This window comes from Nocardioides bruguierae (assembly GCF_023656415.1).
GTDB lineage: Bacteria > Actinomycetota > Actinomycetes > Propionibacteriales > Nocardioidaceae > Nocardioides > Nocardioides bruguierae.
In genome coordinates this window covers 1-227,025 of the sequence record NZ_JAMOIL010000002.1, presented here as the reverse complement: position 1 = coordinate 227,025, position 227,025 = coordinate 1, and the positions used below count along the sequence as shown (strand labels likewise).

General features: G+C 74.2%; 220 protein-coding genes, 3 tRNA genes and 1 pseudogene (1 of these 224 only partly in view). 153 read left to right on the top strand and 71 right to left on the bottom strand.

Translation table 11 applies throughout. The annotated features are described in order from the left end of the window. From M8330_RS03525 to secA, 6 genes are all read left to right on the top strand, one after another. Positions 1 to 228, top strand: the 3' portion of a protein-coding gene (locus M8330_RS03525; protein WP_284704179.1) for an LpqB family beta-propeller domain-containing protein. 1,512 nt of this gene lie to the left of the window's left edge; 228 of the gene's 1,740 nt are visible here — the last part of the coding sequence; the start codon falls outside the window, past its left edge; the stop codon is at positions 226 to 228. Between the two features lie 130 nt (positions 229 to 358). Beyond that, positions 359 to 1,174: a phosphoribosyltransferase family protein gene (locus tag M8330_RS03520; RefSeq protein ID WP_250826205.1), complete on the top strand. Its 816-nt coding sequence runs from the start codon at positions 359 to 361 to the stop codon at positions 1,172 to 1,174. A 479-nt stretch (positions 1,175 to 1,653) separates the two neighbouring features. Further along, positions 1,654 to 2,292, top strand: coding sequence for a ribosome hibernation-promoting factor, HPF/YfiA family (gene hpf, locus M8330_RS03515; RefSeq protein ID WP_250052943.1), 639 nt, complete (start codon positions 1,654 to 1,656; stop codon positions 2,290 to 2,292). Between the two features lie 205 nt (positions 2,293 to 2,497). Then, complete coding sequence (locus tag M8330_RS03510; protein ID WP_250826204.1) at positions 2,498 to 3,181, top strand: response regulator; 684 nt, start codon at positions 2,498 to 2,500, stop codon at positions 3,179 to 3,181. 239 nt (positions 3,182 to 3,420) lie between these two features. After that, positions 3,421 to 4,680, top strand: coding sequence for a winged helix-turn-helix domain-containing protein (locus M8330_RS03505; RefSeq protein ID WP_250826203.1), 1,260 nt, complete (start codon positions 3,421 to 3,423; stop codon positions 4,678 to 4,680). A gap of 209 nt (positions 4,681 to 4,889) precedes the next feature. Further along, on the top strand, positions 4,890 to 7,676 hold the full coding sequence (secA, locus tag M8330_RS03500; protein WP_250826202.1) for a preprotein translocase subunit SecA: 2,787 nt from the start codon (positions 4,890 to 4,892) through the stop codon (positions 7,674 to 7,676). A 145-nt stretch (positions 7,677 to 7,821) separates the two neighbouring features. Here the strand turns inward: secA and M8330_RS03495 are convergent, their stop codons facing one another. The 4 genes from M8330_RS03495 to M8330_RS03480 all read right to left on the bottom strand — a co-directional run bounded on the left by M8330_RS03495 (position 7,822) and on the right by M8330_RS03480 (position 11,625). Next, positions 7,822 to 8,829 carry a hypothetical protein gene (locus M8330_RS03495; protein WP_250826201.1) on the bottom strand — a complete coding sequence of 336 codons (1,008 nt, stop codon included), beginning with the start codon at positions 8,827 to 8,829 and terminating at the stop codon, positions 7,822 to 7,824. Then, on the bottom strand, positions 8,826 to 9,740 hold the full coding sequence (locus M8330_RS03490; RefSeq protein WP_250826200.1) for a glycosyltransferase family 2 protein: 915 nt from the start codon (positions 9,738 to 9,740) through the stop codon (positions 8,826 to 8,828). Before M8330_RS03490 ends, M8330_RS03495 begins: the two co-directional genes overlap by 4 nt. 250 nt (positions 9,741 to 9,990) lie before the next feature. Continuing rightward, positions 9,991 to 10,755: an Rv3235 family protein gene (locus M8330_RS03485; protein ID WP_250826199.1), complete on the bottom strand. Its 765-nt coding sequence runs from the start codon at positions 10,753 to 10,755 to the stop codon at positions 9,991 to 9,993. Between the two features lie 69 nt (positions 10,756 to 10,824). Continuing rightward, on the bottom strand, positions 10,825 to 11,625 hold the full coding sequence (locus M8330_RS03480; RefSeq protein ID WP_250052933.1) for a LysM peptidoglycan-binding domain-containing protein: 801 nt from the start codon (positions 11,623 to 11,625) through the stop codon (positions 10,825 to 10,827). 200 nt (positions 11,626 to 11,825) lie between these two features. Here M8330_RS03480 and M8330_RS03475 point away from each other — a divergent pair, with 200 nt between their 5' ends. Next, entirely contained in the window at positions 11,826 to 12,365 is a 540-nt protein-coding gene (locus tag M8330_RS03475) for a hypothetical protein (protein ID WP_250052932.1), read from the top strand. 15 nt (positions 12,366 to 12,380) lie between these two features. On the opposite strand, the gene M8330_RS03470 is transcribed toward M8330_RS03475, so the two are convergent. The 4 genes from M8330_RS03470 to M8330_RS03455 form a co-directional block, all read right to left on the bottom strand. Continuing rightward, positions 12,381 to 12,737 carry a sec-independent translocase gene (locus M8330_RS03470; RefSeq protein WP_250826198.1) on the bottom strand — a complete coding sequence of 119 codons (357 nt, stop codon included), beginning with the start codon at positions 12,735 to 12,737 and terminating at the stop codon, positions 12,381 to 12,383. A gap of 25 nt (positions 12,738 to 12,762) precedes the next feature. After that, positions 12,763 to 13,923, bottom strand: a complete 1,161-nt coding sequence (locus M8330_RS03465) for an Mrp/NBP35 family ATP-binding protein (RefSeq protein WP_250826197.1) — start codon at positions 13,921 to 13,923, stop codon at positions 12,763 to 12,765. A 129-nt stretch (positions 13,924 to 14,052) separates the two neighbouring features. Continuing rightward, the gene (locus tag M8330_RS03460; protein ID WP_372490154.1) at positions 14,053 to 14,766 is read right to left on the bottom strand and encodes a DUF1003 domain-containing protein; all 714 of its coding nucleotides are present in this window, start codon (positions 14,764 to 14,766) and stop codon (positions 14,053 to 14,055) included. Then, positions 14,759 to 16,060: a magnesium transporter MgtE N-terminal domain-containing protein gene (locus tag M8330_RS03455; protein ID WP_250826196.1), complete on the bottom strand. Its 1,302-nt coding sequence runs from the start codon at positions 16,058 to 16,060 to the stop codon at positions 14,759 to 14,761. The genes M8330_RS03460 and M8330_RS03455 overlap by 8 nt, the downstream gene beginning before the upstream one ends. 88 nt (positions 16,061 to 16,148) lie before the next feature. Between M8330_RS03455 and M8330_RS03450 the strand changes: the two genes are divergently transcribed. Both M8330_RS03450 and M8330_RS03445 read left to right on the top strand, forming a co-directional pair. Beyond that, positions 16,149 to 17,339, top strand: coding sequence for a hypothetical protein (locus M8330_RS03450; RefSeq protein ID WP_250826195.1), 1,191 nt, complete (start codon positions 16,149 to 16,151; stop codon positions 17,337 to 17,339). A 208-nt stretch (positions 17,340 to 17,547) separates the two neighbouring features. Next, positions 17,548 to 18,744 (top strand): acyl-CoA dehydrogenase family protein, encoded by a 1,197-nt coding sequence (locus M8330_RS03445; protein WP_250826194.1) that lies wholly within the window; start codon positions 17,548 to 17,550, stop codon positions 18,742 to 18,744. Positions 18,745 to 18,792: 48 nt separating this feature from the next. Here M8330_RS03445 and M8330_RS03440 read toward each other — a convergent pair whose 3' ends face one another. From M8330_RS03440 to M8330_RS03425, 4 genes are all read right to left on the bottom strand, one after another. Next, positions 18,793 to 19,875, bottom strand: coding sequence for a hypothetical protein (locus tag M8330_RS03440; RefSeq protein WP_250826193.1), 1,083 nt, complete (start codon positions 19,873 to 19,875; stop codon positions 18,793 to 18,795). A gap of 74 nt (positions 19,876 to 19,949) precedes the next feature. Beyond that, entirely contained in the window at positions 19,950 to 21,020 is a 1,071-nt protein-coding gene (locus tag M8330_RS03435) for a hypothetical protein (RefSeq protein ID WP_250826192.1), read from the bottom strand. 6 nt (positions 21,021 to 21,026) lie between these two features. Continuing rightward, positions 21,027 to 22,190, bottom strand: a complete 1,164-nt coding sequence (locus tag M8330_RS03430) for a hypothetical protein (protein WP_250826191.1) — start codon at positions 22,188 to 22,190, stop codon at positions 21,027 to 21,029. Between the two features lie 112 nt (positions 22,191 to 22,302). After that, positions 22,303 to 22,920, bottom strand: coding sequence for a DUF6174 domain-containing protein (locus tag M8330_RS03425; protein WP_250826190.1), 618 nt, complete (start codon positions 22,918 to 22,920; stop codon positions 22,303 to 22,305). Between the two features lie 189 nt (positions 22,921 to 23,109). Here M8330_RS03425 and M8330_RS03420 point away from each other — a divergent pair, with 189 nt between their 5' ends. From M8330_RS03420 to M8330_RS03395, 6 genes are all read left to right on the top strand, one after another. Continuing rightward, the gene (locus M8330_RS03420) at positions 23,110 to 23,643 is read left to right on the top strand and encodes a MaoC family dehydratase (RefSeq protein WP_250826189.1); all 534 of its coding nucleotides are present in this window, start codon (positions 23,110 to 23,112) and stop codon (positions 23,641 to 23,643) included. A 46-nt stretch (positions 23,644 to 23,689) separates the two neighbouring features. Further along, entirely contained in the window at positions 23,690 to 24,538 is an 849-nt protein-coding gene (locus tag M8330_RS03415; protein WP_250826188.1) for a potassium channel family protein, read from the top strand. 85 nt (positions 24,539 to 24,623) lie between these two features. Continuing rightward, complete coding sequence (locus tag M8330_RS03410) at positions 24,624 to 26,114, top strand: peptide MFS transporter (protein ID WP_250826187.1); 1,491 nt, start codon at positions 24,624 to 24,626, stop codon at positions 26,112 to 26,114. Between the two features lie 49 nt (positions 26,115 to 26,163). Next, positions 26,164 to 26,784 carry a histidine phosphatase family protein gene (locus tag M8330_RS03405; protein ID WP_308195970.1) on the top strand — a complete coding sequence of 207 codons (621 nt, stop codon included), beginning with the start codon at positions 26,164 to 26,166 and terminating at the stop codon, positions 26,782 to 26,784. 94 nt (positions 26,785 to 26,878) lie between these two features. Next, positions 26,879 to 27,556, top strand: coding sequence for a DUF6758 family protein (locus M8330_RS03400; RefSeq protein ID WP_250052913.1), 678 nt, complete (start codon positions 26,879 to 26,881; stop codon positions 27,554 to 27,556). Between the two features lie 27 nt (positions 27,557 to 27,583). Further along, a complete protein-coding gene (locus M8330_RS03395; RefSeq protein ID WP_250826186.1) occupies positions 27,584 to 28,462 on the top strand; it encodes a PHP domain-containing protein in 879 nt (292 codons plus the stop codon). Between the two features lie 40 nt (positions 28,463 to 28,502). On the opposite strand, the gene M8330_RS03390 is transcribed toward M8330_RS03395, so the two are convergent. Beyond that, positions 28,503 to 29,318, bottom strand: a complete 816-nt coding sequence (locus M8330_RS03390; RefSeq protein WP_250826185.1) for an alpha/beta fold hydrolase — start codon at positions 29,316 to 29,318, stop codon at positions 28,503 to 28,505. 20 nt (positions 29,319 to 29,338) lie between these two features. Further along, on the bottom strand, positions 29,339 to 30,142 hold the full coding sequence (locus M8330_RS03385; RefSeq protein ID WP_250826184.1) for an SDR family NAD(P)-dependent oxidoreductase: 804 nt from the start codon (positions 30,140 to 30,142) through the stop codon (positions 29,339 to 29,341). A 103-nt stretch (positions 30,143 to 30,245) separates the two neighbouring features. On the opposite strand from M8330_RS03385, the gene M8330_RS03380 reads away from it, so the two are divergent. The 3 genes from M8330_RS03380 to M8330_RS03370 are packed head-to-tail and all read left to right on the top strand — an operon-like array spanning position 30,246 to position 32,800. Then, complete coding sequence (locus tag M8330_RS03380; RefSeq protein WP_250826183.1) at positions 30,246 to 31,037, top strand: ParA family protein; 792 nt, start codon at positions 30,246 to 30,248, stop codon at positions 31,035 to 31,037. 3 nt (positions 31,038 to 31,040) lie between these two features. Next, positions 31,041 to 31,772 (top strand): L,D-transpeptidase, encoded by a 732-nt coding sequence (locus M8330_RS03375; RefSeq protein ID WP_250826182.1) that lies wholly within the window; start codon positions 31,041 to 31,043, stop codon positions 31,770 to 31,772. Beyond that, entirely contained in the window at positions 31,769 to 32,800 is a 1,032-nt protein-coding gene (locus M8330_RS03370) for a hypothetical protein (RefSeq protein ID WP_250826181.1), read from the top strand. The genes M8330_RS03375 and M8330_RS03370 overlap by 4 nt, the downstream gene beginning before the upstream one ends. A gap of 83 nt (positions 32,801 to 32,883) precedes the next feature. Here the strand turns inward: M8330_RS03370 and M8330_RS03365 are convergent, their stop codons facing one another. Continuing rightward, on the bottom strand, positions 32,884 to 34,416 hold the full coding sequence (locus M8330_RS03365; protein ID WP_372490148.1) for a DEAD/DEAH box helicase: 1,533 nt from the start codon (positions 34,414 to 34,416) through the stop codon (positions 32,884 to 32,886). A gap of 247 nt (positions 34,417 to 34,663) precedes the next feature. Here M8330_RS03365 and M8330_RS03360 point away from each other — a divergent pair, with 247 nt between their 5' ends. Further along, positions 34,664 to 35,383, top strand: a complete 720-nt coding sequence (locus tag M8330_RS03360) for a ferritin-like fold-containing protein (protein ID WP_250052901.1) — start codon at positions 34,664 to 34,666, stop codon at positions 35,381 to 35,383. A gap of 85 nt (positions 35,384 to 35,468) precedes the next feature. Here the strand turns inward: M8330_RS03360 and M8330_RS03355 are convergent, their stop codons facing one another. Both M8330_RS03355 and M8330_RS03350 read right to left on the bottom strand, forming a co-directional pair. Next, the gene (locus M8330_RS03355; RefSeq protein WP_250052899.1) at positions 35,469 to 35,690 is read right to left on the bottom strand and encodes a DUF3107 domain-containing protein; all 222 of its coding nucleotides are present in this window, start codon (positions 35,688 to 35,690) and stop codon (positions 35,469 to 35,471) included. Between the two features lie 141 nt (positions 35,691 to 35,831). Continuing rightward, on the bottom strand, positions 35,832 to 36,491 hold the full coding sequence (locus M8330_RS03350; RefSeq protein WP_250052897.1) for a TetR/AcrR family transcriptional regulator: 660 nt from the start codon (positions 36,489 to 36,491) through the stop codon (positions 35,832 to 35,834). Positions 36,492 to 36,777: 286 nt separating this feature from the next. Between M8330_RS03350 and moeZ the strand changes: the two genes are divergently transcribed. The 6 genes from moeZ (at position 36,778) to M8330_RS03320 (ending at position 43,063) form a co-directional block, all read left to right on the top strand. Beyond that, positions 36,778 to 37,986: an adenylyltransferase/sulfurtransferase MoeZ gene (gene moeZ / locus M8330_RS03345; RefSeq protein WP_250052895.1), complete on the top strand. Its 1,209-nt coding sequence runs from the start codon at positions 36,778 to 36,780 to the stop codon at positions 37,984 to 37,986. A 184-nt stretch (positions 37,987 to 38,170) separates the two neighbouring features. Further along, positions 38,171 to 39,100, top strand: a complete 930-nt coding sequence (locus M8330_RS03340) for a S1 family serine peptidase (RefSeq protein ID WP_250052893.1) — start codon at positions 38,171 to 38,173, stop codon at positions 39,098 to 39,100. A gap of 530 nt (positions 39,101 to 39,630) precedes the next feature. Continuing rightward, positions 39,631 to 40,146 (top strand): S1 family serine peptidase, encoded by a 516-nt coding sequence (locus M8330_RS03335; protein ID WP_250826180.1) that lies wholly within the window; start codon positions 39,631 to 39,633, stop codon positions 40,144 to 40,146. Positions 40,147 to 40,156: 10 nt separating this feature from the next. Next, a complete protein-coding gene (locus tag M8330_RS03330) occupies positions 40,157 to 40,498 on the top strand; it encodes an MGMT family protein (protein ID WP_250052889.1) in 342 nt (113 codons plus the stop codon). Between the two features lie 52 nt (positions 40,499 to 40,550). Then, positions 40,551 to 42,128 (top strand): PP2C family protein-serine/threonine phosphatase, encoded by a 1,578-nt coding sequence (locus M8330_RS03325; RefSeq protein ID WP_250826179.1) that lies wholly within the window; start codon positions 40,551 to 40,553, stop codon positions 42,126 to 42,128. 233 nt (positions 42,129 to 42,361) lie between these two features. Then, complete coding sequence (locus M8330_RS03320; protein WP_250052885.1) at positions 42,362 to 43,063, top strand: lysophospholipid acyltransferase family protein; 702 nt, start codon at positions 42,362 to 42,364, stop codon at positions 43,061 to 43,063. A gap of 3 nt (positions 43,064 to 43,066) precedes the next feature. Here M8330_RS03320 and M8330_RS03315 read toward each other — a convergent pair whose 3' ends face one another. Next, positions 43,067 to 43,741, bottom strand: a complete 675-nt coding sequence (locus tag M8330_RS03315; protein WP_250052883.1) for a TIGR00266 family protein — start codon at positions 43,739 to 43,741, stop codon at positions 43,067 to 43,069. An 18-nt stretch (positions 43,742 to 43,759) separates the two neighbouring features. Between M8330_RS03315 and M8330_RS03310 the strand changes: the two genes are divergently transcribed. Beyond that, entirely contained in the window at positions 43,760 to 44,209 is a 450-nt protein-coding gene (locus M8330_RS03310) for a cupin domain-containing protein (RefSeq protein WP_250052882.1), read from the top strand. Here the strand turns inward: M8330_RS03310 and M8330_RS03305 are convergent. Both M8330_RS03305 and M8330_RS03300 read right to left on the bottom strand, forming a co-directional pair. Continuing rightward, entirely contained in the window at positions 44,198 to 44,815 is a 618-nt protein-coding gene (locus M8330_RS03305) for a DJ-1/PfpI family protein (protein ID WP_250826178.1), read from the bottom strand. The two genes, M8330_RS03310 and M8330_RS03305, sit on opposite strands and share 12 nt — an antisense overlap. Positions 44,816 to 44,933: 118 nt before the next feature. Further along, complete coding sequence (locus tag M8330_RS03300) at positions 44,934 to 46,538, bottom strand: alkaline phosphatase D family protein (RefSeq protein WP_250826177.1); 1,605 nt, start codon at positions 46,536 to 46,538, stop codon at positions 44,934 to 44,936. 117 nt (positions 46,539 to 46,655) lie between these two features. Between M8330_RS03300 and M8330_RS03295 the strand changes: the two genes are divergently transcribed. Both M8330_RS03295 and M8330_RS03290 read left to right on the top strand, forming a co-directional pair. Further along, a complete protein-coding gene (locus M8330_RS03295) occupies positions 46,656 to 50,015 on the top strand; it encodes an ATP-dependent helicase (protein ID WP_250826176.1) in 3,360 nt (1,119 codons plus the stop codon). After that, entirely contained in the window at positions 50,012 to 53,308 is a 3,297-nt protein-coding gene (locus M8330_RS03290; RefSeq protein ID WP_250826175.1) for an ATP-dependent helicase, read from the top strand. Before M8330_RS03295 ends, M8330_RS03290 begins: the two co-directional genes overlap by 4 nt. Here M8330_RS03290 and M8330_RS03285 read toward each other — a convergent pair. Next, the gene (locus M8330_RS03285; RefSeq protein ID WP_250826174.1) at positions 53,286 to 54,422 is read right to left on the bottom strand and encodes an FAD-dependent oxidoreductase; all 1,137 of its coding nucleotides are present in this window, start codon (positions 54,420 to 54,422) and stop codon (positions 53,286 to 53,288) included. The genes M8330_RS03290 and M8330_RS03285 overlap by 23 nt on opposite strands. Before the next feature lie 90 nt (positions 54,423 to 54,512). Here M8330_RS03285 and nudC point away from each other — a divergent pair, with 90 nt between their 5' ends. After that, the gene (gene nudC / locus M8330_RS03280) at positions 54,513 to 55,466 is read left to right on the top strand and encodes an NAD(+) diphosphatase (protein ID WP_250826173.1); all 954 of its coding nucleotides are present in this window, start codon (positions 54,513 to 54,515) and stop codon (positions 55,464 to 55,466) included. An 82-nt stretch (positions 55,467 to 55,548) separates the two neighbouring features. Here nudC and M8330_RS03275 read toward each other — a convergent pair whose 3' ends face one another. Beyond that, positions 55,549 to 55,797 carry a mycoredoxin gene (locus tag M8330_RS03275; protein WP_250052851.1) on the bottom strand — a complete coding sequence of 83 codons (249 nt, stop codon included), beginning with the start codon at positions 55,795 to 55,797 and terminating at the stop codon, positions 55,549 to 55,551. 74 nt (positions 55,798 to 55,871) lie between these two features. On the opposite strand from M8330_RS03275, the gene M8330_RS03270 reads away from it, so the two are divergent. The 6 genes from M8330_RS03270 (at position 55,872) to M8330_RS03245 (ending at position 59,979) form a co-directional block, all read left to right on the top strand. Next, positions 55,872 to 57,932: an ATP-dependent DNA helicase UvrD2 gene (locus tag M8330_RS03270; RefSeq protein WP_250826172.1), complete on the top strand. Its 2,061-nt coding sequence runs from the start codon at positions 55,872 to 55,874 to the stop codon at positions 57,930 to 57,932. Positions 57,933 to 58,132: 200 nt separating this feature from the next. Further along, positions 58,133 to 58,456 (top strand): hypothetical protein, encoded by a 324-nt coding sequence (locus M8330_RS03265; protein ID WP_250826171.1) that lies wholly within the window; start codon positions 58,133 to 58,135, stop codon positions 58,454 to 58,456. A 183-nt stretch (positions 58,457 to 58,639) separates the two neighbouring features. Further along, positions 58,640 to 58,951: a WhiB family transcriptional regulator gene (locus tag M8330_RS03260; protein ID WP_272494740.1), complete on the top strand. Its 312-nt coding sequence runs from the start codon at positions 58,640 to 58,642 to the stop codon at positions 58,949 to 58,951. A gap of 110 nt (positions 58,952 to 59,061) precedes the next feature. Beyond that, entirely contained in the window at positions 59,062 to 59,220 is a 159-nt protein-coding gene (locus M8330_RS03255) for a hypothetical protein (RefSeq protein ID WP_250826170.1), read from the top strand. Positions 59,221 to 59,266: 46 nt separating this feature from the next. Further along, a complete protein-coding gene (locus tag M8330_RS03250) occupies positions 59,267 to 59,593 on the top strand; it encodes a putative WhiB-interacting protein (RefSeq protein ID WP_250826169.1) in 327 nt (108 codons plus the stop codon). A 182-nt stretch (positions 59,594 to 59,775) separates the two neighbouring features. Next, a complete protein-coding gene (locus tag M8330_RS03245; protein WP_250052842.1) occupies positions 59,776 to 59,979 on the top strand; it encodes a hypothetical protein in 204 nt (67 codons plus the stop codon). A gap of 26 nt (positions 59,980 to 60,005) precedes the next feature. Here the strand turns inward: M8330_RS03245 and M8330_RS03240 are convergent, their stop codons facing one another. Both M8330_RS03240 and M8330_RS03235 read right to left on the bottom strand, forming a co-directional pair. Next, on the bottom strand, positions 60,006 to 60,887 hold the full coding sequence (locus M8330_RS03240) for a hypothetical protein (protein WP_250826168.1): 882 nt from the start codon (positions 60,885 to 60,887) through the stop codon (positions 60,006 to 60,008). Between the two features lie 200 nt (positions 60,888 to 61,087). Further along, positions 61,088 to 61,246 (bottom strand): DUF5679 domain-containing protein, encoded by a 159-nt coding sequence (locus M8330_RS03235; RefSeq protein WP_168929624.1) that lies wholly within the window; start codon positions 61,244 to 61,246, stop codon positions 61,088 to 61,090. Positions 61,247 to 61,484: 238 nt separating this feature from the next. Here M8330_RS03235 and M8330_RS03230 point away from each other — a divergent pair, with 238 nt between their 5' ends. The 3 genes from M8330_RS03230 to M8330_RS03220 all read left to right on the top strand — a co-directional run bounded on the left by M8330_RS03230 (position 61,485) and on the right by M8330_RS03220 (position 64,171). Continuing rightward, positions 61,485 to 62,306, top strand: a complete 822-nt coding sequence (locus M8330_RS03230) for an enoyl-CoA hydratase/isomerase family protein (protein WP_250826167.1) — start codon at positions 61,485 to 61,487, stop codon at positions 62,304 to 62,306. A 149-nt stretch (positions 62,307 to 62,455) separates the two neighbouring features. Next, a complete protein-coding gene (locus M8330_RS03225; protein WP_250826166.1) occupies positions 62,456 to 63,517 on the top strand; it encodes a PHP domain-containing protein in 1,062 nt (353 codons plus the stop codon). A gap of 99 nt (positions 63,518 to 63,616) precedes the next feature. Further along, a complete protein-coding gene (locus M8330_RS03220) occupies positions 63,617 to 64,171 on the top strand; it encodes a M48 metallopeptidase family protein (RefSeq protein ID WP_250052833.1) in 555 nt (184 codons plus the stop codon). Between the two features lie 4 nt (positions 64,172 to 64,175). Here M8330_RS03220 and M8330_RS03215 read toward each other — a convergent pair whose 3' ends face one another. Beyond that, positions 64,176 to 64,736 carry an NUDIX hydrolase gene (locus M8330_RS03215; protein WP_250826165.1) on the bottom strand — a complete coding sequence of 187 codons (561 nt, stop codon included), beginning with the start codon at positions 64,734 to 64,736 and terminating at the stop codon, positions 64,176 to 64,178. Continuing rightward, positions 64,733 to 66,181, bottom strand: a complete 1,449-nt coding sequence (locus M8330_RS03210; protein WP_250826164.1) for a zinc-dependent metalloprotease — start codon at positions 66,179 to 66,181, stop codon at positions 64,733 to 64,735. The genes M8330_RS03215 and M8330_RS03210 overlap by 4 nt, the downstream gene beginning before the upstream one ends. Positions 66,182 to 66,316: 135 nt before the next feature. Here M8330_RS03210 and M8330_RS03205 point away from each other — a divergent pair, with 135 nt between their 5' ends. The 7 genes from M8330_RS03205 (at position 66,317) to M8330_RS03175 (ending at position 72,682) form a co-directional block, all read left to right on the top strand. Continuing rightward, entirely contained in the window at positions 66,317 to 66,766 is a 450-nt protein-coding gene (locus tag M8330_RS03205; protein WP_308195967.1) for a molybdenum cofactor biosynthesis protein MoaE, read from the top strand. A 97-nt stretch (positions 66,767 to 66,863) separates the two neighbouring features. Continuing rightward, entirely contained in the window at positions 66,864 to 67,097 is a 234-nt protein-coding gene (locus tag M8330_RS03200; RefSeq protein WP_250826163.1) for a hypothetical protein, read from the top strand. A gap of 97 nt (positions 67,098 to 67,194) precedes the next feature. Further along, positions 67,195 to 68,268, top strand: coding sequence for a YlbL family protein (locus M8330_RS03195; protein WP_250826162.1), 1,074 nt, complete (start codon positions 67,195 to 67,197; stop codon positions 68,266 to 68,268). 27 nt (positions 68,269 to 68,295) lie between these two features. Beyond that, entirely contained in the window at positions 68,296 to 68,913 is a 618-nt protein-coding gene (locus M8330_RS03190) for a PPA1309 family protein (protein WP_250826161.1), read from the top strand. Between the two features lie 158 nt (positions 68,914 to 69,071). Then, on the top strand, positions 69,072 to 72,221 hold the full coding sequence (locus M8330_RS03185) for a UPF0182 family membrane protein (protein ID WP_250826160.1): 3,150 nt from the start codon (positions 69,072 to 69,074) through the stop codon (positions 72,219 to 72,221). A gap of 104 nt (positions 72,222 to 72,325) precedes the next feature. Further along, positions 72,326 to 72,402, top strand: a tRNA-Met gene (locus tag M8330_RS03180). 203 nt (positions 72,403 to 72,605) lie between these two features. Then, positions 72,606 to 72,682: transfer RNA gene (locus tag M8330_RS03175), tRNA-Met, on the top strand. A 67-nt stretch (positions 72,683 to 72,749) separates the two neighbouring features. On the opposite strand, the gene M8330_RS03170 is transcribed toward M8330_RS03175, so the two are convergent. Then, complete coding sequence (locus M8330_RS03170) at positions 72,750 to 73,007, bottom strand: thioredoxin family protein (RefSeq protein ID WP_250826159.1); 258 nt, start codon at positions 73,005 to 73,007, stop codon at positions 72,750 to 72,752. A 28-nt stretch (positions 73,008 to 73,035) separates the two neighbouring features. Next, positions 73,036 to 74,079, bottom strand: coding sequence for a permease (locus tag M8330_RS03165; RefSeq protein ID WP_250826158.1), 1,044 nt, complete (start codon positions 74,077 to 74,079; stop codon positions 73,036 to 73,038). A 199-nt stretch (positions 74,080 to 74,278) separates the two neighbouring features. On the opposite strand from M8330_RS03165, the gene M8330_RS03160 reads away from it, so the two are divergent. Then, positions 74,279 to 74,911, top strand: a complete 633-nt coding sequence (locus M8330_RS03160) for a Type 1 glutamine amidotransferase-like domain-containing protein (protein WP_250826157.1) — start codon at positions 74,279 to 74,281, stop codon at positions 74,909 to 74,911. A gap of 11 nt (positions 74,912 to 74,922) precedes the next feature. On the opposite strand, the gene M8330_RS03155 is transcribed toward M8330_RS03160, so the two are convergent. Next, positions 74,923 to 75,327 (bottom strand): hypothetical protein, encoded by a 405-nt coding sequence (locus M8330_RS03155; protein ID WP_250052818.1) that lies wholly within the window; start codon positions 75,325 to 75,327, stop codon positions 74,923 to 74,925. Between the two features lie 60 nt (positions 75,328 to 75,387). Between M8330_RS03155 and M8330_RS03150 the strand changes: the two genes are divergently transcribed. Genes M8330_RS03150 through M8330_RS03140 form a run of 3 tightly spaced genes read left to right on the top strand, consistent with a single transcriptional unit; the run spans position 75,388 to position 78,884 of the window. Continuing rightward, positions 75,388 to 76,743, top strand: coding sequence for a MurL-like N-terminal domain-containing (locus M8330_RS03150; RefSeq protein ID WP_250826156.1), 1,356 nt, complete (start codon positions 75,388 to 75,390; stop codon positions 76,741 to 76,743). Beyond that, positions 76,733 to 78,073, top strand: a complete 1,341-nt coding sequence (gene murD / locus M8330_RS03145) for a UDP-N-acetylmuramoyl-L-alanine--D-glutamate ligase (protein WP_250826155.1) — start codon at positions 76,733 to 76,735, stop codon at positions 78,071 to 78,073. The genes M8330_RS03150 and murD overlap by 11 nt, the downstream gene beginning before the upstream one ends. 7 nt (positions 78,074 to 78,080) lie before the next feature. Next, complete coding sequence (locus M8330_RS03140; protein WP_250826154.1) at positions 78,081 to 78,884, top strand: aminotransferase class IV; 804 nt, start codon at positions 78,081 to 78,083, stop codon at positions 78,882 to 78,884. Between the two features lie 335 nt (positions 78,885 to 79,219). Here M8330_RS03140 and M8330_RS03135 read toward each other — a convergent pair whose 3' ends face one another. Genes M8330_RS03135 through M8330_RS03120 form a run of 4 tightly spaced genes read right to left on the bottom strand, consistent with a single transcriptional unit; the run spans position 79,220 to position 83,990 of the window. Next, positions 79,220 to 80,803, bottom strand: a complete 1,584-nt coding sequence (locus M8330_RS03135) for a hypothetical protein (protein WP_250826153.1) — start codon at positions 80,801 to 80,803, stop codon at positions 79,220 to 79,222. A gap of 9 nt (positions 80,804 to 80,812) precedes the next feature. Beyond that, on the bottom strand, positions 80,813 to 81,676 hold the full coding sequence (locus M8330_RS03130) for a PIG-L deacetylase family protein (protein WP_250826152.1): 864 nt from the start codon (positions 81,674 to 81,676) through the stop codon (positions 80,813 to 80,815). After that, positions 81,673 to 82,890: a glycosyltransferase family 4 protein gene (locus tag M8330_RS03125; protein WP_250826151.1), complete on the bottom strand. Its 1,218-nt coding sequence runs from the start codon at positions 82,888 to 82,890 to the stop codon at positions 81,673 to 81,675. The genes M8330_RS03130 and M8330_RS03125 overlap by 4 nt, the downstream gene beginning before the upstream one ends. Next, positions 82,887 to 83,990, bottom strand: a complete 1,104-nt coding sequence (locus tag M8330_RS03120) for a lysylphosphatidylglycerol synthase domain-containing protein (protein WP_250826150.1) — start codon at positions 83,988 to 83,990, stop codon at positions 82,887 to 82,889. Before M8330_RS03120 ends, M8330_RS03125 begins: the two co-directional genes overlap by 4 nt. Before the next feature lie 142 nt (positions 83,991 to 84,132). On the opposite strand from M8330_RS03120, the gene M8330_RS03115 reads away from it, so the two are divergent. The 20 genes from M8330_RS03115 (at position 84,133) to M8330_RS03020 (ending at position 107,982) form a co-directional block, all read left to right on the top strand. Beyond that, positions 84,133 to 84,609 (top strand): DUF2231 domain-containing protein, encoded by a 477-nt coding sequence (locus M8330_RS03115; RefSeq protein WP_250826149.1) that lies wholly within the window; start codon positions 84,133 to 84,135, stop codon positions 84,607 to 84,609. A gap of 38 nt (positions 84,610 to 84,647) precedes the next feature. Then, entirely contained in the window at positions 84,648 to 85,328 is a 681-nt protein-coding gene (locus M8330_RS03110; protein WP_250052800.1) for a response regulator transcription factor, read from the top strand. Next, positions 85,328 to 86,731, top strand: a complete 1,404-nt coding sequence (locus M8330_RS03105; RefSeq protein ID WP_250826148.1) for a sensor histidine kinase — start codon at positions 85,328 to 85,330, stop codon at positions 86,729 to 86,731. Before M8330_RS03110 ends, M8330_RS03105 begins: the two co-directional genes overlap by 1 nt. A gap of 62 nt (positions 86,732 to 86,793) precedes the next feature. Then, positions 86,794 to 89,127, top strand: coding sequence for a glycosyltransferase (locus tag M8330_RS03100; RefSeq protein WP_250826147.1), 2,334 nt, complete (start codon positions 86,794 to 86,796; stop codon positions 89,125 to 89,127). Positions 89,128 to 89,224: 97 nt separating this feature from the next. Further along, a complete protein-coding gene (locus tag M8330_RS03095) occupies positions 89,225 to 89,584 on the top strand; it encodes a DUF5994 family protein (protein ID WP_308195966.1) in 360 nt (119 codons plus the stop codon). A 105-nt stretch (positions 89,585 to 89,689) separates the two neighbouring features. Then, the gene (locus M8330_RS03090) at positions 89,690 to 93,592 is read left to right on the top strand and encodes a Pls/PosA family non-ribosomal peptide synthetase (protein ID WP_250826146.1); all 3,903 of its coding nucleotides are present in this window, start codon (positions 89,690 to 89,692) and stop codon (positions 93,590 to 93,592) included. Between the two features lie 13 nt (positions 93,593 to 93,605). Next, positions 93,606 to 94,961: a M1 family metallopeptidase gene (locus M8330_RS03085; protein ID WP_250826145.1), complete on the top strand. Its 1,356-nt coding sequence runs from the start codon at positions 93,606 to 93,608 to the stop codon at positions 94,959 to 94,961. A 69-nt stretch (positions 94,962 to 95,030) separates the two neighbouring features. Beyond that, positions 95,031 to 95,486, top strand: a complete 456-nt coding sequence (locus tag M8330_RS03080) for a 4'-phosphopantetheinyl transferase family protein (protein ID WP_250826144.1) — start codon at positions 95,031 to 95,033, stop codon at positions 95,484 to 95,486. Positions 95,487 to 95,629: 143 nt separating this feature from the next. Further along, positions 95,630 to 96,661, top strand: a complete 1,032-nt coding sequence (locus M8330_RS03075) for an NtaA/DmoA family FMN-dependent monooxygenase (RefSeq protein ID WP_250826143.1) — start codon at positions 95,630 to 95,632, stop codon at positions 96,659 to 96,661. 99 nt (positions 96,662 to 96,760) lie between these two features. Beyond that, the gene (locus tag M8330_RS03070; RefSeq protein ID WP_250826142.1) at positions 96,761 to 96,928 is read left to right on the top strand and encodes a hypothetical protein; all 168 of its coding nucleotides are present in this window, start codon (positions 96,761 to 96,763) and stop codon (positions 96,926 to 96,928) included. A 225-nt stretch (positions 96,929 to 97,153) separates the two neighbouring features. Then, positions 97,154 to 98,458: an MFS transporter gene (locus M8330_RS03065; RefSeq protein ID WP_250826141.1), complete on the top strand. Its 1,305-nt coding sequence runs from the start codon at positions 97,154 to 97,156 to the stop codon at positions 98,456 to 98,458. Between the two features lie 9 nt (positions 98,459 to 98,467). Next, the gene (locus M8330_RS03060) at positions 98,468 to 99,181 is read left to right on the top strand and encodes a GyrI-like domain-containing protein (RefSeq protein WP_250826140.1); all 714 of its coding nucleotides are present in this window, start codon (positions 98,468 to 98,470) and stop codon (positions 99,179 to 99,181) included. Beyond that, positions 99,178 to 100,428, top strand: coding sequence for an MFS transporter (locus tag M8330_RS03055; protein WP_250826139.1), 1,251 nt, complete (start codon positions 99,178 to 99,180; stop codon positions 100,426 to 100,428). The genes M8330_RS03060 and M8330_RS03055 overlap by 4 nt, the downstream gene beginning before the upstream one ends. A 111-nt stretch (positions 100,429 to 100,539) precedes the next feature. After that, positions 100,540 to 102,240, top strand: a complete 1,701-nt coding sequence (locus tag M8330_RS03050) for a carbon starvation CstA family protein (protein ID WP_250826138.1) — start codon at positions 100,540 to 100,542, stop codon at positions 102,238 to 102,240. After that, positions 102,237 to 102,515, top strand: coding sequence for a cory-CC-star protein (locus M8330_RS03045; protein ID WP_250052777.1), 279 nt, complete (start codon positions 102,237 to 102,239; stop codon positions 102,513 to 102,515). Before M8330_RS03050 ends, M8330_RS03045 begins: the two co-directional genes overlap by 4 nt. Then, entirely contained in the window at positions 102,515 to 103,582 is a 1,068-nt protein-coding gene (locus tag M8330_RS03040; protein WP_250826137.1) for an ArsA family ATPase, read from the top strand. The genes M8330_RS03045 and M8330_RS03040 overlap by 1 nt, the downstream gene beginning before the upstream one ends. Before the next feature lie 118 nt (positions 103,583 to 103,700). Continuing rightward, a complete protein-coding gene (locus tag M8330_RS03035) occupies positions 103,701 to 105,032 on the top strand; it encodes an Nramp family divalent metal transporter (RefSeq protein WP_250826136.1) in 1,332 nt (443 codons plus the stop codon). A 68-nt stretch (positions 105,033 to 105,100) separates the two neighbouring features. Then, positions 105,101 to 106,072 carry a metal ABC transporter solute-binding protein, Zn/Mn family gene (locus M8330_RS03030; RefSeq protein ID WP_250826135.1) on the top strand — a complete coding sequence of 324 codons (972 nt, stop codon included), beginning with the start codon at positions 105,101 to 105,103 and terminating at the stop codon, positions 106,070 to 106,072. Between the two features lie 162 nt (positions 106,073 to 106,234). Further along, positions 106,235 to 107,125, top strand: a complete 891-nt coding sequence (locus M8330_RS03025) for a metal ABC transporter ATP-binding protein (protein ID WP_250826134.1) — start codon at positions 106,235 to 106,237, stop codon at positions 107,123 to 107,125. A 2-nt stretch (positions 107,126 to 107,127) separates the two neighbouring features. Beyond that, positions 107,128 to 107,982: a metal ABC transporter permease gene (locus M8330_RS03020; protein ID WP_250052866.1), complete on the top strand. Its 855-nt coding sequence runs from the start codon at positions 107,128 to 107,130 to the stop codon at positions 107,980 to 107,982. A 42-nt stretch (positions 107,983 to 108,024) separates the two neighbouring features. On the opposite strand, the gene M8330_RS03015 is transcribed toward M8330_RS03020, so the two are convergent. Both M8330_RS03015 and M8330_RS03010 read right to left on the bottom strand, forming a co-directional pair. Next, on the bottom strand, positions 108,025 to 108,450 hold the full coding sequence (locus M8330_RS03015) for a Fur family transcriptional regulator (protein WP_250826133.1): 426 nt from the start codon (positions 108,448 to 108,450) through the stop codon (positions 108,025 to 108,027). A gap of 41 nt (positions 108,451 to 108,491) precedes the next feature. Continuing rightward, on the bottom strand, positions 108,492 to 109,613 hold the full coding sequence (locus M8330_RS03010) for an NAD(P)-binding domain-containing protein (RefSeq protein ID WP_250826132.1): 1,122 nt from the start codon (positions 109,611 to 109,613) through the stop codon (positions 108,492 to 108,494). Between the two features lie 50 nt (positions 109,614 to 109,663). On the opposite strand from M8330_RS03010, the gene M8330_RS03005 reads away from it, so the two are divergent. From M8330_RS03005 to M8330_RS02970, 8 genes are all read left to right on the top strand, one after another. Then, a complete protein-coding gene (locus M8330_RS03005; protein WP_250826131.1) occupies positions 109,664 to 110,245 on the top strand; it encodes a hypothetical protein in 582 nt (193 codons plus the stop codon). A 68-nt stretch (positions 110,246 to 110,313) separates the two neighbouring features. Continuing rightward, a complete protein-coding gene (locus M8330_RS03000) occupies positions 110,314 to 111,054 on the top strand; it encodes an ABC transporter ATP-binding protein (RefSeq protein WP_250826130.1) in 741 nt (246 codons plus the stop codon). 29 nt (positions 111,055 to 111,083) lie between these two features. Continuing rightward, a complete protein-coding gene (locus M8330_RS02995; RefSeq protein ID WP_250826129.1) occupies positions 111,084 to 112,586 on the top strand; it encodes a multicopper oxidase domain-containing protein in 1,503 nt (500 codons plus the stop codon). Between the two features lie 35 nt (positions 112,587 to 112,621). Further along, positions 112,622 to 113,089, top strand: a complete 468-nt coding sequence (locus tag M8330_RS02990; RefSeq protein WP_250826128.1) for a DUF6153 family protein — start codon at positions 112,622 to 112,624, stop codon at positions 113,087 to 113,089. Between the two features lie 74 nt (positions 113,090 to 113,163). Next, positions 113,164 to 113,742 carry a DUF305 domain-containing protein gene (locus M8330_RS02985; RefSeq protein WP_308196229.1) on the top strand — a complete coding sequence of 193 codons (579 nt, stop codon included), beginning with the start codon at positions 113,164 to 113,166 and terminating at the stop codon, positions 113,740 to 113,742. Beyond that, entirely contained in the window at positions 113,739 to 114,563 is an 825-nt protein-coding gene (locus tag M8330_RS02980; RefSeq protein WP_250826127.1) for a F510_1955 family glycosylhydrolase, read from the top strand. Before M8330_RS02985 ends, M8330_RS02980 begins: the two co-directional genes overlap by 4 nt. A 64-nt stretch (positions 114,564 to 114,627) precedes the next feature. Beyond that, complete coding sequence (locus M8330_RS02975; RefSeq protein WP_250826126.1) at positions 114,628 to 115,167, top strand: glycine cleavage system transcriptional repressor; 540 nt, start codon at positions 114,628 to 114,630, stop codon at positions 115,165 to 115,167. A gap of 10 nt (positions 115,168 to 115,177) precedes the next feature. After that, positions 115,178 to 116,305 (top strand): YihY/virulence factor BrkB family protein, encoded by a 1,128-nt coding sequence (locus tag M8330_RS02970; RefSeq protein ID WP_250826125.1) that lies wholly within the window; start codon positions 115,178 to 115,180, stop codon positions 116,303 to 116,305. Between the two features lie 21 nt (positions 116,306 to 116,326). Here the strand turns inward: M8330_RS02970 and M8330_RS02965 are convergent, their stop codons facing one another. Then, entirely contained in the window at positions 116,327 to 118,603 is a 2,277-nt protein-coding gene (locus M8330_RS02965; protein ID WP_250826124.1) for an MMPL family transporter, read from the bottom strand. 139 nt (positions 118,604 to 118,742) lie between these two features. Between M8330_RS02965 and M8330_RS02960 the strand changes: the two genes are divergently transcribed. The 5 genes from M8330_RS02960 (at position 118,743) to M8330_RS02940 (ending at position 122,559) form a co-directional block, all read left to right on the top strand. After that, positions 118,743 to 119,366: a TetR/AcrR family transcriptional regulator gene (locus M8330_RS02960; RefSeq protein WP_250826123.1), complete on the top strand. Its 624-nt coding sequence runs from the start codon at positions 118,743 to 118,745 to the stop codon at positions 119,364 to 119,366. 79 nt (positions 119,367 to 119,445) lie between these two features. Then, positions 119,446 to 119,841, top strand: coding sequence for a DUF302 domain-containing protein (locus tag M8330_RS02955; RefSeq protein WP_250052740.1), 396 nt, complete (start codon positions 119,446 to 119,448; stop codon positions 119,839 to 119,841). Between the two features lie 4 nt (positions 119,842 to 119,845). Next, a complete protein-coding gene (locus M8330_RS02950; protein WP_250826122.1) occupies positions 119,846 to 120,328 on the top strand; it encodes a MerR family transcriptional regulator in 483 nt (160 codons plus the stop codon). Positions 120,329 to 120,350: 22 nt separating this feature from the next. Then, on the top strand, positions 120,351 to 121,853 hold the full coding sequence (locus M8330_RS02945) for a SulP family inorganic anion transporter (RefSeq protein WP_250052738.1): 1,503 nt from the start codon (positions 120,351 to 120,353) through the stop codon (positions 121,851 to 121,853). Between the two features lie 49 nt (positions 121,854 to 121,902). After that, a complete protein-coding gene (locus tag M8330_RS02940) occupies positions 121,903 to 122,559 on the top strand; it encodes a DUF6198 family protein (protein WP_250826121.1) in 657 nt (218 codons plus the stop codon). A 54-nt stretch (positions 122,560 to 122,613) separates the two neighbouring features. Here the strand turns inward: M8330_RS02940 and M8330_RS02935 are convergent, their stop codons facing one another. The 3 genes from M8330_RS02935 to M8330_RS02925 form a co-directional block, all read right to left on the bottom strand. Next, positions 122,614 to 123,822 (bottom strand): NAD(P)/FAD-dependent oxidoreductase, encoded by a 1,209-nt coding sequence (locus tag M8330_RS02935; RefSeq protein WP_250826120.1) that lies wholly within the window; start codon positions 123,820 to 123,822, stop codon positions 122,614 to 122,616. 26 nt (positions 123,823 to 123,848) lie between these two features. Beyond that, entirely contained in the window at positions 123,849 to 124,655 is an 807-nt protein-coding gene (locus M8330_RS02930) for an SDR family NAD(P)-dependent oxidoreductase (protein WP_250052735.1), read from the bottom strand. A gap of 185 nt (positions 124,656 to 124,840) precedes the next feature. Further along, on the bottom strand, positions 124,841 to 126,373 hold the full coding sequence (locus M8330_RS02925; protein WP_250826119.1) for an MXAN_6640 family putative metalloprotease: 1,533 nt from the start codon (positions 126,371 to 126,373) through the stop codon (positions 124,841 to 124,843). 223 nt (positions 126,374 to 126,596) lie between these two features. Between M8330_RS02925 and M8330_RS02920 the strand changes: the two genes are divergently transcribed. The 3 genes from M8330_RS02920 (at position 126,597) to M8330_RS02910 (ending at position 129,232) form a co-directional block, all read left to right on the top strand. After that, on the top strand, positions 126,597 to 127,958 hold the full coding sequence (locus M8330_RS02920; RefSeq protein WP_250826118.1) for a DUF445 domain-containing protein: 1,362 nt from the start codon (positions 126,597 to 126,599) through the stop codon (positions 127,956 to 127,958). Between the two features lie 94 nt (positions 127,959 to 128,052). After that, positions 128,053 to 128,298: an RNA-binding S4 domain-containing protein gene (locus tag M8330_RS02915; protein ID WP_250052731.1), complete on the top strand. Its 246-nt coding sequence runs from the start codon at positions 128,053 to 128,055 to the stop codon at positions 128,296 to 128,298. A 229-nt stretch (positions 128,299 to 128,527) separates the two neighbouring features. Then, positions 128,528 to 129,232, top strand: coding sequence for a riboflavin kinase (locus M8330_RS02910; protein ID WP_250052729.1), 705 nt, complete (start codon positions 128,528 to 128,530; stop codon positions 129,230 to 129,232). A 77-nt stretch (positions 129,233 to 129,309) separates the two neighbouring features. Here M8330_RS02910 and M8330_RS02905 read toward each other — a convergent pair whose 3' ends face one another. Both M8330_RS02905 and M8330_RS02900 read right to left on the bottom strand, forming a co-directional pair. Further along, positions 129,310 to 129,678, bottom strand: a complete 369-nt coding sequence (locus M8330_RS02905; RefSeq protein WP_250052727.1) for an FKBP-type peptidyl-prolyl cis-trans isomerase — start codon at positions 129,676 to 129,678, stop codon at positions 129,310 to 129,312. Between the two features lie 61 nt (positions 129,679 to 129,739). Continuing rightward, positions 129,740 to 130,171, bottom strand: coding sequence for a CBS domain-containing protein (locus M8330_RS02900; RefSeq protein WP_250052725.1), 432 nt, complete (start codon positions 130,169 to 130,171; stop codon positions 129,740 to 129,742). Positions 130,172 to 130,359: 188 nt separating this feature from the next. Here M8330_RS02900 and lepB point away from each other — a divergent pair, with 188 nt between their 5' ends. Beyond that, on the top strand, positions 130,360 to 131,160 hold the full coding sequence (gene lepB, locus M8330_RS02895; RefSeq protein WP_250826117.1) for a signal peptidase I: 801 nt from the start codon (positions 130,360 to 130,362) through the stop codon (positions 131,158 to 131,160). 36 nt (positions 131,161 to 131,196) lie between these two features. Here the strand turns inward: lepB and M8330_RS02890 are convergent, their stop codons facing one another. Next, positions 131,197 to 132,117, bottom strand: a complete 921-nt coding sequence (locus M8330_RS02890) for a DICT sensory domain-containing protein (RefSeq protein WP_308196228.1) — start codon at positions 132,115 to 132,117, stop codon at positions 131,197 to 131,199. Between the two features lie 140 nt (positions 132,118 to 132,257). On the opposite strand from M8330_RS02890, the gene M8330_RS02885 reads away from it, so the two are divergent. Next, a complete protein-coding gene (locus tag M8330_RS02885) occupies positions 132,258 to 132,695 on the top strand; it encodes an FHA domain-containing protein (protein ID WP_250826115.1) in 438 nt (145 codons plus the stop codon). Positions 132,696 to 132,723: 28 nt separating this feature from the next. Here the strand turns inward: M8330_RS02885 and M8330_RS02880 are convergent, their stop codons facing one another. Next, positions 132,724 to 133,587, bottom strand: a complete 864-nt coding sequence (locus tag M8330_RS02880; protein ID WP_250826114.1) for an inositol monophosphatase family protein — start codon at positions 133,585 to 133,587, stop codon at positions 132,724 to 132,726. Positions 133,588 to 133,650: 63 nt separating this feature from the next. On the opposite strand from M8330_RS02880, the gene M8330_RS02875 reads away from it, so the two are divergent. Continuing rightward, positions 133,651 to 134,085 (top strand): DUF2231 domain-containing protein, encoded by a 435-nt coding sequence (locus M8330_RS02875; RefSeq protein WP_250826113.1) that lies wholly within the window; start codon positions 133,651 to 133,653, stop codon positions 134,083 to 134,085. Between the two features lie 19 nt (positions 134,086 to 134,104). Here M8330_RS02875 and rsgA read toward each other — a convergent pair whose 3' ends face one another. The 3 genes from rsgA to M8330_RS02860 form a co-directional block, all read right to left on the bottom strand. Next, on the bottom strand, positions 134,105 to 135,121 hold the full coding sequence (gene rsgA, locus M8330_RS02870; RefSeq protein ID WP_250826112.1) for a ribosome small subunit-dependent GTPase A: 1,017 nt from the start codon (positions 135,119 to 135,121) through the stop codon (positions 134,105 to 134,107). Positions 135,122 to 135,123: 2 nt separating this feature from the next. Beyond that, entirely contained in the window at positions 135,124 to 136,455 is a 1,332-nt protein-coding gene (gene aroA, locus M8330_RS02865; protein WP_250826111.1) for a 3-phosphoshikimate 1-carboxyvinyltransferase, read from the bottom strand. Positions 136,456 to 136,562: 107 nt separating this feature from the next. Next, positions 136,563 to 137,126, bottom strand: coding sequence for a DoxX family membrane protein (locus M8330_RS02860; RefSeq protein WP_250826110.1), 564 nt, complete (start codon positions 137,124 to 137,126; stop codon positions 136,563 to 136,565). A gap of 130 nt (positions 137,127 to 137,256) precedes the next feature. On the opposite strand from M8330_RS02860, the gene M8330_RS02855 reads away from it, so the two are divergent. The 14 genes from M8330_RS02855 to M8330_RS02790 all read left to right on the top strand — a co-directional run bounded on the left by M8330_RS02855 (position 137,257) and on the right by M8330_RS02790 (position 151,992). Then, positions 137,257 to 138,093, top strand: coding sequence for an SOS response-associated peptidase (locus M8330_RS02855; RefSeq protein WP_250826109.1), 837 nt, complete (start codon positions 137,257 to 137,259; stop codon positions 138,091 to 138,093). Beyond that, positions 138,090 to 138,776: an alpha/beta hydrolase family protein gene (locus tag M8330_RS02850; protein ID WP_250052706.1), complete on the top strand. Its 687-nt coding sequence runs from the start codon at positions 138,090 to 138,092 to the stop codon at positions 138,774 to 138,776. Before M8330_RS02855 ends, M8330_RS02850 begins: the two co-directional genes overlap by 4 nt. Positions 138,777 to 138,882: 106 nt before the next feature. Next, positions 138,883 to 139,566 carry a sigma-70 family RNA polymerase sigma factor gene (locus tag M8330_RS02845; RefSeq protein ID WP_250052704.1) on the top strand — a complete coding sequence of 228 codons (684 nt, stop codon included), beginning with the start codon at positions 138,883 to 138,885 and terminating at the stop codon, positions 139,564 to 139,566. Next, the gene (rsrA, locus tag M8330_RS02840) at positions 139,563 to 139,874 is read left to right on the top strand and encodes a mycothiol system anti-sigma-R factor (RefSeq protein ID WP_250052702.1); all 312 of its coding nucleotides are present in this window, start codon (positions 139,563 to 139,565) and stop codon (positions 139,872 to 139,874) included. The genes M8330_RS02845 and rsrA overlap by 4 nt, the downstream gene beginning before the upstream one ends. A gap of 576 nt (positions 139,875 to 140,450) precedes the next feature. Further along, on the top strand, positions 140,451 to 140,924 hold the full coding sequence (locus M8330_RS02835) for a TadE/TadG family type IV pilus assembly protein (protein WP_250826108.1): 474 nt from the start codon (positions 140,451 to 140,453) through the stop codon (positions 140,922 to 140,924). 13 nt (positions 140,925 to 140,937) lie between these two features. Next, entirely contained in the window at positions 140,938 to 142,593 is a 1,656-nt protein-coding gene (locus M8330_RS02830; protein WP_250826107.1) for a TadE/TadG family type IV pilus assembly protein, read from the top strand. 118 nt (positions 142,594 to 142,711) lie between these two features. Further along, entirely contained in the window at positions 142,712 to 143,485 is a 774-nt protein-coding gene (gene cpaB / locus M8330_RS02825; RefSeq protein ID WP_250826106.1) for a Flp pilus assembly protein CpaB, read from the top strand. After that, a complete protein-coding gene (locus M8330_RS02820; RefSeq protein ID WP_250826105.1) occupies positions 143,485 to 144,702 on the top strand; it encodes a CpaE/TadZ family protein in 1,218 nt (405 codons plus the stop codon). Before cpaB ends, M8330_RS02820 begins: the two co-directional genes overlap by 1 nt. A 1-nt stretch (position 144,703) precedes the next feature. After that, positions 144,704 to 146,311: a TadA family conjugal transfer-associated ATPase gene (locus M8330_RS02815; RefSeq protein ID WP_250826104.1), complete on the top strand. Its 1,608-nt coding sequence runs from the start codon at positions 144,704 to 144,706 to the stop codon at positions 146,309 to 146,311. Next, a complete protein-coding gene (locus tag M8330_RS02810) occupies positions 146,308 to 148,263 on the top strand; it encodes a type II secretion system F family protein (protein WP_250826103.1) in 1,956 nt (651 codons plus the stop codon). Before M8330_RS02815 ends, M8330_RS02810 begins: the two co-directional genes overlap by 4 nt. 1 nt (position 148,264) lies before the next feature. Next, complete coding sequence (locus M8330_RS02805) at positions 148,265 to 149,197, top strand: type II secretion system F family protein (protein WP_250826102.1); 933 nt, start codon at positions 148,265 to 148,267, stop codon at positions 149,195 to 149,197. Further along, positions 149,197 to 150,831 (top strand): histidine kinase, encoded by a 1,635-nt coding sequence (locus M8330_RS02800; protein ID WP_250826101.1) that lies wholly within the window; start codon positions 149,197 to 149,199, stop codon positions 150,829 to 150,831. The genes M8330_RS02805 and M8330_RS02800 overlap by 1 nt, the downstream gene beginning before the upstream one ends. After that, a complete protein-coding gene (locus tag M8330_RS02795) occupies positions 150,828 to 151,466 on the top strand; it encodes a response regulator transcription factor (protein ID WP_250826100.1) in 639 nt (212 codons plus the stop codon). Before M8330_RS02800 ends, M8330_RS02795 begins: the two co-directional genes overlap by 4 nt. A 328-nt stretch (positions 151,467 to 151,794) precedes the next feature. Beyond that, complete coding sequence (locus tag M8330_RS02790; protein WP_250826099.1) at positions 151,795 to 151,992, top strand: Flp family type IVb pilin; 198 nt, start codon at positions 151,795 to 151,797, stop codon at positions 151,990 to 151,992. A gap of 72 nt (positions 151,993 to 152,064) precedes the next feature. On the opposite strand, the gene M8330_RS22655 is transcribed toward M8330_RS02790, so the two are convergent. The 5 genes from M8330_RS22655 to M8330_RS02770 form a co-directional block, all read right to left on the bottom strand. After that, the gene (locus tag M8330_RS22655; protein WP_370249596.1) at positions 152,065 to 152,139 is read right to left on the bottom strand and encodes a 50S ribosomal protein bL37; all 75 of its coding nucleotides are present in this window, start codon (positions 152,137 to 152,139) and stop codon (positions 152,065 to 152,067) included. Between the two features lie 106 nt (positions 152,140 to 152,245). Continuing rightward, positions 152,246 to 152,644, bottom strand: coding sequence for a thioesterase family protein (locus M8330_RS02785; RefSeq protein ID WP_250826098.1), 399 nt, complete (start codon positions 152,642 to 152,644; stop codon positions 152,246 to 152,248). Further along, entirely contained in the window at positions 152,641 to 153,147 is a 507-nt protein-coding gene (locus M8330_RS02780; RefSeq protein ID WP_250826097.1) for a GNAT family N-acetyltransferase, read from the bottom strand. The genes M8330_RS02785 and M8330_RS02780 overlap by 4 nt, the downstream gene beginning before the upstream one ends. 32 nt (positions 153,148 to 153,179) lie before the next feature. After that, positions 153,180 to 154,895 carry an acetolactate synthase gene (locus tag M8330_RS02775; RefSeq protein ID WP_250826096.1) on the bottom strand — a complete coding sequence of 572 codons (1,716 nt, stop codon included), beginning with the start codon at positions 154,893 to 154,895 and terminating at the stop codon, positions 153,180 to 153,182. Positions 154,896 to 154,962: 67 nt separating this feature from the next. After that, the gene (locus tag M8330_RS02770; protein ID WP_250826095.1) at positions 154,963 to 155,808 is read right to left on the bottom strand and encodes a DUF2785 domain-containing protein; all 846 of its coding nucleotides are present in this window, start codon (positions 155,806 to 155,808) and stop codon (positions 154,963 to 154,965) included. A gap of 160 nt (positions 155,809 to 155,968) precedes the next feature. On the opposite strand from M8330_RS02770, the gene M8330_RS02765 reads away from it, so the two are divergent. Next, on the top strand, positions 155,969 to 157,450 hold the full coding sequence (locus M8330_RS02765; protein ID WP_250052675.1) for a sensor histidine kinase: 1,482 nt from the start codon (positions 155,969 to 155,971) through the stop codon (positions 157,448 to 157,450). Between the two features lie 89 nt (positions 157,451 to 157,539). Here the strand turns inward: M8330_RS02765 and M8330_RS02760 are convergent, their stop codons facing one another. Continuing rightward, positions 157,540 to 157,788 carry a WhiB family transcriptional regulator gene (locus M8330_RS02760; RefSeq protein WP_136568628.1) on the bottom strand — a complete coding sequence of 83 codons (249 nt, stop codon included), beginning with the start codon at positions 157,786 to 157,788 and terminating at the stop codon, positions 157,540 to 157,542. 258 nt (positions 157,789 to 158,046) lie between these two features. On the opposite strand from M8330_RS02760, the gene M8330_RS02755 reads away from it, so the two are divergent. Next, entirely contained in the window at positions 158,047 to 158,544 is a 498-nt protein-coding gene (locus tag M8330_RS02755; RefSeq protein ID WP_250826094.1) for a hypothetical protein, read from the top strand. Between the two features lie 29 nt (positions 158,545 to 158,573). Here the strand turns inward: M8330_RS02755 and M8330_RS02750 are convergent, their stop codons facing one another. From M8330_RS02750 to sodN, 3 genes are all read right to left on the bottom strand, one after another. Then, the gene (locus M8330_RS02750) at positions 158,574 to 159,443 is read right to left on the bottom strand and encodes an RNA polymerase sigma factor SigF (protein ID WP_308196227.1); all 870 of its coding nucleotides are present in this window, start codon (positions 159,441 to 159,443) and stop codon (positions 158,574 to 158,576) included. Between the two features lie 5 nt (positions 159,444 to 159,448). Further along, positions 159,449 to 159,859 carry an anti-sigma factor gene (locus M8330_RS02745; RefSeq protein ID WP_250052671.1) on the bottom strand — a complete coding sequence of 137 codons (411 nt, stop codon included), beginning with the start codon at positions 159,857 to 159,859 and terminating at the stop codon, positions 159,449 to 159,451. 276 nt (positions 159,860 to 160,135) lie between these two features. Beyond that, positions 160,136 to 160,537 carry a superoxide dismutase, Ni gene (gene sodN / locus M8330_RS02740; RefSeq protein ID WP_250052669.1) on the bottom strand — a complete coding sequence of 134 codons (402 nt, stop codon included), beginning with the start codon at positions 160,535 to 160,537 and terminating at the stop codon, positions 160,136 to 160,138. Positions 160,538 to 160,634: 97 nt separating this feature from the next. Between sodN and M8330_RS02735 the strand changes: the two genes are divergently transcribed. The 4 genes from M8330_RS02735 (at position 160,635) to M8330_RS02720 (ending at position 164,267) form a co-directional block, all read left to right on the top strand. After that, positions 160,635 to 161,021 carry a S24/S26 family peptidase gene (locus M8330_RS02735; protein ID WP_250826093.1) on the top strand — a complete coding sequence of 129 codons (387 nt, stop codon included), beginning with the start codon at positions 160,635 to 160,637 and terminating at the stop codon, positions 161,019 to 161,021. A gap of 414 nt (positions 161,022 to 161,435) precedes the next feature. After that, positions 161,436 to 162,551, top strand: coding sequence for an NAD(P)-dependent malic enzyme (locus M8330_RS02730; protein ID WP_250826231.1), 1,116 nt, complete (start codon positions 161,436 to 161,438; stop codon positions 162,549 to 162,551). 61 nt (positions 162,552 to 162,612) lie between these two features. Then, positions 162,613 to 163,581 carry a zinc-binding dehydrogenase gene (locus tag M8330_RS02725; protein WP_250826092.1) on the top strand — a complete coding sequence of 323 codons (969 nt, stop codon included), beginning with the start codon at positions 162,613 to 162,615 and terminating at the stop codon, positions 163,579 to 163,581. After that, a complete protein-coding gene (locus tag M8330_RS02720) occupies positions 163,578 to 164,267 on the top strand; it encodes an SDR family oxidoreductase (RefSeq protein WP_250826091.1) in 690 nt (229 codons plus the stop codon). The genes M8330_RS02725 and M8330_RS02720 overlap by 4 nt, the downstream gene beginning before the upstream one ends. Before the next feature lie 75 nt (positions 164,268 to 164,342). Here the strand turns inward: M8330_RS02720 and M8330_RS02715 are convergent, their stop codons facing one another. From M8330_RS02715 to M8330_RS02705, 3 genes are all read right to left on the bottom strand, one after another. Beyond that, positions 164,343 to 164,990 carry a TetR family transcriptional regulator gene (locus tag M8330_RS02715; protein ID WP_250052661.1) on the bottom strand — a complete coding sequence of 216 codons (648 nt, stop codon included), beginning with the start codon at positions 164,988 to 164,990 and terminating at the stop codon, positions 164,343 to 164,345. Between the two features lie 184 nt (positions 164,991 to 165,174). Further along, entirely contained in the window at positions 165,175 to 165,351 is a 177-nt protein-coding gene (locus M8330_RS02710) for a DUF6104 family protein (protein ID WP_250052658.1), read from the bottom strand. Positions 165,352 to 165,440: 89 nt separating this feature from the next. Then, positions 165,441 to 169,244, bottom strand: coding sequence for a multifunctional oxoglutarate decarboxylase/oxoglutarate dehydrogenase thiamine pyrophosphate-binding subunit/dihydrolipoyllysine-residue succinyltransferase subunit (locus M8330_RS02705; RefSeq protein ID WP_250826090.1), 3,804 nt, complete (start codon positions 169,242 to 169,244; stop codon positions 165,441 to 165,443). 422 nt (positions 169,245 to 169,666) lie between these two features. Here M8330_RS02705 and M8330_RS02700 point away from each other — a divergent pair, with 422 nt between their 5' ends. Both M8330_RS02700 and M8330_RS02695 read left to right on the top strand, forming a co-directional pair. Further along, complete coding sequence (locus tag M8330_RS02700) at positions 169,667 to 170,443, top strand: hypothetical protein (RefSeq protein ID WP_250826089.1); 777 nt, start codon at positions 169,667 to 169,669, stop codon at positions 170,441 to 170,443. Next, positions 170,440 to 171,354, top strand: coding sequence for an LCP family protein (locus M8330_RS02695; RefSeq protein WP_250826088.1), 915 nt, complete (start codon positions 170,440 to 170,442; stop codon positions 171,352 to 171,354). The genes M8330_RS02700 and M8330_RS02695 overlap by 4 nt, the downstream gene beginning before the upstream one ends. Positions 171,355 to 171,444: 90 nt before the next feature. Here M8330_RS02695 and M8330_RS02690 read toward each other — a convergent pair. Next, positions 171,445 to 171,517, bottom strand: a tRNA-Arg gene (locus M8330_RS02690). A gap of 150 nt (positions 171,518 to 171,667) precedes the next feature. On the opposite strand from M8330_RS02690, the gene argS reads away from it, so the two are divergent. From argS to M8330_RS02565, 25 genes are all read left to right on the top strand, one after another. Beyond that, positions 171,668 to 173,338: an arginine--tRNA ligase gene (argS, locus tag M8330_RS02685; protein WP_250826087.1), complete on the top strand. Its 1,671-nt coding sequence runs from the start codon at positions 171,668 to 171,670 to the stop codon at positions 173,336 to 173,338. A gap of 10 nt (positions 173,339 to 173,348) precedes the next feature. Further along, a complete protein-coding gene (gene lysA / locus M8330_RS02680; RefSeq protein WP_250826086.1) occupies positions 173,349 to 174,755 on the top strand; it encodes a diaminopimelate decarboxylase in 1,407 nt (468 codons plus the stop codon). A gap of 2 nt (positions 174,756 to 174,757) precedes the next feature. Next, positions 174,758 to 176,068 (top strand): homoserine dehydrogenase, encoded by a 1,311-nt coding sequence (locus M8330_RS02675; protein WP_250826085.1) that lies wholly within the window; start codon positions 174,758 to 174,760, stop codon positions 176,066 to 176,068. Further along, entirely contained in the window at positions 176,065 to 177,183 is a 1,119-nt protein-coding gene (thrC, locus tag M8330_RS02670) for a threonine synthase (protein ID WP_250052637.1), read from the top strand. The genes M8330_RS02675 and thrC overlap by 4 nt, the downstream gene beginning before the upstream one ends. A 7-nt stretch (positions 177,184 to 177,190) precedes the next feature. Beyond that, a complete protein-coding gene (thrB, locus tag M8330_RS02665) occupies positions 177,191 to 178,102 on the top strand; it encodes a homoserine kinase (RefSeq protein WP_250826084.1) in 912 nt (303 codons plus the stop codon). 272 nt (positions 178,103 to 178,374) lie between these two features. Next, positions 178,375 to 180,261, top strand: a complete 1,887-nt coding sequence (gene rho / locus M8330_RS02660; protein WP_250826083.1) for a transcription termination factor Rho — start codon at positions 178,375 to 178,377, stop codon at positions 180,259 to 180,261. 121 nt (positions 180,262 to 180,382) lie between these two features. After that, positions 180,383 to 180,754: a response regulator transcription factor gene (locus M8330_RS02655; RefSeq protein WP_250052634.1), complete on the top strand. Its 372-nt coding sequence runs from the start codon at positions 180,383 to 180,385 to the stop codon at positions 180,752 to 180,754. 119 nt (positions 180,755 to 180,873) lie between these two features. Next, the gene (locus tag M8330_RS02650; protein WP_250826082.1) at positions 180,874 to 182,697 is read left to right on the top strand and encodes a sensor histidine kinase; all 1,824 of its coding nucleotides are present in this window, start codon (positions 180,874 to 180,876) and stop codon (positions 182,695 to 182,697) included. A 170-nt stretch (positions 182,698 to 182,867) separates the two neighbouring features. Further along, on the top strand, positions 182,868 to 183,077 hold the full coding sequence (gene rpmE / locus M8330_RS02645) for a 50S ribosomal protein L31 (RefSeq protein WP_250052632.1): 210 nt from the start codon (positions 182,868 to 182,870) through the stop codon (positions 183,075 to 183,077). 110 nt (positions 183,078 to 183,187) lie between these two features. Continuing rightward, the gene (gene prfA, locus M8330_RS02640) at positions 183,188 to 184,261 is read left to right on the top strand and encodes a peptide chain release factor 1 (RefSeq protein ID WP_250826081.1); all 1,074 of its coding nucleotides are present in this window, start codon (positions 183,188 to 183,190) and stop codon (positions 184,259 to 184,261) included. A 2-nt stretch (positions 184,262 to 184,263) separates the two neighbouring features. Further along, positions 184,264 to 185,121: a peptide chain release factor N(5)-glutamine methyltransferase gene (gene prmC / locus M8330_RS02635; protein WP_250826080.1), complete on the top strand. Its 858-nt coding sequence runs from the start codon at positions 184,264 to 184,266 to the stop codon at positions 185,119 to 185,121. A gap of 5 nt (positions 185,122 to 185,126) precedes the next feature. Next, positions 185,127 to 185,786, top strand: coding sequence for an L-threonylcarbamoyladenylate synthase (locus M8330_RS02630; RefSeq protein WP_308196226.1), 660 nt, complete (start codon positions 185,127 to 185,129; stop codon positions 185,784 to 185,786). Between the two features lie 6 nt (positions 185,787 to 185,792). After that, positions 185,793 to 187,022 carry an MraY family glycosyltransferase gene (locus M8330_RS02625; RefSeq protein WP_250052623.1) on the top strand — a complete coding sequence of 410 codons (1,230 nt, stop codon included), beginning with the start codon at positions 185,793 to 185,795 and terminating at the stop codon, positions 187,020 to 187,022. A gap of 129 nt (positions 187,023 to 187,151) precedes the next feature. Then, positions 187,152 to 187,631 carry a hypothetical protein gene (locus tag M8330_RS02620; RefSeq protein ID WP_250826078.1) on the top strand — a complete coding sequence of 160 codons (480 nt, stop codon included), beginning with the start codon at positions 187,152 to 187,154 and terminating at the stop codon, positions 187,629 to 187,631. 30 nt (positions 187,632 to 187,661) lie between these two features. Then, a complete protein-coding gene (locus M8330_RS02615) occupies positions 187,662 to 187,997 on the top strand; it encodes an AtpZ/AtpI family protein (RefSeq protein ID WP_250052620.1) in 336 nt (111 codons plus the stop codon). Between the two features lie 16 nt (positions 187,998 to 188,013). Beyond that, positions 188,014 to 188,790: a F0F1 ATP synthase subunit A gene (gene atpB, locus M8330_RS02610; protein ID WP_250826077.1), complete on the top strand. Its 777-nt coding sequence runs from the start codon at positions 188,014 to 188,016 to the stop codon at positions 188,788 to 188,790. A 107-nt stretch (positions 188,791 to 188,897) separates the two neighbouring features. Further along, complete coding sequence (gene atpE / locus M8330_RS02605; protein ID WP_250052859.1) at positions 188,898 to 189,089, top strand: ATP synthase F0 subunit C; 192 nt, start codon at positions 188,898 to 188,900, stop codon at positions 189,087 to 189,089. Between the two features lie 49 nt (positions 189,090 to 189,138). Next, positions 189,139 to 189,696 (top strand): F0F1 ATP synthase subunit B, encoded by a 558-nt coding sequence (locus M8330_RS02600; RefSeq protein ID WP_250052618.1) that lies wholly within the window; start codon positions 189,139 to 189,141, stop codon positions 189,694 to 189,696. 1 nt (position 189,697) lies between these two features. Continuing rightward, positions 189,698 to 190,516, top strand: a complete 819-nt coding sequence (locus M8330_RS02595; protein ID WP_250826076.1) for a F0F1 ATP synthase subunit delta — start codon at positions 189,698 to 189,700, stop codon at positions 190,514 to 190,516. Between the two features lie 50 nt (positions 190,517 to 190,566). After that, complete coding sequence (gene atpA / locus M8330_RS02590; protein WP_250052616.1) at positions 190,567 to 192,201, top strand: F0F1 ATP synthase subunit alpha; 1,635 nt, start codon at positions 190,567 to 190,569, stop codon at positions 192,199 to 192,201. A gap of 40 nt (positions 192,202 to 192,241) precedes the next feature. Next, the gene (locus M8330_RS02585; RefSeq protein ID WP_250826075.1) at positions 192,242 to 193,177 is read left to right on the top strand and encodes a F0F1 ATP synthase subunit gamma; all 936 of its coding nucleotides are present in this window, start codon (positions 192,242 to 192,244) and stop codon (positions 193,175 to 193,177) included. A 20-nt stretch (positions 193,178 to 193,197) separates the two neighbouring features. Further along, complete coding sequence (gene atpD / locus M8330_RS02580; RefSeq protein WP_250052614.1) at positions 193,198 to 194,652, top strand: F0F1 ATP synthase subunit beta; 1,455 nt, start codon at positions 193,198 to 193,200, stop codon at positions 194,650 to 194,652. Further along, entirely contained in the window at positions 194,652 to 195,053 is a 402-nt protein-coding gene (locus tag M8330_RS02575; protein ID WP_250826074.1) for a F0F1 ATP synthase subunit epsilon, read from the top strand. Before atpD ends, M8330_RS02575 begins: the two co-directional genes overlap by 1 nt. A 132-nt stretch (positions 195,054 to 195,185) precedes the next feature. Then, on the top strand, positions 195,186 to 195,638 hold the full coding sequence (locus M8330_RS02570) for a DUF2550 domain-containing protein (protein ID WP_250826073.1): 453 nt from the start codon (positions 195,186 to 195,188) through the stop codon (positions 195,636 to 195,638). A gap of 80 nt (positions 195,639 to 195,718) precedes the next feature. Further along, the gene (locus M8330_RS02565) at positions 195,719 to 196,939 is read left to right on the top strand and encodes an MFS transporter (protein WP_250826072.1); all 1,221 of its coding nucleotides are present in this window, start codon (positions 195,719 to 195,721) and stop codon (positions 196,937 to 196,939) included. Between the two features lie 31 nt (positions 196,940 to 196,970). Here the strand turns inward: M8330_RS02565 and M8330_RS02560 are convergent, their stop codons facing one another. Next, a complete protein-coding gene (locus tag M8330_RS02560) occupies positions 196,971 to 197,591 on the bottom strand; it encodes a hypothetical protein (protein ID WP_250826071.1) in 621 nt (206 codons plus the stop codon). A 139-nt stretch (positions 197,592 to 197,730) separates the two neighbouring features. Between M8330_RS02560 and M8330_RS02555 the strand changes: the two genes are divergently transcribed. Together M8330_RS02555 and M8330_RS02550 are read left to right on the top strand one after the other, a co-directional pair. Beyond that, on the top strand, positions 197,731 to 198,465 hold the full coding sequence (locus tag M8330_RS02555) for a response regulator transcription factor (RefSeq protein WP_250826070.1): 735 nt from the start codon (positions 197,731 to 197,733) through the stop codon (positions 198,463 to 198,465). Beyond that, positions 198,462 to 202,340, top strand: coding sequence for an MMPL family transporter (locus tag M8330_RS02550; RefSeq protein ID WP_250826069.1), 3,879 nt, complete (start codon positions 198,462 to 198,464; stop codon positions 202,338 to 202,340). Before M8330_RS02555 ends, M8330_RS02550 begins: the two co-directional genes overlap by 4 nt. Before the next feature lie 55 nt (positions 202,341 to 202,395). Here M8330_RS02550 and M8330_RS02545 read toward each other — a convergent pair whose 3' ends face one another. Next, complete coding sequence (locus tag M8330_RS02545) at positions 202,396 to 203,151, bottom strand: DUF4240 domain-containing protein (protein ID WP_250826068.1); 756 nt, start codon at positions 203,149 to 203,151, stop codon at positions 202,396 to 202,398. Next, positions 203,148 to 203,804, bottom strand: coding sequence for a cob(I)yrinic acid a,c-diamide adenosyltransferase (locus M8330_RS02540; RefSeq protein ID WP_250826067.1), 657 nt, complete (start codon positions 203,802 to 203,804; stop codon positions 203,148 to 203,150). Before M8330_RS02540 ends, M8330_RS02545 begins: the two co-directional genes overlap by 4 nt. Before the next feature lie 233 nt (positions 203,805 to 204,037). Between M8330_RS02540 and M8330_RS02535 the strand changes: the two genes are divergently transcribed. The 6 genes from M8330_RS02535 (at position 204,038) to M8330_RS02510 (ending at position 209,724) form a co-directional block, all read left to right on the top strand. Next, entirely contained in the window at positions 204,038 to 204,343 is a 306-nt protein-coding gene (locus tag M8330_RS02535) for an STAS domain-containing protein (protein WP_250826066.1), read from the top strand. A 148-nt stretch (positions 204,344 to 204,491) separates the two neighbouring features. Next, positions 204,492 to 206,567 (top strand): ethylmalonyl-CoA mutase, encoded by a 2,076-nt coding sequence (locus M8330_RS02530; RefSeq protein WP_284704176.1) that lies wholly within the window; start codon positions 204,492 to 204,494, stop codon positions 206,565 to 206,567. Positions 206,568 to 206,657: 90 nt separating this feature from the next. Next, on the top strand, positions 206,658 to 206,861 hold the full coding sequence (locus M8330_RS02525) for a hypothetical protein (RefSeq protein ID WP_250052593.1): 204 nt from the start codon (positions 206,658 to 206,660) through the stop codon (positions 206,859 to 206,861). A gap of 79 nt (positions 206,862 to 206,940) precedes the next feature. Beyond that, complete coding sequence (locus M8330_RS02520; RefSeq protein ID WP_250052591.1) at positions 206,941 to 207,465, top strand: ferritin; 525 nt, start codon at positions 206,941 to 206,943, stop codon at positions 207,463 to 207,465. A gap of 30 nt (positions 207,466 to 207,495) precedes the next feature. Then, positions 207,496 to 208,419: an FAD-dependent oxidoreductase gene (locus M8330_RS02515; protein WP_250826065.1), complete on the top strand. Its 924-nt coding sequence runs from the start codon at positions 207,496 to 207,498 to the stop codon at positions 208,417 to 208,419. A 138-nt stretch (positions 208,420 to 208,557) separates the two neighbouring features. Next, positions 208,558 to 209,724 carry an ATP-binding protein gene (locus M8330_RS02510; protein ID WP_250826064.1) on the top strand — a complete coding sequence of 389 codons (1,167 nt, stop codon included), beginning with the start codon at positions 208,558 to 208,560 and terminating at the stop codon, positions 209,722 to 209,724. A 40-nt stretch (positions 209,725 to 209,764) separates the two neighbouring features. On the opposite strand, the gene M8330_RS02505 is transcribed toward M8330_RS02510, so the two are convergent. Both M8330_RS02505 and nucS read right to left on the bottom strand, forming a co-directional pair. After that, on the bottom strand, positions 209,765 to 210,094 hold the full coding sequence (locus M8330_RS02505; RefSeq protein ID WP_250826063.1) for a DUF952 domain-containing protein: 330 nt from the start codon (positions 210,092 to 210,094) through the stop codon (positions 209,765 to 209,767). Positions 210,095 to 210,110: 16 nt separating this feature from the next. Next, positions 210,111 to 210,797: an endonuclease NucS gene (nucS, locus tag M8330_RS02500; protein WP_250826062.1), complete on the bottom strand. Its 687-nt coding sequence runs from the start codon at positions 210,795 to 210,797 to the stop codon at positions 210,111 to 210,113. A gap of 85 nt (positions 210,798 to 210,882) precedes the next feature. Between nucS and M8330_RS02495 the strand changes: the two genes are divergently transcribed. The 3 genes from M8330_RS02495 (at position 210,883) to M8330_RS02485 (ending at position 215,041) form a co-directional block, all read left to right on the top strand. Beyond that, positions 210,883 to 212,436 (top strand): alanine/glycine:cation symporter family protein, encoded by a 1,554-nt coding sequence (locus tag M8330_RS02495; protein WP_250826061.1) that lies wholly within the window; start codon positions 210,883 to 210,885, stop codon positions 212,434 to 212,436. A 13-nt stretch (positions 212,437 to 212,449) separates the two neighbouring features. Then, positions 212,450 to 213,040, top strand: a complete 591-nt coding sequence (locus M8330_RS02490) for a GNAT family N-acetyltransferase (RefSeq protein ID WP_250826060.1) — start codon at positions 212,450 to 212,452, stop codon at positions 213,038 to 213,040. A 177-nt stretch (positions 213,041 to 213,217) separates the two neighbouring features. Beyond that, positions 213,218 to 215,041 carry a 3-hydroxyacyl-CoA dehydrogenase family protein gene (locus M8330_RS02485; protein WP_250826059.1) on the top strand — a complete coding sequence of 608 codons (1,824 nt, stop codon included), beginning with the start codon at positions 213,218 to 213,220 and terminating at the stop codon, positions 215,039 to 215,041. Positions 215,042 to 215,048: 7 nt separating this feature from the next. On the opposite strand, the gene M8330_RS02480 is transcribed toward M8330_RS02485, so the two are convergent. The 3 genes from M8330_RS02480 to M8330_RS02470 all read right to left on the bottom strand — a co-directional run bounded on the left by M8330_RS02480 (position 215,049) and on the right by M8330_RS02470 (position 218,525). Beyond that, positions 215,049 to 215,537, bottom strand: coding sequence for a VOC family protein (locus tag M8330_RS02480; protein ID WP_250826058.1), 489 nt, complete (start codon positions 215,535 to 215,537; stop codon positions 215,049 to 215,051). A 61-nt stretch (positions 215,538 to 215,598) separates the two neighbouring features. After that, positions 215,599 to 217,860 (bottom strand): hybrid sensor histidine kinase/response regulator, encoded by a 2,262-nt coding sequence (locus M8330_RS02475; protein WP_250826057.1) that lies wholly within the window; start codon positions 217,858 to 217,860, stop codon positions 215,599 to 215,601. Between the two features lie 8 nt (positions 217,861 to 217,868). Beyond that, positions 217,869 to 218,525, bottom strand: a complete 657-nt coding sequence (locus M8330_RS02470) for a putative pterin-binding protein (protein WP_250826056.1) — start codon at positions 218,523 to 218,525, stop codon at positions 217,869 to 217,871. Positions 218,526 to 218,709: 184 nt separating this feature from the next. Here M8330_RS02470 and M8330_RS02465 point away from each other — a divergent pair, with 184 nt between their 5' ends. Together M8330_RS02465 and M8330_RS02460 are read left to right on the top strand one after the other, a co-directional pair. Then, entirely contained in the window at positions 218,710 to 219,057 is a 348-nt protein-coding gene (locus tag M8330_RS02465) for an Hpt domain-containing protein (protein ID WP_250826055.1), read from the top strand. A 137-nt stretch (positions 219,058 to 219,194) separates the two neighbouring features. Then, positions 219,195 to 220,586 (top strand): sensor histidine kinase, encoded by a 1,392-nt coding sequence (locus M8330_RS02460; RefSeq protein WP_250826054.1) that lies wholly within the window; start codon positions 219,195 to 219,197, stop codon positions 220,584 to 220,586. A gap of 43 nt (positions 220,587 to 220,629) precedes the next feature. On the opposite strand, the gene M8330_RS02455 is transcribed toward M8330_RS02460, so the two are convergent. Further along, on the bottom strand, positions 220,630 to 221,322 hold the full coding sequence (locus M8330_RS02455; RefSeq protein WP_250826053.1) for a response regulator transcription factor: 693 nt from the start codon (positions 221,320 to 221,322) through the stop codon (positions 220,630 to 220,632). A gap of 117 nt (positions 221,323 to 221,439) precedes the next feature. Here M8330_RS02455 and M8330_RS02450 point away from each other — a divergent pair, with 117 nt between their 5' ends. Next, entirely contained in the window at positions 221,440 to 222,231 is a 792-nt protein-coding gene (locus M8330_RS02450) for a hypothetical protein (protein WP_250826052.1), read from the top strand. A 25-nt stretch (positions 222,232 to 222,256) separates the two neighbouring features. On the opposite strand, the gene M8330_RS02445 is transcribed toward M8330_RS02450, so the two are convergent. Further along, on the bottom strand, positions 222,257 to 222,625 hold the full coding sequence (locus M8330_RS02445) for a response regulator (RefSeq protein ID WP_250052562.1): 369 nt from the start codon (positions 222,623 to 222,625) through the stop codon (positions 222,257 to 222,259). 253 nt (positions 222,626 to 222,878) lie between these two features. Between M8330_RS02445 and M8330_RS02440 the strand changes: the two genes are divergently transcribed. Then, entirely contained in the window at positions 222,879 to 223,757 is an 879-nt protein-coding gene (locus M8330_RS02440) for an endo alpha-1,4 polygalactosaminidase (protein WP_250826051.1), read from the top strand. 26 nt (positions 223,758 to 223,783) lie between these two features. On the opposite strand, the gene M8330_RS02435 is transcribed toward M8330_RS02440, so the two are convergent. Continuing rightward, positions 223,784 to 224,326 (bottom strand): CGNR zinc finger domain-containing protein, encoded by a 543-nt coding sequence (locus M8330_RS02435; protein WP_250826050.1) that lies wholly within the window; start codon positions 224,324 to 224,326, stop codon positions 223,784 to 223,786. Positions 224,327 to 224,373: 47 nt separating this feature from the next. Here M8330_RS02435 and M8330_RS02430 point away from each other — a divergent pair, with 47 nt between their 5' ends. Genes M8330_RS02430 through M8330_RS02420 form a run of 3 tightly spaced genes read left to right on the top strand, consistent with a single transcriptional unit; the run spans position 224,374 to position 226,844 of the window. Further along, positions 224,374 to 225,363 carry an EamA family transporter gene (locus M8330_RS02430; protein WP_250826049.1) on the top strand — a complete coding sequence of 330 codons (990 nt, stop codon included), beginning with the start codon at positions 224,374 to 224,376 and terminating at the stop codon, positions 225,361 to 225,363. 54 nt (positions 225,364 to 225,417) lie between these two features. Further along, positions 225,418 to 225,816: a GNAT family N-acetyltransferase gene (locus M8330_RS02425; protein ID WP_250052553.1), complete on the top strand. Its 399-nt coding sequence runs from the start codon at positions 225,418 to 225,420 to the stop codon at positions 225,814 to 225,816. Between the two features lie 38 nt (positions 225,817 to 225,854). After that, positions 225,855 to 226,844, top strand: a complete 990-nt coding sequence (locus tag M8330_RS02420; RefSeq protein ID WP_250826048.1) for a hypothetical protein — start codon at positions 225,855 to 225,857, stop codon at positions 226,842 to 226,844. 69 nt (positions 226,845 to 226,913) lie between these two features. On the opposite strand, the pseudogene M8330_RS22650 reads toward M8330_RS02420, so the two are convergent. Then, positions 226,914 to 227,025: pseudogene (locus tag M8330_RS22650) on the bottom strand (IS5-like element ISMt1 family transposase); the annotation flags it as partial.

Sequence of the window (227,025 nt, the reverse complement as noted above, 5' to 3'; positions counted from 1 at the left end):
CTCGGGGCCGGCTCCGCGTCGGTCACGCCGCTGGGCGTCGACGGCTCGCCGGTCACCTCGGCCACGCTCACCTCGGCCGTGACCGGGTCGCGCCACCTGCTCGGTTCCTCGATCGAGGGGACGTCGGTCTTCGCGGTCACCCGAGGCGGTCTCGCCGACCTCTCGGTGCCCGTCCGCTCCCCGCGGACCAGCACCGACGGCGCCACGGCCCTCACGTACGCGGGCTGAGCGGGCCGCTCCTCGTCCAGCCGTACAGCCCCCGTCCACTCCCCGTCCACAGGGCCGGCCCGCAGCAGGGCGATCCCCAGCCGCTCGGCAGCACCGCCCACCTGTGCGCGCGAGCACCCAGGCTGGGCGGATGAGCACGAGCGAGGCCGGCTGGTTCGGCGACGTCCTGGCCGACCTGCTGCTCGGTGGCTCCTGCGTGGGCTGCGCCCGCCGCGGGCGCACCTGGTGCTCCGCCTGCGCGGCCGACCTCCTGGCGGACGACGGCCCGCTGCTGCCCGGCTGCCGGCCGGCGCCCACCACTCACCCCGTGCCGCGGCTGCGGGCGGCCGCGGCCTACGCGGGCGCGGTGCCGGCGCTCGTCGTCGGCCACAAGGAGCGCGGCCTGCCCGGCCCGCGGGCACCGCTGGCCGGCCTCCTGGCCGCGGCGGTCGAGGCGGTGCTGGAGCCGGTGCTGGAGCCGGTGCCGGAGCCGGCGCCGGAGGGAGCCGCTCCCGACGACCGGCCCGCTCCGCCGCTCCTGCTGGTCCCGGTGCCCTCGCGGCCCTCGGCGGTGCGCGCCCGCGGCCGGGACGCGACGGCCGACCTGGCCCGCGCGACGGCCGGCGTGCTGCGGCGCCGCGGCCGGCGGGTCGCGGTGGCACGGCTCCTGCGGACGCGGCCCGGCCTGCGCGACCAGGGCGGGCTCGACGCGGCCGCCCGGGCGCAGAACCTCGACCGCGGGCTGGCCGCCCCGGCGCACCTGCTGGCGCGCCAGGCCCGCCGGCGTCCGGCGGTGAGCGGGGTCGTGGTCTGCGACGACGTCGTCACCACCGGTAGCACCCTGGCGGCCGCGGCGCGCGTCCTGCACGGCGTCGGGCTGCCGGTCCTGGGCTGCGCCACGGCGGCCGCCACGGCCCGGACGGCGGCCTCCCCGACGTCCGGTGCGCGACCCGGTTCGTCTCGGTGAACGAACGTCGGGCCCCTCGTCCCTTCCCTGCGGGAGGGCCGGGACCTATCGTCTTGTCATGGAGTCCACCCGGGTCCGTGGTTGCGCCGCCGAGGCGCTCCGGCGAGTCCGGTTGCCCCGGCAGCAAGCCGATGCCAGTCGCAGGCGAAACGGCCCACGTAACCGTCGAGAGACGGGATCACGGTGCGGCTTAGACGTAAGTCCTGCCCCGGTCCGGGCGTCAGATGCGCCCTCTCCCGGGAGAAGGTCAGTAGTGGCAGAGAAGCTGCGAGAGCCTCAGCAGGCGACTGTGGGGACGAAGACCAGGTCGGCCGGGTGGACTCCCCTGAGCCCCCGCACGACCGGGACGGGGCCGGATGCCTCGTGCCCGGACGGCGGGTCCGCGGCACCGGGCGCCGTCGGCGCCCAGGAGGTGCCGCGGGACACCTGAGGAAGCCAACGGCGCACCAACCCCGCGGTGCGCGCTGAGGAGGTTCACCATGGAAATCGTCGTCACCGGTCGCCACTGCGAGATCAAGGACTCGTTCCGCGGCCACGTCGAGGAGAAGCTCGCCAAGCTCGAGAAGCACGACCACCGCATCATGCGCGTGCACGTCGAGGTGGAGTGCGAGCAAAACCCCCGCCAGTCCGAGCGCGGCGTCCACGTCGAGCTCACCGCCTTCTCCAAGGGCCCCGTCATCCGTGCCGAGGCCGCCGCCGACGACAAGATGGGTGCCCTGGACCTCGCCCTGGACAAGATGGCCGCCCAGATGCGCCGGGCCGCCGACCGCCGTCGCGTCCACCGCGGCCGCCGCGCCCCCGTCTCCGTGGGCCAGGCCACCGCGGGCCTGCCGACCGGCCTGCCCGAGGGCATCCTCGACGGCACGATCGAGACCGACGACGACTCCACCACCCGCAAGGTCGGCTCCATCGAGGTGATGGGGGACGGTCCGCTGGTGGTTCGCGAGAAGAGCCACCCGGCCGCCGCCATGACCCTCGACCAGGCGCTGTACGAGATGGAGCTGGTCGGCCACGACTTCTTCCTCTTCGTCGACAAGGAGTCCGAGCGCCCGAGCGTCGTGTACCGGCGCAAGGGCTACGACTACGGCGTCATCTCCCTCGACCTCGGCGACGAGTGACCCGCTGAGCCCCTGACCCACGGGGCCCACGACGGGTCCCACCCCGGGTCCCACGACGGGGGTCGGTCCGCACCGGACCGGCCCCCGTCGGCCGTCCGGACGACCCGTCCGGGCCCCCACGACTGACACCTGCGGGCTGGTCCAGCTGCTCCACACGCGGGGGAGAGGGCCACGTCAGGGGGCCCGTTCGTGCCATGATGCCGCCGTGCCCCCTCTCCCCGACCCGTCCGAGCGCGAGCCCGTCCGGGTGCTCGTCGTCGACGACCAGGAGCTCTTCCGCCGCGGCCTCGTGATGCTGCTCGGCGTCGAGGAGGGCATCGACGTCGTGGGCGAGGCCGGCGACGGCATCGAGGGCACCACGCTCGCGATCAGCACCGCGCCCGACGTGGTGCTGCTCGACGTGCGGATGCCCAAGCGCACCGGCATCGAGGCCTGCCAGTCGATCAAGGAGGCCGTCCCCACGGCCCGGATCGTCATGCTCACCGTCTCCGACGAGGAGGCCGACCTCTACGAGGCGGTCAAGAGCGGGGCCTCCGGCTACCTGCTGAAGGACTCCTCCATCGACGAGGTCGCCCAGGCCGTCCGCGTGGTCGCCGACGGCCAGTCGCTGATCAGCCCCTCCATGGCCGTCAAGCTCATCGACGAGTTCAAGCAGATGAGCAAGCCCGAGCGCGAGCACGTGCCCGGCCTGCGGCTCACCGAGCGCGAGCTCGAGGTGCTCCGGCTGGTCGCCACCGGCAAGAACAACCGCGAGATCGCCAAGGACCTGTTCATCTCCGAGAACACGGTGAAGAACCACGTCCGCAACATCCTGGAGAAGCTCCAGCTGCACTCGCGCATGGAGGCCGTGATGTACGCGGTCCGCGAGAAGCTGCTGGATCTCCCGTAGCGCTCCGCCCGAGGGGCGAGGGCGAGCGCTGCGGAGATCATTGGTGGTCGAGCGAGCGGCACGACCGAGCCTGCGAGGTCGTGACCCGCGTGTCGAGACCCGGTCTGCGGTGGGTCTCAGTGGTGGGAGACGGTCGCTGCAGACCAGGGGCGCCCTCGAGCGGGGTTCGTGACGGCACGTTCTGTGACGGCAGGGGCCGTCGGCTCGCGTCTGTCGGCGCCGTGGTCGATGATCCGGCTGTGCCGCCGACGACCCAGACCCTGTCCCTAAGCCAGGCGCGCCGGGTGGCGCTGGCGGCCCAGGGGTTCTGCGACCCCCCGCACGCGACGCCGACGATGCGGACGCTGACCCGCACCGTCGAGCGCACCGGCGTGCTGCAGGTCGACTCCGTCAACGTCCTCGAGCGGGCCCACTACCTGCCGCTGTACTCGCGCATGGGCCCCTACGACCGCGACCTGCTGCCGCGGGCCGCCGGCCGACGCCCGCGCCGGCTCGTCGAGTACTGGGCGCACGTCCAGGCGCTCATGCCCGTCGAACTGTGGCCCGTCATGGCGCACCGCATGTCCCAGTATCGTGCGGGCCGCGGCAAGTGGTGGAAGGACCTCGAGGACGACCTGATCGCCCGGGTCCGCGCCGAGGTGGCGGCGGCGGGCCGCCCCGTCACCGCCCGACGGCTCGAGCCGATGCTCGGCGGCGGCGCCCGCAACCGCGACCACTGGGGCTGGAACTGGTCCGAGGCCCGCAAGGCCCTCGACTACCTCTACATGGGCGGTGAGCTGGCGATCGCCGGTCGCACCAGCCAGTTCGAGGTGCTCTACGACCTGCCCGAGCGCGTGCTGCCCGCCGAGGTCCTGGCCCTGCCGGTGCCCCCGCCCGCGGAGGCCGCCCGCACCCTCGTGCTCCGCGCCGCCCGCAGCCACGGCGTGGCGAGCGTCGGCGACCTCGCCGACTACTACCGGATGCGCAGCGCCCGCGGCGGCGTCGAGACCCCCAGCGCGATGCCGCCGGTGGCCGACGTCGTCGACTCCCTGGTCGCCGAGGGCGAGCTGGAGCCGGTCGCGGTCGAGGGGTGGACGCGGCAGGCCTACCGCGCAGCCGGGTCTCGGCTGCCCCGGCGAGTGCCGGCCGCCACGCTGCTCAGCCCCTTCGACCCGGTGGTGTGGGAGCGCGACCGGGCCCTGCGGCTCTTCGACTTCCACTACCGGATCGAGATCTACACCCCGTCCGACAAGCGCGTGCACGGCTACTACGTGCTGCCGTTCCTGCTCGGCGAGGAGCTGGTGGCCCGCGTCGACCTCAAGGCCGACCGACGCGCCGGTGGCGGCGGGCTGCTCCTCGTCCGCTCCGCGTGGGCGGAGGACGGGGCGCCGGGGGAGACCCCCGACGCGCTCGCGGCCGAGCTGCGCCGGATGGCGTCCTGGCTGGACCTCGATGACGTCCTGGTGGAGCCCCGCGGCGACCTCGCGCCCGCGCTCACCGCGTCGCTCGCAGGCCGTTGACGGCGGCCACCATCCTGAAGGTTCGCTGAGCGTCAGGCGCGACCGTGCGCCCGACGCGGGCGAACCTGCGGGCTCGGGTGGGTGAGGACCACCCTCCTGGGTAGAGTGGACGACGCCGTCCTGCGCCCCCACACGGGTGGCGGGGTCCGGCGCGCGACCACCCGGCACCCGCCCGGGGCGACACCACCGATCAGGGAGCAACCACCGCCGTGCCGATTCTGGACAAGCTGCTGCGGATGGGCGAGGGCAAGATCCTGCGCCGTCTCGAGGCCGTGGCCAAGGGCGTCAACGCCATCGAGGACGACTTCGTCGCCATGAGCGACGAGGAGCTCCAGGGGATGACGGCGGAGCTCCGCAAGCGCCTGGACGAGGGGGAGACCCTCGACGACCTGATGCCGGAGGCCTTCGCCACCGTCCGCGAGGCGTCCAAGCGGGTGCTCGGCATGCGCCCGTTCGACGTCCAGCTCATGGGCGGCGCCGCGCTGCACCTGGGCAACATCGCAGAGATGAAGACCGGTGAGGGCAAGACCCTCGTCGCGACGCTGCCGGCCTACCTCAACGCGCTCGCCGGCAAGGGCGTGCACGTGGTCACGGTCAACGACTACCTGGCCAAGTACCAGTCCGAGCAGATGGGCCGCGTGCACACCTTCCTCGGTCTCACCGTCGGCGTGATCCTGCCCGAGATGACCCCGGCCGAGCGCCGCGAGGCCTACGCCTGCGACATCACCTACGCCACCAACAACGAGCTCGGCTTCGACTACCTGCGCGACAACATGGCCTCCTCCCTGGAGGACTGTGTCCAGCGCGAGCACTTCTTCGCCGTCGTCGACGAGGTCGACTCGATCCTCATCGACGAGGCCCGCACGCCGCTGATCATCTCCGGCCCCACCCAGGACGAGGTGAAGTGGTACGGGGAGTTCGCGAAGATCGTCAAGCGCCTGGTCAAGGACGAGGACTACGAGGTCGACGAGAAGAAGCGCACCATCTCGGTGCTCGGCCCCGGCATCACCAAGGTCGAGGACCACCTGGGCATCGAGAACCTCTACGAGGCCGAGAACACCCCGCTGATCTCGTTCCTCAACAACGCGATCAAGGCCAAGGAGCTCTTCCGCAACGACAAGGAGTACGTCGTCCTCAACGGCGAGGTGCTCATCGTCGACGAGCACACCGGCCGCATCCTGGCCGGCCGCCGCTACAACGAGGGCCTGCACCAGGCGATCGAGGCGAAGGAGGGCGTCACCGTCCGCGAGGAGTACCAGACCCTCGCCAACGTGACCCTGCAGAACTTCTTCCGCCTCTACGACAAGCTCTCCGGCATGACCGGCACGGCCATGACCGAGGCCTCCGAGTTCGACAAGATCTACAGCCTCGGCGTCGTCCCGATCCCGACGAACCGGCCGATGGCGCGCATCGACCAGGCCGACCTCGTCTACCGCACCGAGGAGGCGAAGTACGAGGCCGTCGCCGAGGACATCGCCGAGCGCCACGAGAAGGGCCAGCCCGTCCTCGTCGGCACCGTGAGCGTGGAGAAGTCCGTGCTGCTGGGCGATCTGCTCAAGCGCAAGGGCGTCAAGCACAACGTCCTCAACGCCAAGATGCACGCGGACGAGGCCAAGATCGTGGCCCTCGCCGGTCACCGCGGCGCCGTCACCGTGGCCACCAACATGGCCGGTCGCGGCACCGACATCATGCTCGGTGGCTCCGTCGACTTCCTGGCGGACGACGACCTGCGCAAGCGCGGCCTCGAGCCGCTGGGCGAGACCGCCGAGGCCTACCAGGCCGCCTGGCCCGAGACGGTCGAGAAGATCAAGAAGCAGGTCGCGGCCGAGCACGACGAGGTCAAGGAGCTCGGCGGCCTCTACGTCATCGGCACCGAACGCCACGAGTCGCGCCGCATCGACAACCAGCTGCGCGGTCGTTCCGGCCGCCAGGGCGACCCGGGCGAGTCCCGGTTCTACCTGTCGCTGCAGGACGAGCTGATGCGGCTGTTCAAGTCCGACTGGGTCGACCGGGTCCTCCAGGTCATGAAGATCCCGGACGACGTCCCGATCGAGAACAAGCGCGTCACCAGCGCCATCGCGAACGCGCAGGGCCAGGTCGAGTCCCAGAACTTCGAGTCCCGCAAGAACGTCCTCAAGTACGACGACGTCATGGACCGCCAGCGCAAGGTGATCTACGGCGAGCGGCGCGAGGTGCTCGAGGGTGCCGACCTGCGCGAGCAGGTGCGGACGTTCATCGACGACGTGGTCACCGGCTACGTCCGTGGCCACGGCGGCGAGTTCGCCGAGGAGTGGGACCTCGACCAGCTGACCCGCGACCTCACCGCCGTCTACCCGGTCGAGGTCGATCTCGACGCCATGGCCGAGGAGGTCGGCGGGCAGGCGAACCTCGACCAGGACGAGGTCATCGAGGCGCTGAAGAAGGACGCCCACACCGCCTACGACGACCGCGAGGCCGAGGTCGGCGAGGACGTCATGCGCGAGCTGGAGCGCCAGGTGCTGCTCTCGGTGCTCGACCGCAAGTGGCGCGACCACCTCTACGAGATGGACTACCTGCGCGAGGGCATCTACCTGCGGGCCTACTCCCAGCGCGACCCGCTGGTCGAGTACCAGCGCGAGGGCTTCGACATGTTCAACGCCATGATGGACGGCATCAAGGAGGAGGCCATCGGCCTGCTCTTCCACCTCGAGGTCGAGGTGGAGCCGGAGGAGAAGTCGGCCGCCGACCTCCTGACCGTCGCTCCGGGCCTCCAGTCCCCGGTGACGCCCAGCCTCTCGGTCAAGGGCCTGGTCAAGCCGCAGGAGCCCACGAACCTCACCTACTCCGCGCCGGACGAGTCCGGCGACGCCGAGGTCGTGCGCAACGAGCAGGCCGAGGACCCCTACGCCGGCACCGGTCGCAACCAGGCCTGCCCCTGCGGGTCGGGCAAGAAGTTCAAGCAGTGCCACGGCGCCCCGGGCGGCCCCACCGGCCTCACCACCCGCGCGGGCGGCTGAGCACGCCGCGTCGAGCACAACGCGCTGAGCCGGGCCGAGGCCCGGGCACCGGCGCACCACGACGGCCGGACGGGAGCACCCGTCCGGCCGTCGTGCGTCCACCCGTCGTGCGCCCCGTCGCGCGGCGCCGGTGGGTCGGCGCGGCTCAGTCGGCGGGGCCGGCCTGGTCGGCTGGGGCGGGCCGTCGTCCGGCGAGGCGGCCGCGGACCTGCGCCCACCCGTGGGCGGCAGCCGCCGCCGTGAAGTCCCCCAGCGTCTGGAGGACGCGGGTGACCAGGGCGATGGCGGTCGCGTGCCCGACGCCGGTGTGCGGGGCCAGGAGCGCCACCAGGGCCACCTCGCGGGCGCCCACGCCCGCCGGCGCGACCACGACGGCGACGCCGACGACGTAGGCGGCGGCGAAGCCCCCGGTGGCGACGGCCAGCAGCTCCAGCGAGGGCCGGGGAGCCAGCGCGACCACCGACCCGGCGTAGCAGAGCCACGTGGCGGCCATCCGCGCGCACAGCACGGCCATGTCGCCCCAGCCCAGCCCCAGGCGTCCGCCGTGCCGGGCCAGCCGCGTCCCGAGGGCGTCGACCACGGGCGGCGTCAGCGCCGCCAGGCAGAGGACGACGGCGATCGGCCCCGTCCACCGGGGCACGGGGAGCGCGGGCACGCCGGCGGTCACCAGAGCACCGGCCAGCGCCCCCGCGGTCGCCACGTTGACGACCAGGAACAGCAGCCCGGTGGCCACGGCGGTGCGGACCCCGACCCCGTACGGCCGCGCCAGGTCCGCGTGCGCACCCAGCGACCACACCGCGCCCGGGATGTACTTGCCGAGCTGGCCGGTGAAGAAGACCCGCGGACCCTCGTACGGGGGCAACCGGTGGCCGAACCCCCGCAGCAGACGGAGCCAGGTGCCGGCCGTCAGCCACAGCCCCACCAGGACGCAGGCGGCCGCGCCGGCCAGGTCGAGCGGCCGCACCCCGGTGAGCGCCGCGACGAAGTCACCCCAACGCCCGCGGAGGCCGACGCCGGCGCACGCGAGCACCGCGAGCACGAACAGGACGCGGACGGCGACGCGCAGGCGCGCCCGCGAGGGAGAGGGACGCGCGGGCACCGCGGTCTGGGTGCCGGTCTCGGTGCCGGTCTGCCCGTGGGCCGTCGTCCTCACGCGCGGCCCCGCCCGAGCTGCCCCAGCCTGCGCGCGTGCACGACGAGCTCGGCGAGCAGCCCGAAGCCGGCCACCTGGACCCCCAGCACCAGCAGCAGCGCAGCGCCGAGCAGGGCGCCTCCGTCGGCGCCAGGGCCACCGGTGACGGCGGGCGGGAGGGCGAGCAGCAGCAGGAGCACGGCCCCCAGCAGTGCGGCGACGGCGCCACCGGTCGCGACGGCCCTGGCCGGGCCTCGGCCCGGGCCGTCGAGCAGGAGTCGCAGGGTGAGCAGGTCGACGAGGCTGCGCCAGCGCCGGAGCAGGGCGCTCGCCTCCCGCGCCCCCGGCGCACGGCCGGACCCGCCACCGGACCCGCGACCGGTCGAGCCACGGTGCGGGCGTCGGGGCGGGCGTCGGAGGGGACGGTGCACGGGCACCTCGGTGACGCGGTGGCCGAGCCCGAGGGCGACGACGCCGAGATGACGGTGCACCTCGCCGTGCAGCAGGGGTGCGACGTCGGCGGCCACCTCGGCGCGCATGGCCCGGAAACCGCTGCGAGCCCGGCCGCGGACGCCGGTCACCAGGTCGTGCCCGGCGTCCAGCGCCTCGAGCAGGTGCTCCAGGTCGGTCGGGTCGTCGCGGCCGTCGGGGTCGAGCACCACGACGCAGGTGGCACCACCGCGCAGGGCGTGGGCGATCCCGACCCGCAGCGCCGCCGACGTGCCGACGCAGGTGCGAGGCGTCACCAGCTCCAGGCTGGGCAGGTCCAGCATCAGGGCCCCCACGGCTGCCGCCACCTCGGGACGAGCGCCGTCGTCGACCACCAGGACGCGGCCGTGCGGGTCCGCCGTCCCCACCTCGCCCACGACACGCGGCAGCAGGTCGCGCAGGCCCTCGGCCTCCTCGGGGCTCGGTGCCACCACCCACAGCATCGGGTGCACCTCCGGGACGGGTCGTGGCCGTCTGACGGGCAGGACGGCGGGTGTCTCGGATGGTGCTGGTGGGACCTGAACGTCTCGTGACGTGGCTGTGGCGAGTCGGCGAGGAACGGACGGCGGGCCGGTCCTCAGGCAAAGCCGCGGCCGGTCCTCAGGCAAAGCCGCGGCCGGTCCTCAGGCAAAGCCGCGGCCGGTCCTCAGGCAGAGCCGCGGCCGGTCCTGAGGCGAGGCCGTGGCCCGGTCCTCAGGCGAAGTCGAGGGCCGTGCACAGCCACCGGTCGGTCGGGAGGCTGCGTCGCTGCTCGAAGCGGGCGGCGAGGGCGCGCGAGCGACGGCCGTGCCGCACGTGCACGGCCAGCTCCAGCACCCCGGCCACCGGGTACCCGGCGTGGGTGGAGACCACCTGGGCGCGCGGGGTGGACCCGCGGGCGTGCTCCCGGTCCAGCTGCGCTCCCACCAGCTGGGCGCGGCGCACCAGGTCCGCCTGGACGTCCTGGGCGGTCCAGCGCGCGAGCTGCGCGGCCGGTCGGGTGCCACCGACGATCTCCAGCGCCGCCTGCACCACCTGGCGTGCCCACCGCTCGCAGCCCTGTCGGGCGGGGCGGTCGAGCGGGACGACCGGAGCAGGGGCGGGCTCGTCGTCCGGCAGGCGCTCGAAGCCGTCGGCGGGCGCCGGAGGACGGTGCCCCAGGTCCAGCGCGAGCGTGCCCTGGACGGGGCCGCTGGGCAGCCCGGCGCGCCAGCGGGCCTGGTCGACGGCGATGACGGAGTCCCGCGCGTCGCGGGCGGCCTGGACGGCGGCCGTCTCCGCCCGCTGCTCGTCCCGAGCGATCGAGGCGAGCAGGAACGCCTCGAGCGGGCCGGGCACGTGGCCGGCCTCGGGCTTCCAGGCGGGGCGGCGCCCGCGGGGCGCCGCCGGGGACGGCTCGTGGACCGGCGGGTGGGAGGGCTGGTGGGTGGGCCGCTGGGTCTGGTGGGGCTGGACGAGGGCGTGCGGCATCGCGGTCATGTCGACTCCGAGAGGTCGAGGGCGGGGAAGGGAGAGGTGGCGGGGCGCACCAGCGCCCCGGGAGGTCCGTCAGACGGGGAGGACGAGCACTTGGCCCGGGAGGACGAGGTCCGGGTCCGCGCCGATCTCGGCGCGGTTGGCCGCGTGGAGGCGGGCCACGTAGGCAGCGACGGCGACGTCGTCGTGGGCGTCGCCCCCGCGCCGCAGGTGTGCCTCGGCGATGTCCCAGAGGCAGTCACCGGTGCGCACCAGGTGGGTGCCGCTGGGAGCGGGTCGTGCACGAGGCGCGGGGGAGGCGTGCGTGGCGGCCCGCGCGGCGGCCGGGTCGCCGCTGCGGGTGCGGTCGCCGAGGCCGGCGCGCTGCGGCAGGGGCAGCCCCGAGAGACCGGCGACCCCGGTGATCACCGTGGCGGAGCCCGTCGTCGCCGAGGTCTGCGCCCCGGAGGCGTGCAGACCGGCCTGAACCGTGCCGGCCTGGGTGGGGGTCGCGTGGGCGGTGCCGGCGAGGCCGGTCGCGCCGACGACCCCGACGAGGCCCACGCCCAGGCAGCGCAGCACCAGGCCGCGCAGCGCGGAGGGGACGCCCGGCACCCGGGCCGCGGCCGCCCCGCGGGCCGCCTGCAGCGTGACCGCGGTGGTGGCCAGCCACGCCCAGGCGAGGCAGACCAGCAGGGCGGCGGTGCAGCCGGCCACGAGGACGTCGGAGAACGCGCCGGGCTGCGCGGCCAGGGCTGACGGGTCGGCCAGGTCCACGAGCGTCGAGGCGACGAGCCCGGGCCGCAGGGCAGCGACGAGGGCGCCGACGAGCGCGGTGGCGCCGACCTGCACCGCCAGGCAGCGGGGCAGCGACGCGCGAGTGCTGGAGGTCATCCCGAGATCCTCACGATCCTTGCGTTTGCGTGCGTTTGTCTCATTCAACGTGCGTCAAGCGACGATGACAACCCGTTCTCCACAGAAATCGCACGATCGCGTCGAAAAAGTGAGTGAGGGACGTCAAGTAGACGCAAACGCAAGCAAACGTAGGTGTGCGCGTGTGTCAGTGGAGCCCGGACGTGTGGGAGGGTGGGCCCATGGCGTGGGAGGACGAGCTGTTCACGTTCCTCGACGACCTCGAGCAGCAGGCGGAGGCGGCCTACGCCGCCGAGCGTGGCCTCGAGCTGGCGGACCGGGCACGCGCCGAGTACGCCTCCGTGGCCCTCGCCGGACGTCTGATGGCGAGCGTGGGGTGCGAGGTCGGCCTCCGGGTGGAGGGCATCGGCCGTCTGCGCGGCACCCTGGACCGGGTCGCCGACGGGTGGCTCCTGCTGTCCGGCCCGGCGCAGGACTGGGTGGTCCGCCTGCCCGCGCTCCTGGGCGTGGACGGCGCCTCCGAGCGGGCGGTGCCCGACGTGGCCTGGCCGGCCGCGTCCCGCCTGGGGCTGGGCTCGGCGCTACGACGTCTGGCGGACGCGGGGGAGCGGTGCGTGCTGCACCTGCGCGACGCGGCGCGGCACGAGGGAGTGGTGCTGCGGGTCGGCGCGGACTTCGTCGAGCTCGCGGAGGGCGAGGCGCGACGGGTGCTGCTGGTGCCGTGCGAGGCGCTCGCGGCGGTCAGCAGCAGCGAGCGCTGAGCCGGGGGAGCCGGCTCAGGTGGCCTCGTCGTCGTAGGGCGGCACCTCGCCGTCCGCGAGGCTGTCGTCCTCGTCCGGATCGTCGTCCTCGTCGTCGTCCTCGAGCGCCTCCATCACGTGCTTGCGCACGATCTGGCGGGGGTCGAGGTCACGCAGCTCGAGGTCGGCGTACTCCGGCCCGAGCTCCTCGCGCAGCTCGTCGCGGGCCTGGTTGGCGAACCGACGGGCGATCTTCACCCACTGCGCCGCCTGCTTCGCGAGCTCGGGCAGCTTGTCGGGGCCGAAGACGAAGATGGCGACGACGGCGATGACCGCCATCTCGGGGAGCCCGATGTCCAGGATCAGCGGGACGACGGGGTGGAGGCCGGGCACGAGGACAGCCTAGGCCGCAGGTGGATCAGAACTTGTTCTGGGGCGTCAGTCCGAGCTGCATCCCGGCGAGACCTCGGCCACGTCCGGCCAGCCGCGCCGCCACGTCCGCGAGCACCCGGGCCGAGGGAGCGGACGGGTCCGCGTCCACGACGGGCTTGCCGTCGTCCCCGCCCGTGCGCAGCGAGGTGTCGAGCGGGATCTCGCCCAGGACGGGCACGTCGTAGCCGAACCGCTCCGAGAGGGTGGCCGCCACGCGGGGGCCACCACCGGTGCCGAACACGTCGATGCGGTGGTCGGTGCCCTCCGGGGTGCAGTGGGGGCAGGGCAGGTAGCTCATGTTCTCCACGACGCCCACGACGCGCTGGTGCATCATCGAGGCCATGGTGCCGGCGCGCTCGGCCACCTCGGCGGCGGCCTCCTGCGGCGTGGTCACCACGACCACCTCGGCGCCGGGCAGGTGCTGGCCCAGCGAGATGGCGATGTCGCCGGTGCCCGGGGGCAGGTCGAGCAGCAGGACGTCGAGGTCGCCCCAGTAGACGTCGGCGAGCATCTGCACGAGCGCACGGTCGAGCATCGGGCCGCGCCACGCGACCACCTGGTCGCGGCGGGGCTTGAGCATGCCGATCGAGATCACGGAGACGCCCGAGGACGTCGGCACGGGCATGATCAGGTCGTCGACCTGGGTCGGGCGCGAGTCGGCGACGCCCAGCATGGCGGGCACCGAGTGGCCGTAGATGTCGGCGTCGACGAGGCCGACCTTGAGGCCCTGCTTGGCCATCGAGACCGCGAGGTTCACCGTGACGGTGGACTTGCCGACGCCGCCCTTGCCGGAGGCGATGGCGAAGACCTTGGTGAGGTTGCCGGGCTGGGCGAACGGGATCTCCCGGGCGGGCTGGCCGCCGTTGAGGGTCTCCTTGAGCTGGGCGCGGTCCTCGTCGGTCATCACGCCGAGGGTCAGGTCCACGTCGACGACGCCGTCGACGCCGCGCACGGCGGCCTTCACGTCGCGGTCGATGGTGTCCTTCAGCGGGCAGCCGGCGACGGTCAGCAGCACCGTCAGGGAGACGCCGCCGTCGTCACCGACGGAGACGTCGCGCACCATCCCCAGCTCGGTGATCGGACGCTTGATCTCCGGGTCGTTCACCGTGGCCAGTGCGGCCTGGACCTGCTCCAGCGAGACACTCACAGCACCCGAGCATAGGAGCGGCCCCCCACCCGGACCCCAATCGAGGTGAAGGAACGCACACGACGACCCGGGGACGCGGCGGTGACCAGGCAGGGTCCGGCCGGGGATCGGGCGGGGATCGGGCGGGGATCAGGCGGGCGGCCGGGGCCGCTTGCGCTCCTTGGTCCGGTCCCGCGGGCGGTCGTCGTCGCGGTCCTCGCGCTGGTCCTCCATCTCGGCCAGCAGCGAGCGCAGCTCGGAGCGCACGAAGTCGCGGGTGGCGACCTCGCCCAGGCCCATCCGCAGCGACGCGACCTCGCGGGCGAGGAACTCCATGTCGGCGTGGGCGCGGGCGTCGGCCTGCCGGTCCTGCTCGGCGACCACCCGGTCCCGTGCCTCCTGCCGGTTCTGCGCCAGCAGGATCAGCGGCGCCGCGTAGGAGGCCTGGAGGCTGAGCATCAGGGTGAGGAAGATGAACGGGTAGCCGTCGAAGTGCCAGCCGGCGGGCGTGACGGCGTTCCACACCACCCACACGACCACGAACCCGGTCATCCACAGCAGGAACTGCGCGGTGCCCATGAACCGGGCGAACTGCTCCGCGAAGGTGCCGAAGGCGTCGGGGTCGTAGGCGGGGCGGCGCACCAGCTGACGGCGCGCGTCGCGGGGAGTGTCCAGCCGCGAGATCTCGTGCCGGCGCTCCCACCGGCTCTCGCCCCGGGTGTCGCGGCGGCCGTCGCCGCGGCCGTCGCGTCGCGAGTCGCCGCGCGGGTCGCGCGCCTCGGCGCGGCGGGCCAGCCGCTCGCGCAGCGAGTCCTTGAGGGCGGCGGTGTCGAGCGGGGAGTCGGAGCGGTCGCCGTCAGCCACGACGTCCTCCCTGGGGCCGGCCCAGCGGCGTCGGTGCCGTGGGGATCGAGCCGCGCCGGGGCGCGGCGTCGCGCCAGCCCTCGGGCAGCAGGTGGTCGAGCAGGTCGTCGACGGTGACCGCACCGAGCAGGTGCCCCGCCTCGTCCACGACGGCGGCGGCGACGAGGTTGTAGGTGGCCAGGTAGGCGGCGACGTCGTCCTTGCCCGCCTCGGGGCGCATGGGCTCCATCTCGTCGTCGAGCACGCCGCCGATCAGGGTCGAGGGCGGCTCGCGCAGCAGGCGCTGGATGTGCGCGACCCCGAGGAACTTGCCGGTCGGCGTCTCCAGGGGAGTGCGGCAGACGTAGACCTGCGAGGCCAGCGACGGCGTGAGGTCCGGGCGGCGCAGGTGCGCCAGCGCCTCGGCGATCGTCGCGTCCGGCGCGAGGACCACCGGCTCCGGCGTCATCATCGCGCCGGCGGTGTCCTCCACGTAGGACATCAGGCGCTTGACGTCCTCGGCCTCCTCCGGCTCCATGAGCTCCAGCAGGGCCTGGGCGGTGTCCGGGGGCAGCTCAGCGATGAGGTCGGCCGCGTCGTCCGGGCTCATCTCCTCCAGGACGTCGGCCGCCCGCTCGTCCTCCAGGGCGGAGAGGATCTCGACCTGGTCGTCCTCGCTGAGCTCCTCGAGCACCTCGGCGAGCCGCTCGTCGCCCAGCGCGCTGACCACGGCGGTACGTCGCTCCGGCGGCAGCTCGTGGATCATCGTGGCGGCGTCGGCCGCGCGCATCTCGTTCAGCGCGTGCAGCAGGTGCGTGGCGCCCTGCGCGGCCTCGCGCCGGCTGAGGCCCTCGACGTCGCGCCACTCGACCACGTGCGTCTGCCCGCGGCGGCGCAGACCCTTGCCGGGCTCCTGGAGCGCGATGCGCGAGATCACCCAGTCGCGGTTGCGGGCTTGCTCCATGCCCACGTCGTAGACGACGCCGGAGGCGCCGGTCTCCTTGATGGTGACGGTGCGGTCGAGCATCTGGCCGATCACCAGGGTCTCGGTGGAGCGCTGCTCGAAGCGGCGCATGTTGAGCAGGCCGGTGGTGTACACGCGCTCGGCGTCCACGTTGGTCACCCGCGTCATCGGCACGAAGATCCGGCGGCGGCCGAAGACCTCGAGGACGAGGCCGAGGACGCGGGGCTGGTGCTCCTCCGAGCGCACGGCCGCCACGAGGTCGCGCACCTTGCCCACCTGCTCGCCCTGCGGGTCGAAGACCGGCAGACCCACGAGCCGGGCGACGTAGACGCGGGACGGGCTGCTGCTCACGACCCAACGCTATCGTCCGCGGCCCCACCCGGTCGTCCGGGCCGTGCGCGCCTGCTCGCCGCCCGGCCGCGCGTGGCACGATGGCGACGTGCGCGTCACCCTCCACGTCGGCCTGTCCCGGGCAGGCACGTCCTACCTCGAGAACCTCATGGCCGACCAGCGCGAGCGACTGCGCGTGGCCGGCACGGTCTTCCCGTTCGTCCACCCGGACGCGCAGCGCGAGGGTGCCGCCGAGGTCCGCGGGGGTCGCCCCGCGCTGGGGCTGGGCCGCGCCGAGGTGGCCGGCACCTGGCGGGCCCTGGCCGACCGGGCCCGCGAGTTCTGCAGCCGCACCGGCGGCAACGCGGTGATCAGCCACCCCCTGCTCTCCGGCGCCACGCCCGAGCAGGTCGCCTGGGCGATCGAGGCGCTGGACGGGCTCGAGGTGCACGTCGCCGTGACGGCGCGGGACCTCGGCCGACAGGCCGTCACGCACTGGCAGGAGCGCGTCGAGGCCGGCTCCACGACCACCTTCGCGGAGGTGGTCGAGACCGAGCTGCGGGCGGACACCGGCCGCGACGCCGGCCCGGACGACGGCGGCCGTCGCCCCGGCTTCTGGCACGCCCAGGACCTGGCCGACACCCTGCGTCGCTGGACCGCCGGCCTGCCCGCCGACCGTGGCCACCTCGTGGTGGTCCCACCGCGCGGCGCCGCCCCGGAGATGCTGTGGACGCGGTTCGCGCAGGCGTGCGCGATCGACGACTCCGCGATCGACGCCCGGGTGCCCGTGCGCGCCCACCCCAGCCTCGGTGCCGGCGAGGTCGCCGCGCTGCGCGAGGTCAACCGGCTGCTCGGCGACCGGGTCGACCGCGCCACGCGGGAACGGCTCGTCCTGCGCGAGTGGGCCGAGACCGTGCTGCCGGCGCGGGCGGGCCGGCCCGGCCACGTCCCCGTGCTCGCGCCCGCCGCCCTGGCGCCGCTGCTGCGCGAGGCCTCCGAGGGCTGGCTGGCCGAGGTGCGGGCCGCGGGCTGGTCGGTGCACGGGGACGCGGCGGCGCTGGAGCCCCTCGTCGCCGGCGCCGGCGCCGGCGACCCCGAGCCCGACCAGCCGGTGCCCGCGGACCTGGACCCCGAGGCGCTCGTGGCCTCGGTGCTGGCGGCCGAGCGGCCGGGCGGTGACCGCCGGCCCGCGCTCGGCGCCGCCGCCCTCCAGCGGCCGTACCCGGCGCAGCCGCGGGTGCGGGAGGCCGGCCCCGGCGGGGTCGTGCCCCCGGCACCGGGACCCGACCCCCGCGTGTAGCCGCCGGGGCAGGCAGGGCGGGCCAGGGCAGGCAGGCAGGCAGGCGGGGCCCGCGGACCATTCCGAGTGACGTGGGTCACCGTCGGGGCGGTTCCTGTGGTTAACCCGCCGGTAATACTGTCCTCGCGACCCGACGACTTCGCCGTGCGGGCGTCCACGCGCCGTCGCGCGGGGCGACCCGGGTGGCGCCACCCGTGGAGGATGAGCCATGCGTCTGTGCTCGACCGAGGGCCTCACCGAGGACCAGACCGAGATCCTGAAGGCCGTGCGGGCCTTCGTGGACAAGGAGATCATCCCGGTCGCCAACGACCTGGAGCACGCCGACGAGTACCCCGCGGAGATCGTCGAGGGCCTCAAGGAGCTCGGCGTCTTCGGCCTGATGATCCCCGAGGAGTACGGCGGCCTGGGGGAGTCCCTGCTGACCTACGCCCTGTGCGTGGAGGAGATCGCGCGCGGCTGGATGAGCGTCTCCGGCGTCATCAACACCCACTTCATCGTCGCCTACATGCTGATGCAGCACGGCACCGAGGAGCAGAAGCAGCACTACCTGCCGCGGATGGCCACCGGCGAGGTCCGCGGCGCCTTCTCCATGTCCGAGCCGGGCCTCGGCTCCGACGTCTCGGCCATCTCCACGAAGGCCACGCGCCTGGACGACGGCTCCTACTCGATCACCGGCCAGAAGATGTGGCTGACCAACGGCGGCACCTCGACCCTCATCGCCGTGCTGACGAGGACCGACGAGGGCGCCGAGTCGGTCTACAAGAACATGACGACGTTCCTGGTGGAGAAGGAGCCCGGCTTCGGCGAGACCGCCCCCGGCCTCACCATCCCCGGCAAGATCGACAAGATGGGCTACAAGGGCGTCGACACCACCGAGGCGGTCTTCAACGACCACCGCGTCGGTGCCGGCCAGGTCCTCGGCGGCGAGCCCGGCAAGGGCTTCTACCAGATGATGGACGGCGTCGAGGTCGGCCGCGTCAACGTCGCGGCTCGTGCCTGCGGCATCGCCTGGCGCGCCTTCGAGCTGGCCGTGGCCTACGCCCAGCAGCGCGAGACGTTCGGCAAGCCGATCGCCCAGCACCAGGCCATCCAGTTCCGGCTCGCCGAGATGGCCACCAAGGTCGAGGCCGCCCACACGATGATGGTGCGTGCCGGACGCCTCAAGGACACCGGCAAGCGGATGGACGTCGAGGCAGGCATGGCCAAGATGCTGGCCAGCGAGTACTGCAACGAGGTCGTCGAGGCGTCGTTCCGCATCCACGGCGGCTACGGGTACTCCAAGGAGTACGAGATCGAGCGGCTCTACCGCGAGAGCGCGTTCATGCTCATCGGTGAGGGCACCAGCGACATCCAGAAGATGATCATCGGCCGCGCGCTGCTCAAGGACTACGCGCTGCCGCGCTGACCCCCGGCCCAGGCTCCGCCCCGGTCGCCAGGCCGGGGCCGGGCCGGGTCAGCCCTCGTCGGAGCCGGTCTTCTCGCCGGCCGCGGGGTCCCAGGGGTGCGTGCCGCCGTCGTGCGTGCGCTTGCCCTGGGGTCGCAAGGCGTCCTCGCCCTCGCGCAGGATCACGTCGAGGGCGTGCACGGCGGCGTCCAGCACGGCCGCGTCGTCGACGTCCGAGGGCTCCACGCCGGGGGTGTCGACCGGGGTCAGCTCCTCCAGGTCGCCGATCACCCGGACGCCGGACTTGCGGACGAGCTGCACCTCGTTCTTCGTGCGCCGACGCAGCCAGCCGGGCACGGTGAAGCCGAGCTTGGCCTCCTCGCGGGCGTGCGCGCCCAGCGTGTGCTTCGAGAGGGCCTTGTAGCGGTGGCGGTACTGGTCGCGCGTGAGGTCCTCGGTGCGCTCGTTGAGCAGCCGCATGAGCAGCGTGGAGTGCAGGCCGAGCGAGGTGTTGCTGCGCGAGGGCGGGGCGAACTCGTCCTCGGTGATGCCGGCGACCTCGCGGAAGCGGTCCCACAGCACGGTCTGGGGCGCGCCGGGCTGCGGGATCGTCACGACGGTGACGTTCTCCTTGCCGAGGGCCTCCGCCCAGCGGGTGACGGCGCGGCCGAAGCCCTGCTGACGCCAGAACTGGGCGCCTGCGGGCGGCTGCTTCGCGCCCTTGGCGGCGATGCCCTCGAGGTACTCGCTCCAGCCCCAGCTGCGACGGTTCTTGATGGTCTCCTGCCACATGGCGGGGATGCCGCGGCCGAGGTCGCGCACGGTGATGACCGCGTGCACGTCGCACCCGGGCAGCTCCTCGCGCAGGCGGCGGATGACCTCCACCTTGGCGGGGCCGAGGTACTCCATGGAGATCACCACGGTGTCCCCCTCGTGCTCGAGGATGCGCGAGCGCAGCTTCTCCCAGGCCCCGGGGAAGCGCTGGAGGGGCAGCTCGAGGAACTCCGAGACGCCCCGGGTCTGCACGGCCCACGGCGTCGGGAACAGCACGCCCTGGTCCAGCAGTCGCTGGTGGTTGGCCTCCATCAACGACTGGAGGTACGTCGTCCCCGACTTCATCAGGCCGACGTGCAGGACCACCCGCTTGCCCATGGACATCCTTCCCCGTGGCGGCCCGGGCGGGTCCGCCCGGGTCCGGCGCATTCTGGCACACCGCGCTGGGCCCCTCAGGGGCGCGGGCGGTCCCCTCCCGGCCGCCGCGGGGCCCAGCGGTGGACGCCCTCGGTGCCGCTGCGCTCGGCGGCCGGTCGGACGGCGTCGTCGCCCTCGCGCAGCAGCGTGTCGAGGGCCCGGACGCCGGCGGCGAGCACGTCGCCCACCGGCACCTCGGTGGGGTCGGTGCCGGGCGTGTCCAGCGGCGCGAGGTCGGCGAGGTCACCGACGACGCGGATGCCGGCGGCCTCCAGCGTCCCGACCTCCTCGCGGGAGCGTGCGTGCAGCCACGGCGGCACGGTGAAGCCGATCCGCCCCGCCTCGTCCTGCTCGCCGAGGGTGTGCTTGGCCAGCGCCTTGAACCGCTGGCGGTACTGCTCCCCGCCCAGGTCCCCGGCGCCCTCGTTGAGCCTGCGCATCAGCAGGGCCTGCGCGGGGCCGAGCGACTCGTTGGCGCGTGCGGGCGGCAGCCAGTCGTCGGCGGGCAGGCCGGAGGCCTCGCGGAACCGGTCCCACAGCGCCGTGGGGCCGGCGCCGGGCGGCGGCACCACGACCACGGTGACGCGGTCGGCACCCACCTCGGTGGCCCAGCGCCGCGCGATCCGGCCGTAGGCGGCGCGGCGCCAGAAGTGGCGGCCCGGGCCGGGCCGGTCCTCGCCGGTGCGGACGCCCTCGACGTACTCCTCCCACGTCCACGTCCGCCTGTTCTTGCAGCTCTCCTGCCACAGGGCGGGCACGCCGCGGCCGAGGTCGCGGGCGGTGATCACGACCTCCACGGGCGCCGGCGCCAGCTCCGCGACGAGGCCGCGGATGCCGGGCGCGCCGAGGTTGGCGAGGAACTCCATGGAGAGCAGCGAGGTGCCCGGGTGGGCGAGCAGCGCGTCGCGCGTGCGCGCCCAGTCACCGGGCTCGCAGTGGGTGAGGCCGAGCAGGTCGTTGACGGCGCGGGCCTGCACGTCCCACGTGGGGCCGGGGAAGAGGACGCCGTGGCCGAGCAGCCGCTCCTGGTTCCGCTCGAGCAGCCCCTGGAGGTAGGTCGTGCCGGACTTCATCAGCCCGACGTGCAGGACGACGCGCTCGGCCACGCGGCCTCAGCCCCGGCGCAGGCGGCGGCCGAGGGCGCGGCGGGCCCGGCGGTACGTCGAGAGGGGAGCCTCGGCCGGGGCGGGCCGACGCTCGAGCGCCTCGACGCGGCCCCGCAGCCGCTTGCGCTGCCCCACGAGCGTGGCGATCTCGTCGCGCTGGTGACGCTCGTGCACGACCATCCGGGCCAGGGCGGCCACCGCGACGGAGGCCACCTCCTCCTCGGTGACGTCCTCGGTGGTGCGGCCCGTCGGAGGAGTCGGGTCGACGAGCAGGTCGTCGAGGTCCCCGACCACGTGGTGCCCGCGCCCGCGCAGCTCCTCGGTGGTCGTGCCGGCGACCTCGGCCATGAACGCGTGGGCCGCGGGCGGGGTGACGAACTTGGTGCCGTTGCCCACTGGGGCCAGCACCCGCCGGGTCACGAAGTCCTTGGTGAGCCGGCGCATGGTGAGGCCGTGCTCCTCGTCGGGGATGGCGGCCTGGAGGCGACGCATCACCTCGACGCCGCCCAGGTCGAGCGACTCGTTGGCGTTGTCGGAGGTGTGGTCGAGGCCCTCGGAGGAGACGCCCATGACGCCCAGGAACTCGCGCCACAGCCAGTCGGAGGGGGCCTTCTTCGGGATGACGACGAGGTGGACGCGCTCGGTCGGCACGCCCTGGGTCCAGCGGTCGAGGATGCGCGGGGCGTCGTGGAAGGTCCAGAACCGGTCGGACCGGTCGGCCTCGATCGTCTCGGCGTACCCCGCCAGGGTCGCCGAGCTGCCCGACTTCACCATCTGCTGCCAGTGCGAGGGCAGCTGGCGGGCGAGGTCGCGCATCGTGAGCACGACGTGCACCTCGTCGGCGACCTTCGCGAGGTCCGCGAGGGCGCCCGCGGCCTGCTCGGCGGTGGCGGGGGAGAACAGCTCGTGGCCGATGAAGGCGTCGCCGTCGAAGGTGCGGACCTGCTCCAGCAGCCGGTCCCAGGTGCCCAGCTCCTCGGGGGTCAGCTCGTCGAGCACCTCCTGCCGCTGGCAGACGATCGCCGAGCAGTGGAAGTGCCGCAGCAGCCGCTCGCCGGGCAGCAGGAGTCCGCGCTCCTCCAGGGCGTCACGGTGCTTCCAGGTGAGGGACTGCAGGAACGTCGTCCCCGACTTCATCGTCCCCACGTGCAGGAACACCCGCTTGGCCACGTCGCCGCCTCTCGTCAGATCTCGCTCGTCGTCGGTGCCCGCGACGCCGATGGGGCGGTGCGGGCGTGGGCATTCTTGCACCCGGGCCGAGCGAGGGCCGACCCGCCGAGGGTCAGCCGGTGACCTCGACGTCGCGCACCTGGTAGCTGATCTCCTCGTCGGCCATCCGCTCGTCGGTGTCCACGGCGACCGCGGACGGGAAGTCCTGGCCGTCGGGCCAGTCCACCACCACCTGGTCGGCCTCGGTGTCGTTGGCGGCGTCGATGACGTCGTCGAGGCTCACCCAGCGGTAGGCGGGGGCTTCCTGCCCCTTCTCGACGCCGCCGCGGCCGCCGCCGCGCAGGTAGACCGCCGAGACCACCTCGTCGTCGACCACGGTGACCCGCACCGGCGACCCGCCGTCGGGGCAGAAGCAGCCCACCACCAGCGTGTAGGAGTACGACGTCGGCCCGAAGCCGGGGTAGGTGCCCACCGTCGGCTCGGCGGTGGGGCTGGTGCTCGGGTCGGTGCCCGGGTCGGGGGTGGACGAGGCGGTGCCGGTCGAGCCGCCGGTGTCGTCCTGGGCCGCGGGGTCGGCGGCCGTCGTGGTGCCGGACCCCGAGCAGGCGGTGAGCAGCAGCGCGAGCACTGGCCCCAGCACCAGGACCAGGCCCCGTGCGCGGCCCGGCGCCGGGACGGGGGTGACACGGGCGGTGCGGGTGAGCGCGCGGGGGCGGGGTGCGGTCCTCATGCTCCTGGGACGGGGCGCGGCGCCGCGCGGTTCCCCGCCGCGTCCTACCGTGCCGGTCGGCGACGGGAAGGGGCCTGGGCGTGAACCACGCCACTCCGGGCGGGGGTGCCCCGCGCTCGGGGAGTGGTGAGGATGGGGCGTCACCCGCACAGGAGTACCAGAGCCGGTACCGGAGCAGAGGAGTCGGACGTGCAGTTCGGGCGCAGCTACGAGGAGTTCGAGGTCGGCGCGACCTACAAGCACTGGCCGGGCAAGACGGTCACCGAGTACGACGACCACCTCTTCTGCCTGCTGACGATGAACCACCACCCGCTGCACCTGGACTCCCACTACGCGGAGGAGACCACGCAGTTCGGCAAGAACGTCGTGGTGGGCAACTACGTCTACTCGATCCTGCTGGGCATGTCGGTGCCCGACATCTCCGGCAAGGCCATCGCGAACTTGGAGATCGAGTCGCTGCGCCACGTGGCGCCGACCTTCCACGGCGACACGCTCTACGGCGAGACCACCGTGCTCGACAAGTGGGAGTCGACCTCGAAGGACGACCGGGGCGTCGTGCACGTCGAGACCATCGGCTACAACCAGGACGGCAAGGTCGTCTGCCTGTTCCGCCGCAAGGTGATGGTGCCGAAGGAGAACTACCTCGAGGCCCGCGGCGGGGAGCAGCCCGGCCGGCCGGTGCCGCAGCCGGACAAGAACTGGCCCGGACCCGCGGGGGAGTAGCCGCCACCTGCGCCCGCCGGGGCGTCGGTCTTGCCAGGATGGGGCCATGCGACCGACGGCTCTGCTCTCCCGCGACTCCTGGCCCGTCTCCGCGTGGGAGCGCTGGTCGCAGTGGCCGCTGATCTTCTTCTCGCTGGTCTTCCTGGGCGCCTACGCCTGGCCGATCCTCGAGCCCGACCTCTCGCGGGGCGCGGTGGCGGCCTGCAACGCCGTCATCCTCGGCACCTGGGCGCTGTTCGCGGTCGACTACGTCGTCCGGTTCCTGGGCGCGGACCGGCGCGGCCGGTGGGTGCTGCACCACCTGCTCGACCTGTTCATCCTCGCCCTGCCCCTGCTGCGTCCGCTCCAGCTGCTGCGGCTGCTGCTCCTGGTCCGGGTGCTCAACCGGACGGCGGCCGGCACCCTGCGCGGCAAGGTGGGGCTCTACGTGGCCCTCGGCTCCATGCTGCTGGCCCTCACCGCCGCCCTGGCCGTGCTCGACGCCGAGCGCGGGGTGCCCGACGCGTCCATCACCAGCTTCGCCGACGCCATGTGGTGGTCCCTGACCACGATGACCACGGTCGGCTACGGCGACACCTACCCCGTGACCGGCGCCGGTCGCTGGGTGGGGGCCGGGCTGATGGTCACGGGCGTCGCGCTGCTCGGCACCGTGACCGCGACGCTGGCCTCGTGGCTCGTCGACCGGATCACCGGTGAGAACGAGCAGGCGGACGCGGCGGAGCGGGCCGAGGACGAGCGGGCGGACGAGGCCCGCGACGCCGAGACCGCCGCGCTGCGTCGCGAGGTGACGGCCCTGCGCGAGCAGTTGGCCGTGCTGATCGACCGGCTGCCCGCCCCGCCGGTCGGCACCGACCCGGGCCCGGGCTCGCGGACGGGGGAGGAGCCCCCCGCCTGAGCCGGGCCGGGCCGCGCCGCCGGAGCCGCACCGACCGGGACCGCCGACTTGCCTCGTGACGAGCGTCGCTGGCACCGTCGATTGGGTGACCTCGACAACGACGACGGCGTCCACGCCCCGGCCCGATCCCTCCGACCCCGCCGGCGGCGACCGTGGCTTCTTCGGCCACCCCCGCCCCCTGGCGCACCTGTTCGGGGTGGAGATGTGGGAGCGGTTCAGCTTCTACGGGATGCAGGGCATCCTCGCGATCTACCTGTACTTCTCGGTCGCCGACGGCGGCCTGGGGCTGGACCGCGGCGTGGCCGTCAGCCTGGTCGGCGCCTACGGCGGCGGCGTCTACCTCTCCACCGTGCTCGGCGCCTGGCTCGCCGACCGGGTGGCCGGGCCGGAGCGGGTGCTGTTCGGCTCCGCGATCGTCGTGATGGCCGGCCACGTGGCGCTCGCCCTGCTGCCCGGTGCGGCCGGCGTGGGCGTCGGCCTCGTGCTCGTGGCCCTCGGCTCGGGCGGGATCAAGGCCAACGCCACCTCGCTGGTCGGCGCGCTCTACGCCGAGGGCGACCCGCGCCGCGACGCCGGGTTCTCGCTGTTCTACATGGGCATCAACGCCGGCGCGCTCGTCGGGCCGCTGCTCACGGGCCTGCTGCAGAGCCGGGTCGGCTTCCACTGGGGCTTCGGCCTCGCCGCCCTCGGCATGGCGCTGGGCCTGACCCAGTACGCCGTGGGGCGCCGCCACCTGCCGGCGTCCACCGCCCACGTGCCCAACCCGCTCAGCGCCTCCGGCCGCCTGGTCGCCGTGGGCGTGGGCCTCGCCCTGGTCGTCGTCGTGGCCGTCGCGGTGCTCACCGGCCTGCTCACGGCCTCCGACCTGGCGGACGTGACCGCCGTCGTGGTGGTCGTGGCGATGCTGGCCTTCTTCGTGCAGATCCTGCGCAGCCGCGAGATCACCGCCACCGAGCGCAGCCGGGTGTGGGCGTTCGTGCCGCTGATGGCCGCCAACGTGGTGTTCTGGGCGCTCTACCAGCAGCAGTTCACCGTGGTGGCCGTCTACTCCGACGTGCGGCTGGACCGCGACCTGCTCGGCTGGGAGATGCCGATCTCGTGGGTCAACTCGATCAACCCCGTCTTCATCATCGCGCTGGCGCCGCTGTTCGCGGCGGCGTGGACGCGGCTGGGCCCGCGCCAGCCGAGCACGCCCGTGAAGTTCGGCCTCGGCACGGTGCTGATGGGTGTGGCCTTCTGGCTGTTCCTGGCGGTGCCGGGCGGCGAGGGCGCGGCACCCCTGCCGGCGCTGGCGGGCATCCTGCTGGTCTTCACCCTCGCCGAGCTGCTCATCTCCCCGGTGGGCCTGTCGCTGGCCACCAAGCTGGCGCCGCAGCGCTTCGCCACCCGCATGGTGGCGCTGTACTTCCTCTCCGTCTCGCTGGGCACCACGCTCGCGGGCAGCCTCGGCGCCTACTACGACCCCGAGGCCGAGACCGGCTACTTCGCGATCCTCGGGGCCGCCGCGGTGCTGGCCGGGCTGCTCGTGCTGGTCGCGACCAAGCCCATCGGGCGGCTGATGGCGGGGGTCCGGTAGCCGCCCCGGTGGTCCGCCCCGGGCAGGACGGGGGAGAGAATGTCTCCTCGTGAGCATCGAGCACCACGCACCCTTCGCCGCCCCCCTGCCCCACCGGCACGACCCCGAGCTCCCCGAGATGTGGGTCGTGCGCCACGGCGCGACGGAGTGGAGCAAGAACGGCCGGCACACCTCCACCACCGACCTCCCGCTGCTGCCCGAGGGCGAGGACGGGGCCCGCGCGCTGCGCCAGCGCCTGGCCGAGGTGGAGTTCGCGGAGGTCTGGGCCAGCCCGCGTCAGCGGGCGCGCACCACGGCCGCCCTGGCCGGCTTCGGTGAGCCCGAGGTCGTCGACGACCTGCAGGAGTGGGACTACGGCGACTACGAGGGCCTGACCCGCGCCCAGGTGCACGAGGAGCACGACCCCACCTGGGCCGTGTGGACCCACGGCTGCCCCGGCGGGGAGTCCCCCCGCGACGTCGCCGCCCGCCTCGACCGGGTCGTCGAGCGCGCCCGCGCCGCGCGCGGCCCCGTGCTGGCGTTCGCCCACGGGCACTCGCTGCGCGTGCTGGCGGTCCGCTGGCTCGACCTGCCGGTGGCCGAGGGGCGGCACTTCCACCTCGACACCACCACCGTCTCGATCCTGGGCACCGACCGCGGCCTGCGCGAGGTCCGTCGCTGGAACGCCTGAGCCGGCTGGGGCGGGCCTGTGCGCTCCACCGGCCGCGGCCGTGGGCCGCGCACGACTGTTGACGCGGGGCCGCGGTTCGCCGCACCGTGTGCAGGTGAGTGACGCCAGCTGCCCCCGGTGCCCGGCCCCGGTCGGGACGACGGAGCTCGACGGCGAGACCGCGCACACCTGCCCGACGCACGGCGCGGTGGCGCCGCTGTGGCGCGCGGACGCGCTCGACTACGCGGCCCTCGTGGCCCAGGTCGACCTCTCCGACGAGCAGGCCAGCCTCGTCCCGTGGCCCCTGGGCCCCGGCTGGGCCGTGACGGCCCTGGCCACCGCCGGCAGCCCGCGCACGGTCGCGACCCTCGTCGGGGTCTCCGGCACCTCCGCGATCGACGGCCCGGTCGACGTGCTCGTGGTCCACGAGCGCCCCGGCACGGGCCTCGGCGCCCGCTGCGCCGGCGTGCCCGGGGAACCGGGCCCGGAGGCGTTCGAGGCGCCGCCCCTGGTGCGGCTGCGGGCCGAGCACCGTCAGGTCAACCTGTGGCCGGTCTCCACCGGCAGCACCGACGTGGACGTCCTGCTCGACCTGCCCGGCGTGGAGCCGGACGACGACGGTCAGGACCGCAGCGTCCTCGTCGGCGAGGTCGACGGGCAGTGGCTGTGGCTGGTGGTGCGGCCGGCCTCCGCGGTGCTGATGCTGCGCGAGGGCTGGCACCTGCGCGACCTCACCACGCTGGGCCCGGCCCTGGTGCAGATCGGTTTCGGGGAGACCGGCCAGCCCTGGTGAGCGCTCCCGGCTGACTAGGGTGGGGACGTGCGCATCGACCTCCACACGCATTCGCGGGCCAGCGACGGCACGCAGTCGCCGGAGGAGCTCGTGCGCGCGGCCGCTGCGGCGGGGCTCGACGTGCTCGCGCTCACCGACCACGACACGGCCGACGGGTGGGCGGCGGCCGAGGTGACGGCCCGCGACGTCGGCGTCACGCTCGTGCGGGGCATGGAGATCAGCACCCAGCTCGACGGCTGGGGGGTGCACCTGCTCGCCTACCTGCCCGACCCCACCTACCCGCCGCTGGCCGAGCACCTGCGCCGCGTGCTCGAGGGCCGCTCGGGGCGCACGCCCGCCATCGTGGCCCGGCTCAACGCGCTGGGCATCGACCTCACCGTCGACGACGTGGCCCGGGTCTCCGGCGACGCGGCCGCCTCGGGCCGCCCGCACGTGGCCGACGCGCTCGTGGCCCGCGGCGCGGTGCGCGACCGGGACGAGGCGTTCGCCCGCTACCTCAACGCCGGCCGCCCGGCCCACGTCGACCGGTACGCCGCACCGCTGCGCGAGGTGGTGCGTGACGTGGCCGGTGCAGGCGGGGTCAGCGTCATCGCGCACGTCTGGGGGCGCCGCCGCGTCCAGGAGCCCGGCCCCGACCTGCTCGCCGAGGCCGCGTCGCTCGGCCTCACCGGCCTCGAGGTCGACCACCAGGACCACGCGCCACAGGTGCGCACGCGGCTGCGCGACATCGCCCGCGACCTCGACCTCGTCGTCACCGGCTCCAGCGACCACCACGGCACCGGCAAGGTCGACCACGACCTCGGCTGCAACACCACGGACCCCGAGCAGTACGAGCGGCTGCTCGGGGCCGCGCGGGCCGCGGCGGCGGCCTCCGGGCGCAGCACGCCCGCCGTCGTCCGCCCCTGAGCGCCCCCTGAGTCGGCCCCTGAGCCGCCCCTGGCCGCCGTCAGCCCAGGCTGCGCAGGGGGTCGCGGAGGAAGTCGGTGAGGACGTCGGCCCACGTGCGCGGGGCGTCGAGGTGGACGTCGTGGCCGGTGCCGGCGACGGTCACCACCTGGGCCCCGGGCCGCAGGGCGCACATGGTCTCCACCTGGCGGCGGGGCACGGAGGAGTGCTGCCCCAGCACCAGCAACGTCGGGCAGGAGACCTCGGCCCACTCCTCGACGTGCTCGCGGGCGTGCACGTGCGCGAGCGCGCGGGTGAGGGTGGCGGCGTCCCAGGCGGGACGCAGGCCGTCGGCCTGCTCCTCCAGCCCGGCGGCCCAGACCGCGGCCGTGTGCTCGTTGCCGCCGAAGAAGCGGGCGAAGTCCTCGGAGTCGGCGAACGGCACCGGCCAGGAGGCCAGCCAGTCGCCCACGGCCTGCGTCGCCGTGGGGTCACCGCCGCCGAGGCCGGACTCCACCATCACCAGGCTGGAGACCCGCTCGGGCGCCCGCGCCGCCACCAGCATGGCGGTGTGCCCGCCCATCGACTGCCCCACCAGGGAGACGTCGTCGCGGCCCAGGTCGTCGAGCACCGCCAGCACGTCCTCCACGTAGGCCTCGCGGGACACGTCGTCGGGGCGGCGGGTGCTGCCGCCGTGGCCGCGCTGCTCCACGGCGACCGAGCGGAACTCGGGGGAGAGGGCGTCCATGGTCGCCGTCCACTCCCGGGCGTACCCCGCGAGGCCGTGCAGCAGCACCACGGGAGGTGCGTCCGTGGCCTGGTCGAGGAACCAGACCTCGGCGTCCGACCGCTCCACGCGGCCCCAGAGGTCGGGCATGCACCGAGTCTCGCGCGTCGTCAGCGGCGGCCCAAGCCTTGCAGCCGCAGGAGGGCCCGGTCCGGGACGAGTCGGGCCAGCCGCACCAGGGCGCGGTAGCGGCGCGAGGGCACCGAGAGGGCGCGGCCGGCGTCCAGGTCGTCGAGGGCCTCGGCGACCAGGTCGTCGGCGTCGAGCCACATCCAGGCCGGCGCGGAGCCGCGGCCCACGCCCATCCGCTCGTGGAACTCGGTGCGGACGAAGCCGGGGCACAGCGTGGTCACGGTGACCCCGCGGTCGCGGTACTCCGCCGAGGCCCAGGACCCGAACCGGTTCACGTAGGCCTTGGCGGCGCTGTAGGTGCCACGGGGCAGGAACGCCGCCACGGACGACACGTTGAGGACCGCGCCGTGCCCGCGCGCCGCCATGGCGCCCAGGGCGGCGTGGGAGAGCCGCACGACGGCCACCACCAGCACCTCGAGCATCGCGGTCTCGGCCTCGACGTCGTTGTCGCCGAAGCGGCCCTTGAGCCCGAAGCCCGCGTTGTTGACCAGGACGTCGACGGGGCGCTCGGTGGCGGCGAGCCGTGCCTCGACCCGGGCCAGCTGCGCACGGTCGGTCAGGTCGGCGGCCAGCACCTCGACGTCGGTGCCGAAGCGTCGGTCCAGCTCCTCGGCCAGGCTCGCCAGCCGCGCCTCGTCCCGGGCGACGAGGACGAGGTCGTGGCCGCGGGCGGCGAGCTGGACCGCGAAGGAGCGACCGATGCCGGCCGTCGGACCGGTGACCAGGGCGCGGGGGCGGCCGGACGGTGCCTCGGGACCGGGGTGCGTGTCGGGGGCTGTCACCGGACCAGTCAACCACCGCGCGTCGTCCCGGCCGGGCCGCCCACCCGGCCCGTCGGCGCGCGGGTGCACCGCGGCCGTGCCCCGCTGCTGCATAGTGGTCGTGATGACCACGACACTCGCCGTCGCCAACCAGAAGGGCGGCGTCGCCAAGACCACCTCGGTGGCGTCCCTGGGGGCCGCGCTGGCCGAGCTGGGTCACCGCGTCCTGCTCGTGGACCTGGACCCCCAGGCGTGCCTGACGTTCTCGCTGGGCATCGACCCCGAGAACGTGGAGACCTCGATCTACCACGTGCTCACGCAGGGCACCGACGCCGCGGACGTGGTGCTCGAGACCGAGGACGGCGTGGACCTGCTGCCCGCCACGATCGAGCTGGCGCGGGCCGAGGCCGACCTGCTCACCCGGACCGGCCGCGAGCACGTGGTGAAGATGGTCGTCGAGGAGCTCGAGGACGACTACGACTGGGTGCTGCTGGACTGCCCGCCCTCGCTCGGGGTGCTGACGGTCGCGGCCCTCACCGCCGCCCAGGGCGTGCTGGTGCCCCTGCAGTGCGAGACGCTCTCGCACCGCGGCGTCGGGCAGCTGCTCGACACGGTGCACGACGTGCGGCGGTTCACCAACAAGTCGCTGGAGGTCTGGGGTGTGCTGCCGACGCTGTTCGACGGCCGCACCACCCACTCGCGCACCGTGCTCGAGACGATCTCCCAGACCTACTCCCTGGACGTCGTCGAGCCGCCGATCCCCAAGACCATCAAGTTCGCCGAGGCACCGGCTGCCGGTCGCTCGATCCTCGCCACCTCGCGCACCAGCAAGGGCGCCCAGGCCTACCGCGAGGTCGCGGTCAACCTGGTGGAGCGGGCGGCGCGACCCCGCTCGCGCCGCCGCGCGAAGGGCTGAGCCGTGGTCGGTCGCCACACCGCGCCGGTCCGGCCCCGCTGGGGGCGGATCGGGGCCCTCGTCGGCTCGCTGGCCCTCACGCTCGGCGCCGTGCTCGGCGCCGTGGGGGTGCTCGGCAGCACGGAGGAGCCGGCGTCCGCCGAGGTGAGCGTGGCGCTGGACCCGGCTGCCGCGTCGTCAGCCCCGTCGTCCGTGGCCGGCCCGTCGGCCGGCCCGTCGACCAGCGCGTCGACCAACCCGTCGACCAGCCCGTCGGCGTCGGCGTCGGCACCGGCGTCGGAGGAGCCGGTCGAGGAGCCCGTGGAGGAGGAGACCGCGTCCGTCGCGTTCCCCGCGCTCCCGGAGGGCTCCGGCACGGGCCGTCGGGCGGTGTTCTCCGAGTCCGAGCAGCGCGTCTGGATCGTCGGTGGTGCCGGGCGGGTCCGGGCCAGCTACCTGGTCTCCGGCAGCACCCTGGACAACCTCGACCCCGGCACCTACGAGGTGTTCTCGCGCAGCCGCGACGCCACCGGCATCGACGGCTCGACCATGGGCTGGTTCGTCCGTTTCACCCGCGGCCCCTCCGGTGCCGCCATCGGCTTCCACGACCTGCCAGTCTTCGACGGCGAGCGCGTCCAGACGCTCGCCCAGCTCGGCACGCCGCTGTCCCACGGCTGCATCCGGCAGAAGCGCTCGGACGCCCGCGTCATGTGGGACTTCGCGCAGCTCGGGACCACGGTGGTGGTGACGGCGTGAGGCGCGCGGCGCCCGTGCTGGTCGCCGCGACGGCAGTGGTCGGCCTCGCGTCCTGCGGCGTGGTCGACGACCTCGCCGCCGGCGGGGGAGCGCCCGACGCCCTGCCCGTGGCGGACGCGCCGCTGGAGCTCGACTCGCTGCCCTACGTGGTCGGCAACACGCTGCACGCGGACGGACGGGAGGTCGACCTCGGCGGCCGGGTCACCCAGTTCGTCGTGGGGCCGCGCGGCGTGTACGCGGACACCTACGAGGGCACCGTCTTCACCGACCTCGAGACCGTCACGCCGCTCGACGTCGACGTCAGCCTCTCGCCGCTGGTCCTCGGACCGGAGGGGGAGACGCTGGCCCTGGTGGACTTCTCCTCCCGGGTCGCCTCCGCGGCCGTCTACGACCTCGAGTCCGGCGACCTCCTCAACGCCAGCACCCGGGGGATGGGCGACCCCGTCACCGACGACCTGGGCGACCTCTACGAGGAGACCTGGGCCCGGCCCCTCGGGTTCACCGCCGACGCGGTCGTCGTCGAGCCGGCTACCGGCCCCGCCCTCTACCTCCCGCTCGACGGCGGCGCGGCCACCGAGGTGCCGGCGGAGGACCTCACCGAGTCGTGGGCCGACAGCACGATCGTCGACGGCCTCCTGCCGTCCGCCGGCCAGGGCTACGACAGCTTCGACGTGGACCCAGCGACGCTTCCCCCGGTGCTGGTGCGCCGGCACGGCGAGCTCTCCCCGGACCGCACCGCCGCCCTCGTCGACGCCGAGAACCACAGCTGGCGCCCGATCGACGTCGCGAGTGGCACGGCGCTGGACGTCGACCTGCCCGACGGCGCGGACAGGTTCGTGGTGGCGACCTGGACCGACGAGCACACGGTGGTCGGCGGCGCGGCCCTGGGTCGCGGCAGCAGCGCCCGGCTGCGCGGGCAGCAGCGGTTGGTGTCGTGCGTGCTCGAGCCGGGCGGGCGCTGCACGGACCTGGGCAGGACGGTCTCGGGCCTGGCATCGTGGCCGGGACGTCCGTCCACCTGGGGCTGAGGCGGCTCCGGACGACGACGGCCCGTCACCGCGTGAGGCGGTGACGGGCCGTCGGTGCTGCTGGTGAGGGAGAGCCCGCGGGCTCAGCCCTCGGAGGAGCCGCCCTGGCCGGCGCCCTGGCCGCGGCCACGACCGCCGCGACCACGCGAGCGACGGCGACGACGCGGGGCGTCGCCCTCGGAGCCGCCGCTCGGAGCGGAGCCCGCCGGGCCCGAGGACGAGGAGCCGTCGGCGTTGCTGGAGCCGGTGGTGATGGTCGGACCGCCGGTGCGCTCGGCCTTCGGCGCGCCCTCGGTGGCGACGGCCTCGCCGCCGCGGGAGCGGGTGCGCGTCCGGTTGCGGTCGCGACGGGGGCGCTCGCCGCCCTCGCGGGGCTCGCGCTTCTCGCGAGGCTGGGCCGGCTCGGGCGCCTTGATCCGGCCCTTGGTGCCGGGCTCGATGTCGAGCTCGGTGTAGAGGTGCTCGGAGGTCGAGTAGGTCTCGGCCGGCTCGTCGAACGGCAGGTCGAGGGTCTTGTTGATCATCTTCCAGCGGTGCAGGTCCGCCCAGTCGACGAGCGTGATCGCCGTGCCCGAGGCACCCGCGCGGCCGGTGCGGCCGATGCGGTGGACGTAGGTCTTGTCGTCCTCGGGGCAGGAGTAGTTGATGACGTGGCTGACGCCGCGCACGTCGATGCCGCGGGCGGCGACGTCGGTGCAGACCAGGGCCTGGAGCTTGTCGTCGCGGAAGCGGGTCAGCGCCTTCTCGCGGGCCACCTGGGCCATGTCGCCGTGCAGCGGGCTGGCCTTGAAGCCGCGCTCGACGAGGTCGTCGGCGAGCCGCTGGGCCGCGCGCTTGGTACGGGTGAAGACGATGACCTTCTCGACGTCCTTGGACTGCAGGACGCGGCCCACGATCTCCGGCTTGTCCAGGTCGTGCGCCTGGTAGACGTGCTGCGAGGTGGCGGGCACGGTGGCGTTCTCGTAGGACGCCTCGGCGCGGATGTTCATCGGCGAGCGCATGTGGGTGCGCGCCAGCGCGACGATCGCGGAGGGCATCGTGGCGGAGAACAGCATCGTCTGGCGCGTGGCCGGGGTGAGCTTGAGGAGCTTCTCGACGTCGGGCAGGAAGCCCAGGTCGAGCATCTCGTCGGCCTCGTCCAGCACGAGCGCGCGGACGTGGCCGAGGTCGAGCACCTTGCGGTTGGCCAGGTCGATGAGGCGGCCGGGCGTGCCGACGACGATGTCGACGCCGGACTCGAGGGCCTCGATCTGCGGCTCGTACCCGACGCCGCCGTAGACGGTGAGGACGCGCAGGCCGCGGTCGGCGCTGGCGAGGGTGAGGTCGGAGGAGACCTGGAGGGCGAGCTCGCGGGTCGGCGCCACGACGAGCGCCTGCGGCTTGCCCTGGGGGAGGGCCGCGTAGCCCTCGTCCCCGACGGCGGTGCTGCTCTGGATGACCGGGATGCCGAAGGCGAGGGTCTTGCCGGTGCCCGTGCGGGCCTGGCCGATGAGGTCGGTGCCCTCCAGGGCGACCGAGAGGGTCATCTCCTGGATGGCGAAGGGGCTGGTGATGCCGGCGCGCTCGAGCGCGTCGCAGATCTCGGGCATGACGCCGAGGTCGCGGAAGGTGGTCAAGTATTCGTCTGCTTTCGTGCGGCGGCCGGCCGGGGGGCGTGGCCGCGGGTTCTCGGATGCGGCCGACCCGGCGGCTCCGTTGGGAGTCCCCTGCACGTCTGCCGCGCACATACCTGCGGCCCTGCGGAGCGCGGCGACCTCGGGAGGTCGTCACGCGGCTCGGGGCCGCCGCGGGCCTGCCGCCGGCGGCCGTCGTGGGCGTCGGCGCGGCGTCCGCGCAGGTCCACCTTACCGATACGCTGCGAGCATGGCTGAATCCGACGTCACACACGCCGAGGTCGAGGGCGAGGACTCGCTGGCCTTCGAGGACCCGGAGTACCGGGAGGCGGTCGTCGACCTGCTGGCCGTCATCGGCTACGGGCTCATCTCCGCCTTCGAGCGGCTCGGCGAGGACGCGACCCTCGCCCCGCACCTGGAGGCCAAGGTCCAGCTGGGCCGCATGGCCGCCGGCGAGCTCGGCAAGCTGGGCCGGATCGAGGCCCGGATGGCGGAGCTCGGCTCCGACCCGTTCGAGGCGATGGAGCCGTTCATGGCGGCTGTCGACGCCTTCCACGCCAACACCGCCCCCGCCGACTGGTACGAGGGCCTGGTGAAGGCCTACGTCGGTGACGGCCTGGCCAACGACTTCTACCGCGAGATCGCGGCCTACCTCGACGCCGGCACCCGCAGCCTCGTCATCGGCACCCTCGAGGACGCCGGGTACGCGGCGTTCGCGGTCGCGCAGGTGCGCGGCGCGATCGCGGCCGACCCGCGGCTGGGCGGTCGTCTGGCGCTGTGGGGCCGCCGCCTCATGGGCGAGGCGCTGATCCAGGCGCAGCGGGTGGCCGCCGAGCGGGAGGGCATGTCGTCCCTCCTGGCCGGCGGGATCGACCGGCCGGGCCTCGACCTGGCCGCCCTCGGCCGCATGTTCACCCGCCTCACCGAGCGGCACGCGGAGCGGATGGCCGAGCTCGGCCTCGACTCCTGACCCGGCGCTCGGTCCGGAACGACGACGCCCCGCGTCCTCGACCGTGGTGGTCGGGGACGAGGGGCGTGCGCGCGTCGGGCCCGGGTCAGCTGCGGAAGCCGACGGCACCGACCTGGGTGGAGCCGATCTCCACGTAGGCGATCTTGGCACCGGGGACCGCGATGGTGCGGCCCTTGGTGTCGGTGAGGGTGAGCAGGGTGCCGGCGGCGACGGCGTCCGCCACCTGCTGCTGGACGAACTCCTGCGTCGAGTCGACGTCCACCGCCATCTCGCGGGCGGCCTGCTGGATACCGATCTTGACCTCCACGGGTCCTCCTTCGTCGCGAGGCGGCTGGCGCCTGGATGAGCTCTCGTCCCGAGCCTAGGGCATGTGCCCAGACGGCCGGGGGAGGGCCGGCGGCCGGTGGGGCGGCCGGTGGGGCAGCAGGTGAGCAGCCGGGCCGGCGGCTCAGGCCTGGCCGGGCTCCTCGGTGCGCGGGTAGCCGCCGATGCCGCGCCAGGCGAGGCCGGAGACCAGCGCCGTGGCCTGCTCGCGGCTCAGCTCGCCGCCCTCGACGAGCCAGAAGCGGGCGCTCACCTGGGCCATGCCCACCAGCGAGACGGCCAGCAGCCGGGAGGCCTCGTCGTCCAGGCCGGTGTCGTCGTGGATGACCTCGGCGATGGCCTCGGCGCACTCGCTGGTGACCCGGTCGATCTGGGCGCGGACGGCGGGCTCGCTGGTGAGGTCGGACTCGAAGACGAGGCGGAAGGCGCCGGACTTCTCCGCCACGTAGGAGTAGAAGACGTCCATCGCCGCGGCCACGCGCAGCTTGTTGTCGTCCGTGGCGGCCAGCGCCTGGCGGCAGTTGGCGACGATGGTGTCCGCCGAGGCCTCCAGCAGGGCCTGGTAGAGCTCCAGCTTGCCGGGGAAGTGCTGGTAGAGCACGGGCTTGGAGACGCCGGCTCGCTCGGCGATGTCGTCCATCGCGGCCGCGTGGTAGCCGTTGGTCACGAACACCTCGAGCGCGGACTCCAGCAGCTGGGCCCGCCGCTCCTTGCGGGGGAGGCGTCCTCCGCGGGGGCGGACGTCGGCGTCGGCCGACGAGGCCTGGTACTGGTCTGCGGACACGGGGGTGCTCCTCGGTGCTGGCGTGCGGGTGCGACAGGGGTCCGGCAGTGCGTCGCAGGAACCGTGGGGTGCGATGTTACCTGCCCGTCACTTCACGCCCCGGGCCTTGTCCGGGGCGCGTCGGGGCGGGGTCCGGATGACGGGACGCGGCGGCCCGCCGTCGTCCGGCACCTCACCATGGTGGGGAACCGGGAACACCACCGGACCGGCCCGCGTTGGGTCGTTCGTCCCATGACGCCGAGCCCGCCCACGCAGGGCACGGCGTGCCCCAGACCGAGGAGCTGAAGTGAGCATCCCTGCACTCGTGGAGCCGGCGGCCGAGCTGACGATCGACGAGGTCCGTCGCTACAGCCGTCACCTGATCATCCCCGACGTCGGCATGACCGGCCAGAAGCGCATGAAGAACGCCAAGGTGCTCGTCATCGGCGCGGGCGGCCTCGGCAGCCCGGCGCTGCTGTACCTGGCCGCGGCCGGCGTCGGCACCATCGGCATCGCCGAGTTCGACGAGGTCGACGAGTCGAACCTGCAGCGCCAGATCATCCACGGCCAGTCCGACGTGGGTAAGTCCAAGGCCGTCTCCGCCAAGGAGTCGATCCTCGAGGCGAACCCCTACGTGAACGTCGTCCTGCACGACGAGCGCCTGGACAACGACAACGTCTACCGCGTGTTCGAGGGCTACGACCTCATCGTCGACGGCACCGACAACTTCGCGACGCGCTACATGGTCAACGACGCCGCGTACTTCCTCGGCATCCCGTACGTGTGGGGCTCGATCTACCGCTTCGACGGCCAGGCCTCCGTGTTCGCGCCCAAGCAGGCCGAGAACGCGCCCTGCTACCGCTGCCTCTACCCCGAGCCGCCGCCGCCGGGCATGGTCCCCTCCTGCGCCGAGGGCGGCGTCCTGGGCGTGCTGTGCGCGTCCATCGGCTCCATCCAGGTCAACGAGGCGATCAAGCTCATCACCGGCATCGGCGACCCCGCCGTCGGCGAGCTCGTCATCTACGACGCCCTCGAGCTGTCGTGGCGCAAGCTCAAGGTCCGCAAGGACCCCAACTGCGCGCTGTGCGGCGAGAACCCGACCGTCACCGGCCTCATCGACTACGAGACCTTCTGCGGTGCGATCTCCGACGAGGCCGCCGACGCCGCCGCCGGCTCCACCATCTCGGTGACCGCGCTGGAGGGCATGCTCAAGGAGCGCGAGGAGGGCACCCGCGACTTCGTCCTCGTCGACGTCCGCGAGCCCAACGAGTACGAGATCAACCAGATCCCCGGCTCCGTGCTGATCCCCAAGGGCGAGTTCCTCAACGGCAACGCGCTCTCCGAGCTGCCCGGCGTCGACTCCGGCAAGCAGGTCGTCCTGCACTGCAAGTCGGGCGTGCGCTCCGCGGAGGCCCTCGCGGTGCTCAAGGGCGCCGGCTACGACGACGCCGTGCACGTCGGCGGCGGCGTGGTCGCCTGGGTGAACCAGATCGACCCCTCGCAGCCCTCCTACTGAGGCGCAGCACCACTACCGGCGAGGCCCGTCCGAGCACTGCTCGGACGGGCCTCGCCGCGTCCCGGGGAGGTTCCCGCGCGGGGTGCGGTGCACCCGAGAGCGTGACCTGCGCCGCACCGGCTCGTTGAGCGCTGCACGAGGGGGCGTGACTCGGAAGCGCCCCCGCGAGCGCAGGAGCGCCTCCATGAGCAGCACCCGCACGACCACCACCACCCGCACCACCGCCGGCACCGGGACCCACCGGACGCAGCGGGCCCTCGGGCTCGCGGCCGCCGCCGTCCTCGCCACCGCCGCCACGGTGGGCGCCGGCCTCGCCGGGGCCCAGGGCGCCGACGCGGCCGAGCCGGTCGCCTGGGCCCCCGCGCAGGACGCCACCATCACCCCCGGCGTGCAGATGTACACCGACGGTGCGCAGTGCACCGCGAACTTCGTCTACACCGACTCCTCGGGGGCGGTCTACGTCGGCTACGCCGCCCACTGCGCCGGGCTGGGGGAGTCGACGGACACCACCGGCTGCGGCACGGGCTCGCTGCCGCTCGGCACGCCCGTGGAGTTCGTCGAGGGCGGGTCGCTGCTCACCGCCGGCACCACCCTCGGCACCGGCACGCTGGCCTACTCCTCCTGGCTGACGATGGACGCCGTCGGCGAGACCGACGAGGACACCTGCGCCTACAACGACCTCGCCCTGGTCGAGGTCGACCCGGCCTTCGTCGACGAGGTGAACCCCTCGGTGCCCTTCTTCGGCGGACCCACGGCGCTGGCCACCGACGGCGTGGACGCCGGCGAGACCGTCTCCAGCTACGGCAACAGCTCCCTGCGGGGCGGGCTGAGCGTCCTCTCGCCCAAGACCGGGCTCGCGCTCTCCAGCACCCCCTCCGGCTGGTCGCACACCGTCTACACCGCGACGCCCGGCATCCCCGGCGACTCCGGGTCCGGGATGCTGGACGCCGACGGCGCCGCGCTGGGCACGCTCTCCACGGTGGCCCTCGCGCCCCTGGCGGGCTCCAACGGCGTGGGCGACCTGGCCCACGAGCTGGCCTACGCGCAGGAGCACTCCGGGATCGACGGGCTCGCGCTGGCGCTGGGCACGGAGCCGTTCGCGCCCCTGCTCTGACGCTTCTCCGGCGCCGACGTGGTGCCGCACCGCTCCACCGTGGGCCTCGCCGTGACCGGCGGGGCCCACGGTCGTTGACCAGCCATGACGCTGCTGCCCCGGGACCGTGCCACCGCCCTGGTGGCGCCGCTGGTCGTGCTGCTGGCGACCGGGCTCATGGCCCTCTCGCAGGCGGCCCCGAGCGAGGGCGCCCCGGCGCTCGCGGTCGGCACCACCTCGTCCACCACCGCCGAGCACCGGCGGGTGACCGCCTGGGCGCCGGCCGGCACCGCCACGATCCACCCCGGGGTCCAGCTCTACACGCGCGGTGCGCAGTGCACGGCGAGCTTCGTGCTCACCGACGCCCGTGGCGGCGTCTACCTGGGCTACGCGGCCCACTGCGCCGCCGGCGGGGAGTCCACCGACCTCGACGGGTGCCGCACCGGCGGCTTCGCCCGCGGGACGCGGGTGCGCGTGGCCACGGGCGGCTCCGTGGTCGACGGCGGCACCACCCTGGCCCGGGGACGGCTGGCCTGGTCACCTGGCGCGCGATGCAGCGCGCGGGCACCACGGGCCCGGCCTGCACGGGCAACGACCTCGCCCTGGTGCGGCTGCCCCGCCGCGTCCACGACCTGGTCAACCCGTCGGTGCCCGTGTGGGGCGGCCCCACGGGTCTCGGCGACGGCCTCGCCGCCGGCGAGACCGTCCTCGGCTACGGCGCCTCCTCCCTGCGCGCCGGTGAGAACGTCCTCTCGCCCCGGGCCGGCACTGTGCTCCCGGCGGACGAGTCCGCCCGCGGCTGGACCCACGAGGTCCTCACGCTCACGCCCGGAGTGCCGGGCGACTCCGGCTCGGGTCTGCTCGACGCCCGCGGCCGGGCGGTCGGCACCCTCTCGACCCTGACCCTGCTGCCCGTGCCCGGCAGCAACGGCGTCTCCGACCTGCGGCGCGCGCTCGACTTCGCCCGCCGCCACGGGGCCCCGCGCGGCCTGCGGGTCGCCGTCGGCACGGAACCGTTCACCGGGCCCTCCACGGGCCTCTCCACGGGGCAGGCCCCCACGTCCTAGGCTCGGGCGCGTGCACCACCCGGAGGACTACGTCGAGGACGTGCTGAGCGCCGTCGAGCAGGTGCCCGCGGGCAGGGTCACCACGTACGGGGCCATCGCCGACGCCGTCGGCCGGTACGGGCCCCGCCGCGTCGGCAACGTGATGGCCGAGCACGGGGGCGCGGTGTGCTGGTGGCGCGTGGTCCGGGCGGACGGCGGCCTCCCACCCAGCCACGGCGAGGAGGCCCGCGCCGCCTACCTGGCCGAGGGCACGCCGCTGCGACCCAGCGGCAAGGTCGACCTCCGGCTCGCCTTCCACCAGCCGCTCGGTACCCCACCGGCGGCACCGTCAGGCATGCCCGGGCAGGGCTGAGACACTCCGGGATAACGGCACGCGGACCGGACCGGACCGGCAGGATGGTGCCGTGAGCACCGCCGCCCGCCTCGCGAGCCTCCTCGCACACGCGAGCGAGGCGCTGCGCAGCGCCTACGAGGAGGTCCCCTGGGCCGACGGGCCCCTCGGCGAGCCCGCGACCTGGCCGGACACGCTGGTGGACTCCCTCTCCGTCGTCCTCGGGACGCGCTTCCCGGCGTCCCTGTGCTGGGGCCCGGACCTCGTGCTCCTCTACAACGAGTCCTACGCGGCGATGATCGGCGCGGCCCACCCCGGCTCGCTCGGCCGGCCCTACGCCGACACGTTCTCGAGCGCCTGGGACGAGGTCGGCCCGCTGGTGCGGCACGCCGCCGAGGGTCGCGGGTCCACCTGGTCCGAGGACGCGCTGGTGCTGCTCCAGCGCGCCGGCTACGTCGAGCAGTGCTGGTTCACCTTCTCCTGCTCCCCGGTCCGGGGCGCGGACGGCGGCGTGGCCGGCGTCCTCGTGGTCGCCAGCGAGACCACCGCGACCGTCCTCGCCCGCCGCCGCTCCCAGGCGCTGGCCCGGCTCGACCGCGACCTCGGCGACGTCCGCGACGAGCGCGCGCTGCTACGTCGGGTGGTCGGCGACCTGCGCGCCCACGCCGGCGAGGACCTGGTCGAGGTCGGCGTCGCGGACGGCCGCGCGCCCGACATCGGCCTCACCATCGACCCGGGCCAGCACGCCGGCGACGACCGGGGCCCACGGGCGCGTATCGACCTGCCGGTGCAGCACCCCAGCGCGGCGCCGCGGCACCTCGTGGTGCGGCTCAACCCGCACCTGCGCTTCGACGACGAGTACCGCACCTTCGTCGCCTCGGTGGCCACGACGGTGGCCCGGGCGCTCGACGTCGTCGTCGTCCGTGACTCCCAGCAGCGTCTCTCCGAGGCGCTCCAGCGCAGCCTGCTGACCCAGCCGCACGTCGAGCCCGAGGTGGACGTGGCGGTGCGCTACGAGCCGGCCGCGCTGGAGTCCGCCGTGGGCGGCGACTGGTACGACGCCTTCAGCCTGCCCGACGGCGCCGTGGCCGTCGTCGTCGGTGACGTGGCCGGCCACGACCAGCACGCCGCCGCGGTGATGGGGCAGCTGCGCAACCTCGTCCGCGGCGTCGCCTACGCCGGCGACGCCTGGCTCCCGAGCCAGGTCCTGGGCGACGTCGACCGCGCCATGGAGGGCCTCGGCGTCCCCGCGCTGGCGACCGCGGTCGTGGGCGTCCTGGAGGAGCAGGGGCCCGACGGCTACCTGCTGCACTGGTGCAACGCGGGGCACCCGCCGCCGGTGCTGCGCCGGGTGGACGGCAGCGTGGAGGTGCTCGACGAGCCCGCCGACGTCCTCCTCGGCGTCGACGGCACGCCCCGCCGCCGCGACCACCGCGCCGTGCTCGCGCCCGGTGACCTCGTGCTGCTCTACACCGACGGGCTCGTGGAGCGGCGCGACCGCGGCATCGACGAGGGCGTGACGTGGCTGGCCGAGGCCGTCGCCGCCGGCGCGCACGAGCCCCCGGACGCGCTGTGCACCCGGCTGCTGGGCCTGGTCGACGGCCACGAGGACGACGTGGTGCTGCTCGCCGTCCGTCCGCGCCCGGTCTGAGCCCCGGCCCCGGTCGCCGCTCGACCGCACCCCCGACCACCGCCCGGGCACCACCCGGGCAGGGGTGTGCACAGCCTGTGGATGAAGGTGTGGACGAACCTGTGGGCGACAGCCCCAGGGTGTGGACGACGACCCCCGACCTGTGCACTCCGGGCGGCCCACGTCGCCCTGAGTGGGGACGTGTCGGCACCCGGTGCCCCCTGACCGACCGGTAACCACCAGGATGGTGTCCCGTGAACCACGAGCGAGCCGACGAGGGCCACGACCGGCTCTACCGCAGCCTGCACGCCGTCGTCCCGCCCCTGGCGCGTGGCATCTGGCGGCCCCGGGTCGAGGGGCTGGAGAACGTGCCGCGCAGCGGCCCGGTCGTGCTGGCCAGCAATCACCTCAGCTTCGTGGACTCGGTGGTCATCCCGTGCGTGGTGCCGCGCAAGGTGGTCTTCCTCGCGAAGTCCGACTACTTCACCGGCACCGGCCTCTCGGGCGGGCTGAGCCGCGCCTGGTTCGCCGGCCTCGGCATGCTCCCCGTCGACCGCGACGACCCGCGCTCGGCGCTGACCAGCCTCGACACGGCGCTCGAGGTGCTGGCCCGGGGCGAGGCGTTCGGGCTCTACCCCGAGGGCACCCGCTCCCGCGACGGCCGGCTCTACCGCGGCCGCACCGGCGTCGCCCACCTGGCGCTGACGGCCGGGGTGCCCGTGGTGCCCGTGGGCCTGGTCGGCACCGAGAAGATCCAGCCGGTCGGCGCGAACCTGCCGCGGCTGGCCAGGATCACCGTGCGCTTCGGCACCGCGATCGAGCCGGGGGACCGGTTCGCAGGCCTGCCCCTGGGCAAGGCACGGCGGCTGCTCACCGACGAGGTGATGGCCGCGATCGGCGGGCTCACCGGCCAGGAGCAGGCGGGCGTCTACAACGAGCGCCCCTCCACGACCTGAGGCTCAGCTGCTGGAGGGCTGCGGCAGCTGGGGGATGAGCCAGGACAGGAACGCGTCCTGGCTGCGGGTCTGGAGGTAGACCCGGCCGGGGCCGACGAAGTCGGTCACCAGCCCCTCGCCGGAGAACAGCGTCGACTTCCAGCCGCCGACCTTGCGCACCCCGTACTGCATCCCCTCGCTCCAGGCGACGAGGTGCCCGGTGTCGAAGGTGTAGGTCTGCCCCGGCTGCAGGTCCACGTGGTGGATCGCGCCGTAGGAGGAGAGCACCACGGTGCCCCGGCCGGTCACCCGGAGCAGGAACAGCCCCTCCCGGCTGAAGAACGTGCGCGCGCCGCCCCACGAGGTGTCCACGTCCACGTCGGCGGACGACGCGACGTAGCAGCCCGAGGTGACCAGGAGGGGGTGCTCGAGCTCCCACGACACCATGTCGCCCGGCAGGGCGGGGGCGACCCACAGCTCGGCGCCGGACGCCTGCGCGGTGAAGGTGTTGACGTAGAACGACTCCCCGCCGAGCAGGCTGCGCCGCAGCCCCTTGAGCAGGCCGCCCTGCGTGGAGGTCTCGATCTCCACCCCGGACATCGCGACCATGGCTCCGGCCTCGGCCTTCACCCGCTCACCGGCCTCCAGGACGAGGCGGGCGGCGGCGTACGCGGGGCGATACAGGATCTCGGTCTGCACCCTCGTCATCATGGCCGCATGAGCGACGCGACGCACCCCCTGGTCCGGACCCTCGGGCTGGTCCGGCACCCCGAGGGCGGGTGGTACCGGCGGACCTGGGTCAGCCCCGTGACGGTGACCCTGCCCGACGGCCGTACCCGCCCCACCGCCACGCTCATCTGGTTCCTGCTGCCGGCCGGCGAGTCCTCGGCCTGGCACCGCGTCGCCAGCGACGAGACCTGGCTGGCGCACACGGGCCGCGTCGTGCTCCGGCTCGGCGGGCAGGGCCCGGTGCCCGTCGAGGGGCCCGCGCTCACGATCGGCACGGACGTCGCCGCCGGCGAGCACGGCCAGGCGCTGGTGCCCGCCGGCACCTGGCAGCGCACCGTCACCTCGCCCGAGCACGCGCTGGTCTCCTGCCTGGTCTCGCCGGGCTTCGACTTCGACGACTTCGAGCTGGCCGAGGAGGCCGGACCCTCAGTCGGCTGAGCCCCGGCCCTGGCACCAGCCCCACTCCATCTCCTCCACGACGGCGTCGCGCAGCGGCCGCCCGGCCAGGGTCTCGACCACGTGCAGCGAGAGGTCGATGCCGGCCGAGATGCCGCCCGAGCACCAGACGGTCTCGTCGGTGCGCACGAAGCGCCGGCCGGTGACGACCTCGGCGGTCGGCTCCAGCGCCGCCAGCTCGGTGAGCGCGGTGTGGTGGGTCAGGGCGGGTCGCCCGGCGAGCAGCCCCGCGGACGCGAGGAGCAGCGCGCCGGTGCACACGCTCAGCAGCGCCTCGCAGGTGGCGGCCCGCTCGCGCAGGAACGCGGCCAGCGCCTCGTCGCCGAGCAGCGGTCGGGTGCCGGCGCCGCCGGGCACGACGAGCAGGTCGGTCCCGGGGAGGGTCTCGATCGTGTGGTCGGGGACGACGGTGAAGCCGCCGCGGCCCGCCACCGGACCGGGCCGCAGCCCCACGGAGACGACCTCGAAGCCGGGGGCGCCGACCCCCGCGGCCAGCTCGCCGGCGACGTGGAAGACCTCGTAGGGGCCGGCGTGGTCCAGGACCTCCATGTCCGGGAAGGCCAGGATCGCGACGCGTCGGGTGCTCATGGCCCCGATGCTGCTCGCCGGGCGGCGTCCTCGGGAGGCCTCGCCGCGGGGTCGGCAGGATGTCGTGGCAGGTCGGCAGGAACACCGCCCCGCCTCGTCCGTGGCGCCGTCGTCCTCGTCAGGTGGTGAGGCCGGGCACCCCCGCCTCGACGACGTAGGTGGCGGCCACCGACGGCTCCGCTCCGCGGCGCTCGACGAAGGGCAGGGTGACGAAGTCGGCGGTGAGGACGTCGGGCGTCAGCCGGGCGCGGACCCAGCCGCGCCGGTTCGACGCCCACAGCAGGTGCGGGTTGGCGGCGAGCTCGGCGGCACCGCCCCTCGGTAGGTCGGAGCCGTCGCCGCCGGAGGTGATCGACGTGGTCACCAGCTCCGCGGCCACGGGCGCGGCGTCGGGGGCGTCGTAGTCGGTGAGCACCTGGGCCGCGTAGTGGCGGTGCACGTCCCCGGTGAGGACGACGGGGTTCTCGGCCAGCCCGAGCAGGCCGGTGACCCGGTCGCGGTCGGCCGGGTAGCCGTCCCAGGAGTCCATGACGAGCTCGAGGTCGTCGCCGGGGTCGGTGTCGCGGCGGGCGAAGGGCACCTGCTGGCCGAGCAGGTCCCAGCGGGCGCGCGAGCCCCGCAGGCCGGCCTCCAGCCAGGTCTCCTGACCCGGGCCGAGCATCGTCCGCCCCGGCTCCAGCGCCGCCGTGCAGCCGACGCGCTTGAGGTCGCGGCAGGCCTGGTCGTCGCGGTAGGAGCGGGTGTCCATCAGGTGCAGGGCGAGCAGGTCGCCCCAGTGCTGGCGGCGGTAGATGCGGGCGTCGAGGCCGCGGGGGCGCCGGCCACGACGCAGCGGCAGGTGCTCCCAGTAGGCGCGGAAGGCCGCCGCCCGCCGCTGCTCGAAGTCGGGCTGGGGCCACTCCAGCTCCTCCGGCGTGCCGGCGGCCCAGTTGTTGTCGACCTCGTGGTCGTCCCACACCACCACCATCGGCGCCGCGGCCTGCAGGGCCTGGAGGTCGGGGTCGAGCTTGTACTGCGCGTGCCGGCGTCGGTAGCCGGCCAGGTCGCGCGCCTCAGGCCCCGCGTGGTCGCGCACCCGACCGCCTAGCCCGACGGGCGGCAGGTCGTACCCGCCGGCCTCGTACTCGTAGAGGTAGTCACCGAGGTGCACCACCAGGTCCGGGGCGTCCTCGGCGATGCGCCGGTAGGCCGTGAAGTACCCGTGCTCCAGCTGCGCGCACGAGGCGATCGCCAGGTCCACGGACGTCGGGGAGGAACCGCGCGCGGGGGCCGTGCGGGTGCGGCCGACCGGCGAGAGGTGCAGCCCGGTGCGGAACCGGTAGAAGTACTCACGCCCCGGCCGCAGGCCCTGCGGCTCGACGTGCACCGCGTGCGCGTCCCGCGGGCGGGCAACCGTCCGGCCGCGCGCGACGACCCGCCGGAAGCGCTCGTCCTCGGCGACCTCCCAGCGCACCAGCACCTCGACCCCGGGCATGCCGCCGCGCCCGTCCTCGGCGAGCGGGTCCGGGGCCAGCCGGGTCCACAGCACGACGGAGTCGGGGGACGGCTCGCCGCTGGCCACGCCCAGGGTGAACGGCTCGCGCCGGGCCGCCGCGCCGGCCAGGTCGGCCAGGGGTGGTGCGGCCGCGACCAGGACCACGGAGGAGAGGCCGGTGCCGACCACGGCGCGGCGGGTGACGGGGAGGTCCTCGACCCGGGGGAGGCCGCGGCGCTGGGGGCGCATGCCCCGCACGCTGCCGCGCCGCGGCCACGCCCGGGTGGCGTGCGCGTGGCGGAGCGCCACGTCGAGGTGAACGCCCGGTGCCGCGGGCTGTCGGCGCCGGGTGGTCTGATGTGGGTCATGACCGCTGCTGCCGACCACCGACCCGCCCGCGCGGGGCAGGCGGGCCCCGCCTACCGGCTGGCGCCGCCGCCGTCCGCGGGCCGTCCGCCGGTGCTGGACGCGGACCAGCAGCGCGTCGTCGACCACCCCGGCGGCCCGATGCTGGTGCTGGCGGGGCCGGGCACGGGCAAGACCACGACGCTGGTGGAGGCCATCGCCCGCCGTGTGGAGGACGGCGCCCGCCCCGACCAGGTGCTGGCGCTGACGTTCTCCCGCAAGGCCGCCGAGCAGCTGCGCGACCGGGTGACGGCCCGCCTCGGGCGGACGATGGCGACGCCGCTGTCGATGACGTTCCACTCCTTCGCCTACGCCCTCATCCGCGAGCTCTCCCCGGCCGAGCTCTACGAGTCCCCGCTGCGGCTGCTCTCGGCGCCGGAGTCCGACGTCGTGCTGCGCGAGCTGCTGGCGGACACCCCGGAGTCCGTGGCCTGGCCCGAGGACCTGACGCGGGCCCTCGGCACCCGGGGGTTCGCCCGCGAGGTGCACGCCGTCCTCTCCCGCGCCCGGGAGAAGGGCCTGGAGGGCGAGGCGCTGGCCGAGCTGGGGCGTCGAGAGGGCGAGCCGGCGCTGGTGGCGGCGGGCCTCTTCCTGGACCAGTACCTCACCGTGCTCGACGCCCAGGGCGCCACCGACCACCCCGACCTCATCCGCCGCGCGACCCTCGAGGCGGAGGCGCACCGCGGCATGCTCCGCGAGCGCATCCGGCACGTCTTCGTCGACGAGTACCAGGACACCGACCCGGGGCAGGTCGCGCTGCTGCGTGCCCTGGCCGGCGACGGCCGCGACCTGGTCGTCGTGGGTGACCCCCACCAGTCGATCTACGGCTTCCGCGGCGCCGAGGTGCGCGGCATCCTCGAGTTCCCCACCGCGTTCCCGCGGGCCGACGGACGGGCGGCCGAGGTCGTCGCGCTGCGCAGCACCCGCCGCTTCGGCCCGCGGCTTCTCGCCGCCTCCCAGCGCGTGGCCGGACGCCTCGGCCTGCCCGGCACCATCGACGAGGGCGCCCGCGAGGCGTTCCTCGCGCCCCGCGCCCTCACCGCCGCGGAGGGCGGTGCCCGCGACGAGGGCCGCGTCCAGGTCCGCACGTTCGACACCGACCGCGCCGAGGCCGAGAACCTGGCCGACCTGCTGCGGCGCGCCCACCTGGAGCGCGGCGTCTCCTGGGACGACATGGCCGTGCTGGTCCGCTCCGGGCGCACCACGATCCCGCCGCTGCGGCGGGCGCTGGCCGCGGCCGGGGTGCCGGTGGAGGTCGGCAGCGACGAGGTCCCGCTGGTGCGGGACCCCGCCGTCCTGCCGCTCGTCGACGCGCTGCGCGCGGTCGTCCACCTCGACACCCCCGCCGCGCCCGAGGGCGAGCCCGAGGACCTGGACCACGTCGGCCCCGCCCGCGCGGAGGCGCTGCTGACCGGCCCGCTGGGCGGCCTGGACGCCGGCGAGGTGCGGAGGCTGGCCCGACGGCTGCGCGCCCGGGAGAAGGAGCTGGCCCACGAGCAGGAGCGCACCCCGCGACCCTCGCGGGAGCTGGTGCGCGAGCTCGTCGTGGACGCCGGCTTCGCCGAGGCGCACCTGGGCGTGCTGCCGGCACCGGAGGACGCCCCCGAGCTGGCACGGGCGCTCGCGGTGACCCGGCTGCTCGCCGCCACCCGCGCGCGGCTGGACGACGGGGACACCGCCGAGGAGCTGCTGTGGGACCTGTGGTCCGGCACCGGCTGGCCGGCCCGGCTGCGTCGCGCCGTCGAGGCGGGCGGTGCCGCGGCCCGTCGTGCCCACCGCGACCTCGACTCCGTGTGCGCCCTGTTCGAGGTCGCCGCGCGTGCCGGCGAGCAGCGCGACCACCTGGGGGTCTCGTCGTTCCTCTCCACGCTGGTGGCCCAGCAGATCCCGGGCGACACCCTGGCCGACCGCGGCACCCGGGGCGCGGCCGTGCGACTGCTGACGGCCCACCGGTCCAAGGGCCTGGAGTGGGACCTCGTGGTCGTCGCGCACGTGCAGGCCGAGGGCTGGCCCGACCTGCGCCGCCGGTCCACGCTCCTCCAGGCCGACCGGATCGGCCAGGGGCGCACCGGCCCCGGCGGGGCGCTCGGCGAGCTGGTGCCGCCGACCTCCGCGCGCGAGCTGCTCGCCGAGGAGCGGCGCCTGTTCTACGTGGCCTGCACGCGCGCCCGCAGCCGCCTGGTCGTCACCGCCGTCCGCAGCCCCGAGGACGAGGGGGAGCAACCCTCCCGGTTCCTCGAGGAGCTGGGCCTGGAGGTCGAGCACGTGGTCGGGCGCCCCCGGCGGCCCCTGTCCATGGACGGCCTCGTGGCCGAGCTGCGGCGGACCCTCGCCGATCCCGAGCAGCCCGAGGGGCTGCGGCGGGCGGCCGCACGACGCCTCGCGCGGCTCTCCGGTGAGCTGGTGGGCTCCTCGACCGAGCCCGGCGCCAGGCGTCTCGTGCCGCAGGCGCACCCGTCGTCCTGGTGGGGCACCCGGGCGGCGAGCGTCGCGCCGGAGCCGGTGCGCCCGGCCGACGAGCCGGTGCCGCTGAGCGCGTCGGTGCTGGAGGCGCTCGGCGTCTGCCCCATGCAGTGGTTCCTGGCGCAGGAGGCCGGCGGCGTGGTCCGGGCCCACCAGTCCGCGAACCTGGGCCAGATCGTGCACGCCCTGGCCGAGAAGGTGGCGGCGGGCGAGATCGAGGCCGGCCCCGACGACGTGGACGTGCTCATGGGCCACGTCGACGAGGTGTGGGGGCGGCTGGAGTTCCGCACCCCCTGGTCGGCCCAGCGCGAGTACGCCCGCATCCGCCACGCCTGCGCCAAGTTCCTGACCTGGCACCACGCAGGCGGGCGACGCCTGGTGGGCACCGAGGCGCGCTTCGGCACCGTGCTCGACCTGGACGACGGCGAGCAGGTGCGGCTGCACGGCTACGCCGACCGGGTGGAGCTGGACGCCCAGGGCGGTGTCGTGGTGGTGGATCTCAAGACCGGACGCTCCAAGCCGTCGAACAAGTCGGTCGAGCAGCACCTCCAGCTGGGGGTCTACCAGCTGGCGGTCGACGAGGGTGCGGTCGACGGTCTCGTCGGGGCCCCGGCACGGGCCGGCGGTGCGGAGCTGGTGCAGCTGGGGCTGGAGGACAGCGAGACCGCCGTCGTCCAGGCCCAGGAGGCGCCCGACCCCGACGGCCCGTTCCGGGCCGAGCTGGGCACCCGCCTCCGGCGTGCGGCGGTCATGCTCCGGCAGGAGTCGTTCCCGGCGATCGCGGGCCAGCACTGCCGCGACTGTCCCTTCGTGCCCCTGTGCCCGATCAAGTCCGCGGGAGCGGTGGTGACCCAGTGAGCGACCCGACGGACCACGAGCACCACGAGACCGACGACGGGCTCTTCGCCCTCCCCGACCTCGAGGCGGAGCAGCCGGCACGGCCGCGTCACCGGCTGGAGACGCCGGAGGACCTCCAGCGGCTGATGGGCACGAAGTTCGCCCCGAGCCCGGAGCAGTGGGCCGCGATCTCGGCGCCGCTGGAGCCGGCGGTGGTCGTGGCCGGCGCGGGCTCGGGCAAGACGACGCTCATGGCCGCCCGCGTGGTCTACCTGGTGGCGACCGGGCAGGTGCGGCCCGAGCAGGTGCTCGGTCTCACCTTCACCACCAAGGCCGCCAGCGAGCTGCGGCAGCGGGTGCGCACGGCTCTGGCGGAGGCCGGCCTGCTCAGCGAGCCCGCCCGCCCGGTGCCCGGCGCCGGGGAGGAGGTCGAGGAGGTCCTGGAGCCGAGCGTCCTGACCTACAACGCCTACGCGGCCAACCTGCTCACCGAGCACGGGCTGCGGATCGGGCACGAGCCCGACACCCGGGTGATCACCGACGCGGCCCGCTACCAGCTGGGCGCCCGGGTGGTGGCCGGCTGGACGGGCGAGGTCGAGCGGCTCTCCGACCACCCGCCGACGGTGATCCAGCAGCTGCTGGCGCTGGACGGTGCGATGAGCGAGCACCTCGTCGGCCCCGACGACGTGCTCGCCACCGACGCCGAGGCCCGGGCCGGGTTCGGTCGCGCCGTCCTCGAGGAGGAGGCGGGCAAGCACCGCAAGACCCACCTCGACGCGCTGCGCACCAGCATCGACGTGCTGGACCGGCGCGCGGAGCTGCTCGGCCTCGTCGGGGGCTACCGGCGGCTCAAGCGCGAGCTCGGGCTGATGGACTTCTCCGACCAGATCGAGCTGGCCGCGCGGCTGGCCGACCAGCAGCCGGCGGTGGGCGAGGCCCAGCGGTCCCAGTACCGGGTGGTGCTGCTGGACGAGTACCAGGACACCTCGGTGGCGCAGGCGCTGTTCCTGGCCCGGCTGTTCTCGGGCCCCGAGGGCGCCGGCCGCGGGCACGCGGTCACGGCCGTGGGCGACCCGAACCAGGCGATCTACGGCTGGCGCGGGGCGTCGGTCTCCAACATCCTCACCTTCGCCGACTCCTTCCCGGCAGCCGAGGGCGGGCAGGTCGGGCTCTACCACCTCACGGTGAACCGGCGCTCGCGGGCGCGCATCCTCGAGGTCGCCAACACCCTGGCCGGGCCGCTGCTGGAGAAGTACCGCGACGTCCAGCCCCTGCGGGCGCCCGAGGACGCCCCGGCCGGCACCGTGCGGGTGGCGGTGCACGAGACCCACGCCGACGAGCTGCTCGCGTTGGCCGGTGAGGTGCGCGGTGCCCACGACGCGGGCACCCCCTGGGCCAAGATCGGCGTGCTGACCCGGGACAACGCGCACGCCGCGGACGTCTTCGACGCGCTCGGGCAGGCCGGGGTGCCGGTCGAGATCGTCGGCCTCTCCGGCCTGCTACGGCTGCCGGAGGTGGCCGAGGTGGTGGCGGTGCTGCACCTGCTGGACGACGTCACCGCCAACGAGTCGCTGGTGACGCTGCTCTCGGGTGCGCGCTGGGCGATCGGTCCGCGCGACCTGCGGCTGCTGTTCAACCGGGCCCAGGAGATCGCCGGCAGCCGGCACCGGGTGGAGCACGCGGACGTGCGCGAGGCGCTGGTGGCGATCGCGGACGGGGTCGACCCGGCCGAGGTGCCGAGCCTCGACGACGCGCTCGCCGACCCCGGCGACCTGCCCTACTCGCCGCAGGCGCGCGAGCGCTTCGGGCTGCTGGCCGCCGAGCTGCGGTTCCTGCGCACGCTGGTGGGGGAGCCGCTGCTGGACGTGGTCCGCCGCATCATCGACACCACCGGTGCCGACGTGGAGCTGGCCTCCGCGGTCAGCCCCGCGGCGCCGGCCCGACGCGACAACCTGGACCTGTTCGTCCGCGCGGTCGCGGACTTCCAGGCCGTCGACGGCGCGGTGACGCTGGCGGCGCTGCTGGCCTACCTCACCGCCGAGGACGACCAGGGCAACGGCCTGGACGTCGCGACGCCCACCGAGGCGGACTCGGTGAAGCTGCTGACGGTCCACCGCTCCAAGGGCCTGGAGTGGGACGCGGTGTTCCTCGTCGGCGTCTGCGACACCCGGTTCCCCAGCAACCGGTCCCGGACGCTGTGGACCTCCTCGCCCGCGGTGCTCCCGGCCCCGCTGCGCGGCGACGCCGCCGACCTGCCCCAGCTGAGGGGCTGGGACAAGGCCGCCCTCGACGCCTACCGCAAGGAGACCAAGGCCAACGACGCCGAGGAGGAGCTGCGGCTCGGCTACGTCGCCGTCACCCGCGCCGCGCACCTGCTCGAGGTCTCCAGCTACTGCTGGAGCGAGCGGAAGACGCCGTTCGGGCCGTCGTCCTACCAGCAGACCGTGCGGGAGGTGATCGAGTCCTGGGGCGAGGAGGTGCCGACCTGGCGGGACAAGCCCGACAAGGACGACCCCAACCCCTACGACGCGGTCGACCCCTCGCGGCCCTGGCCGGTGACGGTCGCCGGGCGCGAGACCCGGCTGCGCCTGGAGGCGGCGCGCCGCGTCGTTGAGGCGGAGCCGGCCGAGCCGGACGACGACCTGGACATGGTCGAGGCCGCCGTCGTCGCCGAGTGGGACGCGGAGGTGGAGCGGCTGCTCGCGGAGGCCCGCCGTGACCGGGCCGACGTGATCGAGGTGCCACGCCCCTCCAGCCTCTCAGCCACCTCGGTCGCGCGGCTGCGCGACGACCCCGAGTCCTTCGCCCGCGACCTCGCCCGGCCGATGCCGCGCCCCCCGGCGCCGGCTGCCCGGTTCGGCACCCGGTTCCACGCGTGGGTCGAGGCGCGCTTCGGCCAGCAGGGCCTCTTCGAGGACGAGGACCTCCCGGGGCAGGGCGACGCGGGGATCGAGGACGACGCCGACCTGGCCGAGCTCACCCGCGCCTTCGAGGAGGGGCCGTTCGGCAGCAGGGTGCCGCACCGGGTGGAGGCGCCGTTCGCGCTCGTGCTCGACGGCCAGGTGGTGCGCGGCCGGATCGACGCGGTCTACCGCGAGCCCGACGGGTCGTTCCTGGTCGTGGACTGGAAGACCAGTCGCCGAGCCGACTCCGACCCCCTCCAGCTGGCGCTGTACCGCCTCGCCTGGGCCGAGCTCGAGGGCTTGGACCCCGACGAGGTGCGGTGCGGGTTCTACTACGTGCGCAGCGGCAGCCTGGTCGAGCCGCGACGGCTGCCGGACCGGGAGGAGATCACCGCGCTGCTGCGCCCGTGACGGCCGCACCTGCGGGGTCTGCGGATGCCGGCCCGACGGCCTCCCCGCGGAGGGCACGGCGCACGCCGAGGGCGGCGAAGCGGCCGGCCTTCTGCGCGCCGATGGTGCTGGCCGAGGGGCCGTAGCCGACCAGCTGCACCCGCGGGTCGGCGACCGCGGTGGTGCCGTGGCGGTCCAGCTGGACACCGCCGGCGGCGCTGCGCAGCCGCAGGGGAGCGAGGTGGCCGATCGCGGGGCGGAACCCGGTCGCCCACAGGATCGCGTCGACGGGCTCGACGGAGCCGTCGGCGAACCGGACCCCGTGCGGCTCCACGGAGGAGAACACCGGCCGCGGGTCCGCGTAGGCACCGAGCGCCTCAGCGGCCCGCTCCTGCTCGCGCAGCACGAGCCCGGTCACGCTCACCACGCTGGCGGGCGGCAGGCCGCGTCGCACCCGGTCCTCCACGAGCGCCACGGCCTCGCGGCCGGCCTCGGGGGTGAAGTCATCGGTGCGCCACACGGGCGGCCGGCGCGTCACCCAGAGGGTGTCGGTGACCAGCGCGACCTCGCCCAGGAGCTGCACGGCGCTCGCCCCGGCTCCCACCACCACGGTGCGCAGACCGCGGAACGCCTCGGCGCCGGGGTAGTCGTGGGTGTGCACCTGGAGGCCCGCGAAGCGCTCCAGACCCGGGTAGTGCGGCACGAACGGCCGGGTCCAGGTACCGGTGGCGTTGACCAGGGTGCGGGTCGTCCACCCGCGCACCCGCCCGTCGGCAGGCGCCGCCGTGACCCGGAGCAGCCCGCCGCCGGCGTCCTCGACCCTCTCCACCCGCACCGGGCGGACGACGGGGAGCCCGTGCCGGGCCTCGTAGGCGGCGAACCGTGCGGGCACCACCTGGTTGGCGCGGCCGGCCGGGTCGGGCGCGGGGGCGTGGTCGTCGGGGAGGTCCGCGACGCCGTGCACGTCGTGCATCGTCAGCGAGTCCCACCGGTGCCGCCAGGCACCGCCCGGTCCCTCGTCGGCGTCGAGCACCACGTGCTCGATGCCGAGCCTGCCCAGGTGGTAGGACGCGGCCAGGCCGGCCTGCCCCGCGCCCACGACCACCGCCGGCCAGGGCTCCGTCCGCTCGTCCACGACCGGTCAACGCACGAGGTGCCGCGCCCTGTTCCGACGAGCGTCGAGACGGGCGAGGAGCGGGTGAGCGGCGCCCAGTAGCGTCGAGGCGTGACCGCCCCGCACGAGAGACTCGCGACCCCCGCCCACGCCCGCCTCGCGGAGCACCGACGCGACCAGTCCTGGCTGGACGCCCGCTGGTCCGACCCGACCACCCGGGTGCTGGTGCTCGCCGGGGCGCAGGTGCAGCGGCGGCCGGAGGGCGGCGTGGCGTGGTCCAGGCCGGACGAGCAGGGCCAGGTCGGCCCGGCGGAGGGCGGCCAGGGGGAGCGGGTGCTGCTCGGCGAGACCGGCGGGCGGACGTGGTTCGCCGTGCTGCTGCCCGACCCGGCGCCCGAGGCCGAGGGCTGGTTCAGCCTGCGGGCCCTGCTGATGGAGGTGGTCGACGCCCTGGCGGCGCCGGACGCCGACGACGCGGTGCCCGGCCCCGTCCTCATGCACGCGATCGGCATGGCCGAGTGGCGGCGGGCCACCCGCTTCTGCCCGCGCTGCTCCTCGCCGCTGCGCTTGGTCAAGGGCGGGCACGAGATGCGCTGCGAGGCCCACGACCACCCGCAGTTCCCGCGGATGGACCCGGCGGTGATCATGCTGATCAGCCACGGCGAGCCCGGGTCGGCGGAGGAGACGGCGCTGCTCGGGCACCAGTCCGTGTGGCCCGAGGGCCGCTACTCCACGCTGGCCGGGTTTTGCGAGCCGGGGGAGACCATGGAGGACGCGGTGCGCCGGGAGGTGCACGAGGAGGCCGGCGTGCACGTCGGGCAGGTGGACTACTTCGGCAACCAGCCCTGGCCGCTGCCGCAGAGCCTGATGCTGGGCTTCACCGGACGGGCGACGACGACCGAGGTGGCGCTGCTCGACGAGGAGCTCACCGACGCGCGCTGGTTCACCCGCGCCGAGCTGCTGGAGCACACGCAGGCGGGCACGGTCGTGCTGCCGCAGGGGCTCTCGATCAGCCGGTCGCTGATCGAGGCCTGGTACGGCGGGGAGCTGCCCGGCTCGTGGTGAGCCCCCTGCCCGGTGACTCCGTCCCCGGACGCACGTCGGCCCGACCGCCGGGGAGCAGCGGTCGGGCCGACGTGCGGGGCGCTCAGGCCAGCTCGGCGAGCTTCGCCTTCACCTGCGCCAGCGACGGGTTCGTCTGCGCCGTGCCGTCGGAATAGACCAGGGTCGGCACGGTCTGGTTGCCGTTGTTGACCTTCTCCACCAGGGCGGCGGCCTCGGGCTGGGCCTCGATGTCGACGACCTCGAAGCCGATGCCCTCGCGGTCGAGCTGGCTCTTGAGTCGGTGGCAGTAGCCGCACCAGGGGGTGCTGTACATGGTGAAGCCGGCGCTCATCGGTCTGTCGCCTCCGGGATCTAGGGTGTGGGACGCACTGCCCAACCCACCCGTGAGCGGAGTTGTTCCCACCCATGTCGTCGCCGTCCGGCCCCGAGGCCCTGCTGGCCGCCCTCGACCCCGAGCAGCGACAGGTGGCCGAGACCCTGCGCGGCCCGGTCCGCGTGCTGGCGGGGGCCGGGACCGGCAAGACCCGCGCGATCACCCACCGGGTCGCCTACGGCGTGGCCAGCGGGCTGTACGTGCCCACCGAGGTGCTGGCGGTGACCTTCACGACGCGGGCGGCGGGCGAGATGCGTCAGCGCCTGCGCACGCTCGGGGCGGGCGGGGTCCAGGCCCGCACGTTCCACTCCGCCGCGCTGCGCCAGCTGCGGTACTTCTGGCCGCACGTGCACGGCACCGGCCTGCCGGAGCTGACGGAGTCGAAGCTCGGCATGGTCGCCGGCGCCGCGCGGCGCCTGCGCCTGCGGCTCGACCAGGCCACGCTGCGCGACCTGGCGGGGGAGATCGAGTGGTCGAAGGTCAGCAACGTCGACCCCGAGACCTACCCCCGGCTCGCCGAGGCCCGCGGTCGCTCGGTCAACGGGCTCGACCACGAGACCGTCGCGCGGGTGCTGGGCGCCTACGAGGAGGTCAAGCGCGCCGAGGGGCGCATGGACATGGAGGACGCGCTGCTGCTCACGGCCGGTCTCCTGGCCGAGGAGGAGCGCGTCGCGGCGCAGGTGCGCAAGCAGTACAAGTGGTTCGTCGTCGACGAGTTCCAGGACGTCTCGCCGCTCCAGTCGGCGCTGCTCGACCTCTGGCTGGGGGGCCGCGACGAGCTCTGCGTGGTCGGTGACCCGGCGCAGACGATCTACTCGTTCGCCGGCGCGGACGCCGCCTACCTGCGCGACTTCGGCGCGAAGTTCCCCGGCACCACCTCGGTGGAGCTGGTGCGCAGCTACCGGAGCACCCCCCAGGTGGTGGGGCTCGCCAACGACCTGCTGGCGGGCAGCCCCAGCCAGGGGGTGCAGCTGCGCGCCCAGCGCGAGGGCGGTCCCGAGGTCGCGTTCCGCCCCGCCCCCGACGAGGTCGCGGAGGCCGAGGAGGTCGCGGCCCGCGTGCTCGCGCTGAAGAAGGAGGGACGCTCGCTCGGCGAGGTCGCCGTCCTCTTCCGCATCAACGCGATGTCTGAGAAGTTCGAGGAGGCCCTCGCGGCCCGCGGGCTGCCCTACGTCGTCCGCGGCGCCGGCCGGTTCTTCGACCGGCCCGAGGTCCGCGAGGCCGTCACCCGGCTGCGCGGTGCCGCCCGCTCCGGTCAGGTCGACGACGAGCCGCTCGAGGTCGTGCACGCCACCCTCGCGGCCATGGGGTGGACGCAGCAGGCGCCGTCGGCGCGCGGCCAGACCCGCGACCGCTGGGAGTCGTGGCAGGCGCTGCGCGACCAGGCCGAGACCTTCCTCACCGCCGCGGCCGCCGAGGGCACCGAGGACCCGCTGGGCGCGCTGGTCGACGACCTCGACCGGCGCGCGGCCGAGCAGCACGCCCCCGTCGCCGACGGGGTCACGCTCGCCACCTTCCACGCCGCCAAGGGCCTGGAGTGGGACGTGGTGTTCTGCGTCGGCCTCCAGGACGGCACGCTGCCCATCACCTACGCCGAGACCCCGACCCAGGTCGAGGAGGAGCGCCGCCTGCTCTACGTGGGCGTCACCCGGGCCCGGGAGCGGCTCGAGCTGTCGTGGTCGGCCGCCCGCAACCCCGGCGGCCGCGGCACCCGCAAGCCCTCCCGGTTCCTGGACGCGGTGCTGCCGGCGTCCGCCCGCCCCGACCCCGACGCGGGGCGGCGCCGCTCGGGCCGGGCCCTGACGTGCCGCGAGTGCGGCAAGCCGCTCGGCGGCCCCGCCGAGAAGAAGCGCGGCCGCTGCTCCGACTGCCCCGCCTCCTACGACGAGGCGCTCTACGAGCAGCTGCGCACCTGGCGCAAGGAGCGTGCGGACGCCGACAAGGTGCCCGCCTACGTGGTCTTCACCGACGCCACGCTCCAGCTGATCGCGGAGCTGCGCCCCGCCGACGAGACCCAGCTGCTCAAGATCGCCGGGATCGGCCGCGGCAAGGTGGAGAAGTACGGGGACGACGTCCTCGCGCTGTTGGCCTGACCGACCCGGACGGGTGGGCTGCGCCACTCCGGGAGGCGTCCCCACGCGGGCGGGAACCGCTGGTGAGAAGAAAATCTGAAATCACCAAGAAAATAGTTTGCCCCTTACAACGGGACGCCGATACCGTGCTGCCCACGTACTCACCCGCGCACCACGGCCCTGCCACGGCCGGCGCCCGATCACCGAAGGAGGTGGAGCAGATGAACACGATGATCGCCACGATCAGCCGCACCGCGCCGTTCAGCGCGCCGTGCGCCCACACGTCTGCGTCCGCCTCCCTGCGCGGCACCTCCCCGTTCGCGGGCTGGGCCGGCTGGGCCGGTTCCGAGGCCGTCCTCGGCACCGGTGCGTCCGCTGCCGTCCGTGATCGTGCCCAGGGCACCCGTGCGTCCGTCGACGCCCGAGGTCTGTCCTACCGGGGCATGACCGAGACGACCGTCGTGGACGCGCAGCAGCGCACCGTCGCCGTGAAGCCGATCTTTGCCCACACCCCGGGTACCGCCCCCTGGAGACCGCCCGCCTGAGACCTCGTCTCAGCAGCAGCCTCCAGGCCGCGGAACCCGACAGGGTCCGCGGCCTTCGTGTTTCCCGGGCCCCTGAGCACCGACCGATCCGGTGCGCAGGAGCAGCGGGAGACGCACCGGCCGTCGGGTCCGCCCTCGAAGCAGACGAACCCACCAGGTCACCGAGAGGAGGTGAGACGAGACATGACCGCCTACGTTCTGGACCCGCTGACCGAGCTGACCCTCGGGCAGCTCCACGACGTGGGGACCGCAGCGGACGAGGCGATGCCGTGCCGGGTCGAGAACCCCGAGCTCTGGTTCGCCGAGTCGCCCGCCGACGTCGAGGCTGCGAAGGCCCTCTGCCTGAGCTGCCCGGTGCGCGACCTCTGCCTCGACGGCGCCCTCGAGCGCCGCGAGCCGTGGGGCGTGTGGGGAGGCCAGCTGTTCCTGGCCGGTGTCGTGGTCCCGCGCAAGCGGCCCCGCGGCCGTCCCCGCAAGAACGAGAACGCCGCGTGAGCCTTCTCCTTCGCCCCCGTCCCACCCCCCCAACACCCGCCCATCCATCCCGACCCACACCCGACCAACCCCCGATCAGCACTGATCGGAAGACCTCACCAGGAGACACCGTGAACGCCGACTTCCTCGCCCGCCAGCAGATCGCCGCACGCGTGGACGACGCGGCCCGCCGCCGTCGCGACCACGACCTCAGCCGCGCGCAGCGCTTCGCCCGCCGGGCGTCCCGCGCCGCCGCCGCTGCCCGCGCCGACCTGTCCCGGGCTCTCTGAGCACCCGCGCAGAGCACACGACCGAGACCGCGAAGGAGCACGTGACGTGATCACCGTGACCGAGCAGCGCGAGCGCGCCGCCGAGACCACCGCCCTCACCCGTCCCGTCCGGGGCGACCACGCCGGCGACGCCGGCCCCCACCCGAGCCCGACCACGGGCCCGGGCGCCCAGCACCAGCACCAGCACCACCAGACCGGGAGCACCGACATGCACCTCATGCCAGAGGAACTGGCACGGGCCCAGAGAACCGCCCGTCTCGACGCTGCGCACGAGCAGCGGCGGGGGTACCACCTCGCCCGCGCGCAGCGCCTGTCCCGCCGCGCCGAGGCCGCCGCCCTCCGGGCACGCCTCGCGCTCGCGCGGGCGCTCTGATGAGCACCAGCACCACGCACAGCAGCAAGCACAGCACCAGCACGCACGACAGCACCAGCAGCACCACCACGGCCCGGCCGGGCCTCGCCCCGGCCGGGCCGGCCTGCGTCCGGACGCGACCTGCCTCACGATCGCGCCCGAGGAGTGGGCGGGGACCCCGCCGGGTCCCTACCCTGATCGACATGACCGCACGGACGACGGACGACGCCGCGGGAGCGGCCGGTGCCGTCACCTGCGACTTCTGCGGCACGGTCGAGACCGACCAGGCCCGCGCCCTGACCTGGTCGTTGTCCGTCGAGCGCGGGCAGCGCCGCACCTACTGCCCGGCGTGCAGCCGCGAGCACCTGCGCGCGATCGAGAGCAAGCTCGACTCCCGCTGGTGGTGAGCCCTGGGCGCTGACGCCCGCAGGGCTCAGGCGCCCTCCCACGTGCACGGGCACTCGGGATGTCGCGTCCAGCGTCGCGACGCCGGCACCGGCCCCAGGTCGAGGGTGGCCGACCAGGTGGAGCAGGCCGCCCCGTCCACCCAGGCGACGAGGTCGTGCACGGCCCAGGCGGTGCCGAGACCCAGCAGCACGGGGTCGGCCTCCGGCTCGGCGCCGGTCTGTGCGAGCAGGAGGGCGTGCTGGGGGTCCTCGTCGAGCCGGTGCTGGTCCACGCAGCGCAGGCACGCGGAACGGCCGGGCTCCACGAACGGCCCCACGCGCACCCGCCCGGCCAGCGCGGTGAGCAGCAGGTGGGGGCGGCGATCGGCCACGAGGGGGTCCAGGGCGTCGCGCTCGGGCTCGCCGGCCCCGACGACGAGGAGGACGTCGGCGTCCTGCTCGGCGACCAGCCGGGTGCCCGCGGCCTCCAGGAGCCGGCGGGCCTCGGTGGTGGCCGCGGCCAGCGTCGCCGGGCCGTGCGGCGCACTGACCGCGACCCCGGTGCGCGTGCGCCGTGCTCGGCGACCGGGCGCGGAGCCGGCGTCCTGGTCGGTCAGCGTGCCGGGGACGGCCTCGCCGACCGGACCCACCAGGCCCGCCTCGACGAGGCAGCGCAGCGCGGCCGACTGCCGCGAGGTGGCGAGCCCGTCGGGGCGCAGGCCGCCACGCAGCACCTCGAGCAGGGCCCGGACCTCGGGGTGGTCGGGCACGACCGCCGCGGGCGAGGGCCACAGCCCGACCTGGAGGTGGTCGCGGTCGCGGCGCCGCAGGTCGGCGCCGGGAGAAAGGCGCAGGCGGACCGGGCTCGCCGCGGGGGCATCGGGTCGCCGGGAGGACGACGGGGGCGGGGTGCGTGTCGGTGGGGTCATGCACCGGGTCCTACCCGGCCCGCGGGGTCCCGCCGTGCCTGTCCACAGGCCCGCCGCGCAGCGAGGAGGGGGAGGGGGCGGGCTGAAAAGCAGGAACGGCGGCAGCCCCGCGGGATGCGGGAGCCGCCGCCGTGCGTCCGGACCTCAGGCAGCCGTCCGTGCGGACGGCCCCCGGCCGGATCGACGCGAGGTCTGAGTGCTCAGGCCTTGCCGAGGATGCGGTTGAGGTTGGTGCTGCACACCGGGCACTGGGCCTTGGCCATGCGGGTGCCCTTGTCGTTCACCTTGACCTCGCCGGTCGCCTCGCGCTTCTCCTTGCACTTGACGCAGTAGAACTCGCCGCTCCAGGTCTCAGCCATGACGGCCTCCTTGATGTCTGTGGGGGTGGTGCTCGGTCTCTGCGGAGCCCGCCGGGGCGGCCTCCGAGGCCCGCCAGAGCGCGGCGGACTGCGCCGACACTACGACACACGGCCACGCAGGGCGCAGCGGCACACCGTCCGCGTGGCGAACGTTCCCGTGCGGGCCCGCCGCGCGGGACCGGACGCACGGCCCCCGGGGTGCCCTCTCGCCGGACCTCGGGCGGGCTACCGTGCCCGCATGGCGACCCCGCTGCCGCACACCCCGGACCTGCCGCTCACGCACCTGCGTCTCGAGCGCCACGACGACGGCGTGGCCGTGCTGACGCTCGACCAGCCCGAGCGGCGCAACGCCATGTCGACCGAGATGACCGCCTCCTGGCAGGCCGCGCTCGCCCACCTCGAGGGGGACGACGGACTGCGCGCCGTGCTCGTCACCGGCGCCGGGTCCGCGTTCTGCTCCGGCGGGGACACCACCTGGCTGGCCTCCGAGCCCGACGCCTCCGTCGACGACCTGCGGACCCGGATGATGGGCTTCTACCGCGCCTGGCTGGGAGTCCGACGCCTCGAGGTGCCGGTCGTGGCGGCGATCAACGGCCCCGCCATCGGCGCCGGCCTCGCCCTCGCCCTGGCCTGCGACGTCCGCGTCGCCGCGCCCGGGGCACGGATGGGCGTGCCCTTCACCGCGCTGGGGCTGCACCCGGGCATGGGCACCACCCACCTGCTGCCCGACGTCGTGGGCCACGCCGCGGCCCGCGACCTGCTGCTCACCGGCCGCCTGGTCGCCGACGACGAGGCCCTGCGGCTGGGGCTGGTCACCCAGGTGCTGGACGACGGCGACTTCGCTGCGTCCGCCCTCGCGCTGGTGCGCGGCATCGCCGCCACCGCGCCGGTGGCCGCGCGCCTCACGAAGCTGGCCCTGGCCCGGGGCGGGCACTCCGACCTGGAGGCGGCGCTGCAGTGGGAGGGCCTGGCCCAGCCGGTCACGCTGGCCACGGCGGACCTGGCCGAGGGGCTGGCCGCCGCCCGGGAGCGCCGCCGCCCGCGGTTCACCGGCCGGTGAGACGGGCCGGTGAGACGGGCTGTGGAGAACCATGTGGAAAGGTGTGGACGAAGCGGTGGGGAACTTCTCGACGAGCGTCAGCGTGAGCCCTCTGAACTGCAGGTTCGGTGTTCCACCGGATGTGCACGTCGCTGCGGTGGAGGTTGTGGATGAGTGAGGTGCCACGCGTCGGCGACCCGTGGGAGGGTGGGCCGGTCGCAGCCCTGCGCCGGGTCGCGTTCCTGCTCGAGCGCGCCCGGGAGGACACCTACAAGGTCAAGGCCTTCCGCAAGGCGGCGGCCACGCTGCTCCCGCTGCCGCCCGAGCAGGTCGCCGAGGCGGCCCGCACCGGCACCCTGACCGACCTGCCCGGGGTCGGCCGCAGCTCGGCCGAGGTCGTCGCGGCCGCCGTCGACGGCGTGGTCTCGGAGCGGCTGGCGCGCGTCGAGGCCGAGCACGGCGGCCCGCTGACCCAGGGCGGGCACGACCTGCGGGCGCTGCTGCGGGGCGACCTGCACTCGCACTCGGACTGGTCCGACGGCGGCTCGCCGATCGAGGAGATGGCCTTCACCGCCCTGGAGCTGGGGCACGACTACCAGGTGCTGACCGACCACAGCCCGCGGCTGAAGGTCGCCCGCGGCCTCTCGGCGGAGCGGCTGGCGCGCCAGCTGGACGTCGTGACGGCCGTCAACGCGCACCTCGCCGCCGGAGGGGGCACCTTCACGCTGCTCTCGGGCATCGAGGTCGACATCCTCGACGACGGCTCGCTCGACCAGACCGAGGAGCTGCTCGCCCGGCTCGACGTGCGCGTGGCCAGCGTCCACTCCAAGCTCGCCATGGACGCCGAGCCGATGACGCGGCGCATGGTGGCGGCCGTGCGGAACCCGCTGACCAACGTGCTCGGCCACTGCACCGGCCGGCTCACCGGCGGGTCCCGGGGGACGCGCGGGGAGTCGCGCTTCGACGCGCGCGCCGTGCTCGAGGCCTGCGCGGAGACCGGGACGGCGGTGGAGATCAACGCCCGGCCCGAACGACGGGACCCACCGACGCGGCTGCTGGAGCTCGCCCGCGACCTCGGCTGCCTGTTCAGCATCGACTCCGACGCCCACGCGCCGGGCCAGCTCGACCTGCTCGTGCACGGCTGCGAGCGCGCCGAGGCCGCCGGCATCGACCCCGACCGGATCGTCAACACGTGGCCGCGGGAGCGCCTGCTCGCCTGGGCGAACGGTTAACCTGGACACATGCCCCCCACCCGCGAGGCACGTCGGTCGCGGGTGCGTGCTGCCCACGACCGCCCGTCACGGCCCCGCCCCGGTGGAACGGAGGAGCCCGTGGAGTCCACCACGATCGCGGCCGTGGACGCCGTCGAGGTCGAGGTGCGGCGCTCCGCGCGTCGACGCCAGACCGTCTCGGCCTACCGGGAGGGCGAGCGCGTCGTCGTCCTCGTGCCCGACGCCCTCTCGGACGAGGAGGAGCACGCCTGGGTCGAGACGATGGTGGCCCGCGTCGAGGCGGACGAGCGCAGCCGCCGTGACGACGAGGAGCTGCTCGAGCGGGCCCGGGTCCTCTCCGACACCTACCTGGGAGGCCTGGCCGCGCCGGTCTCGGTGCGCTGGGTCTCGAACCAGACCAGCCGCTGGGGCTCCTGCACGCCCGGTGACCGCACCATCCGGCTCTCCGAACGGCTCCAGGCGATGCCCTCGTGGGTGGTCGACTACGTGATCGTGCACGAGCTGGCGCACCTGCTGGAGCCCGGCCACGACGACAACTTCTGGGGCTGGGTCAACGGCTACCCGCACACGGAGCGCGCGAAGGGCTACCTGCTCGGCTGGTCGGACGCCGGCGCCGTGGCCGAGCCTCCCGGCCAGGAGTCCGAGGTCGACTGAGGGCTCAGGCGCGCAGCCGGGCGCGCGCGAGGTCGACGAGCTCGACCATGTCGGGCTGCGGGTCGGGCAGCCCGTCCGCCGGCCACCAGCGCACGTCCAACGACTCGTCGCTGACCACCGCGTCGGCCTCACCGCGGACGACGGCCAGGAACCGCACGTCCAGGTGGTGCACCGGGCGCTCGCCGGGAGACGTCGGCGTGCCGCAGAACGGCACCGCGTGCTCGGAGAGCTGGACGGGCACCGGGTCGAGCTCGAGCTCGCCCAGCCCCGACTCCTCGGTGGCCTCGCGCAGGGCCGCGGCCGCCAGGGTGGTGTCGCCCGGCTCGCAGTGCCCGCCCAGCTGGAACCACTGCCGCGCCTTGGCGTGCAGCGTCAGCAGCACGTGGCCGCCGCCGGGGGAGAGCACCAGCGTGCTGGCGGTCAGGTGGTCGGGCCGGCAGGACCGGTCGCAGGCGTCGGGGTGCGTGCGCAGGTGCGCGACGTAGCGCTCGCGCAGCCGCTCCTGCTCGGTGCTGGGCGCCGACCACGCCTCCAGCCGGGCCAGGGCGTCGTCGTGCAGGCTCATGCGGGGGTCGGGCCGCCCTCGTCGGGCTCGTCGCCCTGGTCGGTGGAGCCCTCGTCGACCACGTCCTCCGGGGCCGTCCCGGAGAGGCCGCCTTGGAGCAGGGCGGAGAGCTCGGCGTCGAACTCCTCGTCGCTGAGCGCGTCCGGCTGGGAGGCGTCCGCGCGGAAGGTCAACGGGTCGTCGAGGTCCTGCGCGGTGGGCAGCAGGTCGGGGTGGGTCCAGACGCCGTCGCGGCCCTCGGTGCCCTGTCGCGTGCGCAGCGAGCCCCACAGGGTGGAGGCGTCGCGCAGGCGGCGGGGACGCATCTCGAGGCCGACGAGGGTCGCGAACGTCTCCTCCGCGGGGCCGCCGCTGGCGCGACGGCGGCGCATGGTCTCGCGCAGCTTGCCGGCCGTGGGCATGCGGCCCTCGGTGGCCTGGCCGACGACCTCGTCGACCCAGCCCTCGATCAGCGCGAGCACGGTCTCGAGGCGGGCCAGGGCGGCCTCCTGCACGGGGGAGCGGGGCGGCTCGAACATGCCCTCCTCCATCAGCCGCTGGAAGGAGGCGGGGTCGCTGGGGTCGACGCCGCGCAGCTGCTCCTCCATCCGCTGCTGGATGGCCTGGGTGTTGATCGAGATGCCGCGGGCGTAGTCGGTGACGGTGCCCAGCACGTGCTCGCGCAGCCACGGCACGTTGGCGAAGAGGCGCTCGTGCGCGGCCTCGCGCAGCGCGACGTAGAGGAGGACGTCGTCGTAGGAGACGTCCAGGCCCTCGGCCAGCTTCTCCACGTTCGCGACGACGATGGCGGCCTTGCCGGTCTCGGTGAGCGGGATGCCGATGTCGGAGGCGCTCAGCACCTCACCGGCCAGCGTGCCGATGCCCGAGCCGGTCTGCTGGGCGAGCATGCCGCCCATCGCCTTGCTCATCATGCCGACGAAGGGGCCGGCCATGGCCTTGGCCTCCTCGGGCAGGGCGTCGCCCATCGACCCGACGGAAGACTCGGCCACGGGGGTGACCAGGGTCTTCCACGTGTCGGCGGTCGCGACCACCCACTCGGCGCGGCTCCACGCCGCCGTCGCGGTGACGGCCGACGGCAGGTCGGTGGCCGAGTCCAGCCAGTGGTCGGCGAGCCGGAGGCTGTCGGCCACGGCGTCGCGCTGCTTGCCCGACGGGGACGGGTCGGGGGACTGGGCGACGGTCTTGCGGGCCACGTCCTGGGCGAGCTCCCAGTTCAGGGGGCCGTCGTAGGGCTGCATCATCTGCTGGAACTGGCCCATCAGGGCGTTCATGTCGAAGCCGCCGGCCCCGCCCGCGCCCGCCAGCGGGCCGCCCGCGCCGAAGAGCTGCGACATGTCGAAGCCGCCGGCTCCGCCCTGGCCACCGGAGCCCTGGCCGAACAGGTGCTCGAACGGCGTCCCCTTGAAGGGGTTGTTGTTCTCGTCGTCGCCGGGGGTCTCGCTCATGGGTCCACGGTACCCAGGTGCCGGGCGCGGACCCCCGTCTGTTCGCGGCCCGCGAACCCGGGAACCTTCCGGGCACGAGCGCCGTGCCGGGCGGGCCGGGGGCGTCCCCGGAGGGCGGCGCACTAGCCTGGCCCGGTGAGCGAGCAGCCCGGAAGCCCCGGCAGGCCCGTCGTCCGACTCGTCGACGTCCGCGACACGCCGCTGGACGTCACCGAGGTGATGGACGCCTGCGACGACGAGCACGCGGGCGGGCTGACCCTCTTCGTCGGCCGCGTGCGCGACCACGACGGCGGCAGGGGCGTCGACGGCCTCGACTACACCGGCCACCCGAGCGCGCTGGCGCGGCTGGAGGACGTCTGCGCCGAGGTGGCGGGCCGGCACGGCGTGAGCGCCCTGGCCGCGGTGCACCGCGTGGGCACGCTGGCGATCGGTGACGTGGCGGTCGTGGTCGCCGCGGCCGCGGCCCACCGCGACGTCGCCTTCGCCGCCTCGCGCGACCTCATCGACACGCTCAAGCAGCAGGTGCCCATCTGGAAGCACCAGCGGTTCAGCGACGGCGGCGAGGAGTGGGTCGGCACGCCGTGACCCGGGCCTGACCCCGGGCCACTGACCGTTCCGCTGGCCCGTCCGCGGCCCAGCGCGCCGCCGCCGGGGTGGGCCGCCGGCGTCCTACCGTGGCCGGGTGGAGGTCCTGCTCTGGCTCGTGCCCGCGGCCGTCGTCACCGTGCTCGCCATGGGATGGGTCGCGTGGCTGGGCCGCACCCGCCGCGAGCCCGACCGCGAGGTGCTGCTGGCACGCCTGGAGAAGGGCCTGGGCCGCAGCACGCCGCTGCGCTACGCCGCGCCGCGCCCGGAGGCCGACCGCGGTACCGGCCTCGCCGTGCGTCGCTCGCGGCTGCCGCGACCGCCCGGCTGACCCGGTGACCCGCACGCCCGCGCCCAGCGGCCGGGTGCAGCGGCCGGGCGCAGGGCCGCGCCCCGTCCGTCTTGGGCGGCATGGGACGATCTGCCGCATGACGCAGCGCACCCTGGCCGCGGTGCTCGCGGTGCCCGTGGTGATCGCGCTGCTCGTGGCGGTGGCCTTCACCGGCCTGCCCTACGCGACCTACGCGCCCGGCCCGACGATCGACGTCCTCGGGATCTCCGGCGACGCGGTCGGTGGCAGCGGCGACGGCGAGATCATCAGCGTCGACGGGGCCAAGGCCTACTACGACGACTCCGGCCAGCTGCGGATGACGACGGTGTCGGTCTCGGCCACCGACCGTCAGATGCCCCTGCCCGAGCTGCTGTGGGCGTGGTTCGACCCCTCCGAGGCGGTCTACCCCTACGACTACGTGCACCCCGACGACACCACCGCCGAGGAGGAGGAGCAGAAGGGCGCCATCCAGATGGTGACCTCGCAGGACGTCGCGGTCGCCGTGGCCGAGGAGGCCCTCGGCTACGACGTCAGCCCGGTGCTCATGGTGGCGCTCGTGCAGGACGGCAGCCCCGCCGACGGGGTGCTGAAGGTGCGCGACCTGGTGCTGCGGATCAACGGCGAGAAGGTCACCGGCACCCAGATGCTCGTGCGCACCATCCGCCGCAGCGGGGGAGACCCCGTCACCCTCGTCCTCCAGCGCAACGGCAAGCGCCGCACGGTGACGATCACCCCGGAGAAGGGGGACGACGGCGTCTACCGCGTCGGGTTCACCCCCGGCACCGGCTACGAGTTCCCCGTGCAGGTCTCGATCGACATCGACTCCTCCATCGGCGGGCCCAGCGCCGGTCTCATGTTCTCCCTCGCCGTCTACGACACCCTCACCGAGGAGTCGGTGACCGGCGGGCACGTCATCGCCGGCACCGGCACGATGAGCGAGGACGGCACCGTCGGGCCGATCGGCGGCATCCAGCAGAAGATCGCCGGCGCCGAGCGCGACGGCGCCGAGGTGTTCCTCGTCCCGGCCGACAACTGCGCCGACGCCCTCGAGGTGGACGACGGCAGCCCCACCCTGCTGCGGGCGGACGACTTCGACTCCGCGCTCGCCGCGGTCCAGGACTGGGTCGCCGACCCGGACGACCCCGACCTGCCCACCTGCTCGAACCAGTGAGACGACGAACCGCGAGAGCGAGCCGCCATGCCTGACGAGAACCCCGCCGACCCGACCGGCCCCACGGACCTGCCCGAGGACCCGTTCCCGGAGACCGTCGACGCCGCCAAGCTGGACCTGGACGCCGACCCGGCGCTGGCCACCGCCGTGCTGGAGATCGAGAAGCACGTCGCCGAGGCCGGCTGGGACCAGCCCGCGCGTCTCTTCGGCCTCGTCGACACCGCGGCGCTCGTGGCCCAGGAGCCGGAGCTGGCGGCCCTGATGGGCCTGGACCAGCCGTCCGAGGACGGCTCGCTGACGCCGGTGGAGCAGGACTCGCTGAACCCGAACGTGCCGCTGGAGCAGGTGCTCCCCGGCATCTCGTGGCCCGGCTCGGTGGCCGGCTGTGCGGCCGTCGTGGAGCGGATCGTGCTGCCGCCGGAGGTGCACGAGGACATCCCCGAGGACGACGACGAGGCGACCGAGTTCGCCGCGAACCACCCGCTGCGCCAGGAGATGCGCCTGGTTGCGGGGACGACGCGGACCGGTTCCACGTACTGTGCGATGCGCTTCCGCAGCCACGACGAGGAGTCCCTCGTGGTGGGCGGCACGGACCTCGTGCCCTCGCTGCTGGAGCTGCTGTCCGCGACCCTGGTCGAGGACTGATCGGCGGCACTCCCGGGGCCTCCCGGTCGTTGGAGCACCTGAGAGACCCCGCAGAACGGGCTGAGCAGCACCCTGAGCAGCACCCTGAGCAAGCACCTGCACCACCAGCAGCACCCTGGATGCCCGGCCCCCGCGCCCGGTGACGAGACGAGGAGAGCGTGAGCGACACCTTCGAGCAGCCCAGCACCCCCGAGCAGCAGCCCGAACGTGCCTCGGCACGCACGCGCGCGCTGATCGCGACCGCCGTCGTCCTGGTGGTGTTCTTCTTCGGGCTCACCAGCTTCGCCGGCGTCTACACCGACCGGGCGTGGTACTCGGCCGGTGGCTTCGTGAGCGTGTGGAACACGCTGCTGGGCACCCGCGTCGTCCTGTTCGTGGTCTTCGGCCTCGTCATGGGCCTGGTGGCCGCCGTGAACATGGTGATCGCCTACCGGTTCCGGCCCCTGTTCGTGGGCATGCCGGACGCCGGGGGCGTGCGCCGCTACCGGGACGCGGTGACGCCGATCCGCCGCTGGGTGCTCCTGGCGACCGCCGGCGTCCTGTTCGTCTTCGGCGGCACCTCGGCCTCGGCGAGCTGGCGCGACTACCTGCTGTGGCGCAACGGTGGCGACTTCGGGCAGACCGACGCCTACTTCGACCGGGACATCGGGTTCTTCATCTTCGACCTGCCCTGGTACCACTACCTCACCGACTTCGTGATGGCGACGCTGGTCGTGGCCGCGCTGGTGACGGCGCTGACGCACTACCTCTACGGCGGCATCTCGCTCCAGACACCGGGGGACCGGCTCTCCGGCCCGGCCCAGGCGCAGCTCTCGCTGCTGGTGGGCCTGCTGGTGCTGGCGAAGGCCGTCGACTACTGGCTGGACCGCTTCGACCTGGCCAGCCAGTCCGGCTCGCTGATCACCGGCATCACCTACACCGACGACAACGCGGTGCTGCCGGCCAAGAACATCCTGCTCGGCATCGCCGTGATCTGCGCGGTCCTGTTCTTCGTCAACGTCTGGCGCCGCACGTGGATGCTGCCGAGCGTGGGCGTGGCGCTGCTCGCGCTCTCCGCCGTCATCCTGGGACTGATCTGGCCGGGCGTGGTGCAGCAGTTCCAGGTGCGCCCGTCCGAGCCGGTGCGCGAGAACGAGTACATCGCCAAGAACATCGACGCCACGCGGGACGCCTACGACCTGACGAACGTCGAGATCACCGACTTCAGCCCGGAGAACACCCTCGGCGTCTCGCTGGCCTCCCTGGACGGGGAGACCAAGTCGATCCCGCTGGTCGACCCGCAGCTGGTCTCCGACGCGTTCGAGCAGGACCAGCAGGTCCGCGACTACTACACGACCGCCGACGTGCTCGACGTCGACCGCTACGACGTCGACGGCACCGACCGGGCCCTCGTGCTGGGCGTGCGCGAGCTAAACTCCGCGGGCATCCCCGAGCAGAACTGGGCCAACCTGCACACGGTCTACACCCACGGCAACGGCGTCATCGCCGCCTACGCCAACCAGCGCGACCGGGTCGACGGGGCCGAGCTGGAGGTCGACGACAGCTCGTCCTCCACGTCCGGCAGCGACACCACCGCGGGCCTGGAGTGGGCGCAGGGCACCGCCGCCAACGAGAACGACCTGCAGGACGTGACCGGCGGCTACGAGGACCGGATCTACTACGGCGAGGACTCCAGCGAGTACTCGATCGTCGGCAAGGCCAGCGAGGACGCCGCCGACATCGAGCTCGACCTGCAGGGGGACAGCACGGGCACCACTACCTTCACCGGCGCCGGTGACGGCGACGTGGGCAACGCCTTCCAGGAGCTGATGTACGCGATCCGCTTCGGCGACCCGAACTTCCTGCTCTCGGGCCGGGTGAACAGCAACTCCAAGGTGCTCTACGACCGGACCCCGCTCGAGCGGGTGCAGAAGGTCGCCCCGTGGCTGACGCTGGACTCCGACCCGTACCCGGCGGTCGTGGACGGCAAGATCGTCTGGATCGTCGACGGCTACACCACCTCCGACGCCTACCCGGGCGCGGAGAAGGAGTCGTACTCGGAGATGATCGACGACTCCCGCGCGGAGGACACCGGTCTCCAGACCATCCCCACCGACCAGGTGAACTACATGCGGGACGCGGTCAAGGCGACCGTTGACGCCTACTCGGGCGAGGTGACCCTCTACCAGTGGGACACCGAGGACCCGATGCTCTCCGCGTGGATGAGCGCCTTCCCGGGGACCGTGGAGTCGCGCGACGACATCCCTGAGGAGCTCCTCGAGCACCTGCGCTACCCCGAGGACCTGTTCAAGGTGCAGCGCTACCAGCTGGCCCGGTACCACGTGACCGACGCCGACGACTGGTACCAGGGCAACGACCGCTGGGAGGTCCCGGCCGACCCGACCACCTCGGGCACGTCCTACCAGCCGCCTTACCGACTCTTCGTCGGTGAGGACTACGTGGGCCCGTCCGCGGACGAGGACACCACGGACGACTCCGGCACCGACTCCGGCACCGACTCCGGCACCGACTCCGGCTCGGGCACCGGCACCGGCTCCGGGTCGAGCACCGACGCGGCGTCGGGCCAGACCTGGTCGCTGACGTCGGTGTTCGTGCCGATCGGCCGTGCGGTGCTGGCCTCGTACATGTCGGTGGACTCCGACGCGACGAGCGACAGCTACGGCACCATCCGGGTGCTCCAGCTGCCGACCGAGCAGACACCGGGCCCCGAGCAGGTGGCCAACACGTTCTCCTCCGACGAGGACATTGCCGACGCCCTGGCCCAGTTCAACCGGACCGACGGCGTCGTCGAGCGCGGCAACCTGCTGACGGTGCCGCTGGACGACGGGTTCCTCTACGTCCAGCCGGTCTACATCCGTCGGCAGGCCTCCGAGGCGTCGTACCCGGTGCTGCGGTTCGTCACCACCGCCTACGGCAACAACATCGGGATCGGGTCCACGCTGCGCGAGTCGCTGCGCGACCTGCTCTCGAACGTGGGCGGCACACCGACCGACTCGGGTGGCGACACCGGGTCGGACTCCGGCTCGGGCTCCGGCTCCGGCTCGAACGACACCCCGCTCTCCGGCACCACGCAGCAGCAGATCAACCAGCTGCTCCAGCGGGCCGAGAACGCGTTCGACGCCGCCGACCAGGCCTACACGGACGGTGACCTGGGCGAGTACCAGACCCAGGTCGAGCGGGCGCAGGACGCGATCAGCCAGGCGCTCTCGCTGGCCTCGGACGCCGGCTCCGGCTCGGACGCCTCGGCGTCCCCGTCCGCGGACGCCTCCGACTCCGCGTCCTCGGACAGCACCGGCTCCGACGGCTGACCCGTCGCACCCGCCCGCGGCCCCTGCCTCCTTGGGCGGGGGCCGCGGCTCGACGTGGCCCGATTTGGCTCAGCCCTCGGTCTCTGAGAGTGTGGAGACACCGACGCGGGGTGGAGCAGCTCGGTAGCTCGCTGGGCTCATAACCCAGAGGTCACAGGTTCAAATCCTGTCCCCGCTACCAATCAGAGGGCCCGCCAGGCACCAGCCTGGCGGGCCTTCTGCCTTCCGGATGAGGGTCGTGCGTCATCGCGGAGCGCTGCACGTACCTGGTGCGTCTGCGGCTCCGCGATGATCCTCGGGCCCGGGTGATCCGAGCGGGAAGGGCCCCCTGCGGCCCACCGATTTGGCTCGGGTCGACCCGAGGCGTAACGTTCTCTTCACCGACGCGGGGTGGAGCAGCTCGGTAGCTCGCTGGGCTCATAACCCAGAGGTCACAGGTTCAAATCCTGTCCCCGCTACCAATCAGAAGGCCCGCCAGGCACCAGCCTGGCGGGCCTTCTGCCTTCCGGACGACGGCTGGGGCCTGGCTCATTCCGCCTCCACGGCACCGAGCAGGTCCTTGACCTCGGCGACGGACGGCACCCGGCCGGAGAGCACGACCTGGCCGTCCACCTCCAGGCCCGGGGTGGCGAGGACGCCGAGGGCGGCGATGGCCGCGTAGTCGGTGACGTGGCTGATCTCGGCGTCCAGGCCGAGCTCGTCGAGGGCGCGACGGGTGGCCTTCTCCAGGGCGCGGCAGTTGCGGCAGCCGGGCCCGAGGACGGCGATCTGCAGCGGGGCTCGCATGGCGGTCTCCTTCCGGTGGGCGCCGCGCTCAGGTGAGCACGGCGTTGAACAGGTAGCCGACGGCGACGATCGCGGAGGCGACGACGCCGACGAACACGGCCAGCAGGGGCGGCTTGAGCACGCGGCGGAGCAGGATCAGCTCGGGCAGCGACAGGGCGACCACCGACATCATGAACGCCAGGAGCGTCCCCATCGGCAGGCCCTTGTCGTAGAGCGCCCCCACGAGGGGCAGGACGCCGGCGGCGTTGGAGTACAGCGGCACGCCGAGCAGCACGGCGACGACCACGCCGAACGCCGCCCCCTCGCCCGCGTACCGGGTGAAGAGGTCCTCGGGGGCCCAGCCGTGGATGAGCGCGCCGATGCCGATGCCGATCAGCAGGTAGGGCCAGATACGGCGCAGCACCGACCGCGCCTCGTCCGCGGCGGCGCGCACCCGGTCCTCGAAGCGGGGCCGTGCCCCGGTGGGCCCGTCGACCACCGGGGTCTCCAGCACGAACGGCTCGACCCACCGGTCCAGGTGCAGCCGCCCGAGCACCCAGCCGGCGACGATCGCGACGCTCAGCCCGGCGGCGACGTAGAGCACGGTCACCTGCCAGCCGAACAGCCCGAGCAGCAGCCCGATGGCCACCTCGTTGACCAGCGGGCTGGCGATGAGGAAGCTCATCGTCACGCCGAGCGGCACGCCGGCGGCCACGAACCCGATGAAGGCCGGCACCGCGCTGCACGAGCAGAACGGCGTGACGACCCCCAGGCCGGCCGCGAGCACGTTGCCGGCGCCCTCGCGCCGACCGCCGAGGAGGGCGCGGGTGCGCTCGACGCTCATGTAGGAGCGCAGCAGCGTGACGCCGAAGACGATCACGCCCAGCAGGAGCGCGATCTTCACCGTGTCGTAGCAGAAGAACCGCAGCGACGCCGTCCACCGGGCGTCCGGGTCGAGCCCGACCAGGTCGACGAGCAGCAGGTCCCAGATCCGCCCGTTGACCCAGTAGGCGGCCGTCCACGCGAGGGCGCCGACCGCCAGCAGCCCCGCACGAGCACGGGACGAGGCGGGCAGCTGCTGCAGCACGCTCATGGCGACACCCACTCCGACGGCGCCGCCCGGCGGGTCGCCGGGCCCGGGCCGCTACCCCCAGTCTCCTCCGCGGCGCGGGGGAGCGGTGGGGCCGGACGTCACCCAGGGCTGTGCCGGACGCCATGGCCGGGTCGGATGCGGGGCCGTGCCGGACGCCGGCCGGACACGGGCGTCGGTGCCACCTCGTACGGTCGCCGGCATGCCTCTGCTGCTGCTCTCCCTGGGGTCCGGCGCCGTCACGGACTTCGTGGCCCGCCACACCGCCCTGCCCGCGGCCGGGACGCGCCTCGGCTACCTCGCCGACGCCGCGCGGCCCCACGCCGACGCGCCCTTCGTCATCGCCGAGCGGGAGAAGATCGCCGGCCTCGGCTTCCAGGTCGCGGTGCTGCCACCCGCCGACAGCGTCGACGCCGGCGTGTTCGCCGACGCGCTCGACGCGGTCGACGCCGTCTACGTCGCGGGCGGCAACGTCTTCGTCCTGCTGGCCGCCCTCCGGGCGCGCGGTGCGGACGAGGTCCTCGTCGAGAAGGTCCGGGCCGGGCTGCCCTACGTCGGGTGCAGCGCGGGCTCGGTGGTGGCCGGCCCGAGCATCGAGCCGCTCACGCCGATGGACGACCCGGCCGACGCGCCCGGCCTGGCGAGTACCGACGGGCTCGGGCTCGTCGACACCGTCGTCGTCCCGCACGCGGACGGCCTGCTGCCGCCCTACCCGCTGGAGCTGATCGCGCAGATCAAGCGCACCTACGACGACGCCTACCCGCTCACGTTCCTCACCGACGCCCGCGGGCTGCTCGTCGAGGACGGCACCCCGCGCGTCGTCGCCTCACCGTGAGAGGCGGTCCCTCAGACCCACTCGCCGGCGTCGTAGGCCTGCCCGACGCTGCGACCGTCCTCCAGCGTGTACAGCCGCCAGGCGTTGCCGATCATCCGGTGCTCACGCAGGTGCTCGCCGGGCGTGCTGCCGTCCTGGAGCACCCCGCCCTCGTCCATCACCACCAGCCCGACGTCGGCCGGCCCGATCAGCACCGTGCCGGCGGGCACCTCGGCCCAGTCCCGGCGCGGCGCGGCGGGCACCGGGTCGGCGACGACCACCGGCGTCGGCTCGGTCTCCTCGGGCGGGGAGAGGACCGGGCGGAGCACGACCACCCCGTCCGCGATCTCGACGGCGTAGGTGCCCGGCGGCACCGAGGCGGGCAGGGCGCAGCCGCCGCTCTCGTCGACGGTGACCAGGGGCATCGCGGTGCTCATGGCACGACGGTAGTGCCGTCGACGCGGCCGGGCCGCTCCGTCCTCCGTAGACTCCGCCCCGTGGTCACGGCAGCAGAAGAGGCACAGCGGACGACGGCGGGGCTGGAGTGCCTCGAGCCGACGCTGAACGGCGCCCGCATCGAGCTCGACTACGTCGGCACGGGCCACGACGGCACCCTCACCCGCTTCACCGAGACCGTCGAGCTGCCCGGCAGCCTCGAGCACGTCGACGACGCGGTCGTGCGCCCCGTCCTGCGGCTGCTCTCGCTCGCCGCGTCGCTCAGCTACTTCAAGGCGTTCGCGCCCGGCACCATCAGCGTGCCCGGCGGCCTGACCACCGTCGAGCGCACCTTCCTGCGTGAGGTCACCCGCCACGGACTGGGCGAGTTCGCCTACGTCAACGACCTCCCGGCCGTCTTCGAGACGCCGATCGACGCCCCGGCGGCCGCACCGGTCGCGCAGCCCTGGGTGGACGAAGCGACCCCGCGGAAGGTCCTGGTGCCGGTCGGCGGGGGCAAGGACTCGGTGGTCTCCATCGAGGCGCTGCGCGAGGCCGGCTACGAGGTCGGCCTGTTCTCGGTCAACAGCTACGCCCCCATCGAGGCCACGGCCCGGGTGGCGCAGCTGCCGCTGCACACCGCCCGCCGCAAGCTCGACCCCGAGCTGTTCCGGCTCAACGCCGAGGGCGCGCCCAACGGGCACGTGCCGGTGACGGCGGTCAACAGCCTCGTCGGGCTCCTCACGGCGCTGGCGCTCGGCTTCGACACGGTCGCGTTCAGCAACGAGGCCAGCGCCTCGTTCGGCAACATCGACTGGCACGGCGTCGAGGTCAACCACCAGTGGTCGAAGGGCCTGGAGTTCGAGCGGCTGCTGCGCGGTGCCCTGCCCGCCGGCGCGCCCCGCTACGTCTCGCTGCTGCGCCCGGTCACCGAGCTGCGCATCGCGCGCCGGTTCGCCACCCGCACCGCGTACCACCCGGTCTTCACCAGCTGCAACCGCGCCTTCAAGCTCACCGAGGCCGACCGCACCTCCTGGTGCGGTGAGTGCCCGAAGTGCCGCTTCGTGTTCCTCTGCCTGAGCCCCTTCATGCCGCGCGCCGACCTCGAGGCGGTCTTCGGCGGGCGCGACCTGTTCGCCGAGGCGCTGGACCACGCCGACCGCTACGCCGGCTTCCTGGAGCTGCTCGGCAAGGAGGGCCTGGTCAAGCCGCTGGAGTGCGTCGGCGAGCCCGACGAGTGCCGCGTCGCGCTCTCGCTGGTCACCGAGAAGCCCGACTGGGCGGGCCACCCGTTCCTGGCCGAGCCCGAGGTCGTCGCGCTGCACGCGGCGCCGGGCGACGCCGAGGCCGTCCTCGCCTTCCGCGAGGGCGAGCACGCGCTCACGCCCGACCTCGAGGACGTCGCCCGTGCGGTATGAGGACCTGGCCGGCCGTGCCGTCGTCGTGTGGGGCACCGGGCGCGAGGGCCGCGCCGCCCACGCCGAGCTGACCGGCCGCGGCGTCGACGTCGTCGGCTACGCCGTCACCGGGGGCGAGGCCCCGGCCGACCTAGCCGACCTCACCGCCACCGGCGAGGCGGGCCTCGCCAGGATGCTGGCCGCCGACGTGGTGGTGAAGTCGCCGGGCGTCCCGCACACCTCGCCCGAGTACGTGGCGCTGAGGCAGGCGGGCGTCGCGGTCACCTCGCTCACCGACCTGTGGCTCTCGGCCGACCCCGACCGGGTCGTCGGCGTCACCGGCACCAAGGGCAAGAGCACGACCTCGGCCATCGTGCGGCACCTCCTGGAGGCCGCCGGCCGCACCGCCTCCCTGGTCGGCAACGGCGGCACGCCCGTCACGGCCGACGACGCGAGCGCCAGCGAGATCGCCGTCACCGAGGTCTCCAGCTACCAGGCCGCCGAGCTGTCGTCCTCGCCCCGCGTCGCCGTGGTGACCTGCCTCTACCCCGAGCACCTGCCCTGGCACGGCGGGTTCGAGGCCTACGCCGCCGACAAGCTCAACCTCCTCGCCCACGGCACCGAGCTCGTCGTCCTGCCGCACGCCCACGACGACCTTGCCGAACGGGTGCGCGCGGCCGTCGGGGAGGACACCGTGCTGGTCACCCCGGCGGACGCCGGCATCACGGTCACGGACGAGGCGGTGCGGTGGAGCGGCGTCGGCACCGTGGCCGCGGCCGACCTCCAGGTCCACGGCCGGCACAACCTCGTCAACGTCGCTCTCGCCCTCACCGCGGTGGCGCTCGGCTTCGACCTGCCCGAGGAGCAGCGTCCGGCCGTCCTCGCCGCCACGACCACGTTCGCCGCGCTGGCGCACCGCCTGGAGACCATCGCGTCCGCCGACGGCCGCCGCTGGGTGGACGACAGCCTCGCCACCGCCCCCGAGGCGGTCGTCGCCGCGCTCGGCTCCTTCGCCGGTCAGCGCGTCGCGCTGGTGCTCGGCGGCGCCGACCGCGGCCTCGACATGAGCCCGCTGCGCACCCACCTCGCCGGCCCGGCCGGCGACGACGTGCGGGTGCTCGCGATCGGCCCGGCCGGCACCCGCTGGGTGGAGGAGGGCGGCCCCGCCGTCCGCCACACCCACCTCGCCGGCACCTGGGCCGGCGCCGTCGCGGCCCTGCACGACCCCACCGGCCCGGCCGGGCCGGCCAGCACCGACGTCGTCCTGCTCTCGCCCGGCGCGCCCAGCTTCGACGAGTTCGCCAGCTACGAGGAGCGCTCCGCCGCCTTCCGCGTCGCCGCGCAGGGCTGAGCCGGCGGTGCTCACGCTCGACGGTGCGCCGGTCGACGCCGTGCCCGCCGACCTGGCGCTCTACCCCTACGGCGTCTTCACCACCCTCGTCGTGGACGACGGCACGGTGCTCGGCTGGGAGGACCACCTCGCCCGCCTCCACCGCGACGCCGCCCGGCTCTGGGGCCACGTGCTCGACCCCGACCACGTGACGGGGCTCGTGCGGGCCCACCTCGGGCGGCTGGGGGGAGCGGAGGCACGGGTCACCGTGCGCGTCACCCTGTACCCGGCCGCCTTCAGCCTGGCCGCGCCCGAGACGGCCCGGGGCTGCCGCGTGCTGGTCAGCACACGGCCGGCCGGTCCGCCGTCGTCCACCCGGGCGAACGGGATCGCCGTGGCCACGCGTGCGCACCGGCGTGCGCTGCCGGAGGTGAAGTCCACCGACCTCGTCGGCACCCTGCTGCTGCGGCGCGAGGCCCGGCTCGCCGGGCACGACGACGTGCTGCTCGTCGACGGCGAGCAGGTGCTGGAGGGCGCCACCTGGTCGGTGCTGGTGTGGCGTGGCGGTGAGGTCGCGACGCCGGACGGGCCGGTGCTGCCGAGCACCACGGTGCAGCACCTGCGGCCGGCGGTGGAGGCCCTGGGCCGCGCGCTCGTGGCGCGGCCCGTGACGTCGGCCGAGCTCGCCGAGGCGGACCTGGTGCTGGCCGTCAACGCGACCCAGCCGCACCGCCCCGTCACGGCTGTGGACGGCACGCGCCTGCGCGTCGAGGAGGACCTGCTCACCGCCGTCGCCCAGGCGTACGCGGGCCTGCGACGCCGGCCCGTCTGAGGCGGTGTCCGACCCGACCCGGCGGGAGCCCCGCGGTGCCCCCATGTGGCACCCGGTGCTCGACCGCCCGGCCGGGCCTCGTCCGTGACGGTGGACGGACCGACCCGCCCGGCACGTCGCCGCGCTCCGCCCGGAGCCCGAGCGCGGCGACGTCGTCCCGTGCCGTGCGTGGGCAGCAGCAGCCCGCCAAGGCGGCTGCACGGTGGCAGCCCCGCTGCTGCCCCCGCAGAGGCGTGGTCGGTGTCCGTCCGGTGTCCCCTCCCAGGGAGCCGGCCCGTGGGCCTGCCCGGACGCTGCCGAACCTAGGCCGCGGCGCGGCCTCGTGGCCTGCGGTTTCAGGTCTCGCGGGCCGTGGAACACCCGTCGTGCACGCGGGCGCCGCGGGCCAGCCACCACCGGGCCGCCCCGGCGCGGGTGCCGCCGGTCAGGGCCAGCTCGCCCAGCGCCGCGCGGGACGGGGCGTCGCCGGCCAGTCCCCAGGCACCGACGAGGGCGTCGGCCAGTGCGGGGTTGAGGTCGTCGATGCCGTCGGCCCGCGCCCACGGCGCGCTCGGCGAGGTGCCGGTCTGGGCCCGGAGCCGCACCGCCACGCCCTGCAGGCGCGGGTCGGGGTGGTCGAGCCACGCCGAGAGGTCCGGGACGTCGGCCCCGAGCCGCGCCCCGGCGAGCCGCCGGGTCGTCCGCCGCTGGAGGACGGGGTCGGGCTCGGCCTGGGCCTGGGCCAGGAGCGCGGCGGCCGCGGGGCCGGCGATCTCCGGGTGCACGCCGAGCAGCATGTAGCTGGTGACGGCCCGTTCCTCGTGGGCGGGGGTGCTCACGTCGTAGAGCAGCCGGGAGAGCACGGGCTGCTCCTCCAGCCCGAGGCCCTCGGTGATCCGGTGCGCGGCCCGGTCGCACTGCGCCGCCCGGGTCTCGCGCAGGGCCTCACCCGGCTCGAAGTCGGTCGGGGGAGACGGGGCCAGGCGGCGGCGGACCGAGGGGCGGGCCTCGTCCACGAGCACGGGCGGGAGGGAGCGCAGGGCGTGCGAGAGCCACTCGTGGGCGGTCGAGCCCGGCTCGGCCTGGTCGAAGGCGGCGAGCAGCGGCGCGAGGACGTGGCCCCAGACCCGCTCGGGGTCGCCGATGATCGCCATGTTGCACAGCGACAGCACGGCGCTCTCGACCACCCGGCCACGCGGGTCGTGCAGGAGCGTGCCGCACCAGGACAGGCCGGCGTCGTCGACGTGCTCGCCCACGGCACTCATCAGGTCGGCGAGGACCTGCACGTCCGGGTCGGCCACGAGCCGGCGGGCGACCTCGACCACGAGGTGTCCGTAGGGCCCGCACCGCATCAGCGACAGCGCCTCGTAGCGCGTCGGGTACCCGGGGCCGACCGCGCGGCCCATCTCGTCGGCGAGGTGGTCGAGCAGGTCCAGGGCGATCGACTCGGGCAGGCCCAGGGACTCCGGCCTGGCCAGGGCGGCCGCCCAGTCCAGCCAGGCGCCGGCCCCGGCCAGGGGCGCGGCGCGGCCACCGTCCGAGCGGCGCAGGGCGTCGAGCAGGCCCTCGGTCAGCGCGGAGACGTGCTCCACGGTCGACGGCCCCAAGGTGGGGCGGCGGTCGGACTGGCTCTCGCGCGGGAAGGTGCGGCAGGTGGCGCCGATCGCCCCGCGCAGCGCCCCGCCGGCGAGGCCGAAGCGCTCCTCGTAGGCGCGCAGCAGGGTGCCGTCGCGCAGCTCGCCGGTCTCCAGGCGGTGCAGGGTGCTGGCGGAGACGCCCAGGTCGCCGCCCACGACCCGCAGCTGCGGTGCGCCGTGCAGGAGCCGGGCCATCCGTGCCGTCCACCCCACCCGGGCCCGCACGTCGATCGCGCGCCCGGCCAACGGGGTCTCGTCCCGCAGCACCAGGTGCCGCGAGGCGGACCGCCGCTGCGTGCTCACGGGCTGACGCTAGCGCTGCACGGGCCGGTCCGAATCCCCAACAAGGAAGTCTTTACGGCCCCGACACGAGGCGGACTCGACCGGTTGCCAGGGGTCGCCCCAGGGGTGGTCGGGCACGCTGACCCCGCCCGGCACCCACTCGGCGAACCACTCGCGACCCAGCACGCGGCGCTGCAGCGGGCCGGGCAGGCCCAGCAGCAGCGCCGCCGTCCGGGGACCGCCCGTGCGCTGGCTCCCGTGCGCCTCGAGGGCGCTCAGCTTGGCGGGCAGCTGGTCGCGGACGTCGAGGCGGTGGGTGATCCGCGACCGCGGCGTGAAGGCGTCGGTCAGGTCCGGCACGCGCGGCACCGGGAGCACCCGCCCCGCGGCCCGCAGCAGGCGTGCGACGGGCAGGACCCGCTCGCGCTCCACCGTGGCCTCCAGCAGTCGAGGCGCGTCCGCCCCCAGCAGCGCGACCGCGGTGCGTGCCACCCTGTTGACCTGCACGTGGTCGGGGTGGCCGTAGCCGCCGGCGGCGTCGTAGGAGGTCAGCAGGTCGGCACCCTCCTCGCGGAGGACGGCGGCCACCTGCTCGGCCACCCGGGCAACCGGGAGCGTCGCGAACCCGCCGGCCGTCGGGGTGCCGGAGCCGCTGTCGCGGTGCCCGAGCCGGACGATGCGCGCGACCCCGAGGGCGGCTGCGGACCGGTCCAGCTCGGCCAGTCGCAGTCGGCCCAGACCGTGGGCGAGCCCGGCGTCGGCCAGCCCGGCCTCCCCGTCGGTGGCCACCACCAGCACGACCCGGTGCCCGGCGGCCGCCGCGCCGGCCAGGGTGCCGCCGGTCCACAGCGCCTCGTCGTCGGGGTGGGCGTGCAACGACACCAGCGTGCTCACCGCCCCACCTCCAGCAGCAGGGGAGCCGCCGGCAGGGGCACCCCGACCAGGGCAGCGGCCCGTGCGTACAGGACGTCGGCGCCCTGCCGCGCCCGCTGCCAGTCGAAGGCCGGCGGCGTGGTGGCGTCGTGGTGCACCATCCGTGCGCGCAGCGCGGGGTCGGTGCACAACCGGGTCACCTGGGCGGCCATGTCGATGTCGTCGGAGGCGAGCAGGCCCTCCAGACCCGGTTGGAGGAACTCGGTGACGCCCGAGGCTGCCGGGGCGACGACGGGCACCCCGGAGGAGCGTGCCTCGAGCGGGGCGATGCCGAAGGACTCGCGGTGGGCGGGGGCCAGGAAGACGTCGGCGTCGGCCAGCAACGCGCGCACGGCCGGCCGGTCGAGCGAGCCGGGCAGGGACACCCAGTCCATCCCGTGCCTGCGCAGCCGCGCCTCCACACCCCGGCGCTGGGGCCCGTCGCCGGCGATCGTGGCGCGCAGGGGCACCACGGCGGGCACCTGCTCCCGGACGCGGTGCAGCACCTCGACCAGCGGCACGGCCCGCTTCACCCGCGTCAGCCGCATGACGGCGACGAGGTGCAGGGCACGGTCGGGGTCGGGGTCGGCCTCGGGGGAGGACGTGCGGGCCAGGGCCGCGGCCGCCAGCGACGTCCAGGCGTCGGGGTCGACGGCGTTCGGCAGCACGTGCACCTCGCGCGGTGCCGCGAGCGGCGCGACGGCGTCGGCGGCGACCCGGCTCACCGCGCTCCACACGGTGTCGGTCTCGTGCAGGCGCAGCCCGTGCCGCACCAGCCAGGGCAGGGGCCCGAGGTCGGCCCACAGCGAGTGGACGGTCACCAGGGCGGGCACCCGCTCCTCGTGCGCGGCCCGGATGGCGGCGGCCGCGAGCGGTGAGAGCACCGAGGCGTGCACGTGGACGACGTCGGGGCGGTCGTGCCGCAGCCGGTGCCGCAGGTGGTCGACCAGGCCGGCGAGCCCCGCGAAGGAGAGGCCGGTCTCGCCGGCGGCGAGCCGGGTGACCTCGACGCCGTCCTGCGGACTCGTGGCGGTGTCGCCCGCGGGGGCCAGGGTGACGACGCGGACCCGGTGCCCCGCGGCGACCTGGTGCGCGGCCAGGGCCGCGACGTGCGTCTCGATGCCGCCCACCTTCGGGGCGTAGCTGTCGGCGACGTGCCAGAGGCTCCGGCCGGTCGGGCCGTTCCAGGCGGTCATCGGGAGCTCCCCTCGCCCGCGGCCAGCGCGAGCCCGTCGCGGGCCGGCGCGGCCGAGCGGCGGCCGGTGGTCCACCACCACCCGGCCAGCCACGCGCCGCCCACCGGGATCTCCAGCGCGAACGTCAGCAGCCGGTAGAGCAGGACGCCGGCGACCACCCCGACGGGGGCCCCGCCCGCGGCGACGAGCACCGTGGTCAGCCCCAGCTCCACGGGGCCAAGGCCACCCGGGGTGAGGGCCGCCAGGGTGAGCACCCGCTCGACGGCGAAGCCGGCTGCCAGACCGACCAGCGGGACGCCGGCACCGGCGACGTGCAGGCACAGGGCCAGGAGCAGGGCCAGCAGCGCGGTGTAGCCGAGCATCCCGACGCTGAGCCCGGCCCAGCGCCGGCGTGCGGTCGCGGCGGCGGTGCGACGCGTGCGCAGGACGGCCGCGCCGACACGGGGCCCGGACCGACGCAGGAGCAGCCGCTCGGCGGCGTCCAGGACCGTCGCGAGCTGGCGGGTGAGCGCGTCGGAGGCGAGCAGCGCGCCGACGACCACGACGAGACCGCCCGCCACCCCGCCGACCAGCCCGAGGCCGGGCAGTGCCAGCCCCGCCTGCAGCACGTAGAGAGCGGCGACGGCGGCGACCAGCAGCTTGGCGAGGACGTCCCAGACGTTCGTGACGACCGTGTAGGCCGCCACGTCGTGACCGGAGAAGCCCCAACGGCGGGCCACCATCGAGTTCGCCGCGACCCCCGCGGCGCCACCCAGCGGCAGCACGTTCGCGACGAAGCTGCCGGTCAGGCTGAGCGTCGCCGCCCGGCGGTGGGTGAGACCCGGCATCGCGGCCGTCAGCGTGACCGTGTGCGCAGCAAGGCCTGCCGCCCACAGGAGGACGAGGGCGACAAGCCAGAGGGCCGGCACGCCCGTGACCACGCCCAGCACCGACGCCCAGGGCACACCGGCCAGTCGCGGGGCGAGCAGGGCGACGGCAGCGATGCCAAGCGCTGCCGGCAGGCCGTGACGCAGCAGGGCCCAGCCGGCGGGCGGCCGGTCGACGGGAGGCACCTGGGCGGGCTGCCGGCCGGTGGGGAGGGGAGCGGCGGGGTGGGTCATGCCTCGACGCTCCTGCCGAGCCCCTGCACGGCACCTGACCACCGACGGTCAGGTCGCGTGCAGGTGCGGCACCGCACCGTGGGGCTGACCGACCCACCGCAGCCGCACGACCCGCGGCAGCCGACCCACGCCAGGAGCGCCCGTGCTCGACCTCGTCAACGGACTGCCCGTCCACCCGCTCGTGGTGCACGCGGTCGTCGTGCTGCTGCCCCTCGCCGTCCTCGGCGCCATCGCGGTGGCGGTGCGCCCGGCCTGGGCGCACCGTGTCGGCTGGCTGGTGGTGGCCGTGGCCGCGGTCGCCACCGTGCTGGTGCCGGTGGCGACCTCCAGCGGCGAGGCGCTCGAGCGCCGCGTCGGAGATCCCGGCGAGCACGCCGAGCTGGGCGACCAGCTGATCTGGTTCGCGCTCCCGCTGCTCGTGCTCACGATCGCCGTGGTCCTGCTCGGACGCCGGCGCGCGACCGGGGCCGCCACGCCCGGGCCGGGCTGGCTGCCGACTGCGGTGGCCGTGCTCACCGTGCTGGTCGCGCTCGCCACGGCCGTGCAGGTCTACCGTGTCGGGGAGTCCGGCGCGAGGGCGGTGTGGGGCGACGAGGTCGCGTCCGCGTCGACCCGCTGAGACACCTCGGCCCGGTGCCGGGGAGGAGAGGAGGACCGGTGGCCACCATCGGTGTCTGCGAGGACGACCCCGCCATCCGCAAGGTGCTCGTCCGCGGCCTGCGCGAGGCGGGTCACGAGACCGTCGTCGCCCACGACGGACGCGAGGCACTGACGCTGCTCGGCGCGGACTGCCCGCTGGAGGCGCTGGTGATGGACATCGGCCTGCCCGACGCGGACGGTCGCGACGTCGTCACGGCGCTCAAGGCGGCCGGGCAGCACGCCCCCGTCCTGTTCCTCACCGCGCTGGGCGGCACCCACGACCTGCTCTCCGGCTTCGCCGCCGGGGCCGACGACTACCTGGTCAAGCCGTTCGGCCTGGCCGAGCTTCTGGCGCGGCTGGACGTGCTGGTGCGACGAGGCACGGGTGGCCGCGCCGTGGTCGGCGGCCTCACCCTCGACGCCGTCGCGCACGCCGTGCGCACCGAGGCCGGCCAGGTGCTGCTGAGCCCCACCGAGTTCCGGATGCTGGCGGCGATCCTGTCCCGGCCCGGCGAGGTCGTGCGGCGTCGGACGGTCGTCGCCGCGGCCTGGCCGGACGGCGCCGAGGTCAGTGAGAACACGATCGACTCCTTCCTCCGCAAGATCCGGGCGAAGCTGGAGTCCGTCGGGTCGCCCGTGCGGATCGAGACGGTGCGCGGGGTCGGCTTCACCGCCCGCGAGCAGGGGGCCGTCGCCTGATGGGGCCGTCCCCGGCCCGGCTGCTGCCGCGGCGCCTGCGTCGTCCTGGCCTGCGCAGTCTGGGCCTGCGTGGCCAGGTGGTCGCCCTGGCGGCCTCGGTCGCCGTGCTGGTCGGGGTCGTGCTGGTGCTCGTCCTCCAGCTCGTGCTGGACCTGTCGACCAGCAGCACCGTCGACCGCGTGCTCACCGACCGCTCCGCCGCCGTGATCGCCTCCGTGCAGGCCACGTCCTCGGCCGAGGCGGGACTCGTGGTGCCCGAGGCACTGCTGGACCCGGGCGTCGTCGTCTACGACGAGGACGGCACGCGGGTGGCCGGCTCGGTGCCGCCGTCGCTGAAGAAGGTCTTCGCCGAGCTCTCCGAGGAGACCGCCACCCGGCAGGTCGACCTGGGTGACCACTACAGCGTGCTGGCCACGCCCTTCGACACCGACGCGGGCCAGGCCGTGCTCGTGGTCTCCGAGCCGAGGGCGCCGTACGAGTCGGAGGAGGGCGTCGCGTTCGTCGTCTCGGCGACGGCGGCCGTCGTCCTGGTGCTGCTGGCCGCGGGGGTGGCGGCCTGGGCGAGCGGCCGGGCCCTGGCCCCGGTGGCCGACATGGCGCGCACCGCGGAGAAGTGGAGCGAGCACGAGCTGCACCGCCGCTTCGACCTGGGCGCGCCGACCAACGAGATCCGGGCGCTCGGGCACACCCTCGACGCCCTGCTGGAGCGGGTCGCCCAGGCGATCCTGGCCGAGCAACGGCTCACCGCCGAGCTCGCGCACGAGCTCCGCACGCCGCTGACCAGCCTCCAGGTCACCGCCGAGCTGGCCGCGGCCCGCAACGACCTCGACGAGCAGCTGCGCGAGGACCTCGACGACATCCTGCTGGCCGCGCGCACGATGGGGGCCACCATCACCGTGCTCCTCGACGTCGCACGTGCCCAGGCGTCCGGCCTCGACGCCGTCGTGCCCGCACGGCAGGTGCTCGAGGACGCGGTGCGCCGCTACGTCCTCACCGCCGCCACGACCCTGGACCTGCCCGACGGCCTCGTGCTCGACGTGCCGCACGAGCTGGCGGTCCGGGCGCTGGCACCGGTGCTGGCCAACGCGGACCGGCACGGCTCGCAGGTCGTGGTGACGGCGACGGTCGAGCCCGGCCGCGTGCACCTCGACGTCGCGGACGACGGCACGGGTGTCGACGCGGACGTGGCGGCCGACCTGTTCACGCCGGGGCGCTCCGGCAGCGGAGGAGCCGGCCTGGGCCTGCCGCTGGCGCGCCGCGTCGCCCGCTCGGCCGGCGGCGATGTGCTGCTCCGCCCGGGCCCGGACGGCGCGCGGGAACGCGGAGGAGCGGTGGCCGGAGCGGCCACGGGTGCGGTGTTCCGCGTCACGCTGCCCGGCCGCGCGAGCGTGCGCGAGCCCTGAACCGACCGCCGCTCACCCGGGCGGTCAGGTGACGTGCAGGCTCGGCGAGGCAGGTTCGAGGGGTGACGACGACCAGCACGGAAGCACGCAGACCGGCCACGGGCGGGACGCGCACGACCCGCGCCGTCGCCGTCGTCCCCACCTACCAGGAGGCCGCGACCGTCGACACCGTGCTCGACCGGCTGCTCGGCCTCGACCTGCCCGACGGCACCAGCCTGGACGTGCTGGTCGTCGACGACTCCAGCCCCGACGGCACCGGTGATCGGGTGCTGGCCCGGGCGGACCTCGACGACCGCGTCCGGCTGCTCTCCCGCACCGGCCGCGAGGGTCTGGGCGCGGCCTACCGGGCCGGGTTCGCGGCGGCGCTGGAGGCCGGCTACGACGCCGTCGTCCAGCTCGACGCCGACGGCTCGCACCCGGCCGCGGCCGTGCCTGCGATGCTCGCCCGCCTGGCCGCGGGGGAGGCGGACGTCGTCATCGGCTCCCGCTACGTCGCCGGCGGCGGGACCGAGGGCTGGCCGTGGCAGCGTCGTGCGCTGTCGGGGGCCGCCAACCTCTACGCGCGCGGCGTGCTGCGCCTGTGCACGCACGACGCCACGGCCGGCTTCCGCGCCTGGACGGCCGACGCCGTCCGCCGCACCGGCGTGCTGACCAGCCGCGCCGACGGCTACGGCTTCCAGGTCGAGAACACCTGGCACGCCGAACGGGCCGGCCTGCGCGTCGTCGAGCACCCGATCACCTTCGTCGACCGCACCGAGGGCGACTCCAAGATGAGCGTTCGGACGGCGCTCGAGGCCGTCCGGCTGATCGCCGGCTGGGGCGCGGCGTCCGTGCCCGTGGCGGTGTGGGTGGGCGTGCTCGCGGTGCTCACGGCCCTGGCCCGCCTGCCGTTCCTCACCACCGCCCTCACCTCCGACGAGGGCGGGTTCCTCATGGTCGCGGCCCAGTGGTCGCCGGGCTCCTCGCTCTACGGCGACTACTGGGTCGACCGGCCTCCGCTGATCGTCGCGATCTTCGGGCTCGCCCACCTGCTCGGCACGGCCGGCGGCGGGTGGCTGGGGGAGACGATCGCCCTCCGACTGCTCGGCCTCGTCTGGGCCGCGGCTGCCGTCGTCCTCGCCGGCGCGCTGGGGGCAGCGCTGGCGCGGCGGTCTCGAGGCTCGGCCGTGGCCGGCCTCGCACCTCGACCACCGGAGACGGGCGAGGAGCCTCGAGACCGCCGCGCCGGCACGGCCCGGCTGCTGCCCCTGCTCCTGGCCACGCTGACGGCCGCGCTCGTGACCAGCCCCCTGTTCGGTGCCGACCAGGTCGACGGCGAGCTGCTCGCGCTGCCGTTCGTGCTGGCGGGGCTGCTGGCCGTCGTCCGCACCTGGAGCGCCCGGTCGCGGACGACGTCGGTCGGGTGGTGGCTGCTCACGGGCGTCTGCGCCGTCGCCGCGCCGGCGGTGAAGCAGAACATGCTGGGCGTCGCCCTGGCCGCCGCGGTCTCCCTCCTCGTCCTGGCCTCCCGCGGCCACCGGCGTGCGGCGCTGCGCGGGCTGCTGGCCTGCGGCGCGGCCCTCCTGGTGACCCTCGGGGCGCTGCTGGCCGTCGCGGCCTGGCGCGGCACCGACCCCGCCGGCCTGTGGGAGGCCGTGGTCACGTTCCGGCTGCAGGCGTCCGCCGTCATCTCCTCCTCGGCCTCGTCGGCCACCCCGGCCCGCGCGCGGGCGCTGCTGCTGGCAGCGGTCGCCAGCGGAGCGGTGCTGCTGCCGCTGCTGGCCGTGGCGGCGAGCGCGACGTCCCGGGTGCGCCCCGTTCGGGGAGGCGTGCCGCTGGGCCTGCTCGCGCTGGTGGTGACGGGCTGGGAGACGCTCGGCGTCCTGCTCGGCGGCAGCTACTGGCACCACTACCTGGTCGGGACGATCCCGGGGCTGCTGCTGTGCGCGGCCGTGGTCGTCGAGCAGCGGCCGCAGGTCCAGGAGCCGGGCTGGGCACGGCGCGCCCTCGTGGGCGTGGTCGCCTACGCCGCCGTGGTGACCATGGTGGCGCTGCCGATCGCGACGGTGATGACGCACCGACCCACCTCGGAGACGGCCGTGACCGCTTACCTCGCGGCGCACGCCCGCCCGGGGGACACCGGTGTCACCGCCTTCGGCGACCCGCAGCTGCTGCACGGCGTCGGGCTCACCAGTCCGTACGAGGAGCTGTGGAGCCTGCCGGCGCGGGTGCGCGACCCCGGGCTGACCGAGCTGACCGCCGTCCTGCGCGACGACAGCCCGACCTGGGTCGTGACCACCGGGACCGACATCGCGACCTGGGGCGTGGACGCCACCACTGCCGACAGGGTCCTGGCCTCCCGCTACCGGCTGGTCGACACCGAGGGCGACTGGTCCGTGTACCGGCTCGACGGCTGACCTCCGCTCAGGTGCACCGACGTAGGCTCGCAGCACGACTGCAGGCGTCCGGTTCATCCTTGATCCTGGTCCGGCAGCAACCACGAGGTGGTGGCGAGTGACCTCGCAGCCCGATCCCGTCCGTCTGGTCCTGCACGAGGGGACGCCCTCACGAGCGACGGGAGTGTGGTGGCCCTCCGGTCGCTCGCTGGCCGAGGCGCTCCCGGACCTGTTCGACCAGTGGCCCGAGGACGGCAGTCGCATCGTCCGCGTGCTCTTCTCACCCCCTGACTGGGACGACCGGCCGCGGTCGGTACCCATCCGCGGCGGACGCGTGAAGACGGGGTGCTTCCCCATGGACGACACGCGCACGCTCGTGGTCACCACTCTCGAGGGCCGGCGCTACCACCTGCGCGTGGTGCCGCCCGACGCCTCGCCCGCCGAGGCAGCAGCCAGCATGACCACCTCGGCGGTCTGAGCGACGGGTCGGACACGCCGGGTCGCCTCGCCGGCACCCGTTGTTCACCCGGTTGCGCCAGGATCCTCCGCGTCCGTGACGCTCGCGGACGCGGAGAGGGGACAGGTGACCGAGGAGCAGGCCGCGCACAGGAGCACGGGCGGGACGACGGGCGACCCACTGCGCGCCGGCGACCGCGCCCCCGCGACCCGGACCCTGATCGACGTCCTGCACGCCACCACGGCGGGTGCCCCCGACGCCGTCGCGCTCCACGCCGGCACCGAGCAGCTCACCTACGCCGAGATGATGGAGGCCGCGACCACGCTGGCCGAGGAGCTGGCCGGGCTCGGCATCGGACCCGACGACAAGGTCGGCGTCCGCGTGCCGAGTGGCACCACCGACCTCTACCTCGCGATCGTCGGCACCCTGCTCGCCGGAGCCGCCTACGTGCCGGTCGACGTCGACGACCCCGACGAGCGCGCCCGCCTGGTGTTCGGCGAGGCCAGGGTCGCGGGGATCATCGGTGCCGACCTGCAGGTCGAGGTCCGCGACGCCGCCGGCCGCGAGCCGCGCGAGCGTGTCGACCCCATGCCCGAGGACGACGCCTGGGTCATCTTCACCTCCGGCTCCACCGGCACCCCCAAGGGCGTCGCCGTCCGGCACCGCAACGCCGCCGCCTTCGTGGACGCCGAGGCGCACCTGTTCCTCCAGGACGCACCGCTCGGCCCCGACGACCGGGTGATGGCCGGCCTCTCGGTCGCCTTCGACGCCTCCTGCGAGGAGATGTGGCTGGCCTGGCGCTACGGCGGCACCCTCGTGCCCGCACCCCGCGCGCTGGTGAAGTCGGGCATGGACGTCGGCCCCTGGCTGGTCGCCAACGACATCACCGTCGTCTCCACCGTGCCCACGCTCGTCAGCCTGTGGCCCGACGAGGCGTTGGAGAAGGTCCGCCTGCTCATCACCGGCGGCGAGGCGTTCCCCGCTCAGCTCGCCGGGCGGCTCGTGCGCCCCGGACGCGAGGTGTGGAACACCTACGGCCCCACCGAGGCGACCGTCGTCGCGTGCGGCGCGCTGGTGGAGGCCGAGGGCCCGATCCGCATCGGCCTGCCCCTGGACGGCTGGGACCTCGCCGTCGTCGACACGGACGGCCAGGAGGTCGCCGAGGGGGAGACGGGCGAGCTGATCATCGGCGGCGTCGGCCTCGCCCGCTACCTCGACCCGGCCAAGGACGCCGAGAAGTACGCCCCGATGCCGAGCCTCGGCTGGGACCGGGCCTACCGCTCGGGCGACCTGGTGGTGAAGGACTCCACCGGTCTGCTGTTCGGCGGCCGCGCCGACGACCAGGTCAAGCTCGGCGGACGTCGGATCGAGCTGGGCGAGATCGACGCCGCGCTGCTCGCCCAGACCGGCGTGCTCGGCGCTGCCGCGGCCGTGCGTCGCTCCAAGGCCGGCAACCAGCTGCTGGTGGGCTACGTCGTCGTGGACGAGCGGTTCGACGCCGCGTCCGCCCTCGAGCGCCTGCGCGCCGCGCTGCCCGCCGCCCTCGTGCCCCGCCTGGCCCAGGTCGACGACCTGCCCACCCGCACCTCCGGCAAGGTCGACCGCGACGCGCTGCCGTGGCCGCTCGAGCGCCGGGCGGGGGCGTCCGAGGCCGCCGCGGGCGACCTGGAGGGGACCGCCGCTCGTGTGGCCGAGGTCTTCGCCGACGTGCTCGGTGCCGGGCCGGAACGCGGCACCGACGACTTCTTCGACCTCGGAGGAGGCTCGCTGGCCGCGGCCCAGGTGATCGGCCTGCTGCGCCGCGAGCACCCCGAGATCACGGTCGGCGACCTCTACGACCACCCGACGGTCGCCGGCCTGGCCGGCTACCTGGACTCCCTGGCCAGCCCCGCCAATCTCGCCGACCGCGACGTCCCGCCGATCCCGCGCAAGACCCAGGCCGGGCAGGTGGCGGCCCTCGTCGGCCTCCGCGCGCTGGCCGCCCCGCGCTACCTCACCTGGACGCTGCTCGCCGCCGCGGCCGGCCACCTGCTGGGCGTGACGGCGCTGCCGCTCGCGCCGTGGTGGCTGCTGGTCGTCGGCACGCTGGTCTTCCTGACCCCGCCCGGCCGGATGCTCCTCGGCGCCGGCCTGGCCCGGCTCCTGCTGCGGGGCGTCGCGCCCGGCCGCTACCCGCGCGGCGGTCAGGTGCACCTGCGGCTGTGGGTCGCCGAGCGCGCCGTCGACCAGGTCGGCGCCACCGCGCTCACCGGCGCCCCCTTCATGACCTGGTACGCCCGGCTGCTGGGCGCCCGGGTCGGCAAGGACGTCGACCTGCACTCCCTGCCTCCCGTGACCGGCTTCCTCACCCTCGGCAAGGGCGCCTCCATCGAGCCGGAGGTCGACCTGACCGGCGCGTGGATCGACGGCGACGTCCTGCACCTCGGCGACGTGCGCGTGGGCAAGCGGGCCCGGGTCGGCACCCGCTCCAGCCTCCTGCCCGGCGCGGACGTGGGGGAGGAGGCCGAGATCGCGCCCGGCTCCGCCGTGTTCGGCCGGGTGCCGGCCGGTGAGTTCTGGTCCGGCGCCCCCGCGGTCAAGATGCGCAAGCGGGCCCGCGGCCCGTGGGACAACCGCCCGTCCTCCAGCCGCGCCTGGGTCGCCGCGTACGGCGCGACCGGCCTGTTCATCGGCCTGCTGCCGGCGCTCGCGACGGCGCTGGCCGGGCTCGTCGTCCTGGCCGTCTCCGGGGTCCGGGAGGCCGGCACCACCGGCGCCGCGCTCGGCACCCTGCTGGCCTGGCTGGTGCCCGGGGCGCTGATCGGGATCGTGCTCCTCGCGCTGGCCGTCCTCGCGCTCGTCCGGGCCTGCGGTGCCGGCCTGGCGGCCGGGGTCTACCCGGTCCGCAGCAGCGAGGCGCTGCGGGTCTGGGCGACGGTCCGGGCCCTCGACGAGGCACGGACCTGGCTGTTCCCGCTGTACTCCAGCCAGCTCACGCCCGTGTGGCTGCGCCTGCTCGGTGCCCGCATCGGCGAGGACGTCGAGGCGTCCACCGTGCTGATGGTGCCCGCGATGGCGAGCGTGGGCGACGGGGCGTTCCTCGCCGACGACACCCTCATCGGCGGCTACGAGCTGGGCGGCGGCTGGCTGCGCGTGGAGCGGGTGAAGGTCGGCAAGCGCGGCTTCGTCGGCAACTCCGGCATGGCCGCCCCCGGCCGCAAGGTCCCCAAGCACAGCCTCGTCGCGGTACTCTCGGCCGCGCCCCGACGCAAGACCGCCGAGAAGGGCGAGTCCTGGGTCGGCTCGCCGCCGGCACCGCTGCGCCGGGCGGCGGAGGAGTCCGACGACTCCCGCACCTACGCCCCCTCCCGCGCGCTCAAGTTGGCACGCGGCTGCTGGGAGGCCGCCCGCGTGCTCCCGGTGCTGCTCGGGGTGCTGCTGCACGCGGCCGTGGCCTCGACCGCGCTGCTGGCGTGGATGCACGGCGGCTGGTGGCAGGCGGTCCTGGTCACCGTCGCCGGCCTGGTCGTCGCCGGACTCGTGGCGGCCGCCTCGGCGACCGTGGCGAAGTGGCTGCTGGTCGGCCGGCACCGGGTCGGGACGCACCCGTTGTGGAGCTCCTTCGTGTGGCGCAACGAGCTGGCCGACACGTTCGTGGAGTCCGTCGCCGCCCCCTGGTTCGCGCGTCTGGCCACCGGCAGCCCGCTCCTCACGCTGTGGTTCCGCTCGCTGGGCACCACCGTGGGCCGCGGTGTGTGGTGCGAGAGCTACTGGCTGCCCGAGACCGACCTGGTCACGCTCGGTGACGGGGCGGTCGTCAACGCCGGCACCGTGGTGCAGACGCACCTCTTCCACGACCGGGTGCTGGCCTGCGACACCGTGACCCTGGAGGCGGGCGCCACGCTCGGCCCGAACTCGGTGATCCTGCCCGCGGCCGCGATCGGGCGGCACGCTACGGTCGGGCCCGTGTCGCTGGTGATGAGGGGCGAGAGCCTGCCTGACAAGACGGTGTGGATCGGCAATCCCATCGGCCCCTGGGTCGTGTCATGAGGGTCCTCTCGTGATGGGTCTGCCCACCGCCGACGACTACCTGCCCGGGCACGGCGACCCCTCGTTCGCGGTCCGCCACTACGACCTGGACCTCACCTACGCCGTCGAGAGCAACCGGCTCGAGGGACGCGCCACCCTCGACGTCGAGGTGCTCGAGGAGACCGACCGTCTGGTCCTCGACCTCGCGCACCTCGCCGCGCAGAAGGTGAAGCTCGCCGCCGGCTGGGCCAGCGACAAGACGAGCCGCAAGAAGCGCGGGCCGGCGCTGAAGAAGTTCTCCGCCCGGTCGCACCGTCTCGTGCTGGCGCTGGACGACGACGTGGAGACCGGCACCCGGCTCACCGTCACCGTCGGCTACTCCGGTCATCCCAAGCCCCTGGTCACGCGGCACCTCGGTGACGCGGGCTGGGAGGAGCTGACGGACGGCGTCATCGTCGCCGCCCAGCCGCACGGCTCGCCCACGTGGTTCCCGTGCAACGACCGCCCCGACGACAAGGCCACCTACCGGCTCTCCCTCACCGTCACCGCGGGCTACCGCGTCGAGGCCAACGGCGAGCTCGCCAAGCACACCCGCCGCGGCTCCTCGGAGACCTGGGTGTGGGAGCAGAAGCAGCCGATGGCCACCTACCTGGCCACCGTGCAGATCGGCCGCTACCGGGACTGGAAGCTCCCCGGCAAGCCCGCCTCCGGCGTGCCGGTCTCCGTGGTCGCGGGCGACCTCGACCGGGCGGCGTTCCACGACGCCTTCGGCCGCCAGCACGAGATGGTGGACGTCTTCGAGGAGCACTTCGGGCCCTACCCGTTCGACTCCTACCGGGTCGTGGTCACCGACGACGACCTGGAGATCCCGCTGGAGTCCCAGACGCTCTCCACGTTCGGTCGCAACCTCGTCCGCGGCGACTGGGACGCGACCCGGCTGATCGCCCACGAGCTCGCCCACCAGTGGTTCGGCAACGCCGTGACGCTGCGGGACTGGAAGGACATCTGGCTGCACGAGGGTTTCGCCTGCTACTCGGAGTGGGTGTGGTCGGAGGCCTCCGGCGGACCCACCGCCGCCCAGCAGGCCGCCCGCTACTACGGCGGCCTGGAGGAGAAGCCCGAGGACCTGCTGCTGGTCAACCCCGGCGCCGACCTGATGTTCGACGACCGGGTCTACAAGCGCGGCGCGCTCACCCTGCACGCCCTGCGGGTGGAGGTCGGCGACAAGCGCTTCTTCGCCATGCTCCGCGCCTGGGTGAAGGACTTCGCCGGTGCCTCGGTCACCACCGAGGACTTCCTCGCCCACGCGAGCAAGGAGACGGGCGTCAACGCCTCCGTCCTGCTGCGGCCCTGGCTGCACGAGACGGACCTCCCGCCCTTCCCCCAGTGAGCTAGGCCGGTGGTCGAGGAGGGGCCGATGGTCGAGGAAGGACGAAGTCCTGTCGCGAGACCGAGGCCGATGACCGTCGAGGTCCGCGCCCTGACGCTCCCCGGCACCCCACGCGCCGCGATGCGAGCGGCAGCAGCGGAGGCCTGGCCGGGGCTGCTCCGCCTGTGCGCGCACTGCGGGTCGAGCGACCACGGCCGCCCGCGGCACCCCGACGGCCGGCTCTGCTCCCTGGCCTACGCGCCGGGCCTCGCGCTGCTGGCCACCGCCGAGGACGGCCGGGCGGTGGGCGTCGACGCCGAGCCCGACGACGCGGCCGCGCCCGACCTGCCCGGCATCGGTGCACTGCCCGACTGGGTGCGGCTCGAGGCCGTCCTCAAGGCGACGGGGGAGGGCCTGCGGCGCGGCCCGGGCACGGTGCCCGCGGGCCTCGGCCGGGAGGCCGACGTCCCCCTACCCGGGTACGTGGCGAGGGTGGTGCTGCTGGACGCGGTGCCCCGGGTGCGGCTGGTGCCTGCGGCGGATTAGCCGCTCGCGCCGCGCGGGGAGGGCACGAGGAGCCGCGCAAAGCGCCGCTCACCGCAGCCGACCTCGCCCGCAACGTGCGGCGGCGAGGGTGCGGGCACCGGGCCGGACGGTCCCGGCGTCCCCACCTCGCAAGGAGCACATCCATGTTTCACCTCGGCTGGTTCCTCGACGGCTTCCGTGTGCCGTCGTGGAACCGGGAGTGGTCCGGCACCTCCGACACCGCCTGGCTCGACGGCGGCTTCTACGTCGACCTCGCCCGCACGCTCGAGCGCGGCCGATTCGACTACCTGATGATCGAGGACAGCAACTACGTCCCCGACGTCTACGGCGGCTCGATGGACGTCTACCTCAAGTGGGGCCAGCGCGCGCCCAAGCACGACCCGACCGTGCTCGCGACCCTGGTGGGCGCGGCCACGCAGCACCTCGGCGTCATCGCCACGGTGGCGACCTCCGAGGTCGAGCCGTTCCGCCTCGCGCGCCTGATGCAGACGCTCGACCACACCACCCACGGCCGGATCGGGTGGAACGTCGTCACCGGCTCCAACGACCGCGCGGCGCAGAACTTCGGCCACGACGGCCAGGCCCGCCACGACGACCGCTACGACATGGCCGACGACTTCATCGCCGCGGTTCGGGCGCTGTGGGACTCCTGGGGCGAGGACGCCGTCGTGATGGACCGCGAGTCCGGGGTCTACGTCGACGCCTCGCAGGTCAGCGTGCCCGAGCACGACGGTCCGCACTACCGCACGCGGGGGCCGCTCAACACGATCCCGGGGCCGCAGGGCCACCCGGTGCTGGTGCAGGCCGGCGTCTCCCCGCGCGGGCAGCGGTTCTCGGCCAAGCACGCCGACACGATCATCGCCACCGGCTCGAGCATTGCCGACATGAAGCGCCTGCGCGAGAGCATCCGGGCGCACGCGGCCGACCAGGGGCGCGACCCCGACGACATCAAGGTGATGTTCCTGGTCGAGCCGATCCTGGGGGAGTCCGACACCATCGCCCGGGAGAAGGCGCGCCTGGCCGTCGAGGAGCGGGACCGGTTCATCGACTTCGGCCTCTCCAGCCTCGCCAGCGTCACGACCACCGACTTCTCGCAGTTCGACCTCGACGAGCCACTGCCCGAGGACCTCACCACCAACGGCCACCAGGGCCAGCTCCACGACATGGTGAGCTAGCGCCGTCCGCTGCGTGAGCTGGCCGTCGGCGCGTGGGCGGGTGCGGACGAGGCGGAGCTGGTCGGCACGCCCGAGCACGTCGCCGAGAAGATGGCCTGGATGATGCAGGAGATCGGCGGGGACGGGTTCCTGCTGACCTCGCTGACCCCGACGCGGCACTACCTCGACGAGGTCGTCGACGGCCTGGTGCCCGCCCTCCAGCGGCGGGGCGTGGTGCGCAGCGAGTACGCGCAGCCGACGTTGCGGGGGACGCTGCGGGAGTTCTGAACCGCTCGGGTCCCGGGCCGGGGCGGCGTCGGGGTGAACTCTCGTTTGCGCTGCTCGTCCAGGGTGTCCTCGCCCCTCTGACCTGCGCCGAGGCCTGGCTGGGCGCTGATCGCGCCGCGCCGCGCGCACCCGGCCCGCCCCGCCTCCGCGCCCGTCCGGCGTCGGCGGCGGGGCGGACGTCGCCGGCGGACCGAGCCCGAAACACGACTCGTGCAGGCTGTGCCGGTGCCCGTCGTCCTCGCCTGCTTCGTGACCCTGCTGCTGTCCAACATGGCCAGCCCCGTCTACCCGCTGTGGCAGGCGGAGATGGGCTTCGACGAGGGCGTCATCAACCTGCTCTTCGCCGTGTACCCCGGCGGCGTCCTCGCGGCGCTGCTGACCGTGCGGGCGCTGGGCCGCCGGGTCGACGCCGAGCGTCTGCTGCCCCTGGCCTGCACCCTGGGACTCCTCTCCTCAGCGGGGTTCCTGGTGGCGTCCGGGCCGTGGCTGCTGGGCGTGGCCCGGCTGGTCTGCGGCCTCTCGGTCGGGCTGGTGCTCTCCTGCGGTGCCTCGGCGATGACCGGGCGGCTCGAGGCGCGGGGCGTCCCCCGGGCGCCACGGGTCGCGGGACTGATCCTGTCGGCCGGGTTCGCCTGCGGGTCGATCGTGGCGGGCCTGCTGGCCGACCACGCGCCGGCCCCGACGCGGCTGGTGTTCGCCGTCGAGGCGGTCGGCCTGGTCGCGGTGCTCGCCCTGCTGCTGGGCGAGCGGGCGTGGGTCGGACGCCGCCTCGCCGCCGCCCCGGCGCCGGCAGCGTCCCCCTCCCACGAGTCCGCTGGGTCGACTGGGCCCGCTGACGTGGAGGAGGAGCCCGCGCCCGCCGGGCCGCCGATGGTGCCCGAGCACCTGCGCCGCACCGCGCTGCTCATGGGCGTCGCGGTGATGATCTCGTGCGGCGTGGCCGCTGCGGTGTTCCAGTCGATCGGCTCGGCCTACCTGCGCGACCTGCTCGGAGACGACAGTGCGACCGTCGCCGGCCTGCTCGTGTTCATCGTCTTCGCCGGGGCCTTCACCGGCCAGCTGGTGCTGGCGGGGGCACCGACCCTGGCGCAGGCGTGGACGGCGCTGGGCTGCGGCTTCGGCGGCGCGGTCCTGCTGCTGGTGGGAGTGTTGACCGACCAGGTCGTGCCCCTGTTCGTCGCGGCGGTCGGTGCCGGTGCGGCCCAGGGCCTGAGCCAGTCGGTCGCGCTGACGACCGCGCGGCGCACCTGCGACCTCACGCGGCTCACCGGCGTCCTGGCCGTCTTCAACATCCTGGGCTACGGCACCGCGGGCCTGACGATCGCGCTCAGCTCGCCGCTGGTCACCGCGGCCGGGGCGGCCGCGGGCATCCTGGTGATCGCCTCGGGGGTCGCCGTCGCGACGGCGCTGGCCTCCGGCGTGCTGCTGCGCTGGCGCGGCGCGCTCTCGGAGGCCGTGGTCCTGCCGGCTCCCTCCGCCACCGGGAACGTGGGCACCGTAGGCGTGACGGGCGGCGCCGCCGTGCGCTGAGATCGACCCGTGAAGGTCGATCCGAAGAGCATCCGCGCCGACCTCTACCGCCCTCGCGCCGGTCACTGGGCGGAGGTGGACGTGCCGCCGCTGCGGTACCTGGCCGTCGACGGCCACGGCGACCCCAACACCGCCCCCGTGTACGCGGTGGCCGTCGGGGCGCTCTACACGCTGGCCTACGCCACCAAGCTCGGGCTGCGCGAGGCGACCGGGATCGACGCGGTCGTCGCGCCGCTCGAAGGCCTGTGGACCAGCGCCGACCCCACGGCCTTCACCGGGCGCCGCAAGGACGAGTGGGACTGGACGATGCTGATCGCCCTGCCCGACCCGGCGCTGATGGGGCCGGCGCTGATCGGTCCGGCGCTCGTCGGCACGGCGGTCACCGACACCGACGTGGACGCCGCCCTCGACCGTGCTCGCACGACGGCCGCGACCCGCAGGCCCGATGTGCCCACCGGGGACGTCCGGGTGCTCACCCTGGACGAGGGACGCTGCCTCCAGACCCTGCACGTCGGGCCCTACGACGAGGAGGGACCGACGCTGGCACTGCTCCACGACGAGGTGATGCCCGAGGCCGGGCTGACCTGGAACGGCCCGCACCACGAGGTCTACCTGGGTGACCCGCGGCGCACGGCGCCGGAGCGGCTGCGCACGGTGCTCCGCCAGCCCGTCCGCGCGGCGACTGGTCAGGCGGAGCATCCCTCCCCGAGGATCGGCTCGTGACGACTGATCTCGGAGCGCAGGCCGACGAGGAGCTGCGCGCGCAGGTGCAGCGCCGGACGCTGCGCGTGGTCGTGGCCGGGCAGGTGCTCGGCGGCGCCGGGCTCGCGGCCGGCGTCACCGTGGGCGCGCTGCTGGCGCAGGAGATGCTCGGCAGCGAGAACCTGGCCGGCATCCCGACGGCACTGTTCACGCTGGGCAGTGCCGGCGCGGCCTACGGCGTGGGCCGGGTCAGCCAGCGCGCCGGGCGGCGCGTGGGCCTCGGGCTCGGCTTCGGCCTCGGCAGCCTCGGCGCCACCGGGGTGGTGGCGGCCGCGGCCACTGGGTGGGTCCCGCTGCTGCTGGTCGCGCTGGTGGTCTACGGCTCGGGCACCGCCACCAACCTCCAGGCCCGGTACGCGGGCACCGACCTGGCCACGCCGACGTCCCGCGGGCGGGCGATCAGCGTCGCGCTCGTCGCCACCACCGTCGGCGCCGTCGCGGGGCCGAACCTCGTCGAGCCGCTGGGCCGGCTCGCGGTGGCGCTCGGCCTGCCGTCGCTGGCCGGGCCGTTCCTGCTCGGTGGCGTCGCGTACGCGGCGGCGGGCCTCGTCCTCGTCGCGCTGCTGCGCCCGGACCCGCTCCTGCTGGCCCGTAGCCTCGAGGTCGCCGCTCCCGGGGCGGACGCCGTGCCGGTGGACGACGCCGAGCGGCCCGGTCGCGGGGCCTGGGTGGGCGCCACGATCATGGTCGTGACCCAGATGGCGATGGTCGCGGTGATGACGATGACCCCGGTGCACATGCGCGCCCACCACCACGACCTCGGGCAGGTCGGGCTCGTCATCGGGCTGCACATCGCCGCCATGTACCTGCCGTCGCTGGTGACGGGGAGCCTGGTCGACCGGGTGGGCCGCACGCCCGTGGCCGCGGGGGCCGGGCTGGTGCTGCTCGCCGCCGGGCTCGTCGCCGCACTCGCGCCGGGCGACTCGCTCGCCCTCCTCGTCCTGGCACTGGTGCTGCTGGGGCTCGGCTGGAACCTCGGCCTCATCTCCGGCACCGCCCTCGTCGTCGACGCCACCACCCCCGCCAACCGGGGGCGGACACAGGGCAGCATCGACGTGCTCGTGGCGCTGTCCGGGGCCGGGGGAGGACTGGCCTCCGGCTTGGTGATGGGAGCCGCCGGCTACGCCGTGCTGGCCCTGGCGGCCGGGCTGCTCTCGCTGGCGCTGGTGCCCGTCCTGTGGCTGGCGGGTGGACGCGCCCGCGGCTGAGGACGCACCCAGGGGCGGTGACCGGGGTCACAGGACGGCGGCTAGGGTGAGGACGCGGTTGACGGACGTCGGCCGCTGCTCGTCCACCCGGAGTCTGCTCGGAGGCCCCTGATGTCGTCGTTGTGGTTGTTGATCGTGGGGCTCGCCATGCTGGCGGGCGGCTACCTGCTCTACTCGCGCTTCCTCGCGGGGCGCGTCTACCGGCTCGACCCGGAGTTCACCACCCCGGCGCACGAGCTGCGCGACGGCGTGGACTTCGTGCCGACCAACAAGTACGTGCTGTGGGGCCACCACTTCACGTCGGTCGCCGGCGCGGCGCCCATCGTCGGCCCGGCGGTCGCGGTCATCTGGGGCTGGCTGCCGGCGTTCCTCTGGGTCACGCTCGGCACCGTCTTCTTCGCCGGCATGCACGACCTGGGCGCCCTGTGGGCCTCGGTCCGCAACCGCGGCCGCTCCATGGGCATGCTCTCGGGCCGCTACATCGGCGCGCGGGGCCGCAACCTGTTCCTGGTCGTGATCTACCTGCTGCTGCTCATGGTCGTCGCGGCGTTCGCCGTGGTGATCAAGAACCTGCTGCTCTCCACACCGTCCGCGGTGATCCCCGCGTGGGGTGCGATCGTGGTGGCCCTCGTGGTCGGCCAGATGATCTACCGCTGGGGCGTGAGCCTGCTGCTCACCACCGTGCTCGGCGTGGCCGCCCTGTACGGCCTCATCCTGCTCGGCGACGCCTACCCGATCACCCTGCCGGACCCGGTCCTCGGCATGTCGCCGGCCACCTTCTGGATCCTCACGCTGTTCGTCTACGCCGGCATCGCCTCGCTGCTGCCGGTGTGGGTGCTGCTCCAGCCGCGCGACTACATCAACGGCGTGCAGCTGTTCGTCGGCCTGGCGATCCTCTACGGCGCCACCCTGCTCAGCGCCCCCGACGTCGTGGCGCCGGCCGTGAACGACCAGGTGCCTGCCGGCACGCCGGGCCTGCTGCCGCTGCTGTTCGTCACCATCGCCTGCGGCGCCATCTCCGGGTTCCACGGCATGGTCTCCTCCGGCACCAGCTCCAAGCAGCTGGACGGCGAGGACGACGCCCGGTTCGTCGGCTACTTCGGCGCGGTGGGCGAGGGCCTGCTCGCGCTCGGCGCGATCATCGCGGCCACGGCCGGCTACGCCACGCTCGCGGACTGGCAGGCCGTCTACACCGCGTTCAACGAGGGCGGGGTGGCCGCGTTCGTGCAGGGCGGCGGCAGCATCATCAACGCCGGCCTCGGCATCCCTGCCTCGCTCTCGGCCACGATCCTGGCCACCATGGCCGTCCTCTTCGCGGCCACGACGATGGACACCGGCGTCCGCCTCCAGCGGTTCGTGGTGCAGGAGATCGGCGAGGTGCTCGGCCTGCGCGTGGGCAAGTACCTGGCCACCGGCATCGTGCTCGTCATCGCCGTCGGCCTCACCTTCAGCGCCGGCGCGGGCGGGGACGGCGGCATGCGGATCTGGCCGCTGTTCGGCACCACCAACCAGCTGCTGGCCTCGCTGACGCTGGCGATCGTCGCGGTCATGCTGATGCGCAAGGGCCGCAACCCGCTGCCCGCCCTCGTGCCGCTCGCGTTCGTCTTCGTGATGGCGTTCTGGGCCGCGATCCTCCAGCTGGGCACGCTCCGGGACTCGGGGGACTGGCTGCTGCTGGGCATCGACGTGGTGATCATCCTCGCGGCGGTCTGGGTCGGCCTCGAGGCCGTGCTGGCGATGCGGGACGCCCGCCGTCGTCCGGTCGAGACGGACGAGGACGACCGCCGCGCCCTGGAGGACGTCGGCTCGTGACCGGCCCGGCCGCCCGCCTGCGCGAGCGCTGGGCCGCCGTCCGGGCCGGGCTGGAGGAGTTCTACGCGGGGCCGTACCGCACCACGATGCGCCGCGCGCGCCGCGAGGAGGACGACCTGTTCCTCCTCGTGGTGCTCGCGGAGGCCCTCGGCGTGCCCGACCCGGCCGCCTACTACTCCGCCGAGGTGCTGCCAGCGACCCTGCCGGAGCTCCACGCCTGGCACCGGCGGATGGGCATGGAGGCCTCACCGCTCGACCACGTGGGGTGCTGCTGATGGCCGGGGCACGCCGGCCCGCCGCGTCCTCCCCGGCCGTGCTGCTCGTCGTGGGCAAGGGCGGTGTCGGCAAGACCTCGCTGGCCTGCGCGTCCGCGCTCGCCCGGGCCCGCGCCGGAGCCCGCGTGCTGCTGGTCTCCACCGACCCCGCCCACAACCTCGGCCACGCCTGGGGCGCGGAGCTCGGTGACGAGCCCCGCCGGGTGGCCGACTGTGGCGCCGGGCACGTGGACGCGGTGGAGATCGACCCGGCCGCCACCGTCGACGCGCACCTCGCGGCCGTGCGCGGCAGGCTGCGTCGCCTGCTGCCCGAGCGGATGCACGGGCCGGCCGACCGGCACCTCGAGCAGGCCAGGCACGCACCGGGCACCCACGAGGCCGCGGTGCTCGAGCGGCTCGCCGACGTCGTCACCAGCGGGCTGCGCACCCACGACGCCGTGGTGGTCGACACCGCCCCCACCGGGCACACCCTGCGGCTCATGGCGCTGCCGGAGCGGCTGACCACCTGGACCGAGTCGCTGCTGGCCAACCGGGACCGCTCCGAGCGGTTCGGTGCCGCGCTGCGCGGCCTGGGCGGGGGCGACCGCGCCACCGACCCCACGGCCGACCGCGACGCCGAGCTGCGCCGGGTGCTGCTCCGCCGCCGTGACCGGCTGGCGGGGCTGCGCGACGTCCTCGTCGACCCCGCGCGCTGCGGGGCACGCCTCGTCCTCACCGCGGAGCGGATGCCGGTGGCCGAGACGCTCGCGCTGCACGCGGAGCTGGGGGAGCTGGGCATCGCGGTGGACTCGGTGGTGGTCAATCGCCGCTCGCCGGACGACGGCCCGGTGCTGCGCGCCCGCCGCCAGGCCGAGGAGCGGTGGCTCGGCGAGCTCGTCGTCGGGCTCGGGCCCGACGCCGCGTCCGTGCAGGAGGTGCCTCTCCTGCCCGACGACCTGGTCGGCGAGAGCGGCCTCGGCCTCCTCGCCGACCTGCTCCCCGACCCGCTCCCCGACCCGCTCCCCGACGCGCTCCCCGACGCGGGCGCGACCGGCCGGGCGCCCGCACGTCCGGGGAGCGACCACTGAACGACGACTGTCGGACATCCTCGACTACGGTGACCGGGACCACCCTCCCGCCCGTTCCACACAGCCTGCCCCCGCGTCCCCGGCGCGCCACCCCCCCAGCTACAGGAGTGACCCACCCGTGAGCAGCACCCCCGTCGGCACGCCCTCCGGCTCGCCGGCCGACCAGCCCTCCGGCCACGCGCACGGCGAGGGCGGCCCGGCGCCCCGCTGGCGGCTGATCGGCCCCGGCCTGGTCGTCGCCGCGACCGGTGTCGGCGCCGCCGACCTCGTGGCCACGCTGGTCGCAGGCAGTCGGTACGGGTACGCCCTGCTGTGGACGGCCGTCGTCGGCGTCCTCCTCAAGATCGTGCTCGTCGAGGGTGCCGGGCGGTACAGCCTGCTCACCGGGCGGACGATCTTCCAGGGCTGGTCGAGCCTCGGTCGCTGGACCCACTGGTACTTCGGGCCGTACATCGTGGTCTGGGGCTTCGTCTACGGCGCGGCCGCCATGGCCGGCACGGGCCTGCCCCTGCACGCGTTGTTCCCGGCCGTGTCGGTGACCTGGTGGGGCATCGCCTCCGGCCTCGTCGGCGCCGCGCTGGTGCTGCTCGGGCGCTACGGGCTGTTCGAGAAGGTCTGCTCCGCGCTCGTCCTCTTCATGTTCGTCACCATGGTCGGCGCCGCGGTGCTGGCCGTGCCGAACATCCCCGACATGGTCACCGGCCTGGTGCCGACGATCCCCGACGGCTCGCTCGTCTACGTGCTCGGCCTGGCCGGGGGAGTGGGCGGCACCATCACCCTGGCCGCCTACGGCTACTGGCTGCGCGAGAAGGGCTGGGCCACGCCCCGCTACCTGCGCGTGATGCGGCTCGACAACGTCACCGCCTACGTCGTGACGGGCATCTTCGTCATCGCCACGCTGATCGTCGGCGCCGAACTGCTGTACTCGGCCGGCATCGCGGTCTCCTCCGGCGACCAAGGCCTGCTCGACCTCGGCGACGTCATCAAGGAGCGCTACGGGACGGCGGCGGGCACGGTGTTCCTCGTCGGGTTCTGGGCCGCGGCCATGTCGTCGCTGATCGGCGTCTGGAACGGCGTCAGCCTCATGTTCGCCGACTTCGTGGGCCACGTCCGGGCCGAGCGTGCCGAGCGTGCCGGCGAGGCTGACGTCGACCCGGACGCCCCGGCCTACCGCCTCGGCGGCCGCTGGTACCGCCTCTACGTGCTCTGGCTGACCGTGCCCCCGATGGCCATGCTGTTCCTGGGCAAGCCGGTCTACCTGATCCTGGCCTACGGCGTGCTCGGCGCGGTCTTCATGCCGTTCCTGGCGGTCACGCTGCTGTGGCTGCTCAACACCCACCGCGTGCCGGCTGGTGCCCGCAACGGCTGGCTCTCGAACGCCGGCCTCGCGATCTGTGCGGCGCTCTTCGGCGTCCTGGCCCTCAACCAGCTGGCCGACCTGCTGCTGTAGCCGGGTGTGGCGCAGGTCGCGTCCCCCCGGATTCGCTACTGAGAATCATTCTGATTATCGTCGTCAGCATGAAGACCTCCTCCTGGCGCCTCCTCGCCCTGCTCCCCGCTGGTGCGCTCGCCGTCACCACGCTCGCCGCGTGCGGCAGCGACAGCGGCTCCGCCGACGACGGCACGATCTCGATCGTGGCCTCCACCAACGTCTACGGGAGCATCGCCGAGGCGATCGGCGGTGACGACGTCGAGGTCACCAGCATCATCGACTCCGCCAGCCAGGACCCCCACGAGTACGAGGCCACGACCTCCGACCTCGCCACGCTCTCCGGGGCCGACATCGTGATCGAGAACGGCGGCGGCTACGACTCGTTCGTCGACACCATGCTCGACTCGGTCGACACCGACCCCACCGTGCTCACCGCCGTCGACATCTCCGGCCTGCTCGACGAGGACTCCGACCACTCCGACGAGGAGCACGCGGACGAGGAGTCCGAGGACGGGCACGACCACGTCGAGGGCTTCAACGAGCACGTCTGGTACGACTTCCACACCGTCGAGGCCGTCGCCGAGGAGATCAACGAGCACCTCGCCGAGGTCGACCCCGACAACGCGGCCACCTACCAGGCCAACTACGAGGACTTCGCCGCCCAGGTGGAGGACCTCGAGAGCCAGGTCTCCGACCTCGCCTCCAGCACCGAGGGCCGTGGCGTCGCGATCACCGAGCCCGTCCCGCTCTACCTGCTCACCGAGGCCGGCCTGACCAACGAGACCCCGGACGAGTTCAGCGAGGCCGTCGAGGAGGGCACCGACGTGCCCCCGCGGGTGCTCGCCGAGACCCTCGCCCTGTTCGACGGTGACAGCGACATCGCCGTGCTGGCCTACAACACCCAGGCCGCCGACGACACGACCGAGCAGGTCCAGCAGGCCGCCGAGGCCGCCGGCGTCCCGGTCGTCGACTTCAGCGAGACCCTGCCCGACGGCGTCGACGACTACGTGACCTGGATGCAGGACAACGTGGACGACCTGACCGCTGCGCTGGGCTGAGCCACTCGGCCGCTCACGTGGTCGACCGCACGCCCGCCGTCCAGGCCCCCGGGTCGGACGTCGGGCGTGCACCGCGTTCCTGGCAGCATCACCCCCCGGAAAGACCCCCGGACAGACCCCCGGGGAGGAATCCACCCCGCAGAGACGGAGTTACCCACCGACGTGACGGCAACGCACCCCACCCCCCACGCGCACCGCGGCGACCCGGTGCTCAGCATGCGCGGCGCCGAGCTGACCCTCGGCGGACGCACCCTGTGGTCCGGGCTGGACCTCGACGTCCACCCCGGCGAGTTCATCACCGTGCTGGGCGCCAACGGCGCCGGCAAGTCCTCGCTGCTCAAGGCCGTCCTCGGGCTCGTGGGTCTCAGCGGTGGGGAGGCGCGCTTCCAGGGCGAGCCGGTGCGCCGCGGTGACCGCCGCATGGCCTACGTGCCGCAGCAGCGGGTCTTCCCCGCCGGCACCCCGATGCGGGGGCGCGACCTGGTGGCGCTCGGCATAGACGGGCACCGCTTCGGCCCGCGGCTGTTCGGCCGCGGTGCGGTGCGGCAGCGGGTCGAGCAGGTGGTCGAGGACGTCCACGCCGTCGAGTACGCCCACCGGCCCGTGGGCGAGCTCTCGGGCGGCGAGCAGCAGCGGCTGCGGATCGCGCAGGCACTGGTCTCCGACCCCGAGCTGCTGCTGTGCGACGAGCCGCTCTCCAGCCTCGACCTGCACCACCAGCAGGAGGTCAGCCTGCTGGTCGACCGGCGCCGCCGCGAGCACGGCACGCCCGTCCTCTTCGTCACCCACGACATCAACCCGGTGCTGCCGCTGACCGACCGGGTCCTCTACTTCGCCGGTGGCTCCCACCGGCTCGGCCACCCCGACGAGGTCATGCGCTCCGACACCCTCAGCGAGCTCTACGGCACGCGCGTCGACGTCGCCCAGATCGGCGACCGGATCGTCGTCCTGGGTGCCCCCGACGAGCACCCCGGCGCCCGCACCACGCCCTCCTCGCCCTCGAGCGCCTCCGCCCCGACCACCGGAGCGCCCACGTCGGGAGGCACCGCGTGACCGTGCTCGCCGACGACGCCTGGTGGCACCAGGTCGTCGACTTCTCCGACTACGGGCTCCTGCTGGGCCTCGTGCAGTACTCGATCATCGCCGCCGGCGTGCTCGGCGTCGTGGGCGGCGTCCTCGGCGTGCTGGTGATGCAGCGCGACATGGCCTTCGCCGTGCACGGCGTCAGCGAGCTCTCCTTCGCGGGCGCAGCGGCGGCCCTGCTGATCGGCACCAGCGTGGTCGCCGGTGCCGTCGTCGGCTCGCTCGTCGCGGGCCTCGCGATCGGCCTGCTGGGTGCCCGCGCGCGCGACCGCAACTCCGCCATCGGCGTGCTGATGCCGTTCGGGCTGGGCCTGGGCATCCTGTTCCTCGCTCTCTACGACGGGCGCGCGTCCAGCAAGTTCGGCCTGCTCACCGGCCAGATCGTCTCCGTCGACGGGCCGCAGCTGTACTACCTGATCGGTATCTGCGTGTTCGCCGCTGCGGTGCTGGTCGCGATCTGGCGCCCGCTGCTCTTCGACAGCCTCGACCCCGACGTCGCCGCGGCCCGCGGCGTGCCGCGCCGGATGATCTCCCTGGTCTTCATGGGAGCGCTCGGCCTCGTCGTGGCCGTCGCCGTCCAGATCGTCGGCGCGCTGCTCGTGCTCGCCCTGCTCGTCACCCCGGCCGCGGCCGCGCTCCGCGTCTCGTCGTCGCTGACGCTGGTGCCGTTCCTGGCGGCGCTGTTCGGCGTCACGGCGGCTGTCGGCGGCATCCTGCTCGCGCTGGGCGGCTCGCTGCCGATCAGCCCCTACATCACCACGATCTCGTTCGTGATCTACCTCGTGGCACGGCTCGTCGGCGCGGTCCGCGACCGCGCGGCCGTCTGAGGCGGACGGCCGAGGGTCGACAGGAGGGGGGAGGGCCCGGGTTCAGGCCTGGGCGGCGGTGCAGCCCGCGCAGAGCCCGAACAGCTCCACGACGTGGGTGACCTGGCTGAAGCCGTTCGCCTGGGCCGCCTGCTCCGCCCAGGTCTCCACGCCGGGGCCGTCCACCTCGACGGTGAGGCCGCAGCTGCGGCAGACGAGGTGGTGGTGGTGCCGCTCGCCGCACTTGCGGTAGAGCGTGCCGCCGTCGTCCGTGCGCAGGGTGTCGACCTCGCCGGACTCGGCGAGGGTCTGGAGGCCGCGGTAGACGGTGGCCAGGCCGATGCGGGAGCCACCCGCACGGAGCTGGTCGTGCAGCTGCTGGGCGCTCACGAAGGACTCGGTGCCCTCGAGGTGCTCGCGCAGCGCGCGGCGCTGCGGGGTGTCGCGGCGGACGGCGTCGGTGCCCGTGCTGCTGGCCTGCGGAGACATGAGACTCATTCTACGCAGGAGCCCCAGCGCGGTCGCAGTCCTCAGGCCTCCTCGTCGAGGGCGGTGACCAGCGCGGTCGCCAGGTCGCGTGCGGGGCGCCCGACCCCCACCAGGGTGGCCGAGGCGGCGCCGCACCAGTCGCCGTAGCCGAGGAACCACAGGCGCGGGTCGTCGGCGGAGCGCACGGGGAACGGCGACCCCGGGGGCGCGGACGCGGCGGGGTGCCCGCCCCGCCAGGTCAGGCCGAGGCCACGCAGGTGGTCGAGGGCCGGCCGGAACCCGGTGGCGAGCACCACGGCGTCGAACCGCTCGGTGCTGCCGTCGGGCCACTGCACCCCGTCCGGGGTGAACCGGGCCGGCATCGCGCGGGCGACCAGGCCGCCCTCGTCCCGCGCCCGGCGCACCGACGCGACGGCCACGACGTCGCCCAGCGAGCCGACCCCCGCGTGCTCCTCGCCCGCCGCGCGGGCAGCCACGGCCTGGCTGGCGACCTCGAACAGCGTGCGCCCGTCGACGTCGTCGGGCAGGAACTGCGGCGGGCGGCGGGCGGCCCACCGGACGACGGCGGCGGTGCCGAGCAGGTCGGCGGCGATCTGGGCGGCCGAGTTGCCGCCCCCGACCACCAGCACGCGGGCGTCCTCGAGGGACTCGGCGTCGCGGTAGTCCCGGGTGTGCAGCACCTGGCCGCGGAAGGTGCCGAGCCCGGGCAGGGAGGCGATGAAGCGGCGGTCCCACGTGCCGGTCGCGTTGACCACGTGGCGGGCGTCGAGCACCCCGTCGTCCGTGCGCAGGACCAGGCCCCCTGCACGGCCGGCGGTGAGCGAGAAGACCCGCACCGGGCGGCGCACGTCCAGCCCGAACCGGCGCTCGTGGTCGGTGAGGTACTCCACCACGTGCGCGGCGTCGGGGTACTCCTCCGACGTGCCCGGCATGAGGCGGCCCGGCAGGGAGCTGTGCTCGGCGGGGGAGAAGAGGTGCAGGGTCGGCCACATGTCCTGCCAGGCGCCGCCCGGGGCCGGGTGGGCGTCGAGGACCACCACACGCAGCGGCGGCAGCCCCCGGGCCGTGCGGCCGCGCTCGATCCGGCGCAGGTGGTAGCCGAAGGCCAGCGCCGACTGGCCGCCACCGATCACGGCGACGTCGACGGAGGCAGGCAGGTCCACCCGTCCAACCTAGAGGGGCGGCGTCGGCGGTCGTTGCTAGCGTCCCCGGCATGTCTGTCACCGCCGAGGGTCGCTCGCTTCCCGCCCGGGCGGCCGTGCGCGCGCTCGCCCTCGCTGCCCTGCTCCCGCTGGCGGCGTGCACCAGCGGCGCGGGCCCGGACGAGGACGCCGACGTCGTCGAGCGCGGGGCGGTGGCCGTCGCGGTCACGGTGGAGGACGGGCGGCTGCTGGTGCAGCGGCGCGACGAGGGGACGTGGTCCGACCCGAGTGACGTCGGGGCCGTGCCCACCGGCCACGCCTACACCTCGTCGGCCGTCAGCGTCGGCGGGGACACGGTCGCGGTCGTCCTGGAGACGGCGGCGACGAGCCTGCCGGAGGGTGACGACGCCGACGACCTCAGCAGCGGGCTGCTGGCGGTCTCGACGGGTCCCGACGCCGGCTGGGACACCCACGACGCCGACCCGCTCCACGAGGCGTTCGTGCTGGAGGACGGGTCGGCGGTCTTCACCGGGTACGGGTCCGACGACGGGGGCGACGGAGCCGAGGACCGGGTGCTGGTCTGGCGCGGCGGCACCTTCGACGTGGAGCCGTACGCCGAGGTCCAGGACGAGGTCGAGCAGCTGCTCGGTTGAGCCCGGTGGACGGGACCACGGCCTTTCGGCCCTGATCTTTCGGCCCCCTCGGGGCGTTCGCTGGGGGCATGACCCATCGTGACTCCGCGCGCGGCCCCGACGCGCCGGTCGACCCTGACGCGTCCCCCCGGCCGGCGCTCGACGAGCCGGTGCTCCGGGTGGCCGGGCTGACGCTGGCCGGCGACGAGGCGGCCCGGACCGGCGGCGAGGAGCTGCACGGGGTGGACCTCGAGGTGCACGCCGACACCCTGCACGCGGCCGTGGGGGCACGCGGGGCCGGGACGAGGGCGCTGGTCGCCTGGCTGTCGGTCCAGGACGCGTCCACCGGCCCGGTGGCCCGTGTCGGCGTCGCCCAGGACCCTGCGCCGCTGCCCAGCCCCACCCCGCGCGACGCCCTGCGGCTCTCGGCCGGGCTGGTGCCGGACGGTGCGGACGAGGCCCTGCTGACCGGGCTCGTGGCGACGCTCGGGCTGGAGCCGCTGCTCGACCGGGACCCGGGGTCCCTGGCCGCCGGGGAGCGGCTGCGGGTGGGACTGGCCTCGGCGGCCGCCCGTCGGCCCGCGGTGCTGGTCGTGGACCACCCGGAGGCGGCACTGGACCCGACGTCCCTGGTGGACCTGGCGGACCGGCTGCACCGCCTCGTCCGCACGTTCGGGCTGACCGTCCTCGTGGGCACCGGGGACGCGGTGCTCGCCCGGGACGCCGACGCCGTCACCGTGCTCTCCCACGGCCGGGTCGTCGAGCGTCTCGGCCACCCCACGCCCCGGCAGGTGCGGGTGCTGGCCACCGAGCTGCTGCCGCGCGGCTGAGCCGTCTCGTCGGCGAGGAGGTGGTGGCGGTGACCCAGCCGATCGGCCGCCGGGCGCTGCTCGGCGGAGCGGGCGTGGTCGCGCTGGGTGCGGCCGGTGGCTGGTGGTGGGTGGCCCGGGAGTCGTCGGACCCCGCCGCGGTCACGGGCGCCGCACTCGTGGAGCCGCCGGTGCACACCTCGACCGGTGGGCTGCTGGACGTGCGCCTCGTCGCCTCGGAGGAGGTCCGTGCCCTGGCGGGCTCGGACGTGCGCTGCCTCGGGTACGGGGCGTCGGTGCCGGGGCCGACGCTGCGGGTGGCCCCGGGGGACACCCTGCGGGTGCTCCTCGTCAACGACCTCGACGAGCCGACCAACCTGCACGTGCACGGGCTGCAGGTCTCACCCACCGGCGCCTCCGACGACGTGTTCGTCAGCGTGGCGCCGGGGCAGCAGCACCAGTACGTCTACGAGATCGGTGAGGACCACCCGACCGGCACCTTCTGGTACCACGCGCACCACCACGGCTCGGTGGCCGACCAGGTCTGGCGAGGCCTGTTCGGGGCGCTGCTCGTGCTGGACCCGGCCGCCTCCGCGCGGACGGAGCGGGTGCTGGTGGTCTCCGACGTCACCCTGGCCGGTGGGGCGGTCGCCGGCGTCACCAGGCACGACCGGATGGCCGGGCGCGAGGGCGCGCTGGTGCTGGTCGACGGCCAGTCGGCCCCGGAGGTGGTCGGTGCGCCGGGCACGGTGGAGCGGTGGCGCGTCGTGAACGCGTGCACGTCGCGGTACCTGCGACCGCTGCTCTCGACCGTGGGGGCCGCGGCGGTGGCGGGTGCCGGGGTGGTGGCCCGCGACGGGCGGGACCTGGCCTCGGGTCTCGGCGTGGGTGAGGTCGTGGTGCCGCCGGGCGGCCGGGCCGACTTGGTCGTGCCGGTCGGCCAGGAGGACCTCGTGCTCACCACCGCGCCGGTCGACCGTGGGGCGGGCACCGGTGGGACGGCGGGCGGGGGGACGGGCGGCATGATGGGCGGTGCCTCGGACGAACAGCCCTCCACCCTGCTGACGCTGCGAGCCACGGGGCCCGGTGCCCCTCCCTCGTCCTCTCCCGCGACCACGGCCCCGCCCGGCCCGTCGGGAACGACCGCCCCGCCCCGCGACCTGCGCGACGTCGAGCCCGACCGCCGTCGCACGCTGACGCTGACCTCGGGGATGGGGCAGGGGATGGGCGGGGGGATGCTGTTCGGCATCGACGGACGGACGTTCCAGGCCGGGCGCACCGACCACACCGTCACGCTCGGCACGGTGGAGGAGTGGACGCTGGTCAACGACACGACCATGGACCACCCGTTCCACCTGCACGTGTGGCCCATGCAGGTCCTGGACGGCGGCGAGGCGCCGCTCCTGCTGGACACCGTCGACGTGCCGGCCGGGCATCGGGTGGTGGTGCGGGTCGCCTTCGACGCCTTCCCCGGGCGGACGGTGTACCACTGCCACGTCCTGGACCACGAGGACCTCGGCATGATGGGCACCCTGGAGGCCCTGCGCCCGTGACCGCGGGCCGGACGGGTCCGTACCCTGGTCGCCGCGTGACCTCCCCGACCGCCGTCACCGGCAGCACCGGCGCGCGCCGTGCTGCGCTGGTGGTCGTCGTCGGGCTGCTGGCCGTGGGCGTGCTGCTCATGCACGCGGTCTCCGGCCACACCGGGCACGGCGCGGCCGAGCACGGCACGGCGACGGGCCACGCCGAGGTGGCCGCCTCGGCCCCCGAGCACGTCGGCTGGATGGTCACCGCGGCCGGCACGGCCGTGGAGGTGACCGTGGCGGACACGGTCAGCTGCATGGGCTCCTCGCTCTCCGGGGTGGCCGGCTCCCACGGGGGCGTCCTCGGCGGGTGCCTGGCGCTGCTGACGCTGCTCCTGCTCCTTTTGGCGGCGCACCGCACCCCGGTCCGGCACCTGCGCCGCGACCCCGGTGCGCTCGCGCACCGACCGCTGCGCGCACCCTCCGGTGCCGCGGCTCCCGACCTGCACGCCCTCTCGGTCCTGCGCTGCTGAGCGGCCCGGCGACGCACCGGCGTCGCCGTCGTCCGCACCAGCGCCACCACACCGCACCGAGAAGGAGCACTCCCGTGCCCGCACGCACCCCTGCCCGCAGCACCTCCACCCGGGCCCGCGCCGCCCTGCTGGTCGCCGTCCTCCCCGCCGCAGCGCTCACCGCCTGCGCCGACGACGGCACTCCCGAGGCACAGTTCAACGACGCCGACGTGGCCTTCGTCAGCGGCATGCTGCCCCACCACACCCAGGCCATCGACATGGTGGAGATGTCGGCCGGCCGTGACCTGCGCCCCGCGGTCGCCGACCTGATGGCCGACGTCGAGGCCGCGCAGGCCCCCGAGATCGAGACCATGACGCAGTGGCTGGAGATGCGGGGCGTGGAGACCGCCGACGACGGCCACGCCCACGAGCACGGCAGCGAGGACCTCGCCGACTCGATGATGACCGCCCAGGACATGGCCGACCTCGAGGACGCCGGCGACCGCGCGTTCGAGCGCCTGTGGCTGGAGCTGATGATCGAGCACCACGAGGGCGCCGTCGCCATGGCCGAGACGGAGCTGGCCGACGTCACCAACCCCGTCGCCCAGGAGATGGCCCAGGACATCGTGGACTCCCAGTCCGCCGAGAGCACCCTGATGGAGGGTCTGCTGTGAGGGCCTCCCTCGCCGCCGGCCTCGTGCTGGGTGGTCTCGGGCTGGCGGGGCTCTCCGCCTGCGGCGCCGACGAGGGTCCCTCCGCGGTCGACCTGACCCACGTGCACGGCATCGCGGTCGACCCCGTGGACCCCGGCACCGTGCTGATCGCCACCCACGAGGGGCTCGTGGCCTGGGACGGCGACGAGACGGCCCGCGTCGGCGGCATCTCCAGCGACCTCATGGGCTTCGCCGTGGGCGGCGACCGCCTCTACGCCAGCGGCCACCCCGGCGAGGACGAGGCGGGGCCGGGCAACCTCGGCCTCCTCAGCTCCGGGGACGACGGGGCGTCGTGGGCGGAGGTCTCGCTCGGGGGCACCGTCGACTTCGACGCGCTCGACGCCTGGGACGGCGGCGTCGTCGGCTTCGACGGTGCGTCGGGGTCCGTCCTGGTCTCCGAGGACGAGGGCGCGTCGTGGACGACCGTGGCGACCGATGCGGCCGTCGCCGACCTGGCCGCCGACGACGGCCGGATCGTCGCGACCACGGGCAACGGGCCGCAGCTGAGCACCGACGGTGGCGCCACGTTCACGCCGCTGCCCGACGCCCCGCTGCTGGTCCTCGTCGACCTGGCCCCGGACGGCACCCTCGTCGGGGTCGGCGTCGACGGCGTCCTGCGCACCAGCGAGGACCTGAGCACCTGGACGGAGGGCGCCGCCGTCGACGGCGAGCTCCGCGCCCTCGCGGCCGGGCCGGACGGGCACGTGTGGGTCGCCACCAGCGAGGGGCTCGAGCGCAGCAGCGACGGCGGCGCAACGCTCGAGACCGTCACCACCTGGTAGTCGGCGCCGTCGGCCACCCCGACGAGGGGCACCGGGCCGTGGCGGGAGGCACTAGCCTCCCGCCATGGCCACCCTCGTGCTCACCGTCATCGGCGACGACCGCGCCGGCCTCGTCTCCGCCCTCTCCGCGGCGATCTCCGACCACCGCGGCTCCTGGCAGCGCTCCGAGATGGCGCGGCTGGCGGGCAAGTTCGCCGGTGTCGTCCTCGTGGACGTCCCCGACAGCCAGGTGGTGGCGCTGGAGGCCGCGCTGGTCGACCTCTCCGCGGCGGGCCTCACGGTCGGGGTCGCGCCCGCCCAGCCGGACAGCCGGTCCGAGGACGCCGCGGGCGTCGACCACTGGCACCTGCACCTGGTCGGGCAGGATCGCCCCGGCATCCTGGCCGAGGTCTCCGCAGCGCTGGCCGGCCACGGGGTCGGCATCGACGAGCTGGCCACCTCGGTCACCGAGGCCCCGATGGCGGGCGGTCTGCTGTTCGAGGTCGAGGCCCGGCTGAGCGTGCCGGCCGACCTGGACGCGGCGGCGGTGAGCGGCCCGCTGGAGCGGTTGGCCGACGAGCTGATGGTCGACCTCACGATGGGGCCCGGCGCCGACCGGACCTGAGGTTCCCGGGATGAGCGCCGTGCCGGACACGGACGAGGGCCGCTCGACGAGCCGGCGGCTCGAGCGCCGCGCGCGCCACGTGCGCCGCGCCGGACGCCAGGTGGGGGACCGGGTCACCGGCCACGTCCGCGAGCGTCGGGACGAGGCGGAGCGCCGCGCCCTCGCGCACGCCGACCGGGTGCGCGACCGGCTCCCGCGCCCGCTGCGGGCCGTGTGGGACCTGACGGTGGTGACGGTCCGCGAGACCTTCGACGACCGGGTGCCCGGGCTGGCGGCGGAGACGGCGCTGTTCACGCTCATCTCGCTGCCGGCGCTGCTGCTGGTGCTGCTCGGCTCGCTGGGCTACGTCGCGGCGGCGCTGGACGCCGAGAACACCCAGCAGCTGGAGACGGTGGTCTACGGGCTGCCGTCCACGGTGCTCTCCGACTCCACCTACGCGGCCTACTCCGACGTCGCCGAGCAGGTGCTCTCCCAGGGCCGCGCGGACGTGGCGGGCATCGGCCTGGTGCTGGCGCTGTGGACCGGGTCGCGGGCGGTCAACCGCTCGCTGGAGACGATCGTGATCGCCTACGACGCCGAGGCCGAGGCGCGCTCGGGCTGGAAGCGGCGCATCCTCGCCTTCTTCCTGACGGTGGCCGGGCTGGTGGGCGCCGTGGCGATCCTGCCGCTGCTGGTGCTCGGGCCGCGGCTGCTGCGCGCGCTGATGCCGGACGGCGCGGCGAACTCGCTGCTGGACGCCACGTCCTGGCTCTACTACCCGGCGCTGGGCCTGCTGGTGATGGCCGCCCTGACGACGCTCTACCACGTCGGCGTCCCGTGGCGGACGCCGTGGCGCCGGGACCTGCCGGGGGCCGTGCTGGCCATGGTCGGCTGGGTCCTCGCGGCGGCCGGGCTGCGGGCCTACCTGCTGGTCAGCGGCACCGGTGACGTCGCCTACCGGCAGATGGGCACCCCGATCGCGGTGGTGCTGTGGCTGTGGATCTCGGCGATCGTGGTGCTGGTCGGGGCCGAGCTCAACGCCGAGATCGAGCGGATGTGGCCCTCCACGGACCAGGGGCGACTGCGCCGCGCGGACCAGGGCGGCGGCGATCCGGAGCAGCGACGCCGGGCCGGGCGGGAGCCCGACCCGGCGTCGTGAGGCGCGCCGGGACCGCCTGCGTCAGTCGGCGGAACCGGTGGGGGAGTCGACCGTCGAGCCGGCACCCGTGCTGCGCGGCGCGTGGCCGAGCCGGCGCACGAGCCCCTCGCCCTCGATGTCGAGGTTGGGCAGCACCTTGGCCAGCCAGCGGGGCATCCACCAGATCCGCTCACCGATGATCGCCATCACGGCCGGCACGATGAGCATGCGGACCAGGAACGCGTCGGCCAGCACGCCGATCGCCAGCGCGAAGCCGATCGACTTGATGATCACGTCGTCGGCCAGCGCGAAGCCCGCGAACACGCCGATCATGATCAACGCGGCGGCCACCACGACCCGGGAGCTGTGCTGGAAGCCGTCGATCACCGCGCGACGGGCCTCGGTGCCGTGCACCCAGGCCTCGCGCATCCGGGTCACGAGGAACACCTCGTAGTCCATCGCCAGGCCGAACAGGATGCCGGTGAGCAGGATGGGCAGCAGGAACATCACCGGGGACTCGCCGTCGAGCCCGATGACGGAGCCCAGCCAGCCCCACTGGAAGACGGCCACGGTCGCGCCCAGCGAGATGCCCACCGAGAGCAGGAAGCCGAGGGCAGCCTTGAGCGGCACCAGCAGGGAGCGGAACACCAGCACCAGCAGGACGAAGGCCAGGCCCACCACGACCAGCAGGTACTTCGGGAACGCGGCGGCCAGCTCGTCGGAGATGTCGACCCCGACGGCGGTCTGACCGGTCACCAGCGCGCGGGCGCCGGTCTCGTCCTCGAGGTCGGCCAGGGTGCTGCGGATGTCGCTGACCAGGTCCTTGGTGGCCTGGTCCGAGGGGCCGGAGGAGGGGATGACGGTGATGGTGGCGAACTGGACCGCGTCCAGCTGCTGGGCGAAGGCCTGCTGGGCCTTCGCGGAGTCGCTGGTCACGGCCGGCACGATCGCGGTGACGTCGTCGGAGACGCCGCCCAGCTCGGCGAAGGCCGTCTGGTAGGCCGCGGCCGGGTCGTCGGCGCCGGCGGTGTCGACGACGACGACCAGCGGGCCGTTGAAGCCGGGGCCGAAGTTGTCGGAGATGAGGTCGTAGGCGATCCGGGCGTCGCTGCCCTCGGCGGCCGTGCCGTTGTCGGGCAGGGCCAGCTCCATCGAGGCGACCGGGATCGAGACGACCGCGGCCAGCGCGATGCCGCCGACCACGGCGGGCCAGCGGAAGCGGCTCAGGAACGAGGCCCAGCGAGTGCCCAGGTGCGCCTTGGCGGGGGTGCCGCTCGCCTCGGCCTGCTCCTCCGCGACCGCCTTGCGGGCGGCGCGGCCGATGGCGCGGTTGCCGCCGAAGCCCAGGATGGCGGGCAGCAGGGTGAGGGAGAGGACCACGGTGACGGCGACCATCGCGGCGGCCGCGACGCCCATCTGGGTCAGGAAGCCGATGCCGACCACCGTGAGGCCGGCCAGCGCGATGATGACGGTGAGGCCCGCGAAGATCACGGCGGAGCCCGCGGTGCCGACGGCGACGCCGGCCGCCTCCTCGCGGTCGCGCCCCTCGGCGACCTCGTGCTGGTAGCGGGACATGATGAACAGCGCGTAGTCGATGCCGACCGCCAGGCCGAGCATGGAGCCCAGCGCGGGCGTGGTCGAGGAGAGCTCGACGAAGCCCGTCATGATCGTGATGCCGAGGAAGCCGACGCCGACGCCGATGAGCGCGGTGAGCAGCGGCATGCCGGCAGCGACCAGCGAGCCGAAGGTCAGGGTGAGGACCACGAGAGCGACGGCGATGCCGACGACCTCGCCGACCGGGGGTGCGGTCTCGGGCGCGACGGCGTCACCGCCGACGGCCACGAGCAGGCCCGCGTCCTCGCCGGTGGTCTTGACGTCGTCGAGGGCGTCGCGGTCGGCCTCGGTCATCTCGATGGCCTGGACGGTGTAGGAGACCGAGGCGTAGGCGACCGTGCCGTCCTGGCTGATGGTGCCGGTGGTGAACGGGTCCGAGACGCTCACGACGTCCTCGGTCTGCACGGCGGCCAGCGCGTCGCTCACGGCCTGCTGGTTGGCGGGGTCGGTGAGCGTCTCGCCGTCCGGGGCCTGGAAGACCACCTGCGCCGTCGCGCCGTCGATGCCGGAGTCGGGGGTGCGGTCCTCGATCAGGGAGAACGCGTCGGTCGACTCGATCCCGTCCAGCTCGAAGTTGTCGGAGGTCTCACCCCCCAGCGTGGTCGCGGCGATGCCCACGGCGACCAGGAGGGCCAGCCACAGGCTCGCCACCAGTCGGCGGTGCCGGAACGAGCCCCTTCCGAGTCGGAACAGGTGCCATGCCATCGCGGGTCCTCCATCAGGGTTCGGGTCCGCCGGGCGATCCACAGGTGTGTCTCGATCACACCATCGGTCGGCGACAGGGTCGAGTGTAGGCAAATCTGGAAGTAACTCCCAAGATGGGAGTTACTGTTAGCATGCCCACATGGGACTGCGTGAGGAGAACGCCGCGAGGACGCGGCGCACCATCCTGGACGTCGCTCTCGGCCTGTTCCTCGACCATGGCTACGAGAGCACGACGATGGAGGAGATCGCCGCGGCCGCCGGCGTCGGCTCCTCGACCCTCTACCGCTACTTCGCCTCCAAGGACCTCCTGCTGGTCGAGCCGCTCCAGGTGGTCGGGCGTCTCGCGGACGCCCTGCTGCGACGTCCCGAGCAGGAGCCGATCGAGGTGGCGCTGGGGGAGATGCTGCTGGACGTGCTCGCGGCGCCCCGCGAGCACAGCCTGGTGACGCGCGCCCAGGCCGTCGTCCTCGCCACCCCGTCCGTGCGCGGCCGGGTGCTGGAGCTGGTCGCCGACGAGCGCCGCGACCTGGAGCAGGCCGTGCTCGCGCGGATGGGCCGCGAGCGCGGCGACCTCCAGGCGCTGATGACGGCCCGCACGGCCGGCCTCGTCCTGGAGTACTACTCCGAGCTCTCCGAGCAGATGCAGGCCGACGGGGTGTGGACGCCCGAGGTCGAGGTGCGCCGCGAGGACATCGCCGTGCACCTGCGCGAGACGCTCGCCCGCCTGACGACCGCGCCGCCGCTGCTGCCGCGGCTCCCGTGAGGGCGGCCCGCCCGGGTCCTCGCTAGGGTCGGGGCAAGCCCGGCGGCGACCGGGACGTCGCAGACCCGTGGAGCGTGTCATGGCCTCGTTCACCCTCATCCGCACCCTCGACCGCCCGTGGGCCGAGACCGTCGAGGCGACCCGGGCCGCCCTGGCCGAGCAGGGCTTCGGCGTGCTCACCGAGATCGACATGCAGGCCACGCTCAAGGCCAAGATCGACGTCGACATCGCGCCCCAGGTCATCCTCGGCGCCTGCCGTCCGCCGCTGGCCCACGCGGCCATCCAGGCCGAGCCGTCGATCGCCGCCGTCCTGCCGTGCAACGTCGTCGTCCGCGAGACCGAGGCCGGCACCGTCGTCGAGGCGTTCGACCCCCAGGCCATGGTGGGCCTCGCCGGCGTGGACGCGGACGCGCCGCTGTGCGGCGTGGCCGAGGACGCCCGGACGCGGCTCCAGGCCGCGCTCGCCGCGCTCTGACCCGGTGTCGCTGCTCCAGATCGGCGAGGTCGCCGAGCGCGTCGGGCTGAGCCTGCGCAGCATCCGCTACTACGAGGAGATGCGTCTCGTCGTGCCCGCGGACCGCTCCGCCGGCGGGTTCCGGCTCTACGCCGACGCCGACGTGGACCGCCTGCTGCTGATCAAGCGGATGAAGCCGCTCGGCTTCCCGCTCGAGGCCATGCGGGACCTGCTGGAGGTCGTCGACGCCCTGGACGCCGGCGCGGCCGGTGCGCAGCGCGCGGCGCTGCTCGAGCGGCTGGCCGCCGTCCACGCCCAGGCCACCGAGCGCGCGGAGAAGGCGCGCCGCGAGCTGGGCATGGCCGAGGAGTTCGCGACGGGTCTCGGGGACCGTCTGGAGGCGCTGTCCGACGCCCCGGCCGGCGTGCCGATCGACGGTCCGACCGACGGAGCAGGTGTCCCGGATCACACCACGGAGTCGGGCTCGGGGAGTTCAACCCTTCCGTAACGGAAGGGTAGGGTCACGGCACGTGTCAGCCACCGCCACCTCGACCGTGACCGACGACCCCGAGGGCCACCTCGTCCGGACCGTCCTCCGCAGCCCGCGCCTCCTGCGCCGCGAGCTCGTGGCCGGCCTGGTCGTCGCCCTCGCCCTCATCCCCGAGGCGATCTCGTTCTCGATCATCGCCGGCGTCGACCCGCGCCTCGGCCTGTTCGCCTCGTTCACGATGGCCGTGACCATCGCGATCGTCGGTGGCCGCCCCGCGATGATCTCGGCCGCCACCGGCGCCGTCGCGCTCGTGGTGGCGCCCGTGGCGCTGAACTACGGCGTCGACTACCTCATCGCCACGGTGCTGCTGGCCGGCCTCTTCCAGATCGTGCTGGGCGTGCTAGGCGTGGCCAAGCTGATGCGGTTCGTGCCGCGCTCGGTCATGGTCGGCTTCGTCAACGCGCTGGCGATCCTCATCTTCACCGCGCAGCTGCCCAACCTCATCGACGTGCCGTGGGCGGTCTACCCGATGGTGGCGCTCGGGCTGCTGATCATCGTCGGCATGCCGCGGGTGACCCAGCTGGTGCCGGGGCCGCTGGTCGCCATCGTCATCATCACCGCCATCGTCCTGGCCAGCGGGATGTCGCTGCCGAACGTCGGCGACGAGGGCGCGCTGCCGGAGTCCCTGCCGTCCCTGGTGATCCCCGACGTGCCGTTCTCCCTCGACACGCTCGAGATCATCGCCCCCTACGCCCTGGCGATGGCGCTGGTCGGCCTGCTCGAGTCCCTGATGACCGCCAAGTTCGTCGACGACATCACCGACTCCGGCTCGTCCAAGACCCGCGAGGCCTGGGGCCAGGGCGTGGCCAACATCGTCACCGGTGCCTTCGGCGGCATGGGCGGCTGCGCGATGATCGGCCAGACCATGATCAACGTGCGCATCTCCGGCGCGCGCAGCCGGCTCTCCACCTTCAGCGCCGGCGTGCTGCTGCTGATCCTGGTCGTGGGCCTCGGCGACCTGGTGGCCCGCATCCCGATGGCCGCGCTGGTCGCGGTGATGATCATGGTCTCGGTCGGCACCTTCGACTGGCACAGCCTGCGCACGCTGCACTCCATGCCGCGCAGCGAGACCGCCGTCATGCTCGCCACGGTCGTGGTCACCGTCCTCACCCACAACCTCGCCTACGGCGTCATCGTGGGTGTGCTCATCGCCTCGGTGCTCTTCGCCCAGCGGGTGGCCCACCTGGCCCGCGTCGAGCGCGCGGTGGTCGTCGAGGACGGGGCCGAGGTGGCCCGCTACACCGTCAGCGGTGAGCTGTTCTTCGCCTCCAGCAACGACCTCTACGCGCAGTTCCACTACGCGGAGGACCCGGACCGCGTGGTCATCGACCTGACCGACTCCCACATCTGGGACGCCTCGACCGTCGCGGCGCTCGACTCGGTCACCACGAAGTACGGCCGCAAGGGCAAGACGGTGGAGATCCACGGGCTCAACGAGGACTCGACCGCCCGCCACGAGCGGCTCTCGGGCAACCTCGGCTGACGGCCCGCTCGTTTTGGCAGGACGCGGTCGCGAGCTCGACCCTGAGCACGTGACCGCGTCCCAGCCCGAGACCCCGACCCCGGCGCAGGAACCTGCGCAGCAGGCCCCCGCCGTCGTGCCGCACTCCCGCCTGGAGAACGTGCTGGGCGTGCTGACCGGCACCTGGACGGTGAGCTTCGGCGTCTCGCTGCTCACCCACGTCGGCGCGGTCACCGGCGGCACCGCGGGCCTCGCGATCGTCGTCTCCTACGCGCTCGGCCTGCCCTTCGGCGTCATGTTCGTGCTGGTCAACCTGCCGTTCTTCGCGGTCGCGGTGTTCACCAAGGGCTGGCAGTTCACCGTGCGCAGCCTGGTCTCGGTGGTGCTGGTCTCGGTCTTCGCCAGCGCGCACGCGCACTTCGCGGTGCTGGGGGACCTGGCCTCCCCCTACGCGGTGCTCACCGGCAACCTGCTGGTCGGCATCGGCCTGCTGATCGTGTTCCGGCACGGCTCGAGCCTCGGCGGCTTCAACATCGTCGCCCTCCTGGCCCAGGAGCGGCTCGGCCTCCGTGCCGGCTACGTGCAGATGGTGCTCGACGTCTGCGTGGTGCTCGCCGGCTTCGCCGTGCAGGCGCCCGCCATCGTCCTGCTCTCCGCCGTGGGCGCGGCGCTGCTCAACCTCGTGCTCGCGATCAACCACCGCCCGGGCCGGTACACCGGGGCCTGAGCGCTGAGCCCTGAGCCCTGGAACCCGGGGCACCGGCCCGACGGAAGCGGTCGCTCAGTCCAGCGCGCCGGCCAGGTCGGAGGCGTCCGCAGGGCGGCTGTGCTGCGCCAGCAGCGCCACCGCGGCGTCCGTCCTGCCGAAGACGTTCCAGCCGAGCACGCCGACCACCTCGTCGTCGGTGAGGTAGTAGACGATCCGGCCGCCGTCGCCGGCGTCCTCCACGAACGTCTCCAGCGAGGCGTCGAGCGTGCCCACGGCCTCGTAGCCGAGGTCGAAGAGGTCGGAGTAGAACATCGGCGTGTGGTCGTAGACCTCCTCCGCGCCAGCCAGGTTGCGTCCGGCGACGGCGCCCATGGTGGTGGCGTTGTCGACGTGCTCCACCCGGCGCAGGCCGAGCACGGCGTCCGGGTAGGTCACCACGTCGCCGCAGGCCCACACGTCGGGCGCGGAGGTGCGCAGCCGGTCGTCCACCAGGATGCTGCCGTCCTCGGCGCGCCGCAGCGATCCCGACAGGAAGCCGGTGGCCGGCTCGATGCCGAGCCCCACGACCGCCACGTCGGCCTCCACGACGGATCCGTCGGAGAGGTTGAGCCGCACGCCGTCACCCTCCTCGTCCCCGTCGGTGACCCGTGCCCCGGCGAGCACGGTCGCACCGTGGGAGCGGAACTCCTGGTCCAGCTCGCGCGCGAGCTCGGTGGGGTAGGTCTTCTCACCGAGCACCTCGTCGGGGTGGACGAGGGTGACCTGGCAGCCCTCGCCCAGCATCGCGGCGGCGATCTCGGTGCCGATGTAGCCGCCACCCACGACGGCGACGTGCGGCTTGACGTCGGCCAGGCCGTCACCGGAGGTCAGCGCGCGCAGGCGCTCGTAGTCGCGCAGCGAGCGGTAGTACAGCACCCGTTCGCCCTCGGGCAGACCCTCGAGCGTGCGCGGGTGCCCACCGGTCGCGACCAGCAGCCGGCCGTAGGAGTAGGTGTCACCGTTGGCGCAGGTCACCGACCGGGCATCGGTGTCGACCCCGACGACACGGTGCTCGAGCAGGACGTCGGCGCGGGCCGCCTCGACGGTGCCGAGCCAGTTCTCGTCCCGGGTGAAGTCGGGGTCGGTCCACAGCTTCTTGCTCAGCGCCGGCCGGGGGAACGGCTGGGTCGGCTCCTCGGACAGGATGCCGATGGTGCCGTTCTCGTCCTTCTCGCGGATCGCCTGCGCGGCGGCGTCGGCGCTCATGCCGCCGCCGATGATCAGGTAGTCGTAGCGCGTCATGGCTCTCTCCTCTCGTCGGGGCCGGGTCAGATCGTCGCCACCGAGCCGGCGTCGACCCGGTAGTTGGAGCCGTTGACGAAGCTGGCGGCCTCGGAGCACAGGAAGACGATGACGTTGGCGACCTCGTCGGGCTCGCCGCGGCGGCCGAGCTCCATGTGCGGGCGCTGGTCGGAGAGGAACGTCTCGACGGCCTCGTCGAAGGACATGTCCTCCATCTTCGAGCGGCGCTCCATCATCTTGTCCGTCATCGGCGTGTGGATGAAGGCGGGGGAGACGCAGTTGACCAGCAGGCCCTCGCCCGCGTAGGTCTGCGAGAGGCCCTTGGCGAAGGCGAGGACGCCGGCCTTGGCCGAGCAGTAGGGGATCTCGTCGTCGTAGGGCTGCACGGCGTCCTCGGAGGCGAGGAAGACCGCGCGGCCCCAGCCGCCGCGGCGCAGCGCGGGCAGCACGGCGCGGGTCACGCGGACCGGCGCGAGCAGGTCGGTGGTGAGGGTGGAGACCCAGCCCTCGTCGTCGATCTCGTGGAAGAGGCCCTGCGCGCCGGTCACGCCCGCGCAGTGCACCAGGATGTCGAGCGAGCCGCCGTCGAGGATCTCCTCGACCCGCGCGCCGAGGGCCTGGCAGGCCTCGTCGGTGGAGAGGTCGGCGGTGACCGTGTGCAGGCGGCCCTCCGGCGCCTCGAGCTTCTCCGCGGACGCGGCGAGCGACTGCTCGTCCATGTCGCTGAGGATGACGGTGGCGCCCTCGTCGAGCAGCAGTCGGGCGGTGTTCCAGCCGATGCCGGAGTCGCCTCCGGTGACGAGCGCGGTGCGGCCGGTGATGCCGAGGTCCATGCGGGAGTCCTTCCGTGTCCTCCGCGCGGGCGGACCGCGCGGAGGGGGGTGCTGGTGGGTTCTCCTCCTCGGTTCCCCGCAGCGCGCCCGCTCGCCCTCACCCGAGGGGGAGCCATCCGTTCGGACGAACCGCGACAGGTGACCCGGCGCCCGCCGGCGTCAGCTGGCCCCGTCAGCTGGCCCCGTCAGCCCACCGGCGTGGCGGTGACCGTGAGGGTCTGCTCGAGCCCGTCGTCGCGGGGGGTGCCCTCGCAGGACCAGACCGAGCCGCGGTCGCAGCGGTACCGGGTGGAGGCGTTGACCAGCGTGACGGAGACGGCCTGCACGGTGCCGTGGTCGAACGGCACCGAGACGGACGCCAGCCCCGCCTCGTCCGCCGTGACGAGGCGGCGGGTGAGGGTGCCGTCGGCCCGTCGCACGACCACGACGTAGGCGGCGGAGGCGACCTCCGCGCGCTGGGCGTCGACCTCGACCACGAGCCGGTAGCCGTCGGTGACCCGGGAGGCCGGTCGGACCAGGACGGAGCTGCTGGTCAGGTGGTCGAGCGTGCTGGTGCGGGTCCAGGTGGGGGTGCCGACCCCCAGGGTGTGGGTCTCGACGGGGGCGCTCGGCCAGGTGCGGCCCTCTTCGTAGGCACGGCCGGGGGTGAGGTTGTCGGCCGCGAACCGGGCGTAGGCGCGGACGAAGCCGCCCTCGGGGGCCAGGGCCCGGGTCGTGGCGCGGATCGAGAAGGTCTGCCCGGCCCCCGCGTAGGCGCCGGCCTGCCGCCAGGCACGGCGGACGACGGCGGCGTTCGCCTCGTCCTGCACGTGCTGCCAGAACGCCCACTGCCCGTAGACGGCGAGCGATCCGGGGGTGGACTCGTCGAGCGGCAGCTCGGGATGCCGCACCTGGCCCGCCCGCAGGTACTGGCGGTTGTCGTCGACCTTGTCGGCGACGACCTCCTCCATCCACGTGGCGGTGGACTCCATGAACCAGGCGTCCTCGGTGTAGTCGTAGGCGAACTGCACGGCGTGGAAGAACTCGTGGGCAGCCGTCACCCGCAGGGTCTCGGCCGGGGCGGCCCCGTACTCGGCGCGGGCGAAGTCGTCGTCGAGCACGCAGTAGCCGCCGCCCACCTGCGGGCGCGCGGTGAGCCGGAAGTCGGGCGCGCAGTAGCCGTAGAGGCCCTGGTCGGCGAGCTGCGTCAGGTAGACGTCGAACCGGCCGTCGCCGCCGTTGGCCGGCCGGCCGAGCGACCCGTCGCTCAGCGGCCGGCGGTAGCCCAGACGCCCCACCTCGGTGGCCCACGTGGCCTCCATGACCTTCAGGGTGCGTCGCACCCAGGCCAGCGTGGCGGCGTCCGGGCCGGAGGTGACGAAGTGGACGCACACGTGCTCGCGGCAGCGGACCTTCGAGCCGCGGTCGAAGGCGTCGGAGTCCCAGGAGTCGGTGGGCCGCGCGAGCAGCGCGTCGGCGTCCTCGCGGTCGGTGGCAGACAGGTCGCCGCGCAGCAGGAACAGGTCGCGCAGCGCGAGGGTGGCGTCGAGGCCGGTGCCGCGCGCCGGTACTTGTGCGGCACCGGCGCGGGAGGCGGTCTGCGGCGTCGCGGCGAGGGCCGCCCGCGCCGTGGCGAGCGCGGCTGCCGCGGGGGCGCTGGAGGCCTGGTCGTCGTCGTCCGCGGCGGCCGGGGCGACGAGGACCAGCGCCGAGGCGAGCGACAGGACGAGCGCCCTCACGAGCCCGCTCGCCGGCCCACGGAGCGGCCCCCCGAGGAGCCCGCGGGCGGGCGGGGTCGCGGGCGCAGCCGGGGAGACGGCCGACGGACGGGGCACGGGGCCTCCCGAGGTGAAGGACTGGGCCCGGGAGCGGTGGCACCGGGACCCGGGGTGGGGAGGCCGACTTTACCCGGCGGGCCCGCGTGCACGCCCGTGTCGCCGCGGCCGGGCATGATCGGGGGCGATGAGCACGCCAGCCAGCACGCCACCCAGCACGCCACCCCCTCCGTCCGACCCTCCGTCCGACCCTGCCGGGTCCCGCGGGCCCCGCGGCGCCCGCGCGCTCGGGGCCGGCCTGGTGGCGGGGGAGGAGGCGGACGCGCGCCGCGCCCGCGACCTACGGCGCTGGAAGCTGATCGCCCTGGGGCTGCTGCTCGTCGCCGCGATCACCTACGCGGTCACGCTGCCGTTCGAGGACCACTGGTTCTGGGGCTTCGTCAACGCCGGCGCCGAGGCGTCGATGGTCGGCGCGATGGCCGACTGGTTCGCGGTCACCGCCCTCTTCCGCCACCCGCTGGGCCTGCCGATCCCGCACACCGCCCTCATCCCGCGGCGCAAGGACGACCTGGGCGCGGGGCTCTCGGAGTTCGTCTCGGAGAACTTCCTGGCCGAGGACGTGGTGCGCGACCGTCTCGCCGCGGCCCGCGTCTCCGAGCGGGTGGGCACCTGGCTCTCGCGCCCCGAGGCCCGCCAGCGCCTGGTCGACGAGGGCTCGGACCTGCTCGGCACCGCCCTGGCCCGGGTCACCGACGAGCACGTGCGGCTGCTGGTCGAGGACGGCCTCGTGCCGCGGCTGCGCGACGAGCGGCTCGCCCCGCTGCTGGGCTCGATGCTCACCGAGGCGATGCGGGACGACCTGCACCACGGGGTCGTCGACCTCGTCCTCGACGAGCTGCACGACTGGCTGCTCGCCAACCCCGCGACCGTGGCCGAGGTCGTGGAGGAGCGGGCCCCGTGGTGGGCCCCGCAGGGCGTCAACGAGATGGTCAGCAGCCGGCTGCACCGCGAGCTGGTGCGCTTCGTGGTCGACGTCCGCGACACCCCGGACCACCGCGCCCGCCGGGCCCTGGACTCGTGGCTGGCCCAGCTGGCGACGGACCTGGGGGAGGACACCGAGACCGCCGCCGCCACCGAGCGGCTCAAGGAGCGGTTGCTGGACCAGCCCCAGGTGGTGGCCACCGCCGTGTCGGTGTGGGACGCGCTGCGTCGCGCCCTGGTCGGCTCGCTCACCGACCCCGACGGCCTCGTGCGCGCCCGCGTGCTGGACGAGGTGCGCCTGCTGGCCGAGCGGCTCGTGCAGGACGCGGACCTGCGCGCGCGTCTGGACGGGCTGGCCGCGGACGCGGTCGTGCACGTCGTGGGTCGGTACGGTCACGAGGCGGTCGGCATCATCAGCAGCACCATCCAGGGCTGGGACGGCCGCGAGGCCGCGCAGCGGATCGAGCTGCACGTCGGCAAGGACCTCCAGTTCATCCGGCTCAACGGCACCGTCGTCGGCGGCCTCGTCGGCGTCGTCATCCACGGCCTGGCGCTGCTCCTCGGCTGAGGCCCCGGGGCGCTCGCCCGGGGTGAGGACCCGGAGTGTGCGCGGCGTGTGCGTGGAGTGGGCCCGCCGCGGCCCGGTGGGGGAGGATGGGCGGGTGCCGCAGCCCTTCGACGTCCCCATCCGCGACGAGGCGATCCGCCTCGGCCAGTTCCTGAAGCTGGCCTCGCTCATCGAGTCCGGCTCGGAGGCCAAGCAGGTGATCGGGGCCGGCCTGGTGCGCGTCAACGGCGAGGTCGAGGAGCGACGCGGGCGTCGGCTCGTCGTCGGGGACGTGGTGGAGGTCGGCGGCCAGGCCGCCCGCGTGAGCGACACGGACGCCGGCGACGACCTGCCCTGGTAGCCGTGCGCCGGTCCGCGCGGCCCGGCCGGGGCCCCGGACACCCCGACGCGGGGAGGAACTCTGTGGCCGCATTCGCGGCCGGACGCGCCTGACCTGCGGCGGAGCGTGTGTGTCACAGGCGCAATAGGCGCGTTACCCCCGAGTGAACCCGGCGCAATCCGCCGGAGGTGGACTACGGTCGTCGGCTGATCCGAGTGGCCGGCGCTCCCCGCACCCTGGAGGAACACCCGTGACGACCCTCGCCGCCCCCGTCGAGCTGAGCGCCCCCGCCTTCCCGAGCGCCGTGCACGGACCGCTCGTCGGTGTCGTGGAGCGCGGTGACCAGCGCGGCCGCGAGCTGGGCTTCCCGACGGCCAACGTCGGCGTCCCGCTCGACGGCGTCCGCGACGGCGTGTGGACCGCCACCGTGGTGATCGCCTGCGGCACCGAGCAGCGCGTCTGCGTGGCCGCCGTCTCCGTCGGGCGGCGCCCCACGTACTACCGCCGCCACGGAGAGCGACTGCTCGAGGCCCACCTCGTCGACTTCGACGGCGACCTGTACGGCTCCCGCGTGGTCGTGCGGCTGCACCGCCTGCTGCGCGGCCAGCGCCGGTTCAAGGGCTCGGCCGAGCTCGTCGCCCAGATGACCGCGGACGTCGAGAGCACCCGGGCCTGGGCCGTCGAGGCCGGCCTGGGCGACCTGCTCACCCAGGCCCCCGCGCACCCGCCCCGCCACGTCCGGGCCACCCGCGGCCGGGGCGCCTCGGGCACCGTCACCGCCGCCCGCGCGGGCCGCGCCCGTCAGCGGATCGTCGCGATCGCGCAGGCGCTCGGCGACCTCGGCCCCGAGCGTGCCGACCACGAGAGCATCGCCCGCGCCACCGGCATCCCGCTGCCCTACCTGCGGTGGGCCTACCCGTCGCTGGCCGACCTGCACGCCGTCCGCGGCGACTGAGCGACCTCGCTCCGGACGCCGCGAGGGCCCGCACCGACCGAGTCGGTGCGGGCCCTCGCGCGTCGGGCGGGGTGGGGTCAGGAGACGCCCAGCAGGTCCACGACGAAGATCAGCGTCTCGCCGGGCTTGATCACGCCGCCGGCGCCGCGGTCGCCGTAGCCCAGGTGCGGCGGGATGACGAGCTTGCGGCGGCCGCCGACCTTCATCCCCTGCACGCCGGTGTCCCAGCCGGAGATGACCTGTCCGATGCCGAGGCGGAACTGCAGCGGCTGACCGCGGTTCCACGAGGCGTCGAACTCCTCGCCGGTGGAGTGGGCGACGCCCACGTAGTGCACGGAGACGGCCTGGCCGGCCTGGGCCTCGTCGCCCTCACCGACGGTGATGTCCTCGATCATGAGGTCGGCGGGCGGGTCGAAGTCGGGGAAGTCGATCTCGGGCTTGTCCATGGGCGTGAGCCTACGCGGCGAGGGCGCCGGGGGCTGAAGTCCGGAGCCGGAGGCCGGGGCCTCAGCCCTGGTTGACGTAGGAGTCCAGGGCGTCGCGCTCGAACTGGAGGGCGTCGATCTTGTGCTTGACCAGGTCGCCGATCGAGACGATCCCGACGAGGGTGCCCTCGTCGAGCACCGGCACGTGCCGCACCCGCTGGTGGGTCATCTGCCCCAGCACGTCGTCCATCTCGTCGTCGGGGGTGCAGGTGTGGACGGCGCCGGTCATGATCGCGCCCACGTGGTTGTTCACGACCGTGCCGTCGTGGTGCAGGTGTCGGACGACGTCGCGCTCGCTGACGATGCCGAGCATCTCGCGTCCGTCGCGGCTCACCACGAGCGCGCCGACGTTGTGCTCGGCCAGCATGCCGAGCAGCGCCCGCACGCCGGCGTCCGGGTCGACGGTGAGGACGTCCTGGTGCTGCTTGGCGGCGAGGATCTCTCCGATACGCATGGCGGGACGGTACTGGCGAACCTCGCCTGTGACCAGGCCCACAGTCGCGCGTCCCGAGCGCGGCCGGACCGCGGGGAGCGTGGTCGCCCTCGGCGCGATCGGGTGCTAGGGCTCCGGCGTCGGAGTGGGCGGTATGGTCTGCCAGGCTGCCGGGACGCGGTGGCGGGACGAGCAGGGGACGAGGGCACGTGACCGAGGAGAACGCCGGCCCGTCGGCGGCCGACGAGGCGCCGACGGAGAAGAAGCGGATGCCGGTGTGGCAGGAGTCGATCCTGCTCCTGGTGCTGGCGGTCGTCCTCGCCATCCTCGTGAAGACGTTCCTCGTCCAGGCGTTCTACATCCCCTCCCGGTCCATGGAGCCGGGGCTGGAGGTCAACGACCGCATCCTCGTCCAGAAGCCCTCCTACTGGGGCTCCGGGGAGCCCGAGCGCGGCGACGTCATCGTCTTCGCCGACCCGGGCGGCTGGCTCGACGCCAACGAGGCCGTGACCGCCACCAACCCGCTCACCGAGGCGCTGAGCCGCATCGGGCTCTACCCGACCGGCGGGCACCTGGTGAAGCGCGTGATCGGGGTCGCGGGCGACACGATCCACTGCTGCGACGACCGCGGACGCCTGGAGATCAACGGCGTGCCGCTGGACTCCTCGGACGAGTGGATCGAGAACAACAGTCGCTGCGACGGCCCCATGGTGGGCGCCTGCGACTGGACCGCCGGGCCCGTCCCCGACGGGGAGCTGTTCGTGATGGGCGACCACCGCGACAACTCGGCGGACTCCAGCTACCACCTGCAGTGCACGAGCAAGGCGGAGACGTGCGACGCCTCGGACGCCTACGTGGACGTCGACCTGGTGGTCGGCAAGGTCTTCGCCCGGGTCTGGCCGGCCGACCGGTTCGGCCTGGTCGAGAAGCCTCCGGCCTTCGACCAGCTGGCCGCGACCCTCGCCGCTCGCGAGGAGGACGCCGAGCCCGCGACCTCCGCGGCTCCGTAGTCGGTTCGTCGGGCCTCCGCGGCCGGGCCGCGGGAGTCAGTCCAGCGGGCGGTGCCGTGCGGTGCGGTCCACGTAGGACAGCACCCGGTTGAACAGCCGCGTCACCGCGGTGACGTCGACGTCGGGCGCAGCAGGCGAGGCGAGCGCCTGCGCGGCCGCACGCGCGCGGTCGGCCGCGGCGGGGGAGACCTCCTGGACGCCGGTGCCAGGCGACGCCAGGGCGCCCAGGGTCAGGCGGGCGGCGTCGCGGACGACGGCGGGCTCGACGCTCCACAGGGTCTCGAAGACCCGCTCCCGGTCGGGCCGGTCGGCCTGCCCCGGCGGCTCCCAGGCGGTGAGCACCATCGGCAGCCGCGGGTGGTCGTGCACCACCGCCCACTCCCGACGCAGGGGAGAGGCGTCGGTCAGGCCCGCGAGGTCGGGGCCTGCCGCCTCCGCCTCGGCCCCGCTGAGGCCGGCGCCGAGCGCGAAGCAGGACGCGGTGCCCCCCGCCAGGTCGCGCCACCGGGCCGCGGCGGAGCGGTAGTGCCGGTCGCGCTGGAACAGGCCGACCAGGTGACCTCCCTGCCCGGCCACGGCGAGGGCCTCGTCCTCGATGGCCCACGAGAGCCCGAGCAGTGTGGCCTTGGTCAGCCGCTGCGGAGCCAGCGCCGGGTGGCGCTCGCGCAGGTGCGCCCACAGCGAGACCGGGGCCGCTGCCTGCGTGGGGGAGGTCGCCTGCTCGGCCGCCACGGCGGCGTCGAGGCGCTGGCCCGCGTCGCGCCGGGCCAGGACGCGACGGACGGCGGCGACGTCGGCGTCGGTGTAGCGGCGGTGCCCGCCGTCGAGCCGGACGGCCATCGGGAACCCGTGCCGGGCCTCCCACATGCGCAGCGTCGCGGGGCTCACGCCGGTCCGCTCGGCCAGGTCCCCGATGCTCCAGGGGGCGGCTTGCGCAGACCTCAACGTTGTGTTCACAATCAGAGCGTAAACCTCAACACGGTGTTCGTGCCATCCATGGCGTGGACGAGGATGAGGACGGGCTAGTCCGGCACGGCCGGAGCAGGAGTGGGACCGATGAGCGCCACCGGCACGCGCGACCGCACGGGGGTCGCGCGATGAGCACCCCCACCGACGAGGGTGAGGGCACGCTGGCGCCCGTCGTCCGCCTCACCGAGCGCTCCCGCACCGACCTGCCCGGCGGCTTCCGGGCCATCCGTGCCCGGCGTCGGCGCGAGGCCGAGCGCACGGCCCGGGTCCCCGAGCCCGGCGAGGTCGCCCACGTCGCGGGGGAGGTGCGCGTGGCCGTGGGCTCCGGCTCCCTCGTCTTCGGCTCCCACCCCTCCTGCGACGTGGTGCTCCCGGGACTGCACGCGCGCCACGCCGTGCTCGGGCGCGACGGCGCCGGGCGACTGGTGCTCAGCGCCCTGTCCGGCTCCACCCGCGTGGACGGCGTGCCCGTGCTGAACCAGGTCGTGGACGAGGCGGCGCGGGTGGTCATGGCCGGCCACCGGATCGCGCTGCTGCTCCCGCGTCCGGCACCCCGGCTGGTCTGAGGGCGGCTGGTCTGAGGGCGGCTGGTCCTCAGCGCCCCCGCAGCGGGGAGACCGACCCAGGGCCCATGCGCGGCCAGTCGGGGTCGGGGTCGTCGGAGTCGGGCAGGGACCCGATGAAGCCCAGGGCGGCCTCGTGCAGGTGCCCGTTGGAGGCGATGGCGTTGCCGCCCCAGGGGCCGGGGCTGCCGTCGAGCGAGGTGAACCGGCCGCCGGCCTCGCGCACGATCACGTCGAGCGCCGCCATGTCGTAGAGCTCCAGCTCCGGCTCGGCCGCGATGTCGACCGCGCCCTCGGCCACCAGCATGTAGGACCAGAAGTCGCCGTAGGCGCGGGTGCGCCACACGCGGCGCATGAGCGCCAGCACCTCGTCCAGCCGGTCACGCTCCTCCCAGCCGGAGAGCGAGGAGTAGGAGAACGAGGCGTCCTCGAGGCGGCGCACGTCGGAGACGTGGATCTGCTGGGCCTTCATCAGCGACTTGCCGGTGAAGGCACCGCCGCCCTTCTGGGCCCACCACCGGCGCTGCAGCTGCGGCGCCGAGACGACGCTGCACACCACCTCGTCCTCCACCGCCAGGGCGATGAGGGTGGCCCACACGGGCACCCCGCGGACGAAGTTCTTCGTGCCGTCGATCGGGTCGACGATCCAGCGGCGCGCGGAGGTGCCGGTGGACCCCTCCTCCTCGCCGGTGATGGCGTCGCGCGAGCGCACGCGGGAGAGGGTGCGGCGGATGGCCTCCTCGACGCCGCGGTCGGCGTCGGTGACGGGCGTGAGGTCAGGCTTGGCCATCACGTGCAGGTCGAGCGACTTGAACCGGCTGCTGGTGAGGGAGTCGGCGTCGTCGGCCAGGAGATGGGCCAGCCGCAGGTCGTCGGTGTAGTCGGGCTCAGCCACGGTGAGCAGGCTACCGGTGCAGGCACTGTCGGTCGGGTCACACCCCGGCTAGCCTCCTCGTCCATGGAGATCCTGGGGCTCCCGGCCCACCCCCTGGTGGTGCACGGCGCCGTCGTCCTCGGCCCTCTCGCGGGTCTCGTCAGCCTCGCCTACCTGCGTCCCGCCTGGCGCGGCCTCCTCCGGTGGCCGTTGCTCGTCGGCGCCGTCGCGGCCGTGGTGTTCCTGGTGCTCGCGGCCGCCTCGGGGGAGTCGCTGCTGGAGAGCCGCGAGCAGCTGCGGCAGCTGGACGGGATGCACGACCACGAGGAGGGCGGCGAGCTCGCGCGGAACCTGACGCTGCTCTTCGGCGTGCTCGCGATCGCGACCACGGCGCTCCAGCGGCGCCTGCACGGCCTGCTCGCGACGCTCGCGCCGGTCGCCACGGCGCTGGCCGCGGTCGCGATGATCGTGGTGATCGCGCTGGCCGGGCACTCCGGAGCCTCCCTGGTCTGGGGCTGAGCGCCGGCTACCAGGTCGGCTACCAGGCCGGCTCGGAGCGGGCGGCCAGGAGCCGGCGGAAGGACTCGACGCGGTCGGGGTCCACCGTGCCCTGCGTGACGGCCTCGTCGAGCCCGCACTCGGGCTCGTCGCCGCCGTGGGTGCAGCCGCGGGGGCAGTCCTCGGTGGCCTCGTCGAGGTCCGGGAACGTCTCGATCAGGGTCTCGGGGTCCACGTGGGCCAGCCCGAAGGAGCGGATGCCGGGGGTGTCGATGATCCAGCCCTCCGCCCCGTCCGGGCCCGTGCCCCAGCCCTCGGGCAGGGCCAGCAGGTAGGCCGAGGTGGAGGTGTGCCGGCCCCGGCCCGTCACGGCGTTGACGTGACCGGTCTCGCGGTCGGCGTCCGGCACGAGGGCGTTGACCAGCGTGGACTTGCCGACGCCGGAGTGCCCGACCAGCACCGACGTGCGCCCCGCCAGCAGCCCGCGCACCTCCTCCAGGTCGCCGCCGCGCTGGGTGACCACCCACGGCACGCCCAGGGAGCGGTAGGTGGAGAGGAACGCGTCGGGCTCGGCGAGGTCGGCCTTCGTCAGGCACAGCACCGGCTTCATGCCCGAGACGTAGGCGGCGACCAGCGCACGGTCGACCAGCCCGGTGCGGGGCTCGGGGTCGGCGAGCGCGGTGACGATGACCAGCTGCTCGGCGTTGGAGACGATCACCCGCTCCACCGGGTCGTCGTCGTCCGCGGTGCGGCGCAGGGTGGTGCTGCGCTTCTCGACCTCGACGATCCGGGCCAGCGAGCCGTCGTCGCCGGAGACGTCGCCGACGACCTTGACGCGGTCGCCCACGACGACGCCCTTGCGGCCCAGCGGGCGCGCCTTCATCGCCATCACGGTGCGGCCGTCGACCAGCAGCGTGAAGCGGCCACGGTCGACCGTGACGACGCGGCCGCGCACCGCGTCGTCGTAGGTCGGCCGGTCCTTCGTGCGGGGTCGCGTGCGGCGGCGGGGTCGCTCGTAGTGCTCGACGTCCTCGCGCCCGTAGCGGCTCCGCGCCATGCTCAGCCCTCGCTCGACGACCCGGTGGGCCGGGCCAGCAGGCCGGACCAGAACCCGGCGAAGTCGGGGAAGGTCTTCGAGGTCGTCGCCACGTCCTCCACGCGGACGCCGGGCACCGCCGCCCCGGCGATCACCGCGGCGTGGGCCATCCGGTGGTCGGCGTAGGTGCGGAACACGCCGCCGCTCAGCGGGGCGGGGGTGAAGGAGAGGCCGTCGCGGTGCTCGGTGACCGCGGCGCCGAGGCCGCGCAGCTCGGTGGCCAGGGCCGCGAGACGGTCGGTCTCGTGGAAGCGGATGTGCTCCACCCCGCGCAGGTGGCTGGGGCCCTGCGCCAGCGCGGCCAGCGCCGCCACGGCCGGGGTCAGCTCGCCCACGTCGTGCAGGTCGACGTCCACGCCCGCCAGCACGCTGGGGCCGACGACCTCGAGGCCGCGGCCGGTCGGTGCGTCGGCGACGTCGACGAAGGAGACCTGGCAGCCCATCTGCGTCAGCAGGTCGCGCAGCACGTCGCCGGCCTGCGTGGTCTCGGCCGGCCAGTCGCGCACGACGACGCGGCCGCCGGTCACGGCGGCCAGCGCCAGGAAGGGGGCGGCGTTGGAGAGGTCGGGCTCGATCACGTGGTCCACGGCCGCGACCGGCCCGGGAGCTACGGCCCACCGGTTGGCGCCGTCGGTGTCCACCTCGACGCCGTGCATCCGCAGCACCTGCACCGTCATCTCGATGTGCGGCAGGGACGGCACGGGCTTGCCCACGTGGCGGACGTCGACGCCCTGCTCGTAGCGGGCGCCGGCGAGCAGCAGGGCGGAGATGAACTGCGAGGAGGACGAGGCGTCCAGCGTCACCAGGCCGCCGCGCACCGACCCGGAGCCGCGGACGGTGAAGGGGAGCGCCCCGCGGCCGTCGTCCTCGATGGTGACGCCGAGGCCGCGCAGCGCGGTGAGGACCTCGCCGACGGGGCGGTTGCGCATGTGGGCGTCGCCGTCGAAGGCGACCGCTCCCGACGAGAGCGCCGCCACCGGCGGCACGAAGCGCATGACGGTGCCGGCCAGGCCGCAGTCGACCGCCGCGTCCGCCGCGAAGGGGGCGGGGGTGACCCGCCAGTCCTCGCTGCTGGTGTCCACGTGGGCGCCGAGGGAGGTCAGGGCCGCGGCCATGAGCGTGGTGTCGCGGCTGCGCAGGGCCCGGCGCACGACCGAGGGGCCCTCGGCGATGGAGGCCAGCAGGAGGGCCCGGTTGGTGAGCGACTTGCTGCCGGGCAGCGAGACGACGAGGTCGACGGGCCCGGCCGCGGCGGGGGCGTCGTAGAGGTCGGTGCTGGAGGGGGCGCTGCTCACGGGCCGAGCGTAGTCGGTGGACGCGACGACGCCGGTCTCCGCACGCTCGGGCGAGCGGGGAGACCGGCGTCGGTCGGGAGCGAGCAGGGGCTCGGGTGGCCGGCGGCTCAGGCGCCGGGCAGGCTCTTGGCGGCCAGCTTCGCCTCGGCCTTCGCGGCCCGCTTGGCCGACTTCACCTCGCGCTTGGCGCTCCTGGCCGCGGACTTCGCGCCCTTGGAGGCGTCCGAGGCGGCCTTCTTGGTGCGCCACGCGACGCCGGGGGCACCGTCGGTGTCGCCGGCGGCGATGATCAGCCCGCCCACGAGGGAGACGTTCTTGGTGAAGCCCATCTGGGCCTCCTTCTTGGCGGCCGGGGAGTCGGCCTTCCAGAACGGGTAGCCGGCCCACGTCGTCGGCACCATGGTCGCGGCCAGGACGGCGGCGGAGCAGCGCGGCGCCTTGCCGGTGGCCAGCCCGAGCGCGGCTGCCAGCTGCACGCCGGCGTTCACCCGGACGAGCAGGGTCGGGTCCGAGGGGAACTGGGGGACGGCCCGGCGCACGAGCGGCACCAGCTTCTCGGTGACGGGCTCGGCCTTCTCGGCGAGCGCGGAGCTGTTCTTCAGCGCACCGGCGGCACCGGTGACGAAGGCAGCGGCGAGCAGGGGACGGGCGATGGCACGGCTGAGCGACATGACACCTTCCTACTACACGGCCCTGCGCGAGCGGCCCGCCCCGCCGGGTGGCCGCGTCGCCGGCGCGATCCTCGGGTTGCACGATCAGTGGGTGCGCGATCGATGGGTGGGGAGCCCCTAGGCTGGGCGCATGTGCGGCAGGTACGCCTCCAGCCGGGACGCGGCCGACCTCGTCGAGGAGTTCGAGGTCGACGTGCCCATGTTCGCCGCGCCGCTGGCCGCCGACTTCAACGTCGCGCCGACCAAGGAGGTCTACGCGGTGCTCGAGCGCCCGCCGAAGGGCGAGGAGCGACCCAGCGCCGAGCGGCAGCTGCGGGTGCTGAGCTGGGGGCTGGTGCCCTCGTGGGCCAAGGACCCCGCCATCGGCAACCGGATGATCAACGCACGGGTCGAGACCGTCGCGGAGAAGCCGGCCTACCGCAAGGCGTTCGCCTCGCGCCGCTGCCTGCTGCCCGCGGACGGCTACTTCGAGTGGTACGCCACCTCCGAGACCACGAAGGCCGGCAAGCAGCGCAAGCAGCCGTTCTTCATCCGGCCGGCCGACGGCGGGACGCTGGCGATGGCCGGGCTCTACGAGATCTGGCGCGACCCCACGCGGGGCGAGGACGACCCCGCGCGTTTCCGGTGGACCTGCACGGTGATCACCACCCAGGCCGAGGACTCCCTGGGCCAGATCCACGACCGGATGCCGATGATGCTGGACCGGGAGCGCTGGGGCGCCTGGCTCGACCCGACCGTCGCCCGCGCCGACCTGGTGGACCTGCTGATGCCCGCGGCGCCCGGTCGGCTGGAGGCCTTCCCCGTCTCGACCGCGGTCTCGAACGTGCGCAACAACGGCCCCGAGCTCGTCGCGCCCCTGCCGCTGGACGGCCTGCCCGACGACGTGACCGGCCAGGTGGCCCACCCCGACCCTGATGCTGATCCTGGCCAGCCCGCCCTGCTGCCCGCTCCCGAGGAGTCCCGATGACCGACGAGACCGGCCTCCCGGGCGTGCCCGGCCGCACCGTGGACACCCCGCACGGCCCCGGCCTGCTCCAGGTGGTGGACGCCGACGAGCCGGTCGCGCTCCTGCTGCTCTCGCACGGCGCGGGCGCGGGTGTCGACACCCGGGACCTCGCCGCCCTCGCCGAGCTGCTGCCGCCGCAGGGCTTCTCGGTGGCGCTGTTCACCCAGCCCTGGCGCGTCGCGGGCCGCAAGGTCGCCACGCCGCCCGCCACCCTGGACGCCGGCCTGGCCGCCGCGGCCGCGGCGGTGGCCGAGTCGCACGCCGGCGTCCCGCTGGTCCTCGGGGGCCGCTCCGCCGGCGCCCGCTCGGCCTGCCGCAGTGCCCGCGACCTCGGCGCGGTCGGCGTGCTGGCGCTCTCCTTCCCGCTGCACCCGCCGGGCAAGCCCGAGCGCAGCCGGCTCCCGGAGCTCTCCGACGTCGGCGTCCCCGTGCTCGTGGTGCAGGGGGAGCGGGACACGATGGGCCGCCCCGAGGAGTACCCCGACCCCATGCCGGACGGGGTCGAGATGGGGGTGCTGCCGGGGGCCGACCACGGCCTGAAGGTGGGCGCCCGGGCCGAGCCCGGCCAGGACGACGTGCTGGCGATGCTCGTGGAGACCACGCTGGAGTGGCTCGTGCGCGAGGTCGTCGGCGGCAGCGTCTGAGGGGCCGACCGGACACGCACCGGGGAATGTCCGGTGGGTGTCGGTGGTTGTCCCACCCGTGATGGCACTGCTGGAACCGACCGCACCGCGGCTAGGCTCGGGAGAGATGACTGAGCTCTCCCCCCGCGCCGACGACGCCGGACTCGACACCGGCCTCGACTCGAGCACCGTCGACCCCACCGAGATCGACGTGGCCACCGAGTCCGAGGCGGACCGCAACGCGCGCTTCGAGCGTGACGCCCTGCCCTTCCTCGACCAGCTCTACTCGGCCGCGATGCGGATGACCCGCAACCCCGCGGACGCGGAGGACCTGGTGCAGGAGACGTTCGCCAAGGCGTACTCCTCCTTCCACCAGTTCCGCCCCGGGACGAACCTGAAGGCGTGGCTGTACCGCATCCTCACCAACACCTTCATCAACTCCTACCGCAAGAAGCAGCGCCAGCCGCAGCAGTCGATGTCCGAGGACGTCGAGGACTGGCAGCTGGCGCGGGAGGCCTCGCACTCCTCGTCCGGGCTGAAGTCCGCCGAGAACGAGGCGATGGAGCACCTGCCCGACAGCCAGGTGAAGGACGCCCTCCAGCGACTGCCCGAGGAGTTCCGCCTCGCGGTCTACCTGGCCGACGTGGAGGGCTTCGCCTACAAGGAGATCGCGGAGATCATGGGCACGCCCATCGGCACCGTGATGTCGCGGCTGCACCGCGGCCGCCGCCAGCTGCGCGACATGCTGACCGACTACGTGCGGGACAACTCTCTGCTGCCCGCCTCGAGCCTGCCGGGGGAGACGTCATGACCCACCACGACCACGACCACGCCGGGCAGACCGGGGCTGCGCCCACGGCCGCGCCCGCGACGGAGTCGGACTGTGCCGACTTCCTCGAGCGGATCGTCTACTTCCTCGACAACGAGCTGGACGAGACCGACTGCGCCGACGTGCGCGTCCACCTCGACACCTGCAACCCGTGCCTGGAGAAGTACGACCTCCAGCGCACCGTGAAGCAGGTCGTCGCCCGCTCGTGCGCCGAGGCGGCTCCCGAGGACCTGCGGGCGCGGGTGCTGATGCGCGTGCGCGAGGTGCAGGTGCGCATCGCCGAGGGCTGAGACCCCCCACCCCCCCCTGGCCGACCCGCCACAGATCCACCGGCGACCCCCGTCCCTCCTGCGAGGGGCGGGGGTCGCCGTCTGTCCGGGTCGTCTGTCCAGACCACCGCCGCCGACCGGTCCCCCAGATGGCGTACGGACGCCCGTGCAGACCCCGGCCGTCCGCCACTCCCGTCACGCTGGCCGCAGTCCGGCCGTGCGGCCGGCGGGGTGGAGGAGCCCCGCCAGGCCCCGCCGGACCCCACCGGGTCACCCGTGGCTGCCCTCCCGGAGCGCGGCCACGGGTCCTGGTGCTTCCGGAGGCGGCGCGGCCTGGCACCGACCCGCGTCGACGTCCGTCGCCTGACCGGGTGCGCGTCCGTGCACCCGCGCGTGTCATGGAATCGTCCTGGCGTTACCTGGATACGGGGATTTACCCGTGTGAGGTCTAGCCCGCAGTTCACGCTCGTTCCCCCACATTGAGTAAGACGTTCGGGTCGTCCTGTTCCCCCGGACGGGTCGGATCACCCTCCTTGACGTGGCCCCGTCGGACAGCGGAGCCACAGGGAGAGACCGACCAGCCATGGGGGAGGGCGGATGAGCACCGAGCGTGAGCACACCCGGCACGGGGGGCGCGAGGGACGGGGCCGGACGCGGCAGCAGCTGCGACGGGGACGGCACGAGGAGCGCGGCGCCGCCGCGGTCGAGTTCGCCCTGGTGGCGATCATCCTGGTGACCCTGGTCTTCGGGATCATCCAGTTCAGCCTGTACTTCTGGGCCTGGCAGTCGGCCGGCAACGCGGCACGCTCCGCGGCCCGGGCCGGGGCAGTGGACCCGTGCGACACCGCGGCCGTGCAGACGGCCGCCACCAACGCGCTGGCCGGCACGCCGACCGACGGGGCGCCCGCCGGCGTCACCGTCACGCCGCCGTCGCCCGTCGAGGTCGGTTCCGACCTGACGGTGACCATCACCTTCGACGCCCTGGACCTCGGGTTCTTCCCGTTCCTGGACCCGGCGATCGACAAGAGCGTCACCACCCGGGTGGAGCACGTGCCGGCCGGTGGGTGCTGACGTGAGGATGTACGTGTCCACCCGACGGGCGGCACGCCGCTCGCCGGAGGACCGCGGCGCGGTGGCCGTGCTGGTCGCGATCCTCGCCGTCGTCCTCATCGGGATCGGCGCCTTCGCCGTCGACCTGGGCCAGGCGTACGCGAAGAAGTCGCTGCTCCAGACCGACGTCGACGTGGCCTCCATGGCCGCGGCCGCCGAGCTGACCCAGGAGGACGGCTGCAACGCCGAGGTGATCGACACGGCCGAGGAGTACCTCACCCACGCCGACAACGCGGTGCCCGGGCAGTACCCGATCGACCTCGGCGGCAGCGCCGGCGACGGTGACGGGTTCATCTCGTGCAGCGACTGGACCGTGCACCTGTGGGCGCCCGCCTCCGAGGTCGAGCTGGGCCTGGGCCAGGTGATCAGCGACTCCGACAGCTTCGACGTCGCGTCCTACGCGGCCGCCGAGGTCGGCTCGCCCGGCGCCAGCGGCACCCTGCCGTTCTTCGGCGTGCAGGGGTGCGACTACGGCGCGCAGACCATTCGGGACGACTCCGGCCCGCAGGACGAGAGCCTGCCGGCGCCGGACACGCTGAACCCCTCCAGCGCCGACGCCGGCCGGGCCACCATCAGCGCCATCTCCCCGACGAGCGTCCCGGAGGACACCGCCACCACGGTGCTCACCGTCACCGGCAACCAGCTGAGCAGGGCTGCGGCGATCGGCTTCACCAGCGAGGCGGGCATCCCGGAGCACTACACCGTCGACGTCTCGGTCGCTTCCAACAGCACCAAGACCGTGTCCGTCAGCGTCCCCTCCTCGGTCCTCGCCGCGGTCGGCACCTGGTGGGTGCGGATCCTGGACGAGAACGGCGACTGGTCGTCGCTGAGCACTGCCCAGCCGTTCCAGGTGGGCCCCGAGAAGCTGTACTGCGACAACTCCAACGAGGGCAACTTCGGCACCATCGACGTGCCGCGCAGCTCCGGCAACAGCTCCTCGTGGTTGCCGCTGAACATGATCCTCGGCGTGGAGCCGGAGCTGGCGATCCACCCCTCGCCGAACGGCGAGTGCGGCGGGGACCCGAGCCCGACCGTGGAGTCGAAGAGTGCCCCGGTCGACGGCACCAACTGCCTCACCAGCGAACCGGGGCTCAAGGTCTCGTTCACCAACGACGGCATGGTCGAGGGCGAGGGCGAGTACCCCGGCCGGCTCGACGCCGACTCGACGCACGACTGCAGTCGCAACAGCAGCGACGCCCGGACGAGCGGCACCGTCAAGGGCTACCACCTCAACGACGACCTGCTGACCTGCTTCATCATCAACGGCGCCAGCATCAACGACCTGGTCAGCGGCAACGCCTCGGGCACCCACGCCCTGTCGGCCGACATCTTCGACTCGCCCCGGTTCTTCTGGATCCCGATCGTCGACACGGACCCGGGCAACGGCAAGAAGTCCTGGCCGATCATCGCGTTCCGCCCCGGCTTCATCACCGACCAGTCGCTGTCCGCCACCAACGCCGCACCCGGCTCGATCTCGTCCCTCAACGGGGTCGAGGCCGACAGCTCCGGCATCCGCGCCCTGCACGTCGTCCTCTTCTCCGAGGACGCCCTCCCCGAGACCGCCGCCGCCACCGGTGACGAGATCTCCTACCGCGGCTCCGGCACGCGGGTGCTCACGCTCGTCGAGTAGCACCCGTCCGCCCGCAGCCCATCGATCACCAGCTCAGCCACCCAGCTCAGCCACCCAGCTCAGCCAGACCGCTCAGCCACGACAGACGGCCCTCCCGGGCCTGGGACAAGGAGACGTCATGGCACGTCGCAGCATCCTCCTCGGCGTCGCGTTCCTCATCGCGGCGTTCGGCACGACGATGGTCGTGCTCTACGTGCAGGGCATCGAGGCCCGCGCCACCGCCGGCCAGGACCTCGTCGAGGTCCTCGTCGCCACCGACACCATCGCGGCGGGGGAGAGCGTCTCCGACGCCCAGGACGCCGGCAAGCTCGAGAAGAGCTCGGTGCTGCGCGACGACCTGGTCGACGGGGCGCTCGCCTCGACCCGCAGCATCGAGGGCGAGGTCGCGCTGGCCACCGTCTACCCGGGCCAGCAGATCCTCGGCCAGCAGTTCGGCGACGCCGCCGGCGCCTCCGCGCTGAAGATCCCCGAGGGCACGATGGCGATCTCGGTGGAGCTCACCGACCCCGCCCGCGTCGCCGGCTTCGTCACCCCCGGCTCGGAGGTCGTCATCTTCGCCTCCGCCGACCCCGAGCTCTACCTGCCCGACGGCAGCACCCGGAAGCTCTCGCCCTACACCAGCCTGCTGCTGCCGAAGGTGACGGTCGTCGGTGTGGGCACCACCTCGGTCACCTCGCGCACCACCACCACCGAGGACGGTGAGCAGACCACCGAGGAGGTGCCGCGCACCATCCTCACCATCGCCGTGGACCAGGACCAGGCCGAGAAGGTCATCTACGCCAGCCGCAACGGCGACCTCTCCTTCGCCCTGCGCGACGACGAGACGGTGGCCCGCGCCGGCAAGGGCGTCACCGCCTCCGACGTCCTCCCCGGCGCGTTCGGGGGCAACTGATGACCATCGTCGTGGAGAAGGACGCCGGCCTGGCTGGCGCCATCGTGGCGGGGCTGGACGAGCGGCTCGTGGACCGGCTGGGCGGCGTGCCCGGCGGAGTCGCGGCGCTCGCCGGCACCGACGAGGTGGCCGCCCACCTCGCGCAGCACCCGCACGAGACCGTCGTGGTGCTCGGCGCCTCGGAGTCCCTGGAGGACGCCGTGGCACTGGCCGAGGCAGCCCGGGTCCAGCGTCCCTGGCTCGGCGTGGTGCTCCTGCGAGAGAAGGTCGACACCGCGACCCTGACCCGGGCCCTGGAGTCCGGCCTGCGCGCCGTGGTCGACGCCGACGACGCCGACGGGCTCGCCGGCGCCGTCGAGCGGGCCCACGCGCTCGGCTCGGCCCTGGTGCCGGTGGCCCCGCCCGCGCCCCCCGTGGAGCGGCACGGCCAGGTCGTCACCGTCTTCTCGCTCAAGGGCGGGGTCGGCAAGAGCATGGTCTCCACCAACCTCGCCGTCTCCCTGGCCGACCGCGGCCACCGGGTGTGCGTCATCGACCTCGACGTGGCCTGCGGCGACGTCGCGATCATGCTGCGGATCAACCCCACGGCCACGCTGGCCGACCTCCAGCGCGTGGGCACCGTGGACCGCTCGGCCGTGCTCTCGATGCTCACCGAGGCCGAGGACGGGCTCAGCCTGATGGCCGCGCCGACCCACCCGGGCCAGCCGGTGCCTCCGGACGACCTGGGCGACGTGCTCCGGCTGCTCACCGCCGAGTTCGACGTGGTCGTCGCCGACACCTCGGGCACCTTCGACGACCACGCCCTGGTCGCGCTGGACCACGCCGACCAGCTGGTGCTCGTCGGCACCCCCGACATCCCGTCGCTGAAGTCGCTGAAGCTGGCGACGGGCACGCTCGACCTGCTCGACCTGCCCCGCGAGCGCCGCTCGCTGGTGCTGAACCGGGTCGAGCCGAAGGTCGGGCTGACCACGGCCGAGGTCGAGGAGACCCTCGGCGTGCCGGTCACCGTGGCCGTGCCGGCCGACCGCGAGGTCGTGGCCGTGCTCAACCGCACCGAGACCATGGTCCGCGTCCGCCCCGGGCATTCGGTGAGCAAGGCGCTGACCCAGCTGGCCGACCTCGTCGAGGCCGAGCTGGTGACCAGCGGGGAGACCCCCGCGACCAACCGGAGCGAGCGCCGCGGAGGGCGGCGCCGCCTGCGCAGGAAGGTGAGCTGACATGAGCCTCGCGGACCGACTCGCCGCCGCCCGTCGCGAGAGCACGGCCGGCGCCCACACCGCCACCACGCCCGGCACCACGCCCGGCACCACCGAGCCGACCGGCGTCGCGGATGGGGCTGCCACCCCGAGCCCGACTCCGAGCCCGACTGCGAGCGCGGCCCCGGCCCCGCCCGGCCCGGCCACGGTCACCGCCCTCTCCGGCGGGCCCACGGCCACCGGCCGGACCACCGCCGGCTCGCACTCGGGCTCGGGGGCCGGCAGCGGCTCCGCCGCCCCGGGCCGCCGCAGCCTGCGGGCCGACGTGGAGGCCGGCAAGCTCGCGCGCAGCACCGACCCGATCGCCGACCTCAAGCGCCAGGTGCACGCCCAGCTGGTCGCGGCGCTCGGCCCGAAGCTCTACGACGTCGGGCTGACGCCCGCGGAGCTCGAGACCCAGGTCCGGGCAGCGCTCGCCTCCGCCGTGGTCGGCGCCGAGCGACCCATGTCGGGCCCCGAGCGCACGCGGATCACCCAGGAGATCGCGGACGACATCCTCGGCTACGGCCCGCTCCAGCCGCTGCTGGACGACCCGGACCTCACCGAGGTCATGGTCAACCGGTCCGACGACATCTGGGTCGAGCGCGACGGCCGGCTCACCAAGGTGCCGACCGCCTTCACCGACGAGGCCCACCTGCGCCGCACGATCGACAAGATCGTCGCCAAGGTCGGCCGCCGCGTCGACGAGTCCTCGCCGATGGTCGACGCCCGCCTGCCCGACGGCAGCCGCGTCAACGCGGTCATCCCGCCGCTGGTGCTCGACGGCTCGACGCTGACCATCCGCAAGTTCTCCGCCGACCCCTACACCGTCGACGACCTGGTCGGCTTCGGCACGCTCAGTGCCGAGTCCGCCGAGCTGCTCAGCGCCTGCGTGCGCGGCCGGCTCAACATCCTGGTCTCGGGCGGCACCGGCGCCGGCAAGACGACCACCCTCAACGTGCTCTCCTCCGCGATCCCCGCCGACGAGCGGATCGTCACCATCGAGGACGCGGCGGAGCTCCGGCTCATGCAGGAGCACGTGATCCGCATGGAGGCCCGTCCGGCCAACATCCAGGGCCGCGGCGCCGTCACGATCCGCGACCTCGTCCGCAACGCCCTGCGCATGCGCCCCGACCGCATCGTCGTCGGCGAGATCCGCGACGCCGCGGCGCTCGACATGCTCCAGGCGATGAACACCGGCCACGACGGGTCGCTGTCCACCGTGCACGCCAACAGCCCGCGCGACGCGCTGGCCCGCGTCGAGACGATGGTGATGATGGCGGGGCTGGACCTGCCGGTCCGCGCGATCCGCGAGCAGGTCTCCAGCGCCATCGACCTGGTCGTCCAGCAGCGCCGGCTCAAGGACGGCAGCCGCCGGATCACCTCCATCACCGAGGTGGTCGGCATGGAGGGCGACGTGGTCACCCTCCAGGAGGTCTTCTCCTTCGACCACAGCGCCGGCTGGGACGAGCACGGCCGCACCCGCGGCCACCTGCGCGCCACCGGCCTGCGGCCCCGCTTCCTGGAGACCCTCGCCGACGCGAACGTCCGGGTCGACCCGGCGCTGTTCCTGACCCGGGCGGGCGCATGAGCGTCCTGACCGCTCCCGGCGCGGGCAGCGGCGCGGGCACGACCCGCGCGCGGCGGCTGGCGGCCTCGGCACTGGTCGTCGGCCTCGTCGCCGGCCTGCTGCTGCTCGTCGGGCCCCTCGTGGGCCCGGCCCACGGCAAGGGCACCGGAGCCGGCGACGGCGGGCTGGACATCGCCTACGTGCAGACCGCGGAGGACGGCCGCGTCTCGGTCCTCCTGGACCAGGGCGCCGACCTCACCTCCCCGCTCGAGGACGTCGAGGTCAGCGTGGACGACACGCTCGTGGACGCCGACGTGGCGCAGGTGACCGGCCAGGTCGACCGCACCATCGTCCTCGCCCTCGACGCCAGCCGCAGCATGGCCGGCGCCCGCATCGCCGCCGCCCGCGAGGCGGTCGAGGCGTTCCTGGCCGCCGTGCCGGACGACGTGGCCGTCGGCCTCGTGTCGTTCGCCGGCGAGGTCGAGACCACCGTCGAGCCGACCACCGACCGGGCCCAGGTCCGCGACGCCGTCGCCGACCTGACCCTGCGGCGCGGCACCCGCCTCTACGACGGCGTCGCCGCGGCCGCCGCGGCCACCGGCTCGACCGGTGCCCGCTCCGTGCTCGTGCTCTCCGACGGCCGGGACACCGGCGGCGGGGTCGACCTCGCGGCCGCGATCGCCGCCGTCGAGGACTCCGGCGTCGCGCTCGACGCCGTCGCCCTCGACCAGGACGCCGCCGACGTCGCGCCGGTGCGCCGGATGGTCGACGCCGCCGAGGGCACCCTCGTCGACGCCCAGGGCGCCGCCGCCCTCACCGACGTCTTCGCCGCGCAGGCCGACGCCCTCGGCCGCCAGCTGCTGATCACCTTCGAGCGACCGGCGGGCCTCGCCTCGCTCTCCGACGTGGACCTGTCCGTGAGCGCCACCGCGGGTGGGCTCGCCGTCGGGGACCGCGCCCTCGTCGACCTCCGGGCGGCGGACGACGGCCTCGCCGGCGCATCCGCCGCGGTCGGTCGCTCGCTGGTCGGCACCACCGGGCTGCTGGTCGGCGGGGTGGCCCTGGCCGCGGGCGTCTTCGCGCTGCTGGCGCTGGTGCTGCTCCAGCACCGCGGGCCCAGCGCCGCGCAGCGCACCGTGGCCCGCTACCTGGGGGAGACACCGCTGACGCAGGAACGGACCACGCTGCGCGACTCCGCCCTGGCGGTGACGAACTCGCTGGTCAAGCAGGACTTCGAGGCGCGGTTCTCGCAGCGGCTCACCGGCGCCGGCCTGGCGATGACCGTGGCCGAGTGGGTGCTGCTGCATGCGGGCATCGCGGTGCTGGCGGGACTGGTCGGGCTGCTGCTCGGCGGGTTGCCGCTGCTCCTCCTGCTGCTGGTGCTGGGCGCAGCCGCACCCTACGTGGCCCTGCGCGTGCTCCACGGCCGACGGCTGGCCGCCTTCGGCGCCCAGCTGCCCGAGACACTGACGATGATCTCGGGCGGGCTCTCTGCCGGCCTCTCGGTGGCGCAGTCGATCGACACCGTCGTCCGCGAGGGTGCGGAGCCGATGGCGAGCGAGCTGCGCCGGGCGCTGGCCGAGCACCGGCTCGGCATCCCGGTCGAGGACGCGCTGGAGAACGTGGCCGACCGGATGGGCAGCCCCGACTTCGCGTGGGTGGTGATGGCCATCCGCATCCAGCGGGAGGTCGGCGGCAACCTGGCCGAGCTGCTGGACACCGTGGCCGGCACGCTGCGCGAGCGGGAGTACCTGCGGCGGCAGGTGCGGACGCTCAGCGCCGAGGGTCGGATCTCGGCCTACATCCTCGTCGCGCTGCCGATCCTCATGCTCGGCTACATGCTCGTCGCCAACCGCGAGTATGCGTCCTTCTTCTACACGTCGGTGCTCGGCGTGCTGGTGCTGGCGGGTGGTGGCCTTCTCCTGGCCCTCGGCTCGTTCGTCATGTCACGCATGGTCAAGGTGGAGGTCTGACATGGAGTCCTCGTGGTTCCTGCTCCTGGGCGGCGGGGCGATCCTCGTCGCCGGTACGCTCGCGCTGTCGGTGGTGGGCCTAGCAGGTAGCCAGCGCGCCGCCGTCGGACGGTCGCTCGCCGCGGTGCGTGCCCTCGACGCCGCGCCCGAGGAGGTCCGGCACGACGTGGATCGGCCGTTCTCCGAGCGGGTGCTCGCACCCCTGGCGGGCCAGCTGGTCGGCATCGGCCGCCGGCTCGTCCGGGCGGACACCGCCCGCCGGCTCGAGCACCGGCTCGACGTCGCCGGCAACCCCGACGGGTGGGACGTCTCGCGGGTCCTCGGCGCCAAGGTGCTCGCCCTGGCACTCCTGGGCGGGCTCACCCTGTTGTGGACCTTCGCCTCGGGGCAGAGCCTGGTGGTGCTCCTCCTGGCGCCGCTGCTGCTCGCCGGCGCCGGCTACGTCCTGCCGGACCTGCTGCTCTACAACGCAGGTCAGAAGCGTGAGGCGGCGATGCAGCGCGCGCTGCCGGACGCCATCGACCTGCTCACCATCTCGGTGGAGGCGGGCCTCGGCTTCGACGCGGCCATGCTGCGCGTGGCGCAGCAGACCCGAGGCCCCCTCGCGGGCGAGTTCGCCCGGTTCCTCCAGGAGACCCAGCTGGGCCTGGGGCGCACGGAGGCGATCCGCGCCATGGCGGAGCGGTCCACGCTGGCCGACCTCCGCTCCTTCTGCCTCGCCATGGTGCAGGCCGACGAGCTGGGCGTGCCGCTGGGCAAGGTGCTGCGGGTCCAGAGCCAGGAGATGCGGACCAAACGGCGGCAGCGCGCGGAGGAGACCGCCGCCAAGGTGCCGGTGAAGATCATGGTGCCGCTCGTCTTCTTCATCCTGCCGTGCCTCTTCATCGTCGTGATGGCGCCCGGTGCGGCTCGCATAGTTGGAGCCTTCTCGTGATGCGCAGCCTCGTGGCCTCCGCCGATCCGCAGGTACGGTCATGGCGTCTCGGGACTGCGGCCCGCGTGTTCGCGCTCGCCCTCGTGACCGGGCAGGTGCTCTCGACCGAAACGACCAGCATCGCCCTGCTCGGAGTTCTCGCCCTCGGCTGTGTCGTCGGGGCCATCGCGTTGATGGACCTGCCGCCGCACGGGTCCCGCCATGTCTTCCTGCCTGTCGGCGAGGGCGTAGCCGCGGCCGGTGTCGTGCTGGTGGCCGCGTCCGGCACCGGGGCACACTCGCTCCTCCTCTACCTGGCCGTCCCCGCCACGCTCGCGGGCCTCCGGCACGGTGCTGGCCTCACTCTCGTCACCTGGCTCTCCACGGCCCTCGGATCGCTGGTCATCGGGCTGGGGCTCGGCGGCGCTCCCTGGCTCGGGGCAGCCACCTGGCTCGTCCTCGGGCTGGCGGGTGGGCTCCTCACCGGTGCACTGACCCGCGCCGACCGCGCCGCGGCGCGGGAGATCCAGCCGCACCTGGCCGCGCGGCACCTGGTGGGGCAGCTGCGCGAGCTGGTGGAGCACGACCGGGTCGACCTGGACGTCGAGCGGCGGGCCGAGGCGGTCCTGGCGACCGCTGCCGAGGCACTGGCCGGTCAGGACCAGGTTCGGCCGCGGCGTGGCGAGGTGTTCGTCGCCGCCGACGGTCGGCGGGTGCGGCGGGTCCACGGCCGCGGGGCACCGCTGGCGGGGAGCGCAACCGTCGTCGCCAAGGCGGTGCGGCGCGGTGACGCGGTGCACGAGCGCGGTGTGCTCGCCCTGCCGCTGGCCGCCGGCGGCACCACCTACGGTGCCGTCGTCCTGCCCGTCGCGCAGAAGCCGTCCGTGGCTGTGCTCCATGCTGTCGGCGCACGTCTCGGTGTCGGTGCTCTTCGGCTGGACACCGCCGTCCTGGTCGACCGGGCCCGTGCCGGCGCCACCGGCGCCGAGCGCCGCCGCCTCGCCCGCGAGCTGCACGACGGCGTGGCCCAGCGGGCGGTGGCCCTCGGCTACCTCGCCGACGAGCTGATCGAGGACACCGACGCTCAGGTGGCGGGGATCGCCGCGCAGCTGCGGGACGAGGTGGACGCGCTCGTGCTCGAGCTGCGGCGCTCCGTGCATGACCTGCGCAGCGGCGCCGGCGAGGGCCTCGGCACCGCCCTGCGCCGTCGGCTGGAGGCGACCCTGACCGGCCCGGGTGCGCCCGCGCTGCTGCTCGAGGTCGACGAGACCGGCCCTCGGCTCGACCCCGCCCAGGAGGACGAGGTGCTGCGGGTCGCGGTCGAGGCCGCCGGCAACGCCCGGCGGCACGCCGGCGCCGGGCAGGTCCGAGTGTCGCTCACCTGCGACGGCGACGCGCTCGACCTCGTCGTCACCGACGACGGCATCGGCGGCGCGGAGCCGCGGAACGGCCACTACGGCCTGCACACCATGCGCGAGCGGGCCGCCCTGCTCCACGCCACTCTGAGCGTCGAGCGGGCCGGCAGCGGCGCCCGCCCCGGCACCCGGGTGCACCTGCACCGCGGCGCCGGCAGCACGCAGCACCACACGACGAGCGCCCGCACGGGCGCCCAGGACGCGGGCAGCCTGCCGGCGTCGGGAGAGGGGACGAGATGACGCAGCGGGTGCTGCTCGTGGACGACCACGAGCTGATCCGGCAGGGCCTGGCACGCGCCTTCGAGCGCGCGGGGGAGTGGGAGGTCGTGGGCGAGGCCGCCGGCGTGGCCGAGGCGCTCGCCCTGGCGCGGGTGCTCAAGCCCGACGTGGTGGTCACCGACCTCCAGATGCCCGACGGCAGCGGCTTCGACGTGGTGCGGGCCCTGCGGGAGGACAGCCCCGAGGTCGGGCTGGTCATCCTCACCATGCACCTCGGCGACGCGCAGGTGCTCGCGGCGATGGAGGCGGGTGCCTCGGCCTTCCTCGGCAAGGAGACCCGCGGCCCGGACGTCGTGGCGATCGCGGCGCAGGCGCTGCGGGACCCCGACGGCTTCGTCAGCACCGGCCTGGCCGGCGCCATCCGGCGCCGCGCGGCCGTCGGCGTCTCCCGGCTCACCGACCGCGAGACCGAGGTGATGCGCTGCCTGGCCGACGGCCTCGGCACCGCCGAGATCGCCGCCCGGCTCTACCTGGGGGAGTCCACGGTGAAGACCCACCTCAACCGGATCTACCGCAAGCTCGGGGTCAGGAACCGCACCCAGGCGCTCGCCGAGGCGGTGCGCGCCGGCCTCCTGCTCGACCAGGTGGCGCCCTGACCGCAGCGGACCAGCTCCGCGCCCGGCTCGATCGCGTGCCCGCCCTCCGTCTCGGAGGGTGGGCACGTGGCCATTTGTGTCGCTGACCTGCGGGGACGGCGCTTGGGCTGCCGGCCAGGACCTTCGACGGGCCCGAGCTCGACATGGCCCGTTCGGACTACACCGGAGGGTGGAGAAGGCCGTCCACCTCCCGGCGCCCGAGGGTGGACCCGGAGGTGGACGGCGCGACGCCCGCCGGCCGGAAGAGTAGGGCGCAGCAGGGAGCCCGTGGGGGGCTCCCGGACAGCTCCGGGGACGGGGCCTCCACTCTCACACAAGGGGAAACACCATGATCGAGAAGCTCCAGATGATGTTCTTCATGCTCACCAACGACGCCGCCTCCAAGCGCGACGAGCGCGGCGCCACCGCCGTGGAGTACGGCCTCATGGTCTTCCTCATCGCCCTGGCGATCATCGTGACCGTCGGGCTCCTTGGCACGCAGCTGGACGTCGTCTTCAACGACGTTCTGGAGGGCATCACTCCCTGACCAAGGGCAACATGTAACGAACCCCCCGAGCCGACAGGCTCGGGGGGTTCGTCGCGTCTGAGGCGTCAGCGCTCAGGAGTTGGGGCGCTTGCCGTGGTTCGCGCCCTTCTTCCGGCGAGCGCGGCGCTTGCGTCCGGTCTTGCCCATGGTTACCTCCGGGGTTTGCAGGTGCGGCCCCACCCGGGGACCAGCGAACACCGCAGTTTCCCACCATCACGCACCCATGTTCAAAACGGGCCCCGCGGCGGGGTGCTCAGAGCCGCGACAGGAACCGTTCGACGGCCACCACGACGCGCGTCACCTCGCCCGTGAGCACGACGGTGCCGGGGCGCCCGGCGTGCCGCCCGGAGGAGTGCCGGGCCTGCACGGCGAACCGCAGCAGCCGGCCGTCGCGATGCACCAGCGTCGCGGTCACCTCGACCTCCGCGCCCACGGGACTGGCGGCCCGGTGCTCGAGCTCGACCCGGGTGCCCACCGTCGTCTCGCCGTCCTTCAGCACGGCCTCGGCGGCCTCGCAGGTCGCGGCCTCCGCCCAGGCGAGCGCCACGGGCGTGCCGAGCACCGGCAGCGCGCCGGAGCCCACCGCCCGCGCGGTGTCCTCCTCGGTCACGGTGCGCACGAGCGTGGCGCCGGACGTGGGGTCGGTGCTCACAGCGGCCTCCGGAAGACGACGAGGTGGACGGACGGCACCGGCGACCAGTCCCGCTCCGGCACGCGGACGAACCCGTGCCGCGCGTAGAGCCGGTGGGCGTCGCCCATCTGCGGCAGGGACGACAGCACGACGGCCGCGTCCCCGGCCTCGCGGCATCGCTCGAGCACGTGCTCGACCAGCGCCCCGCCGACGCCCTGGCCCTGCGCGCCCGGGGCCACGGCCAGCATGCGGAACTCGCCCTCGCCCTCGGCCGCGATCTCGCGCCACGGCGAGCCGGGCGGGCACAGCGTCACCGAGCCCAGCACCTCGCTGCGGCCGTGCGGGTGCTCGTCGCTGCCCGCGACCCAGAGCTCCGCCTCGTCCGCCCGTGCCCGGGCGTCGCGCAGGCGCGGCACGTAGGGGTCGGAGGGGCCGAGGAGGAACGACGCGTAGGCGGCCACGGTGACCTCGCCGACCTCGTGCAGCAGGTCGGCGTCGTCGGGGGAGGCGCGGCGGATCAGCACGCCACCCACCCTGACAGACGCCCCGGCACCACTCACACCCCGTACGTGGCGCGCGGGTAGGCGGCGTCCACGTCGGTGACCACGTTGACCAGGTACGGGACGCCCGAGGCGAACGCCCGGTCCAGCGCGGGCCCGATCTCGCCCGGGGTCCGCACGGTCTCCCCGCCGCCGCCGAGCGCGCGCACGACGCCGTCGTAGGAGGTGTGCGGGGAGAGATCGGCGACCACGTCGTAGCCGTAGATCATCTGCATCGGCCCCTTCTCCAGGCCCCACGCGGCGTTGTTGCCCATCACCATCACCACCGGCAGGCCGTGGCGCACCATCGTGTCCACGTCCATGAGGGAGAAGCCCGCGGCGCCGTCGCCGAGCAGGAGCACCACCTGGGACGACGGCCGCGCGATGCGTGCGGCGATGGCCGCGCCGGGGCCGGCCCCGAGGCAGCCGTAGGGGCCGGGGTCGAGCCAGCAGCCGGGCCGCTTCGGCTCCACGAGCTTGCCGGCGAAGGAGACGAAGTCGCCGCCGTCGCCGATCACCACGGCGTCGTCGTCCAGGCGGCGGTTCAGCTCGCCGTAGATGCGCCCCGGGTGCACGGGTGCGGCGTCGGAGTCGAGGATCGTCCGGTCCGTGGCGATCGTCGCGGCCACGCCGGCGGCGAGCTCCTCGGCCCACGACGCCCAGCCGGCGCCCTCGCCCACGTGCGGCTGGGCGGCCGTCAGCAGGGCGTCCAGGCAGGCGGTGAGGTCGCCGGCCAGCGAGGCCTCCCGCGCCGCGTGCCCGGCCACCTGACCGGGGGAGTCGGCCACGTGCACCACGCGGGCCGGGGTGGTGGGGCTGCCGTCGGCGTCCGGCTTGCCGCCGAAGGTGCCGTAGCCGAGCCGGAAGTCGAGCGGGGTGCCCACCACGACCACGAGGTCGGCGCGGGCGAACGCCCGGCTGCGCGCCTTGGTGACCAGCAGTCGGTGCCCGCCGGGCACCACGCCGCGGGCCATGCCGTTGGTGATGGTCGGGAGGCCCAGGGACTCGACCAGGCGCAGCGCGGCCACCTCCGCGCGGTCGGCCCACACGTCGGTGCCCAGCACCAGCACCGGTCGGTCGGCCGCCGCCAGCAGCCGGGCGATCGCGGCCACGGCGTCGGGGTCCGGGTCGGCGCCCCGGGGGCGCTGCGGGGTCGGCACCGGCCCCGAGGCGGGGGCGTAGAGCTCGTCCATGGGGACGTCGACGAAGACCGGGCCACGGTGCGGAGAGGCGGCGGTGGTGAACGCCGCGTCCACCCCGGGCAGCACGTCGTCGCGGCCGTGCAGCGTGCGGGCGTCCTTGGTGACGCCGGCGAGCACCGGCGGGTGGTCCAGCTCCTGGAGCGAGCCCATGCCCCAGCGGTTGGCCGGGGCGCGCCCGCCGAGCACCACCATCGGGGACCCCGCGAAGTGCGCCTGGGCGAGCGTCGAGACGGCGTTGGTGACGCCGGGCCCGGCGGTGAGCACCGCGAACCCGGGGGTGCGCGTCAGCTTGCCGGTGGCCTCGGCCGCGAACGCCGCGGTCTGCTCGTGCCGCACGTCCAGCATCCGCATCGGCGGCTCGGCGTTGACCGCCGCGTCGTAGAGCGGGAAGACGTGGGCGCCCGAGAGCGTGAACAGGGTCTCGACGCCGTGGGCCCGCGCGGCCGCCAGGGCGGCGGTGCCGGCGTGCCCGTCGACGACGGCGGGGCCGGGCGCACCGGAGGGCGCGGCTGTGTGCTGGGTCTCACTCATGCTCGCACCCTACTCACGGGTAGGGAGCGCTGACGAGGGGTGCGGCGGCCCCGGAGAGGTCGGGCGCTCAGTGCGCGCCGACGGGCGCGAGCACGCCGTTGGTGCGGCGCAGCGCCTCGACGAGGACCAGCAGCAGGTCCGAGCGCGTGGCCGGGTGCCGCGGGCCGAGAGCCAGCAGCAGGTAGAGCGAGCGGAGCAGCGCCTGCGCGTTGCCGGTGGCGGTGTAGGGGTCGTCGGCCTCGCTGCGCTCGGGGTCGGCGCCGGCGGCCAGCCGGTTCACCCAGGGCTCGAGCACGCCCACGGGCACGAGCTCGCGGCGCAGGACGGCGACGACGGCCCGCGCCATCCGGTCGTGCTCGCCGTGCGTCCACACGGGCCCGGGGGCGAGCACCCGGTCGGCGACGACGTCGAGCAGCACGGTCAGCTCGGGGGCCGACAGGTGGGGGGAGCGGGCGAGCGTGGCGATCGCGTCCGCGCCGTGCGACATCGCGTGCGCCCAGCCCTTGCCGGGCACGAAGCCGCGGGTGTCCTGCTCGCGCAGCAGCCAGGTGGCGAGCCGGTCGCCCCACTCCAGCACCTTGCCGGCCAGCACGAGCGGGCGGCGGTTGTCGCGCTGGATGCAGGCGCCGAGCACGAGGGCGGAGAAGGAGCGGCGGAAGACCGAGTCGGTGCCCTCCTCGCCGAGGCCGACCAGCAGGCCCGCGGCCATGCCGTCGCCCAGGCCGGGCAGGAGGTCGTCGTAGACGCCCCGGGCGACCCACGCGCCGAGCGTGGGCAGGGCCAGGCCGTCGCGGCGGGACGGGTCGGCGTCGCCGAGCATCCGGGTGAGCTCCGCCGTGAGGTCGGCGAGCGGACGGTCCGTCGGGACCGCCAGATCGTCCGCCATCACCTGCTCCCAGTAGGACCCCGACATGTCGGCCATCCTGACAGACACCACCGGCGCGCTCACCCCTTGGGGGGGACCCCTTGCGAAGGCGCAGGCCAGGGGGCTACCGGCCGGTCACCAGGCGCGTGCGCGGGCTCACGCGCAGGCCCACCCGGACGTGCTCGGCGGCTGGATCTAGGCTCTGCTCGTGCCCTCCCTCAGCGAGCTCGTCCGCAGCCACACGGACCTCACCGGAGACGACGTCGCCTGGCTCCAGCTGCTCATGGCCGACTGGCAGATCATCGCCGACCTCTCCTTCGCCGACCTCGTCCTGTGGCTGCCCGACGCCGACGGCCAGGGCTTCTGGGCCGCCGGCCAGATGCGGCCCACGACGGCCCCCACCGCCTACGTGGACGACGTCGTGGGCACGTTCGTGCCGCGCGGCCGTCGGCCCCTGCTGGACGCGGCCTGGCTCCAGGGGCGGCTCGTGCGCGAGGGCGACCCGGAGTGGCGCGACGACGTGCCCGTGCGCGTGGAGACCATCCCCGTGCGCCACGAGGGCCGCGTCATCGCCGTGGTGGCGCGCAGCACCAACCTGCTCGGCGTGCGCACCCCCTCCCGGCTGGAGCTGTCCTACCTCCAGTCGGCCGCCGACCTCACGCAGATGATCGCCACCGGGCACTTTCCCTCGACGGGGCAGCGCAGCGACCACGCCGACACCCCGCGCGTGGGCGACGGCTTCGTTCGCGTCGATGCCGACGGCAGGGTCGTCTACGCCAGCCCCAACGCGCAGTCGGTCTTCACCCGCCTCGGGCTCTCCGGCGACCTCGCGGGCAGCCGTCTCGTGGACGTCACGCGCGACCTGGTGCCCTCACGACGACGCCCGGACGAGGAGACGTTCTCGGCCGTCCTGGGCGGCCGGGTCCACAGGGACATGGAGTTCGCCACCGAGGGTGTCGCGATCATCGCCCGCAGCATCCCGCTGCGCCCGACCGGCGAGCGGATCGGCGCGCTCGTCCTCGTCCGCGACGTCACCGACCTGCGCCGCCGCGACCGGGAGCTGATCACCAAGGACGCCACCATCCGGGAGATCCACCACCGGGTGAAGAACAACCTCCAGACCGTGGCGGCGCTGCTGCGCCTCCAGGCCCGCCGGATCGACAACGACGAGGCGAAGCTGGCGCTGGAGGAGGCGGTGCGCCGGGTCGGCTCGATCGCGATCGTGCACGAGACCCTCAGCCAGGCCGTGGAGGAGGACGTCGAGTTCGACGAGATCGCCGACCGGCTCTGCGTCATGGTCACCGAGGTCTCGGCGGCCGCCGGCCGCGTGCGCGTGCAGCGCCGCGGCACGTTCGCGCGGCTGCCCTCGGAGACCGCCACCGCGCTGGCGATGGTGATCACCGAGGTGCTGCAGAACGCCGTCGAGCACGGCTACCCCGAGCCCGGGCCGGGCACGGAGGGGCACATCACCCTCGACGTCGAGCCCGGCGAGGGGCGCCTGCGGGTGACCGTGACCGACGACGGCCGCGGCCTGCCCGAGGGCTTCGACCTGGACGGCTCCACGAACCTGGGCCTGTCGATCGTGCGGACCCTGGTGGAGTCCGAGCTGTCGGGCACGCTCTCGCTCGGCCCCCGACCGGAGGGTCGGGAGGCGGGCACGCGCGTGGTCGTCGACCTGCCCCTGGACTGACGTCTCGGCCGGTCCTAGGCCCACACTCGGTGGGCCGGCGTCGGCCGGGGACGCGCTCCGGGCCGCCCCGCCCGGACCGCGTCAGCGGGTCAGGCGGTGCGACGGCCCCGGGCGTTGCGGCGCTTCAGCGCGCGCCGCTCGTCCTCGGACAGGCCGCCCCAGACGCCGTGGTCCTGGCCGGCGTCGAGCGCCCACTGCAGGCACTGCTCGCGGACGTCGCACCGGCGGCAGACCTGCTTGGCCTCCTCGACCTGGAGGACGGCCGGGCCGGTGTTGCCGATGGGGAAGAAGAGCTCGGGGTCCTCGTCCAGGCATGCGGAGCGACTGCGCCAGTCCATGGCAGGGTGTTCCCTCTTTCTGACGATCGTGCAGGCCAGGGGCGACAGGGCCTGCGGGGCTCGTGCGGTGGGCACAGCAACGTGTACGCGTCGACGAGCGCAGCGACTAGATTGACAACGAACACCCCGTGACACAAGTCCCTTCCCCCTGCGGAGTTCGTCGGCTGCGTCACAGCAACGTCATCTGGACGTCACACGGCAGGCACGAAAGCGGCCGGGATCGGGGTCGGGTCACGGGGCAGCCCTAGGCTGGTCGACGTGAACGACCGTCCCACGGACCTGCCCGTCCCCGCGGCCACCCGCAGGGGTGGCTGGCTGCTCGTCGCCGCCCTCGCCGCCCTCGCCGAGGGCGCCACCCTCCTCGTGCTGGGCGTCCTGGAGGCGCGTGCGACCGCGGCCGAGCGCCTCGAGCTGGGCGTGAGCACCACGATCTTCTTCGTCGGGCTCGGCCTGGTCGTGGTGGCGGCCGGGGTGTCGCTGGTCGTCGGCCGCGGCTGGGGCCGCAACCCGCTCGTCTTCGTCCAGGCGCTCACCCTGCTGATGGCCTGGAGCCTGCGTTCGGTCGAGCCGGTCTCGGCGGCGCTGGTCGCCGCCGGCGGGCTCGGCCTGGCCGGGCTGCTCCATCCCAGCACCCGTCGCTACCTGGACGAGCGCGGGCGCGCGCGGGCGCTCGCGCGCGGGGAGGACCCCGACGCCGAGGCGCCTGAGGACGCAGTCGACGGCGAGGACGCCGGCGGGGAGCCCCGCCGGGCCTGACTCAGCCCGCGTCGCTCAGCCCGCGTCACTCAGCCGGCGTCCTCGGCCAGGGAGGCGCGCAGGTGCGTGAGCGTCCGGTTCAGCAGCCGGCTGACGTGCATCTGCGAGACGCCGATCTCCTCGGCGATCTGGGACTGGGTCATGTTGCGGAAGAACCGCAGCAGCAGGATCTTCTTCTCCCGAGGCTCGAGCTGGTCCAGCAGCGGCTTGAGCGACTCCCGCACCTCGACCTGAGCGATGTTGACGTCCTCCTCGCCGATCGCGTCGAGCATGGTCGCGGCGCCGTCCTCGGAGTCGTCGCCCGCGTCCAGCGAGAGCGTGGAGTAGGCGTGCGAGGACTCGATGCCCTCCACGATCTCCTCGACGCTGCAGCCGATGTGCCCCGCGAGCTCGCTCGCCGTGGGGGAGCGGCCGAGGTCCTGGGTGAGCTCGGCGGTCGCGGAGCCGATCTGCATCCGCAGCTCCTGGAGCCGGCGCGGCACGCGGATCGCCCAGCCCTTGTCGCGGAAGTACCGCTTGATCTCGCCGATGATCGTCGGTGTGGCGTAGGTGGAGAACTCGACCCCGCGGTCGGTGTCGAAGCGGTCGACGGACTTGATCAGCCCGATCGTCCCGACCTGCACGAGGTCCTCGAACGGCTCGCCGCGGTTGCGGAAGCGGCGCGCGCAGTGGTCGACCAGCGGCAGGTGCAGCTGGACCAGCGCGTCGCGCGCGGTCTCCCGCTCGGCCTCGCTCGCCGCGGGGTCGAGCAGGCGCGCGAACAGCTCCCCGCTGCGGCGGCGGGTCTCCTCGATGCCGGCCCGGCGGTCCCGGTCGGGAGCGTCGGGGACCTCCGGCAGGGACAGCTCCGGCACGGGGGCGTCCCCGCTGAGGCTGTCGTGCCCGGACGTGGCCACCACGGTCCTCAGCTCCCGCCGAGCGGCGTCGACGTCGCCACGAGGGTCACGACGAAGCGGCCGTCGTGCGTGGCGACGGTCGCGTCGGCCAGCGTGGTGAGGACCTGCCAGGCGAAGGAGTCGTAGTCGGGCGGCGAGGGGTGCGTGGCAGGCACGCCCACCTGGACGGTCAGGCGGCCGGGGGCGAGCGCGAAGCTGCCCACCAGGTCGGTGGCCTCGTCGGCCTCGGGCAGCACCATGGCGCAGGCCTCGCCGACCGCGATGCGCAGGTCCTCGATGTCCTCGATGGTGAAGTCGAGGCGGGCCGCGAGGCCGGCGGTGAGGGTCCGCAGCACGGCGACGTAGGCGCCGTCGGCAGGGACCCGGATCTCGACGTCGGCCGGGGTGCCGGGGCCCGCGGGCTGGCCGGGCAGGGACATGGGTACCGCCTTCGCTGGTCGTGGCCCGGTCAGGGGGACGGGCCGTGCTCGCGCCAGACCCTAGGTCATGACCTCGCACCGGCTCCGGTACCCCGGGGCGCGCCCGGTGAAACAGTGCTCACCGACTCGGCCGCGGCGGTCCGTACCAGCCCGCGGGCCCCATCCGGACGCGACGACGCCGTCGCCGGGTGCCGGCGACGGCGTCGTTCGATGTCCGCCCGTGCGGGCGGTGCCCCGGTGAGGCCCCGGGTGAGGCCCCGGGTGAGGGCAGTGGCCTCAGGCCTTCTTGGTCTCCCAGAAGATCTCGGCGATCTCGTCGATCTTGGCGAGGAGGGAGTCGGCGGCCTCGGCGTCCATGGTGCCCTTGGTGCCGGTGGCGCCGGCCAGCTTGGTGGCCTCGTTGAAGAGGGTGTGGAGCTGGGGGTACTTCTCGAAGTGCGGGGGCTTGAAGTAGTCGGTCCACAGCACCCAGAGGTGGTGCTTGACGAGCTCGGAGCGCTGCTCCTTGATGAGCACGGCGCGGGTGCGGAAGTCGGGGTCGGAGGAGTCGTTGGCCTTGGCGATGACGGCCTTGACGGACTCGGCCTCGATGCGGGCCTGGGCGGGGTCGTAGACGCCGCAGGGCAGGTCGCAGTGGGCGGAGACGGTGGCGGTACGAGCCAGCGGGAAGCGCAGCATGGCGTCCTCTCGAGGATGGGGAACGGTCGGTTGGGACACTACTCTCGTGCCCGAACGCCGACGACGCCTCCCACCTCTGGTTGAGACGGTCCGGGACGTGCTTTTCCCGACACCTGACGGTCAGGCGTCCGGGGCCGCGGGCGGGGCGAGGCTCGGTCCGCGCTGGGGCATGGCCCTGGTGAGCGGGGAGTCGATGACCCCGACGCTGCGCCCCGGCGACCGGCTGTGGGTCGACTACCACGCAGCGCCCGCGCCCGGGCAGGTCGTGGTGGCCCGCCTCGCCGACGGCACCGTCGCGGTCAAGCGGGCCCACGACCGGCGGACGACGGCGACGGGTCGACCCGCCTGGTGGGTGCTGAGCGACGCGCCGGACAAGGGCGTCGACAGCAGGCACCGCGGGCCGGTCCCGGACGACGACGTGCTCGGCGTCGTCCGGGCGCGGCTGTGGCCTCGTCCGACCCGGCGGCTCGCTCCGCCTGCCTGAGTACCCCGCCTGAGGACCCCACCCGAGACGCCCGCCCCAGGTCCGCCGCTACGTCACGTTCTGCGGACGGCCGCGTCCGCCCAGCGGTACCACGGTGTGACCTGACCCACCTTCTGTGCCGCCTCGCTGTGCCAGACTGCGGGTCCGGCGCACCCGCCGCCGTCCGATCCGGACACCCCGCGACACCGACCTGTCGCCGCCCACCGTCACGCACGCCCGCACTCCGGCCGGTCCCGGCCCGGACGAGCACCCGCGCCCAGGAGAGAGCCCGCCATGACCGACGCCTTCGTCGAGACCGACCCCCGCACGCCCGAGGCCGAGGCCGCCCCGGGTGCGGTGGGCCCGACGCTGCCCGGTCCGGACGAGCACCCGCGGGCGGGCGACCCGGCCTTCGACCTGCACGTCGGCGGCAAGATGCACATCGCGGCCACGGCCCCGCTGCGCGACGCCGACGACCTCTCGCTGGCCTACACCCCGGGCGTCGCCCGCGTCTGCGAGGCGATCGCGGAGGACCCGGAGCTGGCCCGCACCTACACCTGGGTGCCGAACACGGTGGCGGTCGTCTCCGACGGCACCGCGGTGCTCGGCCTCGGCGACATCGGCCCCGCGGCCGCGATGCCCGTGATGGAGGGCAAGGCGGTGCTGTTCAAGCAGTTCGGTGGCGTCGACGCGATCCCGATCTGCCTCGACACCACCGACACCGAGGAGATCATCGCGACCGTCGCGCGGCTGGCGCCGAGCTTCGGCGGGGTCAACCTCGAGGACATCTCCGCCCCCCGGTGCTTCGAGATCGAGGACCGGCTCAAGGAGATGCTCGACATCCCCGTCTTCCACGACGACCAGCACGGCACCGCGGTGGTCGCCCTGGCGGCGCTGACCAACGCGCTGCGCCTGACCGGCCGGGAGCCGGGTCAGGCCCGTGTCGTGATCTCCGGCGCCGGCGCGGCGGGCGTGGCCGTCGCCAAGATCCTGCTCCAGGCGGGCATCACGGACCTCGCGGTGACCGACCGCAAGGGCGTCCTGCACTCCTCGCGCGGCGACCTCACGCCGGTCAAGCGCGCGCTCGCGGAGACCACCGCGGACCTCACCGGCCGCACGGGCAGCCTCGCCGACGTGCTCGACGGCGCGGACGTCTACATCGGGGTCTCCGGCGGCACGGTGCCCGAGGAGGACGTGGCGCGGATGGCCGACGACGCGATCGTCTTCGCGCTGGCCAACCCGACCCCGGAGGTGCACCCGGAGGTCGCCCACCGGCACGCCCGGGTCGTGGCGACCGGGCGCTCGGACTTCCCGAACCAGATCAACAACGTGCTGGCCTTCCCGGGGATCTTCCGCGGCGCCATCGACGTGCAGGCGCGCTCCATCACCGAGCCGATGAAGGTGGCCGCGGCGACGGCCCTGGCCGACCTCGTCGGTGACGACCTGCGCGAGGACCACGTGATCCCGCACCCGTTCGACCCGCGCGTGCCGGGGGCGGTCTCCCGCGCCGTGGCCGAGGCCGCCCGCCGCGACGGGGTGGCGCGGCGCTGAGGCGCCGCCTCCTGCGCCCGGGCCCTGCCCACGAGTCCTGCCTCCGAGTAGCGTCACGAGCATGTTCGCCGTCTACACCGACACCGCCAGCCCCGACGACCCGCTCTCCGCGCTGCGCGTGGGGGAGCGCCCCGAGCCCGATGTCCCCGACGGCTGGACGACCGTCACCGTGCGGGCCGCGTCGCTGAACCACCACGACGTCTGGTCGCTGCGCGGGGTCGGCCTCAAGGCCGAGGCGCTGCCGATGATCCTCGGCTGCGACGCCGCGGGCACCGACGAGGACGGCAACGAGGTCGTCGTCCACGCCGTCGTCAACGACCCGCGCTGGAGCGGGGACGAGACCCTCGACCCGCGCCGCTCGCTGCTCTCCGAGCGCTACCAGGGCACGTTCGCCGAGAAGGTCGCCGTGCCCCGGCGCAACGTGGTGCCCAAGCCGGCGTCCCTCTCCTTCGCGGAGGCCGCCTGCCTGCCCACGGCCTGGCTGACCGCGTACCGGATGCTCTTCGTCCGCGGTGGCCTGAAGCCGGGGGACACCGTGCTCGTGCAGGGCGCCGGCGGCGGCGTGGCCACCGCCTGCATCATCCTCGCCCGCGCGGCGGGCCTCACCGTGCTCGTGACCAGCCGTGACGAGGCCAAGCGGGCACGCGCGCTGGAGATCGGCGCGCACGAGGTGTTCGAGTCCGGTGCGCGGCTCCCGGTGAAGGTGGACGGGGTGATGGAGACCGTCGGACGCGCCACCTGGTCGCACTCGGTCCGCTCGCTGCGTCCCGGCGGCTGCATCGTCGTCTCGGGCACCACCTCCGGGCCGAAGCTGGACGACGCCGAGCTCACCCGGATCTTCTTCCTCCAGCTCTCGGTGATCGGCTCGACCATGGGCACCTCGGGCGAGCTGGCCTCCCTCGTGCAGCTCCTGGACGCCACCGGCACCCGGCCGCTCATCGACCGGACCGTGCCCATGGACGACGCCCCCACCGCGTTCTCCGCGATGGTCGACGGCGACGTCTTCGGCAAGATCGTGCTCACCCGGTGAGCGGCCGGACCCACCTGGTCACCGGCGCCGGCTCCGGCATCGGCGCCGCGCTCGTCGACCGGCTGCACGCCCGCGGGGACGCGCTCGTGCTCCTCGCCCGCTCGGCCGAGCGCGCCGCCGAGCTCGAGCAGCGCTGGCCCGGCAGCACCACGCTGGTCGCCGACCTCGCCGACCCGGCCTCCCTGGAGGGCCTCGCGGGCGACCTGCCCGACCGGCTCGACTCGCTCGTGCACTCGGCGGGCGTCGTGGCGCTCGGGCCGGTGGCCGAGGCGCCGCTGGGGGAGTGGGAGCACCAGCTGGCGGTCAACCTGCTCGCCCCGGCGGTGCTGACGCGGCTGTGCCTGCCCGCGCTGCGCGCGAGCCGCGGCACGGTCGTCTTCGTGAGCTCCGGCCAGGGCCTGAGCGCCTCGCCCTCGTGGGCCGGGTACGCCGCGTCCAAGCACGGCCTGAAGGCGCTGGCCGACAGCCTCCGGGCGGAGGAGGCCGGGCACGGCGTCCGCGTCTCGTCGGTCTATCCCGGTCGCACGGACACGCCCATGCAGGAGGCGGTGCACGCGCACGAGGGCAAGGAGTACGAGCCCGCGCGGTGGATCAGGCCGCAGACGGTCGCCGACGCCGTCCTGCACGTCCTCGACCTGCCGGGCGACGCCCAGGTGCCGGACCTGCCGGTCCGACCGCGGGGCTGAGCACGGGGCTGAGAGCACGAGTGCGCCGGCCGGCCAGGGGCCGACCGGCGCACACGGCCCGCGGAGCGGGCGAGGTCAGGAGCGGTCGGAGCGCCAGTGGAAGGCGCCGACCAGGATCATCCGGAGCTGCGTGCGCGCGGTCTGCACGACCGCGGTGCGGGCGGCCGGGCGACCCTCGGCGCGCAGCAGCGACTCGGCCGTGGCCGTCATCGTGGTGACGAACAGGTCCGCGAGGATGCGGAGGTCCTCCCCGGACCAGGTGTCCGCGCCGCCGACCCGCGCCAGGTCGGTGGCGAGCTCGCGGGCGCAGAGGTCCAGCTCGTGGCGGATCGCGTCGCGCACGGCCGGCGGGCCCGCGGCCCGCTCGCGGGCGATGAACGCGAAGTGCGGCTGGTGGGCCTCGACGTGGGTGACGATGATGTCCACCGAGGCGTCCACGACGTCGGAGGCGCTGGCGTCGTCGGCCAGCGAGGCGCCCGTCTCGACGGCACGGACGTCACGCAGCAGCGCGCGCAACGACGTGAAGGACTCGTCCACCAGGGCGAGTCCCAGCTCCTCGACGGAGGAGAAGTGCCGGTAGAAGCCCGTGGGAACGATGCCCACGTGCTTGGCCACCTGCCGCAACGAGACCGACCCGAGGCTGCTGTCTCCCGAGAGGTCCAGTGCGGCGGACAGCAGCGCTCTGCGCGTCTGCTCCTTGCGTTCCGCTCTCACCTGTCCCATGTGCAGACAGTAAAGCACCGGAGGGAATACCCCCAGGGTATATCGGCCCTAGCGGTGACCTGGGAAAAGGTTCACATACGCCGAATCGGGTAACACCGGTGCGGTCCGGTGACACGCGTCCACTCAAGCGGGGGTCGGTGTCGAGGTGTGCACGCATCCGGCACGGCGTCCCGCGGGCCCCTGCTCAGTCCTCGGGGTCGTCCAGGCGGGCGAGCCAGGTGGCCAGCCGCTCGACGGCGGACTCGTGCTCGGGGTGGACGTCGGTGAAGGCGCGCAGCTGCTCGGCCAGCCACGCCAGCGTCACCTCCTCGTCGCCTCGGCGGTTCTCGAGCTCCTCGATGCCTCGATCGGTGAAGTACATGCGTTCTCCTGCAGGGTCTTCCTCACAGCCCCGGGCCGGGCCGACACGAGGTCGACCCGGCCCGGGGGACGGTCATGCTGCCGCGTGGATCAGGCGAAGGCCCGGCCCAGCAGCTCCTTCTGCTCCGCCTGGTGACGCTTGATCGTGCCGACCGACGGCGAGGACGACTCGGGCCGGGTGACCGGCACGACCTTGGCGTCCACCTCGGGCCACACGTTCAGCGCGTAGTGCGGCCAGGGGCCGTTGTTCATCGGCTCGTCCTGCACCCAGCGGACCTCCTTGAGGTGCGGGTACCGGGCGATCTCGGCCTGGATGTCGCCGAGCGGACGCGGGTAGAGCTGCTCCACGCGACCGATGGCGAACCGGTGGCCGTCCTCGCGCTTGGCCCGCTCCACCATGAGGTCCCAGGTGACACGACCAGAGCACAGCAGCAGCGTGTCGACCTGGTTCGGGTCGGCGGAGTCGTCGCCGATGAAGGGTCGGAACGTGCCCTGCGTGAAGTCGGCCGGCTGCGAGGCGGCCTCCTTGCGCTTGAGCATCGACTTCGGCGTGAACACCACCAGCGGGCGGTGCACCTCGCCGAGGGCGTGCTTGCGCAGCAGGTGGAAGTAGGACGCCGGCGTGGACGGCTGGGCCACCACGATCGCCTCGTCGGCCGCCATCGTCAGGAACCGCTCGATGCGGGCCGAGGAGTGGTCCGGGCCCTGGCCCTCGTAGCCGTGGGGGAGCAGCAGGACGACGCCGGAGCGCTGGCCCCACTTGGTCTCGCCCGCGGAGATGTACTCGTCGATGACCGACTGGGCGCCGTTGACGAAGTCGCCGAACTGGGCCTCCCAGAGGACGAGGGCCTCCGGCCGTGCCACCGAGTAGCCGTACTCGAAGCCGAGCGCGGCGTACTCCGAGAGCAGCGAGTCGTAGACGTAGAAGCGGGCCTGGTCCTCGGTGAGGTGGGCCAGCGGCGTCCACTCGTCGGCGTTCTTGCGGTCGATGATCGTCGCGAAGCGGGAGACGAACGTGCCGCGTCGGGAGTCCTGGCCGGCCAGGCGGACCGGGCGGCCGTCGCTCAGCAGGGCGCCGAAGGCGAGGATCTCGCCGGTGCCCCAGTCGATCGGGCCCTCGAGGATGCCCTTCGCCCGGCGCTGGAGCTGCGGCATGACCTTCGGGTGGACCGTGAAGCCCTCCGGCGGGGTCGTGTACGCCTCGGCGATGCGCGCCATCAGCTCGTCGTCGATGGCGGTGACCGTGTCGCCGGCCGGCTTGTCCGGGTAGTCCGGCACCGTCGTCCACTCGGTCGGCGGCTCGGAGGACGCCTCGCGGACCTCGGTGAAGACGCGCTCCAGCTGCTGCTGGTAGTCGCGCAGCACCTGCTCGGCCTCGTCGATGGTGATGTCGCCACGGCCGATGAGGGACTCGGTGTACAGCTTGCGCACCGAGCGCTTCTGCTCGATGAGGTCGTACATGAGCGGCTGGGTGTAGCTCGGGTCGTCACCCTCGTTGTGGCCGCGGCGGCGGTAGCAGACGAGGTCGATGACGACGTCCTTGTGGAACGCCTGGCGGTACTCGAAGGCGAGCCGGGCCGCGTGGATGCAGGCCTCGGGGTCGTCGCCGTTCACGTGCAGGATCGGCGCCTGGACCATCCGCGCGACGTCGGTGCAGTACAGCGACGAGCGGGAGGAGCCGGGGGAGGTGGTGAAGCCGACCTGGTTGTTGATGATCAGGTGGATCGTGCCGCCGGTGCGGTAGCCGCGCAGCTGGGAGAGGTTGAGCGTCTCCGCCACGACGCCCTGGCCCGCGAAGGCCGCGTCGCCGTGGACGAGCAGCGGGAGGACCGGGAAGTCCTCGCCCCGGTCCAGCACGTCCTGCTTGGCGCGGGCGATGCCGGTGAGCACCGGGTCCACGGTCTCCAGGTGGGAGGGGTTCGCGGCCACGGACACGGCGATCTTCTCGCCACCGCCGGCGGTGAACTCGCCCTCGGCGCCGAGGTGGTACTTCACGTCGCCGGAGCCCTGGACCGTGCGCGGGTCCACGTTGCCCTCGAACTCGCGGAAGATCTGGCTGTACTTCTTGCCGACGATGTTCGCGAGGACGTTGAGGCGGCCGCGGTGGGCCATGCCGATGGTGACCTCGTCGAGGCCCACCTCCGCGGCGGCCTCGCAGATCTCGTCGAGGACGGGGACGGCGGTCTCGCCGCCCTCGAGGCTGAACCGCTTCTGCCCGACGAACTTGGTCTGCAGGAACGTCTCGAACGCCTCGGCCTGGTTCAGCTTGAGCAGGATGCGCAGCTGCTCCTCGCGCGGCGGCTTGGTGTGCGGCACCTCCACGCGCTCCTGGAGCCAGCGACGCTGCTCCGGGTCCATGATGTGCATGTACTCGATGCCGGTCGTGCGGCAGTAGGAGTCACGCAGGATCCCGAGGATGTCGCGCAGCTTCATGAACGGGCGGCCGGTCGGGCCGAACGCGCCGGTGGCGAACTCGCGGTCCAGGTCCCACATGGTGAGGCCGTGGTTCTCGACCTCGAGGTCGGGGTGGGTGCGCTGGCGGTACTCCAGCGGGTCGGTGTCGGCCATCAGGTGGCCGCGCACGCGGTAGGCGTGGATCAGCTCGAGGATGCGCGCCTGCTTGGAGATCTCGTCGTCGTGCGACGTCGCGATGTCGTTCGCCCAGCGGATCGGCTGGTAGGGGATGCGCAGCGAGCGGAAGATCTCGTCGTAGAAGCCGTCACCGCCCAGCAGCAGCTGGTGCACGCGCTTGAGGAACTCGCCGGACTGGGCGCCCTGGATGACGCGGTGGTCGTAGGTCGAGGTGATCGTCATGACCTTGCTGATCGCGTTGCGCGCGATCGCGTCGGCCGAGGCGCCCTGCCACTCCGGCGGGTAGTCCATCGCGCCGACGCCGATGATGGCCGCCTGGCCACCCATGAGGCGCGGCACGGAGTGGTTCGTGCCCAGACCGCCCACGTTCGTGAGGCTGATCGTCGTGCCCTGGAAGTCGGCGACGGTGAGCTTGCCGTCGCGGGCCTTGACCACGACGTCCTCGTAGGCCGTCCAGAAGCCCGCGAAGTCCATGGACTCGCAGCCCTTGATGCTGGGCACGAGCAGCTGACGGGTGCTGCCCTTCTTGATGTCGATGGCCAGGCCCAGGTTCACGTGGGCCGGCGTCACCAGGTTCGGCTTGCCGTCGACCTCGGCGTAGGAGTTGTTCATCTCCGGCATCGACTTCAGCGCCTGCACCAGGGCGTAGCCGATGAGGTGGGTGAAGGACACCTTGCCGCCGCGCGCACGAGCGAGGTGGTTGTTGATGACGGTGCGGTTGTCCCACAGCAGCTTCACCGGCACCGAGCGCACCGACGTGGCCGTGGGCACCGTCAGCGAGGCGTCCATGTTCTGCGCCGTGCGGGCCGGCGCGCCGCGCAGCACCGTGTACGTGGGCTCGTCGCTGGTCGCGTTCTTGGCGGCGGGCGCCGACTCCTTGGGCATGGGCGTGGACGTGCCCCGGCTGGGCTCGGCGGCCTTGCCGGACGGGCGCGGCTTGGCGACGGGGGCGGGCTTGCCGGTCGACTTCGCCTCGGCCGGCTTCTCGGCCGGCTTCTCGGCGGGCTTGGCAGCCGGGGCCGGGGCCTTGGCGGGGGCCTTCGCGGTGCCGTTACTCGTGCCGTTGCTGCTGCCGTTGCTCGAGGCGGCGGGCTTGGCGGTGCCGTTGCTCGTGCCGTTGCTGCTGCCGTTGCCGGCGCCGGGCTGGTGGCTCTTGAAGTACGCGGCCCACGTGGGGTCGACGCTGGCAGGGTCCTTGCGGAACTGCTCGTACATCTCCTCCACGAGCCACTCGTTGGCGCCGAAGTCGTCGGAGACCTCGGTCGTCGTGGCGGAGGTGGAGCTGCCTGGGGACTGCGGCACGGCTGGGTTCGCCTCTTCCGGGTTTCGCGCGCTGGTGGTGGCGGGGTGTGACGGAGGACTCCAGGTTAGACCGGTTCCGCAGGCTGCACCCACGCCGGGTCGCAGCATGCGGGAGCCACCTGCCGGGGTCGCACGCGTCACGGTTGCGCACCATTGTTGCTCGCCCGGTGGCGCGAGGACGACCCCTGGTCCCGAGTCGTGGTCCCGATCGGTCCGGCAGGGGTGGACTTGATGGTTCCAGAGGCCGTGGCCACGGGGGGACGGGCCGTCCGGCCCGGTCGATGTGATCCCTGTCCCACCTCCACGTACCGTGGTGCGCCGATCGCGGACGGCACTCGGGCACGACCGCGGCGACGACGTCACCGGGAGGGTGAGCAGTGGCAGTGCGCCGGAGTCGGAGGCCCGACGACGAGGTCGCGCAGGTGCGACGCAGCGGAGTCGGCGGGACGCCGAGGGCGGCGCTCGTCCCGGCCCGGCTCCTCGCCCTGGCCCTGGTGCTCGCCCTGGGGCTGGGCGGGCTGGCCGCCTGCACCGGGCAGGACGAGGCGGAGGGCCCGGACACGCCGACGTCGCCTCCCTCTGCCTCGGTGGAGGAGGGGGAGACGCTGCGGGCCCGTCCGGTGCGGACGACCGTCGAGGTCGGCACCGTCGTCGGCGCGCTGCCCTTCGACCGCCGACGCCAGGTGGCCGCGTCCGTGGGCCGGGCCGCCGACGCGTGGATCGACGGGGCCTTCGTGCAGCGCCGCTACCCGCGGCCGGGCTCGAGGCAGGCCTTCCAGGGCGCGTTCTCCTCCTTCACCCGCTCCACCGCGCGGCAGGCCGCGGCCGACCGTCGTCTCACCACCGCGGCCGCCGTGAGCGCCCGGGTCGACGACCTCGTGGCCGTGCGACGTCGGGTGCTGGTCGACGTGCTCTCGGTCAAGCGCGTGCCGCGCGCCGCCACGGCCCGGGTCGGCCTCGTCTACGCCACCGACGGTCGGGTCCGCGACCGCTTCCTCGTGCAGGCCCGGCTCGCCATGACGCACGACGCCCGCGAGGGCTGGCAGGTCGTGGCCTACGACGTCACGCAGGCGCGCGGCGCGGCGGCCGCACCCCGGGCGGGCGGCCAGAAGAGCGGCCAGCAGGACAAGCAGAAGAAGCAGAAGGCCGGGCAGAAGACCAAGCAGAAGGCCAAGCGGCGGACGGGAGCGAGCCGATGAGCCGGTACGTGGTGAGCACGGTCCGCAGGCTCGGCCTGCTCGCCGTCGTCCTGGCCCTCGTGGCCGTGGTGGTGCCCGACAGCGCCACCCCCGAGGACGAGGTCACGGTGGTGGCCCTGCCGCACGCCCGCGGCCTCGACACCAGCGACCGGGTGGTCTGGATCCTCGCGGTCGGCTCGGACGCGCGGCCGGGGCAGGACATGACCCGCTCGCGCGGCGACGCCCTGCAGATGGTCGGTATCGACACCCGCACCGGCGCGGCGGCGAGCATCGGCATCCCGCGCGACTCCTGGGTCCCGATCCCCGGCCACGGCAGCAACCGCGTCAACGCCGCCCTCTACTACGGCGGCCCGCAGCTGCTCGGCCGCACGGTCGGCAGCTTCCTCGGGCTGCAGCCCGACTACGTGATGGTCACGCGGTTCACGTTCTTCGAGAACATGGTGCGCGACATCGGCGGCATCACCGTGAGCAACCCGCGTCCCTTCGCCGACGAGTTCCTCAAGCCGAAGGGGTTCAAGGCCGGACGCATCCACCTCGGCGGCTACGACGCACACGTGTTCTCGCGCATCCGCAAGTCGCTGCCGGGCGGGGACTTCGACCGCTCGGCCAACCAGCAGCGGGTGCTGCGCGGCATCGCGGCCAAGGTGCGCCAGCGTGCCGGCCAGCCGGGCTTCCTCGAGCGGGGCGTGCTCAGCGTGCTGCGCAACACCCGCGCGAACGCGGCGCCGGCCGAGCTGTTCCGGCTCGCCCAGGCCGTGGCACAGGTGCGCCCCGGGCGGATCTCCACCTGCGTGCTCGGGGGCTCGTTCGCCACCATCAACGGCGCCAGCGTCATCCGCCCCAGCTACGCCCAGGCCCGCCGGCTCGCGAACGCCGCCCGCCGCGACGCCACCCTGCCCCGGGGCTGCTGAGCGGGGGCTGCTGAGCGAGGGGGAGCCCGAGCGAGCGGAGCGGGATCGACGAAGGCCCGGCCCACTGTGGGCCGGGCCTTCGCTGGTCTGCGCCTCCGGCAGGAATCGAACCTGCGACACCCGGTACCGGAAACCGGTGCTCTATCCCCTGAGCTACGGAGGCACGTCCTCGACGACCGGCGGACCGGTGTCGCGACGGCGACAACATAGCGCGCCGCCGCCCCGGGGGCTCAATCGGCCTCCTCGGCGGGGCGGGTGTCCGCCGCGGGTATTGCGGTTCGGCCGGGGCACCGCCCGCCGATAGGGTGACCTGGTGACTCCCGAGCAGCTCTCCACCGCGATCGTCGACGTGCTGACGACCCTGACCTCGACCGGTGACCTCACCGTCGAGGGCGGCGTCCCGACCTCCGTGACGGTGGAGCGACCCCGGCAGAAGGGTCACGGCGACTACGCCACGAACGTCGCGATGCAGCTGGGCAAGAAGGCGGGGATGAACCCGCGCGCGCTCGCCGAGAAGTTGAAGTCCGGCCTGGAGGCCATCGACGGCGTCGCCGAGGTCGAGATCGCGGGGCCGGGCTTCCTCAACATCACCGTGGCCGCCGGCGCGCAGGGCGAGGTCGCGGCCCGGGTCGTGGCCGCGGGCCGGGCCTACGGCAGCAACGACGCGTTCGCCGGCGAGAAGGTGAACCTCGAGTTCGTCTCCGCCAACCCCACCGGCCCCATCCACATCGGTGGCGTACGCTGGGCCGCCGTCGGCGACGCCCTGGGCCGGGTGTTCACGATGTCGGGCGCCGAGGTCACCCGCGAGTACTACTTCAACGACCACGGCAGCCAGATCGACCGGTTCTCCTCCTCCCTGCTGGCCTCGGCCAAGGGCGAGCCCGCGCCGGAGGACGGCTACGGCGGCCAGTACATCCACGACATCGCCGCCGCGGTGCTGGCCGAGCGTCCGGACGCCCTGTCCGCCGAGGACCCGCAGGAGGTCTTCCGGGCGGTCGGCGTGGACATGATGTTCACCGAGATCAAGCGCTCGATGACCGGCTTCGGGGTGGACTTCGACGTCTTCTTCCACGAGGACGAGCTGCACAAGTCCGGCGCCGTGGAGCGGGCCGTGACCCGGCTGCGCGAGCTGGGCAACGTCTACGAGAAGGACGGCGCCACCTGGCTGGCCACCGAGAAGTTCGGTGACGACAAGGACCGCGTGGTCATCAAGTCCGACGGCAACGGCGCGTACCTCTCCGGAGACCTGGCCTACTACCTGGACAAGCGCGAGCGCGGCTTCGACCGCTGCCTGATCATGCTCGGCGCCGACCACCACGGCTACGTCGGCCGGATGATGGCGATGTGCGCCGCGTTCGGCGACACCCCGGGCACCAACCTGGAGATCCTCATCGGCCAGATGGTGAACCTGCTGCGTGACGGCCAGCCGATGCGGATGTCCAAGCGTGCCGGCACCGTCGTCACGATCGACGACCTCGTCGAGGCCATCGGCGTGGACGCCGGCCGCTACGCGCTGACCCGCTACTCCAGCGACGTCAACATCGACCTCGACCTCGAGCTGTGGGCGCGGGCCACCAACGACAACCCGGTCTACTACGTGCAGTACGGGCACGCCCGCACCTGCCGGATGATCGAGAACGCGACCGCCCTCGGCATGAGCCTGGAGGACGCCGTCGCCGGGTTCGACCCCGCGCTGCTCGACCACGAGCGCGAGGGCGAGCTGCTCCGTGCGCTCGCCGAGTTCCCGCGCGTCGTCGCCAGCGCCGCCGACCTGCGGCACCCCCACCGCGTGGCGCGCTATCTGGAGGACACCACGGCGGTGTTCAACAAGTGGTACGACACCAAGGAGTGCCGGATGCTGCCGCAGGGCGACGAGCCCGTCGCCCCGGTCAACCTGGCCCGCCTCGTCCTGACCCGGGCGGCGCAGACCGTCATCGCCAACGGCCTGGACCTGCTCGGCGTCTCCGCGCCCGAGCGGATGTGAGGACGCGACCATGAGCCACACCCACGAGGCCGGCTGGGCGCACGCCGCCGGCGCCCTGCGCGGGCCGTCCTGGCTGCGGCAGCCCACCGACGTCGACGCGCTCGTCCCGCAGCTGTGGTCGGCCACCGCGCGCAAGGACGAGGCGGGCGTGCTGAGCGTCGGCGGCGTCCCGCTCCCGGCGCTGGCCGCCGAGCACGGCACCCCCGCCTACGTCCTGGACGAGGCGGACTTCCGCGCCCGCGCCGGCGCGTTCCGCGACGCGTTCGCCGGCTACGGCGTCTACTACGCCGGCAAGGCGTTCCTGTGCACCGCGGTCGCCCGCTGGATCGACGAGGAGGGGCTCAACCTCGACGTCTGCTCCGGCGGCGAGCTGGCCGTGGCCGAGCGGGCCGGCTTCCCGATGGAGCGCGTCGGCTTCCACGGCAACAACAAGTCCACCGCCGAGCTGGCCACAGCCCTGCGCGTCGGGGTGGGGCGCATCATCGTCGACTCCTTCGACGAGATCGAGCGCCTGGCCGCGCTGACGGCCGAGACCGGCACGAGCGCCCAGGTGCTCATCCGGGTCACCGCCGGCGTCGAGGCGCACACCCACGAGTACATCGCCACCGCGCACGAGGACCAGAAGTTCGGCCTCTCGATCTCCTCCGGTGCCGCCCTGGAGGCCGCGCGCCGCGTGCTGGCGGCCCCGGGCATCGAGCTGCGCGGCCTGCACAGCCACATCGGCAGCCAGATCTTCGCCTCCGCCGGCTTCGAGGTCGCCGCCCGCCGGGTGCTGCGGCTGCACGCGCAGATCGCCACCGAGCTGGGCGTGACGCTGCCCGAGATGGACCTCGGCGGCGGCTTCGGCATCGCCTACACGACGCAGGACGACCCCTCGACGCCGGCCACGCTGGCGTCCGAGCTGACCGCGATCGTCGACGGCGAGTGCGCCGCGCTCGGCATCGAGCGCCCGCACCTCTCGATCGAGCCGGGCCGCGCGATCGTCGGCCCCTCGATGTGCACCGTGTACGAGGTCGGCACGGTCAAGCCGGTCGCGCTCGACGGCGGCGCCGTGCGCACCTACGTCTCCGTGGACGGCGGGATGAGCGACAACGTGCGCACCGCCCTCTACGACGCCGACTACTCCTGCACCCTGGCCGGGCGCCGCTCGGACGCCGAGCCCGTGCTCTCCCGGGTCGTGGGCAAGCACTGCGAGGCGGGCGACATCGTGGTCAAGGACGAGTTCCTGCCCGGTGACGTGGCCGGCGGCGACCTGCTGGCCGTGCCGGCGACCGGCGCGTACTGCCGTTCACTGGCCTCGAACTACAACCACGCGCTGCGGCCCCCGGTGGTCGCGGTGCGGGACGGGGTCGCGCGTACGCTCCTGCGGCGCGAGACTGTTGAGGATCTGCTGTCGACCGACGTGGGTGATCTGTAGAGATGGACGGCGTCAAGCCGCTGAAGGTGGCGGTGCTGGGCTGCGGCTCCGTGGGTTCCCAGGTGGTGCGGCTGCTGCGTGAGCAGGCCGGCGACCTGACGGCGCGCGTGGGCGCGCCCGTGGAGCTGGTGGGCGTGGCGGTGCGCCGCCTCGAGGTGACCCGCGAGGTGGAGGTGCCCGAGCACCTGCTCACCACCGACGCGCACGCCCTGGTGACCCGCGAGGACGTCGACCTGGTGGTCGAGGTCATCGGTGGCATCGAGCCCGCCCGCGGGCTGATCCTGGCTGCGCTCGAGAGCGGGGCCTCGGTCGTGACCGCCAACAAGGCGCTGCTGGCCGAGGACGGCCCGACACTGTTCGAGGCCGCCGCCAAGGCCGGCCGCGACCTCTACTACGAGGCCGCGGTGGCCGGCGCCATCCCGATCCTGCGCCCGCTGCGCGAGTCGCTGGCCGGTGACCGGGTGACCCGGGTGCTCGGCATCGTCAACGGCACCACGAACTTCATCCTCGACAAGATGGACACCACGGGGGCGGGCTTCTCCGAGTCGCTCACCGAGGCCCAGGACCTGGGCTACGCCGAGGCGGACCCCACCGCCGACGTCGAGGGCTTCGACGCGGCCGCGAAGGCCGCCATCCTGGCGTCGCTGGCCTTCCACACCCGGGTCACCGCATCCGACGTGCACCGCGAGGGCATCACCGAGGTCAGCGCGGCCGACGTGGCCTCCGCCGCCGACATGGGCTGCGTGGTGAAGCTGCTGGCCATCTGCGAGCTGCGCGAGGGCCCCGACGGCGAGGAGGCGGTCTCCGCCCGCGTCCACCCCGCCATGATCCCGGCGAGCCACCCCCTGGCGTCCGTGCGCGAGGCCTACAACGCGGTCTTCGTCGAGTCCGAGGCCGCCGGCCAGCTGATGTTCTACGGCCCCGGTGCCGGCGGCGCCCCCACGGCCTCCGCGGTGCTGGGCGACCTGGTGACGATCGCGCGGAACCGGCTCGCCGGCGCGCGCGGCGCGGGGGAGTCCGCCTACACGCAGCGGCCCGTGCTGCCGATGGGGGAGACCCGCACCCGCTACCACGTGGCGGCCGCGGTCGACGACAAGGCCGGCGTGCTGGCCGCCGTCGCCCAGGCCTTCGCCGAGCACGGCGTCTCGATCCAGACCGTCCGCCAGGAGGGCCGCGGCGACGACGCGACCCTTGTGGTCGTCTCCCACGAGGCCAGCGACGCCCAGCTGGCCGCCACGGTCACCCACCTGCAGGGCATGGACATCGTCCGCGAGGTCACCTCGGTGATGCGCGTCGAAGGAGGACACGAGTGAGCACCCAGGCGCCCGCCGGGCCCCGCACCCGTCAGTGGCGCGGCGTCATCGAGGAGTACCGCGACCTGCTGGAGATCCCCGAGGGGACGCCGGCGGTCACGCTGCGCGAGGGCGGCACGCCGCTCGTGCACTCCGAGTGGCTCTCGGGGCTCACCGGTGCCGAGGTGTTCGTCAAGGTCGAGGGCTCGAACCCGACCGGCTCCTTCAAGGACCGCGGCATGACCGCGGCCATGTCGGTGGCCAAGTTCCAGGGCGCCCAGGCCTGCGTCTGCGCCTCCACCGGCAACACCTCCGCCTCGATGGCCGCCTACGCCGCCAAGGCGGGGATGAAGCCGCTGGTGCTCGTGCCCGAGGGCAAGATCGCCGCCGGCAAGATGGCCCAGGCCATCGTCCACGGCGCCCAGGTGATCATGGTGCGCGGCAACTTCGACGACTGCCTGATGATGGCCCGCGGCCTGTCCGAGAAGTACCCGGTCGCGCTGGTGAACTCGGTGAACCCGGTGCGTCTGGAGGGGCAGAAGACCGCCGCCTTCGAGATCGCCGACTTCCTCGGTGACGCCCCCGACCACCACGTCCTGCCCGTCGGCAACGCCGGCAACATCTCGGCCTACTGGCTGGGCTACCGGCAGTACCGCGACCTCGGCCAGACCACGCGGCTGCCCGTCATGCACGGGTTCCAGGCGGCCGGTGCGGCCCCGCTGGTGATCGGCGAGCCCGTCCCGAACCCGGAGACGAAGGCCACCGCGATCCGCATCGGCAACCCGGCGTCCTGGGACCTGGCCATCGCGGCCCGTGACCAGTCGCGCGGCAGCATCGCCTCGGTCACCGACGAGCAGATCCTCGCCGCCCAGCAGGACCTCGCCCAGCGCGACGGCGTCTTCGTGGAGCCCGGCTCCGCGGCCAGCGTCGCCGGCCTGCTCCAGGAGGTCGCCGCGGGCGTGGAGTACCGCGGCAGCACGGTCGTCGTCACCGTGACCGGCCACGGGCTCAAGGACACCGCGACCGCGCTGGAGGGCTTCTCCGCGGGCGGTCGCAGCGTCGTGGACACCGTGGTCGACGCGGACGTGGACGCCGCGGCCGAGGCCGCGGGCCTGACCACCTCCGGCCTGGCCTGAGCCCCGCGTGGTCTCCTTCGCCTCCGGGCCGGTCCGCGTCCGCGTCCCGGCCACCTCCGCCAACCTCGGCCCGGGCTTCGACTCCCTCGGGCTGGCCCTGGGCCTGCACGACCACCTCGAGGCCGAGGTGCTCGACGAGGGTCTCGTCGTCGAGGTGTCGGGCTCGGGCGCGCAGGACGTGCCGCGCGACGAGTCGCACCTCGTGGTCCGCTCGATGCGGGCCCTCTTCGACCTCGTCGGCGCCCAGCCCCCGGGGCTGCGCCTGTCCTGCGAGAACGTCATCCCGCACGCCCGCGGACTGGGCTCCTCCTCCGCGGCGATCGTCGCCGGCCTGGTGCTCGCCCGCGGCCTCGTGGCCGGCGGTGCCCTGCTGGTCGACGACGACGCGGTGCTCGACCTGGCGGCGCGGATCGAGGGCCACCCCGACAACGTGGCCCCCGCCTTCCTCGGCGGCTTCGTGGTCTCCGGGCAGGACGAGGACGGCACCTTCTACGCCGTGGGCGCGCCCGTCGACCCGCGCGTCGGCGCCGTGGTGCTGGTGCCGCCCACCCCGGTCTCGACCGAGGCCGCCCGCGGCCTGCTCCCCGCCACCGTGCCCCACGCCGACGCCGCCGCGGACGCGGGTCGCACCGCCCTGCTGGTCGCCGCCCTCGGTGGCCGGCCCGAGCACCTCCTGCGGGCCACCCGGGACTACCTGCACCAGGACTACCGCCGCCCGGCGATGCCCGAGTCCCTGGCCCTCGTCGACGCGCTGCGCGCCTCGGGCGTCGCGGCGGTCGTCTCCGGCGCCGGGCCGACGGTGCTGGCGTTCACCGACGGTCCCGAGGGCGGGCTGACCGCCGACGTGCTGGCCCGCTGCCCCGAGGGCTGGTGGGCCTCCTACCTGCCGGTGGAGACCGCGGGCGCGGCGCTGGTCTGACGGCGGTCGGGCGCCTGCCCGGTGACCTGCCTGCGCGACCTGGGACGTGCCCGCCCACGGGCCACGGTCGTGCTGCTAGCCTGCTCGCGTCGCTCGGTGGCCGCCTCACGTCGCCCACCTGCGACGTCCCCGCACCGCCCGGCCCGGGTCCACTCCCGGCAACGGTCCTCCGGCGCGGGAGTCCGATCCAGCAGATGGACTCTGGAGATCAACCTCACCGATCAGCCGTCCGGCGTCGTCCGGCGGTACCCCGTCGTGGGAAAGGAACGTACGTGACCGAGAGCCCCGAGGCCGCCACCGCGGCCAAGGCCCGCAAGAAGCCGACCAGCCTGAACGGCATGCTGGTGGCCGACCTCAAGGCCATGGCCGGCGCGCTCGGCATCGCCGACGCCGAGCAGATGCGCAAGCCGCAGCTGGTCGAGGCGATCAAGAACCTGCAGGACGGTGCCGCCGCGGACAAGGCCGCCGCCCCCGCGCGGCAGCCGGCGCAGGAGACGGCCCAGAAGCCCGCCCGCGAGCGCGCCCGGAAGACCGCCCAGAAGCCGGACGAGAAGGCGGACGAGCCGTCGGCGGACCGGCCCGCCGAGCAGTCTGCCGAGACCGAGGGCGGTGAGCGCCCGTCGCGTCGCTCCCGCCGTTCCCGTGGCCAGGGCGACGGCCAGCAGCCCGACGGCGCCGAGAAGCAGGGCAACCAGCAGGGCAGCCAGCAGGACGAGAAGTCCGGCGGCAACCAGCAGGGCAACCAGCAGAAGGGCCAGAAGGGCCAGCAGAGGGGCGACAAGCAGCCCCAGCAGAAGCAGGGCGGCCAGCAGGGCAACCAGCAGAAGTCCGGCGACAAGCAGCAGGGCGGCCAGCAGAACAACCAGCAGGGGGGCCAGCAGAACAACCAGCAGGGCCAGAACAACCCCGGCAACCAGAACCTGCAGCAGGACGAGGACGACGACGAGGAGGGTGGCGGCCGCCGCAACCGTCGTCGCCGCGCCCGCGAGCGCGAGCGCGGCCGGACCCGGGGCGAGGTCGACACCACGATCCTCGAGGACGACGTGCTCGTGCCGGCCGCCGGCATCCTCGACGTCCTGGAGAACTACGCCTTCGTGCGCACCACCGGCTACCTGCCCGGCCCGGACGACGTCTACGTCTCGCTCTCCATGGTCCGCAAGCACGGCCTGCGCCGCGGCGACGCCGTGACCGGTCAGGTCCGCACGCCCCGCGAGGGCGAGCGCAAGGAGAAGTTCAACCCGCTCGTGCGCATCGACACGGTCAACGGGCTGGACCCCGAGGAGGCCCGCGACCGCCCGGAGTTCTCCGACCTGACCCCGCTGTTCCCCACCGAGCGGCTGCGCCTGGAGACGACCGCCGACGAGCTGGTCGGTCGGGTCGTCGACCTCGTGGCGCCGCTGGGCAAGGGCCAGCGCGCCCTGCTCGTCTCCCCGCCCCAGGCCGGCAAGACGATGGTGCTCCAGGCGGTCGCCGACGCGATCACCCGCAACAACCCCGAGACCCACGTGATGGTCGTGCTGGTCGACGAGCGGCCCGAGGAGGTCACCGACTTCACCCGCTCCGTGCGCGGTGAGGTCATCCCCTCCACCTTCGACCGTCAGCCGGCCGACCACACGGTCGTCGCCGAGCTCGCCGTGGAGCGTGCCAAGCGCCTGGTCGAGCTCGGCATGGACGTGGTGCTGCTGGTCGACGGCCTCACCCGGCTCGCCCGTGCCTACAACCTGTCGGCCACCGGTGGCGGTCGCGTGCTCGCCGGCGGCGTGGACTCCTCGGCGCTGCACCCCACGAAGAAGTTCTTCGGGGCCGCCCGCAACATCGAGGACGGCGGGTCGCTGACGATCCTCGCGACGGCGCTGGCCGACACGGGCTCGGCGACCGACGAGGTCATCCTGGAGGAGCTCGAGGGCACCGCGAACGCCGAGATCCGGCTGCGCCGCGAGATGGCCGAGCGGCGGGTCTTCCCGGCCGTCGACGTCACCGCCTCGGGCACGCGACGCTCCGCGGACCTCGCGGCGGACGCCGAGGTCGCCACGACCGTGGCGGTGCAGGACGCGGTCCGTGACGCGGGCCTGCTCGAGGGCACGACCCGCCTCGTGGAGAAGCTGCGCACCACCGCGTCCAACGCCGACGTCGTGGCGGCCAAGGACCCGCTCGGCTGACGCACCCGCGACGCCCGGTCCGGCCGGGTGCCCGCGTCTCTCCGTCCCGGGGAGGGGCGGGTGCCCGGACCGGTACCGACGTCCGGCGCCGCGACGGGGTCCGCTGTGGCACGCTTCTCCCGTGGCACGCATCCTGGTGGCGGACGACGACGTCGACATCCGCGAGCTCGTCGAGTTCAAGCTCTCCTCGCTGGGGCACGACATCGTCGCCGTCTCGGACGGCGCCCAGGCCGTGGCCGCCGCCCGCGCCGACCGCCCCGACCTGGCCGTGCTCGACGTGATGATGCCGGTCGCGTCCGGCCTCGACGCGATCCGCGAGATGCGGGCGGACCCGGCGCTGGCCGACCTGCCGGTCATCCTTCTGACCGCGCGGGCCCAGGAGTCCGACGTCGAGAGCGGCTTCGACTCGGGCGCCGACGACTACATCACCAAGCCCTTCAGCCCCCGCGAGCTGGCCTCGCGGGTGGAGGCCCTGCTCGAGCGATCCCGCTGAGCACCGCTCCGCGGGACCTGTGACGAAGCCGCCCTCGGGGGAGCCCCGGGCGGTATTCTCGTCGGCACACAACCGTGCCGCCGGGGGCTCAGGCGAGCGGCAGGGGAGGGAGTCTCAGCATGGCCGAGGGGACGAGTCGCAGTGTCGCGTCGACCGTGAACCCGGCGCTGCACCGGCTGATGGGCCTGGTCGTGGCCCTGGTCGTGGTCGGCGTGGTCAGCGTCGTGCTCTCCGCGCAGGCGCTCAGCGGTCTCACCGGCTCCTTCCAGCCCGCGGTCGCCGCCCACGCGGGCGTGCTCCAGGACGTGACCGCGATCGACGCCGCGGTCGGTGACTGGGCGCGCACGGGGGACCCGGCCAAGCCGGCCGAGGTGGCCGACCTGCGGGAGCGGCTGGCCGGCCACCTGCTCCGGGTGCGGGCCGGGGTCGGGGACGACGCCGAGCTGCTCGCCCTCGTCAAGGCCGAGGCCGGGGCGGCCGAGACCTGGCTGGACGACTACGTCGAGCCGCGGCTGGCGCTGCCGGGCGCGCGCTACCGCCCGGCGCTCTACGCCGTGGGCCAGGACCGGATCGCCGACGTCGAGCAGGCGCACCAGTCGACCACCACCGCGCTCGCCGCGGGCCTGGCCGAGGCCGAGTCCGCCGCGACCTGGCGCCAGTGGGGCGCGGTCGGCAGCCTGCTCGTGCTCGCGGTGCTCGCCGTGTGGGTGCTCGTCACGGCCCGCCGCTCGTTGCTGACCCGCCTGTCCACCCCGCTGCTGGAGCTGGAGGCCTGCGTCCAGCGGATGGCCGCCGACCCGACCGTCCGGGCCCGTCCGGCCGGGCCGCGGGAGGTGCGCTCGATCGCGCTGGCCGTCAACGAGCTGGCCGAGGCGCAGGCCCGGGCCCGGGCCGTGGAGTCCCACATCCAGAGCTCGCTGCACACCCTCGACAGCGCCCGCGACGACTTCGTCTCCAACGTCTCCCACGAGCTGCGGACCCCGCTGACCACCATCGCCGGCTACCTGGAGCTCGTCGCCGAGGAGTTCGAGGGCCGCATGCAGCCGCGGCACGAGCGCATCCTCGACGCCACGCGCCGCAACGTGGGCCGGCTCAAGGCCCTCATCGATGACCTGCTGACGCTCTCCCGGGCCGAGACGGTGCGCACCGAGCGCGAGGCCAGCGACCTGGCCACGATCGTGCGCGACGCCGTCACCGACGTGCGGATCACCGCCGCCGGCCGCGACATCCGCGTCGTCATGGACGAGCCCGCGGGCACCGTCCCGACGATGGTGGACCGGGCACTCATGGGGCGCGCCCTGCTCAACATCGTCTCCAACGCGGTGAAGTTCTCCCGCCCCGACTCCAACGTCGAGGTCTCCGTGGTCGCCCTGCCCGACGACCAGGTGGCCGCGGTGACCGTGACCGACCACGGCATCGGCATCCCCGAGGACGAGGTGGAGCGGCTGGGCACGCGGTTCTTCCGCGCCCGCAACGCGGTGCAGAACGAGATCGCCGGCACCGGCCTGGGCCTGCGGATCGTCCAGACCGTCGTCGACCGCCACGGCGGCGACCTGCGGCTGAGCAGCGTCGAGGGCCAGGGCACCACCGTCGTCCTGCGGGTGCCGCTGCTGCGGGCGGGGGTCCTGCCCGAGCCCGGCGAGCCCACCGACGACGGCCAGGACGCGCTCGCCGACCCTGAGGAGGCGGGAGCCACCCCGACGCCCGCGGCAGCCGAGCCCGCCGAGGCGATCGACGCGGCCGACGACCGCGAGGACGACGCGGCCGAGGACGTCCCCGAGCTGCGTCTGCCGGAGCGCCTCGACCTCAAGCCCGGCGAGGTCTCGACCGGCGGCGGTGAGCGGCTGCCGAGCACGCCGCGCGCGCCACGGCTGGAGCAGCCCGGCGAGCCGACGGTCGACACGCCCCCGCCGTTCGTCGCCTCCGGACGGCACCCCGGCTGAGGCGTCCCCGGCGCAGCGGACGGGACGCCGCGCGGCGACCGGGAGCGCGGGAATTCGCCGCCGCCCGCGGCCGTTGGGCACAATGGTACGTACGGTCCCGGTTCACGTCCGTCGACGCTCGCGCATCGGCCAGTGACGACCCGGGACGACCCATCGAGAAGGGACTTCCCATGAAGGCTGACATCCACCCGGAGTACGTCGAGACCGAGGTCATCTGCACCTGCGGCTCCACGTTCACCACCCGCAGCACCGTGACCAGCGGCCAGATCCGCTCGGACGTGTGCTCCCAGTGCCACCCGTTCTACACGGGCAAGCAGAAGATCCTCGACACCGGTGGGCGCGTGGCCCGCTTCGAGGCTCGCTACGGCAAGAAGAAGTAGCACCTCCGACCGAGCGCCGGTCTCCGTCCCTTGCGGACGGGGCCGGCGCTCGTCGTGTTCGAAGAGGTGAGACCGCAGCGCCGGCGCAGGGCCGGGGGAGGGGACCACGCGTGTTCGAGGCCGTGGAGCACATGCTCGAGGAGCACACCGAGCTGGAGGGGCGGCTGGCGCTGCCCGAGACGCACGCGGACGCGCGCCTGGCCAAGCAGCTGAACCGCCGCTACGCCGAGCTGTCCGCGATCATCACCACCTGGCGCACCTGGGGCTCGCTGGCCGACGACCTCGAGGCCGCCCGTGAGCTGTCGGCCGACGACCCGTCCTTCGCCGAGGAGGCCGACCGTCTGGCGATCGCGCGCGAGGACGCGGAGGAGCGGCTGCGCCGTCTCCTCGTGCCGCGCGACCCCGCCGACGACAAGGACGCCATCCTCGAGATCAAGTCCGGCGAGGGCGGTGAGGAGTCCGCGCTGTTCGCCGGCGACCTGCTGCGGATGTACTCGCGCTACGCCGAGACCGCGGGCTGGGGCGTGGAGGTGCTCGACGCCGCCGAGTCCGACCTGGGCGGCTACAAGTCGGTCACCGTGGCGGTCAAGGCCAAGGGGAGCACCGAGCCCGGCCGCACCCCGTTCGCGCGGCTGAAGTTCGAGGGCGGGGTGCACCGCGTCCAGCGGGTCCCCGTGACCGAGTCCCAGGGTCGTGTGCACACCAGCGCCGCCGGCGTCCTGGTGCTGCCGGAGGCGGAGCAGGTCGACGTCGTCGTGGACGACAACGACCTGCGCATCGACGTCTTCCGCTCCTCCGGACCCGGCGGGCAGAGCGTCAACACCACCGACTCGGCCGTGCGGATCACCCACCTGCCCACCGGCATCGTCGTCTCCTGCCAGAACGAGAAGTCCCAGCTGCAGAACAAGGAGCAGGCCCTGCGCATCCTGCGCTCGCGCCTGCTGGCCGCGGCCCAGGAGGAGGCGGACGCCGCCGCAGGCGAGGCCCGCCGCAGCCAGGTGCGCACCGTGGACCGCTCGGAGCGGATCCGCACCTACAACTACCCGGAGAACCGCATCTCCGACCACCGCACCGGCTACAAGGCCTACAACCTCGACCAGGTGCTCGACGGCGACCTCGGCCCCGTCCTGGACTCCTGCGTCGACGCCGACATGGCCGCCCGCCTCGCGGCCCTGGAGGAGTGAGCGTGGACGCCGTGCGGGCCCTGCTGCGCGAGGCGTCGGCCGTGCTGACGGACGCCGGGGTCGCCAGCCCGGAGCACGACGCCGCCGCCCTGCTGGCGCACGTGCTCGACGTGCCGCGCTCGCGCCTGCCGCTGGTCGCCGACGTGGGGGAGCAGGACGCCGGCCGGCTGGCCGCCCTGGTCGCGCGACGCGCCTCCCGGGAGCCGCTCCAGCACCTCGTGGGCACCGCTGCGTTCCGGCACCTCGAGCTCGCCGTCGGCCCGGGCGTCTTCGTGCCGCGGCCGGAGACCGAGCTGCTGGCGGGCTGGGCCGTCGAGGCCGCGCTGGCCCTCCAGGCGGCCGGCACCGCCGAGCCCGTCGTCGTCGACCTGTGCACCGGCTCCGGGGCCATCGCCGGCAGCGTCGCCCACGAGGTGCCCGGCGCCCGCGTGCACGCGGTGGAGCTCTCCGAGGACGCCTTCGACTGGGCCTCGCGGAACCTCGCCGGCAGCGGCGTCGACCTGCGCCAGGGCGACCTGGCCGACGCCTTCGAGGACCTGCTCGGGCACGTCGACGTGGTGGTCTCCAACCCGCCCTACGTGCCGCTGGAGGCCTGGGAGTCCGTGGCCCCCGAGGCCCGCGACCACGACCCCCATCTCGCCCTGTTCAGCGGCGACGACGGGCTCGACGCGATCCGGGTCATCGCCCGCCGCGCACAGCGCCTGCTGCGCCCCGGCGGCGTGCTCGGGTTCGAGCACGCCGACGCCCAGGGCGAGTCCGCGCCCGAGGTGCTCGTGCAGGTCGGGGGCTGGGAGGACGTGCGCGACCACGCCGACCTGGCCGGGCGGGCGCGGTACTGCACGGCGCGACTGGCACGATGAGCACCATGGAGCGTTTTCCCACCGGGTCCGAGGAGGAGCGCGAGACCGCCGTCGCGGCCGCGAGCCGGGCCCTCCAGCGGGGCGGCCTGGCCGTCCTGCCCACCGACACCGTCTACGGCATCGCCGCGGACGCCTTCGACGCCGACGCGGTCGCCGACCTGCTGGCCGCGAAGGGCCGCGGTCGCGACATGCCGCCGCCGGTCCTCGTCTCCGCCCGCACGACCCTGGACGCCCTGGCCACCAAGGTCCCGGGCTACGCCCGGGCGCTGGTCGAGGAGTTCTGGCCCGGCCCGCTCACCATCGTGTGCCACCAGCAGCAGTCGCTGCGGTGGGACCTCGGGGAGACCCGGGGCACCGTCGCGGTGCGGATGCCCGACCACGACCTGATGCGCGAGGTCCTCGAGCGCACCGGCCCCCTGGCGGTGTCCTCGGCGAACCTGTCGGGGCGCCCGGCCGCCCTCGACGCGGACGCGGCCGAGGAGATGCTGGGCGAGGCCGTCGACGTGATCGTGGACGACGGGGCCTCGCCGGGCGGTGAGGCCTCGACCATCGTCGACGCGACCGGTGGCCAGGGCCGCGTGCTGCGGCTCGGGGCGCTCAGCCTGGAGCAGCTCAACGCGGTGCTGGAGCCGCTCGGCGCCACGCTGACCCTCGACGAGGACTGAGGCCCGGTGCGGGAGTACCTCCTCGTCCTCCTCGTCGCGGCCTCGGTCACCTACCTGCTGACCGTCGTCGCGCGCGAGATCGCGCTGCGCACCGGGGCCGTGGCACGGGTGCGCGACCGCGACGTGCACGACGAGCCCACCCCCTACATGGGCGGGCTGGCCATGCTGGGCGGCCTCGGCGCCGCCTACCTGGTCGCCCGGCAGCTGCCGTTCCTCTCCCAGCAGTCGCCACCCTTCGTCTTCCGGGACGCGGCGGTGGTGCTGGTCGCCGGCGCGCTGATCTGCTTCGTCGGCGTCCTGGACGACATCTTCGAGCTCGACGCCCTGACCAAGCTGGGCGGCCAGCTGATCGCGGTCGGCATCCTCATCGGCTTCGGCGTGCAGTTCTACTTCGTGACGCTGCTGGACGGCACGCAGTTCACGCTGGACCTGAGCCAGGGCGCCCTGTTCACCGGGTTCCTGGTGGTGGCGACCATCAACGCGGTGAACTTCGTGGACGGCCTGGATGGCCTGGCCACGGGCGTGGTCGGGATCGGGGCGCTGGCGTTCTTCGCCTTCTGCTACCAGCTGACCAGCATCAACAACACCTCGCGCGCCTCCACGGCCGCCCTGCTGAGCATCGCCCTGGCCGGCGTGTGCCTCGGCTTCCTGCCGCACAACTTCAACCCCGCCCGCCTGTTCATGGGTGACTCGGGGTCGATGCTCATCGGGCTGGTGCTCTCGGCCAGCGCGGTCACCCTGAGCGGGCAGTTCTCCGCCAGCGAGCTGAGCGTGGACGGGTCGGGCTCGCCCGCCAGCCTGGCCCCGACGCTGCTGCCGATCGTGCTGCCCATCTCGATCCTGCTGGTGCCCCTGCTGGACCTCGTGCTGGCCGTGGTCAGACGGACCTGGGCCGGGCGCTCGCCGTTCTCGCCGGACAAGCAGCACCTGCACCACCGGCTGCTCGAGATCGGCCACTCCCAGCGGCGCGCGGTCTTCATCATGTGGCTGTGGGCGGCGCTGGTCGCGTTCGGCACCGTCTTCGCCAGCCTCTACTCGGGGCCGATGGTGGTCGCGGCCCTGGTGGTGGGCCTGCTCGTGACGGTCGCCCTCACCTTCCTGCTCCCCGCCGTCGGCCCGCGGAGGGTGCTGCCGAGCCAGGCCGCCACCGAGGTCGAACGCGTCCTGGACGCCTCGGGGGAGAGGACGCAGGATGGGACGGCCGGCCCCGGTGACGGGCGCCACCCGAGTTTGTGATAACTTTCACGAGCGCTCGGCTCCCTGCGGACCACCTGGTCGCAGGGCCGCGGAGCACGGTGTCCGGCACCGTCCCGGCGTCCCCGAGCGGGTGACCGCCGGGTGCGGACGCACAGCGGAGGGAGGCACATGAGCCAGGCAGCACGAGGCCCGTCGCGGGCACTGCTGCGGCCGCTGGTGCTCGCCCCCGCCGTGGCCTTGGCCGTCGTCGGCGTGGCCGCGCTGCTGGCCGCCGTCACCTCCGGCGGCGCCGCCGCGCTGGGGGCCGTGGCCGGAGGCGTCGTCGGCGTCGTCGTCCTCGCCCTGGGCGCCGGAGCCGTGGCCCTGGTCGCCCGCGTCCTGCCGGCCGCGTCCCTGCTCGTCGCGCTGCTCACCTACGGGCTCCAGCTGGTGCTCCTGGTGGTCGCCCTCGGGTCGCTGACGGCAGGGGACGTCCTGGGATCCGAGGAGGTCCGGCCCTGGCTGTCGGGCACCCTGGTGGCCGTCGTCCTCGCCTGGACCCCCGCGCATCTCGTTGCCGCCGTCAAGCAGCGTGTCCCCGTGTACGACGCCCCCGTGAACAGCCCGAACGACACCAGTCGGACGGATGCGGATGCGGGTGCGCGATGAGCACCACAGCCTGCTATCGTCCGTGGCGCGATGGCCCGGCACGACACTCCCGCACGGCGGCCCGACCCCTCGGTGGGGAGCGGCTCCGGTGGGGACCCGTGGTCGGCCTTCGGCTACCTGGTGGCCGGGGTGTTCGTCTACGGCGGCATCGGCTGGGGCCTCGACCGTTGGTGGGGGACCGGTTGGCTGGTGGCCGTGGGGGTCATCGTCGGCGCCGCACTGGGGACCTACCAGACCTGGGCTCGCTTCCGCACCCCGGAGGAGGAGCCCGCCGAGCAGCACCCGGGCAGCACGGACCCGGACACGAACTTGACGGGGGAACCACGGGCCGGCGGCCTTCGTTCCACCGACGACCAGACGCAGTGATCACACAGGAGTCACGTTGAGCAGCCTGATCATCAAAGCCGAGGGCTTCACCCCTCCGGGCCCGGCAGACTTCGAGCTCCCGGCCATCGCCTTCGGCGTGACCAAGCCGATGCTGCAGCTGGTGCTGGCTGCGGTCATCGTCTTCGTCTTCTTCTACGTCGCCGCACGCCACCGCCAGGTCGTGCCGGGTCGCCTCCAGTTCGCCGGCGAGCAGGGCTACAACTTCGTCCGCAACTCGATGAGCCGCGACATCCTCGGCACCCACGACTTCATGAAGTTCACGCCGTACCTCTTCGCGCTGTTCTTCTTCATCCTGGTGAACAACGTCTTCGCGACGATCCCGTTCTTCCAGTTCCCCACGTTCTCCCGCTCCGGCATGGTCTACGGCCTCGCGGCGATGAGCTGGATCATCTACAACGCGGTGGGCATCAAGAAGCACGGCTTCCTGGGCTACCTGAAGCTCCAGTCCGTGCCGTCGGGCGTCACCGGCCCGATCCTGGCGCTGCTGATCCCGCTGGAGTTCCTCTCCAACATCATCGTGCGACCGGTCACGCTGGCCCTGCGTCTGTTCGCGAACATGCTCGCCGGCCACCTGCTGCTGATCCTTTTCGCGCTCGGTGGCGAGTACCTGCTCGTGGAGCTCGGCGGCGCCTACGCCGCGGTCGGCATCCTCTCGTGGGTCATGTTCATCGCCATCGCCTTCCTGGAGCTGCTGGTCCAGTTCCTCCAGGCCTATGTCTTCGTCCTCCTCAACGCCATGTACATCCAGGGCGCCCTCGCGGACGAGCACTGACCACCATTCTCAGGTAGCCGGCACCGCCGGACCTGCGGTCCCCGACCACCTCAGCTCTGACTCAGCAGAGAAACCCGAAAGGAAACCCCGTGGAACTCACTGGCTCCATGAACATGATCGGCTACGGCCTGGCCGCCATCGGCCCCGGCGTCGGCATCGGTCTCATCTTCGCCGCCTACATCGCCGGCGTGGCCCGTCAGCCGGAGGCCCAGGGCCGCCTGCAGTCGATCGCCATCCTGGGCTTCGCGCTGGCCGAGGCGCTCGCGATCATCGGTATCGCCCTCGCCTTCGTCCTCTGACCGGGCTCTGCGCCCACTTCTGACGTAGTAGCAGCCGGAAGGACCTGCCATGCACACGTTGACGACGGCTCTCGTCGTTGAGGCGGCCGAGGGGGAGCTCAATCCCCTCGTTCCCCACACGGCCGAGATCGTTCTCTCCCTGATCGTCTTCGGCATCCTCTTCTTCGCGGTGCGCAAGTTCGTGGTCCCTGCCTTCGAGCAGGCCTACGCCGAGCGCACGGCGGCGATCGAGGGCGGCATCGCCGCGGCCGAGTCGAAGCAGGCCGAGGCCGACGCCCGGCTCGCCGAGCTGGAGGCCCAGCTGGCCGACGCTCGTCACGAGGCTGCCCGCATCCGCGAGGAGGCTCGGGAGCAGGGCGCGGCGATCATCGCCGAGATGCGCGACCAGGCCCAGACCGAGGCGACGCGCATCGTCGAGAACGGCAAGACGCAGATCGAGGCGGAGCGTCAGCAGGCCGTCACGGCCCTGCGTGCCGAGGTCGGCGCCATCGCGACCGGCCTCGCCGGTCGCATCGTCGGCGAGAGCCTCGAGGACGAGGCTCGCCAGAGCCGCGTGGTCGAGCGCTTCCTCGTCGACCTCGAGGCCGGGACGTCGGGGGTCAACTGACATGACCTCGGACTTCCGCGGAGCCTCCGCCGATGCCGTCGCCGTCCTCACCGGCGAGCTGGAGAGCGCGCTCTCCGGCTCGCCGGAGGCGGCAGCGACGGTGGCGGACAACCTGTTCAGCGTCGCCCGGACGCTGCGCGGGGAGGCGGCGCTGCGCCGGTTCACCACCGATGTCTCCGTCCCCGTCGAGGCCCGCTCGGGCCTCGTGGGCGAGGTCCTCGGGGGCAAGGTCGACGAGATCAGCCTCGCGCTGTCCCGTTCGGCCGTGAGCCGTCGCTGGACCGTCACCCGTGACCTCGCGGACGCGCTCGAGCACCTCTCGGTGGTCGCTCGTGTCCGCGCGACCGGCGGCGACGCCGGTCGTCTGGCCGACGAGCTGTTCGTCTTCGCCCAGACGGTGAAGAAGAACCCCGCCCTGCGTGACGCCCTGTCCGACCCCGCGCGGTCGGTGGGTGACAAGGGCGCCCTGGTGTCCTCGCTGCTCGAGGGCAAGGCTCTTCCCGCCACCCAGGCGCTCGCCACCCAGGCACTGTCCGGCACCTACCGGACCGTCGGCGTCGCGCTCGCCGAGTACCAGAAGGTCGCCGCGCACGTGCACGGCCAGGACGTCGCCACGGTCCGCGTGGCGCAGCCCCTGTCCGACACCGACCGTGAGCGTCTCGCCCAGGCCCTGACCCGTCAGTACGGGCGGCCGGTCCACCTCAACCTGGTCGTCGACCCCGCCCTCCTGGGCGGCATGCGCGTCGAGATCGGCGACGACGTCATCGACGGGACGGTCTCCGGCCGGCTCGCTGACGCCCGCCGCTCGCTCGCCGGCTGACCGGCCCCCACCCACCTGACTCCCGCACGACACAGAGAGAAGGAACGACGATGACGGAGCTCTCGATCCGTCCGGACGAGATCCGCGACGCGCTGCAGAAGTACGTGGCCGACTACCAGCCCGACGCGGCCAGCCGCGAAGAGGTCGGCACGGTCGCCCAGGCCGCGGACGGCATCGCGCGTGTCTCCGGCCTCCCGTCCGCGATGGCCAACGAGCTCCTCGAGTTCGAGGACGGCACGCTGGGCATCGCCCTGAACCTCGACACCCGCGAGATCGGTGTCGTCGTGCTGGGTGACTTCGACAAGATCGAGGAGGGTCAGACGGTGCGCCGCACCGGCGAGATCCTCTCGGTGCCGGTCGGCGACGGCTTCATGGGCCGCGTCGTGGACCCGCTGGGCAACCCCATCGACGGCCTCGGCGACATCGAGTCCGTCGGCCGCCGCGCCCTCGAGCTCCAGGCCCCGACCGTGGTCGAGCGCAAGTCGGTGCACGAGCCCCTGGCCACCGGCATCAAGGCGATCGACGCCATGACGCCGATCGGCCGCGGCCAGCGCCAGCTCATCATCGGCGACCGCGCGACCGGCAAGACCACGATCGCGATCGACACGATCATCAACCAGAAGCAGAACTGGGAGTCCGGCGACCCCAGCAAGCAGGTCCGCTGCATCTACGTCGCCGTCGGCCAGAAGGGCTCGACCATCGCCTCCGTGCGCGGTGCCCTCGAGGAGGCCGGCGCCCTGGAGTACACGACCATCGTGGCCGCCCCGGCCTCGGACTCCGCCGGCTTCAAGTACCTCGCCCCCTACACCGGCTCGGCCATCGGCCAGCACTGGATGTACGACGGCAAGCACGTCCTGATCGTCTTCGACGACCTGACCAAGCAGGCCGAGGCCTACCGCGCCGTGTCGCTGCTCCTGCGTCGTCCGCCGGGCCGCGAGGCCTACCCGGGTGACGTCTTCTACCTGCACTCCCGCCTGCTCGAGCGCTGTGCCAAGCTCTCGGACGAGATGGGTGCCGGCTCGATGACCGGTCTGCCGATCATCGAGACCAAGGCGAACGACGTCTCGGCCTTCATCCCGACCAACGTCATCTCCATCACCGACGGCCAGATCTTCCTGCAGTCGGACCTGTTCGCCGCGAACCAGCGCCCGGCCATCGACGTCGGTGTGTCCGTGTCCCGCGTCGGCGGTGCGGCGATGACCAAGGCCATGAAGGGCGTCACCGGCTCCCTCAAGGTCGACCTGGCGCAGTACCGCGCCATGGAGGCCTTCGCCATGTTCGCCTCGGACCTCGACGCCGCGTCGCGCCAGCAGCTGGACCGCGGTCAGCGCCTGATGGCGCTGCTCAAGCAGCCGGCCTACTCCCCGTACCCGGTGGAGGACATGACGGTGTCGCTGTGGCTGGGCACCAGCGGCCGCCTCGACATCGTCCCCGTCGACGACGTGATCCGCTTCGAGCAGGAGTTCATCGACTACCTGCGCCGCTCGCACGAGGGCATCCTGTCCTCCATCCGCGAGAGCCTGAAGTTCGAGGTCGAGGAGGGCCTGAGCGCCGCCTACGACTCGTTCCTCGACCAGTTCGAGACCTCCGACGGCTCCTCGGTGAAGCCGGGCCGCGAGGAGACCCAGGCCCTCGGTGACGACGAGCTCGGCCAGGAGCAGATCGTCAAGCAGAAGCGGGGCTGACCCGTGACGATCCCGACGACGAGCAAGGAGGTGAGCGCACATGGCAGTCTCGCTGCGTGAGTACCGGGCACGCATCAAGTCGACCCAGTCGATGAAGAAGATCACCCGAGCCATGGAGCTCATCGCTGCCTCGCGCATCATCAAGGCGCAGCAGCGGGCACAGGCCGCTGCGCCCTACGCGCGAGAGCTGACGCGTGCCGTGTCGGCCGTGGCGACGTACTCCGACGTCGACCACGTGCTGACGACCGAGCCCGAGAACCCCCAGCGTGCCGCGGTCCTGGTGATCACCAGCGACCGTGGCCTGGCGGGCGCCTACTCCTCGAGCGTGCTGAAGGAGGCCGAGCGTCTGGTCGGTCGCCTCACCGAGGAGGGCAAGGAGGTCGACCTGTACCTCTCGGGGCGCAAGGCCGAGGCCTACTACCGCTTCCGCGGCCGGCCAGTGGCCCACTCGTGGACGGGCTTCTCCGACAGCCCCACCTACGACGCCGCGGCCGAGATGGGCGCGACGCTGATCGAGGCCTTCCTCAACGGCGCCGGCGGTGCCGAGGCCACGGACAGCGAGATCGCCGGCGTGGACGAGGTCCACGTGGTGTTCACGCGGTTCATCTCGATGCTGACGCAGGAGCCCCACGCGACGCGCCTGCTGCCGCTGGAGGTCGTGGAGGGCGTGGAGCAGCCGGAGGACTCCGACCTGCTGCCGCTGTACGAGTTCGAGCCGTCCGCCGAGGAGGTCCTCGACGCGCTGCTGCCGCAGTACGTCGTGAGCCGGATCTACTTCTGCCTGCTGCAGGCCGCCGCCTCCGAGCTGGCCGCCCGTCAGAAGGCGATGAAGTCCGCGACCGACAACGCGGAGGAGCTCATCAAGAAGTACACCCGCATCGCCAACCAGGCCCGCCAGGCCGGCATTACCCAGGAGATCAGCGAGATCGTCGGTGGCGTCAACGCCCTCGCCGACGCCAACGCTGGGTCCGACTGACCACGGAGTGAGTGAGAGACATGACTGCAACTCTTGAAGAGACCAGCCAGGCGGGCGGCGCGAGCGTCGGTCGGATCGCCCGGGTCATCGGCCCCGTCGTCGACGTGGAGTTCCCCGTCGACGCGATGCCTGAGATCTACAACAAGCTCGAGGTCCAGGTGACCCTGGGCGGCGAGACCTCCACCCTGCCGCTGGAGGTGGCCCAGCACATCGGTGACGGCATGGTCCGCGCCATCTCGCTGAAGCCGACCGACGGCCTCGTGCGCGGCGGCCAGGTGACCGACACCGGCAACCCGATCATGGTGCCTGTCGGCGACGCCACCCTGGGCAAGGTCTTCAACGCCACCGGTGACGTCCTGAACCTCGCCGAAGGCGAGACCTTCGAGGTCAACGAGCGCTGGGGCATCCACCGCAAGGCCCCGGCCTTCGACCAGCTCGAGTCCAAGACCCAGATGTTCGAGACCGGGATCAAGGTCATCGACCTGCTGACCCCGTACGTCCAGGGCGGCAAGATCGGCCTGTTCGGCGGCGCCGGCGTGGGCAAGACCGTGCTCATCCAGGAGATGATCGCGCGTGTGGCCCGCGACCACGGTGGTGTGTCGGTGTTCGCCGGTGTCGGCGAGCGCACCCGTGAGGGCAACGACCTCATGGTGGAGATGGAGGAGGCGGGCGTCCTCGGTCAGACCGCGCTCGTCTTCGGCCAGATGGACGAGCCGCCGGGCACGCGTCTGCGCGTCGCCCTGTCGGCGCTGACGATGGCGGAGTACTTCCGCGACGTCCAGAACCAGGACGTGCTGCTGTTCATCGACAACATCTTCCGGTTCACCCAGGCCGGTTCCGAGGTGTCCACGCTGCTCGGCCGCATGCCGTCCGCCGTGGGCTACCAGCCGAACCTCGCCGACGAGATGGGCGTCCTGCAGGAGCGGATCACCTCGACCCGCGGCCACTCGATCACCTCGATGCAGGCGATCTACGTGCCGGCGGACGACTACACCGACCCGGCTCCGGCGACGACCTTCGCGCACCTGGACGCCACGACCGAGCTCTCCCGTGAGATCGCGTCGCTGGGCATCTACCCGGCCGTGGACCCGCTGACCTCGACCTCCCGCATCCTCGACCCGCAGTACATCGGTCGGGAGCACTACGACTGCGCGATCCGCGTGAAGCAGATCCTGCAGCGCAACAAGGAGCTCCAGGACATCATCGCGATCCTCGGTGTCGACGAGCTCTCCGAGGAGGACAAGGTCATCGTCTCCCGAGCCCGTCGCATCCAGCGCTTCCTCTCGCAGAACACCTACGTGGCGAAGCAGTTCACGGGCATCGAGGGCTCGACCGTGCCGGTCAAGGACACCATCGAGGCGTTCAACAAGATCGCGGACGGCGAGTACGACCACGTGGCCGAGCAGGCCTTCTTCATGTGCGGCGGTCTGGACGACGTCGAGCAGAAGTGGGCTGAGATCCAGAAGAGCCTCTGATGGCTGTCTCCGTGGGAACCGGCCTCCAGGTCGAGATGGTCGCGGCCGACCGCGTCGTGTGGTCGGGCGAGGCCTCCATGGTGATCGCCCGGACGGTCGAGGGCGACCTGGGCATCCTGCAGGGGCACGCGCCGCTGCTGTCGCTGCTCACGGACGCCGCTGTCGAGGTCACGACGCCTGAGGGCGTCGTCCACGCTGCGGTGGACGGTGGGTTCGTCTCCGTGTCCGACGACCGGGTCTCGATCCTCACCGAGCGGGCGCTGCTCGCCGAGGAGATCAAGATCGACGAGGTGCACGCGGAGCTCGAGTCCGCCGAGCACCTCCCCACCGGCGACGAGCGCGAGATGCGCCTGCGCCGGGCCGAGGCGCGCATGCGCGCCTACGAGGCATCGCGCGGCTGACGCCGTGCGTCCCGGACGCCCCGTGCCCCCTGAGGGCACGGGGCGTCCGTGCGTCCACCCTGCCTGCGGCAGGTCTCGACCGGGGCCGCTAGGCTCTGGTCACGAGCGCGGCGTGGCGCGGAGGAGGTGCGGATGGCGATCTGGGAGTGGCTGCTGGACGCGGCCCTGGTGCTCCTCGCCCTCCTGCTCCTCTACGTCGTGGGTCTCGTCCTGCGACGTCGCCTCCTCGGCCGCCACGGCGGCACGTTCGAGCTCGCCCACCGGGTCGACGCCAGCCGCCCCGGTCGCGGCTGGGCGCTGGGCGTGGGCCGGTACGCCGACGAGCGTCTCGAGTGGTTCCGCGTCTTCTCCCTCTCCCCGCTGCCGAAGAGCGCCTGGGCGCGGGCCGAGCTGGAGTACCACGGCCGCCGCCATCCCGACGGCGACGAGCAGATGGCTCTGTACCCGGGCCACGTGGTGATCACCTGCACCGGCCCCCGGGGTGCGGTCGAGCTCGCCATGGCCCCGGAGACGGTCACCGGGTTCCAGGCCTGGCTGGAGGCGCGTCCTCCCGGGGCCGAGATGCCCGGCGGCGCCCGCTCCTGATGTCGGCCCGGACCGCCGGCTCGGCGCCTTCCGAGGCAGCTGGGTAGACCGGTAAACCTCCGGGGTGTCACAGTGGGCTCGTGAGCACCACCGCACCCCGTCGGAGCCCCCGTCCGGCGTCCCTGCCGCCCCGCCTCGTCCTGGCCCGCAACAGCGTGGCCGGCAGCTTCGCGCTCAACGGGATCGTCTTCGCGACGTTCGCCTCGCGGCTGCCGGACGTCCGCGAGCGGCTCGACCTGAGCAACGGTGCGCTGGGCCTGCTGCTCCTCGCAACCTCGTGCGGCTCCCTGCTGGCGCTGCCCGCCACGGGCTGGGTGATCGGTCGCATCGGTGCGGGCAACACGGTCCGGGTCGGCGCCCTGCTCGACACCGTGGGTCTCCTGGTCGCCGTGCTGGGTGCCGTGCTCGGCACGCCCGCCGTCACGGTCGTGGGGCTCTTCCTGCTCGGCATGGGCAACGGCTCGTGGGACGTGGCCATGAACGTCGAGGGCGCCGAGGTCGAGCGGCGGCTGGGCTACACCATCATGCCCCGCTTCCACGCCGGCTGGAGCCTGGGCTCGTTCCTGGGCCTCGGCGTCGCCACGGTGCTGCTGGCGCTGCACGTCGACGTGCTGGTCCACGTGGGCGTCGTGGTGGCCGTGGTCCTGGTGGCCGCGCACCTGACGGCGGCACGCTTCCTGGAGCCGCAGGACGAGGACGACGAGACCGCGGTCGTGCGTGACTCGCGCTCGGCCTGGGGCGAGGGCCGCACCCTCGCGCTGGGGCTGATGGTGCTCGCCTTCGCCCTCACGGAGGGCACCGCCAACGATTGGCTCTCGCTGGCGCTGATCGACGGCTACGACCTGCCGCACTGGGCCGGCGTCGGCGGCTTCACGGTCTTCGTGGTGGCGATGACGACCGGTCGCCTGGTGGGCACGGCCCTGCTCGACCGGCTGGGTCGCGTCCGCGTCCTGCTCGCGAGTGCCGCGTGCACCTTCGTGGGCGTGCTCCTCACCGTCTTCGGCCCCCACCTCGCGGTGGTCGTCGTCGGCATCCTCTTCTGGGGCGCCGGCGCGGCCCTCGGCTTCCCCGTCGGCATGTCGGCCGCGGCGGACGACCCGGTGCGCGCCGCCGCCCGGGTCTCCGTGGTCTCCACCATCGGCTACGGTGCGTTCCTCGCGGGCCCGCCGTTGCTCGGCTGGCTGGCCGACCACGTCGGCACCCTGCACATGCTGCTGTTCCTCGCCGCCATGGTGGTGCCCTCGGCGCTGGCCGTGGGTGCTGCCCGCGAGCGCCCGGTGCCGCCCGACCACACGGCCTGAGGGCCGCGGGCGTCGGCCCCCAGTCTCAGCCTCAGCCGCACCCCGGGAGCGCCGTCAGCGGCCCGTCCGGGGCGGGGCCGGCGGCCGGCCCGTCGCCACCGAGGGTGCCGGCCGGCAGCGCGGCCTGGAGCACCACCGCGCCGCCCCGCAGCCGCACGCTCTCGATGGTGAGGCCGTCGCCGAGCCCGCGGTCCGTCCTTCCGGTGCTGCTGCGCCCCGCGAGGCCGGCGGCGATCTCGCGGGCCTGCGCCAGCGGCACCACGAGGGTCAGGCTGCCGCCGTCGTGGGTGAGGGTGCCCTCCTCGCCGCGCCGGGCGTCGCGCAGCCGGAGATCCAACGTCGCGTCGTCGCGCTCCAGGTGCACGCCGACGTCCCCCAGCGAGCCGCCGGCCAGGGCGAGGGGCAGCCGCCAGGTGGAGACGTCGAGGTCCACGGAAGCATCCGTCTCGTCGTCCCCGGTGCAGGTGAGCGCGTCCGCCAGCCGGTCCTCGAGCCGTCGCTCCACGGCGTGGGAGCCCAGCAGCAGGCCCACCAGGAGCACCAGGACGCCGGTCAGCAGCCCGACGACGAGCAGCCGGGTCCGGCGGCGTCCGCTGTCGGGTGGGGGAGAGGGGGCGGGCGTGGCGGGGGCGGGAGGCCTGGTGGTCGACATGGGCACCGAGCCTGGCGCCGGCGGCTGAGGGACGGCCCCGCCCGCGGCTGACGGTCCTCCACCCGTCGGGGCGGGCGTCGGCACCGCTCCGGGTGCCGATCGTCAGCCAACCGTCAGGTACGACCCCCACACTGGGCGGGTGCCCTCCCTGTCGCCCGCCACCGAGACGCGTACGGACCCGCCCGCCGACCTGCTGGTCGTGGAGGACGAGGCGTCGCTGCGCACGGTGCTGGGGCGCACGCTCTCCTTCGCCGGGCACGGGGTGCGCACCGTCGGCACCGTCGCCGCGGCCCGCGCCGCCCTCGCCGAGCGGCTGCCGGACCTCGTCGTGCTCGACGTGATGCTGCCCGACGGGTCGGGGCTCGACCTCTGCGCCCACGTGCGCGAGCACCACCCGGGCGTGGCCGTCGTCTTCCTCACCGCCCGCGACGGCGTCGACGACCGGCTCACCGGCTTCGCCCTGGGCGGCGACGACTACCTGACCAAGCCGTTCTCGGTGGCGGAGCTGGTGGCGCGCGTGCAGGCGGTGCTCCGCCGCACCCGGGCGCCGCAGCCGGCCGAGGCGGAGCTGCCGGGGCTGCGAGTGGGAGACCTCGAGGTGCGTGAGGACTCCCACGAGGTGCTGCGCGACGGGCAGCCGCTCACCCTGTCTCCCACGGAGTTCCGGGTGCTGCACGTGCTGGCCCTCAACGCCGGACGGGTGCTGAGCAAGCAGCAGATCCTCGACCACGTGTGGCGCTACGACTTCGGCGGCGACGGCGGCGTGGTGGAGAAGTTCGTCAGCCAGCTGCGGCGCAAGGTGGACGCCGGGCGTGAGCCGCTCCTGCACACGGTCCGCGGCTTCGGCTACGTGCTGCGGGAGCCGCGCGCGTGACGCCTCCGGCGACGAGCCTGCGGGGCCGGCTGGTCCTGGTGACCGTGGCGGTGCTGCTCGCCGGCCTCGTCGCCGTCGACGTGACCGCCTGGCTCGGGCTGCGCCACCACCTCGCCGGCCGCACCGACGAGGCGCTCGAGCGCACCGCTGCCCGGGTCGCGCTGCTGGACCCCGGACGCCCCGTCACCGTCGACCCGGGCACGCTCACTGGGATCGTGCCCGGTGGTCTCCTCGTCGTCGCGCTGGACGAGGACGGCGCGGTGGTGGGGGAGCAGGCGCCCACGGGCCTGCCGTCCTCGGCCATGGACGACGCCGTCGACCTCGCCCGCACCGCACCCGAGCAGACGCTGGTCACCGCGGGGGAGGGGGAGGACGCCGTCCGACTGCTGCGGGTCTCGCTGGCGCCGGACAGCAGGCTGCTCGTGCGCAGCGGCACCTCGCGCGACTCCGACCGGGTCAGGGTCGACGCCGTCGTGGTGGGGCTCCCGCTGGCCGACGACGTCGCGGCGCTGCGGGCCCTGCTGCTGGTCGAGCTGGTCGCCGGCGTCCTGGTGCTCCTCCTGGGCGCGCTGGCGGCCGCCGGGCTGGTGCGGGTCGGGCTGCTCCCGCTGCGCCGGATGACGCGGGCGGCCCGGGCGATCGAGGCCGGCGAGGACGCCGTGGTGCCGCCCGGCGCCCCCGGCACCGAGACCCACGAGGTGGCCACCGCGCTGAACGAGGCGTTCGCGGCCCGGGCGCGCTCGGAGGCCGCCGTCCGCCAGTTCCTCGCCGACGCCTCGCACGAGCTGCGGACGCCCGTGACGGCTCTCGCGGCCTGGGGCGACCTGCACCGCGCCGGCGCCCTGCCCACGCCCGCGGACACCGACGAGGCGCTGGACTCCGTGGGCCGGGAGGCCGACCGGCTGCGGGTGCTGGTGGAGGAGATGCTCGTCCTGGCGCGGATGGACGCCGGGGCCCCGCACACGAGCGAGCCGGTGGACCTGGCCGCGGTCGTCGCGGAGTCGTGCACCGCCCTGGCGGTGCTCGCGGGCACGGACGCAGCGGGCCGCCCGCGGCTCGTCCCACCCGTCGCCGCCGGGCCCGCACCGGTGCTGGGCGACCGGCCCGCCCTGCGGCGAGCCGTCGACAACCTCGTGGTGAACGCGGTGCGGCACGGCCTGGGGAAAGGCGGCGGCCGGGTCGAGGTGGTGCTGGCGCACGACGAGGCGGGCGACGTCGCCGTGCGGGTGCTGGACGACGGCCCCGGGCTGGGTGACGAGCAGCGGACGCTCGCCACCGACCGGTTCTGGCGCGGGGACCCGGGTCGGGCGGGTCGCCCCGGCCCGCAGGACGACGTCGGCGCCGCCCCCTTCTCCACCGGCGGTGCCGCCACCGACGGCGGTGGCAGCGGGCTCGGCCTGGCCATCGTGGCGGAGACCGCGGCACGGCACGGCGGCGTGCTGAGGCTGCTGCCGCGGGAGGAGGGCCCCGGCCTGGCGGCGGAGCTGTCCCTGCCGGGCGCCCCGGGGACCGGAGCCGTCGTCAGCGGATCGTCAGGTGACCGGCAGGACCTCCGCGGTCGGGGCCCGGGTCGCCCCGGAGGCGGAGCCGGTGCGATGGGTCTCGTGTCCACCACTGACGACCGAGAAGCCCCGACCGCCCCGCAGCAGCACCCGGACCCCGGCCCGCCCCCGTGGGGCCGTGCCCGTGTGCGGGCCGCCCGGCTCGTGGGCCGTGCCGCCGACCTGCCGGTCCACCGGCCCCGCTCCGTGCTCGCCGCCTGGCTCGTCCTGGTGGTGGCTCTGCTGGCGGCGGCCGCCACCTGGGGCGGCACCTACACCGACGACATCGACGTGCCCGACAGCCAGGCCGTCGCGGCCGCCGACCTGCTCGCCGAGCACCCGGCCGCGGGCCAGGGGTCGGGCCAGGATTCGGGCCAGGCCGGCGGGTACAGCGCCACCGTCGTCCTGCACGACCCCGACGGCCTGGCCTCCGTCGACGCCGCCGCGCTCGACGCGTTCTCCGCGGACCTGGCGGCGGTGGACGGGGTGTCCTCGGTCAGCGAGCCGCTGGCCCCGGGCACCGTCAGCGACGACGGCACCACCGCCCTGGTCACCCTGCGGCTCCCCGAGAACCCCCGCTCCCTCGACGATGCCGATGTGGACGCGCTCCTGGCGCCGACCGACGACCTGCCGAGCACCGTCGAGGTCTCGTGGGCGGGCGTGCTGGGCGACGTGGTCGAGTCCGCGCAGCACCCCGGCGGCCACCGGCTGCCCGAGATGATCGGGCTGGGCGTGGCGCTGCTGGTCCTGCTGCTGGCGTTCGGCTCGGTGCTCGGCGCGCTGCTGCCCCTGGCCTCGGCGGTGCTGGGCGCGCTGGCCGGGTCCGCGCTCCTGCTGCTCCTGGCCGCGGTGCTGACCCTGGGCACCTCCGCGCCGACGCTCGCGCTCATGATCGGGCTCGGCTGCGGCATCGACTACGCGCTGTTCCTGCTCACCCGCGCCCGGCAGCGGCTGCTCGAGGGCGCCGAGCCGGCCGCCGCCGTCCGCGACGCCCAGCGCAGCGCCGGGCACTCGGTGCTGGTGGCCGCCGGCACCGTCGCCGTGGCCCTGCTGGGCCTCTACGTGAGCGGCGTCGACTTCGTCGGACGGCTGGGCCTGGCCGCCGTCGTCACGCTGGCCACGGCCGCGCTGGCGGCCGTCACCGTGGTGCCGGCCGCGACCGTGCTGCTCGGGCGGCGGATCGACCGGCTGCGCGTGCGGCGGCCCGTGGCGGAGGGGCCGACCAGCCAGGAGGACGCCCAGGAGGGTGGCCGGGACCGCTGGGCCTCGTTCGCCCGTGCCGTGGCCCGGCGCCCGGTGGCGGTCACCGTGCTGGGCGTGCTCCTGCTCGGGGTGCTGGCCGTGCCGCTGGCCTCCATCCGGCTCGGGCACGTGGACGAGGGGGCCGACCCCGTCGGCACCACGACCCGCACGGCCTACGACCGCACCGTCGAGGGGTTCGGCCCGGGCGCGCCCGCCTCCGTCACCGCCGTGCTCGACCTGCGCGAGGTCCCCGAGGCCGCCAGGGCCGAGGCGATGACCGAGGCCGCGACCCTCGTGGGGGACACCGACGGGGTCGCGTCCGTGACCGCCTTCGTCGCCTCCGCCGACGGCGAGGTCGCGACCGCCACCGTCGTGCCCGACACCGAGCCGCAGGACGCCGGCACCACCGACACCGTGCACCGGCTCCTCGGCGAGACCGGTGACGCCGTCGAGGAGGCCACCGGCGCCCCGCTGATGATGACGGGCCAGACCGTCGGCCAGGTGGAGATGGGGGACCGGCTCACCGACCGGCTGCCGCTCATCGTGGCCTTCGTGGTGGGTGCCGCGTTCGTGCTGCTGACGGTCACCTTCCGCAGCCCCGTCGTCGCGCTCAAGGCTGCGGTGATGAACCTGATCTCCATCGGCGCCTCCTACGGCGTCGTGGTGGCCGTCTTCCAGTGGCAGTGGGGCTCGCAGCTCTTCGGCCTGGACGAGGCGGTGCCGGTGGAGTCCTTCGTGCCGATGATGATGTTCGCGATCGTCTTCGGGCTGTCGATGGACTACGAGGTCTTCCTGCTCAGCCGGGTGCGGGAGGAGCACCTGGCCGGGCGTGGCACCACCGACGCGGTGGCCACCGGGCTCTCGGCCACCGCCCGGGTCATCACGGCGGCGGCCGCGATCATGGTCAGCGTGTTCGGGGCGTTCGCGTTCACCGGGGACGTGGTGGTCACGATGCTCGCGGTCGGGCTCGCCGTCGCCGTGCTGGTCGACGCGACCGTCGTGCGGCTGCTGCTGGTGCCGGCCACGATGGTGCTGCTGCGGGAGGCGAACTGGTGGCAGCCGCGGTGGCTGCGCCGGGTGCTGCCCGGCTGAGACCGCCGGGCTGGGACCGCCCGGCTGAGACCGCCGGGCCGGGCCGGAGGGGGCCTCAGGCGTCGGCGGGGGCGCCCCCGGCCAGCTCGCGGGCCAGACCCTCGAGACCGGTGAGCAGCCAGTCGTAGACCTCGACGCGGTTGATGGCCTCCAGCAGCATCGGCGGCGGCACGACCAGCACGACGTGCTCGGGCTCCTCGACGTTCGGCCACAGGGTGGGGGTGGGCTCGTCGAAGCCCTCCATCACCGCCAGGTGCAGCTGCGGTGCGGCCGTGGGCCAGTCCTGGTGGCGCGCCAGCGCCCGGTCGAAGGCCGGGTCGGAGGCGGGCACGGGTCCGAACGCCGGGTCCGGCCCGATGCCCAGGGCGCCGGTCACCTCGGCGACGTTCTCGTCGTAGGCGGTCTCGACGTCGTCGGGGGAGGTCAGGTGCAGCCACTGGAAGGTCACGGGCGGCGTGGCGGGCAGGCCGAACGCCTCGTCCTCGCCCTCGACGGGGGCGACCACGAGCAGGGCCTCCGCCTCGTCCCACGACCAGCGCTCGGGGTCGAGCGGCTCGCCGGCGGCCAGGGTCGCCTCGTAGGTCTCGCGGCCGGCGGCGATCACCGCGGCGGCCAGCCACTCGGCGGTGTCGCCGGTGTGGGTGCCGGGCACGTCGCAGGCGCGCAGCAGCTCCTCGACGAGCACCTCCACCCGCTCGGCGAACGCCTCGGCCTCGGCCGTGCTCAACCGCTCGACCAGGTCCTCCACGGTGCCGTCGTCCGCGACGCCGCCGAGGGAGTCGACGTGGGCCCAGAACTCCTCGGGGGTCACGGCCGGGCCTCCTCGTCGGTGGTGCTCTGGTCGGTGGTGCTCTGGTCGGTGGTGCTCTGGTCGGTGGTGGTCTGGTCGGTGCCCCGCTCGCCCCCGGGCACCCACAGCACGTCGCCCTGTGCGCGGTTGGCGTGCCGGGCGAGGATGAACAGCAGGTCCGAGAGGCGGTTGAGGTAGGTGACGGCGAGGAGGTTCATGGACGCGCCGTGCTCCTCGACCGCGGCCCAGGCCGCGCGCTCGGCACGCCGGGCCACGGTGCGGGCCACGTGCAGGTGCGCGGCGCCGGGGGTGCCGCCGGAGAGGATGAACGAGCGCAGGGTCGGCAGGTCGGCGTTGTAGGTGTCGCACCAGCCCTCGAGCCGGTCGACGTAGGCCTGCTCCACGCGCAGCGGCGGGAACTCCGGGTCGGGCACCACCGGCGTGCACAGGTCGGCGCCGACGTCGAAGAGGTCGTTCTGCACGTGCGTGAGCACGGCCACCACGTCGTCCTCCAGACCGCCGCAGGCCACCGCGAGCCCGACGGTCGCGTTCGTCTCGTCGACGTCGGCGTAGGCGTGCAGGCGGCTGTCGTTCTTGGTGGTCTCGCTCATGTCGCCGAGGCGGGTGCGGCCGCCGTCGCCGGTACGGGTGTAGATGCGGGTGAGGTTGACCATGCCTCGCAGCGTAGTGGCAGGTCGGTGGCCCCGCGCACGCCCCGCGGGGCGCTCCGCGAGCGCGCCTCGGCCCCGTCGGCCACAGCCTCGCGACGGGCCCGGGAGAGGCGGGGGAGAGGGACACGGAGAAAAGTCCGGCTCCGGGTGCAACCCCTGGCCCTGCTCGCGCGTCACAGTAGGTAAAGAACCACGTGACGGGCCCTCGGGGGCCCGCGCACCGGAGAGGCTGGCTCATGGAGATCGAGGCGGACGGGAGCACCCTGCGCCTGCACGGCGACTGCGTCGCGCAGACGACCGAGGTCGTGCGCGAGGCGCTGTACGCGCACCTGGAGGAGCACCCGCGGGCGACCGTCGACCTGGCCGACGTGGAGGTCGTGGACCTGACGAGCCTGCGGATGATCGCCGCCGCGAGCCGTCGCGCCCACCTCGAGGGCCGCCGCCTGGCGCTGCGGGGGTGCCGCCCCTCCGTGCGTCGCCTGCTGGCCGTCTCGCGGCTGAACCGGGTCGTGGAGGTCGAGCGGCAGCCGGTCTCCGCCTGAGCCGGACCCCCGCCCGGCCCCGCAGCTCCACGGTGCTGGGCGTCCGGCATCCGAGCGCCCGCGTCCGATCGTCAAGGCCCCGGACGCGTGTGACGTGCCACACGGAACCGGGTTACCGGCGCGTACGGGTCGGCCTACGCTCCCCTGCATGAGCGAGCAGCAGCAGTCGCCGGAGCAGGGTCGCCCGGCGAGCGACCGTCCCGAGCGCGACCGCCCCTGGGTGATGCGCACCTACGCGGGCCACTCCACCGCGGCGGCCTCGAACGCGCTGTTCCGCACGAACCTCTCGAAGGGCCAGACCGGCCTGTCGGTGGCGTTCGACCTGCCGACCCAGACCGGGTACGACCCGGACTCGTCGCTGGCGCGTGGCGAGGTCGGCAAGGTCGGCGTCCCGGTGCCGCACCTGGGGGAGATGCGCCGGCTCTTCGCCGGCATCCCGCTCGCGGAGATGAACACGTCGATGACGATCAACGCCACGGCCATGTGGTTGCTGGCGCTGTACCAGGTGGTGGCCGAGGAGCAGGCCGGCGTCCCGGACGGTCAGGCCGACCCCGCCGAGGTGGCCGCCCGGCTGGCGGGCACCACGCAGAACGACATCATCAAGGAGTACCTCTCCCGGGGCACCTACGTGTTCGGGCCGGAGGCGTCGCTGCGACTGACCGCGGACGTCATCGCCTACACGGTCAATGCCGTGCCGAAGTGGAACCCGATCAACATCTGCAGCTACCACCTGCAGGAGGCGGGCGCGACGCCCACCCAGGAGCTGGCCTACGCGCTGTGCACGGCGATCGCGGTGCTCGACCGCGTCCGCGACTCCGGGCAGGTGGCGCCCGAGGACTTCGGCCGGGTCGTCGGACGCATCTCCTTCTTCGTCAACGCGGGCGTCCGCTTCGTCGAGGAGATGTGCAAGATGCGCGCCTTCGTCCAGCTGTGGGACGAGATCACCCGCGAGCGCTACGGCGTCGAGGACGCGAAGATGCGGCGCTTCCGCTACGGCGTCCAGGTCAACTCCCTCGGGCTGACCGAGGCGCAGCCGGAGAACAACGTCCAGCGGATCGTGCTGGAGATGCTGGGCGTCACCCTCAGCAAGGACGCCCGTGCCCGCGCCGTGCAGCTGCCGGCCTGGAACGAGGCGCTCGGGCTGCCGCGCCCGTGGGACCAGCAGTGGTCGCTGCGCCTGCAGCAGGTGCTCGCCTACGAGTCCGACCTGCTCGAGCACGAGGACCTCTTCGCCGGCAGCCACGTCGTCGAGGCCAAGGTCGCGGCCCTCGTCGAGGGGGCCCGCGCCGAGATGGACCGCGTGCAGGCCATGGGCGGCGCGATCGCCGCCGTGGAGTCCGGCTACATGAAGTCCGAGCTGGTCTCGGCGCACGCCGCGCGCCGCGCCCGGATCGAGTCCGGCGACGAGGTCGTCGTGGGCGTCAACCGCTTCACCAGCACCGAGCCGTCGCCGCTCACGGCCGACCTGGACGCCGCGATCCAGACTGCCGACCCCGCGGCCGAGGCCGCGGCGCTGGAGTCCGTGCGCGCCTGGAAGGAGCAGCGAGACGAGGCGGGCGTGACAGAGGCCCTCGCCGCACTGGCGGCGGCCGCCAAGACCGACGAGAACCTGATGACCGCCACCCTCGCGGCCGCCCGGGCCGGCGCGACCACGGGGGAGTGGGCCCAGGCTTTGCGTGAGGTGTTCGGCGAGTTCCGTGCCCCCACCGGCGTGGCCGGGGCCGTGGGCGCCGCGGCCGCGGGCACCGAGCTGACCGCGGTCCGCGAGCGGGTGCAGGCCACCGGGGAGGAGGTCGGCGGACCGGGCGCCCGGCTGCGGCTGCTGGTCGGCAAGCCGGGCCTCGACGGCCACTCCAACGGTGCCGAGCAGGTCGCCGTGCGGGCCCGCGACGCCGGGTTCGAGGTGATCTACCAGGGCATCCGGCTCACGCCCGAGCAGATCGTCGCCGCCGCCGTGGCCGAGGACGTGCACTGCGTCGGCCTCTCGATCCTCTCCGGCTCCCACATGGAGCTGGTGCCGGCCGTGCTCGAGGGGCTGCACGCGGCCGGTGCCGACGACGTGCCGGTCGTGGTCGGCGGGATCATCCCAGACTCCGACGCCCGAGCGCTGCTCGAGCGGGGCGTGGCGGCCGTGTACACGCCCAAGGACTTCGGCCTGACCGAGATCATGGGTGGCATCGTCGAGGTCGTCCGCGCCGCGCAGGGCCTGGACCCACGTCCCTGACCGTCGTGGCGCGGCCGTCTCGTGTGAGGAACCCATGAGATCCGCAGATGAGGTGAGGCATACCTTCCTTCTTCTTGCTACCGTCGTGGCGTGAGCAAGAAGAAGGGCAAGAAGAGCGGCAAGGCCTGCGTGCCGAAGCTCAAGTGCTGCGAGTCGAAGTCCAAGTGCGGCCGCTGCCCGCTGCGCATGCTCAAGGAGGGCACGCTGCCGGACGGCTACACGGTCAAGCGCCGCAAGCTCGTGCGCCTGGACGGGGGCACCTTCTCCAAGAAGGACCTCACGCGCGCGGCCTGAGGCTCCTCGCCTAGGCTCGTCCCACCCCCGCGGGTGAGGAGCCGCCCTCCCCGCGACACCCGCACCGAAGGAGCCGGCCGTGGTCGCCGCACGTTTCGCAGACGCCCTGAACACCCAGATCGCGCACGAGCTCGCCGCCCACCACCAGTACCTGGCGTGCGCGGTGCACTACGACTCCCAGACGATGCCCCGCATGGCGGCGTTCTTCTACGCCCAGGCGCTCGAGGAGCGCGAGCACGCCATGATGATGGTGCAGTACCTGCTCGACACCGACGCCGAGGTGCGCATCCCCGGCACCGAGGCCCCGATCACCACCTTCGACGACGTGGTGGCGCCCGTCGCGCTCGCGCTCGAGCAGGAGAAGCGGGTCACCGAGCAGATCAACGGCCTCATGCGGATCGCCCGCGAGGAGATGGACTTCGCCAGCGACCAGTTCATGGCCTGGTTCGTGAAGGAGCAGGTCGAGGAGGTCTCCTCCATGTCCGACCTGCTCGCCGTCTGCATGCGCAACGCCGACGACGTGGACGAGATCGAGGAGTGGGTGACCCGCGAGGGCGGGAGCGAGGGCGAGGACCCGACCGCCCCGCCGGCCGCCGGCGCCTGAGCCGCGTCGCGGCACGGAGGGGGAGCGGACGTGGGGCGCGTGCTCGTCGTGGGCGCCGGCGTCATCGGGCTGAGCGCGGGGGTGCGGCTCCTCGAGGCCGGGCACCGCGTCGACGTCCTGGCCCGGGACCTGCCCGCGGAGACGACCTCCGCGGTGGCCGCGGCCATCTGGTACCCCTACCTCGCCGAGCCGCGTGAGCGGGTGGGGGCCTGGGCTGCCACGACGTTCGCCGAGCTCACGGCCCTCGCCGACGTCGAGGACGCCGGCGTGCGACTCCTCGCGGGTCGCGAGCTGCGCCGGGTCGGCGGCGAGGAGCCGTGGTGGCGTGCCGCCGTCCCGGACGTCGGTCGCACCGACGACGTGCCCCGCGGGTACGCCGAGGCCTGGACGCTGACCGTGCCCGTCGCCGACATGAGCGTCTACCTGGCCTGGCTGCGTGGCCGCTTCCTCGCCCTGGGCGGCACCCTCACCCGGCACGCCCTCACGGTGCTGCCCACCGCGCCCGAGGGCGGTGCCGTGGTGGACGCCTCCGGGATCGGTGCCCGGCTCCTCGCCGGCGATGACAGCGTGGGGCCGGTCCGCGGGCAGGTCTTCCGGGTGCACGCACCCGACGTCGACTCCTGGACCCTGGACGGCGAGGGGCCCACCTACGTGGTGCCGCGCGTGCACGACGTGGTGGTCGGTGGCACCGAGGAGCCCGGCGACTGGGACCGCACGGTCCGGGCCGGCACGGCCGAGGACATCTGGCGGCGCGCCCTCGCCGTCGAGCCGCGACTGGCCGGCGCCCGCGTGCTCGCCCAGCGCGTCGGCCTGCGGCCGCGTCGCCCGCAGGTGCGGCTCGAGCGGGTGGGACGCACCGTCCACTGCTACGGCCACGGCGGTGCCGGCGTCACGTTGTCGTGGGGCTGCGCCGACGAGGTCAGGGTGCTGGTGGACGAGGCGCTGGCCGGCTGAGGGCCCTGCTGGGGCCTGGTGCACGAAAAGATACCGGACGGGGTATTCCAACCCGGTGAACGGATCGCCGGGATGAGGCAATAATGTGCCCCTATGTCTGGTGGTTTCTCGGGATCCGCCGGCCACGAGGAAGACCCCGTGCCCGGCACGTGGGCGCCCGCGGGTGCGCACGGGGACGGCGCGCGCCCTCCCGGCCCGCTCCACCGCGTCCCGGAGCCGGAGCCCGACGACCGTCTGCCGGCCCCGTCCGACACCGCCTCCTTCTGGCGCATGCTGGCGCAGGCCACCCCCGACGCCCTCTGCGTCCTGGACCGCGACGGCCGCGTGGCCGAGCTCAACGACCTGGCTCTCGCGATCCTCGGGTGCGCGGCCGAGGACGTCGTGGGCACCGCGCTCTCGCCGCTCCTGGACCCGCCGCTCGGCCTCCCCTCGGACCCGGTCCCGACCGTGCGGCCCGACGGTGAGGCGCGCGAGGCCGTGCTGCGCCGTCCCGGCGGCGAGGAGCGGCACGTGCGCGTGGTCCTCAGCGAGCCGCCCTCCGGCCTGGCGCCGGGCGTCGTCCTCGTGGGCCTGCGGGACGTCACCGAGGAGCGGGTCCTGCACGACCGGGCCGACCGCCTGCGCGACGACCTGGTGGCCACGGTCTCCCACGAGCTGCGCACCCCGCTGACCTCGATCATCGGCTACGTCGAGCTGCTGCGCGACGTGGAGTCCGAGCGGCTCGGGGCGCGCGCGGCCTCCATGCTCGAGGTGATCGCCCGCAACGCGCAGCGCGAGCTGCGGCTGGTCAACGACCTGCTCGACCTCACCTCGCTCCAGGCGGGGGTCTCCAGCGCGGCGATGCGACACGTGCCGGTGGCAGACCTGGTGCGCCGCTGCGCCGAGGGCCTGCGGATCGCCGTGCGGCAGCACGGGCTGCGGCTGCTCGTGGAGATCGAGGACGAGGCCGTCGTCCGTGGTGACGCGCAGCGGCTGGAGCAGGTGCTCGACAACCTCGTCACCAACGCCGTGAAGTTCACCCCGCCCGGAGGCACGGTGCGGGTCGTGGCCCGGGTGGAGCAGGACGAGGCGGTGCTGCTCGTCGCGGACACCGGCGAGGGGATCGCCGCCCACGACCTGCCCCGGGTGTGCGACCGGCTCTACCGGGGCGAGAACGCCGTCCGCTCGGCCGCGCAGGGCGCGGGCCTCGGGCTCAGCATCGCCCGCGCCGTGGTGAGCACCCACGGCGGGCGGCTGGAGATCGACAGCGAGGTCGGGGCGGGCACCTGCGTCACGGTGCGGCTCCCGCTCGACGAGGCCCGCTAGGGTCCGCCGGGGCCAGCCGGCCCGGCTCAGGCAGGCAGGCTCAGGCGGGCGGTGCGCTCACCGGACGGACCTCGACGACCGCGCCGGGCGTGATCGGCCCGTACAGGTGCGGGAACGTCTCGGTGCCGCCGGGCACGGCCGGCTCCTCCACCAGCGGTGCGGCCAGGAGGTCGGTGTCGACCACGAGCAGCACCAGCGGGTCGGTGACGCCGGCGTAGAACCGCGCGAGCACGCCCGCGACCTGCTCGGGCCGGGCCGCGTGCAGGAAGCCCTCCTCGGCGAGGGTGCGGCCGCGGGTGGACGTCGTGTACTCGCCGGACGCCTGGGCGGCCTCCCAGTCGGCGACGGTGGCGACGTGGTGGACGATCATCGCGCGCCCTCGCTGCTCAGAAGAGCCGGCTCTCCGGGTCGTCGAGACCCCGGAGCGCGTCGTAGTCGACCAGCGCGCAGGTGATGCCGCGGTCCTCGGCGAGCACGCGGGCCTGCGGCTTGATCAGCTGCGCGGCGAACATCCCCTGCACGGGGCCCTTCGCGGTGAGCAGCGGGTCGCGGTTGAGCAGCTCGAGGTAGCGGGTGAGCTGCTCGACGCCGTCGATCTCGCCGCGGCGCTTGATCTCGACCGCGACGGTGCGCCCGTCGGCGTCCCGGCAGAGCAGGTCGACGGGGCCGATGGCGGTGGGGAACTCGCGGCGCACGAGCGTGAGCCCGGGGGCGAGGGTGGCCGGGTGGTCGGCCAGCAGCTCCTGGAGGTGCTTCTCGACGCCGTCCTTCTGGAGCCCGGGGTCGACGCCGAGGTCGTGGCTGGAGTCGTGCAGCACCTCGGCGAGCAGGATGCGCAGGGTGTCGTCGGTCTTGGGGCTCGTGACGACCCACTCGGGGGTGCCCTCGTCGGTGGTGCCCTCGACGACGGTGCACGGCGGGCTCATCCAGTTCAGCGGCTTGTAGGAGCCGCCGTCGGAGTGCACCAGCACGGAGCCGTCGGCCTTGATCATCAGGACGCGGGTGGCGAGCGGGAGGTGGGCGGTCAGCCGGCCGGCGTAGTCGACCTGGCAGCGCGCGACGACGAGTCTCACGCCGCGCAAATGTACGGGTCGGGTGGTGGCACATGCCCGGAGGGGTGAAGCGGGGTGGGTGAGGCCTCCGGGAGTCTGGCTGCGCATGACGCTCTCGGCACTCACGCCCCTTGCTGCGGAAGGCGGGGCCATCGCCTCCCTCGAGGACGGCATCAACACCGTCTTCGAGCCGATCGCCACGTTCGCGACCGACGTCGTGTTCTGGGAGGTCCCGCTCGGGGACTACTCCTTCCCGCTCATCGTCTTCTGGCTGGTGGTCGCGGCCGCCGTCTTCACCGTCTACTTCAAGGGCATCCAGTTCCGGTCGATGCCCATCTCCTGGGCGCTGGTCCGGGGTCGCTACTCCCGGGAGTCCGACCCGGGGGAGGTGACCCACTTCCAGGCCCTCGCCTCGGCCGTCTCCGGCACCGTCGGGCTCGGCAACATCGCCGGTGTGGCGGTCGCGGTCACGGTCGGTGGCCCCGGTGCGACCTTCTGGATGATCCTGGCCGGCCTCCTCGGCATGTGCACCAAGTTCGTCGAGTGCACCCTCGGCGTGAAGTACCGCGAGGTGCACGAGGACGGCACCGTCACCGGCGGTCCGTTCAAGTACCTGCCGATGGCCTTCAACCGCTTCGGGTCGCTGGCCTCGAAGATCGGTGTCGGCATCTTCGCCGTCGCCCTGATCCTGTTCGGTGCGCTCGGCGGCAACGCGTTCCAGGCCAACCAGACCTACGCGCAGGCCAAGGAGATCACCGGCGGTGACGACGGCTGGCTCGGCTCGGCCGGCGCCTCGCTCGGGTTCGGCGTGCTGCTGGCCCTCGGCGTCGGCCTGGTGATCCTCGGTGGTGTCACCTCGATCGCCAAGGTCACCTCCAAGCTGGTGCCGTTCATGGCCGGCATCTACGTGCTCGCCTGCCTGGCCGTCATCGTCGGCAACCTCGGCGCCGTGCCCGGCGCCGTCGGCACCATCATCTCCTCCGCCTTCAGCCCCGACGGTGTCACCGGCGGTGCCATCGGCGTGCTGATCATCGGCTTCCAGCGCGCCGCGTTCTCCAACGAGGCGGGCGTGGGCTCCGCGCCGATCGTGCACTCCGCGGTGAAGACCAAGCACCCCGTCTCCGAGGGCTTCGTCGCCCTGCTGGAGCCGTTCATCGACACCGTCGTCATCTGCACCATGACCGCCCTGACGATCGTCATCGCCGACGTCCCGTCCTACTCCGAGCTCCAGGCCGACGCCCAGGCCGGCGGCAGCGTCAGCAGCGACGCCGGCGTGGTGCTGACCTCGCGCTCGTTCGACTCGTTCCTGCCCGGCTTCGACAACGTCCTGACCCTCGCCGTGGCGCTGTTCGCGTTCTCCACCCTCATCACCTGGAGCTACTACACGCTGAAGGCGTGGACCACGCTCGTGGGCCGCAGCAAGACCAAGGAGAACATCTTCAAGGGCCTGTTCCTGATCTTCACCGTGCTCGGTGCCGTGGTCGACCTGGGCCAGGTCCTCAACTTCGCCGACGCGATGCTCTTCGTCTGCGCCGTGGTCAACCTCCTCGCCTGCTACCTGCTGCTGCCGGTGGTCAAGCGCGAGGTGACCTCGTTCCTCGCCGGGCTGCGCTCCGGCGAGATCGCGGAGGTCCCCAAGGAGGAGCGCGTGGGGTCCTGACAGGCTAGGGGGCATGACCCCGAGCCCGAGCCCGCGGATCCGCCCCGCTCGTCCCTCCGACCTGCGCCGTCTGGCGCACGTCGAGGACAGCGGGGCGGAGCCGTTCCTGGCGCTGTGGGGCGAGGACTGCCCGCCCGCGCTCGTCGGCGCGTCCCCCTCCGGCTTCGACCGGGACGCGGCGCCCGGCACGCTGCTGGTCGCCGACGCCGGCAGTCCGCCCCGCGGGCGCAGCATCGTGGGGTTCGCGCACGTGCTGCACCTCGAGGGCGACGACGGCTACCCGCGCGCGCACCTGGAGCAGCTCTCCGTGCTGCTGCCGGCCTGGGGCAGGCAGGGCATCGGCTCGGCCCTGGTGCGCGCCGCGCTCACCGAGTCGCGCCGCGACGGGTTCGACGAGCTCACCCTGTCCACCTACGCCGAGGTGCCGTGGAACGGCCCGTTCTACGCCCGGCTCGGGTTCGCCGAGGTCCCCGAGGAGCGGCTCCCGGCCTGGCTGCGCCGGATCACCGAGCACGAGCGCTCGCTGCACCTGGAGGAGGTCGGCCACCGGCCGGACGGGGCGGGGCGCCGTGTGGTCATGGCGCGCCCCACGGTCGGGAGCTGACGTCCGCCCTGGTCCCCGGTGGTGTGGACCGCCGGGAAATTTCTCGACGTCGTCGAGACCGCCCGTCCCGCATGTCCGCTGGTGGGACGCCCTGATCCGGTAGTCGGACGAATCCAGGGTCTCACGAGGTGACTCAGGTCACGCGCGAGGCGGGGCCGCGCTGTCATCATCCGGGCCATGAGCAGCGTCGCGAGCACCCCCGGGGCCACCACCGAGACCACCACCCGCACCGTCGACCAGGTCGGCGTCGTCGGCCTCGGCACCATGGGCGCCGGCATCGCCGAGGTATTCGCCCGGCACGGCTTCTCGGTGACCGGCGTCGAGCTCGACGAGGACGGGGTCGCGCGGGGCCGCACGCACCTGGAGACGTCCACCGCCCGGGCGGTCGAGCGCGGCAAGCTGACCGAGGAGGAGCGCGCGGGGCTGCTCGGCCGGATCTCGTTCTCCACCAGCCTCAAGGACCTCGCGCACGCCGACCTCGTGGTCGAGGCCGCCGTGGAGTCCATGGCCACCAAGAAGGCGATCCTCGCCGAGCTCGACGACGTGGTGGCGCCCGAGGCGGTCCTGGCCACCAACACCTCCTCCCTCTCGGTGACCGAGCTCTCCAGCGCCACCCGGCACCCCGGGCGGGTCGTGGGCATGCACTTCTTCAACCCCGCCCCCGTGCAGAAGCTGGTGGAGGTCGTCCGCACCGTCGTCACGCTGCCCGCGGTGCTCGACGACGTCGCCGCGGTGCTGGACCGGATCGGCAAGAGCCCCGTGGTCTGCGGCGACAAGGCGGGCTTCATCGCCAACGCGCTGCTTTTCGGCTACCTCAACCACGCGGTGTCGATGTTCGAGAACCGCTACGCCTCCCGCGAGGACGTCGACGCGGCGATGCGCTTCGGCTGCGGCTACCCGATGGGGCCGCTGGCGCTGCTGGACCTCATCGGCCTCGACACCGCCTACGAGATCCTGGACACGATGTACAAGCAGGGCCGGGACCGGCTGCACGCCCCCGCGCCGATCCTCAAGCAGATGGTCACTGCGGGCCTGCTGGGTCGCAAGAGCGGCCGCGGCTTCTACACCTACGAGGCCCCCGACAGCCCGGTCGTGGTCGCCGACGCCGCCACCCCCAGCGCGGACGACGCCCCGCAGATGCGCCACGACGTCCGCACCGTCGGCGTCGTCGGCACCGGCACCATGGCCGCCGGCATCGTCGAGGTGTTCGCCAAGGCCGGCTACCCCGTGACCTACGTCGGCCGCTCGGAGGAGAAGAACGCAGGCGTGGTCGCCCAGATCACCAAGAACTTCGACCGGCTGATCGCCAAGGGCCGCGCGACCGAGGAGAAGAAGGCCGCGACGCTGGCCCTGCTCACCGCGGCCACCAGCCGGGAGGCCCTGGCCGACGCCGACCTCGTCGTCGAGGCCATCGCCGAGGACCTCGCGGTCAAGACCGCGCTCTTCGCCGACCTCGACCGCATCTGCAAGCCCGGCGCCGTGCTGGCGACCACCACGTCCTCGCTGCCGATCATCGCGTGCGCCCGGGCCACGACCCGGCCGCAGGACGTCGTGGGCATGCACTTCTTCAACCCGGCACCGATCATGAAGCTGGTCGAGGTGGTCTCCACCGTGGCGACCTCGGCGGAGGTCACCGAGACCACGCGGGCGCTGTGCGCGCAGCTGGGCAAGGTGGCCGTCTCCTGCGGCGACCGGGCCGGGTTCATCGTCAACGCGCTGCTGTTCCCCTACCTCAACGACGCGGTGAAGATGCTCGAGGCGCACTACGCCGACGCCGACGACATCGACCTGGCGATGAAGGCGGGCTGCGCGCTGCCGATGGGCCCGTTCGAGCTGCTCGACGTGGTTGGCAACGACGTGTCCCTGGCGATCCAGAAGGAGCTGTACCTGGAGTTCCGCGAGCCCGGGTTCGCGCCCGCGCCGCTCCTGGAGCACCTGGTCACGGCCGGCTACCTGGGACGCAAGACCGGCCGGGGCTTCCGGGACCACTCACGACGCTGAGGCCCGCTCAGTCGAGGCAGAACTCGTTGCCCTCGGGGTCGGCCATCACGACGAACCCGTGCGAGCGCGGGCCGGGCTCGTGCCGCTCCAGGCGGGTGGCACCGAGCCCGACCAGCCGCGCGCACTCGGACTCGAGGGCCGCCATCCGCTCCTCGCCCCGCAGGCCGGGGGCGGCCCGGACGTCGAGGTGCATCCGGTTCTTGCCCGACCTCGCCTCCGGCACCTGCTGGAGGAACAGCCGCGGCCCCGAGCCCTGAGGGTCCACGAGCGCGAACGCGCTGTCGTGGGCTGCCTCGGGCACCCCCTGGGCGCGCAGGAAGACCAGCCAGGCGTCCGCCGTCTCCTCGACCCGGGCCGGGTCCGGGGCCTCGCCGGAGCCCGGCACCGGGTCGGCGGCGTAGCCCAGGACCTCGGCCCAGAACAGGCCCAGGCGCCGGGGCGAGGCCGCGTCGAGGGTCACCTGGACGGCACGGACGGGGCGGGGCGTGGTGGTCATGGGTCCACCGTCCCGCGGGTCCCGGCGCGCGTCCAGCGTCGAGCGCCGGTCGGTACTGCCCTCAGCTGCGCCGGGGCTCGGACGCCTCGGGGCCGGGCAGGGCGTTCGGCAGCTGCAGCGAGGCGCGCTCCAGCGCCGCGGCCAGCGAGTCGATCGTCATCGGCTTGGAGACGTAGTCGTCCATGCCGGCAGCCATGAACCGCTCCCGGTCGCCGGAGAGGGCGTTGGCGGTCAGCGCCACCACCCACGGCCGGGGCGTCGGGTCCAGGTCGCGCACCAGGCGCACGGCGCGCACGCCGTCCATCACCGGCATCTGCACGTCCATGAGGATGATGTCGTAGACCTCCTCGGCGACGGCGTCGACGGCCTCCTGGCCGTTGGCGACGATCACGGGGCTGACGCCGAGCCGCTGGAGCATCCGCTTCACGACCTTCTGGTTGACCAGGTCGTCCTCGGCCACCAGCACGCGCAGGCCACCGTGGTGCGGCAGCGTGTCGGGGGAGCGGACGGCCGCGGTCTGCTCCTCCTCCACCACGGCGAGGTCGAGGGTGATCCGCACGGTGGTGCCGTGGCCCAGCTCGGAGTCGAGCTCGATCGTGCCGCCCATGGCCTCGGCCAGGGTCCGGGAGATCGCCAGGCCCAGGCCGCTGCCGCCGTAGGTGCGGGTCGAGGAGACGTCCCCGCGGGCGAAGGAGCGGAACAGCTGGGGGATGCGCCACTTCGGCACGCCGATGCCGGTGTCGGCCACGACGACCTCGAGCTGGCAGCGACCGTCCGCGCGGCCGGTGACGCGGGGGCTGACCCGCACCGAGCCGGTCTCGGTGAACTTCAGGGCGTTGCCGACGACGTTGACGAGGATCTGGCGCACGCGCACGGCGTCGCCGCGCAGCAGCGGCGGGATGCCGGGGTCCGGGTCGAGCCGCAGGTCCAGGCCCTTGCGCTCGGCCTGGGCGACGAACATCGTCGTGGTCTCGTCCAGCACCTCGGCGAGCGAGAACGGGTCGTCGTGGTACTCCATGCGCCCGGCCTCGAGCGCCGAGATGTCGAGGATGTCGTTGACGAGGGCGAGCAGGTGCTGGCCCGACTGCTGCGCCGTCTCGACGTAGTCGCGCTGCTCGACGTTGAGCTCGGTGAGCAGCAGCAGGTCGGTGAGCCCGAGCACCGCGTTGAGGGGGGTGCGGATCTCGTGCGACATGGTCGCGAGGAAGGCGGCCTTGGCCCGGGCCGAGGCCTCGGCGTCCAGGCGTGCCTGCTTGAGAAGGAGCTCGGCCTCGTGCCGCTCGGAGATGTCGGACTGGATGGCGCAGAAGCCGGTGACCGCGCCCTCCTCGTCGAGCACGGGGGAGACGTCCACGGCCATCCAGATCTCCTGGCCGTCGGCGGTGTAGTTGGCCAGCTCGCAGCGGAACTGCTCGCCGTCCTGGAGCTTCTCCTGCAGCGCCCGGACCGTCTCGGGGTCGGTCGCCGGGCCGTGCAGCACGTCCGGCGGGCGCTTGCCGGTGACGTCGGAGTAGGCGTAGCCCATCGTCCGCTCGAAGGCCTCGTTGACCCAGGTGAAGCGGCCGTCGTTGTCGATGGTGAACAGGATCGAGTCCGTCGCCTGCACGATGCGGGCGTACCACATCAGGTCCTCGTTGAGCTGGCTGAGCCGCTCGTGGGCGGCGCTGCGCTGCTGGTGCAGGCGGAACATCAACGCGCCGCCGGCCGCGAGCAGCACGGCAGCGGTGGCGAACGTGCCCGTCAGCCACATGAAGAGGTCCTGGGTGGAGTTCACGAGCTCCTCGTTGTCCGCGTTGGCCTGGGCCGCCTGCTCACGACGGTAGATCTCCCCGAGGGAGACGAGGTCGAAGTACGACTCCTCGAGGACCTCCAAGTCTGCCAGGAGTTGCCTGGTCGCGGCAGGGTCCCGCCGGGCGGGGGGCACGGCCGCGAGCGCCCGGACGTCGGGGAGCAGGTCGCTGCGCCACGCCTGCGCGTCCTGGCGGGCGACCGCGATGAGATCTGCGGCACCGAGCGTGGCCCGGTGGGAGTCCAGGGCGCTCTCCTGGGTCCGCTGGGTGACGAAGGCCGCCTGCCGGCGCAGGGTCGGGCCGTCGGCGCCCGTCACGACGAGCACCTGCAGGCGCAGCACCTCCCGCTGGGTCTGGCCGAGGGTGCGGACGTTCGCCAGCACCAGGTCCTCGGTGGTGTCGACGCGGTCGACGAGTGCCCGCGACTGCTGGGCGACCTCCAGGCCGACCAGGGTGGTCATGGCCAGGACGACGAGGCCCAGCCCCGCGACCACCCAGGCGGCGGGGCGGCGTCCCCGCAGCGGGTGGCTCACGGCGCGCCTCACTCGACGTCGATGGACGCCAGCTGCCAGATCCAGCGCGGGTTGTAGGTGGCGGGGTCGAGGTCGTAGCCGTCGGTGGGGTAGACGAAGCGGGTCGGGCCGTAGCGGGCCACGCTCATCGGCTCGCCGTCCATGGTGGTGGCGAGCATCAGCGGCAGCTCGGCGGCGTCGGAGACGGGCACGTCGACCTTGTAGTCGTTGATCGCGACCGTGTGCATCGTGGTGGCGTCCTCCGGCACGCCGGCCACGGCCAGGACGTCACGGACCAGCGGTCCGGAGAAGGTGACGACCTCGCCGGTGGCCTGCACGTCGTCGACCTCGTAGCTGACGGTGCCGAGGGCGTCCAGGAGCGCGCGGTCGAGCTGGAGCTCCCCGTCGACGTTGGTGACCGTGCCGCCGGTGACGGTGAGCAGGACCTTGCCCGTGGGGGCGGGCACCTCGTCCCCGGCGACGAGCGTCGCGCCGGTGGCCCCGTCCTCCTCGGGGGCGGCCGTCGTGGCGGTCTCGGAGCCGCACGCGGTCAGCCCGACCAGCAGGCCGGCGAGCAGCAGCGCGGGCAGCCCGCCGCGCAGGGCGTGGACGCGCGGGCGCGCGTGCAGGCGCACCCGGGGGCGCCGGGTCGGGGTCGCAGCCGCTGGGGGCATGGCGTGGCTCACGACGACCACGGTGGCCTCGTCACCGGTAGGCAGTGGCAAGCCAGGAGCAAGATTGCGACAAGACGACCCCAGCGGCCCCTCCTCAGGTGCCATCCACGCCTGCCGAGTGTTGACTGTGCACACCGCCCCCGCGCGTCCGGGTCCGGTTGACGCACCGCTCGCACGAGACAGACCTGGAGCCCCGATGACCACCCCCTCCTCCTCCGACACCGCCGGCCCGCTCGTGGACACCGCCGTCCTGGACGACCTGGGGGCGCAGCTCGGGGCCCGTGAGGAGGCCGAGGAGATCCTGGAGATGCTGCTGGACTCCCTCGACGACCGGCTCTCCCAGCTCGTGGCCGCCGAGCGCGACGGCGACGCCGAGGCCCTGCGCCGGGTGGCGCACAGCCTGCGCTCGACCTCGAACCAGATGGGCTCCCTCGTGCTGGCCGAGGCCGCCGGACGCGTCGAGCACGGCGAGGCGGACGCCGCCTCGGTGCTGCCCGTCGCCCGCGCGGCCGAGGCGGAGTGGCACGCCTGGCTGGGGCGATGATCGCGCCGCGCCCGACGAGGGCCGGCCGGTGACGTCGGCCGACCCTAGCCGGGCGCACCGGGGCAGCCGCACGGATCTGGCCGCGAACTGTGCCGGTACTTGTCCGTTCCTTGCGGCAGCCGGGTCAGCCTGGGGGCATGACCACCACGCAGGAGCACCCCGTCCCCGGCGCCGCGCGGGTCGACCCCCTGCCCACCGCGCCGCTGGCCGCCGGGCGTCCGGCGGTCTACGCGCGCCTGGCGATCGTCACCGACCTCGACGCGGTGCGTCGGCGTCGGGCCGCCGAGAAGGCGCTCGCTGAGAGCTCGCCTGCGATGACCGACTCCACCCTGACCGACCCCCTGGCCGGCGCACCGCGCCGGCCCGCCGTCGACGGCTCCGACCCCGAGGTGCTCGTCGCCGACCTCCTGGGCGATGACGGTCTGCCGTCCGTGCCCGGCGTCGCCCGCGAGGACGTGGTCTCCGCCGCCACCGACCTGATCGGCCAGCTCATGGGCGTCGAGGACTGCTGGCTGCAGGCCCCGGGCCGCTTCGCCGAGTCGCTGGCCGCCCAGCTCGACCGTGGCCAGGGCGTGCGCCTGAGCAACCTCAGCCCGAAGGACGGGGCGTGGGGCCCGCTCGGCGGCGGCAGCACCCGCGGCGCAGCCGTCGGCCTGGCCGAGGTCGTCGTGGCCGGCGAGCGCCACCTGCTCGTGGTGTGGAGCCGCGGCCCGCGGGCCTGGACCCCGCGCGACCACCGCCTGCTCGTCTTCTCCGCCGACACGCTCGCGGCGGCGCTGGAACGGATGGTCGCCGGTCAGCGCTCCCCGGCGCAGCGCGCCCGCGCCCAGTTCGACGAGATGCGCCGCGAGCTGCTCACCACGGTCAACCACGAGCTGCGGACGCCGCTGAGCGTCATCCGCGGCGGGGTCGAGCTGCTGGCCGAGGCAGCCGAGGACCACCTCTCCGGCCCGGAGCAGCGGCTCCTGGCCCGCGTCGAGACCTCCGTGGCCCGGCTGCTCGACATCGCGCAGAACGCCTCGCTCATGGCGCGGGGCACGCCCGACCCGCTGCTGGCCGACCTGGCCCGCGCCGACGTCGACGAGGTCGTCACCGACGTCCTGGCGCGTGCCGTGCCGGCCTCCCGCGAGCTCGGCGTGCGCCAGCACACCGCGCCCGGCACCAGCGCACGGATCGCGAGCGACGACCTGCGCGAGATCCTCGACCGCCTCGTCGACAACGCCGTCACGTTCACCCCCGACGGCGGCATGGTCTCGGTCTCGGTGGCCGAGGTCGAGGGCGAGCAGGTCGAGATCGTCGTCGCCGACACGGGCGTCGGCATCCCCGAGGACGAGCAGCACCACGTGGGCGAGCCGTTCTTCCGCTCCCGCACCTCCAGCAGCCTCGAGCACCAGGGCGCCGGGCTCAGCCTGGCGGCCGCCATGGCGATGGCCGCCTCCTGGCAGGGCTCGATCGTGCTCGACAGCGCGCCCGGTGGCGGCACGGAGGCGCGGCTGCGCCTGCCGCGCGGGGCGGCATGTCAGGACTGACCCGGGCGGTGCCCCAGGCCCCCACGGCCGCCCGGAGGGTTCCTCAGAGAGCGGCGGGGTCGAACTTGTAGCCGACGCCGCGCACGGTGCGGATCAGGTCGACGTCGTCGCCGTGCGCGCGCAGCTTGCGGCGCATGTTGCCCATGTGGACGTTCACGACGTGGTCGTCGCCGTCGGAGTAGCCCCAGACGGTCTCCAGCAGCTGGGCGCGGGTGAACACGCGCTTGGGCGCGGAGCTGAGCACCGCCAGCAGGTCGAACTCGATGCGGGTGAGCTCGACGAGCTGCCCGTCCACGCGGACCTCGCGGCCGTCGGCGTCCAGCTCGAGCCGGCCGAAGCTGCGCGCCTGGCCGTCGGTCTGCGGCGCCGCGCGCGGCCGGCGCCGCATCGCCAGGATGCGCGCGGAGAGCTCCAGCGGGGAGTAGGGCTTGGTGACGTAGTCGTCCGCGCCCATCCGGAAGCCGACGACCTTCTCGGCGTCGGCGTCGCGGCCGGTCACCATGATCACGTAGGCGTCGCTGCTCTCGCGCAGCCGGCGGCAGAACTCGAAGCCGTCCATGCCGGGCAGCGTCACGTCGACCAGGTAGAGCTCGAAGGACGAGCCGGGCACCAGGGCGAGGCCGGCCTCCGCGGAGACCGCGTGGGTGACCTCGAAGCCCTCCTGCTCGAGGACCTTGCGGCCCATGCGGGCGAACTCCTCGGTGTCCTCGACGATGAGGGCCTGGGGGCGTGGCATGGACGAAAGACTGCCACGACCTGCGCGTGCGCGCAGTGACTGACGCGGCGTGGACCGCACATTTCCACACCTGTCGCGAAGCCGGGGCGCCCTCCGCCCGCCGGGTAGCCTCGCACCATGGAGCTCCTGGTGGTCCTGCTGGTCGTCGTCGGCGGTGCGATCGCGCTCGCCGTCGGGATCTCCCGCGCGAGCGAGCGCAAGGCCGCCGCGCAGCGCGAGGCGGAGCTGGCGCCGGTGCGTCGCCTCGCGGAGGAGGACGTGACCGCCCTGGGCGTGGAGCTGCAGGAGCTGGACGCCGACCTGGCCGGTGCGCCCCTGGACGCCGGCGCGAACGCCGACTACCAGCGGGCGCTCGACGCCTACGAGTCGGCGAAGGGCTCGGTGGCGGCCATGACGCGGCCCGACGACGTCCGGCACGTCACCGAGATCCTCGAGGACGGCAGGTACGCGATGGCCTGCGTGCGGGCCCGGGTCGCCGGGGAGCCGCTGCCGGTCCGTCGTCCGCCGTGCTTCTTCGACCCCCGCCACGGGCTGTCGGTCACGGACGTGCCGTGGACGCCGCCGGGCGGCAGCCAGCGCGACGTGCCCGCCTGTGCGCTGGACGCCGAGCGGGTCCGCGCGGGTGCCGAGCCGGACAGCCGCAAGGTGATGGTGGGCTCCCAGCGGGTGCCCTACTACCAGGCCGGTCGCGCCTACCAGCCGTACGCGGCCGGCTACTTCGGCGCGTTCACGCCCATGGACTGGATGTTCGCCGGCCTGCTCTTCGGCGGGCTCGGCGGCTTCGACGCGCTCGGTGGCATCGGCGAGGGCATCGGGGACGGCATCGCCGGGCTGGGCGAGGGCATCGGGGACGGCTTCGGCGAGATCGGCGAGGGGATCGGCGACTTCTTCGACGGCTTCGACTTCTAGGTCGCAGGCCGGCCCGGGAGCAGGGTCAGGCGACCCGCGCCTCCACGACGGCGGTGAGGGCCTGGAGCAGGGTCGCGGAGTCGAACGGCTTGCGGATCACGTGGTCGATCCCGGCCTCCAGCGCGGGGCCGTGGTCCGGCATCGCGGTCACCATCAGCAGCGGCAGGCGCTGCCAGCGCTCGTCCCCGCGCACCGCGGTCGCCAGGCCGATCCCGTCCAGCCGCGGCATCGACCAGTCGAGGACGACGGCCTCGACGGCACCGTCGGCGGCCAGGACGTCCAGGGCCTCGAGGCCGTCGCCGGCGGTCACCACGTCGTGCCCGCCCTGGCGACGCAGGAACAGGCTGATGAGCAGGACGAGGTCGGGGTCGTCGTCGACGACGAGGACGCGCACGGTTCCTCCTGGGGGAGCGGGCGGGACCGGACGGTCGTCGTGGTCCCAGGGTTCAGCGGTGGTGCTAGGTGTTGCCGGGTGGTGCTGCCGGGCGGGTGGTGGCCCTGTCCTCAGAGTCCCACACCCGCGGGCGGGTCGCACCCGCCTGGTCGGAACCTTGACCTTGCGGCACGGCGGTCCCAGGAGCAGAACGAGCGGGCACGGCGGAGGTCACGCCTGTCGGCGACGGCCTGGCGGGGCTACCGTCACGCCCATGGGCGGACGCAGCGTGCGGGCGGGGTGGACGCCGGGGTGGACGGCGGGGATCGTGACGCTCCTGCTGCTGGCGGGCTGCTCGGTGCCGTCGGGCCACGAGGCCCGGTCCGCCGGGGCGTCCGATGCCGTGCCATCGGGTGCCGCCGCAACGGCCGGGGCCACGGCGGGGGACTCCCCGACGCGGGCCCCGCGGCTGCCGGCGGACGAGGACGTGGACTACCAGCTCGGCGGCGCCGCCGAGCCGGACGACTCCGTGGGCATCGTGGTGCGGGACCGGACGGAGGACCCGGCGGGGCTCTACGACGTCTGCTACGTCAACGGCTTCCAGACCCAGCCCGACCAGCGCCGGTTCTGGCGCCAGCGCTGGCGCCTGGTGCTCACCGACGCCGACGGCGACCCCGTGGTCGACGAGGGGTGGGGCGAGTGGCTGCTCGACATCCGCACCCCGCGGCGACGAGCGCGGCTGGCGCGGATCATGGCCGGCTGGACGCAGGGCTGCGCGGACGACGGCTACGAGGCGGTCGAGTACGACAACCTGGACTCCTTCACGCGCAGCCGTGGCCTCCTGAGCCCGCGGGACGCCCGGGCCTACGCGCGGCTGCTGGCGCGCGGGGCGCACGCGGCCGGCCTCCGCGCCGCGCAGAAGAACCGCGCCGGCTGGGACGGCACGTCGGTCCGCCTCGACCTCGCGGTGGCCGAGGAGTGCGGTCGCTACCGCGAGTGCGGGAGCTACCGACGCCACTACGGCCGCCAGGTGCTGATGGTGGAGTACCGCCGCCGCGACTTCCGACGCACGTGCCGCACGCAGGGCGCCGCGGTGCCGGTGGTGCTGCGGGACCGGGCGCTGAGCGTCGACGGGGTGCGGGCCTACTGCTGAGCCCCCCCGCGTCCCCGCGAGCCGCCTCAGGCGTCCGCGGCCTGGCGTGCCCGGTAGGCGGCGACGGCGTTGCGGTTGCCGCACGTCGTCGAGCAGAAGCGCTTGGACCGGTTGCGCGAGAGGTCCAGGACGAGGGCCTCGCACTCGTCGTCGGCGCAGATGCCGAAGCGGGACATGTCGTCGGTGCGGATGACGTCGATCATCGCCATCGCCGTCTCGACGCCGATGCGCTCGGCGAGGGCCGCGTCGGGGGCGACGGCGTGGACGTGCCAGTCGTAGGGGTCGTGCCGCACCAGCTGCGGGGTGGCCCCGGCCTCGTGCAGCATCTGGTTCACGGTCTCCACCGCCTCGTCCCGGGGTGCGAGGAAGAGGGCGCGCAGGCGGCTGCGCAGCGCGCGGACCTCCTCCAGCTCTGCCAGGGTGCGCTCGTGCCGGCCGGTGTACTCCCACGCGGCGAAGAAGGCGTCCAGGGACGCGACGGTGCTCAGCGCGTCCGGCTCCTCCTCGGCGGTGTTGACGAGCCAGACCGCGGACTGCAGGGCCATCTCGGTGTCATGGGCGAATACCACTTTGACAACTTACCAAAGCAGCCCTAGCGTCATGTCCCATGACGACGATGACTCATGACAGCGCCGCCGTGCGCCGTCCCTCCTCGCGGGTCCGCTCCGGTCTCATGCTCGCCCTGGTCTCCTCCGCCTCCTTCGGCTTGTCCGGTGCCCTCGCCCGGGGCCTGCTGGACGCCGGGTGGACGCCGGGCGCGGCCGTGCTCGCGCGCATCGCGATCGCTGCCCTCGTCGTCACCCCGCTCGGCCTGCGGGACCTGGCCGGGCGCTGGCACCTGCTGGCCCGCAACAGCGGCGTGGTCGTCGTCTACGGCCTGCTCGCGGTCGCCGGCGCGCAGTTCTGCTACTTCTCCGCGGTCCAGCACATGCAGGTCGGCCCCGCGCTGCTGATCGAGTACACCGCCCCGGCCGTCGTCGTGCTGTGGCTGTGGCTGCGCCAGGGCCAGCGACCGGGCCGCGTGACCGTGCTCGGCGCCGCGCTCGCCACGGCCGGGCTCGTGCTCGTGCTGGACCTGTTCTCCGGGGCCGACGTCAGCCTGCTCGGCGTCGCCTGGGCGCTCGGCGCCATGATCGGGGCCGCCACCTACTTCATCCTCAACGCGGACGAGAGCAACGGCCTCCCGCCGCTGACCCTCGCCGCCGGCGGCCTCGTCGTCGCCACCCTCGTGCTGGGCGCCCTGGGTGCCGTCGGCGTGCTGCCGATGGCGGGCTCGCTGGACGCGGTGGACTACGGCACCGTGGCCGGCTCGGTCTCGGTGCCGTGGTGGCTGCCGCTGGCCCTGCTCGGCGTCGTGACCGCCGGCGTCGCCTACACGACGGGCATCGCCGCCGGCCGGCGGCTCGGCTCGCGGCTGGCCTCCTTCGTCTCCCTGACCGAGGTGCTCACCGCCGTCGTGTTCGCCTGGCTGCTGCTGGCGGAGCTGCCCGGCCTCGTCCAGCTGCTCGGCGGCGTGCTGGTGCTCGCCGGCGTGGTGGCCGTGAAGCTGGGGGAGGACCGCTCCGTCACCAGCGCCACGGAGCGCCCCGAGCCCGTCCCCGCCTGACACGCCACCCGGGCGGGCGCCCCGCGTCCGGGTCCGGCCCCCTAGGGTCGGTGCATGCCTGTGGACGTGCGCCCCTACGAGGAGTCCACTCGCGCCGATGCCGACGGCATCGCCCGCCTGTCGCGGCTGGTGCAGTGGCCCTCGCTGGTCGACGCCGAGGTCGTGCACCGGGTGTGCACCGCACCCGGGTCTGTGGCCTACGTGGCCGACGACGGCGGTGAGGTGGTCGGCTGGGCCCAGGCCGTCGGCGACGGCGTGCTCCAGAGCCACCTCTCGTTCGTCGCCGTGCACCCCGACCACCGACGCCGGGGCATCGGCCGCCTCCTCGTCGTCGCCACCTTCCAGGCCACCGCGACCCTGCGGATGGACCTCGTCACCCAGGGGGCCGAGGCGTTCTACGGCTCCTTCGGGCACAAGGCGATGAGCGGCTTCCGCCTCTACCCGGGCGCGTGAGCGTGCAACTCCCGCGGCCTCCGGCGCGTCGTAGGGGCATGAGCCTCCGCCCTGCCCGTCCTGTCGCCCGACGGCTGCCCGCCCTGCTGGGCCTGCTGCTCCTGGGGGCGGCGGCCGCCTGCACGACCGCAGACGCCCCCGAGCCTGCGCCCACCACGTCCGCGGCGAGTCCCTCCGAGCCTGTCTCGGAGGTGGCCGCCGACGGGTCGCCGGTGCGGGGCTGGCGCACCGAGGTCTGGCGTGAGGTCGCGGTCTCGGTGCCGGCGGCGTGGGGGAGCGGCGTCGCGCCCGTCGCGCTCGACGACGGCCTCGCGACCTGCGGGGACGCACCCGACCAGGGCGGCTGGGTCGGACGCCCCGTCCAGGTCTCGGACCTGTGCACCCCCCTCGACGGCGCGCCGGTGCCGACGCAGCCGTCGGTCTGGCTCGGCGCGGACCTGGAGCCCGGCACCACCGACCTGGGGGACGGCTGGGTGCGTCGGACGGTGGCCGTGCTGGGCACCACGGTCACGGTGACCAGCGACGACGAGGCGGTGCGCGCGCGGGTGCTGGGGAGCCTGCGCCCGCAGCGACTGTGCCCGACCACGATGGACGTGCTGCCGCGGACCTCCTACGCCTGGACGGTCGAGGGCCCGGGCTCGCTGCGCCGCTCCTGGCTGTGCGCCTACCGCGCCGGGCAGGACGGGCAGGACGGGCAGGACTGGCAGGACGGGCAGGCGGGCGGCGCCTACCTCGCCCTGGCCCGGGCAGGGGTGTCCGACCGGGTCCTGGAGCGCGCCCGCGACGTGGCGGGCATCTACGGCCGCCGGCCGACCACGTGCCGGCGCGGCGTGGGCGCCCCGCCGGCCGGCGAGGTGGTCGTGGTGAGCGCCCGCAGTCGCGACACCTACGCCCGACCCGGCGCACGGCTCCTGGTGCAGGACGTGGTGCTGGACCTGTCCTGCGCCAAGGACCGCGCCGTCGTGCGCTCGTTCCGGGAGCCCGCACTGGCGAGCGTGCTCTCCTCGCTCGCGGGCCCTGTGGGCTAGCGGGGGCGGGCTAGCGGAGGCGGGCTAGCGGGGGCGGGCCTAGCGGGGGCGGGCCTAGGGAGTGTCTGGTTATTCGCGTAGCCAGATGGTGATGGTGCGGAGCACGACGCCGCCTCGGTAGACGACAGCCAGCTTGTCGTAGCGGGTGGCGATCCCTCGCCACTGCTTGTGGTCGTTGAAG

Bases quoted from the DNA above. Each gene is read 5' to 3' on its own strand.
- M8330_RS03520 (WP_250826205.1), top strand. From the start codon at position 359: ATGAGCACGAGCGAGGCCGGCTGGTTCGGCGACGTCCTGGCCGACCTG.
- hpf (WP_250052943.1), top strand. From the start codon at position 1,654: ATGGAAATCGTCGTCACCGGTCGCCACTGCGAGATCAAGGACTCGTTC.
- M8330_RS03490 (WP_250826200.1), bottom strand. From the start codon at position 9,740: ATGCTGTGGGTGGTGGCACCGAGCCCCGAGGAGGCCGAGGGCCTGCGC.
- M8330_RS03485 (WP_250826199.1), bottom strand. From the start codon at position 10,755: ATGACCGCGATGCCGCACGCCCTCGTCCAGCCCCACCAGACCCAGCGG.
- M8330_RS03480 (WP_250052933.1), bottom strand. From the start codon at position 11,625: ATGACCTCCAGCACTCGCGCGTCGCTGCCCCGCTGCCTGGCGGTGCAG.
- M8330_RS03475 (WP_250052932.1), top strand. From the start codon at position 11,826: ATGGCGTGGGAGGACGAGCTGTTCACGTTCCTCGACGACCTCGAGCAG.
- M8330_RS03445 (WP_250826194.1), top strand. From the start codon at position 17,548: ATGCGTCTGTGCTCGACCGAGGGCCTCACCGAGGACCAGACCGAGATC.
- M8330_RS03440 (WP_250826193.1), bottom strand. From the start codon at position 19,875: ATGGGCAAGCGGGTGGTCCTGCACGTCGGCCTGATGAAGTCGGGGACG.
- M8330_RS03425 (WP_250826190.1), bottom strand. From the start codon at position 22,920: ATGAGGACCGCACCCCGCCCCCGCGCGCTCACCCGCACCGCCCGTGTC.
- M8330_RS03415 (WP_250826188.1), top strand. From the start codon at position 23,690: ATGCGACCGACGGCTCTGCTCTCCCGCGACTCCTGGCCCGTCTCCGCG.
- M8330_RS03390 (WP_250826185.1), bottom strand. From the start codon at position 29,318: ATGCCCGACCTCTGGGGCCGCGTGGAGCGGTCGGACGCCGAGGTCTGG.
- M8330_RS03380 (WP_250826183.1), top strand. From the start codon at position 30,246: ATGACCACGACACTCGCCGTCGCCAACCAGAAGGGCGGCGTCGCCAAG.
- M8330_RS03360 (WP_250052901.1), top strand. From the start codon at position 34,664: ATGGCTGAATCCGACGTCACACACGCCGAGGTCGAGGGCGAGGACTCG.
- M8330_RS03340 (WP_250052893.1), top strand. From the start codon at position 38,171: ATGAGCAGCACCCGCACGACCACCACCACCCGCACCACCGCCGGCACC.
- M8330_RS03335 (WP_250826180.1), top strand. From the start codon at position 39,631: ATGCAGCGCGCGGGCACCACGGGCCCGGCCTGCACGGGCAACGACCTC.
- M8330_RS03310 (WP_250052882.1), top strand. From the start codon at position 43,760: ATGAGCGACGCGACGCACCCCCTGGTCCGGACCCTCGGGCTGGTCCGG.
- M8330_RS03305 (WP_250826178.1), bottom strand. From the start codon at position 44,815: ATGAGCACCCGACGCGTCGCGATCCTGGCCTTCCCGGACATGGAGGTC.
- M8330_RS03300 (WP_250826177.1), bottom strand. From the start codon at position 46,538: ATGCGCCCCCAGCGCCGCGGCCTCCCCCGGGTCGAGGACCTCCCCGTC.
- M8330_RS03295 (WP_250826176.1), top strand. From the start codon at position 46,656: ATGACCGCTGCTGCCGACCACCGACCCGCCCGCGCGGGGCAGGCGGGC.
- M8330_RS03275 (WP_250052851.1), bottom strand. From the start codon at position 55,797: ATGAGCGCCGGCTTCACCATGTACAGCACCCCCTGGTGCGGCTACTGC.
- M8330_RS03270 (WP_250826172.1), top strand. From the start codon at position 55,872: ATGTCGTCGCCGTCCGGCCCCGAGGCCCTGCTGGCCGCCCTCGACCCC.
- M8330_RS03265 (WP_250826171.1), top strand. From the start codon at position 58,133: ATGAACACGATGATCGCCACGATCAGCCGCACCGCGCCGTTCAGCGCG.
- M8330_RS03260 (WP_272494740.1), top strand. From the start codon at position 58,640: ATGACCGCCTACGTTCTGGACCCGCTGACCGAGCTGACCCTCGGGCAG.
- M8330_RS03245 (WP_250052842.1), top strand. From the start codon at position 59,776: ATGACCGCACGGACGACGGACGACGCCGCGGGAGCGGCCGGTGCCGTC.
- M8330_RS03240 (WP_250826168.1), bottom strand. From the start codon at position 60,887: ATGACCCCACCGACACGCACCCCGCCCCCGTCGTCCTCCCGGCGACCC.
- M8330_RS03235 (WP_168929624.1), bottom strand. From the start codon at position 61,246: ATGGCTGAGACCTGGAGCGGCGAGTTCTACTGCGTCAAGTGCAAGGAG.
- M8330_RS03230 (WP_250826167.1), top strand. From the start codon at position 61,485: ATGGCGACCCCGCTGCCGCACACCCCGGACCTGCCGCTCACGCACCTG.
- M8330_RS03225 (WP_250826166.1), top strand. From the start codon at position 62,456: ATGAGTGAGGTGCCACGCGTCGGCGACCCGTGGGAGGGTGGGCCGGTC.
- M8330_RS03215 (WP_250826165.1), bottom strand. From the start codon at position 64,736: ATGAGCCTGCACGACGACGCCCTGGCCCGGCTGGAGGCGTGGTCGGCG.
- M8330_RS03210 (WP_250826164.1), bottom strand. From the start codon at position 66,181: ATGAGCGAGACCCCCGGCGACGACGAGAACAACAACCCCTTCAAGGGG.
- M8330_RS03195 (WP_250826162.1), top strand. From the start codon at position 67,195: ATGACGCAGCGCACCCTGGCCGCGGTGCTCGCGGTGCCCGTGGTGATC.
- M8330_RS03190 (WP_250826161.1), top strand. From the start codon at position 68,296: ATGCCTGACGAGAACCCCGCCGACCCGACCGGCCCCACGGACCTGCCC.
- M8330_RS03170 (WP_250826159.1), bottom strand. From the start codon at position 73,007: ATGCGAGCCCCGCTGCAGATCGCCGTCCTCGGGCCCGGCTGCCGCAAC.
- M8330_RS03165 (WP_250826158.1), bottom strand. From the start codon at position 74,079: ATGAGCGTGCTGCAGCAGCTGCCCGCCTCGTCCCGTGCTCGTGCGGGG.
- M8330_RS03160 (WP_250826157.1), top strand. From the start codon at position 74,279: ATGCCTCTGCTGCTGCTCTCCCTGGGGTCCGGCGCCGTCACGGACTTC.
- M8330_RS03155 (WP_250052818.1), bottom strand. From the start codon at position 75,327: ATGAGCACCGCGATGCCCCTGGTCACCGTCGACGAGAGCGGCGGCTGC.
- M8330_RS03125 (WP_250826151.1), bottom strand. From the start codon at position 82,890: ATGACCGCCTGGAACGGCCCGACCGGCCGGAGCCTCTGGCACGTCGCC.
- M8330_RS03120 (WP_250826150.1), bottom strand. From the start codon at position 83,990: ATGACCCACCCCGCCGCTCCCCTCCCCACCGGCCGGCAGCCCGCCCAG.
- M8330_RS03105 (WP_250826148.1), top strand. From the start codon at position 85,328: ATGGGGCCGTCCCCGGCCCGGCTGCTGCCGCGGCGCCTGCGTCGTCCT.
- M8330_RS03085 (WP_250826145.1), top strand. From the start codon at position 93,606: ATGGGTCTGCCCACCGCCGACGACTACCTGCCCGGGCACGGCGACCCC.
- M8330_RS03080 (WP_250826144.1), top strand. From the start codon at position 95,031: ATGACCGTCGAGGTCCGCGCCCTGACGCTCCCCGGCACCCCACGCGCC.
- M8330_RS03075 (WP_250826143.1), top strand. From the start codon at position 95,630: ATGTTTCACCTCGGCTGGTTCCTCGACGGCTTCCGTGTGCCGTCGTGG.
- M8330_RS03070 (WP_250826142.1), top strand. From the start codon at position 96,761: ATGATGCAGGAGATCGGCGGGGACGGGTTCCTGCTGACCTCGCTGACC.
- M8330_RS03050 (WP_250826138.1), top strand. From the start codon at position 100,540: ATGTCGTCGTTGTGGTTGTTGATCGTGGGGCTCGCCATGCTGGCGGGC.
- M8330_RS03040 (WP_250826137.1), top strand. From the start codon at position 102,515: ATGGCCGGGGCACGCCGGCCCGCCGCGTCCTCCCCGGCCGTGCTGCTC.
- M8330_RS03030 (WP_250826135.1), top strand. From the start codon at position 105,101: ATGAAGACCTCCTCCTGGCGCCTCCTCGCCCTGCTCCCCGCTGGTGCG.
- M8330_RS03015 (WP_250826133.1), bottom strand. From the start codon at position 108,450: ATGTCTCCGCAGGCCAGCAGCACGGGCACCGACGCCGTCCGCCGCGAC.
- M8330_RS03005 (WP_250826131.1), top strand. From the start codon at position 109,664: ATGTCTGTCACCGCCGAGGGTCGCTCGCTTCCCGCCCGGGCGGCCGTG.
- M8330_RS03000 (WP_250826130.1), top strand. From the start codon at position 110,314: ATGACCCATCGTGACTCCGCGCGCGGCCCCGACGCGCCGGTCGACCCT.
- M8330_RS02975 (WP_250826126.1), top strand. From the start codon at position 114,628: ATGGCCACCCTCGTGCTCACCGTCATCGGCGACGACCGCGCCGGCCTC.
- M8330_RS02970 (WP_250826125.1), top strand. From the start codon at position 115,178: ATGAGCGCCGTGCCGGACACGGACGAGGGCCGCTCGACGAGCCGGCGG.
- M8330_RS02965 (WP_250826124.1), bottom strand. From the start codon at position 118,603: ATGGCATGGCACCTGTTCCGACTCGGAAGGGGCTCGTTCCGGCACCGC.
- M8330_RS02960 (WP_250826123.1), top strand. From the start codon at position 118,743: ATGGGACTGCGTGAGGAGAACGCCGCGAGGACGCGGCGCACCATCCTG.
- M8330_RS02955 (WP_250052740.1), top strand. From the start codon at position 119,446: ATGGCCTCGTTCACCCTCATCCGCACCCTCGACCGCCCGTGGGCCGAG.
- M8330_RS02935 (WP_250826120.1), bottom strand. From the start codon at position 123,822: ATGACGCGCTACGACTACCTGATCATCGGCGGCGGCATGAGCGCCGAC.
- M8330_RS02930 (WP_250052735.1), bottom strand. From the start codon at position 124,655: ATGGACCTCGGCATCACCGGCCGCACCGCGCTCGTCACCGGAGGCGAC.
- M8330_RS02920 (WP_250826118.1), top strand. From the start codon at position 126,597: ATGAGCACGCCAGCCAGCACGCCACCCAGCACGCCACCCCCTCCGTCC.
- M8330_RS02905 (WP_250052727.1), bottom strand. From the start codon at position 129,678: ATGGACAAGCCCGAGATCGACTTCCCCGACTTCGACCCGCCCGCCGAC.
- M8330_RS02900 (WP_250052725.1), bottom strand. From the start codon at position 130,171: ATGCGTATCGGAGAGATCCTCGCCGCCAAGCAGCACCAGGACGTCCTC.
- M8330_RS02885 (WP_250826115.1), top strand. From the start codon at position 132,258: ATGAGCACCCCCACCGACGAGGGTGAGGGCACGCTGGCGCCCGTCGTC.
- M8330_RS02875 (WP_250826113.1), top strand. From the start codon at position 133,651: ATGGAGATCCTGGGGCTCCCGGCCCACCCCCTGGTGGTGCACGGCGCC.
- rsgA (WP_250826112.1), bottom strand. From the start codon at position 135,121: ATGGCGCGGAGCCGCTACGGGCGCGAGGACGTCGAGCACTACGAGCGA.
- M8330_RS02860 (WP_250826110.1), bottom strand. From the start codon at position 137,126: ATGTCGCTCAGCCGTGCCATCGCCCGTCCCCTGCTCGCCGCTGCCTTC.
- M8330_RS02855 (WP_250826109.1), top strand. From the start codon at position 137,257: ATGTGCGGCAGGTACGCCTCCAGCCGGGACGCGGCCGACCTCGTCGAG.
- M8330_RS02850 (WP_250052706.1), top strand. From the start codon at position 138,090: ATGACCGACGAGACCGGCCTCCCGGGCGTGCCCGGCCGCACCGTGGAC.
- M8330_RS02845 (WP_250052704.1), top strand. From the start codon at position 138,883: ATGACTGAGCTCTCCCCCCGCGCCGACGACGCCGGACTCGACACCGGC.
- rsrA (WP_250052702.1), top strand. From the start codon at position 139,563: ATGACCCACCACGACCACGACCACGCCGGGCAGACCGGGGCTGCGCCC.
- M8330_RS02835 (WP_250826108.1), top strand. From the start codon at position 140,451: ATGAGCACCGAGCGTGAGCACACCCGGCACGGGGGGCGCGAGGGACGG.
- cpaB (WP_250826106.1), top strand. From the start codon at position 142,712: ATGGCACGTCGCAGCATCCTCCTCGGCGTCGCGTTCCTCATCGCGGCG.
- M8330_RS02820 (WP_250826105.1), top strand. From the start codon at position 143,485: ATGACCATCGTCGTGGAGAAGGACGCCGGCCTGGCTGGCGCCATCGTG.
- M8330_RS02815 (WP_250826104.1), top strand. From the start codon at position 144,704: ATGAGCCTCGCGGACCGACTCGCCGCCGCCCGTCGCGAGAGCACGGCC.
- M8330_RS02810 (WP_250826103.1), top strand. From the start codon at position 146,308: ATGAGCGTCCTGACCGCTCCCGGCGCGGGCAGCGGCGCGGGCACGACC.
- M8330_RS02805 (WP_250826102.1), top strand. From the start codon at position 148,265: ATGGAGTCCTCGTGGTTCCTGCTCCTGGGCGGCGGGGCGATCCTCGTC.
- M8330_RS02800 (WP_250826101.1), top strand. From the start codon at position 149,197: ATGCGCAGCCTCGTGGCCTCCGCCGATCCGCAGGTACGGTCATGGCGT.
- M8330_RS02795 (WP_250826100.1), top strand. From the start codon at position 150,828: ATGACGCAGCGGGTGCTGCTCGTGGACGACCACGAGCTGATCCGGCAG.
- M8330_RS02790 (WP_250826099.1), top strand. From the start codon at position 151,795: ATGATCGAGAAGCTCCAGATGATGTTCTTCATGCTCACCAACGACGCC.
- M8330_RS02775 (WP_250826096.1), bottom strand. From the start codon at position 154,895: ATGAGTGAGACCCAGCACACAGCCGCGCCCTCCGGTGCGCCCGGCCCC.
- M8330_RS02770 (WP_250826095.1), bottom strand. From the start codon at position 155,808: ATGTCGGGGTCCTACTGGGAGCAGGTGATGGCGGACGATCTGGCGGTC.
- M8330_RS02760 (WP_136568628.1), bottom strand. From the start codon at position 157,788: ATGGACTGGCGCAGTCGCTCCGCATGCCTGGACGAGGACCCCGAGCTC.
- M8330_RS02745 (WP_250052671.1), bottom strand. From the start codon at position 159,859: ATGTCCCTGCCCGGCCAGCCCGCGGGCCCCGGCACCCCGGCCGACGTC.
- sodN (WP_250052669.1), bottom strand. From the start codon at position 160,537: ATGCTGCGCTTCCCGCTGGCTCGTACCGCCACCGTCTCCGCCCACTGC.
- M8330_RS02730 (WP_250826231.1), top strand. From the start codon at position 161,436: ATGCACATCGCGGCCACGGCCCCGCTGCGCGACGCCGACGACCTCTCG.
- M8330_RS02725 (WP_250826092.1), top strand. From the start codon at position 162,613: ATGTTCGCCGTCTACACCGACACCGCCAGCCCCGACGACCCGCTCTCC.
- M8330_RS02715 (WP_250052661.1), bottom strand. From the start codon at position 164,990: ATGGGACAGGTGAGAGCGGAACGCAAGGAGCAGACGCGCAGAGCGCTG.
- M8330_RS02710 (WP_250052658.1), bottom strand. From the start codon at position 165,351: ATGTACTTCACCGATCGAGGCATCGAGGAGCTCGAGAACCGCCGAGGC.
- M8330_RS02695 (WP_250826088.1), top strand. From the start codon at position 170,440: ATGAGCCGGTACGTGGTGAGCACGGTCCGCAGGCTCGGCCTGCTCGCC.
- lysA (WP_250826086.1), top strand. From the start codon at position 173,349: ATGAGCCACACCCACGAGGCCGGCTGGGCGCACGCCGCCGGCGCCCTG.
- M8330_RS02675 (WP_250826085.1), top strand. From the start codon at position 174,758: ATGGACGGCGTCAAGCCGCTGAAGGTGGCGGTGCTGGGCTGCGGCTCC.
- M8330_RS02650 (WP_250826082.1), top strand. From the start codon at position 180,874: ATGGCCGAGGGGACGAGTCGCAGTGTCGCGTCGACCGTGAACCCGGCG.
- rpmE (WP_250052632.1), top strand. From the start codon at position 182,868: ATGAAGGCTGACATCCACCCGGAGTACGTCGAGACCGAGGTCATCTGC.
- M8330_RS02630 (WP_308196226.1), top strand. From the start codon at position 185,127: ATGGAGCGTTTTCCCACCGGGTCCGAGGAGGAGCGCGAGACCGCCGTC.
- M8330_RS02620 (WP_250826078.1), top strand. From the start codon at position 187,152: ATGAGCCAGGCAGCACGAGGCCCGTCGCGGGCACTGCTGCGGCCGCTG.
- M8330_RS02615 (WP_250052620.1), top strand. From the start codon at position 187,662: ATGGCCCGGCACGACACTCCCGCACGGCGGCCCGACCCCTCGGTGGGG.
- atpE (WP_250052859.1), top strand. From the start codon at position 188,898: ATGAACATGATCGGCTACGGCCTGGCCGCCATCGGCCCCGGCGTCGGC.
- M8330_RS02600 (WP_250052618.1), top strand. From the start codon at position 189,139: ATGCACACGTTGACGACGGCTCTCGTCGTTGAGGCGGCCGAGGGGGAG.
- M8330_RS02595 (WP_250826076.1), top strand. From the start codon at position 189,698: ATGACCTCGGACTTCCGCGGAGCCTCCGCCGATGCCGTCGCCGTCCTC.
- atpA (WP_250052616.1), top strand. From the start codon at position 190,567: ATGACGGAGCTCTCGATCCGTCCGGACGAGATCCGCGACGCGCTGCAG.
- M8330_RS02585 (WP_250826075.1), top strand. From the start codon at position 192,242: ATGGCAGTCTCGCTGCGTGAGTACCGGGCACGCATCAAGTCGACCCAG.
- atpD (WP_250052614.1), top strand. From the start codon at position 193,198: ATGACTGCAACTCTTGAAGAGACCAGCCAGGCGGGCGGCGCGAGCGTC.
- M8330_RS02575 (WP_250826074.1), top strand. From the start codon at position 194,652: ATGGCTGTCTCCGTGGGAACCGGCCTCCAGGTCGAGATGGTCGCGGCC.
- M8330_RS02570 (WP_250826073.1), top strand. From the start codon at position 195,186: ATGGCGATCTGGGAGTGGCTGCTGGACGCGGCCCTGGTGCTCCTCGCC.
- M8330_RS02560 (WP_250826071.1), bottom strand. From the start codon at position 197,591: ATGTCGACCACCAGGCCTCCCGCCCCCGCCACGCCCGCCCCCTCTCCC.
- M8330_RS02540 (WP_250826067.1), bottom strand. From the start codon at position 203,804: ATGGTCAACCTCACCCGCATCTACACCCGTACCGGCGACGGCGGCCGC.
- M8330_RS02535 (WP_250826066.1), top strand. From the start codon at position 204,038: ATGGAGATCGAGGCGGACGGGAGCACCCTGCGCCTGCACGGCGACTGC.
- M8330_RS02530 (WP_284704176.1), top strand. From the start codon at position 204,492: ATGAGCGAGCAGCAGCAGTCGCCGGAGCAGGGTCGCCCGGCGAGCGAC.
- M8330_RS02505 (WP_250826063.1), bottom strand. From the start codon at position 210,094: ATGATCGTCCACCACGTCGCCACCGTCGCCGACTGGGAGGCCGCCCAG.
- M8330_RS02495 (WP_250826061.1), top strand. From the start codon at position 210,883: ATGACGCTCTCGGCACTCACGCCCCTTGCTGCGGAAGGCGGGGCCATC.
- M8330_RS02490 (WP_250826060.1), top strand. From the start codon at position 212,450: ATGACCCCGAGCCCGAGCCCGCGGATCCGCCCCGCTCGTCCCTCCGAC.
- M8330_RS02485 (WP_250826059.1), top strand. From the start codon at position 213,218: ATGAGCAGCGTCGCGAGCACCCCCGGGGCCACCACCGAGACCACCACC.
- M8330_RS02480 (WP_250826058.1), bottom strand. From the start codon at position 215,537: ATGACCACCACGCCCCGCCCCGTCCGTGCCGTCCAGGTGACCCTCGAC.
- M8330_RS02465 (WP_250826055.1), top strand. From the start codon at position 218,710: ATGACCACCCCCTCCTCCTCCGACACCGCCGGCCCGCTCGTGGACACC.
- M8330_RS02460 (WP_250826054.1), top strand. From the start codon at position 219,195: ATGACCACCACGCAGGAGCACCCCGTCCCCGGCGCCGCGCGGGTCGAC.
- M8330_RS02455 (WP_250826053.1), bottom strand. From the start codon at position 221,322: ATGCCACGCCCCCAGGCCCTCATCGTCGAGGACACCGAGGAGTTCGCC.
- M8330_RS02450 (WP_250826052.1), top strand. From the start codon at position 221,440: ATGGAGCTCCTGGTGGTCCTGCTGGTCGTCGTCGGCGGTGCGATCGCG.
- M8330_RS02440 (WP_250826051.1), top strand. From the start codon at position 222,879: ATGGGCGGACGCAGCGTGCGGGCGGGGTGGACGCCGGGGTGGACGGCG.
- M8330_RS02430 (WP_250826049.1), top strand. From the start codon at position 224,374: ATGACTCATGACAGCGCCGCCGTGCGCCGTCCCTCCTCGCGGGTCCGC.
- M8330_RS02425 (WP_250052553.1), top strand. From the start codon at position 225,418: ATGCCTGTGGACGTGCGCCCCTACGAGGAGTCCACTCGCGCCGATGCC.
- M8330_RS02420 (WP_250826048.1), top strand. From the start codon at position 225,855: ATGAGCCTCCGCCCTGCCCGTCCTGTCGCCCGACGGCTGCCCGCCCTG.